The 230,686-nt window shown below is 45.9% G+C and carries 205 protein-coding genes, 1 pseudogene and 5 riboswitches (2 of these 211 only partly in view); of the genes and pseudogenes, 133 read left to right on the forward strand and 73 right to left on the reverse strand.

Annotated elements, in window-relative coordinates; translation table 11 throughout:
- Positions 1-103, reverse strand: the 5' end (the start) of a protein-coding gene (locus tag M1E03_RS00340) for a GyrI-like domain-containing protein (protein WP_020453595.1). 383 nt of this gene lie to the left of the window's left edge; the window shows 103 of its 486 coding nt (coding positions 1-103); its start codon is at positions 101-103; its stop codon lies off the left edge, out of view.
- Between the two features lie 109 nt (positions 104-212).
- On the opposite strand from M1E03_RS00340, the gene M1E03_RS00345 reads away from it, so the two are divergent.
- Entirely contained in the window at positions 213-1,175 is a 963-nt protein-coding gene (locus M1E03_RS00345) for a helix-turn-helix transcriptional regulator (RefSeq protein WP_020453594.1), read from the forward strand.
- A gap of 237 nt (positions 1,176-1,412) precedes the next feature.
- Positions 1,413-1,492: riboswitch (glycine riboswitch) on the forward strand.
- A gap of 147 nt (positions 1,493-1,639) precedes the next feature.
- On the forward strand, positions 1,640-2,992 hold the full coding sequence (locus M1E03_RS00350; protein ID WP_075212819.1) for an amino acid permease: 1,353 nt from the start codon (positions 1,640-1,642) through the stop codon (positions 2,990-2,992).
- Between the two features lie 298 nt (positions 2,993-3,290).
- Here the strand turns inward: M1E03_RS00350 and ahpF are convergent, their stop codons facing one another.
- The 10 genes from ahpF to M1E03_RS00400 all read right to left on the reverse strand — a co-directional run bounded on the left by ahpF (position 3,291) and on the right by M1E03_RS00400 (position 15,001).
- Complete coding sequence (gene ahpF / locus M1E03_RS00355; RefSeq protein ID WP_318602529.1) at positions 3,291-4,820, reverse strand: alkyl hydroperoxide reductase subunit F; 1,530 nt, start codon at positions 4,818-4,820, stop codon at positions 3,291-3,293.
- Positions 4,821-4,833: 13 nt separating this feature from the next.
- Positions 4,834-5,397 carry an alkyl hydroperoxide reductase subunit C gene (gene ahpC, locus M1E03_RS00360; protein ID WP_020453590.1) on the reverse strand — a complete coding sequence of 188 codons (564 nt, stop codon included), beginning with the start codon at positions 5,395-5,397 and terminating at the stop codon, positions 4,834-4,836.
- A 267-nt stretch (positions 5,398-5,664) separates the two neighbouring features.
- Positions 5,665-8,268, reverse strand: a complete 2,604-nt coding sequence (gene adhE, locus M1E03_RS00365; RefSeq protein WP_026580397.1) for a bifunctional acetaldehyde-CoA/alcohol dehydrogenase — start codon at positions 8,266-8,268, stop codon at positions 5,665-5,667.
- A 274-nt stretch (positions 8,269-8,542) separates the two neighbouring features.
- Positions 8,543-9,946, reverse strand: a complete 1,404-nt coding sequence (gnd, locus tag M1E03_RS00370; protein WP_035338094.1) for a decarboxylating NADP(+)-dependent phosphogluconate dehydrogenase — start codon at positions 9,944-9,946, stop codon at positions 8,543-8,545.
- A 30-nt stretch (positions 9,947-9,976) separates the two neighbouring features.
- A complete protein-coding gene (locus M1E03_RS00375) occupies positions 9,977-11,323 on the reverse strand; it encodes a GntP family permease (protein WP_065643474.1) in 1,347 nt (448 codons plus the stop codon).
- Positions 11,324-11,344: 21 nt separating this feature from the next.
- Positions 11,345-12,886: a gluconokinase gene (gntK, locus tag M1E03_RS00380; protein ID WP_145623880.1), complete on the reverse strand. Its 1,542-nt coding sequence runs from the start codon at positions 12,884-12,886 to the stop codon at positions 11,345-11,347.
- Positions 12,879-13,610: a GntR family transcriptional regulator gene (locus M1E03_RS00385; RefSeq protein ID WP_020453585.1), complete on the reverse strand. Its 732-nt coding sequence runs from the start codon at positions 13,608-13,610 to the stop codon at positions 12,879-12,881. The genes gntK and M1E03_RS00385 overlap by 8 nt, the downstream gene beginning before the upstream one ends.
- Positions 13,611-13,796: 186 nt before the next feature.
- On the reverse strand, positions 13,797-14,231 hold the full coding sequence (locus tag M1E03_RS00390; RefSeq protein ID WP_020453584.1) for an EVE domain-containing protein: 435 nt from the start codon (positions 14,229-14,231) through the stop codon (positions 13,797-13,799).
- A complete protein-coding gene (locus M1E03_RS00395) occupies positions 14,225-14,617 on the reverse strand; it encodes a rhodanese-like domain-containing protein (RefSeq protein WP_146873690.1) in 393 nt (130 codons plus the stop codon). The genes M1E03_RS00390 and M1E03_RS00395 overlap by 7 nt, the downstream gene beginning before the upstream one ends.
- Positions 14,618-14,629: 12 nt before the next feature.
- Positions 14,630-15,001, reverse strand: coding sequence for a MarR family winged helix-turn-helix transcriptional regulator (locus M1E03_RS00400; protein ID WP_228119609.1), 372 nt, complete (start codon positions 14,999-15,001; stop codon positions 14,630-14,632).
- Positions 15,002-15,207: 206 nt separating this feature from the next.
- Here M1E03_RS00400 and M1E03_RS00405 point away from each other — a divergent pair, with 206 nt between their 5' ends.
- Positions 15,208-16,380, forward strand: coding sequence for an ROK family transcriptional regulator (locus M1E03_RS00405; protein ID WP_020453581.1), 1,173 nt, complete (start codon positions 15,208-15,210; stop codon positions 16,378-16,380).
- A 35-nt stretch (positions 16,381-16,415) separates the two neighbouring features.
- Here M1E03_RS00405 and galT read toward each other — a convergent pair whose 3' ends face one another.
- Genes galT through M1E03_RS00420 form a run of 3 tightly spaced genes read right to left on the reverse strand, consistent with a single transcriptional unit; the run spans position 16,416 to position 20,085 of the window.
- A complete protein-coding gene (gene galT / locus M1E03_RS00410) occupies positions 16,416-17,903 on the reverse strand; it encodes a UDP-glucose--hexose-1-phosphate uridylyltransferase (protein WP_095291221.1) in 1,488 nt (495 codons plus the stop codon).
- Positions 17,900-18,901: a UDP-glucose 4-epimerase GalE gene (gene galE, locus M1E03_RS00415; protein WP_123032416.1), complete on the reverse strand. Its 1,002-nt coding sequence runs from the start codon at positions 18,899-18,901 to the stop codon at positions 17,900-17,902. The genes galT and galE (M1E03_RS00415) overlap by 4 nt, the downstream gene beginning before the upstream one ends.
- Positions 18,902-18,915: 14 nt before the next feature.
- The gene (locus tag M1E03_RS00420) at positions 18,916-20,085 is read right to left on the reverse strand and encodes a galactokinase (protein ID WP_095291224.1); all 1,170 of its coding nucleotides are present in this window, start codon (positions 20,083-20,085) and stop codon (positions 18,916-18,918) included.
- Positions 20,086-20,325: 240 nt separating this feature from the next.
- Between M1E03_RS00420 and M1E03_RS00425 the strand changes: the two genes are divergently transcribed.
- The 6 genes from M1E03_RS00425 (at position 20,326) to M1E03_RS00450 (ending at position 28,378) form a co-directional block, all read left to right on the forward strand.
- Complete coding sequence (locus M1E03_RS00425; protein WP_020453577.1) at positions 20,326-21,318, forward strand: LacI family DNA-binding transcriptional regulator; 993 nt, start codon at positions 20,326-20,328, stop codon at positions 21,316-21,318.
- 142 nt (positions 21,319-21,460) lie between these two features.
- On the forward strand, positions 21,461-22,729 hold the full coding sequence (locus tag M1E03_RS00430) for a sugar ABC transporter substrate-binding protein (RefSeq protein WP_458110603.1): 1,269 nt from the start codon (positions 21,461-21,463) through the stop codon (positions 22,727-22,729).
- Positions 22,730-22,810: 81 nt separating this feature from the next.
- Entirely contained in the window at positions 22,811-24,067 is a 1,257-nt protein-coding gene (locus M1E03_RS00435; RefSeq protein ID WP_025810524.1) for a carbohydrate ABC transporter permease, read from the forward strand.
- Positions 24,068-24,070: 3 nt separating this feature from the next.
- A complete protein-coding gene (locus tag M1E03_RS00440) occupies positions 24,071-24,910 on the forward strand; it encodes a sugar ABC transporter permease (RefSeq protein WP_458110604.1) in 840 nt (279 codons plus the stop codon).
- A gap of 35 nt (positions 24,911-24,945) precedes the next feature.
- Positions 24,946-27,000, forward strand: a complete 2,055-nt coding sequence (locus M1E03_RS00445) for a beta-galactosidase (RefSeq protein WP_458110605.1) — start codon at positions 24,946-24,948, stop codon at positions 26,998-27,000.
- A gap of 103 nt (positions 27,001-27,103) precedes the next feature.
- Positions 27,104-28,378, forward strand: coding sequence for an arabinogalactan endo-1,4-beta-galactosidase (locus M1E03_RS00450; RefSeq protein ID WP_039073103.1), 1,275 nt, complete (start codon positions 27,104-27,106; stop codon positions 28,376-28,378).
- A 162-nt stretch (positions 28,379-28,540) separates the two neighbouring features.
- Here M1E03_RS00450 and ald read toward each other — a convergent pair whose 3' ends face one another.
- Positions 28,541-29,671 carry an alanine dehydrogenase gene (gene ald / locus M1E03_RS00455; protein WP_035338085.1) on the reverse strand — a complete coding sequence of 377 codons (1,131 nt, stop codon included), beginning with the start codon at positions 29,669-29,671 and terminating at the stop codon, positions 28,541-28,543.
- Positions 29,672-29,984: 313 nt separating this feature from the next.
- Between ald and M1E03_RS00460 the strand changes: the two genes are divergently transcribed.
- Together M1E03_RS00460 and M1E03_RS00465 are read left to right on the forward strand one after the other, a co-directional pair.
- Positions 29,985-31,409: an alanine/glycine:cation symporter family protein gene (locus tag M1E03_RS00460; protein WP_023856858.1), complete on the forward strand. Its 1,425-nt coding sequence runs from the start codon at positions 29,985-29,987 to the stop codon at positions 31,407-31,409.
- A 162-nt stretch (positions 31,410-31,571) separates the two neighbouring features.
- Entirely contained in the window at positions 31,572-33,257 is a 1,686-nt protein-coding gene (locus tag M1E03_RS00465; protein WP_458110606.1) for a methyl-accepting chemotaxis protein, read from the forward strand.
- Between the two features lie 28 nt (positions 33,258-33,285).
- Here M1E03_RS00465 and M1E03_RS00470 read toward each other — a convergent pair whose 3' ends face one another.
- Positions 33,286-33,672, reverse strand: a complete 387-nt coding sequence (locus tag M1E03_RS00470; protein ID WP_020453568.1) for a YxeA family protein — start codon at positions 33,670-33,672, stop codon at positions 33,286-33,288.
- Between the two features lie 181 nt (positions 33,673-33,853).
- Between M1E03_RS00470 and M1E03_RS00475 the strand changes: the two genes are divergently transcribed.
- From M1E03_RS00475 to M1E03_RS00510, 8 genes are all read left to right on the forward strand, one after another.
- Entirely contained in the window at positions 33,854-34,561 is a 708-nt protein-coding gene (locus M1E03_RS00475; protein ID WP_023856861.1) for a response regulator transcription factor, read from the forward strand.
- On the forward strand, positions 34,558-35,565 hold the full coding sequence (locus M1E03_RS00480) for a sensor histidine kinase (RefSeq protein ID WP_020453566.1): 1,008 nt from the start codon (positions 34,558-34,560) through the stop codon (positions 35,563-35,565). The genes M1E03_RS00475 and M1E03_RS00480 overlap by 4 nt, the downstream gene beginning before the upstream one ends.
- Positions 35,566-35,656: 91 nt before the next feature.
- Positions 35,657-36,421 (forward strand): ABC transporter ATP-binding protein, encoded by a 765-nt coding sequence (locus M1E03_RS00485; protein WP_020453565.1) that lies wholly within the window; start codon positions 35,657-35,659, stop codon positions 36,419-36,421.
- Positions 36,396-38,282, forward strand: coding sequence for an FtsX-like permease family protein (locus tag M1E03_RS00490; RefSeq protein ID WP_020453564.1), 1,887 nt, complete (start codon positions 36,396-36,398; stop codon positions 38,280-38,282). The genes M1E03_RS00485 and M1E03_RS00490 overlap by 26 nt, the downstream gene beginning before the upstream one ends.
- 179 nt (positions 38,283-38,461) lie before the next feature.
- On the forward strand, positions 38,462-39,550 hold the full coding sequence (locus M1E03_RS00495; RefSeq protein WP_020453563.1) for an acyltransferase family protein: 1,089 nt from the start codon (positions 38,462-38,464) through the stop codon (positions 39,548-39,550).
- A gap of 183 nt (positions 39,551-39,733) precedes the next feature.
- A complete protein-coding gene (locus tag M1E03_RS00500) occupies positions 39,734-39,961 on the forward strand; it encodes a FeoA family protein (RefSeq protein ID WP_035338081.1) in 228 nt (75 codons plus the stop codon).
- Positions 39,958-41,970, forward strand: a complete 2,013-nt coding sequence (gene feoB, locus M1E03_RS00505) for a ferrous iron transport protein B (protein WP_035338079.1) — start codon at positions 39,958-39,960, stop codon at positions 41,968-41,970. Before M1E03_RS00500 ends, feoB begins: the two co-directional genes overlap by 4 nt.
- A gap of 15 nt (positions 41,971-41,985) precedes the next feature.
- Complete coding sequence (locus tag M1E03_RS00510) at positions 41,986-42,138, forward strand: FeoB-associated Cys-rich membrane protein (RefSeq protein WP_026580385.1); 153 nt, start codon at positions 41,986-41,988, stop codon at positions 42,136-42,138.
- Positions 42,139-42,154: 16 nt separating this feature from the next.
- Here the strand turns inward: M1E03_RS00510 and M1E03_RS00515 are convergent, their stop codons facing one another.
- Complete coding sequence (locus M1E03_RS00515; RefSeq protein ID WP_023856866.1) at positions 42,155-42,523, reverse strand: VOC family protein; 369 nt, start codon at positions 42,521-42,523, stop codon at positions 42,155-42,157.
- Between the two features lie 102 nt (positions 42,524-42,625).
- Between M1E03_RS00515 and M1E03_RS00520 the strand changes: the two genes are divergently transcribed.
- Complete coding sequence (locus M1E03_RS00520) at positions 42,626-43,117, forward strand: hypothetical protein (RefSeq protein WP_238548683.1); 492 nt, start codon at positions 42,626-42,628, stop codon at positions 43,115-43,117.
- A 24-nt stretch (positions 43,118-43,141) separates the two neighbouring features.
- Here the strand turns inward: M1E03_RS00520 and M1E03_RS00525 are convergent, their stop codons facing one another.
- On the reverse strand, positions 43,142-44,101 hold the full coding sequence (locus M1E03_RS00525; protein ID WP_026580383.1) for an iron-hydroxamate ABC transporter substrate-binding protein: 960 nt from the start codon (positions 44,099-44,101) through the stop codon (positions 43,142-43,144).
- Positions 44,102-44,274: 173 nt separating this feature from the next.
- Here M1E03_RS00525 and M1E03_RS00530 point away from each other — a divergent pair, with 173 nt between their 5' ends.
- From M1E03_RS00530 to yidA, 4 genes are all read left to right on the forward strand, one after another.
- Positions 44,275-44,736, forward strand: a complete 462-nt coding sequence (locus M1E03_RS00530) for a hypothetical protein (RefSeq protein WP_026580382.1) — start codon at positions 44,275-44,277, stop codon at positions 44,734-44,736.
- A gap of 147 nt (positions 44,737-44,883) precedes the next feature.
- Positions 44,884-45,534: an MtnX-like HAD-IB family phosphatase gene (locus tag M1E03_RS00535; protein WP_095323583.1), complete on the forward strand. Its 651-nt coding sequence runs from the start codon at positions 44,884-44,886 to the stop codon at positions 45,532-45,534.
- Positions 45,534-46,583 carry an iron-containing alcohol dehydrogenase family protein gene (locus tag M1E03_RS00540; protein WP_035338073.1) on the forward strand — a complete coding sequence of 350 codons (1,050 nt, stop codon included), beginning with the start codon at positions 45,534-45,536 and terminating at the stop codon, positions 46,581-46,583. Before M1E03_RS00535 ends, M1E03_RS00540 begins: the two co-directional genes overlap by 1 nt.
- A gap of 155 nt (positions 46,584-46,738) precedes the next feature.
- On the forward strand, positions 46,739-47,551 hold the full coding sequence (gene yidA / locus M1E03_RS00545) for a sugar-phosphatase (RefSeq protein WP_145654627.1): 813 nt from the start codon (positions 46,739-46,741) through the stop codon (positions 47,549-47,551).
- 32 nt (positions 47,552-47,583) lie between these two features.
- On the opposite strand, the gene M1E03_RS00550 is transcribed toward yidA, so the two are convergent.
- Positions 47,584-49,122 carry an ABC-F family ATP-binding cassette domain-containing protein gene (locus M1E03_RS00550; RefSeq protein WP_025810532.1) on the reverse strand — a complete coding sequence of 513 codons (1,539 nt, stop codon included), beginning with the start codon at positions 49,120-49,122 and terminating at the stop codon, positions 47,584-47,586.
- 430 nt (positions 49,123-49,552) lie between these two features.
- Between M1E03_RS00550 and htpG the strand changes: the two genes are divergently transcribed.
- Positions 49,553-51,433 carry a molecular chaperone HtpG gene (gene htpG, locus M1E03_RS00555; RefSeq protein ID WP_023856871.1) on the forward strand — a complete coding sequence of 627 codons (1,881 nt, stop codon included), beginning with the start codon at positions 49,553-49,555 and terminating at the stop codon, positions 51,431-51,433.
- Between the two features lie 51 nt (positions 51,434-51,484).
- Here htpG and glpT read toward each other — a convergent pair whose 3' ends face one another.
- The 4 genes from glpT to M1E03_RS00575 form a co-directional block, all read right to left on the reverse strand.
- Positions 51,485-52,843 carry a glycerol-3-phosphate transporter gene (gene glpT, locus M1E03_RS00560; protein WP_020453551.1) on the reverse strand — a complete coding sequence of 453 codons (1,359 nt, stop codon included), beginning with the start codon at positions 52,841-52,843 and terminating at the stop codon, positions 51,485-51,487.
- A 22-nt stretch (positions 52,844-52,865) separates the two neighbouring features.
- The gene (locus tag M1E03_RS00565) at positions 52,866-53,759 is read right to left on the reverse strand and encodes a glycerophosphodiester phosphodiesterase (RefSeq protein WP_145654626.1); all 894 of its coding nucleotides are present in this window, start codon (positions 53,757-53,759) and stop codon (positions 52,866-52,868) included.
- Between the two features lie 244 nt (positions 53,760-54,003).
- Positions 54,004-54,939, reverse strand: coding sequence for an aldo/keto reductase (locus M1E03_RS00570; RefSeq protein WP_020453549.1), 936 nt, complete (start codon positions 54,937-54,939; stop codon positions 54,004-54,006).
- An 83-nt stretch (positions 54,940-55,022) separates the two neighbouring features.
- On the reverse strand, positions 55,023-55,787 hold the full coding sequence (locus M1E03_RS00575) for a DeoR/GlpR family DNA-binding transcription regulator (protein ID WP_025810534.1): 765 nt from the start codon (positions 55,785-55,787) through the stop codon (positions 55,023-55,025).
- A gap of 469 nt (positions 55,788-56,256) precedes the next feature.
- On the opposite strand from M1E03_RS00575, the gene iolA reads away from it, so the two are divergent.
- The 15 genes and pseudogenes from iolA (at position 56,257) to M1E03_RS00650 (ending at position 73,013) form a co-directional block, all read left to right on the forward strand.
- Entirely contained in the window at positions 56,257-57,720 is a 1,464-nt protein-coding gene (iolA, locus tag M1E03_RS00580; RefSeq protein WP_020453547.1) for a methylmalonate-semialdehyde dehydrogenase, read from the forward strand.
- Between the two features lie 74 nt (positions 57,721-57,794).
- On the forward strand, positions 57,795-58,610 hold the full coding sequence (gene iolB, locus M1E03_RS00585; RefSeq protein ID WP_020453546.1) for a 5-deoxy-glucuronate isomerase: 816 nt from the start codon (positions 57,795-57,797) through the stop codon (positions 58,608-58,610).
- 27 nt (positions 58,611-58,637) lie between these two features.
- A complete protein-coding gene (gene iolC / locus M1E03_RS00590; RefSeq protein WP_025810535.1) occupies positions 58,638-59,615 on the forward strand; it encodes a 5-dehydro-2-deoxygluconokinase in 978 nt (325 codons plus the stop codon).
- Between the two features lie 31 nt (positions 59,616-59,646).
- Positions 59,647-61,560: a 3D-(3,5/4)-trihydroxycyclohexane-1,2-dione acylhydrolase (decyclizing) gene (gene iolD, locus M1E03_RS00595; RefSeq protein WP_105981328.1), complete on the forward strand. Its 1,914-nt coding sequence runs from the start codon at positions 59,647-59,649 to the stop codon at positions 61,558-61,560.
- A 13-nt stretch (positions 61,561-61,573) separates the two neighbouring features.
- Positions 61,574-62,476 carry a myo-inosose-2 dehydratase gene (iolE, locus tag M1E03_RS00600; RefSeq protein WP_025810537.1) on the forward strand — a complete coding sequence of 301 codons (903 nt, stop codon included), beginning with the start codon at positions 61,574-61,576 and terminating at the stop codon, positions 62,474-62,476.
- A 12-nt stretch (positions 62,477-62,488) separates the two neighbouring features.
- Positions 62,489-63,793, forward strand: coding sequence for an MFS transporter (locus M1E03_RS00605; RefSeq protein WP_020453542.1), 1,305 nt, complete (start codon positions 62,489-62,491; stop codon positions 63,791-63,793).
- A 23-nt stretch (positions 63,794-63,816) separates the two neighbouring features.
- Positions 63,817-64,851, forward strand: coding sequence for a Gfo/Idh/MocA family protein (locus tag M1E03_RS00610; protein WP_020453541.1), 1,035 nt, complete (start codon positions 63,817-63,819; stop codon positions 64,849-64,851).
- Positions 64,852-64,874: 23 nt separating this feature from the next.
- Positions 64,875-65,741, forward strand: a complete 867-nt coding sequence (locus tag M1E03_RS00615; RefSeq protein WP_020453540.1) for a sugar phosphate isomerase/epimerase family protein — start codon at positions 64,875-64,877, stop codon at positions 65,739-65,741.
- A gap of 66 nt (positions 65,742-65,807) precedes the next feature.
- Entirely contained in the window at positions 65,808-66,644 is an 837-nt protein-coding gene (iolI, locus tag M1E03_RS00620) for a 2-keto-myo-inositol isomerase (protein WP_020453539.1), read from the forward strand.
- 21 nt (positions 66,645-66,665) lie between these two features.
- Entirely contained in the window at positions 66,666-67,544 is an 879-nt protein-coding gene (gene fba, locus M1E03_RS00625; RefSeq protein WP_023856876.1) for a class II fructose-1,6-bisphosphate aldolase, read from the forward strand.
- 206 nt (positions 67,545-67,750) lie between these two features.
- The gene (locus tag M1E03_RS00630) at positions 67,751-68,689 is read left to right on the forward strand and encodes a DMT family transporter (protein WP_020453537.1); all 939 of its coding nucleotides are present in this window, start codon (positions 67,751-67,753) and stop codon (positions 68,687-68,689) included.
- Positions 68,646-69,923, forward strand: coding sequence for an ATP-grasp domain-containing protein (locus M1E03_RS00635; protein WP_103749459.1), 1,278 nt, complete (start codon positions 68,646-68,648; stop codon positions 69,921-69,923). The genes M1E03_RS00630 and M1E03_RS00635 overlap by 44 nt, the downstream gene beginning before the upstream one ends.
- Position 69,924: 1 nt before the next feature.
- The gene (locus tag M1E03_RS00640; RefSeq protein WP_020453535.1) at positions 69,925-70,491 is read left to right on the forward strand and encodes a prephenate dehydratase domain-containing protein; all 567 of its coding nucleotides are present in this window, start codon (positions 69,925-69,927) and stop codon (positions 70,489-70,491) included.
- Positions 70,488-71,727: pseudogene (locus M1E03_RS00645) on the forward strand (DUF6421 family protein). Before M1E03_RS00640 ends, M1E03_RS00645 begins: the two are co-directional and overlap by 4 nt.
- Positions 71,724-73,013 (forward strand): valine--pyruvate transaminase, encoded by a 1,290-nt coding sequence (locus M1E03_RS00650; protein WP_103749457.1) that lies wholly within the window; start codon positions 71,724-71,726, stop codon positions 73,011-73,013. The pseudogene M1E03_RS00645 and the gene M1E03_RS00650 overlap by 4 nt, the downstream one beginning before the upstream one ends.
- A 30-nt stretch (positions 73,014-73,043) precedes the next feature.
- Here M1E03_RS00650 and M1E03_RS00655 read toward each other — a convergent pair whose 3' ends face one another.
- Genes M1E03_RS00655 through M1E03_RS00675 form a run of 5 tightly spaced genes read right to left on the reverse strand, consistent with a single transcriptional unit; the run spans position 73,044 to position 80,032 of the window.
- A complete protein-coding gene (locus tag M1E03_RS00655) occupies positions 73,044-75,170 on the reverse strand; it encodes a cellulose biosynthesis cyclic di-GMP-binding regulatory protein BcsB (RefSeq protein WP_458110816.1) in 2,127 nt (708 codons plus the stop codon).
- Positions 75,171-75,175: 5 nt separating this feature from the next.
- Positions 75,176-76,438 (reverse strand): glycosyltransferase family 2 protein, encoded by a 1,263-nt coding sequence (locus M1E03_RS00660; protein ID WP_020453531.1) that lies wholly within the window; start codon positions 76,436-76,438, stop codon positions 75,176-75,178.
- Positions 76,431-78,161, reverse strand: coding sequence for a DUF2334 domain-containing protein (locus M1E03_RS00665; RefSeq protein WP_026580369.1), 1,731 nt, complete (start codon positions 78,159-78,161; stop codon positions 76,431-76,433). The genes M1E03_RS00660 and M1E03_RS00665 overlap by 8 nt, the downstream gene beginning before the upstream one ends.
- Complete coding sequence (locus M1E03_RS00670) at positions 78,151-78,990, reverse strand: diguanylate cyclase domain-containing protein (protein WP_020453529.1); 840 nt, start codon at positions 78,988-78,990, stop codon at positions 78,151-78,153. The genes M1E03_RS00665 and M1E03_RS00670 overlap by 11 nt, the downstream gene beginning before the upstream one ends.
- Entirely contained in the window at positions 78,971-80,032 is a 1,062-nt protein-coding gene (locus M1E03_RS00675; RefSeq protein ID WP_206761232.1) for a lipoprotein YdaJ, read from the reverse strand. Before M1E03_RS00675 ends, M1E03_RS00670 begins: the two co-directional genes overlap by 20 nt.
- 513 nt (positions 80,033-80,545) lie before the next feature.
- Between M1E03_RS00675 and M1E03_RS00680 the strand changes: the two genes are divergently transcribed.
- From M1E03_RS00680 to M1E03_RS00815, 28 genes are all read left to right on the forward strand, one after another.
- Positions 80,546-81,484 carry a sugar-binding transcriptional regulator gene (locus M1E03_RS00680; protein ID WP_458110607.1) on the forward strand — a complete coding sequence of 313 codons (939 nt, stop codon included), beginning with the start codon at positions 80,546-80,548 and terminating at the stop codon, positions 81,482-81,484.
- Between the two features lie 125 nt (positions 81,485-81,609).
- Positions 81,610-82,281, forward strand: a complete 672-nt coding sequence (gene deoC / locus M1E03_RS00685; RefSeq protein ID WP_020453526.1) for a deoxyribose-phosphate aldolase — start codon at positions 81,610-81,612, stop codon at positions 82,279-82,281.
- 81 nt (positions 82,282-82,362) lie between these two features.
- Entirely contained in the window at positions 82,363-83,544 is a 1,182-nt protein-coding gene (locus M1E03_RS00690; protein ID WP_458110608.1) for a NupC/NupG family nucleoside CNT transporter, read from the forward strand.
- A 30-nt stretch (positions 83,545-83,574) separates the two neighbouring features.
- Positions 83,575-84,876, forward strand: a complete 1,302-nt coding sequence (locus M1E03_RS00695; RefSeq protein ID WP_020453524.1) for a pyrimidine-nucleoside phosphorylase — start codon at positions 83,575-83,577, stop codon at positions 84,874-84,876.
- A gap of 326 nt (positions 84,877-85,202) precedes the next feature.
- On the forward strand, positions 85,203-85,595 hold the full coding sequence (locus M1E03_RS00700) for a DUF5082 domain-containing protein (RefSeq protein ID WP_020453523.1): 393 nt from the start codon (positions 85,203-85,205) through the stop codon (positions 85,593-85,595).
- A gap of 9 nt (positions 85,596-85,604) precedes the next feature.
- Complete coding sequence (locus M1E03_RS00705; RefSeq protein ID WP_020453522.1) at positions 85,605-85,874, forward strand: YwqI/YxiC family protein; 270 nt, start codon at positions 85,605-85,607, stop codon at positions 85,872-85,874.
- A gap of 17 nt (positions 85,875-85,891) precedes the next feature.
- The gene (locus M1E03_RS00710) at positions 85,892-87,484 is read left to right on the forward strand and encodes a ribonuclease YeeF family protein (protein WP_105981322.1); all 1,593 of its coding nucleotides are present in this window, start codon (positions 85,892-85,894) and stop codon (positions 87,482-87,484) included.
- Positions 87,485-87,496: 12 nt separating this feature from the next.
- Positions 87,497-88,270: a phosphate signaling complex PhoU family protein gene (locus tag M1E03_RS00715; RefSeq protein WP_105981321.1), complete on the forward strand. Its 774-nt coding sequence runs from the start codon at positions 87,497-87,499 to the stop codon at positions 88,268-88,270.
- 23 nt (positions 88,271-88,293) lie between these two features.
- Positions 88,294-88,890, forward strand: a complete 597-nt coding sequence (locus tag M1E03_RS00720) for a hypothetical protein (protein ID WP_105981320.1) — start codon at positions 88,294-88,296, stop codon at positions 88,888-88,890.
- Positions 88,891-89,119: 229 nt separating this feature from the next.
- Positions 89,120-90,565 carry a DEAD/DEAH box helicase gene (locus M1E03_RS00725; RefSeq protein ID WP_458110609.1) on the forward strand — a complete coding sequence of 482 codons (1,446 nt, stop codon included), beginning with the start codon at positions 89,120-89,122 and terminating at the stop codon, positions 90,563-90,565.
- Positions 90,566-90,675: 110 nt separating this feature from the next.
- Positions 90,676-92,085 carry a glycoside hydrolase family 43 protein gene (locus tag M1E03_RS00730; RefSeq protein ID WP_458110610.1) on the forward strand — a complete coding sequence of 470 codons (1,410 nt, stop codon included), beginning with the start codon at positions 90,676-90,678 and terminating at the stop codon, positions 92,083-92,085.
- Positions 92,086-92,221: 136 nt separating this feature from the next.
- On the forward strand, positions 92,222-93,211 hold the full coding sequence (locus M1E03_RS00735) for a choloylglycine hydrolase family protein (RefSeq protein ID WP_458110611.1): 990 nt from the start codon (positions 92,222-92,224) through the stop codon (positions 93,209-93,211).
- A gap of 81 nt (positions 93,212-93,292) precedes the next feature.
- On the forward strand, positions 93,293-93,772 hold the full coding sequence (locus M1E03_RS00740) for a hypothetical protein (RefSeq protein WP_458110612.1): 480 nt from the start codon (positions 93,293-93,295) through the stop codon (positions 93,770-93,772).
- Positions 93,773-94,101: 329 nt separating this feature from the next.
- Positions 94,102-95,952, forward strand: coding sequence for a beta-glucoside-specific PTS transporter subunit IIABC (locus M1E03_RS00745; RefSeq protein WP_458110613.1), 1,851 nt, complete (start codon positions 94,102-94,104; stop codon positions 95,950-95,952).
- 40 nt (positions 95,953-95,992) lie between these two features.
- Positions 95,993-97,402, forward strand: a complete 1,410-nt coding sequence (locus M1E03_RS00750) for a glycoside hydrolase family 1 protein (protein WP_458110614.1) — start codon at positions 95,993-95,995, stop codon at positions 97,400-97,402.
- Positions 97,403-97,509: 107 nt separating this feature from the next.
- A complete protein-coding gene (locus M1E03_RS00755) occupies positions 97,510-98,196 on the forward strand; it encodes a response regulator transcription factor (protein ID WP_020453510.1) in 687 nt (228 codons plus the stop codon).
- 5 nt (positions 98,197-98,201) lie between these two features.
- Positions 98,202-99,206: a sensor histidine kinase gene (locus M1E03_RS00760; protein WP_144499084.1), complete on the forward strand. Its 1,005-nt coding sequence runs from the start codon at positions 98,202-98,204 to the stop codon at positions 99,204-99,206.
- A gap of 101 nt (positions 99,207-99,307) precedes the next feature.
- A complete protein-coding gene (locus M1E03_RS00765) occupies positions 99,308-100,069 on the forward strand; it encodes an ABC transporter ATP-binding protein (RefSeq protein WP_020453508.1) in 762 nt (253 codons plus the stop codon).
- Complete coding sequence (locus M1E03_RS00770) at positions 100,059-101,999, forward strand: ABC transporter permease (protein WP_458110615.1); 1,941 nt, start codon at positions 100,059-100,061, stop codon at positions 101,997-101,999. Before M1E03_RS00765 ends, M1E03_RS00770 begins: the two co-directional genes overlap by 11 nt.
- A gap of 438 nt (positions 102,000-102,437) precedes the next feature.
- Complete coding sequence (locus tag M1E03_RS00775) at positions 102,438-103,199, forward strand: hypothetical protein (RefSeq protein WP_026580359.1); 762 nt, start codon at positions 102,438-102,440, stop codon at positions 103,197-103,199.
- A 182-nt stretch (positions 103,200-103,381) separates the two neighbouring features.
- The gene (locus tag M1E03_RS00780) at positions 103,382-104,074 is read left to right on the forward strand and encodes a DUF7003 family protein (protein WP_458110616.1); all 693 of its coding nucleotides are present in this window, start codon (positions 103,382-103,384) and stop codon (positions 104,072-104,074) included.
- A gap of 23 nt (positions 104,075-104,097) precedes the next feature.
- Positions 104,098-104,772, forward strand: coding sequence for a DUF7003 family protein (locus M1E03_RS00785; RefSeq protein ID WP_429673961.1), 675 nt, complete (start codon positions 104,098-104,100; stop codon positions 104,770-104,772).
- A complete protein-coding gene (locus tag M1E03_RS00790; RefSeq protein ID WP_306738993.1) occupies positions 104,735-105,121 on the forward strand; it encodes a hypothetical protein in 387 nt (128 codons plus the stop codon). Before M1E03_RS00785 ends, M1E03_RS00790 begins: the two co-directional genes overlap by 38 nt.
- Positions 105,097-105,855, forward strand: a complete 759-nt coding sequence (locus M1E03_RS00795) for a hypothetical protein (protein WP_457982943.1) — start codon at positions 105,097-105,099, stop codon at positions 105,853-105,855. Before M1E03_RS00790 ends, M1E03_RS00795 begins: the two co-directional genes overlap by 25 nt.
- A gap of 14 nt (positions 105,856-105,869) precedes the next feature.
- Positions 105,870-106,343, forward strand: coding sequence for a hypothetical protein (locus M1E03_RS00800; protein ID WP_229129193.1), 474 nt, complete (start codon positions 105,870-105,872; stop codon positions 106,341-106,343).
- 190 nt (positions 106,344-106,533) lie between these two features.
- Positions 106,534-106,887, forward strand: a complete 354-nt coding sequence (locus M1E03_RS00805) for a YxiJ family protein (RefSeq protein ID WP_026580354.1) — start codon at positions 106,534-106,536, stop codon at positions 106,885-106,887.
- 25 nt (positions 106,888-106,912) lie between these two features.
- Positions 106,913-107,650 (forward strand): DUF2750 domain-containing protein, encoded by a 738-nt coding sequence (locus M1E03_RS00810; protein WP_229129194.1) that lies wholly within the window; start codon positions 106,913-106,915, stop codon positions 107,648-107,650.
- Between the two features lie 82 nt (positions 107,651-107,732).
- Positions 107,733-108,200, forward strand: coding sequence for a DUF2716 domain-containing protein (locus M1E03_RS00815; protein WP_026580352.1), 468 nt, complete (start codon positions 107,733-107,735; stop codon positions 108,198-108,200).
- 43 nt (positions 108,201-108,243) lie between these two features.
- Here M1E03_RS00815 and M1E03_RS00820 read toward each other — a convergent pair whose 3' ends face one another.
- Positions 108,244-110,424, reverse strand: a complete 2,181-nt coding sequence (locus M1E03_RS00820; RefSeq protein WP_026580351.1) for an ArnT family glycosyltransferase — start codon at positions 110,422-110,424, stop codon at positions 108,244-108,246.
- A 214-nt stretch (positions 110,425-110,638) separates the two neighbouring features.
- Between M1E03_RS00820 and yhfH the strand changes: the two genes are divergently transcribed.
- From yhfH to aceA, 3 genes are read left to right on the forward strand one after another with little or no spacing between them, the layout of a single operon-like run.
- On the forward strand, positions 110,639-110,776 hold the full coding sequence (gene yhfH / locus M1E03_RS00825) for a protein YhfH (RefSeq protein ID WP_023856901.1): 138 nt from the start codon (positions 110,639-110,641) through the stop codon (positions 110,774-110,776).
- A gap of 42 nt (positions 110,777-110,818) precedes the next feature.
- Positions 110,819-112,408 carry a malate synthase A gene (gene aceB, locus M1E03_RS00830; protein WP_026580350.1) on the forward strand — a complete coding sequence of 530 codons (1,590 nt, stop codon included), beginning with the start codon at positions 110,819-110,821 and terminating at the stop codon, positions 112,406-112,408.
- 14 nt (positions 112,409-112,422) lie between these two features.
- The gene (gene aceA, locus M1E03_RS00835; RefSeq protein ID WP_023856903.1) at positions 112,423-113,694 is read left to right on the forward strand and encodes an isocitrate lyase; all 1,272 of its coding nucleotides are present in this window, start codon (positions 112,423-112,425) and stop codon (positions 113,692-113,694) included.
- A gap of 50 nt (positions 113,695-113,744) precedes the next feature.
- Here the strand turns inward: aceA and M1E03_RS00840 are convergent, their stop codons facing one another.
- Positions 113,745-113,903 carry a hypothetical protein gene (locus tag M1E03_RS00840; RefSeq protein ID WP_020453503.1) on the reverse strand — a complete coding sequence of 53 codons (159 nt, stop codon included), beginning with the start codon at positions 113,901-113,903 and terminating at the stop codon, positions 113,745-113,747.
- 204 nt (positions 113,904-114,107) lie between these two features.
- Positions 114,108-114,212, forward strand: a riboswitch (TPP riboswitch).
- A 113-nt stretch (positions 114,213-114,325) separates the two neighbouring features.
- Between M1E03_RS00840 and tenA the strand changes: the two genes are divergently transcribed.
- The 9 genes from tenA (at position 114,326) to M1E03_RS00885 (ending at position 125,348) form a co-directional block, all read left to right on the forward strand.
- Positions 114,326-115,012, forward strand: a complete 687-nt coding sequence (tenA, locus tag M1E03_RS00845) for a thiaminase II (protein ID WP_020453502.1) — start codon at positions 114,326-114,328, stop codon at positions 115,010-115,012.
- Positions 115,009-115,608: an ECF transporter S component gene (locus M1E03_RS00850; RefSeq protein WP_020453501.1), complete on the forward strand. Its 600-nt coding sequence runs from the start codon at positions 115,009-115,011 to the stop codon at positions 115,606-115,608. The genes tenA and M1E03_RS00850 overlap by 4 nt, the downstream gene beginning before the upstream one ends.
- Positions 115,583-117,175 (forward strand): ABC transporter ATP-binding protein, encoded by a 1,593-nt coding sequence (locus M1E03_RS00855; RefSeq protein ID WP_020453500.1) that lies wholly within the window; start codon positions 115,583-115,585, stop codon positions 117,173-117,175. Before M1E03_RS00850 ends, M1E03_RS00855 begins: the two co-directional genes overlap by 26 nt.
- On the forward strand, positions 117,172-117,906 hold the full coding sequence (locus M1E03_RS00860; protein WP_020453499.1) for an energy-coupling factor transporter transmembrane component T family protein: 735 nt from the start codon (positions 117,172-117,174) through the stop codon (positions 117,904-117,906). The genes M1E03_RS00855 and M1E03_RS00860 overlap by 4 nt, the downstream gene beginning before the upstream one ends.
- 182 nt (positions 117,907-118,088) lie before the next feature.
- A complete protein-coding gene (gene licT, locus M1E03_RS00865) occupies positions 118,089-118,922 on the forward strand; it encodes a BglG family transcription antiterminator LicT (protein WP_020453498.1) in 834 nt (277 codons plus the stop codon).
- Positions 118,923-119,232: 310 nt separating this feature from the next.
- The gene (locus M1E03_RS00870) at positions 119,233-121,068 is read left to right on the forward strand and encodes a PTS beta-glucoside transporter subunit IIBCA (protein ID WP_458110617.1); all 1,836 of its coding nucleotides are present in this window, start codon (positions 119,233-119,235) and stop codon (positions 121,066-121,068) included.
- A gap of 13 nt (positions 121,069-121,081) precedes the next feature.
- Positions 121,082-122,500, forward strand: coding sequence for a glycoside hydrolase family 1 protein (locus M1E03_RS00875; protein WP_020453496.1), 1,419 nt, complete (start codon positions 121,082-121,084; stop codon positions 122,498-122,500).
- A 167-nt stretch (positions 122,501-122,667) separates the two neighbouring features.
- On the forward strand, positions 122,668-123,120 hold the full coding sequence (locus M1E03_RS00880) for an AraC family transcriptional regulator (RefSeq protein ID WP_026580346.1): 453 nt from the start codon (positions 122,668-122,670) through the stop codon (positions 123,118-123,120).
- A 146-nt stretch (positions 123,121-123,266) separates the two neighbouring features.
- Positions 123,267-125,348 carry a catalase gene (locus M1E03_RS00885; RefSeq protein ID WP_026580345.1) on the forward strand — a complete coding sequence of 694 codons (2,082 nt, stop codon included), beginning with the start codon at positions 123,267-123,269 and terminating at the stop codon, positions 125,346-125,348.
- A 45-nt stretch (positions 125,349-125,393) separates the two neighbouring features.
- On the opposite strand, the gene M1E03_RS00890 is transcribed toward M1E03_RS00885, so the two are convergent.
- On the reverse strand, positions 125,394-126,587 hold the full coding sequence (locus tag M1E03_RS00890) for a nucleoside transporter C-terminal domain-containing protein (protein ID WP_411220956.1): 1,194 nt from the start codon (positions 126,585-126,587) through the stop codon (positions 125,394-125,396).
- A 134-nt stretch (positions 126,588-126,721) separates the two neighbouring features.
- A riboswitch (purine riboswitch) is annotated at positions 126,722-126,823 on the reverse strand.
- 526 nt (positions 126,824-127,349) lie between these two features.
- Here M1E03_RS00890 and M1E03_RS00895 point away from each other — a divergent pair.
- Genes M1E03_RS00895 through M1E03_RS00910 form a run of 4 tightly spaced genes read left to right on the forward strand, consistent with a single transcriptional unit; the run spans position 127,350 to position 130,886 of the window.
- On the forward strand, positions 127,350-127,646 hold the full coding sequence (locus tag M1E03_RS00895) for a DUF4176 domain-containing protein (protein WP_025810558.1): 297 nt from the start codon (positions 127,350-127,352) through the stop codon (positions 127,644-127,646).
- Between the two features lie 2 nt (positions 127,647-127,648).
- Positions 127,649-128,287: a hypothetical protein gene (locus tag M1E03_RS00900; protein WP_026580343.1), complete on the forward strand. Its 639-nt coding sequence runs from the start codon at positions 127,649-127,651 to the stop codon at positions 128,285-128,287.
- 18 nt (positions 128,288-128,305) lie between these two features.
- A complete protein-coding gene (locus tag M1E03_RS00905) occupies positions 128,306-129,736 on the forward strand; it encodes an alpha/beta hydrolase (RefSeq protein WP_026580342.1) in 1,431 nt (476 codons plus the stop codon).
- Between the two features lie 10 nt (positions 129,737-129,746).
- Complete coding sequence (locus M1E03_RS00910; RefSeq protein ID WP_026580341.1) at positions 129,747-130,886, forward strand: hypothetical protein; 1,140 nt, start codon at positions 129,747-129,749, stop codon at positions 130,884-130,886.
- A 205-nt stretch (positions 130,887-131,091) separates the two neighbouring features.
- Here M1E03_RS00910 and galE (M1E03_RS00915) read toward each other — a convergent pair whose 3' ends face one another.
- The 4 genes from galE (M1E03_RS00915) to M1E03_RS00930 form a co-directional block, all read right to left on the reverse strand.
- Positions 131,092-132,087 (reverse strand): UDP-glucose 4-epimerase GalE, encoded by a 996-nt coding sequence (gene galE / locus M1E03_RS00915; RefSeq protein WP_103749443.1) that lies wholly within the window; start codon positions 132,085-132,087, stop codon positions 131,092-131,094.
- Positions 132,088-132,117: 30 nt separating this feature from the next.
- The gene (locus M1E03_RS00920; RefSeq protein WP_020453486.1) at positions 132,118-133,116 is read right to left on the reverse strand and encodes a glycosyltransferase family 2 protein; all 999 of its coding nucleotides are present in this window, start codon (positions 133,114-133,116) and stop codon (positions 132,118-132,120) included.
- Entirely contained in the window at positions 133,116-135,356 is a 2,241-nt protein-coding gene (locus M1E03_RS00925) for a glycosyltransferase family 39 protein (RefSeq protein ID WP_095291305.1), read from the reverse strand. The genes M1E03_RS00920 and M1E03_RS00925 overlap by 1 nt, the downstream gene beginning before the upstream one ends.
- 138 nt (positions 135,357-135,494) lie before the next feature.
- On the reverse strand, positions 135,495-136,625 hold the full coding sequence (locus M1E03_RS00930) for a 5-methyltetrahydropteroyltriglutamate--homocysteine S-methyltransferase (protein ID WP_023856917.1): 1,131 nt from the start codon (positions 136,623-136,625) through the stop codon (positions 135,495-135,497).
- Positions 136,626-136,698: 73 nt separating this feature from the next.
- Positions 136,699-136,808, reverse strand: a riboswitch (SAM riboswitch).
- Between the two features lie 318 nt (positions 136,809-137,126).
- Here M1E03_RS00930 and M1E03_RS00935 point away from each other — a divergent pair.
- Positions 137,127-137,810 carry a DUF3298 and DUF4163 domain-containing protein gene (locus M1E03_RS00935; protein ID WP_103749441.1) on the forward strand — a complete coding sequence of 228 codons (684 nt, stop codon included), beginning with the start codon at positions 137,127-137,129 and terminating at the stop codon, positions 137,808-137,810.
- A 98-nt stretch (positions 137,811-137,908) separates the two neighbouring features.
- Here M1E03_RS00935 and M1E03_RS00940 read toward each other — a convergent pair whose 3' ends face one another.
- Together M1E03_RS00940 and M1E03_RS00945 are read right to left on the reverse strand one after the other, a co-directional pair.
- Positions 137,909-138,439 carry a chorismate--pyruvate lyase family protein gene (locus tag M1E03_RS00940; protein ID WP_023856919.1) on the reverse strand — a complete coding sequence of 177 codons (531 nt, stop codon included), beginning with the start codon at positions 138,437-138,439 and terminating at the stop codon, positions 137,909-137,911.
- Between the two features lie 196 nt (positions 138,440-138,635).
- Positions 138,636-139,610, reverse strand: a complete 975-nt coding sequence (locus M1E03_RS00945) for a LacI family DNA-binding transcriptional regulator (RefSeq protein WP_096748400.1) — start codon at positions 139,608-139,610, stop codon at positions 138,636-138,638.
- Between the two features lie 233 nt (positions 139,611-139,843).
- On the opposite strand from M1E03_RS00945, the gene M1E03_RS00950 reads away from it, so the two are divergent.
- The 5 genes from M1E03_RS00950 to M1E03_RS00970 are packed head-to-tail and all read left to right on the forward strand — an operon-like array spanning position 139,844 to position 145,700.
- Positions 139,844-141,142 carry an ABC transporter substrate-binding protein gene (locus tag M1E03_RS00950; protein ID WP_035338027.1) on the forward strand — a complete coding sequence of 433 codons (1,299 nt, stop codon included), beginning with the start codon at positions 139,844-139,846 and terminating at the stop codon, positions 141,140-141,142.
- An 11-nt stretch (positions 141,143-141,153) separates the two neighbouring features.
- Positions 141,154-142,092: a carbohydrate ABC transporter permease gene (locus M1E03_RS00955; protein WP_075212861.1), complete on the forward strand. Its 939-nt coding sequence runs from the start codon at positions 141,154-141,156 to the stop codon at positions 142,090-142,092.
- Positions 142,089-142,937 carry a carbohydrate ABC transporter permease gene (locus tag M1E03_RS00960; RefSeq protein ID WP_023856923.1) on the forward strand — a complete coding sequence of 283 codons (849 nt, stop codon included), beginning with the start codon at positions 142,089-142,091 and terminating at the stop codon, positions 142,935-142,937. The genes M1E03_RS00955 and M1E03_RS00960 overlap by 4 nt, the downstream gene beginning before the upstream one ends.
- A 34-nt stretch (positions 142,938-142,971) precedes the next feature.
- Positions 142,972-144,207, forward strand: coding sequence for an MFS transporter (locus M1E03_RS00965; RefSeq protein WP_035338021.1), 1,236 nt, complete (start codon positions 142,972-142,974; stop codon positions 144,205-144,207).
- A gap of 14 nt (positions 144,208-144,221) precedes the next feature.
- Entirely contained in the window at positions 144,222-145,700 is a 1,479-nt protein-coding gene (locus tag M1E03_RS00970; RefSeq protein ID WP_025810567.1) for a glycoside hydrolase family 32 protein, read from the forward strand.
- Positions 145,701-145,838: 138 nt separating this feature from the next.
- Here the strand turns inward: M1E03_RS00970 and pepT are convergent, their stop codons facing one another.
- Positions 145,839-147,071 carry a peptidase T gene (gene pepT / locus M1E03_RS00975; protein WP_458110618.1) on the reverse strand — a complete coding sequence of 411 codons (1,233 nt, stop codon included), beginning with the start codon at positions 147,069-147,071 and terminating at the stop codon, positions 145,839-145,841.
- Between the two features lie 139 nt (positions 147,072-147,210).
- Between pepT and M1E03_RS00980 the strand changes: the two genes are divergently transcribed.
- The 5 genes from M1E03_RS00980 to M1E03_RS01000 all read left to right on the forward strand — a co-directional run bounded on the left by M1E03_RS00980 (position 147,211) and on the right by M1E03_RS01000 (position 152,586).
- Positions 147,211-147,624, forward strand: coding sequence for a hypothetical protein (locus tag M1E03_RS00980; protein ID WP_020453473.1), 414 nt, complete (start codon positions 147,211-147,213; stop codon positions 147,622-147,624).
- Between the two features lie 95 nt (positions 147,625-147,719).
- Complete coding sequence (locus tag M1E03_RS00985) at positions 147,720-148,289, forward strand: sigma-70 family RNA polymerase sigma factor (RefSeq protein WP_458110619.1); 570 nt, start codon at positions 147,720-147,722, stop codon at positions 148,287-148,289.
- Positions 148,259-149,650 (forward strand): DUF4179 domain-containing protein, encoded by a 1,392-nt coding sequence (locus M1E03_RS00990; protein ID WP_105981308.1) that lies wholly within the window; start codon positions 148,259-148,261, stop codon positions 149,648-149,650. The genes M1E03_RS00985 and M1E03_RS00990 overlap by 31 nt, the downstream gene beginning before the upstream one ends.
- 156 nt (positions 149,651-149,806) lie before the next feature.
- On the forward strand, positions 149,807-151,126 hold the full coding sequence (locus M1E03_RS00995; RefSeq protein WP_458110620.1) for a PTS sugar transporter subunit IIC: 1,320 nt from the start codon (positions 149,807-149,809) through the stop codon (positions 151,124-151,126).
- A 23-nt stretch (positions 151,127-151,149) separates the two neighbouring features.
- Complete coding sequence (locus tag M1E03_RS01000) at positions 151,150-152,586, forward strand: glycoside hydrolase family 1 protein (protein WP_458110621.1); 1,437 nt, start codon at positions 151,150-151,152, stop codon at positions 152,584-152,586.
- A gap of 54 nt (positions 152,587-152,640) precedes the next feature.
- Here the strand turns inward: M1E03_RS01000 and M1E03_RS01005 are convergent, their stop codons facing one another.
- From M1E03_RS01005 to argR, 6 genes are all read right to left on the reverse strand, one after another.
- On the reverse strand, positions 152,641-153,318 hold the full coding sequence (locus M1E03_RS01005) for a Crp/Fnr family transcriptional regulator (RefSeq protein ID WP_458110622.1): 678 nt from the start codon (positions 153,316-153,318) through the stop codon (positions 152,641-152,643).
- A 109-nt stretch (positions 153,319-153,427) separates the two neighbouring features.
- Positions 153,428-154,378 (reverse strand): carbamate kinase, encoded by a 951-nt coding sequence (arcC, locus tag M1E03_RS01010; RefSeq protein ID WP_020453467.1) that lies wholly within the window; start codon positions 154,376-154,378, stop codon positions 153,428-153,430.
- A gap of 21 nt (positions 154,379-154,399) precedes the next feature.
- A complete protein-coding gene (gene arcD / locus M1E03_RS01015; RefSeq protein WP_020453466.1) occupies positions 154,400-155,806 on the reverse strand; it encodes an arginine-ornithine antiporter in 1,407 nt (468 codons plus the stop codon).
- 53 nt (positions 155,807-155,859) lie between these two features.
- Positions 155,860-156,867: an ornithine carbamoyltransferase gene (gene argF, locus M1E03_RS01020; RefSeq protein ID WP_020453465.1), complete on the reverse strand. Its 1,008-nt coding sequence runs from the start codon at positions 156,865-156,867 to the stop codon at positions 155,860-155,862.
- A gap of 29 nt (positions 156,868-156,896) precedes the next feature.
- Positions 156,897-158,132 (reverse strand): arginine deiminase, encoded by a 1,236-nt coding sequence (gene arcA, locus M1E03_RS01025; protein ID WP_023856930.1) that lies wholly within the window; start codon positions 158,130-158,132, stop codon positions 156,897-156,899.
- A 265-nt stretch (positions 158,133-158,397) separates the two neighbouring features.
- Positions 158,398-158,838: an arginine repressor gene (gene argR, locus M1E03_RS01030; protein WP_020453463.1), complete on the reverse strand. Its 441-nt coding sequence runs from the start codon at positions 158,836-158,838 to the stop codon at positions 158,398-158,400.
- A 169-nt stretch (positions 158,839-159,007) separates the two neighbouring features.
- Positions 159,008-159,114, forward strand: a riboswitch (guanidine-I (ykkC/yxkD leader).
- A gap of 86 nt (positions 159,115-159,200) precedes the next feature.
- On the opposite strand from argR, the gene M1E03_RS01035 reads away from it, so the two are divergent.
- From M1E03_RS01035 to M1E03_RS01060, 6 genes are all read left to right on the forward strand, one after another.
- Positions 159,201-160,037: a YitT family protein gene (locus M1E03_RS01035; RefSeq protein ID WP_020453462.1), complete on the forward strand. Its 837-nt coding sequence runs from the start codon at positions 159,201-159,203 to the stop codon at positions 160,035-160,037.
- A gap of 204 nt (positions 160,038-160,241) precedes the next feature.
- Positions 160,242-160,799 (forward strand): YfjD family protein, encoded by a 558-nt coding sequence (locus tag M1E03_RS01040; protein WP_458110623.1) that lies wholly within the window; start codon positions 160,242-160,244, stop codon positions 160,797-160,799.
- A gap of 272 nt (positions 160,800-161,071) precedes the next feature.
- Entirely contained in the window at positions 161,072-162,991 is a 1,920-nt protein-coding gene (locus M1E03_RS01045; RefSeq protein WP_023856932.1) for an LTA synthase family protein, read from the forward strand.
- A 131-nt stretch (positions 162,992-163,122) separates the two neighbouring features.
- Positions 163,123-163,770, forward strand: coding sequence for a hypothetical protein (locus M1E03_RS01050; protein WP_020453459.1), 648 nt, complete (start codon positions 163,123-163,125; stop codon positions 163,768-163,770).
- 144 nt (positions 163,771-163,914) lie between these two features.
- The gene (locus M1E03_RS01055; RefSeq protein WP_020453458.1) at positions 163,915-164,184 is read left to right on the forward strand and encodes an excalibur calcium-binding domain-containing protein; all 270 of its coding nucleotides are present in this window, start codon (positions 163,915-163,917) and stop codon (positions 164,182-164,184) included.
- A gap of 142 nt (positions 164,185-164,326) precedes the next feature.
- A complete protein-coding gene (locus M1E03_RS01060; RefSeq protein ID WP_458110624.1) occupies positions 164,327-165,187 on the forward strand; it encodes a glycerophosphodiester phosphodiesterase in 861 nt (286 codons plus the stop codon).
- A gap of 250 nt (positions 165,188-165,437) precedes the next feature.
- Here M1E03_RS01060 and M1E03_RS01065 read toward each other — a convergent pair whose 3' ends face one another.
- Complete coding sequence (locus M1E03_RS01065) at positions 165,438-166,790, reverse strand: 2-hydroxycarboxylate transporter family protein (protein WP_020453456.1); 1,353 nt, start codon at positions 166,788-166,790, stop codon at positions 165,438-165,440.
- A 605-nt stretch (positions 166,791-167,395) separates the two neighbouring features.
- Between M1E03_RS01065 and M1E03_RS01070 the strand changes: the two genes are divergently transcribed.
- On the forward strand, positions 167,396-169,654 hold the full coding sequence (locus M1E03_RS01070) for a glycosyltransferase (protein WP_020453455.1): 2,259 nt from the start codon (positions 167,396-167,398) through the stop codon (positions 169,652-169,654).
- Between the two features lie 18 nt (positions 169,655-169,672).
- Here M1E03_RS01070 and M1E03_RS01075 read toward each other — a convergent pair whose 3' ends face one another.
- Positions 169,673-170,221: a pyridoxamine 5'-phosphate oxidase family protein gene (locus M1E03_RS01075; protein ID WP_458110625.1), complete on the reverse strand. Its 549-nt coding sequence runs from the start codon at positions 170,219-170,221 to the stop codon at positions 169,673-169,675.
- A 91-nt stretch (positions 170,222-170,312) separates the two neighbouring features.
- On the opposite strand from M1E03_RS01075, the gene pdxR reads away from it, so the two are divergent.
- Positions 170,313-171,740 carry a MocR-like pyridoxine biosynthesis transcription factor PdxR gene (pdxR, locus tag M1E03_RS01080; protein WP_458110626.1) on the forward strand — a complete coding sequence of 476 codons (1,428 nt, stop codon included), beginning with the start codon at positions 170,313-170,315 and terminating at the stop codon, positions 171,738-171,740.
- Between the two features lie 94 nt (positions 171,741-171,834).
- Positions 171,835-172,641: a polysaccharide deacetylase family protein gene (locus M1E03_RS01085; protein WP_458110785.1), complete on the forward strand. Its 807-nt coding sequence runs from the start codon at positions 171,835-171,837 to the stop codon at positions 172,639-172,641.
- Positions 172,642-172,673: 32 nt separating this feature from the next.
- Here M1E03_RS01085 and M1E03_RS01090 read toward each other — a convergent pair whose 3' ends face one another.
- From M1E03_RS01090 to M1E03_RS01120, 7 genes are all read right to left on the reverse strand, one after another.
- Positions 172,674-172,925: a hypothetical protein gene (locus M1E03_RS01090; RefSeq protein ID WP_020453451.1), complete on the reverse strand. Its 252-nt coding sequence runs from the start codon at positions 172,923-172,925 to the stop codon at positions 172,674-172,676.
- A gap of 311 nt (positions 172,926-173,236) precedes the next feature.
- Positions 173,237-173,431: a hypothetical protein gene (locus tag M1E03_RS01095; protein WP_020453450.1), complete on the reverse strand. Its 195-nt coding sequence runs from the start codon at positions 173,429-173,431 to the stop codon at positions 173,237-173,239.
- A gap of 111 nt (positions 173,432-173,542) precedes the next feature.
- Positions 173,543-173,896 carry a YxeA family protein gene (locus M1E03_RS01100; protein WP_023856937.1) on the reverse strand — a complete coding sequence of 118 codons (354 nt, stop codon included), beginning with the start codon at positions 173,894-173,896 and terminating at the stop codon, positions 173,543-173,545.
- Between the two features lie 6 nt (positions 173,897-173,902).
- Positions 173,903-175,771, reverse strand: coding sequence for an FtsX-like permease family protein (locus tag M1E03_RS01105; protein WP_458110627.1), 1,869 nt, complete (start codon positions 175,769-175,771; stop codon positions 173,903-173,905).
- Positions 175,746-176,519 carry an ABC transporter ATP-binding protein gene (locus M1E03_RS01110; protein ID WP_020453447.1) on the reverse strand — a complete coding sequence of 258 codons (774 nt, stop codon included), beginning with the start codon at positions 176,517-176,519 and terminating at the stop codon, positions 175,746-175,748. Before M1E03_RS01110 ends, M1E03_RS01105 begins: the two co-directional genes overlap by 26 nt.
- 406 nt (positions 176,520-176,925) lie before the next feature.
- On the reverse strand, positions 176,926-177,906 hold the full coding sequence (locus tag M1E03_RS01115; RefSeq protein ID WP_458110628.1) for an ATP-binding protein: 981 nt from the start codon (positions 177,904-177,906) through the stop codon (positions 176,926-176,928).
- Positions 177,903-178,592 carry a response regulator transcription factor gene (locus M1E03_RS01120; RefSeq protein ID WP_026580323.1) on the reverse strand — a complete coding sequence of 230 codons (690 nt, stop codon included), beginning with the start codon at positions 178,590-178,592 and terminating at the stop codon, positions 177,903-177,905. The genes M1E03_RS01115 and M1E03_RS01120 overlap by 4 nt, the downstream gene beginning before the upstream one ends.
- A gap of 205 nt (positions 178,593-178,797) precedes the next feature.
- Here M1E03_RS01120 and M1E03_RS01125 point away from each other — a divergent pair, with 205 nt between their 5' ends.
- A complete protein-coding gene (locus M1E03_RS01125) occupies positions 178,798-179,844 on the forward strand; it encodes a lactonase family protein (RefSeq protein ID WP_145654610.1) in 1,047 nt (348 codons plus the stop codon).
- 86 nt (positions 179,845-179,930) lie between these two features.
- Here the strand turns inward: M1E03_RS01125 and M1E03_RS01130 are convergent, their stop codons facing one another.
- Positions 179,931-180,278, reverse strand: coding sequence for a helix-turn-helix domain-containing protein (locus tag M1E03_RS01130; RefSeq protein ID WP_020453443.1), 348 nt, complete (start codon positions 180,276-180,278; stop codon positions 179,931-179,933).
- Between the two features lie 215 nt (positions 180,279-180,493).
- On the opposite strand from M1E03_RS01130, the gene M1E03_RS01135 reads away from it, so the two are divergent.
- The 4 genes from M1E03_RS01135 (at position 180,494) to M1E03_RS01150 (ending at position 185,939) form a co-directional block, all read left to right on the forward strand.
- Positions 180,494-181,483 (forward strand): asparaginase, encoded by a 990-nt coding sequence (locus M1E03_RS01135; RefSeq protein WP_020453442.1) that lies wholly within the window; start codon positions 180,494-180,496, stop codon positions 181,481-181,483.
- A 22-nt stretch (positions 181,484-181,505) separates the two neighbouring features.
- The gene (gene aspA / locus M1E03_RS01140) at positions 181,506-182,933 is read left to right on the forward strand and encodes an aspartate ammonia-lyase (RefSeq protein ID WP_026580319.1); all 1,428 of its coding nucleotides are present in this window, start codon (positions 181,506-181,508) and stop codon (positions 182,931-182,933) included.
- Between the two features lie 242 nt (positions 182,934-183,175).
- Positions 183,176-184,573: a Na+/H+ antiporter NhaC gene (gene nhaC, locus M1E03_RS01145; protein ID WP_020453440.1), complete on the forward strand. Its 1,398-nt coding sequence runs from the start codon at positions 183,176-183,178 to the stop codon at positions 184,571-184,573.
- A gap of 34 nt (positions 184,574-184,607) precedes the next feature.
- Positions 184,608-185,939: an NAD-dependent malic enzyme gene (locus tag M1E03_RS01150; RefSeq protein WP_020453439.1), complete on the forward strand. Its 1,332-nt coding sequence runs from the start codon at positions 184,608-184,610 to the stop codon at positions 185,937-185,939.
- A 17-nt stretch (positions 185,940-185,956) separates the two neighbouring features.
- Here the strand turns inward: M1E03_RS01150 and M1E03_RS01155 are convergent, their stop codons facing one another.
- Together M1E03_RS01155 and M1E03_RS01160 are read right to left on the reverse strand one after the other, a co-directional pair.
- Positions 185,957-186,346: a DUF1259 domain-containing protein gene (locus M1E03_RS01155; RefSeq protein ID WP_020453438.1), complete on the reverse strand. Its 390-nt coding sequence runs from the start codon at positions 186,344-186,346 to the stop codon at positions 185,957-185,959.
- 84 nt (positions 186,347-186,430) lie between these two features.
- Positions 186,431-187,219 carry a formate/nitrite transporter family protein gene (locus M1E03_RS01160; RefSeq protein WP_020453437.1) on the reverse strand — a complete coding sequence of 263 codons (789 nt, stop codon included), beginning with the start codon at positions 187,217-187,219 and terminating at the stop codon, positions 186,431-186,433.
- A 791-nt stretch (positions 187,220-188,010) separates the two neighbouring features.
- On the opposite strand from M1E03_RS01160, the gene M1E03_RS01165 reads away from it, so the two are divergent.
- From M1E03_RS01165 to M1E03_RS01185, 5 genes are all read left to right on the forward strand, one after another.
- Positions 188,011-189,417 (forward strand): cytochrome ubiquinol oxidase subunit I, encoded by a 1,407-nt coding sequence (locus M1E03_RS01165; RefSeq protein ID WP_020453436.1) that lies wholly within the window; start codon positions 188,011-188,013, stop codon positions 189,415-189,417.
- Positions 189,404-190,420: a cytochrome d ubiquinol oxidase subunit II gene (gene cydB / locus M1E03_RS01170; protein WP_020453435.1), complete on the forward strand. Its 1,017-nt coding sequence runs from the start codon at positions 189,404-189,406 to the stop codon at positions 190,418-190,420. Before M1E03_RS01165 ends, cydB begins: the two co-directional genes overlap by 14 nt.
- The gene (gene cydD, locus M1E03_RS01175; RefSeq protein ID WP_026580317.1) at positions 190,420-192,144 is read left to right on the forward strand and encodes a thiol reductant ABC exporter subunit CydD; all 1,725 of its coding nucleotides are present in this window, start codon (positions 190,420-190,422) and stop codon (positions 192,142-192,144) included. The genes cydB and cydD overlap by 1 nt, the downstream gene beginning before the upstream one ends.
- Positions 192,141-193,892, forward strand: coding sequence for a thiol reductant ABC exporter subunit CydC (gene cydC / locus M1E03_RS01180; RefSeq protein ID WP_458110629.1), 1,752 nt, complete (start codon positions 192,141-192,143; stop codon positions 193,890-193,892). The genes cydD and cydC overlap by 4 nt, the downstream gene beginning before the upstream one ends.
- A gap of 162 nt (positions 193,893-194,054) precedes the next feature.
- The gene (locus M1E03_RS01185) at positions 194,055-194,906 is read left to right on the forward strand and encodes an NAD(P)H-hydrate dehydratase (protein ID WP_149169729.1); all 852 of its coding nucleotides are present in this window, start codon (positions 194,055-194,057) and stop codon (positions 194,904-194,906) included.
- A gap of 37 nt (positions 194,907-194,943) precedes the next feature.
- On the opposite strand, the gene M1E03_RS01190 is transcribed toward M1E03_RS01185, so the two are convergent.
- From M1E03_RS01190 to katA, 4 genes are all read right to left on the reverse strand, one after another.
- Positions 194,944-195,969, reverse strand: coding sequence for a pectate lyase family protein (locus M1E03_RS01190; protein ID WP_026580314.1), 1,026 nt, complete (start codon positions 195,967-195,969; stop codon positions 194,944-194,946).
- A gap of 333 nt (positions 195,970-196,302) precedes the next feature.
- Positions 196,303-197,256, reverse strand: coding sequence for a ferrochelatase (gene hemH / locus M1E03_RS01195; protein ID WP_212110880.1), 954 nt, complete (start codon positions 197,254-197,256; stop codon positions 196,303-196,305).
- Positions 197,257-197,262: 6 nt separating this feature from the next.
- Positions 197,263-197,679 carry a Fur family transcriptional regulator gene (locus M1E03_RS01200; RefSeq protein WP_020453429.1) on the reverse strand — a complete coding sequence of 139 codons (417 nt, stop codon included), beginning with the start codon at positions 197,677-197,679 and terminating at the stop codon, positions 197,263-197,265.
- Positions 197,680-197,796: 117 nt separating this feature from the next.
- Entirely contained in the window at positions 197,797-199,254 is a 1,458-nt protein-coding gene (katA, locus tag M1E03_RS01205; RefSeq protein WP_026580312.1) for a catalase KatA, read from the reverse strand.
- A 184-nt stretch (positions 199,255-199,438) separates the two neighbouring features.
- Here katA and M1E03_RS01210 point away from each other — a divergent pair, with 184 nt between their 5' ends.
- Both M1E03_RS01210 and M1E03_RS01215 read left to right on the forward strand, forming a co-directional pair.
- Positions 199,439-201,037 carry a catalase gene (locus M1E03_RS01210; RefSeq protein WP_458110630.1) on the forward strand — a complete coding sequence of 533 codons (1,599 nt, stop codon included), beginning with the start codon at positions 199,439-199,441 and terminating at the stop codon, positions 201,035-201,037.
- Between the two features lie 306 nt (positions 201,038-201,343).
- Positions 201,344-201,775: a hypothetical protein gene (locus M1E03_RS01215; protein WP_026580310.1), complete on the forward strand. Its 432-nt coding sequence runs from the start codon at positions 201,344-201,346 to the stop codon at positions 201,773-201,775.
- A 19-nt stretch (positions 201,776-201,794) separates the two neighbouring features.
- On the opposite strand, the gene M1E03_RS01220 is transcribed toward M1E03_RS01215, so the two are convergent.
- Positions 201,795-203,006 carry an MFS transporter gene (locus tag M1E03_RS01220; RefSeq protein WP_145625123.1) on the reverse strand — a complete coding sequence of 404 codons (1,212 nt, stop codon included), beginning with the start codon at positions 203,004-203,006 and terminating at the stop codon, positions 201,795-201,797.
- A gap of 153 nt (positions 203,007-203,159) precedes the next feature.
- Here M1E03_RS01220 and sigY point away from each other — a divergent pair, with 153 nt between their 5' ends.
- The 7 genes from sigY to M1E03_RS01255 all read left to right on the forward strand — a co-directional run bounded on the left by sigY (position 203,160) and on the right by M1E03_RS01255 (position 207,440).
- Positions 203,160-203,693 carry an RNA polymerase sigma factor SigY gene (gene sigY / locus M1E03_RS01225; RefSeq protein ID WP_023856948.1) on the forward strand — a complete coding sequence of 178 codons (534 nt, stop codon included), beginning with the start codon at positions 203,160-203,162 and terminating at the stop codon, positions 203,691-203,693.
- Positions 203,690-204,013: a YxlC family protein gene (locus M1E03_RS01230; RefSeq protein WP_020453422.1), complete on the forward strand. Its 324-nt coding sequence runs from the start codon at positions 203,690-203,692 to the stop codon at positions 204,011-204,013. The genes sigY and M1E03_RS01230 overlap by 4 nt, the downstream gene beginning before the upstream one ends.
- Complete coding sequence (locus tag M1E03_RS01235) at positions 204,014-204,232, forward strand: hypothetical protein (protein WP_020453421.1); 219 nt, start codon at positions 204,014-204,016, stop codon at positions 204,230-204,232. It begins immediately after the preceding gene.
- On the forward strand, positions 204,229-204,441 hold the full coding sequence (locus M1E03_RS01240) for a PLD nuclease N-terminal domain-containing protein (RefSeq protein WP_020453420.1): 213 nt from the start codon (positions 204,229-204,231) through the stop codon (positions 204,439-204,441). Before M1E03_RS01235 ends, M1E03_RS01240 begins: the two co-directional genes overlap by 4 nt.
- Positions 204,441-205,328 (forward strand): ABC transporter ATP-binding protein, encoded by an 888-nt coding sequence (locus tag M1E03_RS01245; protein WP_020453419.1) that lies wholly within the window; start codon positions 204,441-204,443, stop codon positions 205,326-205,328. The genes M1E03_RS01240 and M1E03_RS01245 overlap by 1 nt, the downstream gene beginning before the upstream one ends.
- The gene (locus M1E03_RS01250; protein ID WP_145654607.1) at positions 205,325-206,101 is read left to right on the forward strand and encodes an ABC transporter permease; all 777 of its coding nucleotides are present in this window, start codon (positions 205,325-205,327) and stop codon (positions 206,099-206,101) included. Before M1E03_RS01245 ends, M1E03_RS01250 begins: the two co-directional genes overlap by 4 nt.
- Positions 206,102-206,210: 109 nt before the next feature.
- Complete coding sequence (locus tag M1E03_RS01255) at positions 206,211-207,440, forward strand: multidrug effflux MFS transporter (RefSeq protein ID WP_020453417.1); 1,230 nt, start codon at positions 206,211-206,213, stop codon at positions 207,438-207,440.
- A gap of 40 nt (positions 207,441-207,480) precedes the next feature.
- On the opposite strand, the gene bslB (M1E03_RS01260) is transcribed toward M1E03_RS01255, so the two are convergent.
- Both bslB (M1E03_RS01260) and bslB (M1E03_RS01265) read right to left on the reverse strand, forming a co-directional pair.
- A complete protein-coding gene (gene bslB / locus M1E03_RS01260) occupies positions 207,481-207,954 on the reverse strand; it encodes a biofilm surface layer hydrophobin BslB (protein ID WP_023856950.1) in 474 nt (157 codons plus the stop codon).
- Positions 207,955-208,180: 226 nt separating this feature from the next.
- Positions 208,181-208,765: a biofilm surface layer hydrophobin BslB gene (gene bslB / locus M1E03_RS01265; RefSeq protein WP_458110631.1), complete on the reverse strand. Its 585-nt coding sequence runs from the start codon at positions 208,763-208,765 to the stop codon at positions 208,181-208,183.
- Positions 208,766-209,083: 318 nt separating this feature from the next.
- Between bslB (M1E03_RS01265) and M1E03_RS01270 the strand changes: the two genes are divergently transcribed.
- From M1E03_RS01270 to M1E03_RS01285, 4 genes are all read left to right on the forward strand, one after another.
- Entirely contained in the window at positions 209,084-209,746 is a 663-nt protein-coding gene (locus tag M1E03_RS01270) for a rhamnogalacturonan acetylesterase (RefSeq protein ID WP_041817376.1), read from the forward strand.
- 114 nt (positions 209,747-209,860) lie between these two features.
- On the forward strand, positions 209,861-211,576 hold the full coding sequence (locus M1E03_RS01275) for an ABC transporter ATP-binding protein (RefSeq protein WP_035337976.1): 1,716 nt from the start codon (positions 209,861-209,863) through the stop codon (positions 211,574-211,576).
- Between the two features lie 144 nt (positions 211,577-211,720).
- Positions 211,721-212,029: a PadR family transcriptional regulator gene (locus M1E03_RS01280; protein WP_020453412.1), complete on the forward strand. Its 309-nt coding sequence runs from the start codon at positions 211,721-211,723 to the stop codon at positions 212,027-212,029.
- Between the two features lie 12 nt (positions 212,030-212,041).
- Entirely contained in the window at positions 212,042-213,235 is a 1,194-nt protein-coding gene (locus tag M1E03_RS01285) for a chromate transporter (protein WP_146875322.1), read from the forward strand.
- A gap of 42 nt (positions 213,236-213,277) precedes the next feature.
- Here the strand turns inward: M1E03_RS01285 and prpB are convergent, their stop codons facing one another.
- From prpB to M1E03_RS01305, 4 genes are all read right to left on the reverse strand, one after another.
- Positions 213,278-214,195 (reverse strand): methylisocitrate lyase, encoded by a 918-nt coding sequence (prpB, locus tag M1E03_RS01290; RefSeq protein ID WP_026580301.1) that lies wholly within the window; start codon positions 214,193-214,195, stop codon positions 213,278-213,280.
- 12 nt (positions 214,196-214,207) lie between these two features.
- The gene (locus tag M1E03_RS01295) at positions 214,208-215,647 is read right to left on the reverse strand and encodes a bifunctional 2-methylcitrate dehydratase/aconitate hydratase (RefSeq protein WP_075212879.1); all 1,440 of its coding nucleotides are present in this window, start codon (positions 215,645-215,647) and stop codon (positions 214,208-214,210) included.
- Between the two features lie 36 nt (positions 215,648-215,683).
- Entirely contained in the window at positions 215,684-216,799 is a 1,116-nt protein-coding gene (gene mmgD, locus M1E03_RS01300) for a citrate synthase (RefSeq protein WP_020453408.1), read from the reverse strand.
- 75 nt (positions 216,800-216,874) lie between these two features.
- A complete protein-coding gene (locus M1E03_RS01305) occupies positions 216,875-217,546 on the reverse strand; it encodes a GntR family transcriptional regulator (RefSeq protein WP_003186304.1) in 672 nt (223 codons plus the stop codon).
- 226 nt (positions 217,547-217,772) lie between these two features.
- Between M1E03_RS01305 and M1E03_RS01310 the strand changes: the two genes are divergently transcribed.
- From M1E03_RS01310 to licH, 6 genes are all read left to right on the forward strand, one after another.
- Complete coding sequence (locus M1E03_RS01310) at positions 217,773-218,363, forward strand: DNA-3-methyladenine glycosylase (RefSeq protein WP_020453407.1); 591 nt, start codon at positions 217,773-217,775, stop codon at positions 218,361-218,363.
- A 326-nt stretch (positions 218,364-218,689) separates the two neighbouring features.
- Positions 218,690-220,636 (forward strand): BglG family transcription antiterminator, encoded by a 1,947-nt coding sequence (locus tag M1E03_RS01315; RefSeq protein WP_396278893.1) that lies wholly within the window; start codon positions 218,690-218,692, stop codon positions 220,634-220,636.
- 126 nt (positions 220,637-220,762) lie between these two features.
- A complete protein-coding gene (gene licB / locus M1E03_RS01320) occupies positions 220,763-221,068 on the forward strand; it encodes a PTS lichenan transporter subunit IIB (protein ID WP_003186297.1) in 306 nt (101 codons plus the stop codon).
- Positions 221,069-221,082: 14 nt separating this feature from the next.
- A complete protein-coding gene (gene celB, locus M1E03_RS01325) occupies positions 221,083-222,435 on the forward strand; it encodes a PTS cellobiose transporter subunit IIC (RefSeq protein ID WP_026580296.1) in 1,353 nt (450 codons plus the stop codon).
- Between the two features lie 15 nt (positions 222,436-222,450).
- The gene (locus M1E03_RS01330; protein ID WP_145646090.1) at positions 222,451-222,780 is read left to right on the forward strand and encodes a PTS lactose/cellobiose transporter subunit IIA; all 330 of its coding nucleotides are present in this window, start codon (positions 222,451-222,453) and stop codon (positions 222,778-222,780) included.
- Complete coding sequence (licH, locus tag M1E03_RS01335; RefSeq protein WP_020453401.1) at positions 222,780-224,108, forward strand: 6-phospho-beta-glucosidase LicH; 1,329 nt, start codon at positions 222,780-222,782, stop codon at positions 224,106-224,108. The genes M1E03_RS01330 and licH overlap by 1 nt, the downstream gene beginning before the upstream one ends.
- 102 nt (positions 224,109-224,210) lie before the next feature.
- On the opposite strand, the gene M1E03_RS01340 is transcribed toward licH, so the two are convergent.
- From M1E03_RS01340 to dltA, 6 genes are all read right to left on the reverse strand, one after another.
- Entirely contained in the window at positions 224,211-225,473 is a 1,263-nt protein-coding gene (locus M1E03_RS01340) for an MFS transporter (RefSeq protein WP_020453400.1), read from the reverse strand.
- Positions 225,474-225,706: 233 nt separating this feature from the next.
- Positions 225,707-226,798, reverse strand: a complete 1,092-nt coding sequence (locus tag M1E03_RS01345; RefSeq protein ID WP_458110632.1) for a branched-chain amino acid aminotransferase — start codon at positions 226,796-226,798, stop codon at positions 225,707-225,709.
- A 171-nt stretch (positions 226,799-226,969) separates the two neighbouring features.
- Positions 226,970-228,139, reverse strand: a complete 1,170-nt coding sequence (gene dltD / locus M1E03_RS01350) for a D-alanyl-lipoteichoic acid biosynthesis protein DltD (RefSeq protein WP_025810589.1) — start codon at positions 228,137-228,139, stop codon at positions 226,970-226,972.
- Positions 228,139-228,375, reverse strand: a complete 237-nt coding sequence (gene dltC / locus M1E03_RS01355; protein WP_003186284.1) for a D-alanine--poly(phosphoribitol) ligase subunit 2 — start codon at positions 228,373-228,375, stop codon at positions 228,139-228,141. The genes dltD and dltC overlap by 1 nt, the downstream gene beginning before the upstream one ends.
- Before the next feature lie 15 nt (positions 228,376-228,390).
- The gene (gene dltB / locus M1E03_RS01360) at positions 228,391-229,548 is read right to left on the reverse strand and encodes a D-alanyl-lipoteichoic acid biosynthesis protein DltB (RefSeq protein WP_023856957.1); all 1,158 of its coding nucleotides are present in this window, start codon (positions 229,546-229,548) and stop codon (positions 228,391-228,393) included.
- Positions 229,545-230,686, reverse strand: the 3' portion of a protein-coding gene (dltA, locus tag M1E03_RS01365; protein ID WP_023856958.1) for a D-alanine--poly(phosphoribitol) ligase subunit DltA. It continues 367 nt past the right edge of the window; the window shows 1,142 of its 1,509 coding nt (coding positions 368-1,509); the start codon falls outside the window, past its right edge; it ends in the stop codon at positions 229,545-229,547. The genes dltB and dltA overlap by 4 nt, the downstream gene beginning before the upstream one ends.

Here is a 230,686-nt window from a genome sequence, read left to right on the forward strand (position 1 = left end):
TTTCCTTATTTATGCCAGCAGAATCTGTGTAATCGCTCTCAAGCTCCGTTCCAATACCAAAAACGGTAAAGCTGTCTTTTTCCTCCAGCGTGTAATTTTTCATATTCAAAACCTTCCTTTTTTTTAAATAATCAAATGATTTGTCTTTTCACTTGATGCGTTTATAATAACCTTAAATCATGTCAAAAAATGATACTGTTTAGGAGGCCCCGATGAAAAAAGTTGAACGGATTAATATCATCATGCGGTATATCAACAACCGCGCCCACTTTACAATTTCTGAAATCATGCAGGAATTTCACATCTCTCGTTCGACAGCTATCAGGGATATCAGGGAAATTGAAGCTATGGGGATGCCGCTTGTTGCTGAAGTTGGAAGGAGCGGGGGTTATTTTGTCATGAACCACTCTGTCCTGCCTGCTGTTCGCTTTACCGATCATGAGATTAAAGCTCTTTTTATCGCTTTTATGGCTACAAGAAATCAACAACTCCCTTATCTAAAGAGCCGTCAGTCTTTAGCTGAAAAATTACTGGGCCTTATCTCAGAAAACCAGCAAGAGGCCCTGGTTTTTTTAAATCGAATCTTGCTTTTTGAAGGGACAAACCCCAATAATCCCGACCTGCTTGAGCTTTCAGATCTCCCCCATCCCATGTTAGAAAAACTCATCCAGCTCCTTCTTTTGGATAGCTATTTATTGATTACCATCAAAGAAGAGAAGGTAATAAAGACTTATCCCATTTATCTTCTGCACCTTTATCATGAAAAAGGCCTTTGGCTGATTGAAGGCTTTGACTTAAAGGATGAAAGGAGGAGGATTTTCCCTGTGGACAATCTTACCAATGTCAAACCATACGCTGTGAAAAAAAGAATAAGTAAGAAAAAGATTTTAGAGAAACTAGGTAAGCAGGAAGAAGTAATCAACCTTGTCCTTGAACTTGGTCCACAGGCGATTGCCCAATTCAAAAAATATCATCCTTTAAAAATTTCAATTTCCTATACGAATCCTTATCAAACCGCAGCCATTCTAAAGACTTTTATCAATGTGAATCATCCCGAAGAATTGTCCGAAATAACAAATTGGCTGCTTTTCCTAGGTGAAGATATCAAGGTCAGGGAAGTACCAGAAGAAGTATTAGAAGGTTTACAAGAGAGATTATGCTTATTCTGCCCATGAGCAGTGCCAGTTAAACCCCAATTTTCGAAAGGATTCCGTAATAGAAGCTGATTTATAAACCAGGTGAAAATATTGTCGCTAGTATAGGTGAGTTTAAGAATACTAGCGTTAACTATAAATAGGACCATTGACAAATCACTCAACCTCTATTAAAATTAAAAGTTATCCGATAGTAATTATCTCTATCGAAAAACTCAATACATGCAAGCTATGATTGCTGTGGGTCGCACTACAGCAGGAGCAGCTTCTGGAGAGACCGCGGAATTCTGCGGCGCCGAAGGGTTCACAATCTCAGGCAAAAGGACAGAAGAGTACCGAATATGTATTTGTCGTGCTGATGATTGTCAGCGGCACAAATATATTTTGATATTCTTATGACCGCGAGATTGGAGGACATCCAATCTCTTTTTTTATGGGCTTTTTTACTGCTCGTCGTTCACTAGAGAGGTAAGGAGGAGTTTGATGTGGAACAGCGGGAATTAAAGAGGGACTTATCCAATCGGCACGTACAGCTTATCGCTATTGGCGGGACGATTGGCACCGGGTTGTTTTTAGGCTCCGGTAAGGCGATTCAATTGGCGGGTCCTTCTATCATCTTTGCGTATTTCATTGTAGGTATTGCGCTTTTTTTCGTGATGCGGGCGCTGGGAGAATTGCTGTTATCTAAAGCGGGTTATCAATCGTTAACCGATATTGCCGAGGAGTATCTGGGGCCGCGTGCGGCGTTTGTCACCGGGTGGACCTATTGGTTTTGCTGGATTATGACGGCTATGGCGGATGTGATTGCCGTCGGTGTCTATGTGAAATATTGGTTTGATATTCCGCAGTGGGTCCCTGCACTTATCTGTTTACTCATTTTATTAGGGCTCAATCTGTTGACTGTCAAGCTTTTTGGAGAATTGGAATTTTGGTTCGCTTTAATAAAGGTGATCACGATTCTTGCGTTAATTGTCATCGGTGTTATTTTGCTGGTGATCGGGTTTAAGACGCATACAGGAACGGTTTCGGTTACCAACCTTTGGGCGCATGGCGGTTTGTTTCCAAACGGATTTTCAGGCTTTTTGCTTTCTTTCCAAATGGTGATCTTTGCATATGTCGGTGTGGAATTAGTAGGTGTATCGGCGGCGGAAACGTCGAACCCGAAAAAAAATATTCCATCGGCTATTAATAAAATTCCTTTACGGATTTTATTTTTCTACGTCGGCGCGCTTATCGTCTTATTATGTATTAACCCTTGGATGGAACTGAATGCAGCGGAAAGTCCTTTTGTGAAAACCTTCAGCTTAGTCGGCATCCCGCTTGCCGCGGGAATCATTAATTTTGTTGTATTAACGTCAGCCGCGTCTGCTTGTAACAGCGGGATGTTTTCAACAAGCCGGATTCTGTACAATTTAAGTAAAATGAAACAGGGCCCGGCCAATTTTGCGAAGCTGAATAAAAACCATGTGCCGAGTCACGCGTTATGGGTATCAACCATTGTCCTGTCAGCAGGAGCGCTATTAAGCAAACTGATACCGGAACAAGCCTTTGGGATCGTGACAACCATCAGCGCGATTTGTTTCATATGGGTGTGGGGTGTGATTCTTGTCAGCCATATTAGATACAGGAAAACCCGTCCGCACTTACACGCAGCATCAACATTCAAAGCGCCATTCGCGCCGTTTATCAATTATGTTGTCCTGGCGATGTTTGCGGTCATTCTCATGATTATGCTGTATGCGGATGCGACTCGCCCGGCCTTGCTGCTGACTCCTCTATGGTTTATTGTATTGTTTATTTTATTTTGGATGAAAAAAAACAGGACAAAAAGAACATGATGAGTCAAATTAAATCTCTTGAAAAAGACGGTGTACTGCATGCAGTATGCCGTCTTTATTTTTGATTAACCGTTTCCTTTTATAGGTTTATATTTAATGTAGACATGAGAACGAGAGGAATGGAGTCATGGAATACAATTCATACATGAATGGACAATCGCAATATCCCGCTTGGTCCTATCCGTACAATTTGATCATATGGAAAGCGTTTGTCGGCCATGATGTGAAGTCCCATTTATATGGGTTATAACATAAAAAAGCGCCATACTGCCGTTTAAGCAGCATAGCGCCTTTCGTGTTAGTTCCGGATCAAATAATCAAACGCCCCTAATGCGGCATTTGCCCCCGATCCCATTGAAATAATGATTTGGTTATATGGTCCGTCTGTGCAGTCGCCGGCAGCGAATAGGCCAGGGATGGTTGTTTCGCCGCGTTTGTCGACTGCGATTTCGCCGATGCGGTTGCGTTCGACGGTTTTAGGGAGCCATTCCGTGTTCGGCACAAGACCGATTTGGACGAAGACGCCTTGGAGCTCGACGTGTTTTTCTTCTCCTGTTTCACGGTCAACGTAAGTGATGCCGTTTACGTTTTCATCACCCGTGATTTCTTTTGTTTGGGCGTTTTTCACGACAGTCACGTTAGGGAGACTGTAGAGACGTTTTTGCAGAACTTCGTCTGCTTTCAGCTCCGGTGCGAACTCAAGAACAGTCACGTGGTTGACGATACCTGCAAGGTCAATCGCTGCTTCGATACCGGAGTTCCCGCCGCCGATGACGGCGACGTCTTTGCCTTCAAACAACGGTCCGTCACAGTGAGGGCAGTATGCGACACCTTTGTTTTTGAACTCTTGTTCGCCAGGTACGCCGATATTGCGCCAGCGTGCGCCAGTTGACAGAATGACGGTTTTGCTTTTCAGAACAGCGCCGTTTTCGAGTTCAAGATGGAAAAGATCTTTTTTCTCGAGACCTTTTGCGCGTTGCAGGTTCATGACGTCGATCTCGTAATCCTTCACGTGTTCTTCAAGGCTTGCCGCAAGCTTCGGCCCTTCGGTGCGCTTCACGCTGATGAAGTTCTCGATGCTCATCGTGTCAAGGACTTGGCCGCCGAAGCGTTCGGCAACGATTCCTGTGCGGATGCCTTTGCGCGCCGCATAGATTGCTGCGCTTGCACCGGCAGGTCCGCCTCCGACAACGAGTACATCGAACGGATCTTTATCAGAAAGCTCAGATGCATCTGTGCCGCTGCCCATTTTCGCAAGAATTTCTTCAAGCGTCATTCGGCCGCTTCCAAAGGATTCGCCGTTCAAGTATACGGTCGGCACAGCCATAATGTTTTTGCTTTCGACTTCTGACTTGTATGCCGCACCATCGATCATCGTGTGCGTGATGTTCGGGTTGAGCACGCTCATCATGTTCAATGCCTGCACAACGTCCGGGCAGTTGTGGCATGTGAGGCTGATATAAGATTCGAAGCGGTATTCGCCGCTGATGTTCTTGATTTGATCGATGATTTTTTGATCGACTTTCGGCGGTCGGCCGCTTACTTGCAAGAGTGCCAGCACCAAAGATGTGAATTCGTGACCGAGCGGAACTCCGGCGAATGTGACGCCTGTTTCTTCTCCGGCACGATTGACGCTGAAGCTTGGCGTTCTGTCGAGCTGCGCCTTTTCAACAGTGATTTTTGATGACATGGAAGCCAGCTCTTCTACAAGAGCCAGCATATCCTTAGAGACACTGTCATCGCCTGTACTGACTTTAAGGACGATGTCATTTTCAATCATCTGCATGTATTGGTTTAATTGTGCTTTGATATTTGCTTCAAGTACCAATTGAATGCACTCCTTAGATTTTGCCTACTAGGTCAAGGCTTGGTGTCAGTGTTTCAGAACCTTCTTCCCATTTAGCCGGGCAAACTTCGCCTGGGTTTTGGCGGACGTATTGAGCCGCTTTTACTTTGTTGATCAGGGTGCTTGCATCACGGCCGATACCGCCTGCGTTAATTTCAACAGCTTGGATCACACCGTCCGGATCGATGATGAATGTTCCGCGGTCAGCAAGACCTTCTTCTTCGTTCAGCACTTCAAAGTTGCGGGAGATCGTTTGAGACGGGTCGCCGATCATCGCGTAAGTGATTTTGCCGATTTTCTCAGAGCTATCATGCCATCCTTTATGTACGAAGTGAGTGTCTGTAGAAACAGAGTATACTTCGACACCAAGTTCTTTTAGGGCAGCATATTCGTTTTGAAGGTCTTCAAGCTCAGTCGGGCAAACAAATGAGAAATCTGCTGGATAGAAGCAGAAAATGCTCCATTGGCCTTTTAGATCTTCGTGTGTAACATCGATAAACTCACCGTTTTTGTAAGCTTTCGCTGCGAATGGTTGTACTTCTTTTCCGATTAGAGACATAATATCGTCCTCCTGAATGTAGTTTAAGAGAAATAAAAATTGTAAACTTTATTTCTCTGTAATTATTATAATTATATACAAATTATCAAGTAATAAATATTTTTTGTCAAGGGGAAAGCCCGTTAATTTTTTGTTAAGTATTTCAGCTAAAGAAAAGAGTTGGAGTTTCGTAACTTTCATATAGTATGATTGGCACAAATGGTAGAGTAGTGAGAATGAAGAGTCCTAATTGAAAACGAAAAGCCGTCGGAATGACGGCTTCTTTGGCTAAACTCCTTTATATGCGGAACGGTAAATCTCAGCAAGCTCCGAAACGAGCGGCAGCTTCGGATTGGCTGTCGTACACTGATCTTCAAAGGCGCGTTCGGCCATGAGATCCACTTTGCTTTCGAATGCGGCAGCATCCACGCCGTTTTGTTTAATGCTCATCGGAATTTTAAGCTCTTTGGCGAGCGAGATAATCTCCTGGATCAGGCTTTCAACGCCTTCTGCAGTTGTTTTTGCAGGCAGGCCGAGCGTTCTGGCAATCTCCGCGTAGCGCTGATCGGCTATGAAGTGGCTGTATTTAGGAAATGCCGTGAACTTTTTCGGCTTTTCTGCATTATAGCGGATCACGTGCGGCAGAAGGATGGCGTTTGCCCGTCCATGAGCGATGTGAAACTCCGCGCCAAGCTTATGGGCTAAGCTGTGGTTGATGCCAAGGAAGGCATTGGAAAACGCCATTCCGGCAATCGTTGATGCATTATGCACTTTTTCGCGGGCCAGCTCGTCGCTGCCGTTTTTGTATGCTCTAGGCAGGTATTCGAAGATCAGCTGGATGGCCTTCATGGCCAAGCCGTCTGTATAGTCGTTAGCCATGCACGATACGTATGATTCAATTGCGTGTGTTAATACGTCCATTCCTGTGTCAGCCGTAATATGTTTCGGCACGGTCATGACAAATTGCGGGTCAATGATCGCGACGTCCGGCGTTAATTCATAGTCGGCCAGCGGATACTTCGTATTCGTTTCTTTGTCTGTAATGACAGAGAATGACGTGACTTCAGAGCCTGTGCCTGATGTCGTCGGGATCGCGACGAATTTTGCTTTTTCGCCCAGTTTCGGGTATTTGACAATGCGCTTGCGGATGTCCAGGAATTTTTGCTTTAATCCAAAGAATTCAGCATCCGGGTGCTCATAGAACAACCACATTCCTTTTGCGGCATCCATTGCAGAACCTCCGCCGAGGGCGATGATGACATCCGGCTGGAATTTGGCCATCATGTCGACGCCGTTCATCACCGTTTCGATTGAAGGATCAGGCTCGACATCAGAAAAAATTTCACAATGAACGTAATCCGGGCGCCTTCTTAAGTAGTGTAGGACGCGGTCTACATATCCGAGTTTCACCATCCCCGGATCAGTCACAATCAACGCTTTTGAGATGTCAGGCATTTTCGCTAAATATTGGGTTGCGTGTTTTTCAAAATAGATTTTTGGAGGAACTTTAAACCACTGCATATTGACATTCCTTTTCGCCACTTTTTTCGTGTTGATTAAATGAACAGCTCCAACGTTTGACGAGACGGAGTTTCCGCCATATGTGCCGCATCCGAGTGTTAAAGAAGGCATATAGGCGTTGTAAATGTCGCCGATCGCCCCTTGTGACGACGGTGCATTGACGATGATCCGCCCGGCTTTCATCCGTAATCCGAATTCTTTAACGGCTTCTTGATCGTTCGTATGAATTACCGCCGAGTGGCCGGTTCCACCGAACGCGAGCATGTCTTCGGCGCGTTTTAATCCCTCTTGAATTCCGCTGACTTTGTAGCACGCTAAAACAGGGCTCAGTTTTTCCCTGGAAAGCGGGTAATCCGGACCTACGCCTTCTAATTCGGCGATGAGGATTTTTGTATCTTGAGGCACTTTGACACCGGCCATTTCAGCGATTTTGAATGCCGGCATGCCGACGATATCAGCGTTTACCGCGCAAGTATTTTCATTGATGACCAATTTCTCGACCTTTGATTTTTCGGTTTCATTTAAGAAATAGCAGTTGTTTCTTGTCATTTCGACTTTGACGTCTGAGTAGATGTCTTTGTCTATGATGACGGCCTGCTCTGATGCGCAAATCATGCCGTTGTCAAATGTTTTGGATAAGATCAGATCATTGACGGCTTGCTTCAGGTTGGCAGACTTCTCGATGTAGCACGGAACGTTTCCAGGTCCGACACCAAGGGCCGGTTTTCCGGAGCTGTACGCTGATTTCACCATGCCGGCGCCCCCTGTTGCGAGGATCAGGGAAACGTTCGGGTGGGTCATTAAGGCTTGAGTTGCATTCAGCGAAGGCGTTTCAATCCATTGGATACAGTTGTCTGGTGCTCCTGCTTTGACGGCTGCGTTCCGAAGGATTCTCGCCGCTTCGCGGCTGCATTTTTGGGCCGATGGATGGAAAGCAAACACGATAGGGTTTCTTGTTTTGATCGCTATCAGGGACTTGAACATTGTAGTGGAAGTAGGGTTGGTCACCGGCGTCACCCCGGCGATGACACCGACAGGCTCCGCGATTTCAATGACTCCGTCGTGTTCGTTTTCATTGATGATGCCCACTGTTTTATCGTATTTGATATGATGGTAGACATACTCTGTGGCAAACATGTTTTTAATGATTTTATCTTCATAAACGCCGCGCTTCGTTTCTTCGACGGCAAGTTTGGCGAGAGGCATGTGCTGATCAAGGCCGGCAAGCGCCATCTGTTTGACGATCTCATCAATCTGCTCCTGATCAAAGCTGCGGAATTCTTCCAATGCCTTTAGGCCTTTTTCGACTAGCTGATCAACCATGGTTGAGGCATTTTGCTTTTGTTTCATTTCCTTTTCTTCGATTGCCATTGTAAACCCTCCAGTGAATGAATAGGAATTTGATTACAACAGGATGTTCAGGGATGAATGATGCGGACATTGTTTGTGAAACATTTCACAAGTGGAGTTAAAAAATTTTATCCCTGAAGCGAATATCTGGTTTATTTTGGTATCAGTCCTCCTTTTCTGTGGCTGAATTTATCATATCACGAATTTGAAGTATGAGTTTGTGAAATGTTGAACAAAGTATGAAATTCATTCTTGAGTAAAATAAGAATGCACCCCGAGGTCTGGGGTGCAGCTTTTAATACCAGTCCGTATGAAACACGCCTTCCATATCCGTCCGCTCATACGTGTGAGCGCCGAAATAATCGCGCTGCGCCTGCAGCAGGTTTGCGTTTGAGCGGCCCGTCCGGTAGCCGTCGTAATAGGAGAGGGCGGTGCTCAGGCACGGGAATGAGATGCCTGAGCTGATGCCTTCGCAGACGACCTTTCGCAAGCCGGACTGGTATTCTTTTAGTTTTTCAGCGAAGTCAGGTGCGACCAGCAGGTTGGACAGGTCCGGCTGTTTGTCGAAAGCTTCGCTGATGAGATTTAAAAATTGTGCGCGGATGATGCAGCCGCCGCGGAAGATGAGGGCGATGTCCTTTAACGGCAGGTTCCATCCGTTCAGGTCAGACGTCATTTTATATTGAGCGAAGCCTTGGGCATAGGCGCAGACTTTCCCCATGTATAACGCCTGTCTGACGCGGTCGATCCACACGTTCTGATCCAGGGGCCGTTCTTCTGTTTCAGGGCCGGCCAATACGTTTTCGGCAGCTGTCCGTTCGTCTTTTAATGATGACAGGTAACGGGCAAACAGGGATTCCGTGATAATCGATGATGGAATGCCGTTGTCGATGGCCTGCAGGCTCGTCCATTTGCCCGTGCCTTTTTGGCCGGTTTTGTCGAGGATGACGTCGATGAGCGGAGCGCCCGTTCGCTCATCCTTTTTCCTCAGGATCTCTGCCGTGATTTCGATTAAATAGCTTTTCAGCTCTCCTTGATTCCACGTGTCGAAAATGTCAGCGATTTCATCTATCGGCAAAAGAAGCTTTTCTCTTAAAAATGTATACGCTTCAGCGATAAGCTGCATGTCTGCGTATTCGATGCCGTTGTGCACCATTTTGACAAAATGCCCCGCGCCTTTTGGACCGATGTAGACACAGCATGGATATCCTTCTACTTGGGCGGCGATTTTTGTGAGAATCGGAGCTGCTTTTTCGTAGACGTCCCGATCTCCGCCGGGCATAATGGATGGGCCTTTTAAAGCGCCGACTTCGCCGCCGGAAATGCCGATTCCCAAGTAGCCGATACCTTTCGCTTTCAAACTGTCATATCTTCGTTCCGTATCTTCGTAGTGGGAGTTGCCGCCGTCCATGATGACATCCCCTTCTTCAAGCAGAGGAACGAGCGAGTCGATAACAGAATCAACCGGTTTGCCTGCTGTGACCATAAGAAAGATTTTTCTCGGTTTTTCTAAAGACTGTACGAAATCTTCAAGTTCATAGTACGGCTTGACTGTTTGGCCTCCCGTTTTTTGGACGAGTTGATCGGTTAAATCCCTTGTGTAGTTATAGACGGCGACTTGTTCGCCTTTGCTTGCCATGTTCAGGGCGATATTGCTCCCCATGACTCCCAAACCTATGACACCGATTGTATTGCGCATGTAATACCTGCTCCTTCATTTAAGACTTTTTTATACAAATAGGCTTAACAATAAAGTAAATCCTAATCCGGCCACCGCGATAATGGTTTCAAGCAGTGTCCAGGTGGCAAATGTTTCTTTCATGCTTAGTCCGAAATACTCTTTGAACATCCAGAAGCCTGCGTCATTGACATGGGAAGCGATTACACTTCCGGCCCCTGTTGCAAGCACAACCAGCGCAAGATTGACATCGCTTTGTCCGAGCATCGGAAGAACGAGTCCGGTTGTGCTTAATGCAGCAACTGTCGCGGATCCTAAGGAGATGCGCAGAATTGCGGCGATGACCCAGGCGAGCAAGATCGGCGACATGGCTGTTCCTTTGAATAATTCAGCTACATAGTCGCCTACTCCGCCATTGATCAAGACTTGTTTGAAGGCGCCGCCGCCCCCGATGATCAAGAGCATCATTCCGATTTGTGTAATGGCGGTTGAACAGGAATCCATCACTTGTTTGATCGGGATCTTTCTGGCCATCCCCATCGTATAGATCGCGACCAACAGGGAGATGACCATCGAAGTCGAGGCATTCCCGATTAAGCGAACCGCTGCCAGCAGGCTGTTGTCTGCAAGGCCCATCGTTTCTTGAATAAGCGTAATAACAGTCGAAATAGACATGATAATGACCGGAAGCATAGCTGTGAAGACGCTGATGCCGAAGCCGGGCGTTTCTTCAAGCTTGAACGTTTTCTGCTCACCGAGTGAAGCGATGCTGCCCATTTTCTCAAATGATTGCGGGACGATTTTTTTCGCCAGTTTCGTAAATAAAGGTCCGGCCAAAAGAACGGTTGGAATTGCAACAATGATACCGTAGAGCAGCACTTCCCCGATATTGGCGCCGAGCTCTCCCGCGATAGCCGTCGGTCCCGGATGCGGGGGCAGGAAGCCGTGTGTGACGGATAAGGCCGCCGTCATTGGAATTCCAAGGTATAAAATAGATATCTTCAATTCTCTTGAAATGGCGAATACAATTGGAATCAATAATACCAATCCGACTTCGAAGAATAATGCAACCCCGATGATAAAGGAGGCGATGACGACCGCCCATTGGATGTTTTTCTCTCCGAATTTGTTGACGAGGGTCATCGCAATGCGCTGAGCGCCCCCTGAATCCGCGATCAGCCTGCCCAGCATGGCGCCGAGCCCGAAGATCAATGCGATATGGCCGAGCGTTCCGCCAAGGCCTTCTTCAATCGTTTTGACGATGTCGTCAAGCGGCATTCCAAGCGCCAATGCAACCCCGAACGATACGATAATCAAGGAAACAAACGTATTCAGTTTTAACCCCATAATCAAAAGCAATAATGCGACAATCCCGATTGCTACGATCAGTAATGGCATGATAACGCCTCCAATTCTCCCCTATTTTTTGCTGGATAAGCTTCTTTGATAATTTGCAATTTGTGTATATTCGTTTTCAAGTGCTCGAGATAAGTTGATAAAAAGCGGCATTAATTTTCTGTATTCTTTGGCCGATTCTTCTTTCGGCGCGTGTCTGTGCGTGCTTCCGATCATGTCGGAGACGACATCGAATGAATCGATTTTCCCTGTCGCGTACAGCCCCAAAATGCAGGCTCCGAGACAAGAGCTTTCATAGCTTTCCGGCACGACGACTTCCGATTCGAAAATATCGGCCATCATTTGCCGCCATACGTCAGACCTTGCGAAACCTCCGGTCGCCTGAATTCGGGCAACTGGACCGTCCATGCATTCTGTCAACGCCAGGAAGACGGTGTACAGATTGTAAATAACCCCTTCCAATGCCGCGCGAATCATGTGTTCTTTTTTATGCGACATGGTGAGGCCGAAGAATGAACCGCGCACATCCGGATTCCAGAGCGGCGCCCGTTCGCCTGCGAGGTATGGATGGAACAGCAGTCCGTCGGCACCCGGTCTGACGCGTTCGGCAATTTTGGTCAAGACATCGTACGGATCAATGCCGAGACGTTTTGCCGTTTCGATTTCTGATGATGCAAATTCATCTCTGATCCAGCGAAGGACGATCCCGCCGTTGTTGACTGGCCCGCCGATGACCCAATGATTCTCAGTTAAGGCATAGCAAAAGATTCTGCCTTTTTCATCGGTTTGCGGTTTATCGATAATCGTGCGAATCGCACCGCTTGTCCCAATAGTGACGGCGATTTCGCCTTTTTTAATCGCGTTGACGCCGAGGTTGGAAAGCACGCCGTCGCTGGCACCGATGACAAATGGCGTTTGCGGATCAATTCCCATCATCGCCGACAGTTCCGGATTGCAGTGATGGAAAATGGCTGTTGTCGGAACGAGCTTTGATAGGTGGTCAGGTGTGATGCCTGCAATGGCCAGTGCTTCTTCATCCCAGGCCAATGTTTTGAGATTCATCATTCCCATCGCCGAAGCTAAGGAGTAATCGACGACATATTGATCAAATAACTTTTTAAAAATATATTCTTTGATTCCGATATATTTTTTTGCTTTGACAGCGATTTCAGGATGCTCGTTTACAATCCATGTGATTTTGCTTAGCGGCGCCATCGGATGAATCGGCGTTCCCGTCCGTTTATAGACATTGTGCCCGTTCATTTCTTCTTTGATTTTATGAGCCCAGCCTTCGCTTCTGTTGTCTGCCCAAGTGATGCAGGAGGTGAGCGGCTTGTCGTTTTCGTCCATCGCAATCACGCTGTGCATCGCGCTGCTGAATGAAATGAATGACGGCTGTTTGTCAGGATGCTGCTGCATGATTTTCGCCGTTGACTGGATGACGGCCTGAAAAATCTCATCCGGGTTTTGCTCAGCGGTCGAGATGTCCGGTGTGTAAAGCGCGTAGCCGATGCTTTCCTTTTGGATCACGTCCCCTTTTTCACTGAATAAAACCGCTTTCGTGCTTGTCGTACCGATATCTATGCCTAACATATAACTAGTCATTTTCTTGTTCGGCCCCTTTCGCCAGCATTTGTTGCGACAGCCACAGATCTTCAACTTTACCTTGCACGTCATCGAAATTTTGATGGAGGGATTTAAGCATCAGATCCCTGTCTTTCGTTTTGATCGCTTTGATATAAAGTTCATGGTTATCGAGAATTCGTTCAAAGTCTTCGTATTTTTCTTTTAAGCGGGCCCGCATGGATAAAAGAATAAAGCTTTCCATCACAGGTTTGAGATTGTTCCATATCATCAAAATGTAAGAATGATTGATGGAGCGGACAATCGTTTCGTGAAATAAGACGTCTTGAAATGAGAACTCGTCGGCATCTTTGTATTTGATGGAGACTTTCATCATCTCCAATATTTTGCTGAGGTCTGTTACCAGTTCGTCGACATTGGCCCGTCCAAGCCGTTCGAATACGAATGTTTCCATCACCAGACGCACATCATAAATTTCTCCAATTTCTTTTTCGGTTAAACCGATGACAACGGCGCCCATCCGTTCCAAACGGATGATTTTTTCCGATGCCAGTATTTTTAAAGCCTCGCGGATGGGAGACCGGCTCACCGAGAATTCCGCAGCCAATTTATTTTCAGATAAAATGGTACCGCTTTCAATCAAGCCGGAAATAATGCGCATTCTCAGCTCGCATGCGACGCGAACACCTGTTGAAGCTCTTGAAAGCCACTTCTCCGGATATAAAAGATTTTTAGATTGGCTCATACACTCACCTTCCTAGTTATACGAGTATACTTGTATACAAGTATGATAACGCGATTATTTTGATTATGCAAACACTTTCATTTCAAATTTTCCGAAAAATTTTTTCCATTTATAAAACGATTTGTTTTGCCAATGCGCTCGAAATACTCCACTAAAGCAAAAAAGTATAAAGGGAGCAGCTGCCCTTTATATTTTGACCATTTGTTTAACGATGAGTTTGAAGTCATGTTCGCTAATTTCTATGTGCCCAAATCGAAAGGAATAACCCCAGTGCCGTTTGTTTTTGATGAAAGAGAGGTTGGGAATGAATGGGTGGATCGGCGTTTCCCGGCATTTTAAAAAGTTGATCTTCCTTCTGTAAGGTGAGAATCCTTCTCCCGCATGAACCTTGTAAACTCTGTTATCACTCACTTCCCCTACAGCTGTAAACTTTTGATAGGGCGCATCATCTTTGAGATTTTGTTTTGGCGAGTAATAAATGATCCAATCATCGGGATTCATTCTTTTTAAAGGCGCCTCTTTTCCGTGGCAAAGTTGAGCAAAGCCTCCGGATACACCCTTCAAGACGTGATCGCGCGAAGCTACGCCGATCCAATACCTTCTTTTCATTCCATTCAGCATCCGCAAGCATCCTTGTCAGTATCCCCTTCGGTGCATGCTGACACAGGAAAATTCATTTCTCTCCATGCCGCGATCCCTCCGGTCAGCTCTTTCACTTGATAGCCTTTTTCTAATAAAAATTTAGCTGCTTTAGATGCCGTATTGCACCAGACATCCCAGCAGTACACAATGATTTCTTTATCTTTTGGAATATCCTCTAATCGATGAGGGAGATCGTGTTCAGGTATCGCTTGAGCACCTTTTATCGTCAAACTCCTGACTTCGCTTGGCCCGTTTCTTACATCTATTAAAAAATATTTTTCAGGGTGATCCTTTGAAGATTTAAAATAATCCATTGGACTAATGGTGGCTTCTAAACGTGCATTAAAAAAATCGAGTGAATTCATAGGGTATGCCTCCTAGTTTTTATACTTTTTCCATACTTTTAAAAGCAAATCTTTAAATAATTTTTTTTCATTGTCAGTCAGAGGGGATAAAACCTCATATTCTGTCTGTACTAAAACCTGTTTGCATGATGACAGTACATCGCTGCCTTTTTCAGTAAGGATTAGGCTGTATGCCCTGCGATCACTTGCGTTTTTTGTCCTTTCCACAAAGCCTGAAGCTTCTAAATGGTCAACATGGCTCACCATTGTCGTACGGTCGATCTGCAGTTGTTCAGAAATCAGTTTTTGAGAAGAAAAAGGGTTTTCTTCAATAAATACAAGTACTCCGAATTGCCTGGCATTCAAGCTATACGGAGCGAGAACATCAGCAAATTGATCCTCCATTTGCTGAAGAACCTTTCCTAGCAAAAATCCGTAAAATTGACTTAACTGTTTCAAAAATCATCACCACCTAAAATAATCACCAAACAATATAGTCAGTATAACTGATTATATTTTTGAACGCAAGCCTTCTTGTTTTCGTTTGTTAATTTAATTAATTAACCGTGGTACAATAAAACCTACGATATGGTGTAAATGGAGGATTTCACATGCAGCGTGGTACATTTCAATTAATGAAATCGGTGAACAAATCGATCATTCTTAATAAAATCAGAACTTCAGAGCCGATTTCGAGAGCCGAGATCGCCAAGGAAACAAAGATTACCCCTCCCACGGTCTCAAGCATTGTCAAAGAGCTGATCGAACAAGGGCTCGTGAAAGAAAGCACGCTCGGCCATTCGAGCGGCGGAAGGAAGCCGACAATGCTGCACATCAACACAGGTGCCTATTATGTCATTGGCATTGATGCCGGGCCTGAGACGGTGGAGTGCATCTTAACCGATTTAGCCGGAGGGATACTGCAGCGGACATCCAGCCTGCTGAAAAAACCGCTGACAAACGAGACGTTCATTGATGTTTTAAAAGAAAATGTTTATGCGATTTTGGGACGGGCCGATGTCAATCAGGAAAAGATCATCGGGATCGGCATCGCAATGCACGGGGTCGTCGATGCTGAAACGGGAATGTCACGCATCGCCCCGATTTTAAACCTAACCAATATTCCCATTAAAGATGTGCTGGAACAAGAATTCAACTTAACGGTCAGAGTTGAAAACGATGCCAGGGCGATGGCGCTTGGCGAATCGTGGTTCGGCGGCCGCGATGATGCAGGCAGTATGGCGGCCGTAAACGTCGGCCACGGTGTCGGTGCGGGGATTGTCATCAACGGAAAACTGTACCATGGAGCGGAAGGAATCGCAGGGGAACTGGGCCATATGATCATTGATATTAATGGAGAAAAGTGCGAGTGCGGCAACCGGGGCTGCCTGCAGACGATTGTGAGCGGTAAAGCGATTGCCAAGCGGGGAAACAAACGGTTAAAAGAAAGTCCGGACAGCCTGACAGCCAAAGATTTGTTTGAAATGGCCGAGAACGGCTGCCAAACGTGTATCGAACTCTTTCGGGAAACCGGTGTGATGATCGGAATCGGGCTGACCAACTTCATTCATCTTGTCAATCCGGGCAAAATCGTGCTGGGCGGCGGAGTGATGAAAGGCGGGAGGTTCATATTGCCGGCGATACGAGAAACGATACAGCAGAAAGCCTTAACAGCCGAAGCGAGGCAGACAGAGGTGACGATAACGAAGCTCGGCGATGAAGCGACGCTTTACGGAGCCGTTTCATTGCTGTTGGCGGAGCTGTTTGATCCGGTGTTAAAATAAGCCTTTTTTTCGCCTGTTTTAACACCGGTGAAGCCTTACCCCTGACGATTGACCGTGTGGATGAAGCGCATGAAAGCTTCGCGGTTTTTGAATACCCCGGCATCCTCAAGGGCTTTAACAAATTTCCGGCCAAGTTCTTTTCGTACAATTGATTCAGCATGCTTCGGCCCGGACAGCTCTCCGTATTCGGTTTTGAGCTGTTCGGCCCATTCCCGGTGATGCGCTTCAACGGCATCTGACTGACCGAGCAGGAATTCTTGGACACCTGCCAGTTCGGTCTTTAAGCGGGGAGGAAGAACGGCCAGGCCCATCACTTCGATTAAGCCGATATTTTCTTTCTTAATATGGTGAACGTCAGCATGCGGGTGGAATATGCCGTATGGATGCTCGGCAGATGTCCGGTTGTTTCTGAGCACAAGGTCGATTTCAAAAACACCGCTCACGTTTCTTGCAATAGGCGTAATCGTGTTATGAGGCGTTTCATCAGTAAAAGCCGTAATATCCGCTTGTTGATCCGAGTAGTTTTTCCAAGTCTGAAAAATATGATCCGCCGCATCGACAAGGCTGTTGATCGCCGTTCCTTTCAAGCGGATGACAGACATCGGCCATTTTAAAACAGAGGCTTCGATGTCCGGGTGCTGTTTGATTTGAAAGGAGAACGCGTCTTCTGCGCGCGTCATCGCAAACTCATATCGTCCGGCTTGATAATGGTCATGGCTTAAAATAGACCCGCCGACGATCGGCAAATCGGCATTCGATCCGATAAAATAATGCGGAAACAGCTCTGTAAAAACAAGCAGCCTGTGAAAGGCAAGCTTATCAATTTTCATCGGCCGATGCTGCTCAGAAAATAAAATGCTGTGCTCGTTATAGTAAGCATATGGAGAATATTGAAAATACCAGTTTTCTCCGGCGAGCGGGACTTTAATAATCCTGTGGTTCGCCCGGGCGGGATACCCGATTCGTCCTGCATACCCTTCGTTTTCTTTGCACAGCAGGCACGTCGGATAGCTGCGTGCTCGTTTTGCAGCGGCGCGCTCCCGTTTGATTTGCTCAGGGTCTTTTTCCGGCTTTGACAAATTGATCGTAATATCCATTGTGCCGTAAGGTGTATCCGCCTGATACGAAATATTTCTTTCAATTCGTTTTGTCTGGATATAGTTGCTGTTTTTGCTGAGCTGATAAAAATAGGCGGTCGCCTCCAGCGGCGATTGTTCGTATTTTTGCTGAAACACGGCATTGATGACAGAAGGTCTTGCAACAAAGCAATTCATCACATTTGCCGCCAGCATGTCTTTCGCGTCTGCGTCGTCGGTTATGACGCCGTGTTCAATTGCATAAGCGGCGAGTCTTTCCAAAAGGTCGGGGATGGAGTCGCCGGAAGCCGCAGGGGCTTCTTCGGGAAACGAGTCCAGACCCAGCAGGTTCATCACTTGGTTGCGTGCGTAGTTCACGTCATCCGGTTCGATTAACCCTGTTTCAAGCGCTTTTTGAATGAGTCCGGCTATGTCTTGTTCAATCATGTTGACACTTCCTTCCTGTACCCGTTTGGATGTGATGAATGCCACTTCCAGGCGTCTTCAATGATCTTTGCTACAGAAGTGCGCGAAGGCCTCCAGCCTAGGACCTGCTTTGCTTTGTCAGAGCCGGCAATCAGGATGCTCGGGTCGCCGGCTCTGCGCTTGCCGATCTCGGCGGGAATGTCTTTGCCGGTGACCTTTCTCGCCGCATCAATCATTTCTTTCACCGAAAATCCTTCGCTGCTGCCGAGGTTGAATATATCGCTTTTGCCGCCTTCTCTTAAATAGTCCAAAGCCGACAGATGAGCGTCAATCAGGTCTTCGACATGAACATAGTCGCGGATGCACGTGCCGTCGGGCGTATCATAGTCATCCCCAAAAATCGTAATATGCGGTCTTTGTCCGAGAGCGGTTTGCAGGATGATGGGGACCAGGTGTGTTTCCGGATGATGGTCTTCTCCGATCTCTCCCGTTTCCCTTGCTCCTGCGACATTAAAGTACCTGAGAGACACAAAGCTGACTCCATGGGCTTCTTCAGTCCGCTTCATGAGCTTCTCCATGATCAGTTTCGTTTCCCCGTAGGTGCTTGTCGGCCGCGTCGGCATGACTTCTGTGATCGGCACCGATTCAGGCTCTCCGTAGACGGCCGCCGTCGAGGAGAATACGATTTTTTTCACATCGTGCTCAAGCATCGTCTGAAGCAAAACCTGTGTCCCGGATACATTGTTGTCGTAGTATTTAAGCGGATCTTTCATTGATTCGCCGACAAGTGAACTGGCGGCGAAGTGGATCACTTCTTCAATACGTTCCTTTTCGAAAACAGTGCGGAGGAAGTCGCGATCGCGCACATCCCCTTCATAAAAGACTGCCTCAGGATGTACGGCCTGTCTTTGGCCGGTCTCAAGGTTGTCAACGACAACGACGGTTTCGCCCCTGTCCAATAACTGATACACGGCGTGTGAACCGATATAGCCGGCACCGCCCAAAACCAACACACTCATATCCATTCCCCTTTCTATATTTCTTTGGCGCCGTCGCCTATCGCCGCAGTATAAAATGCGGCATCATAGCCAACCGTTTCGCGGTAGACGGCATTCACGCGTTCTTTAAAGCTGTCTGTCCGGTCTTTTTCTACAATCGCAATCGCACAGCCGCCGAACCCGGCGCCGGTCATGCGTGCACCCAGGACGCCGTCTTGTTCCCAAGCCGCCTGGACAATGGTATCAAGCTCCAGCCCTGTCACTTCATAATCATCCCTTAAAGACATATGAGATTCATTCATCAGCTTGCCGAACCCGGCGAGATCGTCCCCGCGAAGTTTCCCCAGCGCTTTCAGCGTCCGGGCATTTTCGTACACCGCATGCTTGGCGCGTTTTCGATTAATTTCATCTCGGATGAGGTGCTGATGAGCTTCAAATGCTTCCGCCGTCATTTCGCCCAGGCTTGCAATCGATAACTCCTGCTGCAGATCGCGGAGCGCCTCTTCGCATTGGGCCCGCCTTTCATTATATTTAGATCCGGCCAGCGTCCGCTGTTTGTTTGTATTGATGATGATCACATCGTGTTCCTTCAATACGAAGGGAGCGTATGTGTAATGAAGTGTTTGGCAGTCTAACAAAATCGCGTGATCCTTTTTCCCCATGCCGATCGCAAATTGGTCCATAATGCCGCTGCCTACGCCGATGTATTCGTTTTCGACTTTTTGTCCGAGCTTAACCATGGAGATCGTGTCTGTTTGCAAACCATAAAGCCCTTTTAAAAGAACGCCTGTCGCAAGTTCAATCGATGCGGAAGAAGAGAGGCCCGCCCCGTGCGGAATATTTCCGTAATACAAAATATCGGCGCCGTGAACGATTTGATGGCCTGCTGCTTTCATCAAAAGGAACATTCCTTTCGGATAGTTGGCCCAGCCGTCAGACCGGTCAAATGCTAAATCGCTCAAGCTGCATTCAATTATGCCTTTGTCATGGAAGTTCTTTGAATAGAAACGGATCATTTGATCATCTCGTTTCACGCCAAGGGCATAGGTGCCAAATGAAATCGAAGCGGGGAAAACATGCCCTCCATTATAATCCGTGTGTTCGCCGATTAAGTTGATTCTTCCCGGAGCAAAAAAGGTTCGCGGTGTCTGTTCTGTCTTAAAAATAGAGCGAAAGTCGTTTGATAAAGCGGCTGTAGTATTCATATATCCTCCCATTCGTTTGACGTGCAGACTTAATAAATTAATTTAATTAAGTTTAACCCCAGTTTACTACGGGTTTTTAATTGGTGCAATAAAAAGTGTTTTTTCAAATGAAACGTTTTCATGTAAAATCCTTATTGGCAGGGATAGGGCAATCAGCACTTGACTTTTACAAAAAATAACGTTAAATTAGTAAAATATTTTACTAAAAATATGAAAGATGTTCATGGAGGTTTTGCAATCGTGGCGACGATAAAAGATGTTGCAGAAAAGGCGGGGTATTCCATCTCGACGGTTTCCCGCGTATTAAATAACGACGAAAGCCTGTCCGTACCCGATGAGACGCGGGAGAAAATATTTGAAGTGGCGGAAAGCCTGAACTACCGCAAAAAAACGATCAGAACACTGGTAAAAAACATCGCGTTTCTGTACTGGTTGACGGATAAAGAGGAACTCGAAGACGTGTATTTTAAAACGATGAGGCTGGAAATCGAGAAGCTCGCAAAGCAATTCAACGTTGAACTGACGACGTATAAAATTTCGGGGGGTATTGACGCCATCCCCGAAAACATTGAAGGATTCATTGCGGTCGGATCATTTTCAGATGATGAATTAACCCGGTTAAGGCAGATGACGCCTCACGGAGTATTTATCGATTCGACGCCGGATCCGAATCATTTTGATTCAGTCAGGCCGGACTTAAAGCAGATGACGAGGAAAACGGTGGACTTTCTTATTGAAAAAGGGCATGAAAAGATCGGCTTTATCGGAGGCACGTACCACAATCCCAATACCGATGAAGACGAAATGGACGTAAGGGAACGAACGTTTCGCGATTATATGAGGGAAAAAGGGCTCTTGGAGGAAGGCTTTATTTTTTGCCGCAGGGGATTTTCGGTGGAAAACGGCTACCATCTGATGGATAAAGCGGTTGAAACATTGGGCGAAAAGCTGCCGACGGCCTTCTTTACAGCGGCGGATCCGATCGCCGTAGGCTGCCTTCAGGCTTTAAATGAAAAAGGGGTCGCCATCCCGGGCAGGGTGAGCGTCATCAGCATCAACAACATCAGTGTGGCGAAATACGTATCTCCGCCGCTGACGACATTCCATATCGATATTAAAGAACTTTGCAAAAACGCCATTGAATTGCTTCTTGAACAAATACTTGAAAAGAGAAAAGCTGTAAAAACGCTATATATCGGTGCAGAACTGGTGGTCAGGAAAAGCACCAATTAAAAAAGGCGCGGGCTGTTCATAAGCCGCGCCTTTTTCGTAAAACATTTTACTATAGGAAGTAAAATAATTGTTTACACTTTTTCTTAGACATGCTATATTGTTTTTGTAAAACGCTTTCAATCCAATAAAAGGAATGAGACAAATGATGAATATGAAAAAATATGTTGGAATCAGCAGTGTGATTGCTCTCAGTTTGTCTTTAACTGCCTGCGGACCTAAAGAGAGCAGCAATGAAGCATCAGGCTCGAAGCAAAAGGAACTCGTGGTCTGGGAAGATAAAGAAAAAAGCGAAGGCATTAAAGATGCCGTTGCCCAGTTTGAAAAAGAGCACGGCGTATCTGTCAAAGTCGTGGAAAAGCCTTACGCAAAGCAGACCGAAGACTTGCGGATGGATGGACCGGCAGGAACGGGGCCTGATGTGTTAACGATGCCTGGAGATCAAATCGGAACAGCGGTAACGGAAGGTTTGATCAAGGAATTAAAGGTGGACAAAGAAATCCAATCGATCTATACGGAACCGGCAATGAGATCCCAGGTGACAAACGGTAAGGTCTACGGCCTGCCGAAAGCGGTCGAAACGACGATGCTCTACTATAATAAAAATTTGATTTCTGAAAAAGAACTGCCGAAAACGCTGGATGAATGGTATGAGTATTCGAAAAAAACGGCTGACGGCAAAAAATTCGGCTTCCTGGCGCTGTTTGACCAGATTTATTATGCACAGAGCGTCATGGGAGGATACGGCGGCTACATTTTTAAGAGCCATGCAGACGGCACTTATGATCCGGCTGATCTCGGCTTGAATAACAAAGGTGCAGTTGAAGGAGCCGAGTACATTCAGAAGTTTTATCAAGAAGGGCTGTTCCCTGCCGGAATTATTGGGGAGCAGGGCATCAATGTGCTGGAATCGCTGTTTACGGAAGGAAAAGCAGCAGCGATTATTTCTGGTCCGTGGAATCTGGAACCGTTCAAAAAAGCGGGCATCGACTACGGGGTTGCCAAGCTGCCTAAGCTGTCCAACGGCAAACATATGAGTTCTTTTGTCGGCGTGAAGAGCTACAATGTAAGCGCTTATTCGAAGAATGCCGATCTAGCGGAAGAATTAGCCGTCTTTCTCGCCAATAAAGAAAACTCAAAGAAGAGATATGAGATCACAAAAGAAGTTCCCGCTGTCAAAGAACTGGCGGATGATCCTGCCGTCACAAAAAGCGAAGCGGCTCAAGCTGTTGCCGAGCAATCTCAGTACTCAGAGTTGACGCCGAATATTCCTGAGATGAATGAAGTATGGACGCCGGCGGATGCGGCTCTGCAAACGATCGCAACCGGAAAAGCGGAACCGAAAAAAGCGCTTGATCAAGCCGCGGAAACGATACAAGGACAGATCAAAGCGAAGCACAGCGGCAGCAAATAAGCCGCAGCATTGGTGTCAAACTTGTCTTAAGTTTGGCGCCATTTATGATCAGGACGTCCATATAAAGAGGTGAAAGAGAAGGTGCAGCATCGCAAAAAAGCTTTACTATTATCAATCATTCCCGGTTTGGGCCAATTCTACAATAAACAATGGATAAAGGGTCTGTTATTCCTTCTTTTAGGCGTCTCCTTCTTTGCGGTTTTTGGCGATTTGCTGAATATGGGGCTGTGGGGCCTGTTTACGCTTGGAACCGAAGTGCCGCGCGATAACTCGATTTTTCTATTGGCAGAAGGCATCATCGCCGTGATTGTCACCGGTTTTGGGCTGGCTGTCTATTACGCCAATTTGCGGGATGCCTACCAAAACGGAAAGCGGCGCGATGAACAAAAGGAGCTCAGTTCACTCAAGGAACAATATCATAATTTAATGGCTCAGGGATATCCGTATCTCATCAGCGGACCATCACTGTTCATTTTGATTTTCGCCGTTGTTTTTCCGATTTTGTTCAGCTTTGCATTAGCTTTTACAAATTATAACCTCTACCATTCTCCGCCTGCCCACCTTGTCGATTGGGTAGGGCTTAAAACGTTTTCTGAAATTTTCACCGTTGATATTTGGCGGTCGACCTTTTTGGATGTTTTAGCTTGGACCATTGTCTGGACGCTTGTCGCTTCCACGCTCCAAGTCGGGTTGGGAATTTTGTTGGCGGTTGTCGTCAATCAGAAGGAAGTCCGCTTCAAGAAATTTTTCCGGACGATTCTGGTTTTGCCTTGGGCCGTGCCCGGCTTTGTTACCATTCTTGTGTTTGCCGGCCTCTTTAATGACAGCTTCGGTGCATTCAATCATCAAATCCTCGCCGCATTCGGCATCGATCCGATTCCTTGGATGACGAATGCCAATTGGACGAAGCTGGCGCTTATCCTCATGCAGGGGTGGCTCGGTTTTCCTTATGTGTTTATTGTGACGACCGGTGTTCTGCAGTCGATTCCGGACGACCTGTATGAAGCGGCGACAATTGACGGCGCGTCCGCGTTTTCGAAATTCAGGCATATCACAATGCCGCTGATTTTAATCGCAATGGCGCCGATTATCATCACGCAATTCACTTTTAACTTTAATAACTTCAACATTATCTATCTATTCAATGGAGGCGGTCCGGCTGTTCCCGGGTCAACAGCGGGAGGAACCGACATTCTGGTGTCCTGGATTTACAAATTGACGATGCAGTCGAGCCAGTACTCTTTAGCCGCCGCATTGACGATCCTGCTGTCGGTCTTTGTCATCTCTATCGCGCTGTGGCAGTTCAGACGGACAAATTCTTTCAAAGAGGGGGCTTAACATATGAAGAAAAGAAGATTCTTTCGGCTCCTTCTGACCTATTCTCTGTTGGTTTTTATGACAGCCGTTATCATATATCCTCTGCTTTGGACGGTGGGAGCCAGCTTTAATCCCGGCAACAGTTTGGTCAGTACTTCTATCATTCCGACAAATCCGACATTGGATCACTATAGAGAATTATTTGCAGGAAAAGAGAGCCTTCAATACGGGCAATGGTATATAAACTCGCTGAAAATCAGCATCTTTACGATGATCGGATCAATCATCAGTGTTTCTTTTACAGCTTATGCTTTTTCACGTTTTCGTTTTAAAGGTAGAAAAAACGCTTTAGTTTTATTCATGCTGCTGCAAATGATTCCTCAATTTTCGGCTTTGGTTGCGCTCTTCGTTTTAGCGCAGATGCTCGGAATGATGAACAGCCATTGGCTGCTGATTTTGCTGTACATCGGCGGGCTTATACCGATGAACACGTATTTGATGAAGGGGTATATGGATTCCATTCCCATCGATTTGGATGAGAGCGCTAAGATTGACGGCGCTAGCAATACAAGGATTTTTCTGCAGATTATTATGCCGCTATCCAAACCGATGATCGCGGTCGTCGCCATGAACGGATTCACCGGACCGCTCGGGGATTTCGTTTTGTCTTCGACCATATTGCGGACGCCGGAGTCGTATACATTGCCGATCGGTTTATACAATTTAGTCAATGAAGTCATGGGAGCCAGCTATACGACGTTTGCCGCCGGCGCCATTTTGATCAGCATTCCGGTAGCCGTCATCTTTATCATGCTGCAAAAGAACTTTGTATCAGGGTTGACGGCAGGCGGAACGAAAGGATAGTCCGAGAAGAATATGGTCTAAAAAAGGAGAGTATTATGTCAAAAATTTATACGACACAAGCAAAATACATGCTTCACGGGGGAGACTACAATCCGGATCAATGGCTTGACCGTCCGGATATTCTTGCAGATGATATCAAGCTGATGAAGCTTGCCCATACGAATACATTTTCAGTGGGGATTTTTTCATGGAGCGCTCTTGAGCCGGAGGAAGGCGTCTATACGTTTGAATGGCTGGATGATATGTTTGAGAACATTCACCGGAACGGAGGACGGATTATAATGGCGACACCGAGCGGCGCCCGTCCTGCTTGGCTGTCGCAAAAATATCCGGAAGTGCTGCGCGTCAATGCGGAACGTGTCAAACAGCTGCATGGCGGAAGGCACAATCATTGCTTCACTTCATACGTATACCGTGAAAAAACGAGAAAGATCAACCGCTTGCTGGCTGAAAGGTACGGCAGCCATCCTGCCCTTTTGATGTGGCATGTCTCCAACGAATACGGAGGAGAATGCCATTGTCATCAATGCCAGCACGCTTTTAGAGACTGGCTGAAAAAGAAGTACAACAATGATCTTAAATCTTTGAATGATGCATGGTGGACGCCTTTTTGGAGCCATACCTTCAACGATTGGTCACAGATTGAATCGCCGTCTCCGATCGGTGAAAATGCGGTGCACGGCTTGAATTTGGACTGGCGCCGCTTCGTCACTGATCAGACGATCTCTTTCTTTCAAAATGAAATCGTTCCGTTGAAGGAAATCACGCCGAATATTCCGATTACGACCAACTTTATGGCTGACACGCATGATCTCATTCCATTTCAAGGGCTGGACTACAGCAAGTTTGCCAAGCATCTGGACGTGATCAGCTGGGACGCGTATCCCGCCTGGCACAATGATTGGGAAAGCACAGCTGATTTGGCCATGAAAGTCGGCTTTATCAATGATTTGTACCGCAGCCTGAAACAGCAGCCGTTTCTTTTAATGGAATCGACGCCAAGCGCTGTCAATTGGCACAATTTTAATAAAGCGAAACGGCCGGGGATGCATCTCTTGTCTTCTATGCAGATGATCGCCCACGGATCTGACAGCATTCTCTATTTTCAATGGCGGAAATCCCGCGGCTCATCGGAAAAATTTCACGGTGCGGTTGTCGGCCATGACAATTGTTCCGAGAACCGCGTATTTAAAGAAGTGGCAAAAATGGGGCAAACCCTTGATGAACTGTCTGAAGTCGTCGGAACGACAAGGCCCGCGAATGTCGCGATCCTCTATGATTGGGAAACCCATTGGGCGCTCGAAGATGCACAAGGATTCGGGATGAAAACCAAGCGGTATCCCCAAACCTTGCACGAGCACTACCGCGCGTTTTGGGAGCGTGATATTCCAGTCGACGTGATTACGAAGGAACAGGATTTTTCGCCGTACCGGCTGCTGATCGTTCCGATGCTTTACTTAGCAAGTGAAGAAACAATCGCGCGTTTAAAAGCCTTTGCTGCAAACGGGGGCACATTGGTGATGACGTATATTAGCGGAATCGTCAACGAATCTGACCTGACCTATTTAGGCGGATGGCCGCAAGATCTGCAAGAGATGTTTGGCATGGAACCTGTTGAAACCGATACGCTCTATCCGGGCGACAAAAATAGGGTCCGTTATCAAAACCGGTCCTATGAGCTGAAAGATTATGCGACCGTGCTGAAGCTGGATACGGCAGATCCCGTGGGATTCTATGAGGACGATTTTTATGCGGACACGCCGGCTGTTACAAGCCATTCATACAAACAGGGGAAGACGTACTATATCGGTGCGCGCTTAAGCAGCCAATTTCATCGGGATTTTTATGAAACATTGATCAAAGAGCTATCGATTCAACCGGCTTTTGACGTGAAACATCAGCCTGGCGTCTCCGTTCAAGTCAGACAGGATGAAGAAAATGATTATATTTTCATCATGAATTTCACAGAAAAACGCCAGCCCGTCGTGTTGGAGTCGGCCGTAAAAGATATGCTGACCGGAGAAACGCTGACCGGCGAAATCACATTGGAAAAATATGAAGCCAGAATAGCGGTAAAAACAAAAAAATAAGCCCGGGGGACATCCGCTTTAATGTGGGTGTTTCTCTTGAAAAAATAATGAAAGCGTTTTCTGTTTGGCGTGTGTCAATCATGAAAGGGGAGAAGCGAGATTCATGAAAAACGTGGTGGCTGTTTTTGTGGTGCTGATTGTTGTTTTGGGCGCACTTGGAACCGGCGGTCCGGCGGAAGCCGCCAGAGGTTCCAAGGCGGCAGAAAGCGGCCTTTTTGTCGAAAAGGTTTCAGGGCTTCACAAGGATTTTATAAAAGGGGTTGATGTTTCGAGTATCATCGCTTTGGAAGAGAGCGGCGTCGCCTTTTACAATGAATCCGGAAAGAAACAGGATATATTCAAAACGCTGAAGGAAGCAGGCGTCAATTATGTCCGGGTGCGCATCTGGAATGATCCCTATGATGCTAACGGCAATGGCTATGGAGGGGGCAATAATGATCTGAAAAAAGCGATTCAGATCGGAAAACGGGCCACTGCCAACGGAATGAAGCTGCTGGCGGATTTCCACTATTCCGATTTCTGGGCGGACCCGGCGAAACAGAAAGCGCCAAAAGCATGGGCAAACCTAAACTTTGAAGATAAAAAAACGGCGCTTTACCGATATACAAAACAAAGCCTTGAAGCGATGAAAGCAGCGGGGATCAACGTCGGCATGGTGCAGGTCGGAAACGAAACAAACGGGGGTCTTGCCGGTGAAACGGACTGGGCGAAGATGAGCCAATTATTCAATGCGGGGAGCCAAGCGGTCCGGGAGACGGATTCGAATATTTTAGTCGCCTTGCATTTTACCAATCCGGAGACGTCCGGCAGGTACGCTTGGATTGCCGAGACGCTTCACCGGCACCATGTCGACTATGATGTATTTGCAAGCTCGTATTATCCATTTTGGCATGGCACACTGAAGAATCTAACATCCGTCCTGACATCCGTCGCGGATACGTACGGCAAAAAGGTCATGGTAGCCGAGACATCTTATACGTATACGGCTGAAGACGGAGACGGACACGAAAATACAGCCCCTAAAAACGGTCAAACGCTCAATTACCCGGTCACCGTTCAAGGACAGGCGAACGCGGTCCGTGATGTGATTCAAGCGGTCAGCGATGTAGGAGAAGCCGGAATCGGCGTTTTCTATTGGGAACCGGCATGGATTCCAGTAGGACCGGCACGCCAGCTTGAGAAAAATAAAGCGCTTTGGGAGACATACGGATCAGGCTGGGCCACAAGCTATGCCGCTGAATACGACCCGGAAGACGCAGGAAAGTGGTTTGGCGGCAGCGCCGTAGACAATCAGGCATTGTTTGATTTTAAAGGACGTCCATTGCCGTCTCTGAATGTATTTAAGTATGTTGATACGGGAACACCATTCAAAAATTGACTTGCAGCCGATTTCTCGGATGAAGGCGAACGCCGTTTGCCGGAAAGCGGTTTAAAGCAGAATGAAAAAAGGCCGGATGATATCCGGCTTTTTTTCGTGAAAGGACAGTCAGAAAGCGTAATTAAAATGTTTTCATTCAATTGACAGAAAGATAGGGTCCGCTTAACCAGCGGTTACCGTTTGAAATGCATCTTCTACAGATACGTATTCATATCCAAGGTCGCGCGCGACGGCCTTGTAGGTAATACTTCCGTTTGCAACGTTGACGCCGAGAGCGAGCGCCTGATTTTCGGCGACTGCTTGTTCAACGCCTTTATTTGCGATTTGCAAAGCGTAAGGCATAGTGACGTTTGTTAAGCCGATCGTTGAAGTACGGGGAACGGCTCCCGGCATATTGGCGACTGCATAATGGACAACGCCGTGCTTCGAATAAGTCGGATCGTCATGCGTAGTGATCTTATCAACCGTTTCAATAATGCCGCCCTGGTCAATCGCCACGTCTACAACAACTGAGCCTGGGGACATCGACTGAATCATCTCTTCTGTGACAAGTTTCGGCGCTTTTGCACCAGGGATTAAGACGGCGCCGATGACAAGGTCAGAGTCTTTTACGGCTTCCGCAATGTTGAGCGGGTTGGACATAAGCGTTTGAATGTCTTTGCCGAACTGGTCATCGAGCTGGCGGAGGCGCTCAGCGCTCAAATCGATCAAAGTGACGTCAGCGCCAAGTCCGACTGCGATTTTGGCAGCGTTCGTACCGACTACTCCGCCGCCGATGATCGTAACCTTGCCGCGTTTTACGCCGGGTACGCCTGATAACAGGATGCCTTTGCCGCCTTTTGATTTCTCAAGAAATTGCGCGCCGATCTGTGAAGCCATGCGTCCGGCGACTTCACTCATTGGAGTCAGGAGCGGAAGCGTCCGGTTCACTTCGACCGTTTCGTAGGCGATGGCTGTGACGCCGCTGTCCACAAGCGCTTTCGCAAGCTCAGGCTCAGCTGCTAAGTGCAGATACGTAAATAAAACAAGACCTTTTCGGAAATAGCCGTATTCAGAGCTGATCGGCTCTTTCACCTTCATGACCATATCCGCTTTTGCCCATACATCCTTCGCTTCAACCAAAATGTCTGCCCCGGCTGCTTTGTAGTCAGCATCCTCAAAGCCGCTTCCAAGTCCGGCTCCCTGTTCGATTAAAACTTGATGACCGCTTTTTTTAAGCGCGACTACTCCGGCCGGCGTAATGGCTACACGGTTCTCATTGTTTTTAATTTCTTTCGGAATTCCAATGATCATGATGTCGTCCCCCTCAAATGAAATATGATTCTACCGCTAGTATAAATCTCTGAACCGGCAAGAGCATCGTGTGTAAAATTAAAAATGTAAGCGCTTTTTTGTGAAATTTAACAAATTGGTGAACGTTGAATGAAGTGAAAGGATTGATATGAGGAGTTATCTATTAAAATTTTTTTCTTTAAAAAATAGTTTTGTTAAAAAAACAAATGTAAGCGATTACATTTTGTGTCGTTTCACAAACATAACCATATTTCGTTGTGATAGAATATCTCTTGCATCTATGAAAGCGTTATCTTTGTTGGGAGTGAGTCATATGGATATCTTAGAAATACTAGGCAAGATTAATAAGGTATTATGGGGGCCGCCCAGTTTAATTTTATTATTTGGGACAGGCTTATTTTTAACGTTTGTTTTAAAAGGACTGCAATTTCGCCGCCTGATCTATGCGTTTAAGATCGGATTTGGCAAGGAAGACAGCAAAGACGCAGCTGCCGAAGGGGATGTGAGCCATTTTAAAGCTTTAATGACAGCGCTTGCCGCCACGATCGGAAACGGAAATATCGCAGGTGTCGCGACGGCATTGACACTCGGCGGACCGGGTTCGATCTTCTGGATGTGGGTTGTCGGGCTGTTGGGCATGGCAACGAAATACGCGGAAGCCTTGCTTGCTGTTAAATTCCGCGTAAAAAATGAAAAAGGGGAATATTCAAGCGGGCCGATGTATTATATCGAACGCGGACTCGGACGCAGATTTAAAGGACTCGCCATCGCTTTTGCGCTGTTTGGAGCTTTTGCCGCTTTGGGGATAGGCAACAGCGTCCAATCCAATACGATTGCCGATATTACAAAGAACAGCTTCGGTATCGAAAACTGGGTGACAGGGCTGATTCTCGTCATTCTTGTCAGCGTCATCATCTTCGGCGGCATCCAGCGGATCAGCACGGTTGCCAGCTTCTTTGTGCCGATCATGGCTTTTCTTTACATGGGCGGGGCGATCTTGATTCTGATTTTGAATTATGACAAGATTATTCCGGCTTTTGAGCTGATTTTCTATTATGCTTTCCACCCTGTGGCAGCAGCCGGCGGTTTCCTTGGAATTGCCGTATCTGAAGCCGTTCGGAACGGGGTGTCCCGCGGCATTTTTTCAAACGAAGCAGGCCTTGGGACGGCTGCGCTAATCGCCGGAAATGCGCGTGCAGATCATCCGGTAAAACAGGCGCTCGTCGCAATGACCGGGACATTTATCGTTACGATCGTGGTGTGTACGATGACCGGTTTAACCCTTATTATTACCGGTTTCTGGGATCCGTCTGGCGGCTTGATATCCGGCGTGGCCCATAATGCCAGCCTTGAAGGCGGGGCATTGACGAGCGCGGCATTTGCCTCAGTACTCGGCGCGGCAGGCGAATATATTGTGTCGCTGTCGGTGATTTTCTTTGGGTTCTCTACAATTGTCGGCTGGTATGTTTACGGAGAAAAATGCTTCGAGTATTTGGCCGGTTCCAAAGGAATTGCGAGCTACAGGCTGGTCTACATCCTCGCCTGCGGCATCGGGACGGTCGCCAACCTCGTCACCGTCTGGGCATTTGCCGATATGGCGAATGCGCTGATGATGATTCCAAACCTGATCGCCATCCTGCTGCTTTGGAAAGTTATCAAAGCAGAGACAAATGATTATTTTCATCACTTCTATGAACATACCAAATCGGCGGGTCCGCCAAGTAAACCAATTCATTAATCAATTAAAAGCTCTGCCTTCCAGGCAGAGCTTTTTCTTTGTTTACAATCATACAAGATCTCAAATTTTGACGAAAAATGTCGATACTATGAAATGAAGAAGATCTTTAATTTGAAAATTGCATTTTATCATTGATGACATAAAGGAGAAAGGATCACCATCATGAAAGTAAAAACCAAACTGCTGGGAATTATATCAATTTTAGTCGTTTCCATTATTGGAATCGGAGGTTCCTCTGTTTTTATGATTTCTTCTACGGTGAAAAAGAATGAAGAACTTAAGGACAAGATGGAATTTCAAAAAGAGATTAAGCATATTCAATATCGTCTGACCGGTTTGTCGAATGACGAAAGAGGCCTTATTATGACCGGAGATAATGAATACAGTGAAGGAATGAAGGACAAGGCCGACGATGTTTTAAAGAGTCTTGACCGCGCAGGAAAACTGATCCGGGAAGACACATACAAAGCGAACGTCGAAGAAATTAAAGAAAATTTTAAGGCTTATTGGGGTTTAAATCAACAAGTTATACAGTCTTACGCTTCAAGCTCTAAAAAAGCTGAATCGATTCATTTCGGAGAGGAAAGAACATTAAGAAAAGAAGTCCTCGATCCGTCTGTCAACCAGCTGATCGAAAGCCTGGAACAAGAGGTGGAAGATCTGAAAGCAGAGATCAGCGCCAATGGGACGATGAGCGAATGGGTCATCATCACTGTCACAGCAGTATCAGCCATAGTTGGAATTGTCTTGAGTCTGCTGCTCTTGAAGTCTATCCTGGTACCGTTGAGAAGCCTGAATCAGCAGCTTGGGGACATCGCCCATGGTGAGGCGGACTTAACCAAAAAAGTGATCGTCAAAAATAAAGACGAGTTCGGCCAGCTTGCAAATTCTTTCAATGCTTTTGTTCAGTCGCTGACGCAAATTGTGAAGCAGATCAGCAGTTCGTCTGAGCAAGTCGCCGCATCCTCTGAACAGTTGTCGGCAAGCGCGGAGGAATCGAAATCGACCTCCGAATTGATTTCGGAAGAGATGCAGGCGATTGCCGACAGCAATATGACGCAAAGCGAAATGACAGAAAAGAGCTCGGAATCGATTCATGAATTGCTGGACCGTTTATCATCCGTTGCGTCCAATACAGGCAGCATAGCGGATCTGTCGTCTTCGATGAGAGACAAAGCCGAAATCGGCTCCGAATCCGTTCATAAAATGCTCGAGCAAATGAACTTCATTGATAAATCCGTCGACTCAGCCGGCAGCGGCCTTGAGGCGCTCGTGTCCAGCACGGCGGAAATCAGCAACATTTCTTCGCTTATCACCGATATTTCGGAGCAGACGAATTTGCTGGCGCTGAACGCGGCAATTGAAGCAGCAAGAGCGGGAGAACAAGGAAAAGGGTTTGCCGTCGTGGCGGAAGAGGTCCGGAAATTGGCGGACGAAACGAATAAATCGGCGAATCATATTCAATCGTTAGTCACAACGATCCAAAATGAATCGGTAGAAACGGTGAATAATATTAAAGTCGTTCAAGAAAATGTCAGCTCCGGAATCGCTCTGTCCCAGGAGACAACCGGCAATTTCAACGAAATTTTGAACTTGGTGGAACAGGTGGCTTCTCAAATCCAAGAAGTCGCAGCTTCTACTCAGCAGCTGACATCAGGTGTTGAAATGGTTCAAAACACCATTCAAACATTAGCTTCCGGATCACAGGAAACGTCGGCTGGCACAAAAGCGGTTGCTTCCTCAACTCAAGAGCAGCTGGCTTCGATGGAAGAAATCTCTTATGCAGCAGAATCGCTGTCTCAACTGGCTGAAGAACTTCAAACCGTCATCAATCGATTTAAATATTAAGCAGAAAACCCCATCAGGCGATGGGGTTTTAATTGGTTTTCATGGCGGCTATAGCGCCCTCGGGGATTTCCTCTTCGTGTACTTCAGTCAAGCTTCCGGCTTTCGTTCCGTACGCCCATACTTTGATGAAAGCGCCGGGACGCAGTTTTTCGTCCGCCTCTGCTTCAATCTGCTGTTTGTGTCCGCTCGCGTCATATCCGGTTAATGTGTAGTTGTACTTTCCGTTATTCAGCTTTTCTGCATGATCTTCGGCTTTGAGATAATAAGCCTCAGGCTTTCCCTGGCCTTGTATGAAATGATCGGCCAGCGGCACAAGGCCCCCTGTCGCTTTCTGCAGGATAAAAACGCCGGCAATAAAAACGCCGGCAACGGCGATCAGAACCGCGGCAATCAGGCCGCCTGCCCGTGTCTTCATATACCTTCTCCTCTTTCATTCAGTTTGTGAATGGTATTATTTTATAAAAAAGGCGCAAGGAGAAGAAATTGATTCATATTACAGTACAATTACATGATTGTAAGGTAGGACGAATCGCGGCGGCTTTTGTTTATCAGACAGCTTCGTGTCATAATATATCCAAACAAAAGGAGAGACCGAGATGCAAAAAGTGATGATTGTAGAAGACGACCCGAAGATTGCCGATCTGTTAAAATCGCATATTGTCAAATATGGATACAACGTTCATGTCGTGAAAGACTTTGACCGTGTCATCGATGAGTTCAGAAGCACGGCGCCTGATCTTGTTCTGCTTGATATTAATTTGCCGAGCTTTGACGGCTATTACTGGTGCCGGCAAATCCGCCAGGAATCGATTTGCCCTGTCTTGTTTATTTCGGCGCGGACGGGCGAAATGGATCAGGTCATGGCATTGGAAAACGGCGGGGATGACTTTATCACCAAGCCGTTTCACGCCGAAATCGTGATGGCAAAAATACGCAGCCAGCTTCGCAGAGCTTACGGGGAGTATGCAGCAAAAGTGGAGGAACGGCTTCTCGAAAAAGAAGGACTGCGGCTGTATCCGGAAAGACTTGAACTGACATTCGGCGGTCAAACGGCTGCTTTGACGAAAAAAGAAGCCGATATTATCGAAAGCTTAATGGAACGCCACCCGAGGATTTCCGGCCGGGAAGATTTGCTGGCCAAACTGTGGGATGATCAGGCCTATGTGGATGAAAACACGCTTAATGTCAACATTACACGCGTCAGAAAAAAGTTTCAGGAGCTCGGAATTGAAGATGCGGTAGAAACAGTGCGGGGCGCAGGCTACCGCTTGAATATATCCTGGGTGAAGGCGGGAGAGGAATGAAGCTTTTTTTCAAAGAACACTATTTGTTGATTGCCGTGCAAGTGCTGCAGTTTATCACGATGCTGTCGGTGTACTGGCTTGATGGGTATCAGCACATCAGGCCGGCTTTTTATGCCGTTTTTCTCGGCTTTTTCTTTCTTGTCTGCTATCTTTTCTACCATTACTATACGCGCCGGAAGTTCTACAAACGGATGACGAGCGGGCTGGAATCATTGGATGACACCTTCAGGCAATCGAATCAGCCCCAATCCCCTCTTTCAGAAGCGCTTGAACAGCTGCTGAAAAGCCAGTACAGGCAATACCGTCAAGAATTAAAGAAGCTGGAGCTTGGACAAAAAGAGCATTTGACCTTCATGGATCAATGGGTGCACCAAATGAAGACGCCGCTGTCGGTCATCGAACTGACGGCTCAAAATTTGGATGAACCGGAATCATCAAGCATCCGCGAGGAGACCGAACGGATGAAAACGGGCCTCAATACGATTCTCTATATGGCCAGATTGCGGACGATCGAGCAGGATTTCCGGATAAAACCGGTCGCATTGGCGGATATCGTTCACGAGGTCAATCGTGAAAACAAGCGCTTCTATATTCGCAGTCAAGTTTATCCTAAGTTCAAGGAAGTCAAAAAAGGCATCACAGTCGAAACAGATGAAAAGTGGCTGTTTTTCATCATTTCCCAATTTGTCAACAATGCGGTCAAATACTCAGCGGGAAAAAGCAATACGGTTATTATTTCTATTGGTGAAAACGATTCGGAAGCGGTATTGGAAGTGACAGATTTCGGCGCCGGCATCCCGGATACAGATCAAAAGCGGGTATTCGACCCGTTTTTCACAGGAGAAAACGGACGCCGTTTCAGAGAATCAACCGGAATGGGTCTCTATTTGGCAAAAGCGGCGGCTGACCAGCTTGGACACCGGATCGAACTTGACTCACAAGAAGGGCAAGGCACGACAATCCGGCTGATTTTCACGGCTACACAAAACCTTACATCGATGTAATGAAAGTGAAAGAAGAATCGATAGTTCATCAACAAGAAATTTAGGTAAACTGATCACAGATCAAAAGTTAAAGGTGAAAGGGGATCTTGTGATGCTTCAGGTCAAACAAGCCAGTAAGATTTACGAAGGAAAAATTGCGTATCGCGCGTTAACGGATATTAACCTAACGATTGATAAAGGTGAATTCGTCGGCATCATGGGGCCGTCCGGAAGCGGAAAAACGACCCTATTAAATATGATTGCAACGATCGATGAACCGACGACGGGCGAAATATTGATCAGCGGCCAAAACCCGCATGTTCTCAAAAAAGAAAAATTGGCTAAATTTCGCCGCAGAGAGCTGGGATTTGTGTTTCAGGACTTTAATCTTCTGCCGACATTAACCGTTGAAGAAAATATCGTACTTCCTTTGACGCTTGACGGTGAAAAGGTCAGGGAAATGAAGCGGAGGGCAAACGATTTAGCTGAAAAGCTTGGAATTACCCACATTATGAAAAAGCGCACATATGAGATTTCGGGCGGTCAGGCCCAGCGCGCCGCTGTAGCGAGAGCGATGATTCATTCGCCGAAGCTTCTGCTTGCTGATGAGCCGACAGGCAACCTTGATTCAAAGTCATCCAAAGATGTGATGGAAATGCTTGAATCGATCAACCGCAACGAAAAAGCGACCATGATGCTTGTCACGCATGACCCTCAGGCGGCAAGCTATTGCAACCGGGTCGTCTTTATTAAGGATGGAAAGCTGTATTCGGAGATCAACCGCGGCGATAACCGCCAAGCGTTTTTCCAAAAGATTCTCGATACACTGTCCTTGTTGGGAGGGGATGCAAATGACCTTTCGTCAGTTCGCGTTTAACAACGTCATTCGCAACAAAAGGCTGTATGCCGCTTATTTTCTCAGCAGCATGTTTACAGTGATGGTTTTTTTCGCATTCGCGATCTTTGCTTTCCACCCGGTGATGACAAGTGATTCTTTGACCTCCGGCATCGGGCAGCATGTTTCCATTGGCCTGTTAGTCTCCAGCGGCATTATCTTTGTCTTTTCTTTCTTCTTTGTTCTGTACTCAATGAGTTCGTTTCTTCAATCGAGAAAAAAGGAATTCGGCGTTTTAATGATCCAAGGGATGTCTATGCGCCAAATTCGCATGATGGTATTTCTTGAAAATATGCTGATTGGGCTTTTTGCGACAATCGGCGGGATTGTGCTCGGACTTGTCTTCGCCAAATTGATACTGCTCACAGCGGAAAATGTGCTGATTATTGATAACAAGCTCGATTTTTATTTTCCGTTGATGGCGATCATTGTGACGTTTATTTCTTTTAACGGCCTGTTCTTATTTATTTCTTTTCTTGTGTCATTTGTGCTCAGGAGCGAGAAGCTGATTGTTCTGCTAAAAGGAAACAAAATCTCCAAAGGGGAGCCGAAAGCATCTGCCTTGCTTACAGTGGTTGCAGCTGTTCTGCTTACCGGAGGCTATTACACCGCTTTGATTGTCAAGAAAATAGGCGTTCTTGTGGCGATGGTTCCGGTGACGATTGTTGTCATTATCGGCACATATCTGCTGTTTACGCAGCTGAGTGTTTATGTGATCCGCAGGCTCAAAAAACGGGAAAGCCTGTTTTGGCGGAAAACGAATATGATTTTGTTTTCTGATCTGTCTTACCGGATGAAAGACAATGCGCGGACGTTTTTTATGGTGGCCATTATCTCTACTGTCGCGTTCAGTGCGATTGGGACGCTGTATGGTTTCCAAACTCTGCTGACAAACGGAATTAAAGATATGAACCCGCATACGTTCTCGTATAAACCGCCGAAAACAAACAAAGACACCGAACAAGACGTGGCTTTCATCAATGACACGCTAAAAGAACGAAATATCAAAACAGACAAAGCATCAGCTGTCCTTCAATATTTCGATGTCGATGGCCATGACATGCTGATTGTGAAAGAATCTGACTATAACAAGTTTGCCGATCTGGTCGGAGCCGACCACGTCAAGCTTGAAGAAGGGAAAGCCGCAGCTGCCGAGTATGATGTCAAGGTTGGCCTAGAGGGAGAAGACGACCAGCCGCTCCCTTCATCAATCCCTCTTGCAACCGGACAAAAGCTGCAGGCTGACAAAACGGTCCGTTCAAAAGCGTTATCTGAAAACAGTTATTATATTGTGACAGACAAAGATTTCGCACAGTTGAAAAAACCGAAAAGCGAAAACCGGTTCTATGCCTGGCAGGCAAAAGAATCTGACGGCATGGCTTTAGTGAAAGCCGGGGAGGTTCTGCAAAAGAAACTGGATCGGATTTATTTCGCGGCTGTAGATTATGAGGTATATGATATAAGCAAAGGGTATGGCCCGGTATTATTTGTTGGACTGTTTATCGGAATCGTCTTCTTCGTTTCAGCAGGAAGTTTTCTCTACTTCCGCTTGTACACTGATTTGGACGATGATAAGCAGAAATTCAAATCGATTGCCAAAATGGGCTTAACAGACCGGGAACTGCATAAAGTGCTGAACAGGCAGATCGGCATTCTGTTCTTCGCGCCTATCGCTGTTGCCCTTGTCCATGGAGCTGTGGCGCTTACCGCTTTATCGCATGCCTTTCAGTACAACCTCTTCAAGGAATCTGCAATGGTGCTCGGCGTGTTCTTCGCCATCCAGGTTATATATTACTTCATTGTCCGCTTCTACTATACAAAACAGATAAAAGCGGCGATTTAAAAAAGATTAGACTGCGTCTAACCGAAGCTTGTAGAGAAACCTGTGTTTTTCTACAAGCTTTTTTTATACTTGCAGCCGGAAAATTTGGGATAAACATACCTATGTATTTTGCCTCTTTCTTCATTTGGTTGATTATGTTAATTTGATATTATTTCAAATTTGAAAGAGGAGTGATCGATTTGCAGGTAAAAGAAATATTTGTTATTCGCTTTATTTCCTGCTTAAGCGTTGTTTTGCTTCATGCGATATCGATGGTGCTCATGGTGCGGGCGGACATGCTTGGAGATACGGTTTTCCGGGTTGTTGAATCTTTCAGGACGCTTCTGATGTTCAGTACGCCTGCGTTTATTTTTATTTCCGAATTTTTGCTCGCGCATGCTTACCCTGGCGGCGTTCCGGAAGGGTTTTTAAAAAAGCGGTTTAAAACGATTTTCATCCCTTTTCTATTTATCGCTGTTTTGGATGCTTTTATGACCGCTGGTCTGATGATGCAGCAATTTCATGCATCGGTCATTTTAAAAAAACTGTTGGCGAATATTTTCCTGGGGAATTTCATCGGTTATTTCATCCTCGTCATTTTTCAATTTTACTTGTTGCACATGTGCTTCCATTCATTTTTGCAAAAGGCGTCGCCTAAATGGGTGCTTTCGATTTCTTTTGCGGTCACAGCGGCTTATTTGAGCTATTTCACGTTCATTCAACCTCCGGTTGTACAGGAAGAGGCGCCGTTTCCTTTTTCATGGGTGCCGTTTCCCGGCTGGCTCTTTTATTTTTGTTTGGCCTATTATTGCGGCAAAAATTACGAGCGCTTTTTGGCATTGCTGGAACGATACAGGCATGCGGTATATGCAGCGGCTGCTGTGACCGGATGTTTCATTGTAGCGGTTTCCTACTTCGGACAAGACATCGCAGTGACGTCAAAGCGTCCGGATATCCTGCTTTATTCAACAAGCATCATTTTCTTATGCTTTCACCTGTTTTCAAAACTGAAGTCGGTGCCGAAGCTGATCATGATGATCAGCAACTATTCTTTTTCTATTTATTTATTGCACGCTTTTATTCTGATTTTCGGATTGGTCATTTTAACGAGCTTTGAAAGCATCGGTACGGTTTCGGCTGTTTTGCTCTTGTTTTCGATCTCTACAGGCGTTGCGGTTTTCATATCTTGGGCCGTCAATAAATTGAAGTACGGCTATATGTTTGTCGGAAAAATTTATGTGCCGAAAAAGAGGAGAATCGAGCAAAAAGTGAGCCATCATGCCGGTTAACGACTTAGATTGATAGAGCGAAAAGCCAGAACGGCAGGTTGCACCGCCGGAGCTTTTCGCTTTTTTATATTCTCGCAAAAATGTTCCGGTTTTGACACATCTTCTTTTAAATGGAAGGTGGCTTATTGCCTATAATCATATTATGATAACGATTATCATTTTCATAATGTGGAGGCTTCAACAATGGTTTTAGCTGAATTAAAACAAAAAGAGAGAGCAAGAATCATAGATTTTTCAGAAGTGAATAAACTTGTTCAGCGCAGGCTCATACAGCTCGGGATGAAAGAAGAAGCTGAAATTTGCGTGCAGCGGAAATTGCCGTTTGGCGGACCGTTCATGTTTGAGTCAGGCGGACAGTGCCTCGGCATACGGCTTGAAGAAGCAAAAAAGATCAGGATTGAAAAGCTATGAACAGCCGGCAGATTGCCCTTTTCGGAAATCCGAATACGGGGAAAACGTCATTGTTTAACGCGCTGACAGGCTCCTATGAGTATGTCGGCAACTGGAGTGGGGTGACCGTTGAGAAAAAGGTGGGACTGCTCCGCCATAAACAAGGAATGATGGTCGATCTCCCGGGCGTTTATACATTGAGCCCGCTGTCCCGCGATGAAGGGGTCGTCACTGACTTCCTGCTCAACGAATCATTTTCAGACATATTGAATATTGTCGATGCATCCCAATTAAAGCGGAATTTGCACTTAACTGTGCAGCTCCTCGAATTTGGTCATCCGCTCACAGTCGGTTTAAATATGATCGATGTCGCAGGACAGCGAGGCGTCTTCATTGATCATCAAAAGTTGTCTGCAGCGCTAGATGTTCCGGTGATTCCTGTGATTGCTCGCAGCGGCAAAGGGTGTGATGAACTGAGCCGGCATTTGCTTCTTGAAAAAGAAAAGAGAACAAAGCCGCTCGTCATCAATTACGGAAGCACAGTAGAAGAAGCGATTGGCCGGATCGAGTCGATCATACCGGAACGTCCCGGCGTTTTAAAACGGTGGATGGCTCTTCAATATTTGGAAGGCAACTCGAAAATGAAAGAGCAGCTGGAAGACGCGGCCGACAGCGAACGGTTAAAGGAAATTTACGAGGAGACAGAAAAACGCCTTCTTCAGGAACAATCCGCAAAATCGCTGCATCAGCATATTTACAATGAGAGAGAACGATGGATTGACCGCATCATGTCATCCTCTGTTGAATATCAGTCAGACCGAAAACAGACGCTGACTGAACGCGTGGATCAGATCGTTACGCATCCGGTGCTTGGCATTCCGATTTTTTTGTTGTTCATGTATCTCATGTTCATGCTGACGTTTGACTGGCTTGGTGTTCCATTGTCTGATACACTGGACGGTTTCATCGGCGGACCGCTGACGGAATGGACGGCTTCGGCACTGTCGGCAATGGGAGCCAGCCCGTTTATCGAGGCGCTCATTCTCGATGGGATCATTGCCGGTGTCGGCGGTGTCCTCGTTTTCGTCCCGCAGATTTTTATTCTGTTTTTCTTCATTTCGGTGCTCGAAGATTCCGGGTACATGGCGCGTGTGGCCATGGTGATGGACCGTCTGATGGAGGCGATCGGTTTAAACGGTAAAGCCTTTATACCGCTGATCATCGGCTTCGGCTGCAATGTTCCGGGCGTCATGGCTGCACGAACTGTAGAGCAGCCTAAGGAAAGACTTTTGACGATTATGCTGACGCCATTTATGTCCTGTTCGGCAAGACTTCCGGTTTATGCTTTGTTTGCAGGGGCTTTTTTTGCGGCTCATCAGGCTTTCGTCGTCCTGACCTTGTATGTGCTGGGCATTGCTGCGGCGCTGGTGCTGGCGAAGTTTTTATCCTCATCCAAGCTCAAAGAAGAAAAGTCGTTTTTCGTGATTGAACTGCCGCCTTATCGTTTGCCTCAAGCGCGTACATTGTGGCGGGCAACATGGGAAAAGGGCAAAGGTTTCGTCCGCAAAGCCGGGACTTACATTTTTGGCGGTTCTGTCCTCATTTGGCTTTTATCGTATACAGGGCCCGGTGGAACGGGCGTTGAGATGGATGACAGCTTTTTAGCAATGATTGGCGGAGTGCTCGCACCGTTGTTGATGCCGCTGGGGTTCGGCACATGGCAGGCAGCGGCATCACTATTAACCGGTTTTCTGGCGAAGGAAGTTGTCGTTGCTTCGATGAGCATCATCTATTTCGTACCTGAAGCCCAGCTGCAAGGCATGATGGCTGAGCAATTTACACCGCTGGCCGCTTACGGATTTATGGCTTTCGTTCTTTTATACGTACCATGCCTCGCGACAGTCGCGGTGATTAAAAAAGAAACAAACTCGAAAAAGTGGATGTTCCTGTCCATTGTTTACGGACTGGCCATTGCGTATGCGATCGCGTTCTTGATTTATCAGGGCGGACGATTGCTTGGGTTATCATAGGAAGGATGTGACGGCATGTTGTTTAATATCACGATCGGAGCGCTCATCTTCGGTTATGCGGCATGGACGCTTATTAAATTTGTCAGACGAAGCCGGAAAGGAAAATGCGCCGCCTGTGAATTAAATCGTACGTGTCAATCGGCTTGTGATGATGTGAAAAACAGCTGAGGTGCTCAGCTGTTTTTTAGACTTGCATTTCACTCATCAAAGCGAGGGTATTTCCTTCGGTATCTTTAAAGAAGGCCATCCAGGTTTCCGTTTGCTCGATTTTCGCCGCCACATGCGGCTCTATTGGAAAAGAAACGCCTTTTGTAGCGATTTCATTATATACTGCCGGCAAATCTTCAACTTGAAAATAGATGACGGAGCTTGCATGAGCAAATTCATCTTTTTCCGGGAGACTGAGAAGAAGCCGTAGCCCGCCGCACTCAAAGAAAGCCATACGATCTGTCTGAAATAAAAGGGACAAGCCTAATACATCCTGATAAAATGCCGCAGCCCGTTCCAGGTCTTGAACCGGTACCCCAATTTGTCCAACCTTTTTGATTCCCATCATGATCCCTCCCTTTTTTGTCATTATTTTCATTTTACGCAATTGATTCCAAAATATCTATTTTTCGCTGTGTTTTTTGTTTCACGTGAAACAGCGGGGGGCATGCGTGTTAAATCATTGTTTTCATGGATGTTTATTGTTAACATGGTTTCTGTTGGTTTAAATGGAAATGGTAGAGAGGAGGCGAACGTAATGAGTGAAAATCAAAAGGCTGAGCAGGAAAGAAAAGTTGGATATGAAGGGTTTGTGCTTCTTCTTTCACTCATCTTTATTTCCATCTTTATCACGACCTCATACGAGATACCGAGCAATCTGTTACTGATCATTCTTTTTTTCATTGGCAGCGGCTATTATTCTATTAGGCTTGTGAGCAAAGGTCTGTTGAGAAAAAAGAGGGGACTTGGCTTTAAAGCCGGGTTGTTTGCCTTTGTCGTTTGGATGGCATTATCTTTTCTGTTTCATGACATTTCTTATCCATTTACTTTGGAAGGGTTATCATTTCAAATATTGATGTTTTTTCTTTTCTACATTCCTTTCTTTTTTATCTTTCAATTTGCTTTTAAGATTTCAAACATTCAAGAAAGAAAACAATAAAAAAAGCTGGAAATTCCAGCTTTTTTACTTATTCTCTTTCTCACGCTTCACCAGCATTTCCGTAATCAAATCAACCTGTTTGCTGACAGAGATCGGATCGTACGGGTAGAACGTGTCAAAGTCGTTGATAAAGACACGATTGTTTTTGACGGCGTCAAGGTTTTTCCAAATGGAAGACTGCTTGAGTTTGTCCAGCGTCTTGCTGTCGCCGTTCGGGTTATAGTCTGTTACAAACATGTAGTCGGCAGCATATTCAGGTACGACTTCCAAGGATAGTTCTTTGATGTCGCCTTTTTTGAAGATGTCCTTTTGAATCTTTTCAGGCGCTTTTAAGCCGAGCGCGTTGTACACGGCTTGGCCTCCGCGGCCGCCGTTGTCATTGAACACCCAGAATTGTCCTTTTTCTGTGTTTTCATAAATACCGAAAGTAGCCTTTTTATCGACGACTTGAGCGATTTTTTTCCTTGCTGATTTCGATTTCTGTTCGAAATCGGCAAGGAATTGTTCAGCTTCTTCTTTAGCTCCTGCAATGTCGCCAAACATCTTAACGGTTTCCTGAACATTTTTCGCCGTATTATAAGGAATCACAACGGTCGGTGCGATTTTGGACAGTTTGTCGTAATTTTCATCGTTCATGACAACAATTAAATCAGGCTTCAGTTTCATGACTTTTTCCACATTAATTGGGTCGCCTAAATCTGTCACATCTTTCATGCGGTCTTTTAAAAACGGATTGGAGAAAGACCACGAGCCGGAGCCGACGACATTGGCGCCGACCGTGAACAGTTCACCGGCATAAAAGTCTGTCACGATGCGCTTTGGATGTGTTGGAATGTCTACTTTTCCACGCGTTGATTGATATGTTCTTGTCGTTTCTTCAGACGCTTTTTCTTTGTTGCTGCTTGACGAATTGCCGCCTCCACAGGCGCTGATCACGATACACAACAGCATAACTAAACCGATTATCAATAAGTTCTTTTTCACTTGACCCTCCTGTTGATATAAAGCATATGAAATTATCTAAGTGATAATGATTCGCATTATCAATGTAAATATAGCAAATGAATCCCTCTTTCGTCTATCACTTTTTTTGCTAAGTATGATTAGTGCTGTTTTGGTTAATTTGTTACTATAAACAGAAAAAGGATTGATGAAGTATGGCAGAAACGAACCCGGTGATCAAAAAACTGCAGTTCAAGGATAATGGACAGCCTGTACTGATCGTGAATCCGCCAGAGGCATACAGCGGCATCATGGCTGAATTTCAAGGCCATGTCGATCATCAGGCCGAAGCTGACCGGTACGATTTTGTTCAGGTATTCGCAGCGACCAACGCAAAGTTGCAGGCTTTAGCTAAAGAGGCTGAGCGTCATCTGGCGGAAGACGGACTGTTTTGGCTTTGCTACCCGAAAAAATCTTCGAAAGTCTACAAAGGATCGGACTGCAGCCGCGACACAGTAGCCGGACTGCTTGCGGACCAAGGCTATGAACCGGTTCGGCAAATTGCAATAGATGAAGATTGGTCTGCGCTCAGATTTCGCAAGACGGAAAACATTAAAACGATGAAGCGCAAATTTGCCGTGACGGAAAAAGGTAAACAGCGTACAGATCAAGAATGATCATATATGTCTCTTTTCAGAGAGGCAGATGATTCAGCTTGTGAACGAAAGTACACAAAAAAGAAATAATATTATGTTCAATGTTTCACAAACTTTTTGTATAATGAATCTAATCTTTTAAAATACCATAGAAAAGAGGTATGCAGTATGAAGAAATGGGCATTTGTATCAGACTTTGATGGGACGATTTCCAAACAGGATTTTTACTGGATGGTCATTGATAAATATTTTCCGGAAGGCCGTGAATTGTTCAAGAAGTGGAAGGCCGGAGAATTAAAAGATATCGAGTTTTTGGGAACTGTTTTTGCTTCAATTCATCAAAGCGAGCAAAAAATCATTGATGACATTCATTCCATACCAATTGATGAATATGTGCCAGACTTCATTCAGCATGTCCAGAAAAACGGCGGCGATTTCTACATTTTAAGCGCCGGCACGGATTATTACATTCATTATATTTTAAAGAAATACGGGATTACAGACGTTGAGGTCTTTTCAAATAAAGGCTTTTTTAAAGAAGACAATGTTCATTTGGACATTGATGAGAATCATTGGCATTACTCTGAGCGCTATGGGATTGATAAATCAAAGGTCATTCAGAAGCTGAAAGAAGAGTACGAGACGATTTATTTTGCAGGTGACAGTGAACCGGATTCCCACCCGGCTAAATTTGCGGATGTAACATTTGCAAAGGATGTGCTCCAGGATTTGCTTCGTCAGCAGGGGGTGCCATTTGTAGCCGTTGAAACATTTGAAGACATTGAACAGTATCTTAAAGAAAAAGGGCGGATCGTCTAATGCCGCGCCAGGTTACCAGCATAGCCATTCCCGCGGTTTTGGACATTAGTGAAGGCGTGCTTGGCCGATTGGATGAGATATTGAGAAAGCATCAGTTTGACAAGGCGATCATGTTTTTTGACGATTTTTCCTATCAGCAGTATGAGCACTCATTAAAAGCCGCCTTTCAACATGTCAAAGTAGAAGCTGTTTTGCTGCCGTCCAACCTGGACATACAGGAGCTTTTGAAGCAGGCATTTTCAATCGGGAATTACGATGTCATCATTGCCATGGGCGGCGGGTATGTTGTCGATTGCGGAAAATACATCGCTTTTTCCAAGCGGACCCCGTTCATCAGCATTCCGACGTCGGCATCCAATGACGGGTTTGCGAGCAGCAATTGCTCGCTTCAAGTCGAAGGAAAAAAAACAACTGTGCCGGCAAGGGTTCCGTATGGAATCATAGCTGATTTGAGTATCATTCAAAAAGCGCCGGAGCACTTTATTTTGGCGGGGATCGGCGATTTGATGTCCAATATTACGGCACTTTATGATTGGGAGTTTGAAGAGCGGCAAGGGGTCAGCGATGTAAATGCGTTTGCGTCGATGCTCAGCAAGAAAGCGGTCAACAGCTTTGTCCGTACACCGATGCAGGATATTAAACAGCCGATCTTTTTAAAAGAGCTTGTCAGCTCTTTGACAATGGGAGGCATCGCCACGGAAATCAGCGGAAACAGCGCGCCGATCAGCGGTTCTGAGCACCTGATTTCCCATGCGTTGGACAAAATTGCGGAAAAACCGCAGATGCACGGCATTCAAGTCGGGGTAGCCACCTACATCATGGCTCATGTACAGGATCATCGGGCTGAGCGGATTGAAAAGGTGTTTACGAGAACAGGCTTTTTTCAATATGTGAAAACGCTGAATCTGAACAAAGATGAGTTTCGCGAAGCGATCAATTTGTCGCACACTGTCAAGCCGAACCGCTATACGTACTTGCATGAAGCCGGCTATCGCGAAAAAGCGCTTCGCATCCTTGATGAAGATCCGATTCTGCAGGAAATATTTTAAGCAGGCCAAACGGCTCGAAAAACGCCTTATTTGCTGTAAGGCGTTTTTTCCGTGGGCATCAGACGAAAATGACGGGGAAAAGCTGTGATACAATAAAGAAGGTATGGGTCATAAGTACGATGTTAGGGCTCGATTCTGATCAGGGAGAGTGTAAAATGTACAAACTAATCGCGATAGATATGGATGGAACATTGTTGAATGATCTTCATGAAGTAACAGAGGAAGTTCGGAATGCCCTGTATGCTGCAAAAAAGCAAGGCGTCAAAATCGTTCTCTGCACGGGCCGTCCTCTCGGCGGTGTAAGCCGCTATCTGGAAGAACTGAATCTAAATGAAGACGGCGATTATGTCATCGCCTATAACGGAGCGCTCGTTCAAAATACGCACACTCAAGAAGTCGTGTCAGAGCTGACACTGGGCTATGATGATGTGAAATCGTTATATGAGCTTAGCCAAAAGCTTGATACGCCGATGCATTTTTTTGATTCTGCTTATTTATATACGCCAAACCGGGAAATCAGCCCGTATACTGTTCACGAATCATACGTCACCAAAGTGCCGCTCCGGTTCCGGACGATCGAAGAAATCCCGAAAGATCTTCTGGCGCCAAAGGCGATGTACATTGATGAACCGGAAAAGCTGGATCGGACGATCGCAGCAATACCGGAAGACGTCAAGGAACGTTATACAATGGTGAAAAGCTCGCCGTTCTTTTATGAAATTCTTCACCCTGCGGCAAGTAAAGGAAATGCCGTTCAGCAGCTTGCCGACATATTAGGCATCGCGCAAGAAGAAGTGATCTGTATTGGAGACAACGGAAACGACATGTCGATGATCGAATGGGCGGGATGCGGAGTCGCCATGGGGAATGCGATCCCTGAGGTAAAAGCTTCGGCCGATTATGAAACGCGTACGAATAACGAAAACGGCGTTGCTCACGCCATTCATGAGCTTGTATTGTCCAAATGAAAAAGCCGGCCCTTCGAAAGGCCGGCTTTTACCTATTTGCGGCGCCATGCTTCAATCCGCCAAATATGAGTCACCCAGTCTTCATAAAAAGACGGTTCATGGGAAACGAGCAAAATCGTTCCCTTGTAGTCGCAGAGCGCTTGCTTTAACGCACGCTTTGCTGATGTGTCAAGATGGTTTGTCGGTTCATCAAGAACAAGCAGATTGCTGTTTGAAAGCATCAGTTCCGCCAGCCGGACCTTTGCCTGTTCACCGCCGCTTAGCGTAGCAAGGGGCTGGCTGATATGCTTTGGCGTCAAACCGGATATCGCGAGCGTCTGCCTGATGTCTTTTTCCGATAGATCAGGAAAGAACGCCCGCAATTTTTCAAGCGGTGTATGATGAGAAGCCGGACTTTCCTGTCTGAAATAGGCCGCCTGTAAATGCTGTCCTGCTGTGACGGTGCCGCTAAGAGGCTTGAGATCACCGAGCAGCGTTTTAATGAGCGTCGATTTTCCGGCGCCGTTTTCTCCGGTAATGGCGATTTTATCGCCCCGTTTTACGGTCAGAGAAAGAGGCTTAAATAATGGAACGGTGTAGCCCGCCTCAAGATTTTCCGTTTTGAGTACGGTCATCGCCGGATTTCGCCCCGTTTTAAATGAAAAGCTGGGGACATAAGAATCTGTCGGTTTTTCGATTCGCTTGATTTTGCTTAATGCTTTCTCCCTGCTTTTGGCCTGCTTCGCCTTTCGGACCCTGTTCCGGTCGATAAACGCCTCTAGCTTTTTAATTTCCCTGTGTTGTTTGGCATATGCGGCTTCAGCCTGTGCCCTGCTTTGCACATATTCCTTCAGAAAATATTGATAGCTGCCGGAGTACCGTTTGATCGTTTGATGCTCCAGATGGAATGTCACCGTCGTGATCTCATTTAAGAAGTGTTCGTCATGTGAGATCACGAGAAAGGCGTGCTTATAGTTTTTCAAATACCCCGTCAGCCACTCAATATGGGCCGCATCCAAATAGTTGGTCGGCTCATCCAACAGGAGCACATCAGGTTCTTCAAGCAGCAGTTTGGCCAACAGGAGCTTCGTACGCTGCCCGCCGCTTAAAGCCGCGACATCCTGATCAAGCCCGATTTCCGTAAAGCCGAGGCCTTGAGCGGCATCCTCAATTTTCGTTCCGATTTGGTAAAATCCTGAACTCTCCAGTTCGGATTGGAGCTCTCCGTATCTTTTCAAAATGGCCTCCAAATTGTCTTCGGCGTCGGCCATTTTTTCGGCAAGCCGATTCAGTTGCTTTTCGATTTCAAACAGCCGGTCGTACGCTTGCTCCATGTACTGAAGGATGGTTGTGCCTTTCGTCAGCTTGGCATGCTGTTCAAGAAAGCCGGCCCGAATGTTTGGCTGCCATTCAATGTTTCCGTGATCGGGCAGAAGGCTGCCTGTCAAAATCCGCAGCAATGTCGATTTTCCGGCTCCGTTTGCACCGACAAGGCCGGCGTGTTCGCCTTTCAGCAGGCGGAACCCGGCGTCTTGAAAGATAATACGGTCTCCATATATATGGGTCAGATTCGTGACATGAACAATACTCATGGTGATTCTCTCCTTCAGGCTTATTTTTTTTGAAAAAACAAGCCATCAAAAGAGAACAGCGTGAAGCCTCGCTATCCTGTCCGGCAAAAAAAACGGGTAAGGCAAACTACACCTTACCCGCTACATATTTAAAATACAGCAAGAAAGGATGTCAAATCATATCAAACTGTTCCCGAGATGGCTTGTCTAAAAAAGGGCAGACTTCTCCCGTCTTTAAGCCAATTCTCTTTTAAGAACAGTTGATAAGATTTTCATTCCTTTCCACCTCGTTTTGGTCAAATTTACCTTCACAACACATTATATGAAGCGGAGTGCCGGTTGTCAAACCGCTGCCATATGAATTGACATCGTGCAGGCAGTGTGTTATTTAATTTGTGAACAGAATCGAACGATATATGTATATCATATGAGCAAAAGAGGAGAGAGACAGATGGCTAAAAAAGAATTTAAAGCAGAATCCAAGAGATTGCTGGACATCATGATCAACTCGATTTATTCCCAAAAGGAAGTCTTTTTAAGGGAGCTGATATCCAATGCGAGCGATGCCATCGATAAAATCTACTACAAAGCACTGACAGACGATTCACTGACGTTTAACAAAGATGATTACTACATAAAAATCTCCGCAGACAAAGAAAACAGAACGCTGACGATTGCGGACACCGGGATCGGCATGACGAAAGAAGAGCTTGAAGAACATCTTGGAACCATTGCCAAGAGCGGCTCGCTTGCGTTTAAACAAGAAAACGAATTAAAAGACGGGCACGATATTATCGGCCAGTTCGGCGTCGGTTTCTACGCCGCTTTTATGGTTGCGGACACCGTCACCGTCATGACAAAAGCCCATGGCAGCGATGAAGCGTATCAATGGGAATCAGCGGGGGCCGACGGCTATACGATCGAACCGGCTGCGAAAGAATCAGCGGGAACCGATGTCATTTTGAAGCTGAAAGAAAATACAGACGACGAAAACTATGATGAATACTTGGATGTTCATCGCTTAAAAGCGATCATCAAAACATATTCTGATTTCATCCGCTATCCGATCAAGATGGATGTCACCGTTAACAAGCCGAAAGAAGACGCTGAAAATGAATTTGAAGAAGTTCAGGAAGAACAGACAGTCAACAGCATGGTGCCGATTTGGCGAAAAAACAAAAGCGAACTGAAAGATGAAGATTACGAGGCGTTTTATACGGAAAAGCGTTACGGTTTTGACAAGCCGCTCGCTCACGTCCATACAAGCGTGGACGGCGCAGTGAGATATCATGCGATTTTATTCATCCCTGAAAATATTCCGTTCAACTACTACACGAAGGAATTTGAGAAGGGTCTTGAACTGTATTCGAACGGTGTGCTGATCATGGAAAAGTGTCCGGACCTGCTGCCTGACCACTTCAGCTTTGTCAAAGGAATGGTCGATTCAGAAGACTTATCGCTCAACATTTCGAGGGAGATGCTCCAGCATGACAGGCAGCTGAAGCTGATTGCCAAAAACATCAGCAAAAAAATCAAGAATGAGCTGAAAAGCTTGCTGAAAAATGACAGAGAAAAATACGAGTCTTTTTATCAATCGTTTGGCAGACAGCTTAAATTTGGGGTATACAATGATTTTGGAGCTCATAAAGATATGCTGAAAGACCTGCTGCTTTTCTATTCATCAAAAGAGAAAAAGCTGGTCACCCTTGATGAATATGTATCCAGAATGCCTGAAGATCAAAAATACATTTACTATGCGTCAGGCGACTCGTATGACCGAATTGAAAAGCTTCCTCAAACCGAGCTGGTTTCGGAAAAAGGGTATGAAATCCTTTATTTCACCGAGGACATCGATGAGTTCGCCATCAAAATGCTGGCGAATTATCAAGAAAAAGAATTCAAGTCGGTATCCAGCGGCGACCTCGGAATCGAAAACGATGATGAGCAAAATCAATCAGACGGGGACGACAGCCAATACAAAGACCTTTTTGAAGAGATGAAAAAGACCCTGGATGGAAAAGTGAAAAGCGTAAGGGCGTCAAAACGGCTGAAGACACATTCTGTATGCCTAGCCGCTGACGGAGAAGTCACCATCGAGATGGAGAAAATCTTAAACGCAATGCCTGACAACCAGCACGTAAAGGCTGATAAAGCATTGGAAATCAATACAAATCATGAAGTCTTCAAAACACTGCAGGATGCTTTTGAAAACGACAAAGATAAATTCAAGCTGTACACCGGCATCCTGTACAACCAGGCGCTGCTGATAGAAGGCTTGCCAATCGAAGACCCCGTCGAATTTACGAATGATATATGCAAAGTGATGGCATAAAAATAAAAAAGATACATCTCAGCTTTAGGCGAGATGTATCTTTTTTTGATGTTAATGTTTCACAACTTCCTGTCCCCGCACATTCCATGTCATCGCAAAGATGAGTGCTGCGATTGCACATGAAGCGGTTAAGAGCGTAAAGCCCGCATTCCAGCCGGATGCATCGACGATAACACCCATCAGCGCATTTGCCGTCAAGGTTCCGCCCAGGTATCCGAACAGACCCGTCAATCCTGCAGCCGTACCTGCCGCTTTTTTCGGAACAAAGTCAAGCGCCTGAAGACCGATCAGCATAACTGGACCGTAAATGAGGAATCCGATCGCGATCAATGATGCCATGTCGATCATCGGATTGCCGGCTGGATTGAACCAGTATACAAGCACCGCGATCAAAACACCTACCATAAAGACAAAGCCTGCCGGTCCGCGGCGCCCTTTAAACCATTTGTCAGAGATCCAGCCGCAAAGCAATGTCCCCGGAATCCCCGCCCATTCATACAGAAAATAAGCGACACTTGATTTGCTCATATCAAAGCCTTTTTCTTCGCTTAAATAGGTTGGCGCCCAATCCAGAACGCCGTAGCGGACGAAGTACACGAAAATGTTGGCAAGTGCGATCGCCCACACCCATTTATTATTTAATACATATTTAAAGAGGATTTCTTTCGTTGATAATTCCGTTTCAAATGTTTTCTTCGACTTGCTTGAATAATCGTTGCGGTATTCCTCGATTGGAGGCAGTCCGACAGACTGCGGCGTATCCCGGATCAGCCAGTAAGAAATGACGGCAACGGCGATGGCGACCAAGGCGGGCAAAATAAATACGCCTTCATAGCCTGTAGCAGATCCCGTAATGCCTGAGAAGATGGCGACGCCGGCAACGGCAATCGGCGCCATCAGTCCCCCGCCGACATTGTGGGCGACATTCCAAATAGCTGTTTTATTTCCCCTTTCGCTGACGCTGAACCAGTGGACAAGGACGCGTCCTGACGGCGGCCATCCCATGCCTTGGAACCAGCCGTTTAAGAACAGCATGATAAACATAATGGCGATCGATGAGGTGAAGAAAGGAACAAACCCCATCAACAAGCTGATGACAGCGGAAAGGATCAAACCGGCGGGCAGGAACATCCGCGGATTGCTCCGGTCTGATATCGTGGCCATCACGAACTTGCTCAGCCCGTAAGAGATGGATAGAGCGGATAAGGCAAAGCCGAGCGCCGACTTTGAAAATCCCTCTTCGATTAAATAAGGCATGGCAAGCGAGAAATTTTTGCGAATTAAATAGTATGCCGCATAACCGATGAAGATGCCGAGAAAAACTTGCAGTCTGAATTTCTTATATTCCGAATCAATTTGATCGTCCGGCATCCGCTCAATCGGCGGTGCTGGTTTAAACAGTTTTAACATGGTATACCCCTTCTTTATTCATTTACTTCTTTTCACGTAAAACATCGCGCAGCCGGTCCGGAAAGTTGGTGAACATTCCGGTCGCTCCCCAATCGAGCAGCCGCTTCATATCTTCTTTTTCATTCACGGTATAAGGATGGACCAGCATGCCGGTGCTTCGAATTTTTTGCACGTATGCCCGGTCAATGCGGTCAAAGTTCATGCCGAGTCCGACGCTGTAAGATTGATATTGTTTTAATTCGGCGTCAGTAATGGCAGCCGGTTTGTCGTACCATAATAATTGCACAAGCGGAATGTTTGGATTAGCGTTATGAATGATTTGTAAGCTTTCAGGACTAAAAGATTGAATGATGACTTTGCTTGAATGAATGTTTGCCCCGGTCAGTTTGTATTGCTTCAGAATGTCCAGGAGCTTTTCTTCCATATGATCATAGTCTTCCGGTGATTTTGTTTCGATATAGTAGCGCGCGCTTCTCCCGAATGTTTGGATGATTTCTTCCAGGGTAGGCACTTTCAGCCCAACGTACTCCGTTTTTGCCCGCTCAGGATATGCTTCGTTAAACCAGGAGCCTGCATCAAGCTGTTTGATTTCTTTCAGCGTATAGTCTTTGACAAAACCCGTACCATTGGTCGTGCGATCCAATGTCTCATCGTGCATGGCGACCAAATGTCCGTCTTTTGTCATTTGAAGATCGATTTCTATGTAATCGCCTTTCATTTTTTGCCCAAGCTTATAAGCCAAAAGCGTATGTTCGGGAGCATGACCCGATGCGCCGCGGTGTGCGACATTTAATAGCTGACCCGGATTGAGCTGCGGCTGGGAATGGCTTGCGGCCTCCGCATGCCCGCTGAGTCCAAAACCGGCGGCAGCGATTGCAGCTGTTATAAGGAAGATGCTGCGGACAAGTTTTTTCATCAAATGATTTCCCCTTTCAAGTCGGTATGCAGAATGTTGGTTTCCGGTTTTTTTTCGCCTCCTTAAGTGACGAATAAAAAGAGAGATCCACAAAAAAACCCCTGGCACAAGAGGGTCTTATTGTGAATCTCCCATTCTCCGTCACTTGTATTAACTTCTTTCCTATCATACCAAAAATGGAAGCGCTGTCAATATGATTTTAAAAATAAAGAAACCTATCTTTTAAGATAGGTTTCCTGATTATTTAGCGGGCGAACAGCCGGTCGATGAAATCAATGTCCTCTTGAGACAGATTGACTTCTGCCGTTTTGAGGTTGTCGATCAGCTGATCTGCGCGTTTGGCGCCCGGGATCAACACATCGATTTCAGGTCTTGCCAAGTACCAGGCCAACACGATATGTGCGATGTCAACATTGTGTTTTTCCGCGATCGGCGCAAGCTGGTTCACTTTTCTAATGTTTTCTTTGAAGCGTTCGCCTTGGAAGTTTTCCATTTCTCTTCTCAGGTCGCCTTCCGGGAACGTTGTATCTTCGCTGTATTTTCCGGCGAGCAATCCGGAGACAAGCGGGAAGTAAGGAACAAATGAGATGTTATGCTCCTGTGTATACGGGAAGAATGTCGCCTCAGCTTCCCTGTTCAGCAAGTTGTATTCGCCTTGGAGCACATCCACCAATCCGTCTTTGTTCGCTTCTTTCAGCTGCTCAAGCGAAAAGTTGGATACCCCGATCGCTCTGATTTTGCCTTCCTGCTTCAGTTCATGGAGCGCTTGAACCGCTTCGTCTTTCGGCGTGTTCTCATCAGGGAAATGGATATAGAAAAGGTCGATGTAGTCAGTTTGCAGACGCTCCAGACTTTCTTCAACGGATTTTTTCAAAAATGCAGGGGAGTTGTCAAAGACAAAATCGTCGCCTTCTTTCTTATGGGCGGCTTTTGTCGCAATCACGACATCCTCGCGGTTGAATTCTTTGAGGACTTCGCCGATTAATTCTTCGGAACGGCCGATGCCGTATATGTAGGCGGTATCTAAAAATGTGACGCCGTTTCTGATCGCTTCCCGCACCAATTCTTTTCCCGTTTCTTCATTGAGATTCGGATAAAGGTTATGTCCTCCGACGGCATTGGTTCCCAAACCAATCGGGAATACGTGCAAATCTGATTTGCCAACTTTAACTTTTTTCATTGGATTCCCCTCCTGAAATGATATGTTGATCAATAAACTTGGCCGGCCGCTTGGATACAGCCGGTCAAGGATGTCCAATTCAACTATACATGTTTTGCCAAATGGATTTCAATGTTGCGCTCTTTACAGTACTCGTGATATTCCTCATCCAGCGCCTGAGATGTGACGATCGCGTGCAATCTGTCAAACGGCGCGTACGTCAGCAAGGTCGACTTCCCGAATTTGGAATGATCGGCCAGCAAGTATACTTGTTTTGCTTTTTCGGATATTTTCTTTTTAATTTCATATTCAAGCAGATCGGAGTTTGTCAGTCCATGGGTAAGTGTTGCTCCTGTTGCCGACATGAAAGCTTTATTAATATTATATTTATCCAATGTTCCCGGATCATCCATGCCGACGAAGGACTGCGTTTTCCGTTTGTAGTTGCTGCCGATGATGATCAAGTTTATATTTTGCATCGCGGCAGCAGCGTTGATAATGTCGAGGCTGTTCGTTAAAACGGTTACATTTTTATTTGGATCAAGAGTTTCCAATATGGATTGGGTCGTTGTGCCGGAATCGATAAAGATCAGGTCATGGTCTTCAATAAAGCGTGAAGCGTAGTGCGCGATTTTCATCTTGGCATCCTTGTTTTGAATGGTTCTGTTTTCAAATGGGATTAAGGCCGTTTTTTCGATCGCCGTTACGCCGCCGTAGACTTTTTTTATGACTCCTTTCTCGGTCAGCTTGTTAATGTCGCGTCTGACCGTGTTTTTGGAAACATTAAAGACCTGGCAAAGCTCATCAAGCGAAACGGTGCCATTGGTCAAAATATATTCTTCCATTTCTTTAATCCGCATTAACTTCATACCAAGTATCTCCTTCTAGTATATTTGGCTAAATATATATAATAAACCCAAAAGTTAACCAATAATTGTTTAAAAAATGATAACATTGGTGATTATTTTTTGCAAGATTTGTCCTGTTCCTTTTTATTATACAATGTTTTTCTAAATCATTTTAAGGTTTTCTATAAATCTTACAAAAGAAAAATTTAATGATTTTGATTGACTTATGGGTAAGAGCGGATTAGAATATAACCAAGAAGTGACCAAAACGTGATAAAGTTGAGAAATTTCTGAGTGTAAACGTTTTATTGCGTTGCGGTTCTTTTGATAAAATCATCGTTCTATTCATTAATTTCTTTTGTAAGCGTTTAATTCCTGTTTTTTGCGAAAATCCGTTATGCAATGAAGAGCCGTTCGGCATTCATACATAATGGTTGGAACCTGCCCCATCTGTACCAGGAGATGTTTAATATTCAAGGAGGTTATAAGAATGGCAGAAATCAGAAAGTTAAGAAACTATATTAATGGAGAATGGGTTGAAAGCAAAACCGACAAATACGAAGATGTAGTCAATCCTGCGACGAAAGAAGTGCTTTGCCAGGTGCCGATTTCGACGCGCGAGGATATCGAATACGCAGCGCAAACAGCGGCTGAAGCGTTTAAGACATGGTCAAAAGTGGCCGTTCCGCGCCGGGCAAGAATTCTATTTAACTTTCAGCAGCTTTTGACTCAGCATAAAGAGGAGCTCGCCCACCTCATCACGATTGAAAACGGAAAAAACACGAAAGAAGCGTTGGGCGAAGTTGGACGCGGCATCGAGAATGTCGAGTTTGCAGCTGGAGCGCCATCCCTGATGATGGGAGATTCACTTGCTTCAATTGCAACCGATGTTGAAGCGGCGAACTACCGTTACCCGATCGGAGTCGTCGGCGGAATTGCCCCATTTAACTTCCCGATGATGGTACCGTGCTGGATGTTCCCGATGGCCATTGCGTTAGGAAACACATTTATTCTGAAACCTTCCGAGCGGACGCCGCTCCTGACGGAAAAGCTTGTTGAACTGTTTGAAAAAGCCGGACTTCCTAAAGGGGTCTTCAATGTCGTATACGGTGCTCATGATGTAGTAAACGGCATTCTCGAACACCCGGAAATTAAAGCGATTTCATTCGTCGGTTCAAAACCGGTCGGAGAATATGTCTATAAAAAAGGAAGCGAAAACCTGAAACGCGTTCAATCGCTGACAGGCGCTAAAAACCACACCATCGTTCTGAACGATGCCAATCTTGAAGACACGGTAACAAATATTATCGGCGCTGCTTTCGGATCTGCCGGCGAACGCTGTATGGCATGTGCAGTAGTGACGGTTGAAGAAGGGATCGCAGATGAATTCATGGAGAAATTGGTTCAGAAAGCATCTGAAGTCAAAATCGGAAACGGACTAGACGACGGTGTATTCCTCGGACCTGTCATTCGCGAAGACAACAAGAAACGCACACTCGGCTATATACAAAAAGGAGTTGAAGAGGGTGCGAGACTTGTCTGCGACGGACGTGAAAATGTGACAGATGAAGGCTATTTCGTCGGCCCGACAATCTTTGACAATGTCACAACTGATATGACGATCTGGAAAGACGAGATTTTTGCTCCCGTATTGTCAGTCATCCGTGTGAAGAACTTGAAAGAAGCGGTTGACATCGCCAACCAATCCGAATTTGCAAACGGCGCATGTTTGTTCACATCGAATTCGAATGCGATCCGCTATTTCCGTGAAAACATTGATGCGGGAATGCTCGGCATCAACTTGGGCGTACCGGCTCCGATGGCATTCTTCCCGTTCTCAGGATGGAAGTCTTCGTTCTTTGGCACATTGCATGCGAACGGAAAAGACAGCGTCGATTTCTATACGCGCAAAAAGGTCGTCACTGCAAGATATCCGGCGCCTGACTTCAATTAATTGTGAAAAAACCGAGCGGCGCGGTTCCCGCGCTGTTCGGATCATGTTTCAAGTTTGAAAAGGAGGCTTTATCCATGAGTCATTTGTTGCGCAAGCCGCAGGCGAATGAGCTGTCACAAGGCGTGAAGCTTGTACACGAAGTGAAAAAATCGAATTCGGATCTCAGTTATGTCGAGTTTAAAGTCCTTGATCTCGCACCGGGATCCAGCTATGAAGAATCGCTGAGCAAACAAGAATGCTGCATCGTCGCGCTTACCGGAAAGATTACCGTAACCGATCATGAACAGACATTTGAAAATATCGGCACGAGAGAAAGCGTTTTCGAAAGAAAGCCGACCGACAGCGTGTATGTGTCAAATGACCGCAAGTTCGGCATTACCGCGGTTACAGAGGCAAGAGTTGCCCTGTGCTATTCCCCTTCTGAAAATCAGCTGCCGACGAAACTGATCAAAGCTGAAGACAACGGTATTGAAAACCGCGGGAAATTCAGCAATAAACGAACCGTTCATAACATACTTCCGGATTCAGATCCTTCAGCGAACAGCCTTTTAGTCGTCGAAGTCTACACTGAAAGCGGAAACTGGTCCAGCTATCCGCCGCACAAGCATGATCAAGACAACCTGCCTGAAGAGTCCTTTTTAGAAGAAACATACTACCATGAACTTGACCCACAGCAAGGCTTTGTATTTCAGCGCGTCTATACAGATGACCGTTCTATCGACGAGACGATGACTGTTGAAAATGGAAACGTTGTCATCGTGCCGGCCGGATACCATCCTGTCGGGGTGCCTGACGGATACACATCCTATTATTTAAACGTGATGGCAGGGCCGACGCGGAAATGGAAGTTTCATAACGACCCTGACCATGAATGGATTTTGGAACGCTAACAATAAGGCAAGGAGAGGCTGTTGAAGATGAGGTATACGTTTAATGAAGAGAAAGAATTTGACATTGTAGCGATCGGCCGCGCATGTATCGATTTAAACGCAGTCGAATACAACAGGCCGATGGAGCAGACGATGACATTTTCAAAATATGTCGGCGGCTCCCCGGCTAATATTGCAATCGGCAGTTCCAAATTAGGATTGAAGACCGGCTTTATCGGGAAGATTCCGGATGACCAGCACGGCAGATTCATCGAAACCTATATGAGAAATACGGGTGTCGATACGTCACAAATGGCGGTTGATAAAGACGGACATAAAGCGGGGCTTGCTTTCACAGAAATTTTAAGCCCTGAAGAATGCAGCATTTTAATGTACAGGGATGATGTTGCAGATCTTTACCTTGCCCCTTCTGAAGTGAACGAAGACTATATTGCAAAATCGAAGATGCTTCTTGTGTCAGGTACGGCGCTGGCTAAAAGCCCTTCCCGCGAAGCGGTGCTGAAAGCCGTGCAGCTGGCGAAAAAGCATCAAGTGAAAGTGGTCTTTGAGCTTGACTATCGTCCATATACGTGGACATCTGCGGAGGAAACGTCCGTTTACTATACGCTTGTTGCCGAACAATCAGACATTGTCATCGGAACGCGTGATGAGTTTGATGTAATGGAAAATAAGAGCGGCGGCAGCAATGAAGAATCTGTTCAGCATTTGTTTGCACATTCCGCAGATCTTGTCGTTATCAAGCACGGTGTCGAAGGTTCATATGCATACAGCAAATCCGGAGACATCTTCCGGGCGAAAGCATACAAAACGAAGGTCTTAAAAACGTTTGGAGCGGGGGATTCATACGCTTCCGCTTTCCTCTACGGACTCGTTTCAGGCAAAGATATTGAAACTGCGCTGAAATACGGAAGCGCTTCCGCATCCATTGTTGTTTCCAAGCACAGCTCATCTGAAGCGATGCCGACAGTCGCCGAGATTGAAGAGCTTATCGCGGCTCAGTCTTAAATGAAGAATATGAATAAAGGTGGGATCGTTTGTGGGCAAGAAAATACGTTTAACCACAGCACAAGCGTTAATTAAATTCTTAAATCAGCAGTACATCCATGTAGATGGTGAAGAAACACCGTTTGTCGAGGGGATCTTTACGATTTTCGGCCATGGGAACGTCGTTGGCATCGGCCAGGCGCTTGAACAGGATGCGGGTCATTTAAAGGTGTTTCAAGGCAAGAATGAGCAGGGAATGGCACATGCGGCAATGGCTTACAGCAAGCAGATGCTGAGGAGGAAGATCTATGCTGTATCAACATCAGTCGGACCGGGAGCAGCTAACCTTGTGGCCGCCGCAGGTACGGCGCTTGCGAACAATATTCCGGTTCTCTTGATTCCGGCTGATACATTTGCAACGAGACAGCCTGATCCTGTTCTTCAGCAAGTAGAACAGGAATACAGTGCGGCGATTACGACGAACGATGCTTTGAAGCCTGTTTCGAGGTATTGGGACCGGATTACGCGCCCTGAACAGTTGATGAGCAGTCTGATTCGCGCTTTTGAAGTGATGACAGATCCTGCAAAAGCGGGTCCTGCAACGGTTTGCATTTCTCAAGATGTTGAAGGGGAAGCCTATGATTTCGATGAAAGCTTTTTTGAGAAACGCGTTCACTATATTGATCGCAAAGAGCCGAGCGAGCGTGAACTGAAGGGAGCGGCAGAGCTGATCAAGTCGAGCAAAAAACCGCTCATCTTGGTCGGCGGCGGAGCGAAATATTCCGGAGCGCGCGACGAACTGATCGCCATGTCTGAAGCGTACAATATTCCGCTGGTGGAAACCCAGGCCGGAAAATCTACAGTGGAAGCTGATTTTGCCAACAACTTGGGTGGAATGGGCATCACAGGTACGCTGGCGGCAAACAAAGCGGCTCGCGAGGCTGACTTGATCATTGGAATCGGCACGCGCTATACCGATTTCGCGACATCATCAAAAACCGCTTTTGACTTTGACAACTCAAAGTTTTTAAACATCAATGTCAACAGAATGCAGGCATATAAACTGGATGCTTTCCAAGTCGTTGCCGATGCAAAAGTAACGCTCGGCAAGCTGCACGGTTTATTGGAAGGCTATAAGAGCGAATTCGGTTCGATCATCAAGGAGCTGAAAGCCGAGTGGCTTGCTGAGCGTGACCGTTTGAGCAAGGTAACATTTAAGCGTGAAAACTTCACACCTGAAATTAAAGATCATTTTTCTCAAGAAATACTCAACGAATACGCGGATGTGCTGCAAACCGAGCTCCCGCAAACAACGGCATTGCTCGCCATCAATGAAACAGTTGATCCGGACAGCGTCGTCATTTGTTCAGCAGGATCTTTGCCTGGGGATCTCCAACGGCTGTGGCATTCAAACGTACCGAATACGTACCACTTGGAATACGGCTATTCCTGCATGGGATATGAAGTATCGGGAACACTCGGCTTGAAATTGGCTCATCCTGATAGAGAGGTTTATTCACTGGTCGGAGACGGAAGCTTCCTGATGCTCCACTCAGAGCTCATTACAGCAATTCAATATAATAAAAAAATCAACGTGCTGCTCTTCGACAACTCAGGATTCGGCTGTATCAACAACCTGCAAATGGACCATGGAAGCGGCAGCTACTTCTGCGAATTCAGAACAGCAGACAATCAGATTCTCAATGTCGACTACGCGAAAGTGGCCGAAGGGTATGGAGCAAAAACCTACAAAGCGAACACGATCGAAGAATTAAAAGCGGCGCTTGAAGATGCCAAAAAACAAGATGTCTCAACATTGATCGAAATGAAGGTGTTGCCGAAGACGATGACGGACGGCTATGACAGCTGGTGGCACGTAGGCGTTGCAGAGGTTTCCGAACAGGAAAGCGTGCAAAAGGCGTATGAAGCAAAAGAAAAAATGCTGAAATCTGCAAAGCAGTATTAAAGGAGGCACCAGGATGGGCAAGACACAAATTCTATGGGGCATCGCCCCCATAGGGTGGCGGAACGATGATATTCCGGAAATCGGCGCGGGAAACACACTTCAGCATTTGTTGAGCGACATTGTTGTTGCAGGCTTTCAAGGCACAGAAGTGGGCGGCTTTTTTCCGGAACCGGCCATTCTCAATAAAGAGCTCGAGCTGCGAAATCTAAGGATTGCCGGCAAGTGGTTCAGCAGCTATATCATTCGGGACGGCATTGAAGAAGCAGCCAAGGAATTTGCGGCTCACTGCCAGTACTTGAAAGACGTCCATGCCGATGTTGCGGTCGTATCAGAACAGACGTACAGCGTGCAGGGCTTGGATAAAAACGTGTTTAAAGAAAAGCCTTATTTCACCGATGAAGAATGGCAGCGGCTATTTGAAGGGTTAAATCACCTCGGGGAAATCGCCGTCCGGTACGACCTGAAGCTTGTCTATCATCATCACCTCGGCACAGGCGTGCAGACAGAGGAAGAGGTTGACCGGCTCATGGCGGGAACTGACCCGGCCCTCGTGCACCTTCTGTATGATACTGGGCATGCCTACATTTCAGATGGAAATTATATGAACATACTAGAGAAGCATATGGACCGTATTGGCCACGTTCATTTTAAAGACGCGCGCCTCAAGATCATAGAGAAATGCAAGCAGGAAGGAAAATCGTTCCAACAGGCGTTTTTGCAAGGGATGTTCACTGTTCCAGGCGATGGCTGCATCGATTTTAGAGAAGTCTATCAAACGCTATTAAAGCACGGCTATTCCGGCTGGATCGTTGTGGAAGCCGAGCAGGATCCCGATGTTGCCAACCCGCTTGAATACGCATTGATCGCCAGAAAGTACATCGATCGTCACTTGTTGAATGTCCCAGCAACCAATTAGGGGGGCTCTAAATTGAGCAATGGAAGTGCAGCAGTCTCACCATTCAATAAACGAACCGTCGCAGCAGCTTTGGCAAATTACATTGATGCAGGCTCCATTGTCGCAGGATCGGCAGGATTATCTTTATGGGTCAGTTACCTAAAGCTTTCTGATACACAGATCGGACTGCTCGGCGCGTTTAGCGCCAACGCCATCTCAGCGGCAATCGGAGCGCTGCTCGGAGGCTTTTTGGCCGACAAGATTGGCCGAAAGGCTGTCTATACGAACAGTATGCTGGTTTATGCACTGGGGATTTGTTTAGTATTGTTCGGCACCAGCTTCCCCTTTTTGTTAAGCGGTTACATTATTATCGGTTTATCGGTAGGAGCTGATATTACGGCTTCCTGGACGATCATCGCGGAGAACGCACCTAAGAAAAACAGGGCCCGTCATTGCGGGGTTGCGCAGGTCGCATGGGCGGCGGGAGCGGTTGTGGTCCTGCTGCTGTCGGTCCTCCTCGGTGATATAGGCTTATTGGGCAATAAAATCGTGTTTGGGCATTTGCTCGTTATCGCATTGATCACCTATGTTCTGCGAAAAAGGCTGCCGGAATCCGATGCCTGGCAGGGTCAATCCGAATCGGCTCAAGCCGTCAGGAAGCCGAAGGCGTCTTATCTCGATTTGCTTCAGCCTAAGTATTTGAAAAGCATTTTATTTTTAATGGGCGTGTACTTGGTTTGGAATCTGGCTGCAGGTGTCATGGGGTTTTTTATGCCTTACATTTATCAGCAGGTCGGCGATGTGTCAGCGACCATGGCAAACATTTTGCAGATGGGGCTGTTTATTTTCACCGGGCTTGGCGTCGCTTTTATCTTCATGCCGTTTGCAGACAAATACAGGAAGACAGTGTTTGGGATCTCCGCATTTGCAGCGGTGATCGGCTGGTCATTGTTTCTGCTTCCGGCAGAGGGCATGCCGATCCTCATCCTCTTTATCGTGATGATCGGCCTAAACAATGGGGCCGGGCAACAGGCCAATTATCAATTATGGGCGAGTGAAATTTTCCCGACGGAATATCGCGCATCTGCACAAGGATTGATGTTCTTCCTCGTTCGTATTTCAATCGGGGCTTGGAGCCTTTTCGTTCCAATGATCATCTCGAATTTTGGAATTGCATTTATGGCGGCCATTCTCCTTGGATGTGTAACGGCCAGCATGCTCATCGGGCTCTTTTTTGCACCGAATACATCCGGTAAGTCGCTTGAACAAATTCAGGAAGAGCTGTATGGGACTCCTCCGGCTCAAGCTGGGCAAGTGCAAACAAGAAAAATTATGTAATTATTTTGAAGGAGTGGCTATCAATGAAATTACGCATTGGTGTTATTGGTACAGGAGCAATCGGAAAAGAACACATCAACCGCATCACGAATAAATTAGCCGGCGGCGAAATTGTCGCGGTCACCGATGTAAACCAGGAGGCAGCTCAGCAAGTTGTAACAGACTACAGCCTGAATGCAAAGGTCTATCCGGATGACGACAGTCTCATTGCAGCCGAAAATGTAGACGCAGTCTTAGTCACAAGCTGGGGACCGGCACATGAATCAAGTGTTTTGAAAGCGATTAAAGCGAACAAATTCGTATTTTGCGAAAAGCCTCTGGCGACGACTGCGGAAGGATGCATGCGGATCGTCAATGAAGAAATCAAAGCGGGCAAACGTCTCGTTCAAGTCGGCTTTATGCGCCGTTATGACAGCGGTTACGTACAGCTGAAAGAAGCGATCGACAACCGGGTCATCGGCGAGCCTCTCATGATCCACTGTGCGCACCGCAACCCGGTTGTAGGCGACAACTATACGACAGATATGGCTGTTGTCGATACGCTTGTCCATGAAATAGACGCCCTGCACTGGCTGATCAATGACGATTACGAATCCGTTCAGGTCATTTATCCGAAAAAATCGAAAAACGCGCTCCCTCATTTGCGTGATCCGCAAATCGTCATCATCGAAACGAAAGGCGGAGTCGTGATTAATGCGGAAATCTATGTCAACTGCAAATACGGCTACGATATCCAGTGTGAAATCGTCGGAGAAGACGGAATCGTGAAGCTTCCTGAACCATCAAGCATCTCTCTCAGAAAAGACGGCAAATTCTCGACGGATATTCTCATGGATTGGCAGCGCCGCTTTGTAGACGCTTATGATGTAGAAATCCAAGATTTCATTGACTCGATCCAACAGAAAGGCGAGGTCAGCGGGCCGACTGCATGGGACGGCTATATCGCCGCCGTGACGACGGATGCCTGCGTAAAAGCTCAGGAATCCGGACAGAAAGAACCTGTGGCGCTTCAAGAGAAACCGAAATTCTATCAAACGTTTACAACTGTTCAAAAATAAAAACTTTCCGAGGAGTGAAAAGTATGAAATTAGCATTGGATCCATCGATGTATCGCGATGATTTAACTTTGGAGGAAACGGTCTATAAAACGGCGGAGCTTGGCTACGAATATATCGAACTATCGCCGCGCGAAGATTTTTGTCCATTCTATAAATATCCGAAAGTCGATTCAGCTAAAATCAAACAATTAAAGCGGCTTTTAAAAGATTCCGGTGTTAAGCTTTCATCGCTCCTTCCGCTTTACCACTGGGCCGGTCCTGATGAAGATCGCCGTCAGGCAGCGGTGCGCAATTGGAAAAGGGCGATCGAAATTGCGGTTGAGCTTGAAGTCGATTTGATGAACAGCGAATTCAGCGGTTCAAAATACGATCCTTTAACAAGTGAAGAAAAATTTATCAAATCCATGGATGAGCTTCTGCCAGTCTTTGAAAAAGAAGGCATTAAACTCAATCTTCAAGCCCATCCATACGATTTTATCGAAACACACAAAGGTGCGATGGATATGATCCGAGCGCTTGACAAGGACTGGATCAATCTTGTCTACTCGACTGCGCACACATTCTTCTATGACGACGGAAAAGGCGACATCGAGACAATGTTTGACGAAGCCGGCGACCGCCTCACGCATGTTTTATTTGCAGATACTTATAATCATAAAGCGGCTCATGGCCTTCGCTACATCGTCAATCCGCCTGACGCGAAAGTAACGGTTCACCAGCATTTGGACATTGGCCAAGGCGAGGTTGATTTTGATACGATTTTCAGAAAGCTGAGAGAGATGAAGTTTGACGGAATAGCGACGAATGCCGTGTTTGCCTGGGTTGACGAAAGAGCGGATGAATCAAGCAGATTCATGCTTGAAAAGCTGAAACAGGAATTACTAGGATAAGCCCCTGAGTTCGGCGCCCTGCCGAACTCTCTCTTCACAAGGATATTTAGATAAGGAGAATCTAATATGAAGCTATGCTTTAATGAAGCAACGACGTTGGAAAATTCAAACCTAGCAAAAGACCTCGAATACTGTGAGAAGCACGGATACGATTATATCGAAATCCGGACGATGGATAAGCTGCCCGAATATTTAAAAGACCATTCTCTCTCAGAGTTAGCCGAGTATTTTCAGACGCATCATATTAAGCCGCTGGCCTTGAATGCCCTTGTCTTTTTCAACAACCGCGATGATAAAGGGCACCGTGAAATCATCGAAGAATTTAAAGGCATGATGGAAACATGCAAAACGCTTGGTGTGAAATATGTGGTCGCGGTACCGCTTGTCACCGAACAAAAAATCTTAAAAGAAGATATTAAAGCGAGCTCCGTCGAAGTGCTGACAGAGCTGTCAGTCATCGCGGAGCCGTACGGTGTAAAGATCGCTGTCGAGTTTGTCGGTCATCCGGAGTGCACAGTCAATACGTTCAGCCAGGCCTATGACATCGTCATGACCGTGAACCGCGATAATGTCGGCCTTGTTCTTGACAGCTTCCACTTCCATGCAATGGGTTCGGACATTGAGGATTTGAAAAAGGCGGACGGCAAGAAGATTTTCATTTATCATATCGATGATACGGAAGACTTCCCAATCGGCTTTTTAAGAGATGAAGACCGCGTTTGGCCGGGACAGGGGGCCATCGACTTGGATGCCCACTTATCAACTTTGAAAGACATCGGTTTTTCGGATGTCGTGTCAGTTGAATTGTTCAGACCTGAATACTATAAGCTGAGCGCGGAAGAAACGATTCGAACGGCCAAAGAAACAACAGTTGAAGTTGTTTCAAAATACTTCAAGATTTAATACGGGATAGGAGGGGTGAACGTGGCTTTCGTTTCCATGAAAGAACTTCTTCAAGAAGCAAAGGAACATCATTATGCAATCGGTCAATTTAATATTAACGGCCTTCAATGGACAAAAGCGATTCTACAGGCGGCGGAAGAAGAACGGTCACCTGTCATCGCGGCCGCCTCAGACCGGCTCATCGATTATTTAGGCGGATTTAAGACGGTTTCCGCAATGGTTGCGGCTTTGATTGAGGAAATGTCGATCTCCGTTCCCGTCGTCCTTCACCTTGACCATGGCAAAAATCCGGAGCGCTGCAAGCAAGCGATTGACGCCGGTTTTAGCTCAGTCATGATCGACGGCTCGCATTCACCAATCGATGAAAACATCGCCATGACAAAAGAGGTCGTGTCATACGCCGGAATTCGCAATGTTTCGGTTGAAGCAGAGGTTGGCACCGTAGGGGGCATGGAAGACGGGCTCATCGGCGGGGTGCAGTATGCCGACATCGGTGAATGCGAACGCATTGTCAAAGAAACCGGTATCGATGCTTTAGCAGCCGCGCTCGGCTCTGTTCATGGAAAATATCAAGGCGAGCCTAATTTAGGATTTAAGGAAATGGAAGAAATCTCACGGGTGACGGACATTCCGCTTGTTCTTCATGGAGCTTCGGGCATCCCGGCTGATCAAATCGCTAAAACGATCCGTCTGGGCCATGCGAAAATCAACATTAATACCGAATGCATGGTGGCCTGGACCGAGAAAACGCGCAGCATGTTTAAAGACAATCCCGATTTATATGAACCCCGCGCCTATATGACGCCAGGGATCAGCGCAGTCAAAGAAACGGTCAAACATAAAATGAGAGAATTCGGGTCATCCGGAAAAGCGGTATGCACCCAAAAGATAGAAATATAATCTAGACCCGTATCGCCTCACTCACTTATCGAAGTGAGTGTTTTTTTGTGCGCAGTATTTGTAAAGATATTCTAAAGGTTCAAAAGAATGATTGACTGTAATTGATATAATAGTTATAATTTCCCTCATAATCCATTTTGATCAGAAAAGATTTTATTTTCTGAAAATAAATGACAGCAAGACAATAACAAAATCAGGTGAATGCTATGCGGACAAACGTTTTAAAGTATCGGGTTCATATTTTATTTATCGTATTATGTTTGATCGGCGGGACGACATGGGCTTTTCAAAAAGCCGGGTTGAGTGACAGCCTTCCATTTTGGTCCGCGGGCATGCGGTTTATGATCGCAAGCATTTTGATCGCGGCGTTTCTTTTGATACGAAGGCAGTTTGTGCTGTCAAAGGAACTGCTGGTGCTGTCGTTTTTGAACGGCATCATGTATTTTTCCGTTCCATTTGGATCTGTTTATTGGGCCTCTCTTTATTTGCCGAGCGGGTTGGTGTCTATATTAGCGGCTAGCATTTCAGTCTTTGCCCTGATGATCAACCGCCTTGTCAAAGGGACACCGGCGACGAAATTGCAGAAATGGGGCATTTGCCTTGCGTTGCTCGGCATTACAATCGTGTTTGGCAATCAGCTGTTGATCAAAGTCGATGTTATTGAAATCGTCGCCATGATTGTGATTTTGTGTGCGATGTTTGGCTCGGCTTTTATTCAAATCAAAGTACAGCAGAGAATTCGTTCGCTTCCGATCTTGAGCTTTAACTCCCTTTCGATGCTGAGCGGCGGAGCGGTATTGCTCATCAGCAGCCTCATCTTTGAAAGCGGGACAAGAACGTTTTCCGGCGTGAGCCTTTATGCGCTGCTTTATTTAGCGGTTGTCGGCTCGATATTGGGTTTTTGGATCAACATTTATCTGCTTAAAAAATGGCACATCTCAAAAGCGACTTCCCACTTGTTTATCTCCCCCGTCATTGCGCTTTATATCGGATTTCTGTTTCTGGATGAAAAACTGAATGCGAATATTTATTTAGGAACGCTGTTTGTCATATTCGGTGTGATGTTCATCAACTTAAAAAAAGAAGAGAGGATCGCGAAAATTGACGATACGAAACAAAAACTTGGCCATCATTTGTCAAAATAAGCACTTGCCGTTTATTTTTGAAGAAGCTGAGCATTTAGGATTGAAGGTCACGTTCTTTTACAATTCAGCCGAAGATTTCCCGGGCAATCTTCCGGCTGTGGAACGCTGTGTGCCGCTGCCGTTATTTGAAGATGAAGAAGCGGCGCTGGAAATCGTCAAACAGACATTTGTCGAATTTCCGTTTGACGGCGTTGTGACACTGTTTGAGCCGGCATTGCCTTTCACGGCAAAAGCCGCTGAAGCTTTGAATCTGCCGGGGCTTTCTTTCACAACAATGGAAAACTGCCGCAATAAAAATAATACCCGCAGCATCCTTCAGCAAAACGGCCTGAATACGCCGGTTTTCCACGAGTTCCATACGCTCGCTGATCTCGAAGACAGGAAACTGACTTATCCATTAGTTGTTAAGCCGGTCAACGGCTTTTCAAGCCAGGGCGTCGTCCGTGTTGATGATAGGAAGGAGCTTGAGGAGGCCGTCAGGAAAGTCGAGGCTGTTAACGAGACGGACCTTAATCGATTCGTACACGGCAAAACGGGCATCATAGCCGAGCAATTTATCGATGGGCCGGAATTTGTGATTGAAACGCTGTCGATTCAAGGAAACGTACATGTTCTTTCGATTGGATACAAAGGGAACAGCAAAGGTCCGTTTTTTGAAGAAGGCGTCTATATTGCTCCGGCTCAATTGAAAGAAGAGACGCGCCTTGCGATTGTTAAGGAAGTGACAGGAGCCGTTTCAGCGCTGGGCATTCATCAGGGGCCGGCTCATACGGAGCTGAGGCTGGACAAGGTCGGAACACCTTATGTTATCGAGGTGGGCGCCAGAATCGGCGGTTCAGGGGTTTCGCATTACATCGTCAAAGAGAGCACGGGCATCAATTTTATGCAGCTTGTCTTGCAAAACGCAATAAAGCCGCTGGAGAGCAGCGAGTTTAAAGAAGAGATCCGGCCTGTAAGGACAGCCGGCAATTATATCATTCCTGTACAGGGCTCCGGCACTTTTGAAAAAATCGACGGACTGGAAGAAGTCAAACAGAGGCCGGAGGTAAAGCGGGTGTTTCAATTTATTGGAAAAGGCGCGAAAATTCTGCCGTACCCGCATTTTTCCGGTTATCCCGGATTTATATTCACAAGCCATCATTCATATGAAGAATGCGCAGCTTTCTACCGGGAACTGGATGATGAGCTTCATATCATATATCAAAATAATTTGACGGGTACAATAGGAGGTTAAGATGATCTCGACTAAAGTGCAGGAAGAACAAGCCGTGATGATTGTCCATACGCTCGGTCCCAAAGGCACGAACTGCGAAAAAGCCGGCCTGCTTTGGCTCAAAAACAAAGGGGTCCGCGGGGAAGTCAGGCTTTATGAAACGTTGGAAGAAGCGCTCCCTCATGTTAAATCGACAGAAAATTCAGTTCTTTTAGGCTGTGCCGTTTACCCGTTTTTGCATCAAATTGTATTCGAGAATCTCGCTGACTTAAAGATCATAGACAGTTTTGTGATGCCGACATACAACATGGTTTTTGCCGCAAAACAGCACACGATGGCATCTGACATTCAAACCGTCGCTTCACACCCTGCTCCCGCCCATCTGGCGAAGCTGTTCAGCAGTCAAGTCCAATTTGTCACCAGCAATGCACAAGCGGCCCTGGCCTGCGCTTCAAACGCGGCTGACGGCTGTATCACGACGATTAAAGCAGCTGATGAACACCGTTTGAAAGTCATTCAAGATTTTGGAGAAGTGCCGATGTGTTTTACGATCCACGGGCTTAAATCAATCGAAGGAGGAAGCCGATGACGACATTGACAGGGGACATTGTAAACTTGGTCAACGAGCAGATTGTACCGAACATTCATGAATTACAGACGTACCAAAATGATAAAGGACAGATTACAGAGCGTCGCGAAAGGGCGGAACAGCTTCTGCTGCAATTGATAGAAGACGCTGGAACCATTTATGAAGCGGTTCACCTAACGGCTGCAAAAGAGGCGTTTAAACAGGACGTCTTGGATTGGATCAGACGCGGATTAGAGGAGACGCCGTATTTTGACCGGTTATTGACGGCTTACCGGGCTCCGAATGATCAGGAGACGACCTTTTTTGCGGCGCCGATCGTGACGCCGAATGGGCCACATGCGAAAGGCTGTTATTTTGAAGCCTTTTTGGCCGTTCGTGAAGAACCTGCCATGATGAGGCCGATAGAAGAGGAGCTGCCCCATCCTGAAAACGGCTGCCAATCCCTCAAGCTTCTCGCCGGAACAAAGGGGTTCACGGAAGAAAAATGTATCGTATTCTTCCCGGAAAATGTGAAAACAAAAGAGAACATTACATCACAGACATTCGCGATTTTCTATTTTAATAAGTTTTATCACATTTACCATGAGGATACGCTGAAAAGAGCGAGGGCCATTTTTGAACATGCGCCTTTCAAGTCGGCTCAGCTTTCCCCCGACCGCACATATGAAGCAAGGGTGCTGTGGGGCTACCTTCATGACTATTTTCATCATTGCGGAAAAAAAACCTTTTCATCTGCATATTCAGGCGAAAATGAATTTTTTCGCAGGCATTTTAGAAGAAGTCAAGGTCGATTGCCAAGCGATCCTTACTTTGTGGGAGCGGCAATATGACGGCTGGGAGGAAATAATCGAATTTGTTTTGTATGAACGGCTGCTGCGCTATCCAAGCCAGCATAATGCAACGCGGAATTTTGATTCCGGGACAGGCTATTTTCTGTTCAGCTGGATCATTGAAAACGGCCATTCCATTCAAAGAGGAGAAGAGAAACCCGTGTCGCTTGATCTTTCCCGATGCATGGACGATTTAAAAAAGCTTGTGGCTGAAATCGAACAGCTGGAAGAGATCGAGGATGACTCTGCATACAAGGAGGCGGCGGAACGCTATGTCAGACAATACCTGCCTCCCGGGCGTGAAGGCGAGCGGTTCAGCGTTCCGGAACAATATTTCATTGACGAGATCAATAAGAAAATCGAAACCGCCCGTCTTCGGTTTGAGCGGGAGAGACTGGAAGCGTGAAGCCGGCATTAAGCAAAATCGGAGAGAAAATGAATGAGAAGACAGGGGTCAGGGCTGTGATGAACGATATTCAGGAAGTCCTGGCCGGCGGAGATCGGTCATACATTAATTTAAGTGCGGGCAATCCAATGATATTGCCCGGCGTGTCAGCCATGTGGAAGTCGGCTCTTGCCAATCTGCTCGACGATGACAGGTTTTCTTCGGTAATCGGCCAATACGGATCGAGCTATGGAACCGATGAACTGATTGAAAGTGTTGTCCGCTTCTTTTCAGAGCGGTATCGCGCCGACATTCGAAAAGAGAATGTGCTGATTACAGCCGGAAGCCAGCAGCTGTTTTTTCTGGCGATTAATTCGTTTTGCGGAATGGGAAGCGGGTCTGTGATGAAAAAAGCCTTGATTCCGATGCTTCCCGACTATTCAGGATACAGCGGAGCGGCGTTGGAGCGGGAGATGATTGAGGGGATACCTCCTCTCATTTCGGTATTGGATGATCATACGTTTCGATATGAGCTCGACCGTGAGGCGTTTTTAGAGAGGATGAGGACCGATCCGTGCATCGGCGCTGTCTTGCTTTCACGGCCGAACAATCCTTGCGGAAACATCCTGCCTGGCGAACATGTAGCATTCATTTCAGACGCCTGCCGAGAAGCGAATATTCCGCTGTTCATTGATTCCGCATATGCTCCGCCTTTTCCGGCGATTCATTTTATCGACATGGAACCGATTTTCAACGATCAGATTATCCACTGTATGAGCCTTTCAAAAGCAGGTCTGCCTGGTGAAAGGATCGGAATCGCCATCGGGCCGTCCCGGTATATTCAGGCAATGGAAGCATTCCAGTCTAATGCGGCGATCCATTCTTCGAGGCTGGGGCAGTATATGGCGGCATCTGTTTTGAATGACGGGCGCCTCGCCGACGTGTCGCTAAATGAAGTCAGGCCGTATTACCGCAATAAATTCAAGCTGCTTAAGGATACGCTTTTAGGCAAGATGCCTGAAGACATCAAATGGTATTTGCATCAAGGGGAAGGGGCGCTTTTCGGATGGCTGTGGTTTGAAGACCTGCCGGTGACTGATGCGGCGCTGTATGAGTATATGAAAGCCGACGGAGTCATCATCGTTCCCGGCTCATCTTTCTTTCACCACCAATCCCGCCCCATGGCGCATTCGCACCAGTGTATACGAATCAGCCTAACCGCGGCGGATGAAGATATCATAAGGGGAATCGATATTTTAGCTAAAATTGTGAAGGATGTATATGAGAAGCAGGTTGAATACTTATAAAAAAACAGGGGCTAGAAGCAAGCCCCTGTTTTATTCGTCAATCTTTCCGCCGCCATTGGCCTTTCTTTTTCTCCGCCTGGCGGTTGTCAAAATCAGAATAACCGCTGCCGCTATGATCACGATCAGGATGGCAATGTACATCACATGCTGCTGATTGCTTTCCTGTTTATCATCCGTCTTGGTTTCAGCTGATTTTGCTGTCAGCTGCTGATGGTTTGTAAACAGCTGATGGCTGTCCGTTTCATTAACGACGGTTGCTGCGAAGTCATTGCTGTTTAAAAAGTTGATCATTTCTTTTGTGACAGCTGTGCCTTGCCCTTTAAACGGCGCGAAAACAGCCATCGAGTAATTTGAATCCCAAAGCGATGTTTGAGTAAACGCGATTTGTTTCGTCGTTTCATTCAGCATTTGAAAAGATGACACATCAAATGCCCCGTTTTTCGCCGTCGGAACAGCCAATTCGGATGTTTTTTCCTTCAGCAGAGAGAATTGATCGACACTTCCGATGAAGATGATGTTTCTTCCTTTCATGTCATCCGGTTTGACTTCAGCGGATGTTTTCACTGTGAATGCCTGCCTGGCTTCGCTGCCGAAGGAGCCGACCACAAGTGAAAGTTCATGAAGCTTTGACTGATCCGCCTTGTCGGGCAGGATCATCAGCGTTTTGTTGTCCTGATCTCCCGCGTAGGGAAGCGGCCACTCTTGAAAATCGGCTGAAGCTGACGTGTCGCTGACATGGTAAGACAATGCACTCTGTTTATCGATGAAAATCCACTTGTCACCGTTCCCCGCATAGCAGGGGTTGTTCTCTTTCAACCCTGAAGTGGCAAATTGAATATCGATGTAACGGTTTTTTTGCAAAAGTTTCGGATCGACTTTTAAAGAAACATGGTAAAAGCCGTTTTTGTCTTCTTTTCCTAAATCGTCAAGTCCGACGGAATGAGGCTGACCATTGATCATGACCTTCAGCTCCGCCTGTTCCGCAGCTAAGTCGCTTTGACGGGCCTGCTTTTGAATCGTCTCCGATTTTTTCATCGTAAGCGAAAGCTTTGCAGGTTGATTCTTGTCTAATAGCGCCGGTGCGGGGTAATAAAAATGCTCGGAAGATGTCTGTCCGGACCCGATTGTCAAATCCCCCGTCCCGAAATCCTCGAGTGTCAGCTTGCCGCCTTCCCGTTTATTATGCTGCTGAAGTTTGCCGATTGCCAGCGTGTCGCCGCTGAGCTGGGCGGCATACGTTTTATCGGTAATGACGCTGATCTTTTCAGAAAGAACATCATCAGATGATGCAGCTGCAAACAATACAGGCTGTTGCTTATCCTTTGCTTTGAGCATCCGTTCCGCAAGCAAAAGCTTGTCTTCTTTTGCTTCGAGCTTTGCTTGTTTCAACAGCTTTTTCACTTTGCCGCTCCAGTGATGCTGGACGCCGATCACAATCGTCGGCCTGTCGATTTTCGCCAGGTCAGATTCACCAAAGATCTTCGTGCTGATGCTATTGTCAACCGTTTTAAGGTAGGCTTCTGTTTTAACTGCAGCTTCGATTTCAGCCGAACTTGGATGGTCCGGAATGACGATTGCCGTTTTTTCCACGGAGCTGCCGGACTGGGCGAACGGATAAGGATAATGTTCGAGCGTCACTCCTTTAGATTCGTTCTTTTCCCCGATATTCAGACGGCTGTCCGGGTAAATTTTGATCCAGTTCCCGGAAGAGTCCTGTCTGACGCAGACGCCTTCATAAACCACTCCGTAGAACTTCAGTGATAGGCTGTGAAACCCTGGAGACGACTGGCTTTTGTTTAGTGTGAGTTTCAGCGTTTTCTTCCCGGCATTCCCTGCAAGCTTAACCGTTTTGACCGGTTCGCCATCAATCTCGGCTGTTAAAGAAGACGGTGAAATTAAAAGGTCTGAGGCCTCGTATTCAAGTGTGAGCTGCTGATGGGCAGAGGAGGCGCCCGCTGGAATTTGATACGTCAACTCGGCGCTGTCTTTTGCCCCGTACAAGGTTAAGAGATCGTTTGTAAGAACTTGCTGTTTGGCTTGTTCCCGGCTGTTTTTCCCGAGGATCGAGCCGTCTACTGTAACGTCTTTGGCAGCTGCAGCTTGTCCCGTCGCCGTGATCAGCATAAGGCTTGCCAGACATATGATGATATATTTCAAAAAAGTCACCCGCTTTTCTTTTGATTGTATCGTTCTGTTTTGTACCATTTAACCTCTTGCTTGAACAGGCGGTGCTTGATTTCGACGAATAAAGAATAAATCACGAGCGCAATCCAAGCCTGCGAGTATGTAAAGTACATCAGAAAAACGATGAAAAAGTTCTGCCTGTTCATTTCTGTTTTTTCGATGCTCAGTGTAATCATGACCTCCGTCATAAATAGAAAGAAAGCCAAAACCCATAAGATGATAGACAAAAAACCGAATGAAAGATGCAGATTATAAAATAAATTGATCACAAAAAGCGCATTTGACATGATGACGCCAAAGAAAAACAAAAAATACGTAAAAAAGAAATAAAACAAATCAAAAATAATCCGTTTCCTCTTCAGCTTGAAAAATTGAGCCAAAAATTTCAGGACGACATACTGGTTGCCGCGCGCCCATCTTGTCCGTTGACGCCACCAGACTTTCCACGTTTCCGGCTCCTGCTCCCAAGTGACGGCCGCCGGGAAGAAGCGGATGTGGTAGCCGAGGTTGTAGACCCGGATCGTAAGCTCGGTATCCTCCGCGAGCGCCTGATCGTCCCAGCCGCCCAGCTGTTCGATAATGCTTCTCCTGATGGCGAAATTGGTGCCGGGGATCGTGGCGATTTTGAACCATTTCCATCTCCCGCCCTGTGCCATCCATTGGAAACAAATCGTTTCGATGTTGATAAATTTTGTGAGCAATGTTTTCGCCGCATTGATGACGCGGAATTTTCCCACCACTGCTCCGGCTTTCTGATCATTCATGAGCCCGAGGACAAGGTAATAAACAGCCATTTTTTCGGGCGTGTTGTCGGCGTCATACACACAAATGACATCTCCGCTTGATTCGGCAAAACCGCAATTGAGCGCCGTCGATTTTCCCTTTCCGGCATGCGGAGGTTTGGTCACGACCATTTTAATAAAGTCGTATTGTCTGGAAAACTCACCTACAATGTCGCCCGTCCGGTCAGATGAATTGTCGTTGATGACGATAATCTCCAGCCGGTCCTTCGGATAATAGAGATTCACCATCGCCTTCAGCGTCTGCCGAATCACGACCTCTTCGTTATGCGCAGGAATCAGAACGCTGACCTTCGGAAGATCCTTCACGTTCTCTTTCCACTTCGGCATGTTCCGTTCGAAGGTCATATAGTGGCGGAATCCGCCCTGCATCAGAAACATGTGATACAGAAGCATGACCCATATTAAGCTTAAAGAGACTAGGAACAGAACATTACCCACGGTTTTTTCTCTCCTTAAAGATTCGTTTTTTTAATGTGGCTCTCAAGTAAAGGGTATAGCTCACAAACATGACAACAAACAAGAGCACAATAAGAGAGAGAATCCAAAGCGCCTTTTCCAGCGGGCTTTGCTGGTGATGATCGAAAAACGTCTCAATGGCGCTGACTTTGCTTTTAACTTGAATCGTTCCATCTCCGCTTGTGTGAATTTCCACTTTATCTGTTTTAACGGTTTGCTTTGTCTTTTTAATATCGAGCCATTCGCTGTTCGGAATGCGTTCCATTTGATCAACCAGCTCAGGGAGATATTTCATTCCAAGATAAGGATGATAAAATGCGCCGGCTACTCCGCCTTCAAAATCGATCATTTGAGAGATGCGTTCCTCGACTTTGCCGAGCGGATTTTGATCCGATTGATCAACATAGCCGATGGTCTCAGGATAGAGCGTCATCCCATGGAGTATTACTGGTTTGGTAACAAAAGGCCCGGCGCCTGACGTTTTCCATGTTGTATCGCTAAGCTGAACCTGGCCTAACAAGCTTGTAAAATACTGTGAGGCGATCTGATAGCCGTGCTCTGACATCGTATAGTGCGGCGCTTCAAACGCGAGCGGATACAGTCCTTCTGCGGTGAGATCTTCAATAGCGTTCGTCAGCTTCTGCCGCGTGTACGTTTCCTCATTTTTTCTGAACGGCTTCAAATAGTTTTGATATGCTTCTTCATTCGGAAAGTTCTGTTCCTTTTGCAAAAGGGTCGCGGGCTCTTTCGCATTTTGCGATGTGATCGGCTGATCGGCTTTAGCATCCCAAAACTCGAATCCTTCACCGGTTTCGCTGTAGCGGTATGTATGGGTATACCCGTGAACAATTACACTGCCGCCCATATCCTGCAGCTTTCTCAGCACGTTGACAAGCTTCGGCTTTTCAGACATATAGACTTTGTCGCCCGTTTCAGGATTGACATATACCGGAATCACAGAAAGGATAAAAGGAATATTTCGTTTATGCAGATAAGCCCCGGCTTGGAGCAGCAGTTTTTCATCCGACATTGGGCTGATATCCTCAAGCCGCAAATATAACAGCGTGCTGTCCGGGGTTTCACCAAATGCCTGTCTGAGCAGCTTAGCGGCGAGGAGGTTGTTGTTGAGCAAATCGGTTAAACCGATGTACACGTTACTTTTGCCGGTTTTCCATGCGAATGGGCGAGCTTTTCCGTCGTCAGCTTTGTATGTGTACAACGCTTTTCCCTTCAAGCCTGATACCTCAAGGACACGAATTCCGCTTTCTAAAGAGGTATCGTGTTCCTCATTTGTGCTGCGAATCTGATACACATTGTCTTCGCTTTTCAGCGAAAGATCTGCAAATTGGCTGAACTGCCCGGCGTTAAAGCCGATCGCTGTCACAGGTTTTTGGAAGGAGCTGATCAGCTGCGCGAGCTTTTTGTTCAGCTTTCTTTTCGTTTGTCCGTAATAGATGACGCGGTCTTTTCCTGCCAGATCCGCAGCTTTGACATCCGCATCATTTACAACGGTCACATGAGATGTAAAATGGCCGGCGATAAGGTCGAGCATTTTCACATCGGCTGATTTTTTGCCGTCCAATGTTGAATAGATGATGAGAATGCCGCGCTCCTGCTGCTTTGCCCCGGCGGTGTCCGGAACATGAAAAACCGCAGCCAGGATAAGGACAGCCGCGCATAGAAGTAATATCCGCTTACAGTTCATTCATCATCATCTCGTTTTCTAGTTCTTCTAAAAATTGCTCAGCAGTCTTTAAATCGTTTTGATATGATAAGTGGCACACGTGGAAGGTCAAGGTGACATACTTGCCGTTTTTCAGCTGGTATGTGTCCAGCTGTTTCTTCAGTTTTTCAAGGACGGCAGGCATATGCTCAGCAGGCGTGTGTGTCAGCAGGATGCCAAACCGCTCTTCGGCAGGCCGGAATTTTTTATCCGTTTCCCGGACACATGATCTGATTTGACTGCTGACAAATTGAAAGAGACGGTCGGTTTCTTTTTCTCCGTACAGGGATTTGAACTCTTTGAAATAATGCATTTGCAGCAGTAAAAAAACAAATGAGTTGCCATACCGCTCTGCCCGCTTGATTTCTTCCGAGAGCTCCAGCTTCATCCTCTGTTTATTATCAAAGCCTGTCACCCTGTCAATTGCAACGAAGCTATTGATCTCGTCTTGAAGGTGTTTGACAGAGCGGTGAAGTCCGATCGCGATGTCATGGATTCTCCCTGACATGAAGGAGAACAGCAAAAGCGCTATTCCCCAGATGACGAGGGTTTGCAATTCCGTTTCAGACGAAGCGTCTGTGTGAAGAAACATCATCAAAGTTCCGAGAACAAACAGGACGATGATCGTCCCAGCCAGTGCGTAAATCGATCCGAGCCATATTCCCGCTGCGATGATGGCAAGTGTGATGCAAATGATGAGAATGGATTCGGACTGCGGGGCTGAGACATAATGGATGAACAACGCAAGAGCTGCTGCTATTCCCGTCATATAAGCGAACATTTTTTGCGAATCATTGAATGATATTTTCATTTAAAAGCTTCCTTTCGGCTAATAGAGGCAGCAGGTTATCAAAAGAATGCGTATCATTTCCGCTCATATATCCCCCATAATACGTCTCAGACGAATCAAGAATTTCAAAATCATTCATTCGATCATACAGCGCTTTGATGACGTCTTGATCTTCGTTTTGGTTGATGAAAAATAATATCGCCAAAGCGTAGACGGATGGAGATTCGTATTGAACCGCCGGCTTTTTTGTATCGATCGAGTACCGGCCATACAGTTTGCCGCCGGTTTGAAACGTCTGTTTGAGCCAATCCGCTAATACAGCGGCTTTTTGATCCTTCGGCGGTAAATGCCAAGCTGTGTAAAGCTGATCAATGAGATTGACTTCATGGTCATAGGTGTATGCTTTCGTTTCTGTACTGTACACTTTCGGGAGAAAACCGTTTTTCAAAGGGGCGCGGTAAAGAATGTTGGCGTTCCGCCTTTCGGTATCCTTATCAATCACTCCGTTTTTTTTCAAGACGGATAGCGCATCTGGCATGATATAGGAAAGCGTGATATCCTTTGATGCGGATTGAGAGGCGGAGTCGTAAAAGTCCGTCAATATCCCGTTGTTCATGTTGTGCGTTTTTAATGCGGAACCGATGTTCAGAGCGGTTTGTTTATACTCGCTGTTTCCCCATAGAGCTGCCGCTTGATCGAGGCTCACCATGATTCTGAGATCATCGATCAAGGCGTTTACCCCGCTTGCCTGGCCGTTTTGGATTTGCCATGAGACCAGGTTGTTTTTCATCAGGAAGGATTCGGTCAGGTGCTGATATTGCTCATGAAAATGCTCGCCGTCTTTTTTACTGATCAAAAATTCCATCCACAAGCCAAGCGATTCCGACAAGTAAACAGGCTGGTCAGAAAAGCTGGTTTTAATCAGTCCCTGATCGCTCATTAAATGATGGTAAACGAAGTGTTCGGCAGGCTGCAGCGCTTCATCATTTTTGTCATCATCTGACTGATCTTCAGCTTTGATACAACCGACGGCCAGACTGGCCGATAAAAAGCACAGGATCATACCAATCCATATATACCTCACGGGTGCTTTCACGATAGATCACCCCGAATGTTTTTTTTGAGAATAATTTTGACTTACTTATTATAAATGAAAAAATGGAGATTGCTAGATTTTTTTGATCTTTTTGGACTATCCAAAAAGAGGACGTAAGTCCAATAATAAAATGTTTTTCCATCAATAGAAGGATTTTCGTATTGATTTTCATAAAAAAATACCAAAGGAAATAAACGGAGGACGTGAATGGATAGCCTGTGTGAGACCAGAGCAACCAGAAAAAATCTTGGTGAGGTATTGATTCAGCTATGAGATGAAACCGTGTTTTACCGGCGGACAAGCGCAGCTGAAGAACTGACAGCAGAAAAAGATGTATATATAAAGGATAAAGATATGATATGAACACATATAGTGGCGCATGGGCCGGCATACTGGCCGTCTTTTTGCAATTCAGCTGGATGAGAAGGAGCATGAACCTATATAATATGGGTTAAAGCGTTACTAAAGGGGAGGAACGTGATGGACAAGGAAAAACAGCAATTGAGCATTGAAGCTGCGAGGCTCTATTATCAGTCTGACTACAGCCAGCAGCAAATCGCCGAACAGCTGCAGATTTCAAGACCGACGGTATCAAGGCTGCTGCAGTTCGCCAAGGAAAAGGGGTATGTCCAAATCCGCGTCATGGATCCGTTTGAAGATATGGATGCGCTCGGTGCGATGCTTGAGGAAAAATACGGGCTCCTGGAAGCACATGTTGTTTTTTCACCGACCGCGGATTATACGACCATCACGCATTATCTCAGCCGCTTCGGAGCTGAATACATGCACGGCGCAGTCAAGGACGGCGACATTGTCGGCGTCAGCTGGGGAACGACAATGTACCAAATCGCCCAAAATATGCAGTCCAAACAGGTGAAGGGCGCAGAGGTCGTACAACTGAAAGGCGGAATCAGCCACTCCAGCGTCAATACCTATTCGTCTGAAACGATTCAGCTGTTTGCCGAAGCTTTTCAAACGATGCCGAGGTATTTGCCGCTTCCGGTCGTGTTTGACAATCCGGAAGTCAAACAGATGGTAGAGCGGGACAGGCACATTAAGCGGATCATAGAAATGGGCAAACAGGCGAACATTGCGTTATTTACAGTCGGCACAGTCCGTGATGAAGCCCTGCTGTTCAGGCTGGGGTATTTTCATGATGAGGAAAAAGCCCTTCTGAAAGAACGTGGAGTCGGCGATATTTGTTCGCGCTTTTTTGATGCGGAGGGAAACATTTGCAGCCATGCTATCGACTCGCGGACGATCGGCATTGAATTGGCTGACTTGAGGGAAAAAGAACGGTCGATTCTCGTAGCGGGCGGCAGCCGGAAAAAAGCCGCTATTCATGGTGCACTAAAAGGCAAATATGCCAATGTGCTGATTATTGATCAGCATACGGCGAAAGAACTGCTAGATGATTAAAGTGTCCAGGAAGAACAGCCTGGATTTTACTTTATTTTCTATTGAACAAAATTTCATATGGTAATTTACATTTGTTCAAAAATCGGTTATGCTGAAACTATCTTATACAAAGGAAGTGCTAGTATATGACGATTGCAAATCTCATTGATCATACAGCATTGAAACCGCATACACAAAAATCCGAGATTGAAAAATTAATAGAAGAAGCGAAAACACACCAATTCGCTTCAGTTTGCGTCAACCCGACATGGGTTGAATTTGCCGCCAAAGAGCTGAAAGGAACGGAAATCGATGTTTGCACAGTCATCGGTTTTCCGCTGGGCGCCAACACGACAGAAACAAAAGCGTTTGAAACGAAAGACGCGATCGCAAAAGGCGCGACAGAGGTGGACATGGTCATCAACATCGCCGCTTTAAAAGACGGAGACGATGACTTTGTCGAGGCGGACATCCGCGGAGTCGTTGAAGCCGCAAAAGGTAAAGCGCTTGTTAAAGTCATCATTGAAACGTGTCTGTTGACAGACGAGGAAAAAGAGCGGGCTTGCCGCTTGGCTGTTGCTGCCGGTGCCGACTTTGTCAAAACTTCAACCGGGTTCTCAACCGGCGGAGCGACAGCGGAAGATATCGCCCTCATGCGGAAAACAGTCGGACCCGACATCGGTGTCAAAGCATCCGGAGGCATTCGAACAAAAGAGGACGTTGAAAGCATGATCTCAGCCGGAGCGACCCGGATCGGTGCAAGCGCAGGCGTTTCCATCGTCAGCGGAGCAGAAGGAAAAAATGAAGATAACTACTAAGATCCAGTGCGGCGGGAAGCGAAAGCTTCCTGCGCACAGATACAAAAATGTAAGCGAATACATCCCCAGGAGGATCAAAACATGAAATATCTTATCGGGCTCATCGGTTTATTTGTCGTCTTAGGGCTTGCATGGCTGGTCAGCAGCGGAAAAAAAAGAGTGAAGTACCGTCCGGTTATCGTCATGATCGTGCTGCAATTTGCATTGGGATATGTTTTGCTGAACACGGGCATCGGAAACTATCTCGTCGGCGGGTTTGCCAAAGGCTTCGGGTATTTGCTTGAATATGCCGCAGAAGGTGTAAATTTTGTCTTTGGCGGGCTGGTGAATGTGAATGAATCCACATTCTTCATCAGCGTGCTGCTCCCGATTGTTTTTATCTCTGCTTTAATCGGTATTTTGCAATATTGGAGAATCCTTCCGTTTATTATAAAATATATTGGTCTTGCGCTTAGCAAAATCAACGGGATGGGCAAACTTGAGTCATACAATGCCGTGGCCTCGGCGATACTGGGGCAATCTGAAGTATTCATTTCGTTAAAAAAGCAGCTGGGGCTGCTGCCTAAGCACAGACTTTACACGCTGTGCGCTTCAGCGATGTCAACCGTCTCGATGTCTATCGTCGGCGCCTATATGACGATGCTGAAGCCAGAATACGTTGTCACCGCGCTCGTATTGAACTTATTCGGCGGATTTATTATCGCTTCGATTATCAATCCTTATGAAGTCGATCGAGAACATGATATGGTAGAGGTACAGGAAGAGGAAAAACAATCCTTCTTTGAAATGTTGGGCGAATATATTATGGACGGCTTTAAAGTCGCCGTCGTCGTGGCCGCCATGTTGATCGGATTTGTCGCGATCATCGCAATGATTAACGGCATTTTCAGCGCCGCACTAGGCATATCATTCCAGGAACTGCTCGGGTTTATTTTTGCGCCGTTTGCCTTCCTGATGGGTATTCCATGGCATGAAGCGGTGAATGCTGGAAGTATCATGGCAACCAAGATGGTCTCAAATGAATTTGTCGCGATGCAGTCTCTCGCACAAGGCAGCTTCCATTTCAGCGGCCGCACCGAAGCGATTGTTTCTGTCTTCCTCGTCTCATTTGCCAATTTCTCATCGATCGGAATTATCGCCGGCGCTGTTAAAGGACTGAATGAGAAACAAGGAAACGTCGTCGCACGCTTTGGCTTGAAATTGCTGTATGGCGCAACGCTCGTCAGTTTCTTGACAGCGACCGTTGTAGGATTGATCTATTGATAAACATTGAAAAAAGGACTGGTGATCACAATGAGAATGGTTGATATCATCACTAAAAAACAAAATGGAGAAGAATTGACAACAGAAGAAATTCAATTTTTCATTAAAGGCTACACAGACGGCAGCATTCCTGACTATCAGGCGAGCGCTCTGGCGATGGCCATCTATTTTCAGGACATGACGGACAGAGAACGGGCCGATCTCACGATGGCGATGGTCAACTCAGGCGAAACGATCGATCTTTCCGCGATTGAAGGCATCAAAGTCGACAAACACTCAACAGGAGGCGTCGGCGACACGACGACGCTCGTACTTGCACCGCTTGTTGCGGCTCTCGATGTCCCGGTCGCCAAAATGTCGGGCCGCGGCCTTGGACACACAGGGGGAACAATTGACAAGCTCGAAGCGATCAAAGGGTTTCACGTGGAACTTTCTAAAGACGAATTCATCGAACTTGTCAACCGCGACAAGGTTGCCGTCATCGGCCAAAGCGGAAACTTGACGCCAGCTGACAAAAAACTGTACGCCCTTCGCGATGTGACAGGCACGGTCAATTCGATCCCGCTGATTGCCAGCTCGATTATGAGCAAGAAAATCGCCGCGGGGGCGGACGCGATTGTCCTTGACGTCAAAACAGGCGCCGGCGCCTTTATGAAAACGGATGAAGACGCCGTCAACCTTGCAAAAGCGATGGTCCGCATCGGAAACAATGTCGGCCGCCAAACGATGGCTGTCATCTCTGACATGTCCCAGCCGCTGGGGTTTGCCATCGGAAATGCCCTTGAGGTGAAAGAGGCGATCGATACATTAAAAGGGGAAGGTCCGGAAGACTTGACTGAGCTTGTCTTAACATTGGGCAGCCAAATGGTCGTTCTTGCCAAAAAGGCAGAGACCCTTGACGAAGCAAGAGAGAAACTGATCGATGTAATGAAAAACGGAAAAGCGCTGCAAAAATTCAAGGATTTCCTTCAGAACCAAGGCGGCGACAGTTCTGTCGCGGATAACCCTGAAAAGCTGCCTCAGGCTGCCTACAAAATCGACATTCCTGCCAAAGAAGCGGGCGTCGTGTCTGAAATCGTCGCCGATCAAATCGGCGTCGCGGCCATGCTGCTGGGCGCCGGCCGCGCAACAAAAGAAGACAAAATCGACCTCGCCGTCGGTATCATGCTTCGCAAAAAAGTCGGCGACGCAGTCGAAAAAGGCGAACCATTGGTTACCCTATACGCAAACCGCGAAAATGTCGATGACGTCATCGCAAAAGTCTACGACAACATTCAAATCGCTGAAAAAGCCGAAGCGCCGAAGCTCGTGCATACGGTGATTACGGAATAGAAGAACATGCAGAAACAGCACATACCCTTGGGTGTGTGCTGTTTGTTTAATGGCAAGATTTGAAGAAGGTCATTTGAACTAAGCACCTGATGCTATTTCAAAGAACATTGTGAGAAGCTTGAATGGATCAATTCAAGAAAATCCAAGAAAACCAAGTCCATTATCCTATTTACCTATTTTGGATGATATTGTAATATGAAAAAGGTCTGATTTATAAGAACGTTGGATTCAATCGGAAAGCAACAATATACCTAACCGAAATACTGTGGAATAAGCGAATAGTAACGTGCAGACGTTTATTTTCTGAAAAACGAGGTGAACCCGATATGTCAAACCATGCTGCTAAAATCGCTTCTTTGGAAAAAGATATTTCTTCTTTATCTCACAATATAAAGGATACACAAAGCAAAATCGCTGAACTGAAAAAAGCAAAAACAGCTATTACCGGTGAACTTCACACCCTTTCAAACAATGCCAATCTCATCAATCAGCCAGATATTACTTCGCATATATGGAACGGTAGACATACAAATCAATTTATCAATATAAGATCAAATATTGCACACGGCTATCAAAATATACAGAGAGAAACAGATGGTCTGATTTCACATATTGAGCAAGAGATTGAAAATCTTGAAATGCAAATCTCTAATATGGAGATGTTTCTAAGTATACAAAAACAACAGCTTACAGATATAAAAAAACAAGTCAATCATTGAGGTGAAAGAATGGCAGAAATAAAGGTAAAAGCAGAAGAAGTCAAAACGGCGTTTTCAAGCCTTCAGACAAAAATCAGCGCACTTTCGATAGCAGGTTCAAAAGCCGATATCACTAATTCTTCAATGGATGTAGTGAACAAAATAAAAAAAATCGAAAAGGAATACGAGCAGCTATTAAAAAAATACAAGGAGGCGCTATCTTCAGTTGAAAAGGACGCATGGTCAAACATTAAAGTCCTGATTGATACTGATAAAAACATCTCTCAAAAAATGAAATAAGGAGGGCTGGTTTTCTCTTGAAAGTTTTAGATGTCTCTGAAGTCATTGACGCGATAGACCAATTGATTAAGGAAAAAAAGCAAGAGGAAAAAGAAATCAATGCCATAAGGGAAAGTGTACAAAAAATTGCAGAGCTTGATGATGCATTAAAAGGAGAAGGCGGAAATGCGATCAAAGAACACTTTTCGGTTCTTCATCTTCCCGTGCTGCTTTATTTTCAGCACTTTATTGATCAATACATACAGAATTTAAAAGATATTAAAGCAAAAATCAGAACCTATGAATCAACAGAGGGTTTTGTAAAAGAAGAGTTTCTGACGCATGACGTCAAAAAGGGCTTAACAGAACTGAAACGTCAAACGAATGATACGGTTGATTCGATTAATGACGAATTTGATAAAATCAGCCAGTTGATTGGGGGCGGATCTATCTCTTTGGCATCATTTAATGAGCATATTTCCGAAGCAAAAAAACATGTGAACAACACAGTGTCTGATTTAAAAGAGCTTGATCGTGATACTAATTCTATATTAAAACAATCGTCAAATTCGATCGCTCAGCTTTCCAAGCTCACTGAAAAAGTGAACACTTGGTCAAAGGGAGGCGCGATCCTATCTAAAAAAACGATTAAAGAGGTTGAAAACTACTTTTCTGAAACAGATGTCGTTAAACAAATGATTGACGAAGCCGTTGATTTAGCAGAAAAACAAGACGATCCGACAATGATGGGCAGAATCGCTGAATGGCTCGATTTAATCGGTACAGGAAACGGCGCTTTGGCTGTAACAAAAGGCGTCATAGCCGTGAATGTACTGGCGACGAAAATGCTTGAGCTTGAAAAAGACGGAAAAGGAAACTTCCGTGTGAAAGCCTCTCCGAAATGGACGCAGGGAGCTAACGGAAAATACGATTCCAAGGTGGCTCAGTTTGTTTACAATATCCTGAAAAAAGGCGATCCAAACTCAAGCAAACCAATCAAAAAATGGCTCGGCAAATTTCAAAATAAACCAAGCGGCCTTTTGAGAAAGATTGTTGGGTTGGGGCCTAACACAACAAGAATATCATATGAAAAGATTTTAGAAAGCCAAAGTTTCCTAAAGCATAAGCCAGAGGAACTGAAGAGTTATAAGACTAAGCTTGATGTGAAAGGGACTCTTGGGAAGTTTAAGGATGAAGTAGCTCCCGGAAAACTATTTAAAAAAGTCCCTGGAGTAGGTACCGTATTTTCCTTTGTGACTAATTTTTCTGAATTCATTAATGATGATAACAAGGGGAAGTCTACCCTTGAAATATCAGGACGAGTGGCAGCTGGCTTTGGAATGGATGCGGGAGTAGCAGGTGTGACTGTTGGAGGTGCTGCATTAGGGTCACTTATATGCCCAGGCCCCGGAACTCTTATTGGGGGAGCTATTGGAGCTGGTATTGGAATAACCGGATCTATATTTGTTGGCGACACAGTAAAAGAGTGGGGAGAAGATGCTGGTGAATGGGTAGAAGACAGATGGGATGATATGAAAGACTGGACCGACAAACAATTATCGAATATCTCTGATTCAGTTTCAGAGGGTTTATCAAAAGCAGAGGACTTTGTGACTAGTTGGTTTCGATAGGGGGAATTTAAAGTGTCTAAAATTATATTAACTACTAATGAACTTGTTGCCGCATTGTTATTATGCAGATATGAAAAAGCTGCTGAGGATATTATTAATGAACAGAAGATAATTCAAGATGAAAAAGACATTGAACCATTTTCAATTCAAGCCGAAAATCTTTTAAAACAAAGAGGATATTGGGATGATGGCACAGAATCTAATTTACAAAAAGGGTTAGAAAACCTGATTCACTTACTCATTCAATCAAAGCGAAAAGTTCGCTGTATCCATCGGAAAAGAGTGTTGATTGTACATCATGTTCAAAAAGATGAACTCATTGTGCAGGAGATAGAAAATCAAAATCATAGTTTTTCGATTTTAAGAAGCAGAGAGTCGTTTTTAGAAATGTTGAAAACATTTTATCATTCATATACGGATAAAAACCCAGAACATGAAATTTTTGAAATGGATGATGATTCATTTGATGAATTTCACGAAGTAGAAGCTGAGGTTATTAAAAGAATGGCGGAGGATCCAAAAACTCACCCATCTATTAGTCAGTTCTCTTTTGATTTTCTAAAAAACAATCAAGAGCTTGATAATATTTCATTTTTTGAAAGCGACTATATTACAAGCCAATCAAGATTAGATCAAGCTGTATTCTTATTAAGAAGTGATGATTTTATTTGGCATTTAGATTATGAGAATATAAAAAAAACCGGTTCACTTTTTCTTCAGCCTGTGGCAGTAAATGAATATTTCGAGAAAATAGTAAATACAATGAATGAGTTTTTTGATTTGTAGAAAAAGAAAGGACAAGTGGATTTATGTTTTCTATAAAAAAAAGCGGTATTTTTTGGATGCGAAGTAATGCAGTATTCATGTTATTAGTGGTACTTTTGTTGATAAACATCCCATATTGGAATCGAGATGACAGCAGTATCTCATTATTTTTATTTATATTTTTCGCGGAATGTTTCTTGGTTTTACTTTCTTTGGTGTACGGTTTTAATACAAAAAAAATATATGTTAGTCCGAGGAAAAAAATATTCAAGAAATCAAACCTAATAGTAGGTACTATTACCGTCATTGCTATAAGTTTATTTTTAAGTTTTGTTTTAAGGGAACACATTCCATACCCAAGCGCCTTATTGTATATGTCTCTTACTATAAATTTCATTATGGCAATTATTTCATTGCTATTTCCTAACTGGGTGATAAAACAGTATGAATTTAATATATATGAAGAGTCAAGTGGATGGATAAACGATTTTTTACGCTATTTCTTATTTATTGCTTGGGCAATTAATTATGAAGTCCAGGTTGTTTTAGCCCGTCTGCCTTTTCTATTGCAGCGTTTAATGGGAATTGTTTTTATCATAGTGTTAGTCTTTTCTATAGCTTCAATATCCTCTATGTATTAAATATTAGAGGGGAATTAAATAGTTATAGGTAAAAAAACCGATTCTTTTCTCTGAGCAGCAATTCATTCTTTTGTGTTAACAGCTTTATAAGTTAATTAGGGTGTTTCTTAGGGCTGCGTTTATTACAGCCTCTTTTTCATGTCCTTTTGAAATCAGTCATGATTCGCGTATAATCACATTCATAACACCATCATTCACTGGAAATCATATGACCAAAAGGAGTTCATGCATGAACAAAGCCAGTTTTAAAGACTATGCATTAAGCGGTGATATTACGAAAGCGCTCGATCATTTAGGGTATAAGCAGCCGACTGCGGTGCAAAGCGAAGTGATTCCCGCGGCGCTTAAAAAGCGGGATGTTGTGGTGAAATCGCGAACGGGGAGCGGGAAGACGGCCGCGTTCGGAATTCCGCTTTGTGAGCTGACAGAATGGGAAGAGAACAAACCACAAGCTTTGGTTTTGACACCGACGCGCGAGCTTGCCGCTCAGGTTAAGGAGGATTTGACGAACATCGGCCGCTATAAAAGAATAAAAGCAGCGGCTGTTTACGGGAAATCGTCCTTTGAACGGCAAAAAACAGAGCTCAAGCAAAAATGCCATATCGTTGTCGGGACACCTGGACGCGTATTCGATCACATTGAAAAAGGGACCTTTCCATTAGAAAAACTGAAATACCTTGTCATCGATGAGGCCGATGAAATGCTGAATATGGGATTTATCGATCAAGTAGGAGCGATCATCCGCCATTTGCCTGAAGAACGGCTGACGATGCTGTTTTCAGCAACTTTTCCGGAGGATGTAGAGCATCTATCCCTTCAATATATGAAAGATCCTTTGAAAATCGAGATTCAAGCAGGCGGTACGACAACTGCAGATATCGAGCATCAACTGATCTTTGTAAATGAAAATAATTCATTTCCGCTTTTAGTGGATCTGTTCATTGTTGAGAATCCGGACAGCTGCATCGTCTTTTGCCGCACACAGGAGCAAGTGAATGAGTTGCAGCGGCGCTTAGCCGGTTTGGGTTATCCGTGCGCGAAAATTCACGGCGGCATGCCTCAGGAGGAACGTTTTGCCGTTATGAACCGCTTTAGACGGGGAGCGTTTCGCTATTTAATCGCGACAGATGTAGCTGCAAGGGGCATCGATATTGAGAACATCACACATGTCATCAACTATGAGCTGCCATTAGATCAAGAAAGCTATGTGCATCGTACCGGAAGAACAGGCCGAGCCGGCAGCCGGGGAAAAGCGATTACGCTTGCCAGTCCGCGTGAAAAAAGGATGATCACTGACATTGAAGACTATATCGGTTTTTCCATTCCTATTATTGAGGCGCCGTCAAAAGGAGAAATTGCACGGGCAAAAGCGGCGTTTCAAAAGAAAATCAATAGGAAGCCCGAGCTAAAACAGGACAAGAGCGAATCGTTAAATAAAGAAATTATGAGGCTCTACTTTAACGGGGGAAAAAAGAAGAAGCTGAGAGCTGTTGATTTCGTTGGGACGATTGCTAAAATTGACGGCGTCTCCGCTGAGGATATTGGGATTATCACGATACAAGAGCAAGGTTCATTCGTTGAAATTTTAAACGGCAAAGGACCGCTCGTCTTAGAAGCGATGAAAAACACAACCGTGAAAGGGAAATTGCTGAAAGTGCATAAAGCGAGGAAATGAACTTAGGCTGCCGACTTTGTCGGGAGCTTTTTTGTTCGTAATAAACCTTGGATAAGCAGCATATGATGAATTGTCAAAAAATGAAAGCGCTTCAAAAGAAAGGAGAACAAATGAATATGAGAAAGTGTTTCATCCAAGTCCTTGCATTGCTTTTCATCATGGCTGCATGTTTCGCGCCAAACCAAGCTTCTGCACAAACTCAAAAACCTGTATTTTCAGAAGTGGCGGTTCACGATCCATCCATTATTAAAGCGAATGGCACGTACTATGTCTTCGGCTCCCATTTAGCTTCGGCCAAATCGACGGACCTCATGAAATGGACGCAAATTTCCTCGAGTGTCCACGACGGCAATCCTCTGATTCCGAACGTATATGAAGAATTAAAAGAGGCCTTTGAATGGGCTGAAACTGATACGTTGTGGGCGCCTGATGTCACCCAGCTTGAGGACGGCAAGTTTTATATGTATTACAACGCCTGCCGCGGGGATTCTCCGAGATCTGCGCTCGGACTTGCTGTCGCGGACGACATTGAAGGCCCATACAAAAATAAAGGCATTTTCCTAAAGTCGGGAATGGACGGGATCAGCAATGACGGCACGCCTTATGACGCGACAAAGCACCCAAATGTCGTCGATCCGCATACATTCTTTGATCAAAAAGGAAAGCTGTGGATGGTGTACGGCTCCTATTCCGGGGGAATTTTTATTTTAGAAATGGATAAGAAAACCGGACTTCCGCTTCCAGGACAGGGGTACGGCAAAAAGCTGATCGGCGGCAATCACAGCCGGATTGAAGGCGCATACATTCTCTACAATCCTGAAACACAGTATTACTACCTGTACATGTCCTTCGGAGGGCTTGCCGCTGACGGCGGGTACAACATTCGCGTCGCCCGCTCAAAAAACCCTGACGGCCCTTATTACGACGCAGAAGGCCATGCGATGATTGACGTCCGCGGCAAAGAAGGAACGTTGTTTGACGATCGTTCAATCGAACCGTACGGTGTCAAACTGATGGGAAATTTCTCATTTAGCAATCAAAACGGCTATGTATCGCCGGGCCATAACTCTGCCTTTTACGATGAAAAAAACGGCAAATCGTATTTAATCTTCCACACCCGCTTCCCGGGACGGGGGGAGGAGCACGAAGTCCGCGTCCACCAACTGTTGATGAACAAACAAGGCTGGCCGGTTGCCGCCCCTCACCGCTATGCCGGAGAGAAGCTCGACAAGGTGAAAAAGTCAGATGTGATTGGCGCCTACGAATTGGTGCGTCATGGAAAAGACATATCCGCAGATATTAAAGAATCGAAAGAAATCCGCTTAAATCAAAACGGCAAAATAACCGGCGCAGCGGCCGGGACGTGGAAGAACACGGGAGACAACAAAATCGCACTCAAGCTCGACGGAAAAACATATGACGGTGTATTTTTGCGCCAGTGGGATGCAGCTTCTGAGCGGAAGGTGATGACGTTTAGTGCGTTGTCTCATGAGGGAGATGCGGTTTGGGGGAGTAAATGATGTGATTAAAAATGACCTCTGTTCTGGAGGTCATTTTTATCTTAATCCCTTTCATTTTGACGAATCATTTCCAATTCGATAACATGGAAATAAATTGTTCACGAAGTGTAATATCAAACGAAAAGGATGAGACGCAATGTGTACAAGTATCACGTTGACGACTGCGGGTCGGGAGCATTTATTGGCGAGGACGATGGATTTTGATTTTGAGCTTAACGGGGAAGTGCTGTTGCATCCGCGTCGCTACAAATGGAAAAGTGAAGCAGACGGCAGCGAGCATGCCGGCCGGTATGCGTTTATCGGGATGGGCAGAAGGCTCAATAATGCGCTGTTTGCCGATGGTGTGAATGAAAAAGGATTGTCTTGCGCGGCGCTTTATTTCCCGGATTATGCTGTGTATGAAAGCGAGACGAAAGAGCAATGCCGCAATCTTGCGCCGCACGAATTTGTGACATGGGTGCTGTCGGAATGCGGCGATTTGGAGGAAGTGAAAAAAGCGGCTGTTTCCGTAAACATTGTTGAGAGAGAGGTCAGCTTGCTCAGTACGGTGACGCCGCTTCATTGGCTATTAACGGACCGCTCCGGTGCGAGCATCGTTGTTGAACCGGCGGCCGGAGGCATTCAAATTCATGATAATCCGGTCGGCGTGCTGACGAACAGTCCGGATTTTCCTTGGCATTTGACCAATTTGCGCAATTATATCGGTCTTCAGCCGGGACAGTTTGCCGCGAAAAAGATGGGAGACCTGACGCTGTCGGCTTTTGGCCAAGGTTCCGGGCTGTCCGGATTGCCGGGAGATTTTACACCGCCATCCCGTTTTGTCAGGGCGGCAGTTTTGAAAGAGCACATGAAGCCCGTGTCCAACGAAACAGAAGGCGTTTCTGCCGCGTTTCATATTCTCTCCAATATGAATATTCCCAAAGGGATTGTCATGACTGACAATGGCGAAGACGATTACACCCAATATACGGCGGTGATGTGCAGCGAGACGTGCAGCTACTATTTTCACCATTATCAAAACAGGCAGATTCAAAAGGTTTGCATATTACAGGAAGACCTGGACAGCAACGAAATAAAGGCGTTTCCGCCAAAGCAGGAAGAGACGTTTCATTCTCTTCAATCATAAACGAAAGAAGGAACAATATTGCAAAACAAAACAGCAAACAGACTCATTTTATTAGGCATTAGCTTACATAGCATATATTGGTTGTTTATATTATTTTTGTTTTTTCATTTCAAACATCAATTTGACGTTTATGCCGTTTGGAATCCGAATGTCACGGACGGATATATGGAGGCTGGGACTTTCGTGGCCGCGCTGAAGTTGATGATCTACTCAGGCACGTTGTTTAATTTGGCTCTCTTGTTCATTTTGTGCTTGTTGATTGTAATTTTAGTACAGTCGGTCATTTTTATTGCCCTGGAAATCACCGCTTACGTGAAAATCAAAAAAGATCCGTTTTCTCCTTGGGGCTCTTTTATTTTAGCGATGGGCATTAAAAACATTTTCACAAACTTATCAGGGATTCCGTTCATGGCCGCCGGATTCATTCTTCATAAGCAGCAGGAACCGAAAGGCGCAGTTGCACAGCCGGCAGCACGAAGGAAAGCAAGGCGAAACCCTGCATTGCTTATGAAAAAGGCGGCGAAAGCTAGAAAACATAGAAATAAAGGTATAAAGTCTTAGTTTCTAGTTTGCGTGTATTCTATTTTTTATGAGACAATTGTAATGAAAGCGTTGACATGAACAAAAACAGGTGCTACAGTATAGTTACAAACTAATATCAGCAAGTTTCTTAAGGATTGTTACTGCTTTTGCAGGCAAAACCTAAGTTGCGTACAGCTTTCTGGGACATCGTCCCATTCAAGCCGGCGTAATTTAGGTTTTTTTTATACCCAAAATGAGGAGGTGATGTGAGATTCCGAGGATTCATTGCGGTTCCAAGCCAATAAAAAAGCCGGGTGAAGGCGGCCACCTTCAGTCCGGCGGATTCCCCCAAAGGAGGAGGTACTCATATGGATTATAATAAAGTATCGAAGGACATTTTACAACTCGTGGGCGGTGAAGAGAACGTACTTAGCGTGATTCACTGCATGACAAGACTGCGTTTCAACCTTTATGACAATGCGAAGGCAGACCGCGCGAAACTGGAAAGTCTTTCGGCTGTAATGGGCACCAACATCAGCGGCGACCAGTTTCAGATTATCGTTGGAAATGATGTGCCTAACGTTTACAAAGCGATTATCGAAAACAGCGGACTGAGCGAGGGAAAGGCTGGCATGCAGAAAGCAGAAGGAAAGACAAATGTGATGAGCGCCATCTTTGATGTCATTTCCGGCGTATTTACACCGATTCTGCCGGCGATCGCCGGTGCGGGTATGATCAAGGGGATTATAGCGTTAGCCGTGACGTTCGGCTGGCTGAGCGAGAATAGCCAGGCGCACACTATTCTGACTGCTATCGGCGACGGTGCGTTCTACTTCCTGCCTTTATTGCTTGCGGTCAGTGCAGCGAAAAAATTCGGCAGCAACCCTTATGTTGCTGCGGCGATCGGAGCGGCGATTCTGCATCCCGATCTGACAGCGCTCCTCGGTTCAGGGGAAAGCATTTCCTTTATCGGATTGCCTGTAACCGCTGCCACGTATTCGTCGACGGTGATTCCGATTTTGCTTGCCATCTGGATTTCATCTTATGTAGAAAAATGGATTGATAGAATCACCCCGACTTCTTTGAAACTCATCTTTGTTCCGACTTTCACCCTGCTGATTGTCGTGCCCGTTACATTGATCACGGTCGGTCCACTCGGAGCGATTATCGGAAACTATCTATCTGTCGGTGTGAATTATTTATTCCAGCATGCTGGCCTCATTGCAATGGTTCTGTTGGCCGGAACGTTCTCTCTCATCATTATGACGGGAATGCACTACGCGCTGGTGCCAATTATGCTTAATAATATTACTCAAAACGGATACGACTACTTGATGCCGGCCATGTTTCTGGCCAATATGGGGCAGGCGGGCGCGTCATTCGCAGTCTTTTTACGCTCAAGAAATAAGACGTTCAAATCGTTGTCGATGACGACAAGCATCACGGCGTTGATGGGAATCACGGAGCCGGCGATGTACGGTGTCAACATGAGGCTGAAAAAGCCGTTTGTCTCAGCGCTTCTCGGTGCAGCCGTCGGCGGTGCTTTTTATGGTGTCACAGGAGTTGCATCCTACATTGTTGGAGGCAACGCCGGATTGCCTGGCATTCCGACATTTATCGGCCCTACATTCGTTCAGGCGATGATTGGCCTTGTTATAGCGTTTTTTGCAGCGACGATTATCGCTTATCTGCTAGGGTTTGAAGATGTGCCTTCACAGGAAGATGAAGTTCAGGCTAAAGACGAACCTCAAGGCAACGCGGCCGCCGAAGAAATTATTCAAAGCCCGCTGAAAGGCGAAGTCAAAGCATTGAGTGAAGTGGATGATGCGACATTTTCAGGAGAAGTCATGGGAAAAGGCGTTGCCATTGAGCCAGAAGAAGGCAAAGTGGTGTCGCCTGTATCAGGCACGATCACGACCGTTTTTCAAACGAAGCACGCCCTCGGCATCACTAGCGACAATGGGGCAGAAATTATTATCCATATCGGAATCGATACGGTGAAATTGAACGGTGAGCACTTTACCGTGCATGTCAATAAAGGAGACGCTGTAAAGCCGGGAGACCAGCTTGTCTCATTTGATATGGATGCGATTAAGGATGCAGGCTATCAGTTAATCACGCCGGTTATCATCACAAATACGGACCGGTACCAGTCGATCAAGCCTTTGAAAACAGATGAAAGCGTTGACATTGAGGAAGCGCTGATCGCGCTGGCATAGAGAGAGGAAAGCTCGACAAATTTGGATGAGGTGAAATGATATGACTGAACAAACGAAAAAATTCCCTGATGGTTTTTTATGGGGCGGAGCGGTTGCCGCAAACCAAGTAGAAGGCGCCTATAATGTCGGCGGAAAGGGGCTCTCGACAGCTGATGTGTCGCCGAACGGGGTCATGTATCCATTCGATGAGTCGATGAAGTCATTGAACCTGTATCACGAAGGCATCGATTTTTACCACCGCTACAAAGAAGATATCGCTCTTTTCGCCGAAATGGGATTTAAAGCGTTTCGGACATCGATTGCCTGGACGCGGATTTTTCCTAACGGTGATGAAAGTGAACCGAATGAAGAGGGACTCGAATTTTACGATCGCCTCTTTGATGAGCTATTAAAATACAATATTGAGCCAGTCGTGACGATATCCCACTATGAAATGCCGCTCGGTTTAATTAAAAAATACGGAGGCTGGAAAAACCGGAAAGTGATCGAGTGCTATGAACATTATGCGAAAACGGTTTTCACCCGCTATAAAGACAAAGTGAAATATTGGATGACGTTCAACGAAATCAACATGGTTCTGCATGCGCCGTTTACAGGCGGTGGCCTTGTATTTGAAGAAGGCGAAAACCAGTTAAATGCGATGTACCAAGCGGCGCATCATCTATTTGTCGCAAGCGCCCTTGCGGTAAAAGCAGGCAAGGATATTATTCCGGACGCTAAAATCGGCTGTATGATTGCCGCAACGACGACATACCCGATGACGCCAAAACCGGAAGACGTGCTCGCCGCGATGGAAAATGAGAGAAAAACGCTGTTTTTCTCGGACGTACAGGCACGCGGAGCTTATCCGGGCTATATGAAGCGCTTCTTTAAGGAAAATGGAATTGCGATTGAGATGGCTGAAGGTGATGAAGACATTCTGAAGGAAAACACAGTCGACTATATCGGTTTCAGCTACTACATGTCAATGGTTGCGAGCACGAATCCGAAAGATTTGGCAAAAACGGGAGGCAACTTGCTCGGAGGGGTTAAAAACCCGTACCTTGAATCGTCCGAATGGGGCTGGCAGATCGACCCTAAAGGAATACGCATTACGCTGAATACATTGTACGACCGCTATCAAAAGCCGCTTTTCATTGTTGAAAACGGGCTCGGCGCCGTCGATGTCGTCGAAGAAGACGGTTCGATACAAGATGACTACAGAATCAACTATTTGCGCGATCACTTAAAAGAAGTAAGAGAAGCGATCGCAGACGGCGTCGACTTAATCGGCTACACATCATGGGGCCCGATCGACTTGGTCAGCGCGTCCACCGCTGAAATGAAAAAACGCTACGGCTATATTTATGTCGACCGTGACAATGAAGGAAACGGCACGTTTGCAAGAACGAGAAAGAAAAGCTTTTACTGGTATAAAAAAGTGATCGAAACGAATGGCGAGAGTTTGTGATATTTAAAATGGCTGTCCTTTACAGGACAGCTTTTTTCTCTGTAGCGCATGAAAACGATTTGCTATACACTTGTCTTAGAAAAAAGACAAAAAGCGCGGTGAGGCAAATGTTTAAACTGCTGTTGATCGAAGACGATGAATCGCTGTTTCAGGAAATAAAAGAACGGTTAACCGGGTGGTCATACGAGGTGTACGGCATCGACGATTTCAGCGAAGTGATGCAGGAGTTTGCGGCGATTAAGCCCGATTGCGTCATTATCGATATTCAGCTGCCGAAATATGACGGGTTTCATTGGTGCCGGCAGATCCGTTCCCGTTCCAACGTTCCGATTCTCTTTTTATCTTCGCGCGACCATCCTGCTGATATGGTCATGTCCATGCAGTTTGGAGCAGATGATTATATTCAGAAACCGTTTCATTTTGACGTGCTGATTGCCAAAATCCAGGCGATTTTCCGCCGTGTTTACGACTATAATACGGAGCCTGAGATTCTGAAGAAAGCGTGGTGCGGTGCAACCGTTGATCCCGAGCAAAACCGCGTCAGCAATAAGGCGGGGTCGATCGAGTTGACGAGGAATGAAATGTTCATTTTAAAACAATTGATCGACCAAAAAAACAAAATTGTCAGCAGGGAAGAATTGATGAGAAGCTTATGGAACGATGAGCGTTTTGTCAGCGATAACACGCTGACGGTCAACGTAAACCGTTTGAGAAAAAAACTGGATACCTTGAACTTGGGGCAATATATTGAGACAAAGGTCGGCCAGGGCTATATGGCGAAAGAAGAAGGATGATGAGAATGCTGAAAGCGTTTTTGACCGAGAGGCGAAGCTGGATCGCCATATTTGTCTTGCAGCAGATCGTCTTTCTGTTTATCGCTTATGTCGATTCATCCATTCCTTTTGCATCGATTTTATATATGACCTATTTGTCTTCATTTATTTTTATCGTTTTTGTACTTGTCCGCTTTCGGAGGGAAACGAAGTTTTATAAAAGCCTGGAAGAATGGGATCACAATCTCGATGTGACAAACATTCGAGAGGCGGAAACGCCTTTCGAAACGATGATTGAAAAAAGCATAGCCGAACAAACGAAACAGTTAAAGCAAGAGGCGGCGCAGCATCGCCTGGCATTGGAGAATGAAAAAGATGAGCTCATGGCCTGGATACATGAAGTCAAAACGCCGCTTACCGCCATGCATTTGATCATGGAGACGATTGACGATCAATCATTAAAATCGAGACTCGACTATGAATGGCTGCGCGTTCACCTGCTGCTCGATCGCCAGCTTCATCAAAAGCGGATGTCATTTATCGAAAATGACTTGTCTCTTGAAGCTCTAGAGCTCAAACCTTTAATCTTTAAAGAACTAAAAGATTTGCAATCATGGTGCATTCCAAAAGGGATCGGGTTTGATATACAGCTTGAGGCCGGGGAAGTGCTCAGCGATGCGAAATGGCTGTCTTTTATCATGAGGCAGCTGCTGACAAACGCAGTGAAATACAGCGAAGCATCCGATATTTTGATTAAAAGCTATGAACAAGATGGCCAGGTGCATCTCGCAGTTCAAGATTTTGGACGGGGCATCGATCCAAAAGATATACCGCGTGTGTTTGACAAAGGTTTCACATCAACAACGGAGCATCATGATCAGGCCGCCACGGGAATGGGGCTGTACTTGGCGAAAAAAGCGGCAAAGCCGCTCCTGATTCATATCGAGGTTGATTCTAAACCGGGAGCGGGGACAACCTTTACGCTGATTTTTCCGAAGCGGAACGAATTTTCCCGTGTGCTTGGCGTGTGACAAAAGTGTCACACGCTTTTCTTTTTTGTTCGCTGAATCGAAGGAAAACGGCTGTCCTCCTTTCTATAATAAAAATATCCAGTCAAAAGGAGATTTTAAAAATGATGATTTTAGAAGCGAAAAAAATACGAAAAAGCTATGGAAATAAGCACAATAAACACGAAGTGTTAAAGGGAATTGACATTCAGATCCAAAAGGGTGAATTTGTCAGTATTATGGGCCCGTCAGGTTCAGGCAAAACAACATTGCTCAATGTTCTGTCCTCTATTGACCAGGTGAGCGGCGGAACGATTAACATCAACCAAGCTGAGATGACGAATCTGAAGGAAAAACAGCTTGCTGAATTCAGGAAGCAGCATTTAGGATTTATCTTTCAAGAATACAATTTGCTCGATACGCTGACAGTGAAAGAAAATATCCTTCTGCCGCTGTCGATTACGAAAATATCAAAAAAAGAAGCCGGTCAAAAATTTGAGGAAGTCGCGAAAGAATTAGGCATCTTTGAGCTGAAGAATAAGTATCCGAATGAAATTTCCGGCGGGCAAAAACAGCGCACATCAGCAGCCAGGGCGTTTATTCATGAACCGAGCATTATTTTCGCTGACGAACCGACCGGTGCGCTTGATTCGAAATCCGCATCAGACTTGTTAAACAAGCTGAGCCAGTTAAATCAAAAGCGCCGGGCCACAATCATTATGGTCACCCATGATCCCGTCGCCGCGAGCTTCTGCAGCAGAGTGGTTTTCATTAAAGACGGACAAATTTATACGCAGCTGAATAAAGGCGGACAAGACAGGCAGATGTTCTTTCAGGACATCATGAAAACGCAAGGCGTGTTAGGCGGGGTTCAGCATGAGTATTAATCAGCTGATCTTCCGCAACCTGAAAAAGAATATACGGAACTATTACCTTTATGTGTTTGCGTTAATCTTCAGCGTGGCGCTTTATTTTGCGTTTGTTACGCTGCAATATGATCCGGCGATCGATGAAGTGAAGGCATCGATAAAAGGCGCAGCGGCTTTGAAAGCAGCTTCCATTCTTCTAGTGGCAGTAGTAGCAGTTTTTATTTTGTATGCCAATACGATTTTTATTAAGCGGCGCAGCAAAGAAATCGGTTTATTCCAGCTAATCGGCATGAGGAAGCAAAAAATCTTCCGCATTTTAAGTTTGGAAAATGTCATGCTGTATTTCGGCTCTTTGGTCATAGGGGTGTTTGCCGGGTTTTCGATCTCAAAGCTCGTGCTTATGACTTTATTTAAAATAGTAGATGTTCAAGCTGAAACCGAATTGAATTTTTCCGGAGAAGCGCTTGTGCAAACTGTCATTGTATTCTGCGGAATCTACCTGCTGGTGATGGTGATGAATTATACGTTTATCAAAAAGCAAAGCATTTTATCATTATTTAAAGCGACATCAGCTACGGAAGATAAGGTAAAGAGAATATCCGTTTTTCAAATGATCATTGGTTTATTGGGCATCTTGTTTATTTTGTCGGGATATTACATTTCCACTGAGTTGTTCAGCGGAAAATTCAAGACCATAGATGAGCTGTTTTATGCGATGAGCTTTATTCTCGGTACCGTTATCATCGGAACGTACCTCTTTTATAAAGGATCGGTCAGCTTTGTCTCCAACATCATCCGCAAAAGCAAAGGAGGCTACTTAAATATTTATGAAGTGCTGTCCCTTTCATCGATCATGTTCCGGCTGAAATCAAACGCTCTATTATTAACGATCATCACCATTGTTACGGCACTGGCGATCGGTTTGTTATCCTTGTGCTATATTTCGTACTACTCTGCAGAGAAAGCCGCCGAACAAAATGTGGCGGCTGATTTCGCTATGACAAATCAAAAGGATGCAAAACGGTTCGAACAACTATTGGATGAAAACAACATTTCATACAGCATAAAAGAAATTCATGTCATTCAGGCGACTTTCAATCTGGAACAAGTTGTCGAAGGGGATCCTGAAAATATGGCTGGCGACCCGGGGAAATTACCTCTTGCTGTGGTCAGCGATGCACAAATTGACGGGATTGACGTGCATAAAGGAGACGTCATTTTCTCAGGGTATACCGACCTTCTCCAGAAATTTATGGCTTTAAAAGAGACCGGTGCCGTAAAGGTAAAGAGCAGGCATGAGACAATCCCATTAAACTATATAGGCTTGAGAAAAGAGTCGCTCTTATCCTTCAACTTTACCAGCGGCGGATTGCCTGTAGCCGTTGTGGATGATGCGCTGTTTAAACGTCTGAGCCAAGACAAAGATCCAAAATTACAGCAGAAGTCGAGTCTTTTTTACGGGATCAATTTAAAAGATGAAGATCAGATTCAGCAGGCAAATGAATTGTTTGCAACAGTGAATCAAAACGATCAGCATTTATCGCTCCTCGATGCAAGCACAGCTCAAAAATCGCTTTTCGGACTTGCCATGTTTATCGTAGGATTTCTAGGACTTACGTTTCTGATCACATCAGGATGCATCCTTTACTTTAAACAAATGGACGAAAGCGAAGATGAGAAACCGAATTACACGATCTTGAGAAAACTTGGTTTCACGCGCGGGGATCTTCTGAAGGGGATACGAATCAAGCAAATGTATAATTTCGGAATTCCATTGGTTATCGGCCTGTCTCACAGTTACTTTGCTGTCCAATCCGGCTGGTTCTTATTCGGAGCAGAGGTGCGGACGCCGATGATCATCGTGATGGTGCTGTACACCGTTCTGTATTCTATTTTCGGTTTGCTGTCCGTTCTTTACGGTAAGAAAGTGATCAAGTCGGCGCTGTAGCTGAGCCGTGTGGAATCTCGGCCGCAGCATCAGAGACGAATGAAAGGGCTGTTCCCGAGTGGGGGCAGCCTTTTTTGCTTCGCTCAATGAATATAAAAAAATGTAATTTTTATTGGGTTTTAATCCCTTAAATATTTTAGGAATATTGTAACAGTTCTATGCATCGGTTAAAATATAGATAATAATGAAGCTAAACGATGGAAAAAGTGATCTATGCTGAAAAAGAGATACCGTTGATTATGAGTTTGTGATTCAACCATTTTGATACAAAAGAGCGATTGTTTGACGATACCTTGGTTAATTCCACAGCTTGCGGTTGTCCAGGTACAGAAACATTTAAAATAGTACTGGACAGGCGGCTGTATACATACGGAAGAAACGCTATGAATACTTGCTGTCAGTTGCAATAGAGAAGAAAGAGTTGAAAGGAGCTTTCTATTGGGCATTTGGGAAGAAGAACATAAAAACAAGAACATTATGATCGGTGATGACGGATTGGATATCCTTCACGATGCGGTAGAGAAATTCTATAAAATGTCCAAGGAGCATTTGGATAGGGAACCGGCTTTAGACGAATTTTTCGTAACATTGCTTCATGTATTGAACACAAATGGAGATTCATTTTTTCCGGAGCTAAACGAAAGACAAATTACAGATATAAAAGCTTCAACAAAAAAAGCTAAGTCCCTGTCAAAAATTGTGCCCGGCGCTATTATTGAGATTCCCTTAGAGGAGATAAATAAATACAGCTATGCATGGGTTTTGGAAGGAAACTTGGCAAAACGTAAAGATGATGATGTGCTAATTCAGTATTATGACATTTTTGTAGATCAAAAGCTGAGTAAAGCTATGATACGTGATTTACTAAAAGAAGAAAATAAGCTATTTGTAGCAAATACAAGTTACACTGGTTTTTTGCAGGATGATTGGAAGGTTGTTTCTAAAGCAACTCAAGATTTGTTGAAACAATATGATGAATCCAAATTAAGATTTATTACTTATGAGGAAGGAAAATATTTTATTAGTGAAGGAAAAGAAGGCTCTTTAGGTGGAGATGATGTATTAACAGAAGTAGATCAGAAAACAGGTAAGGCCATTTATAACCCCATAGGAATATTCGGCCATTTATGTATAGAGACGATTCTAATGAAGTATTCTAACGGCATTTCAATGGAAGATATCATTAAGTATGAAACATAAATAAATATCCAGTGTGTGGCCTGATATATTAACTAGGAGTAGCCATGGTAGCTGTTAAACGATCATAAAACACCATGAGCTTTCGGAAATTGGATTAGTGGTAAGGCGTTTTAGACGAATAGCAATTTAATTACACAAAAAACCAAAAAGTGTTAGCAAAAGGCAAAACGGGGGTGATGATCGTGCTCAAAAATAAAGAAGCGATTCTTGCATTGCTTGATGATTCATTCAAAAAGGGAGAGTTTCCATTGCTTGATAACGGAAATTTCGACTTCGCAAAAGGCAAACTTTCGGTATTTGTTGAAGGGGATAACTGGCTCTTGACGTTTCAGTTGTTCGGATTGTCAAAATTGGGACCGGCTATTGATTTTCATGCGATGGGCAATCAAGTAACCAATCATGAAGTAAGCTTTTTAGTTGATGAGCCGTTTGCGTTTTTGGACGAAAAAGGAAACAAATTAGAGTTGGAGGATGTGGAAACCGGCTTCACAAAAAATCCGTTTAGCGTTGTCCTTAGAGAGAAAGTATTTCATTTTTTCATTGAGCAAAAAGTGCAAGCAAATATTAATGCGGAGAATGAATGGATTACCTGTTTGAGGCAGATGAGTAAAAACCGTTTATTTCTCGACACTCTCTGGCTGACAAAACATGAACAACTCCAAACTGCTGATCTCCCGTTAATGTATGACCAATTGTATTCAACAGAAACGTGGATACATCCAGAAACAGAAAAGGATTTGCCAAGTCTTTCTCCTTTCTTTCAATCAATTGCCGAAGCAATATGCCGCAAAAAAGCAACATATCTATCAGACTATGCCAATGGAAATACAGAGTGGCCAATGTGGGCATCCACAGATTCTGTCGATTATTTTTAAAAAGTATTTAAGGGAGAAATCCATTGATTAAAAGCAGAGAAATTCTTAGTTTATTAGACGGTGAATTTAGTGAATTAAACAGACCGATTTTTGAATGGCCCGAATGTAACTATATCGGCAGTAAATGTACGTTAATGCGATTAAATAAAGATGATTGGTTACTTTCAATACAGTGCTTTCAAATAGATGATAAAGGGCCTTTTCTGTCTATTCATGCATACAGCAACAGTTTTTCAGACAACTACAGCTTAATCATTATGGACGACTTCTCTTTAACGACCAAAGCAGGTGAGCTGGTAACATATCATGAAAGTAATCTGGATCAATTAAGCGAAGTAGCCAAAATTGAAATTGTGGAGACTCTTTACTGTATAAAAGCTAACCAGAGAAACAGATACCAAAAACAGACAAAAGAAGGAGCGTGGAAAACATACTTTAGAAACTTGTTTGAAGATCCATCTTTCAGAGAGGCTCTTTGGATAAAACCCGAAAATCTTCTGAATGAATTAGGACTACAATGCGATTATGAAGAAGTGTATGAAACAGAGAATTGGGAGTATCCCGATTATTTAACTAGCCCAAGTGAATTAGTTTCATTTCAATCATTTGCAGAATATCTTGAAACTGGACAAGGTCCGGTTTGTGCAGGGGTCCCAAATAATGATTGGAAACAGTGGGAAGATTACGATATCGACTAAGGCATGTTTAGAAAGCCTATGGGGAGAATCACATTCGATAACAAAAGAGGTGTTAGATGTGGAAAAACCTGAATTATCGGACTGTATCTGCAAAATGAAACAGGTGTTAAAAGGAGATTTGGCGAGAGAGGAACTTTCGGATTGGGCAGGGGGTTATGTATACGCTGACGATCCGGAAGTAGAAGATGAGAGGGTATGGAATTTGTTGATTTTACTAAGCGGATTCGATTTAAAGGATTCACCTGAAACATATTTGCATGATAAAGAGGAACTAAAGGATTGGATAGAAGAATACTGGAACGGCCCCATTGATGAGGTGAGAAAGTGCACCAACGAACGTTTCGATTAGGAAAAATAGATATCTACTTTCCTGACTCTGTCATCAAAAAATATTGGTTTTATGCAGATGTGGCAGCATTATTGAATCAAGAAACGACAGAGCAGGCTGTCTCTCTCATTAGAAAAGAATTAAAGCAAAGAGGATTCGGTAGGATAGCCTTTGATTCAGAAGCCGATGGAACCTCAGTTTCCTATCGGGATGGCCAAAAAGTGTTTGAAGTGGCCGCGGTTATAAATGAACTGTATAACCCTTCCTTTATGGTTTCTCAAGAACTGCGCGACAGTTTTAAAGAAGAGATTGCGAACTATAAGATTCCTAAAGGACAAAATTATAAAATTGGGGATAAAATCATTGTGCCTGACAGCCATAACACTTACTTTCATATCATGCAGATGATAGATGAATATGAAGGTAGTGCGGTCTGCATTCTGTTCAATAAGGTTTACAAGGGAATGGACGAGGCGGCTTCAGCAGAAATAGGGAAAGACTTATTAAAAGAACATGTCTTCGCGGCAATGTGTTTACAAGAAAGCTATATTATCGATTATACCTTTAAGGTTATCAGCTCAAATCATGAGCCGCTCGCTCGTGTATTGTATACAAATCGAAGAAACCGTTTATTAGACGAAACCTTTCCGGATATATCCATTCAAGAATTGTTTGAGTTGGAACGGAATGCTGCAAATAGTGACTTTATGAAGGAAAGCAGACAAAAGCTATCATATCTGACCTGGATTAACTAGAAGGAGTGCGGTCCGTGTGTAAATTAAATACCGAGTCTTTGACGAGTATAGGAAATCTGGATGTGATCAACCTTCTGCATTACCATTCACTGTACTCATCCGATCTTCTGTCAAACAATGGCCTCATTACATTTTTTGAACATCTCGATTTTAACCAGATTCTTATCGAAATTATGGGAACGCCCGATTTCATAGATGAAATGAACCCATTCATTGAAGATAAACAATTTGCTGTAAATGCCCTATCGAAAAGGCTCATCCACGTTGAGTGCATGTTGACTAAAGAAGAACTGCTAGAAAGACACAAGCTGACAGAATACCTCTCTTTTCTTGCTTCAATCAATGATTTTGTTGTTTTAGTAGCAGACCCGGTTAACAATAAAAAATATTTTAATAGCGTGACTCAAAAGGTTGATGTACATATTGAATCAAAGGAGAAGGTCATCTGGTTTGAATTTGATGCGACTGATGTCTATGTCGTGGAATAATGCATCATTAAAGGGGCGTTTTTCTTCGGCGAAACATATTTTTTGCTCTCTTCCGGAATGTCGTATTCTAAGTCGAAGCTAAAGGTATATAAATGTGATTGTAAAAGGTGATGAGCAATATGTAGGCAATAATTGAGATCCACTTTTCTTTTGATAAAACAGAATTTTTACGATCTGCGGGTGAAGGACAATGAAGAAAAGATACAGATATTATCGGCTTGATGCTGATACTGTAAATCAACTGAAGGATATGGACAAGCGCTTGTCAGGACCGCTTCCGGCAGATTTGGATGCGTTTGAACAAGACGGGCACGGCTTGTCAGGGGATTTTTACGAGTATTTTGCGCTCGTCGCCGGCAGTTTAGGTTACGTTTTGGCGGATAAAAAAATGCCTAAGGTGCAACGCCAATCACTAGAAAAAACGTTTTTTGAAGTTTATCCAAAGAACAAAATCGAAAATTACCCTGAGACTTTTCATGTGGTTGCCATGCATGAAAACGTCAGGAGATTGTTGTGTTCGATTGTAAACCGCAGGAAGACTTGACCATACCCATACAGAGGTGACTATAGTGGAGTTGTCTAAACACGAAAAGCTTAATCTGGAAATACCCGAGTTTTCATCGGTTCATATTAAAGAAATTATCCGGTTTCAATACTACAAAGAATTTCATGAAGGAAAAGACATCAGCTCGATCGACATGACGGTTCTCTATGAAGATGAGAATGACAGCTATCATATTGATTTGACATTTAAGGAGGTTTCTTCTGTTCGGTTAACCGATTTTGAAGGCCGGCATGGCGGTTTCAAAATCGATCAATTAAACGCCGGCTGGGAGAATATCAATTATGTTGTTGAAGATTATGAAGACGGGACATTCCAATTTTATTGCCATACATATGATGTTTCACGCATTGAACGAATCGTGCCAAGGCTGAACAAAAAAGAAGTCGAGGCTTTATTAAAGGCTTCGAAAGAGAAGCGGTACGAGTATTTTATTAAAAGAATCGCCGACTTTGAAGAGGTCTGGTCATTATATGGCGACGGATGGGTGATGACGGAGGATGATCAAGGCGGCAAATTGATTCCGTTCTGGCCGGCAAAGGACTACGCCGAATTGTGCGCAGAACAGGAATGGAGGGAATGCACAGCCAGGCCGATCGATCTCGAAGAATTCGTGAATGAGTGGCTGCCGGGCATGAAAGAAGACGGGATTCAGCCGTCCATCTTTTTCAATTCAAAAGACGCGATTACATTGCCGGTCGATATTCTTTTGGAAGACATTTTGGCGGAATTGGAGAATTATTAAGGGTTAAACATCAACACCAGCAGAAAGCGCGCTATCAGAAGCCAATCTATACGGTTGAATGGGCAAAGGAGAACGATATCAAATGAGCTGGACCGTTTTAAGCAGCCGGGAAAATGATAAAGTGTGGACAAAGGTGAATCGGGTCGTCAAATGGAAACCCGGCCTTCAATGTTCAAGGATGAAGCCGCCGACGCCGTATATTGTCTATGATATGTCCGCTGGGTTTAAAGAAGACGGCCGGTTCCTTGCCGATTTGGAGGAGAAGATGATCGGCGTCTTCAAAGCGTGTACAGATCCGCTGGAGACGATGTACGCGCTCGATTGGCGGCATGAAGGATATATGTTTCGTCCGCACGGACCGCTTCCTAAAGATGAATATGGGGATTGGCCGGTTCCGATCTTTCCAAATGGGGATTACTATTTCTTTTTCCAGCGGGATTTTGAATGGGGCGTGCTTGGCGACCCTTGGCGGCAAACGATGACCCTATATGGAGAAAAACTTCTTTACCATATTGAACATCATCCGCCGGTTATTTTTAGAAAAGCATAATCAAAAGCCCATCGGATGAGTCCGATGGGCTTCCTCATATTTCCTACAGCTCAACCTTGTAGAGTGTTTGCTGCTGTCCGCCGCCCAGGCCGCCCCTTGCGCCCTGTTGTGCGGAGCTGTCTGTATTGGTCGTGGTACTGTTGTATTCATCAGACGAAATTTCGGTTCCGTTTTCTTTAATCCAGGAGACGAGCTCACTGTTGCCTGAGTTGTCACTGATCAGAAAGTATTTTATTTTTCCTTCTTTGACGAGGTTTTTCAGCTCACTGACCGACAAGATCGGATCTGTGCCGTTGAAGCCTCCGAGCGCCATGACATTTTCGTCGGCATTGATGATATACGGGGCTGCGGTTACCGTTGTCAATGTCGCGAACAGGTACTCTTCGCCGGTATTATTTTTCCGGAGGTATGTGAGCAATCCTGTGTCCACATCCGAGCTGAACATTCCGCCTCCGTTGGAGCTTTGCAGCTGAGGCCCCGATTCAGGAAGAACGCTGTTTCCTCCGTAAAGGATCGGTGTTGCCGACCAATAGACCGGTGTCAAAAGAAGCACGCACAAGCTGATGATGGTGAGCTGCCTTCCGAATGGATGACTTCGTTTCAGCGTCAGTAAGGCGATGCTGACACCCAGCCCCAAGAGGCCCATGACATACATCCAGGCGCTGCCGATTTGGCTTGTATATGCGTTTAAAATATACACTTGGAATGCTGCCGTTGTCAGAACGGCAGCCGGCAGCAGATAGCTTGCCCAGTCTTTGTGATTTTTGTAAAGGGCGTACATCGCGTACCATCCAATTCCTGACAGTGCGGCGATCGGCGGTGCCAGCATAATCAAGTAGTAGTGGTGAAAGAATCCGGCGATGCTAAAGAACCCGGCAACAGGAACGAGCCAAGCAGCCCAAAAGATTGTTTCTTTCATTTCGCCTGCATTTTCGCGGCGGCTGCGGAGCCAGCTGATGATCATGCCGAGCAGTCCGAATAATGCGAATGGAAGCATCCAGCTAATTTGGCCCGATAAAGCAGATTGGAAGAGCCGCAGGGGTCCTGCGTCACCGGTGCCGAACATGTTCATGCTTTGTCCGCTGCCTTGACCTGCACCCGGTCCGCCATTGCCACCGGGCCCGCCGTTGCCTCCACCCGGTCCGCCTCCGGTTGGCGGCTGACTGCCGCCGTTTGCTCCTTGAGAACCGTCATCGGTCGCGTTGCCCGCAGCCGGCGGCTGCATTGCACCGTTTTGTCCATCGGAGCCGTCGGATGAACGGCTTCCGTCTTGAGTTTGCGCATTGCCGTTGGTCGCGCTGCTTGCACCCGGCGGCTGCATCGCGCCATTTTGTCCATTGGAGCTGTCGGCTGCATTGTTCCCGTTCTGAGTGTGTGCATTGCCGTTCGGCTGCTGCATGTCTCCTCTAAAACCGTTCATATCGCCGCGGACGTTGCCCGTCGTCTGGCCGAGCAGCCGCTCTGTGCCGTTGTAGCCGAAAGCCAGTTCAAGCACGGAGTTGGTTTGACTGCTTCCGACATACGGGCGGCTGTCGGCCGATGTATAGTCGACAGCAAGCGCCCAAGAAAGCGAAACGCCGGTGAGAACAATAAGCGATAAAACAGCGGACACAATTTTTTTCTTCCAATTCGCATGGGCCGCGATGAGATAAAACAGCAAGAACGCGGGAAGCACCATGAATGCCTGAAGCATCTTCATATTGAACCCGAGGCCGATGAGGCCAAATGCAGCGAGCAGCCAGAGCAGCCTGCCTTGTTTGACCGCCTTCATCAGGCACCATGTACCAAGAAGGAGCGTGAAGACGAGCATGCTGTCGATATTATTCGTCCGGCTTACGGCAACCGCGATCGGCGTCAGCGCCATCACCAGCGCTGAAATGCGGGCGGCTCCTTTTCCGAATTTCGGTTTAATCAGTGCGTATAGCAGATAGACGGAACCCGCACCTGCAAGCGCCTGCGGCAAAATCACACTCCACGTATGCACGCCGAAAATTTTCGCAAATATGGTCTGAATCCATAAAACGAGGGGCGGCTTATCTACTGATACGAATCCGGAAGAGTCGAATGACGCAAAGAAGAAATTGTGGAAGCTTTGCGTCATGCTTTTGACCGCCGCCAAGTAATACTGGTTGGCGGCATTGTCCTGCCAAATGTTATATGTATTCAGAATAAGAGCTGCCAACAAAATCAGAATCAGAGTGACATCAAGTTGTTTGTTTTTTATTTTCATCATCACTTTCACCTCTTTATGTTCCCTATTCTAGAAGAAAAATATGAACAAGTTATGAATAAAAAGAGAACAATCTATTTTTGTTTGAATGGAAAAAAATAAATATTTTTTGGAAAAAGGTGTGTACTTTTTTCTTTTTGCGCTGTATACTGTACTACAACAGAAATTAAAAACATAAAACTGTTCTATAAAAAGGAGAGTGACACAAATGAGCTTGAAAAGTCCGATGGAATTTTTCAGAACGCTTCCAAAAAAAACTTGCCCTGAATGCGGTGAAAAGATGGAGGAGCAGGCTGAATCTTACTTTATGGAATGTGAGCGCTGTCTTTCCAAAAAAGGCGAGTAAGCAAACTGTTTTATAACAATGCATGTAAAGGGGTAGGGAGACATGAAAACAGAGGAGAAGAGAACTCAGATAACCGGATCGATGAATCCGCAGTATGAAGAGATTTTGACAAAAGAAGCGCTGGAGTTTATCGGACGTCTTGAACGACATTTCGGGGGAAGAAGACGGGAATTGCTGCATTTGCGAACGATCAGGCAGGCTGAAATTGATCAAGGGAAGAATCCCGGTTTTTTGGCGGAAACGAAGCACATCCGCGAGGCGGACTGGACGGTCGCCCCGCTCCCCCGGGATTTGGAGGACCGCAGGGTTGAAATCACCGGCCCGGTCGACAGAAAAATGGTCATCAATGCTTTAAATTCAGGAGCCAAAGTCTTTATGGCCGACTTTGAAGATGCGAACTCGCCGACTTGGAAAAACTGCATTGAAGGCCAGGTTAATTTGCGGGACGCGGTTCGCGGGACGATTTCTTTTACGAATGAACAGGGCAAACGCTATGAGCTGAAAGAAAACCCCGCCGTCATCATTGTAAGACCGAGGGGATGGCACTTGGAAGAGAAGCATGTGCTGATCGGCGGCAAGCCCGTGTCAGCAAGCCTGTTCGATTTTGGCCTTTATTTTTTCCATAATGCAAAAGAGCTGATCAAAAAAGGAAGCGGCCCTTATTTCTACCTTCCAAAAATCGAAAACCATCTGGAAGCAAGGCTGTGGAACGACGTGTTTGTGTATGCGCAAAACGACTTGCGCATTCCGCAGGGGACGATTAAAGCGACGGTTCTCGTTGAAACGATCCTGGCGGCTTTTGAAATGGATGAAATCCTCTATGAATTGAAGGAGCATTCAGCCGGACTTAACTGCGGCAGGTGGGATTATATTTTCAGCTTTATTAAGAAATTCAGGAACAGGGAAGAAGTCATTCTTCCAGACCGCTCAGCCGTGACGATGACGGTTCCAAACATGAGAGCGTACTCCCTCTTGGCGATTCAAACGTGTCATAAACGCAACGTCCATGCGATCGGGGGAATGGCGGCGCAAATTCCCGCTAAAGACAAACCTGAGATCAATGAAGCCGCATTTGCCAAAATCCGCGAAGATAAGGAACGTGAAGTAAAAGACGGCCATGACGGAACATGGATCGCGCATCCCGGCATGATTCAAACGGCGCTCGATGTATTCAATCAGCATATGCCGTCGGCGAACCAGATTCATAGAAAGCGGGAAGACGTAAAGGTCGAGGAAAAAGACTTGCTGGAAGTACCGCAAGGCCGGATTACAGAAGCAGGCGTCCGTACCAATATCAGCGCCGGCATCCGCTATTTAGCTTCATGGCTGTCGGGCAGAGGCGCCGCTCCGATCGACCACTTAATGGAGGACGCAGCAACGGCGGAGATTTCCAGAGCCCAGCTTTGGCAATGGATTCGCCATCCGAAAGGGGTTCTTGACGATGGCCGGAAAGTCAACGCCGAAATGGTCAAGATGATGAAAGAGGAAGAAATGCAGAAAATCTTCGAAGAAGCCGGCATAGAACATTTTCGGAGCGGCCGGTTCGAAGAGGCCGGACAGTTATTTGAACAGCTGATTTTGGATGATGAATTCGCGGAATTTCTAACGATACCCGCTTATGAAAAAATATGATGGGGGAATGTGCGATGCTGAAAGAAAAACAACTCGCAAAAAGCTGGGAGCATGAAGAACGCTGGAAAGGGATCACAAGGCCGTATCAGGCGGCTGACGTCATTCGGTTGAGGGGCACGCTTGAGATTGAATACACGATTGCAAGGCGCGGCGCCGAAAAGCTGTGGAAGCTTCTCCACACAGAGGACTTCGTGCCGGCGCTGGGCGCTTTGACCGGAAATCAAGCCATGCAGCAAGTAAAAGCCGGATTGAAAGCGATTTATTTAAGCGGTTGGCAGGTGGCGGCCGATGCCAATTTGTCAGGGAGCATGTATCCTGACCAAAGCCTTTATCCGGCAAACAGCGTGCCGGAAGTTGTCAAAAAAATCAACCGTACGCTGCAGCGCGCCGATCAAATTCACCATATGGAAGGAAAAGAAGACATCGATTGGTTTGCTCCGATTGTGGCCGATGCTGAAGCAGGCTTCGGCGGACAGCTGAATGTGTTCGAGCTGATGAAAGGTATGATTGAAGCCGGCGCCGCGGGAGTTCACTTTGAAGACCAGTTGTCGTCTGAGAAAAAGTGCGGGCATTTGGGCGGGAAAGTGCTGCTTCCGACGCAAACGGCGGTGCGTAATTTGATTGCCGCGCGCCTCGCCGCAGACGTGATGGGAGTCCCGACCATTCTTATTGCCCGTACGGACGCGAATGCGGCCGACCTGATCACAAGCGACGTCGATTCATATGATGCGCCGTTTTTGACGGGAGAGCGAACAGCGGAAGGGTTCTTCAAAACAAAGCCGGGTCTTGATCAGGCGATTGCGAGAGGTTTGGCGTATGCGCCGTATGCTGATTTGATCTGGTGTGAAACGTCTGAGCCGAATATTGAAGAAGCCCGCCGGTTTGCACAGGCGATCCATGAAAAATTCCCGGGCAAACTGCTCGCCTACAACTGCTCCCCTTCGTTCAACTGGAAGGCCAAACTGGATGACAACACCATCTTGAACTTCCAGAAACAGCTCAGTGAAATGGGCTATAAATTTCAATTTGTCACACTGGCAGGCTTCCACGCCTTAAACCACGGCATGTTTGAATTGGCCCGCCAATATAAGCACCGCGGAATGGCGGCGTATTCTGATCTGCAGCAGGCCGAGTTTGCCAGCGAAGTCCACGGCTATACGGCGACAAGGCATCAGCGCGAAGTCGGAACGAGCTACTTTGATGAAGTCGCCCAGGTTGTGACAGGCGGGACTTCATCAACCACTGCACTGAAGGGATCGACTGAAGCGGAACAATTTCAATCCTAAAAACGTAAAAAGCCGCCCGTCATGGGGCGGCTTGCTTGTTGTCTATCAAGTTAGCAATTGACATCATTGGAAGGGGCGGTAAAAGGGTTTTCCCTAATAACAGTCAGTGTCTGATGATTCTTGTTGTTTCTTTTGGCCGGCCGGTTGTCTTTGCTGAAAGAATAGAACAAATACACAGCCATTGTCAAAATCAAGATAAACATCATCATAAATATCCCCTCCAAATTTTTTTGTCTTCACTATATTAGACGAACAAGCCTGCAAAAGGTTTCAGAAAATTAACATTTTTCCATAAATATTTTTACCCGCTGCATCTTCTGGATGAAACCCGGCGGTTCTATACAAGAATAAAACTGAAAAACTCAGGTTGACATCATAATCATTGATGTGTAGAGTAAAAGTTAATGTAATAGGAAGTCCACTAGGGGAGCCGTAAGCCGGCTGAGACAAGAAGCGATCTTGGACCCTTTGAACCTGATCTAGTTCATACTAGCGTAGGGAAGTGGAGCCGGTGTCTTTATGATTTCATCATACAAAGGCCGCTCCATTTTGGGGCGGCTTTTTTGCGTAAAAAGCGGCTCGCTCCCCCTGTGCCTTCCTTATAAAACCGATTGCTGAGGAGGCTATCTACATGAGTTTTTCTGCAGAACTTCGCCGTGAGGCAGACCCTATTTTTGAAGCCATTTTTGAGCATCCGTTTGTATTGGGACTGGCGTCCGGCAAGCTGAAAAAGGAGCAGCTTATTCATTATGTGAAGCAAGATTACGAGTATTTGAACGCTTTTATTCAAATCTACGGAATTGCAATTTCCAAGTGTCAAAACCGGAAAGACATGGAGATGTTTCATGAGCAGATTTCATTTGTATTAAACAGCGAAGTGCACCCGCACAACAACCTGTGCCGGGCCGCGGGGGTGGAGTATGAATCTCTGCAGGGCTATCCGCTTGCGCCTTCTGCCCATCATTATATCCGCCATATGCTGACGGCGGCGCACGAAGGCACGCTGGGAGAGATATTAGCCGTCTTGCTGCCTTGTCCGTGGACATATTGGGAGATCGGAAAAAAACTGATGATGGACGTTCAGCCTGACCCGTCGCATCCATTTTATGACTGGATCTGTTTTTACGGAGACCGAACCGATTCAATCACGACGAAGTTTTGCGCCCGCCTGGATGAATGGGCCGAAACAGCGGGCAAGGCTGAAAAAGAAAAAATGAAGGAGCTTTTTTTGCAAAGCTGTCAGCTTGAATACGGCTTTTGGGAGATGGCTTATACAGTTGAAGATTGGCCTGTGGAAATGGAGGCGGTGAGACGATGAATTGGAACATGAAAGAAGTCGTGATGGCAGTGATCTTGTCCGTTGCATGCGGCGTCATTTACTTAGGATGGTCCACCTTGTGGATCCCTGTTTCAGCTATTGTCGGGCCTGTCGGAGCGAACTTTATGTTCGGCATTTGGGTGATCGCCAGCCCGATTGTCGCTTATATCATCCGTAAACCGGGTGCGGCGCTGATTGCCGAGACGGCAGCTGCGGCGGTCGAACTGCTGACCGGAAGCCACTTTGGACTGTCAGCATTATTAATCGGTGTGTTCCAGGGAGCCGGTGCGGAAATCGCTTTTGCGATCTTTCGCTATAAGCGTTACAACTTGTTTACCCTTATGCTTTCCGGTGCGCTTGCCGCGGTCGGAAGCATGACATACAGCCTGATGGCGAACGGTTTTGCCTACTATACGACGCAAACGCTGATCATGACGCTTATCATCCAAATCATCAGCGGCATTGTACTCGGCGGCTGGCTGGCAAAAGCCGTTGTCGAAGCGCTTGCGAAAACGGGCGTCCTGAATCAGTATGAGATCATGAAGGAACAGCGGAAGAAGGATGATGCCGATGCGTTCATTTCTCGGATGCAGTAACCTTTCCGTCCGTTTTTATCATCGTCCTGAAACAGTCCTAGACCGGGTCTCGCTGTCGATTGGGCAGGGAGAGAAAGTGCTGATACTCGGTCCGAGCGGAAGCGGCAAATCGACACTGTTGTCCGTGCTTTCCGGCATCATTCCTGAACATGTCGAAGCTGAGGTCAGCGGAGAGGTCAATCGCAGAAAGAGCGCCGGCGTTATGTTTCAGGATCCGGATTCGCAGTTCTGCATGCTTCATGTTGATGAGGAAATCGCTTTTAGCCTAGAAAACCGGTCTGTCTCCCCAAAAGATATGGACGGCATCATCTCGGAGCTGATGGAGCAAGTCGGATTAAAGATAGATAAGAAAACGCCGATCGAAACCTTGTCAGGCGGTATGAAGCAGAGACTGGCATTAGCGTGCCTGCTCGCTCTGGAGCCTGAAGTGCTGTTTTTTGACGAGCCGACGGCGCAGCTGGACCCGGCCAGCCGGAAAGACATCTTTGCCTTGCTTCGTAACGTTTCACGAAAAAGCGGACAGACGATGGTGTTCGTCGAACACGTGCTGGACGGCTGTATCGAGTGGATGGACCGCGTCATTCTTTTCAATGGAAAGGGACAGATCATCGCTGACGGAAAGCCGGAAGAAATCGTGAAACATTTTCAGCCGGAGATGAAAGCGGCGGGCATCTGGCAGCCGAAACTGTACCCTGCGGTATGGGAAGATGTCATCACACAAGATGATCATCCGCTCGCCGTCAAGCTCTCTTCTACATTGAAAATGAAAGAGGAGGAGGCGAAAAACAGGCCTACAGCTGACAGAGACATATTGATCCGCGCAGACGACGCGGCGATCGGCTATCGGAAAAAGATCGTTGCCGACGGCATCACCCTTGAGATTCCAAGGGGAGAATGGATTTCGGTCATCGGCGAGAACGGGAGCGGAAAGAGTACGTTTTTAAAAAGTCTGATCAGGCTTGAAGCCGTCAAAAAAGGGCGCCTTTATCTTGAGGATCGGGAGCTGAAGAAATGGTCCGACCGTACGCTCTATGAGAAGGCCGGCTTTGTTTTTCAAAATCCCGAGCTTCAATTTATTCGGGACACGGTGTTTGACGAGATCGCGTTCGGGGCGAGGCAGCGGGGATGGCCGGAGGACCGGGTCGAAAAGAAAACGGCTGAATTGCTGCGGGAATTCGGACTTGACGCTCATCAAAAAGCGCACCCCTTTACATTAAGCCTCGGGCAGAAACGGCGTTTAAGCGTTGCGACAATGCTTTTGTTTGACCAGGATCTGCTGCTGCTTGACGAGCCGACATTCGGTCAGGACGAAAGGACGGCGCAAGAATTAATCAAGCGGTTAAAGGAACGGCAGGAACGGGGAACGACGATTGTGATGGTGACGCACGACATGGACATCGTAGATGAGCATTCCGGCCGTGTCATCGTGTTTCATCAAGGGAAAGCGGCATTTCAAGGAACGCCGTATCGATTATTTTCTGATCAAGGCCTCGTCCGCCGCTTTTCATTGATACCGCCGCTTCATTACCGGTTCATGCATGAAAGAAAGGAGAGGGTTCCCGTATGAAAAGCAATGGTTCACTTCTTTCGGCATTGAACCCGAGCGCCAAGCTCTTTTCCCACCTCCTGGTCATGTGCTTGCTCATGTTTGTTTCAAATCCGAAACCGACTCTATTCATTTGGCTGTTTGCGGTTGCCATCGGAATTTTTTTCGGGGGATGGACTTTGTCTTATTTAAGTAAGCGGCTGTTGCCTTATCTCGTCTTTTTTATTCTCGTCTTTTGGATGATGGCCGCTTTTGGAAAAGGCGAGGAAACGATTTGGGAATGGGCCTGGTTCCGCGTCACCGAGGAAAGCGTCGGCAATGGGCTGACAATCGCGCTCCGGATGCTCGGGTTTGTCACATACGGTCTTTTGTTTACATCAACAACCGATTTGACGCAGTTTATTATGAGCCTGGTTCATCAATGCAGGCTGTCGCCTAAATGGGCTTATGGCTTGCTGGCCGGCTTCCGTTTTGTCCCGCTTTTTCAGTCTGAGCTTTCGCAAATGAAGGCGGCGCACAAAATCAGGGGCTATAAGCAAAAAAACAGCTGGAAGGCGTTTATTCGCTATGCGCTGCCTTTGTTTTCGCAAGGCATCCGCAAGTCGGAAAGAATCGCCGTTGCCATGGAAGCGAGAGGGTTTACCGGTGCAAAAGACCGCACCTACTATCAAACAGCGCGGCTTTCCGGAAAAGACTTCGTTTATTTTGCGGGTCTGGCGTCAGTCACAGCGGGAATTTTGCTCATTTTTTAAGAGGGTTTTTTACAGGGCCGCACTGCGGCTCTTTTTTTATAAATCGGGCATTCTGTAAAATGTAAATATTTCGGACGTTGACTGAAACATATTGACCTAGGCCAAAAAGATTGTACAATCAATGTGTACCATATGAAAAAAGAAATATAAAAAATCCCCTTACAAGATGGGAGTGGCGCGATGTGAAAATTGCCAAAGTGATCAACAACAATGTGATCAGTGTTTTAAATGAACAGGGTCAGGAATTAGTGGTCATGGGCAGGGGAATCGCTTTTCAAAAAAAGCCTGGGGAAGCGGTGGATGAATCGAGAATCGAGAAGATTTTCAGGCTTGATAATAAAGATGTATCAGAAAGATTTAAGACGCTGTTGGACGAAATTCCGATCGAATTTATGGAAATGTCTGAAGAAATTATCTCCTATGCGAAATTAAAGCTCGGCAAGAAGCTGAATGACAGCATTTATGTCTCGCTGACCGACCATATTCATTTCGCCGTCGAACGGCATAAAAAGGGTCTGGATATTAAAAACGCCCTGCTTTGGGAGACAAAACGGCTGTATAAAGATGAGTTCGCCATCGGCAAAGAGGCGCTGGCCATCATTGAAAAGAAGACGGGGACAGCTCTTCCGGAGGATGAAGCCGCTTTTATCGCACTCCATATCGTAAACGCCGAGCTGAATGAAGAAATGCCGAACATCGTCAATATTACGAAAGTCATGCAGGAGATTTTAAGCATCGTCAAATATCACTTTCATATCGATTTTGATGAAGAATCGCTTCACTATTACCGCTTCATTACCCATTTGAAATTTTTCGCGCAGCGGCTGTTCAGCGGAGCCTATATGGAAAGCCGGGACGACTTTTTATTTGAAACCGTCAAAAATAAGTACCGCGACGCGTATGTCTGCACTAATAAAATCAGACAGTACATCGAAAAAGAATACGGTCATCAGCTGACAAACGAAGAGCTTCTGTATTTGACGATTCATATCGAGCGGGTCGTTCATCAAAAATAGAGGATGATGCTAAAATGAAAGCGTTGACAATTGGATAAATGTATGCTACTTTTTACTTACATCAACTTATACAGGTTGTTAGGATTGTTACTGATCATGCAGGCAAAACCTAAATGACTGTGAAGCGGCACTCTTATGCCCTTGTTTCACAGTGATTTAGGTTTTTTTATTTACTTGATGTCTTAAAACGGGATTGTTACTGTTCGGCAGGCAAAACCTAAACTAAGCCTTCTTTGTACAGGCTTTAGTTTAGGTTTTTTATTTTTTAACAGCTTGATAGGGCTTTAGGAGAGACAGGAGATGATCAACGATGGATGTTCAATCAATGGCAAAAGAAATTCTGGAGCGCGTCGGCGGGGAGAAGAACGTTGTATCGCTTGTCCATTGCGCGACAAGGCTTCGCTTCAAACTGAAAGATCGTTCCAAAGCAGACAGGGAAGCGCTTGAAAATACGGATGGCGTGGTAACCGTAGTGGAGAGCGGCGGACAATTTCAAGTCGTTATCGGCAATAACGTTCCTGAAGTCTATAAAGAAATCGGCCGGATCTCTCAACTGTTGGAAGGTTCTGCGGCCGATCACAGCCAAAAAGAGAAAGGAAGCCTCACCGGTAGATTAGTAGATATCGTATCTAGCATTTTCACTCCGCTGCTCGGCGTCATGGCAGGAGCGGGGATTTTAAAAGGCCTGCTTTTGATTTGCACAAACGCCGGCTGGCTCTCGCCGGAAGAGACGACATATACGATTCTATACGCGGCAGCCGACAGCCTGTTTTATTTCCTGCCTTTGCTGCTCGCCGTTACGGCCGCCAAAAAATTTGGAGCGAACCCGTTCATAGCGCTGACGATTGCCGGGGCGCTGATCTATCCAACGATACTCGAACTGAAAAACAGCGGCGCCCAGACGGAGTTTTTCGGCATTCCGGTCGTCTTGATGAATTATACGTCGACCGTTATCCCGATTATCCTTGCCGTATTTGTAATGAGCTATCTTGAAAGATTATGTATGCGCTTTATTCATGAAAGCGTGAAGAACTTTATCACCCCTTTATTATGCCTGACGGTGATGGTGCCGTTAACTTTGATCGTATTCGGACCGCTCGGTGTTTACACAGGAAACGGGATTGCGGCGGCGATTCTGTCCGTTTTTGATTTCAGCCCGATTCTGGCAGGAGCGATTATCGCGGCCTTATGGCAAATCCTTGTCATCTTCGGCATTCACTGGGGGATCGTCCCTGTCATTTTGAACAACATTGCCGTCCACGGCAAGGACTACATCAAACCGGCGACGGCAGCCGCCGTCTTTGCCCAAACAGGAGCTGCGTTTGGTGTCATGCTGAAGACGAAAAACAAGAAGTTGAAGGCATTGGCAGGATCTGCTGCCGTTACCGGGATATTCGGGATTACAGAGCCGGCCGTCTACGGGGTGACACTCAGGCTGAAAAAGCCGTTTGTATGCGGTGTCATCAGTGCGGCGGCAGGCGGAGCCATTATCGGATACTCCGGCAGTGTCGCCCTCGCTTCCGGCGCTCCGGGCTTGTTGACGATTCCGATTTTTTACGGACCGGGCTTTCTCGGCTTTATCATCGGAATTACAGTTTCGTTTGTTTTATCAATTTTGCTCACTTACATTGTCGGCTTTGACGACCCTGTGGAGGAGACGAAAGAGCAGCCCGTTGAAAAAAGCGCCGGTGAACCAATTTGCAGCCCTTTGCAAGGAGAAGTCCTGCCGTTAACAGAAGTATCAGATAAGGTGTTCGCATCGGGGGCGCTTGGAGAAGGAATCGCGGTGCTTCCGTCAAAAGGCGTTGTCACCGCTCCTGCGGACGGCACTGTGACAACGGCATTTCCGACGGGTCACGCATACGGCATAACGTCGGATAGCGGAGCCGAGATTTTGATTCATATCGGAATGGACACGGTCAGACTCGATGGAAGGCACTTCAATTCCAAGGTCGAGCAGGGGCAAAAAGTGAAACGGGGTGATATACTCGCAGAATTCGATCTGGACGCTTTGAAAGAAGAAGGGTTTGACGTGAAAACACCAATCATCGTTACAAATTCCGGTCAATACACGGATATCATTCCAACGGATCAAAAACAGGTGAAGACTGAAGAACCGATCATCACTTTAATTTCATCACCATAGGAGGAAAATAATCATGAAATATAAAACATTAGCTCAATTTCCGGAAGAATTTTTGTGGGGTGCGTCTACTTCCGCTTATCAAGTGGAGGGCGCTTGGGATGAAGATGGAAAAGGGCCTTCTGTCATCGATGCGCGCGAAAGCTACCCGGAAGGGACAACCGATTTTAAAGTCGCAAGCGACCATTACCACCGCTATAAAGAAGATATCGCTTTGTTTGCGGAAATGGGCTTCAAAGCGTACCGTTTTTCGATTGCCTGGACGCGCATCATTCCGGACGGGGACGGCGATATTAATCCGAAGGGCATCGAATTTTACAGCCGTTTGATCGATGAACTCCTGAAATATGGAATCGAACCGATTGTTACGATGTACCACTTTGATCTGCCGAATGCTTTGCAGAAAAAAGGCGGCTGGTCGGACAGGGCCACGATTGACGCCTTTGAAAAGTATGCGAGAATCCTTTTTGAAAGCTACGGAGACCGCGTCAAATACTGGCTGACCATCAACGAGCAAAATATGATGATTCTCCACGGATCTGCACTCGGCACACTTGATCCAAACTTGGAAAACCCGAAAAAAGAGCTATATCAGCAAAACCATCACATGCTTGTCGCACAGGCAAAAGCGATCAAGCTTTGCCATGAGATGCTGCCGGAAGCGAAAATCGGCCCTGCGCCGAATATCGCGCTCATCTATCCTGCTTCTTCGAAACCGGAGGACGTGCTGGCGGCTTTTAACTATAATGCGATCCGCAACTGGCTTTACTTGGATATGGCCGTATTCGGACGGTACAATACAACGGCATGGGCATATATGAAAGAAAAAGACTGCACACCGGTCATCGCCGAAGGAGATATGGATATTCTGCGGTCAGCCAAGCCGGACTTTATCGCGTTTAACTACTATACGTCGCAAACGGCTGAAGCGAGCAGGGATGACGGCAGCGACACGGCTGCCCGAGGCGGCGACCAGCATTTGCAGACGGGAGAAGAAGGCGTATACAGGGGAAGCAGCAATCCGCACTTAAAGAAAAACGCATTTGGCTGGGAGATCGACCCTGTCGGTTTCCGTTCGACGCTGCGCGAGATCTATGACCGCTATCAGCTGCCGCTGATCATCACTGAGAACGGCCTCGGCGCGTTTGATCAGCTTGAAGACGGAGATGTCGTAAATGACGACTACCGCATCGATTATTTAAAGGAACATATCAAGCAAATTCAGCTGGCGATCACGGATGGAGTCGATGTTTTCGGCTACTCCCCATGGTCTGCCATCGACTTGATTTCAACCCATCAAGGCTGTTCAAAACGCTACGGATTTATTTATGTGAACCGCGACGAATTTGATTTGAAAGACTTGCGCCGCATTCGCAAAAAAAGCTTTTACTGGTATAAAGACTTGATTGCTTCAAACGGCGAAACACTAGATTAAACAAAGAAAGAGGATGTTCAGATGATCTCTGAATATCCTCTTTTTTGTTGTGAAAATGATCATTTTTAAAATTTACAGAAAATTTTAAAAATGTAAATGTAATTAGTTTTAAAGCATGTTACATTCGAAACGTAACGAACAACAATCAGGAAAGGAAGAAAAAATCTATGACATTCAAAGTTGAAACACTTCCAAACTATCGTATTGCTTATATGCGACGAGTTGGTCCGTACGGTCCTGCCAATATTGAGGTAATGGAGGCATTAAAAAAATGGGCTAAGGAAAAAGGTCTTCTTGAGTCTGCCATTCTGTTTGCGATTCCACAGGATAACCCGGAAACAACATCTCCTGATCAGTGTAGATTTGATGCTTGTATTGTGATACCGCATGATTATCAAGTCGATGATTCAGTTTTTGAAGGGGAAATTTCCGGCGGAAAATACCTGATTTACGATGTTAAACATACAGCAGAAGATATTCAAAAAGCATATTCTGATACTTTTTCATCTCTGCAAAACAATGAATTTCAACTGGACAATAGACCAATAATGGAAAAATACACGGGTGATATGGTGAGCAACCCGTATTGTGAAATATGTGTACCTTTAAAATCGGTTTAATTCATTTTCTTGTCCAAACTTTGAATTTATTAAAATTACATTTCCCTTTAACGAGCGTTGCGTTTAACTCGCTGACAGACAGGGTAAATCATAAAATAGCAATCCAGATCAACTACATAGGGAATAAATATGGGGAGGGATGACAAGTGAATAACAATGATGGCCGCCGCAACGTCAATGAGCACAGCAAGGATCAGCAACTTGAACAGTACCGGTCTGACAACCGGGGCAAAAAAATGACGACGAACCAAGGTTTACGCGTATCTGAAGACGAGCACTCCTTAAAAGCAGGCGTGCGCGGTCCGACGCTGATGGAGGACTTTCATTTCCGTGAAAAAATGACCCATTTCGACCATGAACGGATTCCGGAGCGGGTCGTCCATGCGAGGGGTTTTGGCGCGCATGGCTATTTCCAGGTTTACGAGCCGATGACGGAATATACGAAAGCAAAGTTTCTTCAAGATCCGTCAGTGAAAACACCGGTGTTTGTCAGGTTCTCGACTGTAGCCGGTTCCAGGGGCTCGGGTGATACCGTCCGTGATGTCAGAGGATTCGCGACAAAGTTTTATACAGAAGAAGGGAACTATGATCTCGTCGGCAACAACATCCCTGTTTTCTTCATTCAGGATGCCATCAAGTTCCCTGACCTGGTGCATTCCTTTAAGCCGGAACCGAATAACGAAATGCCGCAGGCTTCTACGGCGCACGATACGTTTTGGGACTTTGTCGCCAACAATGAAGAAACGGCTCACATGATCATGTGGGCGATGTCTGACAGGGCGATTCCGCGAAGCTACAGGATGATGGAAGGCTTCGGCGTTCATACGTTCAGGTTTGTAAATGAAGAAGGCAAGGCGCGCTTTGTTAAATTTCACTGGAAGCCCGTCCTTGGCGTCCATTCGCTCGTCTGGGACGAAGCGCAGACAATCGCCGGGAAAGATCCCGACTATCACCGCCGCGATCTTTGGGAAGCGATCGAAAGAGGCGATGAAGTGGAGTATGAGCTCGGCGTGCAAATGATTGACGAAGAAGACGAGTTCAAGTTTGACTTTGATATCCTTGATCCGACAAAGCTTTGGCCGGAAGAAATGGTTCCTGTTAAGATCATCGGTAAAATGACGCTGAATCGAAACCAGGATAACGTTTTTGCCGAAACGGAACAGGCCGCTTTCCATCCGGGCCACGTTGTTCCGGGAATCGATTTTACAAACGATCCGCTTTTGCAGGGCCGGCTCTTTTCCTATACGGACACACAGCTGATCCGATTGGGAGGTCCGAACTTTCATGAAATTCCGATCAACCGGCCGGTCTGTCCGTTCCATAACAACCAGTATGACGGCTATCACAGAATGACGATTAACAAAGGGCCTGTCGCTTATCATAAAAATTCGCTGCAAAACAACGATCCGGCGCCTGCTTCAGAAGAAGAAGGCGGATATGTGCACTACGAGGAAAAAGTCGAGGGCAAAAAAATCCGCCAGCGCAGCGAAAGCTTTAATGATCACTATTCGCAGGCGAAGCTGTTTTGGAACAGCATGTCTCCCGTTGAAAAAGAACATATCATTTCGGCGTTCCGCTTTGAAGTCGGAAAGGTCAAAAGCAAGGACGTCCGCCGCCAAGTCGTTCATATGTTTAACAGGGTTGACAGGGAGCTTGCCAAGCAAATCGCTGCCGGTGTAGGCGTAGAGCCCCCTGAAAAAGACGAAGGCTCCAATGTGACGTTCAAATCCCCTGCGCTCAGCCAGGAAAACACGGTCAAACTGCCGCAGACGAGGACCGTCGCCATTTTAGCAGAGCAAGGTTTTGATGATGAGGACATCAGCCGGGTGTTGAAAGAGTTCAAAAAAGCCGACATCATTCCGGACATCGTCAGCTCGGCACTCGGCGTGATCAAAGGGACCGGCGGTACAGAAATAGAAGTCGGTAACACTTTGCAGACGGTCGATTCCGTGCTGTACGATGCCGTTTATATTCCGGGCGGCCAAGAAAGCATTGAACGCCTGCAATTGCATAAAGCCGCATCGGATTTTATCAATGAAGCATTCGGACATTATAAAGCGATCGGAGCCGCAGGCAAAGGGATCGATCTCCTGCTGTCCGCCGCCGGGTCCCACGCGGCAGCACAGCCGGGCATTATCACCTCTCGCGATGATAAGAGCAAAGACGACTTCGGCAAAAAGCTGGTCGAAGCGATCGGCGGGCACCGCCATTGGGATAGACAAGTTTAATAAAAAAAGAGGCAGGCTAAATGCCTGCCCTTTTACTCTATTTTTCTACCACACAAACAGCCCGACAATCCCCGCGCTCAACAGTGACACCGCTATTCCGCTGACAAGGAGCTTCCACACATTTCTTCCGATAATCGCTGATTTTTCTCCGTTAAATAAGGAATTGTATGTTCCATAGATCATTCCGATCGTACTGAAGTTGGCAAACGACGTCAAAAATGTTGTGGCCACGGCGGCTGTATGGGGCGAAATCGCATCTAGCTGCGTTTTTAAATCCATCATCGCGACGAATTCGTTTGTTGCGAGTTTCATCCCCATCAGCTGTGCGACATACATCGCGTCACCCGGCGCCAGTCCAAGCAGGAATGCGAACGGACTGAAGATGTAAGAAAAGATTTTTTGAATCGTCAAACCGTCCATGATCAACCCCAACATTCCGTTCAAACATGAGGTTAAAGCGACATATCCGATGACCATGGTGAGAATGACGATGACCATGTTCATTCCGACCATCATGCTGTTTGAAATCGTTGAGAAAAAGTCCTTTTTCTCTTCTTTTGGCGGTACGTAAATGATGTCTTCATCCTTAGTGACTTCTACCGGGTTTAAAATGCTGGCCAAGATCAACGCATTTAAGCAATTCAATGGAATCGCTGTAAATACGTATGTTGCAGGAACCATCGTTAAATAAGAACCGAGAATCGATCCGCTGATACTGCTCATGCTCATAATGCCGAACGTCAGCAGGCGGTTGTCCTTTAATACGGCCAATTGCCCGCGAATCACGGCGAGCGCTTCAGTATTCCCCAGAAACATCATTTGAATCGAAAAGAAACTTTCTAATTTAGGAAGGCGCGAGACTTTCGAAATCACCCAGCCGATCTTATCAATCATCCATGTTAAAATTCCGAAATAAGCCAGTATATCAAAAAATGTCACCACAAAGATAATCGGCAGCAAGGCGCTGAAGAAAAAGTCAACGGTTTCATTGCCCATCACTGACGGAAAGGCAAACGCAATACCGTCGCTTGCACAAGCGATCAGCCACGAAAAGAAAGAGGCGATCAGGTTGATGGCCCATCCGCCGATTTTTGTCCCAAGCATAAACCAAGTCACCAAAAGCTCAACGATGAAAAGGGAGAGAATCGGCCTCCATTTTACGCTTTTCTTTCGCGGGGAACAAAAATAAATCACGGACATGACAATGAAAATGCCTAAAATGTTAATGAGAAAATACATGATGCCAACTCCCGAATGTTTTTTGAAAATAAAAAAGCTCTTACTTTTCATGGGTTCCGATAAAGAAAGCATGAAAAATAAGAGCAAATAAAAAATAGATATATTGTTTGCGCAATACACTTTTTACATGATCAAATCTATTCAAACTTCCTTGTAGTCTGGCGATTTACGGTTGCCAGGTAGAAACAATCAGACCCTATTACTGATTATATACAAGAAGTGAGCTTCTATTATTTTGACTGTATTTTATCTCGAGTTTGTGTAAAATTCAAGCTAAAAATATATTTTCACAATAGTTTTTTAAATGAAGTCACTTCTAAAGAAGGTTGCATATTGAGAGATGCACAGCAAATCCTCTGAGAGAAAGCCGGCTTTTCAAGCGGGAAGTCACCATGCACAGAACAACAGACGAAAAATGGAAGGAGATAAGATTCTTTTTATTAGAGGAGAATCGTAAGCGATTGCGCTTTATATTTCATGATGCCGCCGCCTACTATGGCGGTTTTTTTGTGAAACTTTATCTGTAAGGTTCCGTAAGTATGATGAATCGTTTCAGTGCTAAGGTCTCACGTAACATACTAATGACACCGACAAGCCTTACATAAAGAGCGAACATTAAATCAAAAGTCTTTAATTTGAATAGGTAAAACTTCATGGTTCTTTAGTTCATTGAATAAAACGAAACTTTTTTGCTATGATTTTCCTATGTTTTTACAACTTGTATATATGTCCAATTTCAGAGAAAAAGAGGGATAATCAATTATGCTATTAAAAAAGAACTATCTTCCTGTCGGCAGTGTTGTCGGCTTACATAATGATTCAAGACGTCTGCTTATCATCGGGCGGCAAATGTTTTCTGAGACAAACCATGTCATCAGAGATTATGCAGCTGTCGACTATCCAAACGGTTTTACCGATCCGAAAGAGCAGCTAGTTTTATTTAATAAACATGATATAGAAGTTGTGTACCATTACGGATATGTAGATCAAAAAGAATTGCAGCTTGATGAGTTGCTAACAGAAGCTGAAGCAGGAAAAAACGAAAATAAGGAGCAATGACGATGGGACATTTTCGTTTCAACAAAGAACTTTCACATAAGGCAGCGGGGACCATTAGTCAGCTGGAAAACGCCTTTAGCCATGTATTTGAGAACATGGTGTTTTTTCGTGAAGAATTAGACAGGCACAGCGGAAAAGCCGCCGCAGCGCTGCAGAAAAAAATGAGTGACAACATCAACTTTTTCGGTAAAGCGAGCAGCTGTTTATTATATTTTGCAGACAGTGTGCGGTGTTTTGCAAAAGCGGTCGAACTAACGGACGAATCCGACAAACCGGCCAATGTTCAGCCGCAGTCAAGATCGGAAAGAAACCATACATTTTCGGCTGAAAGAGTTCAAAGTGAAATTAAAGTAAACGGTGAATCGTTACACCAGGCAACCGGAAAGTTTGAATCAAATCTATCTACATTAGATGAAGTTTTGCACCATTTTGACACAATGCTCAGAGAAATGATGTATGAAACAGAGTTTCCGTGGGAAAAATTCGATGACGTCTGGTCTGATGCAAAGTCGCACATCAAATCGATCATGACGGAGCTTAAAAAAAGAGTCAAAGAACTTTCGGCAAACGCCAAAAACATCATTAAGGAATTAAAGCGCGTCGATAACGTAATCTCACAACAACTGCAAAGAGTGAAATGATGGAAGGGAACTAGAGTTATGGCATATTATAATAGAGAGCCAGAAATCACAAATATTATCAAAAGCCATGAAAGAAGAGCTAATCGAATGCTGCAGCATGCTCAATCCAGCCGTTTGCTTGAAGCTTTTAATAAAATATGGATTTCGATAGAAAATAAAGAACTTCCGAACTTTGTATCAAAAAACGTCATGAATTTTAATGTGGCGGATATCAAATCGGAAATCAACGATTGGATAAAGGATTTAAAAGATTGTCAGGAGAATGCCAGACGCAAGTTTGAGTCTATGGAAGACCCCTCACCGGAAGACATACAGAAACGCAACAATATTACGAGTGACGTCGTTCTTTTAATTAGCCAATACGAGAATCTAAAAAATGGCCTTGATCAGGTGGAACAAGATTTCAGCAATGTCGCCCGCACCCACCGCGCCCCAATGCGCGAAGCCTTGACAGACATCTCAATCTTGTATAATTCGGTTAATCATGTGAAAGGCGATTTTTCGGATTATAAGAATGTTTCGGTTTATGTGCATGGGATTGAGGATAGTGGGAATGGTTTCTATAAAAGTGTAAAAGATGCTGCGCAGAAGGGTGACCTTATCGTTCGTATTACGAAAAATGAAAAAAACGAATATGTTTATGAATACTATTTTATTGACGAATATGGAAAAATATACACAAAGGAAACCTATGAAGAAATAAAAGGTCTTGAATATTTCAACACAAACGGTCGTCTCCATATTGTTTATGACACAAATGAACCAAATGAGCATCGGCAAGCAACAAGTGACGATTTAGCAGAAAAGTTAAATGAGATGGGGTTGATGAATGATACAACAAAGATCGATATGTTTGGCCACAGCTATGGCGGAAGAAGATCACTGCAATTTGCGATGGATTACTCTGACCATGTGCGGAGCATAACAACAATCGGAACGCCATATGATAAAAATCTCTTAGCTACCGGTGCTAATAGAGCACGCTGGATTGCAGACAATGCTGCTGGAAGAGATACTATGAATACGAGTGATTATTTAGATTTTAATGAAGATAACAAAAACAATGATAATGGAAAAAACTACAGTAATGCCTACACTGATATGGACAGTGAAGCGATGACTGAAGACATTAATCATTTGAAATCTGCCAATCCTGAAGTCTATCAAAAGCTACAGAAAATGGACATTACCGCTGCGGCGGGATACAGAACAGAGGATACTGTGAGTTTTTCCCCTTACTATACCGCAAGCGGAAAACATAAAATAAACAGTGATGATATCGTTTCAGTTGAAAGTCAACATGGGGACATATTAGGTGATCTCATTGATAAAAAGCCAGAAATAGAAGTAAAAGGTTTCGGTGTCACCAATCCTGGACATATTTATGAAGTTGAAGACTCTGAATTTGTAGACTTAATTCGAGAGGTTAACAAAAAAGAAGCAGAATAGGAGAAGATCGATGAAAAAGAAAGGGTTTATAAGTATATTTTTTTTAATGGTATTTCTGCTCCTCACCATCACCGGCTGCGGCAAAGATGATGTTCAGGAAGTCAACTATAAAAAAGGCTTACCGAAAGAAGACAGTCCAGCATTTGGAGAATTTATGAGACATGAACTAGACTTAGCGACAGATGCAACTCTTAGTTATCAAAATAGTACATATACGATCATGCGCAGTGATAAAAAGGGGCTACGGTACTATCAATATAGCGATGAGGAACTAGAGGATTTTTACAGACCTTTTCTTTCAGCTAAAAAATATCCTGCAACAAAATTACATGATTTGAAAACAACTGAATTTCTAACTAAAGAAAAACTTATCCACAATAAACTTGAACATAATCTGCCGGAAATGACATTAGATAAAAAGAATGTTCTAAAAGTGAAAACAAAAAGCGGAGAAAAAAAAATAGAGTTTCCATCAGCTAAGGGTAAAAAAGTACATCTGGCGTTAACAGCTGTTAGCAAAGACAGCATGCTTATACAAGTAGACGTATATGAAAAATTTAAAAATGGTGACTTCGGGGACAGACAAATATATTATCTTTTTTTAAAAGGAGATTTTTCACAATACCGGATTGTCAAGGAAGATGAGTTAAATGCAACAATTGAGTCTGGGAAACTGAAGGAATACTTATCCGTTTTTTCAAATGTAACGAAGGATGGATCATATCGTAAGTTATTCGGTAAATACATTTTCGAAAAAAAGACGAATAAAGTCCGGAAAATTAAAGACACTGATATTCTGAGCGAAGACGGTAAATATGTTTATATTAACGGAGCAAAAGAAAAAGAAACAAATGTAATGGCTGATGGTATTCAACAGATACAAACCGTGGATAATTATTTAAAAGGAAATGACAAATATGAAGCTCAATTTAAGATTGACTTCAAACAAATTGCGAAAGAGATGGATTTTAATGCGGGCGATGCAAGGATAGCTAATATTCATTATTTTAATAAAGATTATGTAGTTTTGTATATTTCCTATCATGGGAAGACAATTGGGACAGCAGGAGCTGTTAATGTACTAATCGATTTACAAAAAAGTAAACAACAGCCAACGGCTTACTTAGTTGATTTAGGAATTGAATCATAGAGGGACTGAAGAGTTTTTATTCAGTCCTTTTCTTATTTGACAAAGGTAGGCCACAAAAGTGGGATAAGCCTTCTGTCATTTTTGCAATTCAAATAAAAACATTTCAATGGCCTGCCGATGATCACCAACTACCGCAAAGACGATGGAGAAAAAAACGCACCTCCATCGTTAGACACTGCCTAACGATAGGGGTGCAGTTCATTTTTCACCCTTGCCTCACCTTCTCCGACGTATACCCATTCGGATTCGCAGAGTGCCAGTTCCAGGCGTCGCGGATGATTGCGATCAGGCTGTTGTGCTTTGGAGTCCAGCCTAATTCTTTTTTGGCTCTGGAGGAAGAAGCGGCAAATGTTGCTTGTGAGTCGATGTCCGTTTCTGTCAGCTTTGCGGCGATAAGAGGAATGCCTGTGACATATTGGGCGGCAAGGATGATTTGTTCAGCGGAGTAGCTTTCGCCATAGCTGAGATTGTAGATTCGGCTATCCCTGCCTTTCCGCAAATGGCTGATGGCGAGCACGTGTGCTTCTGCCAAATCCTGAACGTGAACATAATCGCGGAAGCCTGTTCCGTTTTCAGGGTGATCTATGTGAACAAAAGGAAGGTGTCCGAGAGCGGTTCGCAGAACATTGGAAATGAGATGTGTTTCACTTCCCCGGTCTTCGCCGATGATGACAGATGGGTGGGCGCCGCACGCATTGAAGGAGCGGAGGATCACATATTTCAGACCGTACGCTTTTTCCGCTTCCATCAGCATTTTCTCCATCATCCATTTGACCTTCCCGTGCGGGTGAACGGGTTCTGGTTCGGTTTCTTCTATGACAGGGAGGTTCTGCGGACAGCCGTAGACCGCAACGCTTGATGCAAAAACGATCCGGCCGACATCGTATTCTTTCATCACCTCAAGCAGTGTTTCCATGCCTGTCATGTTTTCGTTGAAAGAAGAAAAAACGCGATTCGACTGTAATGGAATAGGTGATGCTGCGAAATGCATGACGGCTTCAATGTCCTCATTTTCAAATACTTGCTTGAGAAAATGCCGGTCGCGAATATTCCCTTCATAAAACGCAGCTTCGGGGTGAACGGCTTCTGCGTGTCCCGTTGCCAGGGAATCCACAACGACGACTTTTTCTTTTTTCTCAATTAACGTGTAAACGGCGTGGGAACCGATATAACCGGCTCCCCCGACAACAAGTATGCTCATCGGAATTCCTCCTTTTGGATCTCTTATCTTCTACATGATATGGCGCTGCGGAGCTGCCGCCCGCCGCTGTTCTTCAAATCCGTATTTGCCGTCAATGATATATAGCGGCCTGTCTTTCACTTCGTCATAAATGCGGCCGATGTATTCGCCGATCGCTCCGAGGATGATCAGGATAAAGCCGCTGAACAAGCATTGCAGAATGATCATCGAAGACCACCCGGTAATGGTGCTTGTCGTAAACAGCTTCATGCAGACGACGATGAAGGCATATATAAAACCGACCGCTGACAGCGCGATTCCTGAGTAGCTTGCCAGTTTCAGCGGCTGAAAGGAAAATGAAGTGATGCCGTCGAGCGAGAGCTTCAGCATTTTTTTGAGAGGGTACTTCGTTTCCCCTGCAAGCCGTTCGTGGCGCTCGTAATAGACGGCGGTCTGCTTGAACCCGAGCCAGCTGACAAGGCCGCGGACGAAAGGATTTTTTTCTTTCAGCTTGTTCATTTCATTGACCACCTTCCGGTCCATGAGCCGGAAATCTCCCGTATCCACCGGGATATCAACGTCTGTGAGTTTTCTTAAAATACGGTAGAACATGGCGGCCGTTTGCTTTTTGAAAAATGTTTCTCCTTCCCGCTTTGTGCGGACGGCGTATACAACGTCAAAGCCTTGGCGCCACTTTTCCGCCATTTCCAAAATCAATTCGGGAGGATCCTGCAAATCGGCATCGATCACCACGATCGCTTCGCCGGCAGCATAGTCGGTACCGGCCGTAATGGCGATCTGATGACCGAAATTTCTTGAGAAATTGATGCATTTTACTGCCGGGTCTGACTGAGCAAGCGACTTCAGCATGTGAATACTGTCATCGCTTGAACCGTCGTTTACAAAAATCAGTTCATAAGGGTCGCCTGTCGAGTCCATGACGGTTTTTAATCGGTCATAGGTGCTTTGAAGTACTTCCGCTTCGTTGTAGACAGGGACTACGATTGAAAATGTGACTTGTCTCTGCATATTCATCACCTTTCCTTTCATCAATCAAGCTCCACTTTATAAAGCGTCTGATTTCCGCCAGGTCCGCCTGACTGGGAATCGTTATCTGAAGAAGAGCTGCTGTATTCGTTTTTTGAAATTTCTTTTCCGTTTTCTTTAATCCAGTTAGTGATTTCTGAGTTGTCTTGGCCTCGACCGTCGCCGATCATGAAGTACTTGACTTCGCCGTTTTTGACGAGCTTCTCAAGTTTTTCAACCGTCAAAATCGGGTCGCTTCCAGAGAATCCGCCCATCGCCATGACAGCTTTACCTGTTTTGATGATGTAAGATTGAGCAGACGTTGCGCTGGAGACCGCAAATAAATATTTTTCACCCGTGTTGTTCTTTTCAAGGTAGCTCAACAGTTCTTCATCGACTGATTCGCCGCTTCCAGGGCTGCCGCCGCTTGGTCCGCCTTGTTGACGGCCGCTTGCGCCTTCGCCGTTCTGATTTTGGCTGTTTTGGCCGGAACCGGTATCAGTTGAAGAATCATTGCTGTTTGAACCAGGACCGAAGCCAGGTCCGTTATTGTTGTTTTGATCACTGTCTGTTTGACCGTCTTGGCTGCCGAATCTGGGAGGTCCGCTGCCGTTGTTATTCTGCATCTTCCCTCCGCCACCGCCGCCAAATGATTGTGCGGATTTAGGTCCGGCCTGCGGAATCATGCCGTTTACACCGTCAGCGAGCGTTGCTGTTGTCCAATAGAAAGGTCCGATCAGCATGCCGAGCAGCGCTGCAAGTGATACATAGTAGCTGAATGACTTTCCTTTTTTGAAAAAGATGAGAAGGCAGCTTGTGACAATGCCAAAAGCGCCGATCAATATGCTCCAGACGATGCCGATTTCGCTGAGATAAGGACTCAAAATATACAATTCAAATGCGGTTGTCAGCAAAATTCCGATCGGCAGAAGCTGTTTTTTCCAGCCGCTTTCTTCCTGATAGAGGCGAACGAGCGCTGTCCAGCCTGCACCTGATAAAGCGGCAATCGGTGCTGCCAGCATGATCAGATAGTAATGGTGGAAGAATCCTGCGACGCTGAAGAATGCAGCGACTGGCAGAAGCCACATCATCCAGAAAATCGTTTCAGTCGTTATTTCATTGAATTTGCGTTGACCGCGAAGGCCCGTGATCAGCAAACCGATGATGCCGAAGAGTACAAACGGGATGAGCCAGCTTGCCTGTCCGGAAAGCTCGGATTGGAATAGTCTGAGAGGGCCGGGGTTTCCTGTGCCAAACATGCCGCTCGTGCCGCCACCGGGACCTCCGCCGCCGCTTTGAACATCACCCTGCTGGCCGTCCGGTCCGCCTGAAGGCATCTCGCCCCCGCTCGGCGGAGCCATTTGTCCATTTGTCGAGTCTGAGTTGTTTTCGGTATCGCCGCTTTGCTGCTGCGGCATTTCCTGCTGCTGGTTCTTTTGATTTTGATCAGATGAGGAGGTTCCGCCCCCGCCAGCACCGTTTTGGCCTGTGAGACGCTGGATGCCGTTGTAGCCAAACGCCAGCTCAAGGACAGAGTTGGTCTGGCTGCTTCCAATATAAGGGCGCGAACTCTCCGGCTGACTATCGACGACTACCGCCCAGGAAACGGAAACGCCTGCCAGAACGATCAAGGCTGTGATAAGAGACACAATTTTTTTGCGAATCGTCGTTTTTGCTGCAATCATGTAAAACAGCAGGAATGCCGGTAATACCATGTATGCTTGCAGCATTTTGACGTTAAAGCCGACGCCGACCATACAGAATGCGCCGAGCAGCCAGCCGATTTTTCCTTTCCGGACTGCTTTAAACAACATCCAGGTTGCAATCATCAAACAAAGGGTGAGAATGCTGTCGACGTTGTTTGTATGGCTGACCGCAACGGCAATCGGCGTACACGCCATAATAAGAGCTGAAATTCTGGCCGCCGTTTTGCCAAAAGTAGGTTTTACAATAAAGTACAACAGTGCTACGGAAATCACTTCGGCAATCGCTTCAGGAAGAACGACGCTCCAGCCGTGCACGCCGAACACAAGTGCAAAAAGTGTCTGAATCCAGAGTGCAACCGGCGGTTTATCAACTGTTACAAAGCCTGCTGGATCAAATGATGCGTAAAAAAAGTTATGAAAACTTTGGGTCATACTTTCAACGGCCGCCGTATAGTAGGCGTTGTCTGTGTCACTATTCCAGATGCCGTACAAGTTTAAAGCTGCAGATAATACAAGAATGAAGACCAGGAATATATCGATTTTCCTTTTCTTAATCATTGTTCGATCACCTCACTAAAGAGCATTATAGAAGCCAAATATGATCAAACTATGAACAAATCAAGAAGGAATTTTAAATTGTATAGAGGGGCAAAAAAAGAGACATGCCGTCAGGAGGCATGTCTCAAATATGAGGTGTTATTTCCATACGTCTTCTGCGATCTCGACGACATGACGCAGTTTTTCCCATTGCTGCTCTTCTGTCAGGAGATTGCCTTCTTCTGTGGAGGCAAAGCCGCACTGCGGGCTTAGGCACAATTGGTTCAGGTCGACGAAGCGAGCTGCTTCGTCGATGCGCCGCTTAATATCATCCGGGTTTTCAAGCTCTCCGAATTTTGATGTGATCAGGCCGAGGACGATCTGCAAGTCTTTCCGTTTGACATAGCGAAGCGGTTCGAAGCCGCCGGAGCGCTCGTCATCAAATTCAAGGAAAAGTCCGTCTAAATTGAGTCCGTCGAAAATCGTTTCTGCAGCCGCATCGTAGCCGCCTTCCGCCACCCATGTTGACTGGAAGTTGCCGCGGCAGATGTGCATGGTGACCGTCAAATCGTCCGGGCGTCCTTCAACTGCTTCATTAATCGTGTTGGCGAAGGACTGGCGCAGTTCATCAGGCTGGCGGCCGAAGGCTTTGATCTGCTCATGTCCTTTGTCTGAGAAAAATACCGACCAGGCCGTGTCATCCAGTTGCAAATAGCGGCAGCCGGCATCGTAAAATGCGCGGATCGCTTTTTTGTAAGCCTGCGCGACATCGTGATGGAACTCATCCAGATCCTCGTACGGGCTTTCTCCAAGTTTTCCTCTGAAAAACAGCATATTCGGGCTCGGAATCGTCATTTTCGGCGTATGTGTGCCCGCAATATCATGAAGAAATTTATAATCTTCCAGCATCGGATGGTTTGTAAAATCGACTTTGCTTGTTACTTTGATTCCGCGCGGCTTCGTTTCAACATTATGAAATTGAATGCCCTTGTCCGCTGTATATCCTTCTACGCCGTCAAGCCCTTCAAGAAAATCGAAATGCCACCATGACCTGCGGAATTCCCCGTCAGTAACGGCTTTAAGGCCAATTTCTTTTTGCTTTTCGACAATGCGCTTGATCTCTTCGTTTTCGACTTCGCGCAGTTGTTCAGCGCTAATTTCACCGTTCGCTTTTTGAATACGCGCTTTTTTTACGGGCGCAGACCTTAAAAGACTCCCCACCTGATCAGCTCTGTACGGTCCGATTTTTTTCCCAGGCGTTTGCTTCAGTACATCGGTTGATTGTGTCATGCTTCATCCCTCTTTCTTTATAGACATAAAAAAGCTCTTCCCGATAAGGAAGAGCTTGATATATTCAATCTCCTCCTTATCTTCAAGAGCACGTACATGCTCTTAAGGATTTAGCACCATTCTGTCATAGACAGCGGTTGCCGGGTTTCACAGGGCCAGTCCCTCCACCACTCTTGATAAGGAAAACCTTTTTATGCAATTTTTTAATAGTTTTAATATTAATACTTTTTATAAAAATGTCAATGGGTTTAAAAAAACTATTTGGTTTTTCATTTTCTTCTTCTGCGGTTAAACCGGAGGGCGTATCGAATCAGCGTGTGAATTTTTTGTCAAGACAGTCGTTCAAATGGTCAACAAGGTGCTGAACGAACAGGGTGAATTAGAATATTTTTCAATTTTTATCTCCGAAAATAGAAACTTTCTCGCGAGTTCACCGGTCTATCATGTGTACCTGATTTCAAAATGGGTATGATAAACAATGACAGATTAAGGAGGGTTCTTATGAACAAAAAAACAGTGTTTAAAGCGTTAGGTATGCTGATGACAGGGGTATTGTTTTTTGCGCTGTACGGTGCGGCCGCACTTCCTTCTGCACACGCGGCAAATGAAAAAAAGCCGACGGTCACGAGCCATACTTACAAAAACATTAAGGCTTTGAAATACCCGCAGGTTGCAAATGTAAGCACCAAATCTCTCCAAAATAGGATCAACAAAGATTTTAAACGTTATATTGAGCAGTCCTACAAAGATTATGTAAAAAACAAGAAAGACGGCCAACAGCACGGTTACCAAACAGATTATCAAACGTCCTTTGAAGTGAAATACCGGACCGGCCAAAAGCTGAGCATTCTGACAAGTAATTACGTCTACTCCGGCGGAGCGCACGGAAATACGGCAGTCCGCTCTTTCAACTATGACCTTGCCTCTAAAAAGCGGGTGTATTTATCAGATATCTTAAATACAAAATCGAAAATGGATAAGACAAAAACATACATTTACGACTATATTCAAAAACACAGCGACATTTTCTTCCCGGATGTGAAGAAGAAAGACATCGTCCTTGGTAAAAACACGGCTTTTTATTACACAAAAGACGGCATTGCGATCGTCTTCCAGCAATACGATGTCGCTCCTTATGCTGCCGGAAATCCGGTCGTTGCCGTTCCGAAAACGGTGTATCAATAAATAACAGCCCCTGTTTCGCAGGGGTTTTTGTTTTGAGGGAAGAAGGAATGGGGAGGTTATGGAAGCCTTTTCATGAAGTGGCAGCTGACGGGCATGATTCAGCCCGCAGTCCGTTCGCAGATTTTTTCTAAATCGAATAGCTCGCAGACATAGAACATGCACTGCCGGCCGCTGATAATCTGATATTTTTTAAAAGCATATGTCCGGTCTGCTGAAACAGGTACAAGTTGTGTGAAATGTTTTCCCAGGCAGTCGCCCGTACTGAAAATTTCACGCCTTGACTCCAGTTCTGCAATGATTTTCCCGATGGGAAGCCTTTCTGCCTGCAAATCTTGTTTGATGGCGGGCGGCAGTAAGTTTGTTTTAACATAGACATAATTATAAGATAAATAATCATCGCCTGTTTTCAAAGAGGAAGTTCTAAACAAGATGTCATCATCGCGTTGAAACAGCCTCGCTTCTTCAGGTGACAGCTTGTCATAATCAATATTATTTTGCTGAAAAACTTCGATTTCGGCTTTGCCACCGATCAGCGTTTCAATCGCTTTGGTTGTTGAACCATCGGTTTTGGTTAACATGTCTTTTACAATAGCAACTAGAGTTTCAGGAAAAAAGTGGCTTACGCTCAATGAAAGGCACCCCCGTACCAAAATTAGAATTTTTTGAAAACTTGTCTTTAAATTTATCATGTGGAGATGCGTTTGTCTAGAAAAATAAGTTAAATTTTAGGTTAGTAATGTAAATTTTATATTTTTAACAATTGGATAGATCAGGATATGTATGGAAAAAGGAGACGTCAATGTCTCCTTTTTTTGTGCGATTCATTTAAGTCGTCTCTCCTTCTAAAAGCTGTACGGGCAAATAGGTTTCCAGCTGTAAATCATCGAATTCGCCTTCGATGGCTTTGGACAAAATCTCGATGGCCGTCTTGGAAATGAGTTCAATCGGCTGCTGGATGGTTGTCAATTCCGGGAGGATGGACTGAACGGCTTCCGTTCCGTCGTAGCCGATCACCTTTAATTGCCCGGGAATGTCTTTTCCGCGTTTTTTTGCTTCGGTGATGACTGTAGCGGCCATGAGGTCATCGCTGGCAAAAATGCCGTCAGCTGCAGGCTGTTCATCAAACAGTTTTGAGATGATTTCCCGGTAATTTTGATGAAAGGGAACCTCATATGTAATCGGCTGCCTTCCGTGTTGTCGCATCACATCTTCATATGCTTTTCGTCTAAGATTTGCCGGTGTTTTCAGCTCAATTGGTCCGTTGAGATGGATGATGTGCCGGCAGCCTTTTGCAATTAACAGTTCTGTCGCTTTTCTTCCTCCGTCATAGTTATTGGAGCCGATGACGGGAATCGTTTCCGATAAGTAATGATCGATGGCGACAATCGGCAGGTTTTGCCGATGATAGTTTAAGATTCCCCTGTTGTAGGTCACGGCGATGACGCCGTCCACTTGATTTCGCATCAGCATTTCCAAGTATTTTTCTTCTTTGTCTTTGCGGTTCAAGCTGTTGCAAAGCAGCAGTTTGTAGCCCATGGCAGCGCAGATGCTCTCAATATGAAAGGCCAGTTCGCCGAAAAACGGGTTGCTGGAGTTAGGGATGATGAGCCCTATTAAATGAGTTCGTTTACGAAATAAAGAGCGGGCCAAATCGTTTGGAAAGTAATTGATTTCTTCCATCGCTTTATAGACTTTTTCTTTTGTTTTTTCACTAATATAGCCGCGGTTATTTAATACCCGCGATACGGTTGTTGGTGAAACTCCCGCTTTTTTTGCAACGTCGTGAATGCTAGGCTTCATTCCCTTTTCCCCCTGCTAGTTTACTGAAACGGCTTACAATTCTCGTCACGCACTTATTTTAGAGAATCGGACTGATATGTGCAAGAAAATGCCATGATTCTGAGAAATGTACCGGGATGAATAATTGGGGAAAAAATATGTCAACCGGTTGACATGTGAAACCGGTTGACATACAATTCATTTGAAAGCGCTTTTATCTGTTGATTTATGAAAAATGGGGGGAAGTGACAAAGATGAAAAGGTGGCTCTTCGGAATTTTTTCATTGTTACTGATGTTTGCGATGTGGGGCTGCAGCAATAGCAAAAGTGCAAATAGCCAAGATGGGAAAACGCTTACGATGTGGGTGCACGTATCTGATGATAGTGAAGAAGGAAAGGTCTATCAAAAGCGGGTGGACGCTTTTAATAAAAAGTATGCCTCCGAAAACGTCAAGGCAAAAATTGATTTCATCCCCAGAAGCGGAAACGGCGGCGGATATGAAGACAAAGTGAACGCGGCGCTGACAACGAACACCTTGCCGGATGTGATCACTTTGGACGGACCGAATACGGCGGCTTATGCGAAATCTGGTGTAATTGCGCCATTGGATGAGTATATCAAAGACCAGGATGATTTATTGCCGAGCATTAAGCAACAGGGAACCTACCAAGGGAAACTGTATGCGATCGGCGTCAGCGAATCGTCGGTCGGTATTTACTATAACAAAAAAATGCTGAAGGACGCCGGCGTTGACTTGAAAACGCTGCCTACGGTTGAGAATCCATGGACGTGGGACGAATTTCTTGAGCTTTGCAAAAAGCTGAAAAATAAATATGACAAACCGGCCATCGATATGCAGTTGCAGTCAAAAGACGAAATGCTGACTTATGCGCTTTTGCCATTTGTTTGGTCGGCTGGCGGTGATGTCCTTTCAAAAGACGGCAAGAAGTCGGAGGGTGTTTTTAACGACAAACCGACCGCTGCAGCGATGACATTTATTCAAACAATGCTGAAGGAGGGTTACACGACCCGGACTCCGGTTAAGCAGGCGTTTGAAACGGAAAAATATCCGATGAAAATGAGCGGTGTCTGGACGGTAACCGACATGGAAACAAATTTCCCTAATGTCGATTATGGGGTGATGCCGTATCCTGTTTCGCCAAAAACAAAAAAGCTTGTGTCCCCTTCAGGAAGCTGGCAGTTTGCCATGACACAGACGTCTGAAAACAAGGAATGGTCGGCAAAATTGGTCGATTGGATGACAAACAAGGAATCCAACCTGGAATTGAGCCGTTCGATCGCCGCGCTGCCTGTGCGCTATTCATCAGAGAAAGTGATGGCAAAGGAATTCTCAGATGAAATGAATGTCTTCTTGCAGCAGCTGAAAGAAACGGGGCATGCACGACCGGTGACACCGGCATATCCACAGGTGACACGCGCATTTCAGCAAGCGATCGATGACATCAGCTTCTTTGATCAGCATCAGGATATTCAATCGGTGCTGGATACGCGTGCAAAAGAAATGCAATCAGCCATCGATAAGGCAAACTAGAAGGTGGAGCCATGAATAAAATTCCGTTGAAAGAAGCAAGGACGGCCTTTCTGCTGAAAAAAACCCCTGCCAATAAAATAGGGTGGCGGGACAATGTGCTGGCCTATACATTTTTAGGTCCGGCCTTGCTGATTTTGTCAGTGTTTCTCGTGATTCCTTCGATTATGGCGGTTTACTACGCATTTACAGATTATTATTTGTTAACACCTGACCTGCGCAAGTTTGTCGGTTTTGACAACTTTATCAAATTGTTCAAAGACCCTATTTTCTTGAAAAGTTTGAGCAACACATTGAAATTTGTTGTCCTTGTGATTCCATTACAGATCGGGGCCGCTCTCGGGCTGGCCCTTCTGTTGAATAAAAAGCGCAAGGCCAATACGTTTTTCAAAGTCGCATACTTTAGCCCCGTCGTCATGTCGCTTGTTGTCATCTCCGTTTTGTGGCTGTACTTGCTGAATCCGAATGAAGGAATGATCAATAACGTACTGACGCATGTCGGTTTACCGCCACAGCCGTTTTTGACAAGTCCTGAACAGGCGATCTTTACAATTGTTTTCGTTTCAGTCTGGCAGGGAGCGGGATTTCAGATGCTGATTTTTTTAGCGGGCCTGCAAAACATTCCCGGAGATGTCTACGAGGCGGCGCAATTGGATGGTATGAATAAATGGCAGCGGTTTATTTATATTACATTGCCTTTGTTGAAACCGACGTCGATTTTTATCTTTATTACAACGCTGATCAGTGCGTTTAAGCTCCTCGTGCAGCCAATGGTCATGACCCAGGGGGGACCGGTCAATTCAACGATGACAGTTGTCTATTATATTTATCAAACGGGATTTACCGATCGGATGGTCGGCTATGCAAGTTCAATTGCGCTCTTGTTTGGCACGATAATTGGATTGGTGACGCTTGCGCAGCGCAAGCTGGTGAAGGAGGATGAAGGCGGATGAGAAGGAAATTCGGGCCTTTAACGATACTGGAATATATATGCCTTGTTTTGCTGGCGGTTCTGTTTATATTTCCGCTTATTTGGATGGTCGCTTCATCGATGAAACCGGAAGCCGATATTTACAACAATATCAGCAGCATTAAAGCGTTTCTCCCGTCTTTTCATCCGTCGGAATGGTTTCAATCCTACAGGGAAGTGCTGTCACGGTTTGATTTACTAATGTATATCGGTAACAGTCTGTTTTACGGTTTGTGTGTGGCAGCGGGAGCGGTCATTATCAACGGAATGGCGGGCTTCGCATTCGCCAAGCTGCAATTCACAGGTAAAAAAGTGCTGTTTACCATATTGCTGGCGCTTTTAATCGTGCCGATGGAAACGATTTTAATCTCGCAGTTTACAATTGTTCATAAGCTCGGACTTGTTGATACGCGCCTTGCCGTGATTTTGCCGGCGCTTGCCGGGGCTTTCAATATTTATTTGTTCCGAAACTTTTTCATGGCGATCCCGGGGGAGATGATTGAGTCGGCCAAGCTGGACGGAGCCAATACATGGCAGATTTTCTGGCGGGTGATGCTGCCGATGTCGAAACCGGCTGTTGCTACTGTGGGGACATTGGCTTTTATCGGCAGCTGGAATGACTATATTTGGCCGCTGATGGTTTTGACGGATAAGTCGAAATTTCCGATCCAGGTGGCGATTACAGCCATCAACAGCACCGAGCCGGTTTATACGAACCAGGTAATGGCTGTCTTGACGATTTCCACGATTCCGCTGATTCTCATCTACATTGTAGCCCAACGCTACATTTTAGATGGCCTCGGCGGTTCAGGGACAGGCATCAAATAGATACATCCAAATCGGGTTAAAGGAGCAAATGAAAATGAAAAGCTCAAACAGTCTGTATTGGAAACTAAGCGCTTATTTTTTCTTTTTCTTTTTTACTTGGTCTTCCAGCTATTCTTTATTTGCGATTTGGTTAGGGCAAGAAATCAATTTGAACGGGTCCGCGACAGGCATTATCTTTTCTGTAAACGCTATCTTTACTTTGTGCATGCAGCCTTTGTACGGTTTTATCTCTGATAAGCTCGGTCTGAAGAAAAACATATTATTTATGATCAGTTTGCTTCTCGTATTTACGGGTCCCTTTTATATTTTCGTCTACGGACCGCTTTTGCAATACAATGTCTTTCTCGGGGCTATCGTCGGCGGAATTTATTTGGGAACTGCTTTTCTCGCCGGAATCGGCGCGATTGAAACCTTTATTGAAAAGGTCAGCCGCAAATATCACTTTGAATATGGAAGAACAAGGATGTGGGGATCCCTCGGCTGGGCTGCGGCGACATTTTTTGCAGGTCAGCTGTTCAATATCGACCCGAATATCAACTTCTGGGTTGCTTCCGTTTCAGCAGTCATATTGGTAGCCATTATTGTTTCCGTAAAAATTGAGATGACAGATTATGAAAAGGAAAGGGCAGACTCGGTCGGATTAAAAGACGTGGGAGGGCTTTTTCTCTTAAAAGATTTCTGGTTTTTGATGTTGTACGTGATCGGCGTAACTTGCGTATACGGCGTCTATGACCAGCAGTTCCCGCTTTACTACGCTTCCTTATTTCCGACTCCGGCTCTGGGGAACCAAATATTTGGATACCTTAACTCATTCCAAGTATTCATTGAAGCGGGCATGATGTTTCTTGCGCCTTTCATCGTCAATAAGCTTGGTCCTAAAAAAAGTTTGATTTTAGCGGGGCTGTTAATGGCTTTCCGCATTATCGGCTCCGGACTTGTCAGCGGACCGGTCGGAATTTCATCAATGAAACTCATTCATGCTTTAGAATTGCCGATTATGCTGATTGCGGTGTTTAAATATTTGGCGACTAATTTTGATAATCGTCTTTCATCCGTACTTTATCTTGTCGGCTTTCAATTCGCATCCCAGGTAGGCACGTCGATTTTTTCGCCGCTTGCGGGAGGCTTATACGACAGCATCGGATTTCGCCACACTTATCTTATCATGGGAGCAATGGTCCTTTGTTTCACCATTATTTCGATTTTTACCTTGCTAGACTCAAAGAAAGACGTTGAATTTGCTCAAAGTCTACAAAGAAAGCATATATAGAAAGGGTGTCACAGATGAATAGAATTCACCAGGCAGAAGAAGCATTGAAGAAAGCCGGAAAAAAAGTGAATCACCGATACCGAATGGGCTATCACATGATGCCCCGGGCAAACTGGATAAATGATCCAAACGGACTGATTCAATATAAAGGGGAGTATCATGTCTTTTATCAACATCATCCGTATGATGAGAATTGGGGGCCGATGCATTGGGGCCATTTGAAGAGCAGGGATCTTATTCACTGGGAACACTTGCCGATCGCTTTAGCCCCTGGCGATGCATTTGATGAGAGCGGCTGCTTCTCAGGAAGCGCAGTCGAATATAACGGCGACCTTGCTTTAATCTATACAGGGCATAATATGATAGATGAAGAGAAAGACGATTTCTATCAAAATCAGAATATAGCAGTTAGCAAAGATGGTATCACCTTTGAAAAACTGAAAGAAAACCCTGTCATCGCAGAGCCGCCGGAAGACAGCTCCCGCCACTTTCGCGATCCGAAAGTATGGAGGCATGGTGAGACCTGGTATATGGTGATCGGAAACGCCTCAAAAGAAAATGTCGGTCGGGTCATTTTATATCGCTCGCCTAACTTTGTAGATTGGGAATATGCAGGCGTCCTCGCCCAAAGCGACGGGAATCTCGGCTTTATGTGGGAATGTCCGGATTTCTTTGAATTAGACGGCAAACACATTTTGCTGATTTCTCCTCAGGGTATAGAGGCGGATGGTGATTCATATCAGAATCTGTATCAAACAGGCTATTTGATTGGAGATTATGATGAAGGCACGAATGAGTTTGTACATGGCTCCTTTAAGGAATTGGACCATGGCCATGACTTTTATGCCGTGCAAACTTTGTTGGATGACAAAGGGCGCAGAATTGCGATTGGCTGGATGGATATGTGGGAGTCAGAGATGCCGACGAAAGCGGACGGATGGTGCGGGGCTTTAACTTTGCCGCGTGAATTGACGTTGAAGAATGATCACAAAATTTTAATGAATCCGGTTGAGGAGACTCAATTACTTCGTGAATCGGAACATCATGAATGTGCCAATCAATCGATTTCCGGCAGCTATTTGATAAAGACAGCCGAAAAGCTTCTTGAAGTGGTGGCCGTTTTTGATTTGACAATTTGCAGTGCCGAAACGGTTGGCTTAAAGATTCGGGGGATTGGTCAGGAAGAGACAATCATCCAGTACAGCTTGGTTGATCAAAAGCTGACGCTCGACTGTTCAAAGTCCGGCAAAGCGCGGGACGGTGTGAGAAATGTACGGCTTGAAGCGGAGGAAAAGCTCACCTTGCATCTGTTTCTTGACAGATCGTCTATTGAAGTATTTGCAAACCATGGTGAAGCGACAATGACCAGCCGCATATATCCCAAAGAAGGAAGAGCCGGGATTGAGCTGTTTTCTGAGAAAGGCAATGTACGGGTCGAAGAGTTCACTTACTGGACGTTGAAAGATATTTGGAAAGGCGATGAAGCCGAATGAGCAGAATTTTTTGCATCGGTGAGACGTTAATCGGCTTTAACCCGAAACATGTTCTTATTTCGGCAAAGCGCAGATAAAGATTGATCTGACAAAAAAGCGGCTGTCGTGTCTTGCAGCCGCTTTCCGCTTTTTTTCGTATTACGCTCTTTCTTCAAACAGCTTCACAATTTCCACGATGACATTCGCGGCTTTTACCATATTGTCGGCGGAAATATACTCGTATTTTCCGTGAAAGTTTTCCCCGCCTGTAAAAATGTTCGGACAAGGAAGCCCCATGTATGAGAGCTGGGAGCCGTCTGTACCGCCGCGGATCGGTTTCACAACCGGCTCGATGTCCAGATTTTTCATCGCTTCATAGGCAATGTCGACAATCTCTTTGACCGGTTCGATTTTTTCCCTCATGTTGTAATATTGATCATTCATGTCCATTGTGATGCTGTTTTCGCCGTATTTGGCTTTAAGGTCGTTTGCAATTTTTTGGACGGTTTCTTTTCTCTCGTTAAATCGGTCTCTGTCAAAATCCCTGATGATATAGGAGTGAGTGGTTTCAGAGACATCGCCCTTGATCGAAAGCAGATGGTAGAAGCCTTCATAACCTTCTGTAAATTCAGGAGCTTCGTTTTCCGGAAGTCCGGCGTGAAACTGCATCGCGATTTTGGCGGCATTGACCATTTTTCCTTTTGCTGTGCCGGGGTGGACGTTCGTTCCTTTACAAGTGATTTTCGCGGCTGCAGCATTGAAGCTTTCGTACTGCAGTTCGCCGAGCGGTCCGCCGTCAACCGTATACGCGAATGTGGCGTTGAACGCCTCTACGTCAAACTTGTGGGGCCCTCTGCCGATCTCTTCATCAGGCGTAAAAGCGACTCTGATCTTCCCGTGTTTGATTTCGGGGTGCGCAATTAAATATTCGATTGCCGTCATGATTTCAGAGATTCCCGCTTTATTATCGGCGCCGAGCAAAGTCGTTCCGTCGGTAGTGATCAATGTATGTCCCGCATAATCTGCAAGCTCTGGAAATTCCTTGGGCGATAAGACGACATTGAGAGATTCATTCAGCACAATGTCTTTTCCGTCGTATTGTTCGATAACCTGCGGATTGACGTTCTTTCCGGTAAAATCTGTTGCTGTATCCACATGAGCCAGGAAGCCGATCGTCGGCACCTCTTTTTCCGTATTCGAAGGAAGCGTCGCCATCACATAGCCGTTTTCATCGATTGTGACGTCCTTCATGCCGATCTCTTTCAGCTCTTCAACAAGCATATTGGCAAGCGTCAGCTGCCCGGGAGTGGAAGGCGTCGTCTGACTGTTTTCATTTGACTGCGTATCCACTTTCGCATAAGAAATGAGACGTTCAATCAGTTTGTTCTTCATGTTTCCTTCATCTCCAATTGTTGGTTTTATGTTTATCTTATCATTCATGGCGGGCGAATCGAAAACTTTTATTCCTGTATAGGAAAATTTAGTATAATATAGTTCTAAAGGATCATCACAATTGTAAGGGAGTATCACAATGGCTAAAGGTTATACAAATGAAGGAACAAAATGGGAGTTTGCACATTCTTTCTGGCTTGTGTTCACATGGGTTCCTTTTGGATTTTTAAGCTGGTTTGCATTTATTTATATCGCAGCGCGAACGAAACAAAGAAAATGGTTATTTGCCGGGATCGGATATGCAGCGGCTGTTTTATTCGCTGCTTTTACAGCCAGAACGTTCCTTTTCGATTTGGCTATGAAAGCCTTGCTTATCGTTTGGATCATCTCAATCATTCATGCTTTCAAAACAAGGGCCGAATATTTGGTTCGGCTTGAAGCCGTCTATCGAATCAAACGATCAAGTATGAATGAACTGAGGGAAGAGCTTAAATATGAACAGGAACCGCACGGCCAAACCGGAACTTCTAAAGTGACGCTGACAAAGAAGTAAATAGAATCCGCTATTTTCGATGAAATAGCGGATTTTTTTAATGCAGAGAAAAAATTCCGTCCTTTTGAAACTTTTCTCATCCATTCTCTTCTCTAATGTTTGAAGGAGGCGCAACAGTGAAGCAAATCAGATTAGTTAAGAAAGCTGTCGCAGGCAATGCCAAAGCTTTTGAAACGCTGTTTCAAAAGCACAGCGATCAGCTTTACAGAACAGCTTACATATATGTGCGAAATAAGGAGGACGCGTTAGATATCGTTCAGGAGACGGCGTACAAGGCATTTTTATCGATTGCCCAGCTGAGGAATCCCGAATACTTTTTGACATGGCTGACGAAAATCCTCATTCATCATGCATATGCCTTATTAGACAAGAAAAAGAAAGTGGTTTTAATGGACAGGCCGCTGCAGGATGAAGGCCAGGAGCAGGAGATGGATGCGGACGACAGAATGGGGATGCTTGAAGCCGTTCAGCGGTTGCGAAAAGAATATCAAACCGCCATCATTCTATTTTATTATCACGACCTGCCGATACATGATATCGCCGAGGTGATGAATACTCCTGAAGGAACCGTTAAGACCTATTTGAAAAGAGCGAAGTTTGAATTAAAACAACTACTGACTGGGGGAGAAGACGCATGGACAAACAATGGTTCAAAAACGAAGTAAACAAGATCAATGTTCCTACAAAAGAAATCCGCGAATCAATCGATAAAGGCATCAATCGGGCCAAGCGGGAAAAAAGGTTTCGGCCGAAGCACGCCGTGAAACGAACCATTTTTGTTTCAGGCGCGGCCGCTGTGCTCCTTCTCGGCAGCGGCTTCGTTTCCCCAGCGATGCAAAGCGTGTTGGCTGACGTCCCGCTGTTTGGGAAAGCGTATCAACAATTTCATGACTATGTCGGCCAAAACTTGGTGGCGGGCCAGCTTGTCACTGAACTGAACGAGAAAGCGTCCAGCAACAACATAGACGTGACGGCGACAAGCGTTTATTTTGACGGCGGAATCATCGGTATGACGTTTAAGGTGAAAAGTGATACAAGAAAAGATTTGGATGATGGAGCGAGAATGATTCATTTCACATTATTTAATGGCGAGCGCAAATGGGCGATCGCTTCTCAAGGAGACATAAAGAAAACAGAGGATGGCTATACCGGCTACATTCAAATGGGCTATCCAGACAAACATATTCCCGATAAACTGACACTCCCGGTTACGATCACAGATATTAACGGAATCAGAGGGAAATGGAAGTTCGACATTCCGGTTGATAAACTGCCGTATAAAACGCTCCACGTAACTAAAAACAATACACAATCGGCTGATGGCCATAAGCTCGCCGTAAAAACAGTAATTCTCGGAAAAGAATCGACTGTCATCGACTATGAAGTATCCAATTCAGAGGAACATCCAAACGATCGTACATCAATTATAAAAGTGACAGATGATAAAGGAAACGAAATCCCTTATATAAGTGGAGGGCAGAGGACGACAGACAGTACAAAGAAAGGAAACAAGGTTCGTCACGAAGAAAGGCTGATCCTTGAAAAAGTGAATAAAGGAACAAAATACCTCAAGATTGAGGCGAGCAGCAGTATGGGCGATTCCGAAAAAACGCTGCCACTCACAAAAACGCCCGCCGTGCTGAGCGCTGACCGTCATGATTTCCAGATTGCCGTTGATCAGGTGAAACAAAACGGTAGCAAACTGTCTGTCGACTATCATTTGAAACATGTCGATCAATCTAAGATCGATATGGACAGCATGCAAAATTTTTTAGAAACGATGTCGCTGGTTGATTCGGCTTATAAAGGCTTTGACGAGGCGCCGGAGGGACACAGCGTAAAAGGTAATTTTACAAAAGTGCTAGATCCTGAAAAACTTCGATTCCGTTCAGACTTTACGTTAGATGGTGAATTTGGAGTGAAAAACTTCAGTCTTGACCAATATTCGCTTGATGTCGAGTTTGGTTATTTAAGCGCATTTTATTCTACACCGTTCAAGCCGATCAAAGTGCAATTGCCACAGTAAAATATATGACCCGCTGTTTCAGTGAAACGGCGGGTTGTCTGCTTTGATGGCCTCCCAACTTGAAAATTTCCTCTCCCAAAGGAAAAAATATGCACCAAAAAGAAAGCGTTTTCATTGTAAAGTAAAAGCAAACCACCAAAAAAAGGGGGAGAGTAAATGAGCAGGATGGCGAAGGTGACCGAGATGTTTGAGCGGGTCGCTTTTAAAATTACAAGCTTCAAATATATCATGGTCATTAAGTCGGCGTTTGTTACGCTGATGCCGGTCATCATTGCCGGGGCGTTTGCGGTTCTGATGCAGAATATGGTGATGAGCCCCGAGACGGGACTTGCGGTTTTCGAGCCTTTTCGGTTCTTGTCTGCGCTTGAGCCGATTATGGCCTCGATCAATTATGCGACGCTGAACTTTATTACGATCGGCGCAGTGTTTTTGATCGGGATTGAGCTCGGGAAGCTGAATGGGCATGAATCATTTTTTCCCGGCTTGATGGCGCTGATGTCCTATATCTCTGTCATTCCATCGACGGTGCTGTTGGAAGTGAACGGTTCGATGCAGGAAGTGGTTAATGTGCTGGCCAAGGAATTTACGGATCCGAAATCGCTGTTTTTGGGGATGTTTATTTCGATTGTGTCTGTTGAAATCTTCAGCAAGCTTTCGAGCATGGACCGGCTCAAAATTAAAATGCCGGACAGCGTACCGGCCAATGTCTCTGTCTCGTTCGACACTTTATTTCCTTCGATTATTACGGTCACGATCATCGCCAGCTTCGGATTTGCTTTTCATCGGCTGACGGGCGTATACCTTCATGAAGCTGTGTACAATGTCGTGCAAAAACCGCTTGAGGGTGCGATTCAAGGCCTTCCCGGCATTTTGCTGCTAGTGTTTGTCGCACAGTTTTTCTGGGTCATCGGCATACACGGAAACCAGATGGTGAAGCCGATCAGGGAGCCTTTGCTGCTCGCTTCGATTACCGTCAATATGAATGCATACGCTGCCGGCGAATCGATTCCGAATATCATTACGATGCCGTTTTGGGATGTGTACATGAGCATCGGCGGATCCGGCGTCACGATCGGCCTGTTGATCGCGATTTTTATCGCGGGGAAACGGGAGGATTTGCGCAGCATTACAAAAATTTCGTTTGGTCCCGGCATCTTCAATATCAATGAACCGGTGATCTTCGGGGTTCCCGTCATGCTGAATCCGTTAATGGCGATTCCTTTTATTGTGACGCCGCTTGTGACGGGGGCGATCGGTTACATCGCGACAGCGGCGGGCTTTGCCGGAAAAGCCGTTGTCATGGTGCCGTGGACGACACCGCCGATTATCAATGCGTGGCTGTCGACAGGAGGAAGCCTCGGCGCCGTCGTCACACAAATCGTATGCATCATCGTCTCTGCCCTTATTTATCTTCCGTTTGTGATGTTGATGAATCGAAGCCTTACGGTAAATTCTGAAAACAATGTTTCCATGTAAAGGCGTTGAAAGGGGCGAACGAAATGGCGAGACAAACGTGGAAGATTCCCGCCGATTTTATTCTCGGCGCAGCAGCGTCGGCGTGGCAGACAGAGGGGTGGGCCGGGAAGCGGCCGACACAGGATTCTTATTTGGATATGTGGTACAAGAATGACCCGCATGTATGGCATAACGGATACGGACCGGCTGTGGCAACCGATTTTTATAACCGCTATAAAGAGGATATTCATCATATGAAAGTGATCGGCTTGACACATTACCGGACATCGATTAACTGGTCCCGCTTTCTGATTGATTATGAAACAGCAGAAGTTGACGAAGTGTACGCAGGCTATATCGACGATGTCATCAATGAGCTGATTGCATCAGGTGTGGAACCGATGATTTGCCTTGAGCATTATGAGATTCCCGCAGTTTTAATGGAGAAATACGGAGGGTGGGGGTCTAAACATGTCATAGATTTATTTGCGGCATATGCGGAAAGAGTATTTGAACGATATGGAGACAGGGTGAAATATTGGTTTACTTTTAATGAACCGATTGTCCCGCAAACCCGGATTTTCCTTGATGCAATTCGATATCCATATGAGCAGAACACGAAAAAATGGATGCAATGGAATTTTAATAAGGCATTGGCGACGGCGAAATGTGTCAGGCTTTTTCACGCCCGCAAGTCCGATTGCCTGGAAGGCGCCAAAATCGGCGTTATTTTGAATCCGGAGGTTACTTATGCGAGATCAAGCGCGCCTCATGACCAAAAAGCGGCCCGCATCTATGATTTGTTTTTTAACAGGGTTTTTTTGGATCCGAGCATCAAAGGCGCCTATCCCGATGAATTGATGGAGCTCTTGGTTAAACACGATATTCTGTTTGACCATGATGAGGCGGAGCTTGACATCATCAAACAGCATACAGTAGATTTTGCCGGCATTAACCTTTATTACCCCCGCCGTGTAAAAGCTCCGTCAAGACAGTGGAATGACTCAACGCCATTTCATCCCGCTTATTACTATGAATACTTTGAGCTGCCCGGCAGAAAAATGAACCCATTCAGAGGATGGGAGATCTATCCCCAAATTGTCTATGATATGGCGATGAGACTCAAACATGAGTACGGAAATATCGAATGGCTGATTGCGGAAAACGGGATGGGCGTCGAACATGAGGAGCGTTTTAAAAATGAAGAAGGTGTCATTCAGGATGACTACAGAATCGATTTTATTTCGGCCCATTTGCGAGAGGCAATGAAAGGGATCGCAGACGGCGCAAACTGCAAAGGCTATATGCTTTGGGCGTTCACGGACAACGTCTCTCCGATGAACGCCTTTAAAAACCGCTACGGCCTTGTTGAGATCCGATTGGAGGACTACCGCAGCAGGGCGCTGAAAAAATCGGCTTGCTTTTATCGGGATATCATCAAAAACAGACAGTTTGAAACAGAGGAATTCCGGTATAAATAAAGGCGGCGGGGGGAATCATCCCGCTTGTCGTCGGGATGATTTCTCATATATGATCTACATAAAATACTCCGGCCGGTTGATCATAATCTGCTTGTTCATTTGACTGATCACGCCTTCGCAGCGGAGCTTTTTCAGGACGGTGCTGACGGTTTCGCGGGATGTCCCTGAGATTTTGGCAATTTCAGCAGCGGTGATCGGACAGTTGATGACGGTTGAATTGCTTTCTTTTTGACCGAGGCTTTCGGTTAAATAGTAAATGGCTTGTGTGACCCTGTCGTGTGCATGGGAGAGTGTAATGCGCTTCAGCCTTTCCTCGTGGAGGGCAAGAATGTCTGATAAATGATTGAGAATATCGTAAAGCAGGTTTTTGTTGTCCCGGACGAGATCTTCGAAGATGTTCATGGGTATATAGTAGAGTTCAATATCTGTTAAGGCTTCGGCGGCATAGTGATAATGCTCATCCCGAAACAAGCCTCCAAATGGAAAGAGGGTATGAGGACGTACATAGTCGGTATAAAACATGGATCCAGCTTCGTTTGATTTTTCGAGTTTGATAAAGCCGTCGAGAAGAAGGTACATTCGTTCCCGGGGGTCGTCTTCCATAAATAATATCTGGCCTTTATGGTAAGTGCGCCAATAGATAAACTGTTTCATATCTTCCAGATCTCTTTTATTCAGGGAAGCGAGAAGAGGAAACTTTTTCAGTTGATGTACGATGTCTTTGTTCTTCATATGGACCACCCTTATCGATTTTCTTATGTTGCGGCTATATAGTTTAAATTTTACTTGTTTTTGACGATTGGCAAAAGGAAGAACCCTCCCCGAGCCCTTCCTTTTGCTTTTAGGCTTGTTCGACAATCGTGCCGGCATTTCCTTGGAGAGCGTCTTTGGCTAATTTCAGGGATGTGATGACCGTTTTATTGCCTTTTTTGGCTTCGGCAAATTGGATGGCTGCTTTGACTTTTGGCAGCATGCTTCCTTCTGCAAATTGCTTTTCTTTTATATAACCTTTCAGTTCTTCGGTGGTGACGCGTTTCAGCGCGCGTTCTGTCGGCTTTAAATAATCGACGGCAACATAGTCGACACCTGTTAGAATGACCAGTTCGTCAGCCTGCACAAGTTCCGCCAGTTTGCAGGCGGCAAAGTCTTTGTCGATGACGGCGTCAATACCGGAGACGGCATCGCCGTTTTCAATGACGGGAACGCCTCCGCCGCCGGCCGCAATGACGATATGTCCGTGTTCGACAAGATCATTGATAACATCGTGTTCAAGGATCGATACCGGAGCCGGAGACGGTACGACCCGGCGCCAGCCTCTTCCGGCGTCTTCTTTAAAAACGAGGCCGCCGTTGCGGCTGTTCATCAGTTCTTTCGCTTCTTCTTCGCTGTAAAACGGACCGATCGGTTTTGTCGGGTTGCGGAATGCTTCATCATCGCCTCGGACGGCGACCCGGGTGATGACGGTTGCCGCATGTCCGCCTTTCCCTTTCGCATGCAGCGCCCGGTCAAGAGCATTTTGCAGCCAATAGCCGATCATTCCCTGGGTCATGGAAACACAAGTTTCAAGCGGCATGGCCGGTGTTTTCGGGGAATCCGCCTCTTTTTGCTGAATCATCAGGTTTCCGACCTGCGGGCCGTTTCCGTGCGTGACGATTAATTCGGCGCCGCTGTCGATCATATCCGCCAAATACATGGCGGTTTCTTCAAGCGCGCGCTTTTGCGCTTCTGCACTGGCATCTCCGGTTTGGATGGCATTACCGCCAAGTGCGACGACAATTTTTCTTTTTTTCATTTGATCATCACCTCTGTTTTGTTAAATTGAAATGCTTCCCGCAGCCAGCCTGATCACGGCGATGACAGCCAATACAAGAATCGCGGCGGCAATCAAAAGCTCGGCCTTATTGAAGACGGGGCCTTCTTTTCCTTTGCGGACAGCCCGGAATACGAGAATGCCGGGAGCGTATAAAATCATGGTCAAAAGCAGGTAATCAAGTCCTGCGGCATATACGAGCCAGACGCCGTAAATGCTTGCGATGATCCCGATGATGAGGTTCTTTCCCCGGTTAGGTTCTTTGTGCAGCCAGCTGTATTTAAGCTGATAAAGCCCGGAAAACAGATACGGGATCAAGATGGCCGAGGAAGCCAAGGAGAATGCAAACTGATAGGCCGCATCCGAAATGAGAAACGTCAGCAAAAACAGCTGGATAATGGCGTTTGTCAAAGTCAGCGCATTTGTCGGCGCGCCGTTTTTATTTTCTTTGCCGAACCATTTCGGGAAGACCCCTTCGCGCGCCGCGATCAGCGGGAGTTCGCCCGCGAATAATGTCCAGGCCAGCCAGGCGCCCAATACGGAAATGATTAATCCCAAGTTGATGAGCACAGCTCCCCATTTGCCGACGATATGCTCCATGATCGCGGCCATTGAAGGATTCGGAAGCCCGGCCAAGTTTTGCTGATTCATGACGCCGAGCGACAGCATCGTAATCATGACGTAAATCACAAGTACACTGATCAAGCCGATGACAGTCGCTTTGCCGACATCGCTTGATTTTTTGGCACGGCTTGAGAATAAGACGGCCCCTTCAATTCCGGTAAACACCCAGACGGTCACCAGCATCGTGCTCTTGACCTGTGTCCCGATGGAACCGAGCGACAGCCCTTTTCCCCAGAAATCGTTCGTAAATAAATCAAGATGAAACACAAAGATAATGGCGATAATGAAAGCAAAAATCGGTACCAGTTTTGAAATGGTCGTAATTAAGTTGATCATGGCAGCGGACTGTACCCCGCGCAGGATCAAAAAGTGCACGCACCAGAGGATTACGCTTGCACCGATAATCGATGCGACGTTTTGTCCGTCTCCAAACGCAGGGATGAAATATCCGACTGCGCTGAACAGCAGCGTTCCGTATGCGACATTGCCGAGAAGGGCTGCGAACCAGTACCCCCAGCCGCTGTTAAACCCCATAAAATGGCCGAATCCTTCCCGCGCATAAGTGAAAATACCGCCGTCTAAATCAGGCCTTTTCGTGGTCAAGTTTTGGAAAGAGAAGGCCAGGGCAATCATGCCGACTCCGGTGATGATCCAGCCGATTAAAATGGCTCCCGCCCCCGCTCCTGAAGCCATGTCGCTTGCAAGGTTGAAGGCGCCCCCGCCGATCATCGATCCGATGACAAGCGCGATAAGTGCAAACAGCCCAAGTTTCTTTTCTTCCGCCATTTTTGTCACCTCATTCGGTTTAGAATGGAAAAGGGAATGAGCCCCTTTTCCTGTCAGTCAAGATCGCCGAGTGTCGCTGCCATGACAGCTTTAATTGTGTGCATGCGGTTTTCAGCTTCATCGAACACTTTAGAGTGTTTGCTGCGGAACACTTCGTCCGTCACTTCCATTTCTTTAAGGCCGTGCTGATCGTAAACGTTTTGTCCGTAAGTTGTATGAAGGTCGTGGAAGGCAGGCAGACAGTGCAGGAAGATGACGTTATCGTTTCCTGTTTTCTTGACGAGATCCATATTCACTTGATAAGGCTTGAGCAGTTTGATCCTTTCAGCGAACTTGTCTTCTTCTCCCATGGATACCCAGACGTCCGTATACAGAACGTCGGCTCCGGACACGGCTTCATCTGTATCGCTTGTGACGGTGATTTTTCCGCCGGATTCTTCGGCGAACGCTTCCGCCATTTTAACGATGTCTTGATCAGGGAACAGCTCTTGAGGCGAGCAGATTCTCACGTCCATGCCGACTTTGGCGCCGCCGATGAGCAGGCTGTTTGCGACGTTGTTACGGCCGTCGCCGATATAGGTGAGTTTGATCCCTTTTACGCGTCCCGTATGTTCTTTCACTGTCATAAAGTCCGCAAGCATCTGCGTCGGATGCCATAAATCGGTCAGCCCGTTCCATACCGGCACACCGGAATGCTCTGCCAGGGAAATCACTTTTTCATGTTCAAATCCGCGGAATTCAATTCCGTCGAACATGCGGCCGAGAACTTTGGCTGTGTCTTCGATCGATTCTTTTTTGCCGAGTTGAATGTCGTCTTTTCCCAAATATTCGGGATGCGCACCGAGGTCGATACAGGCTGTCGTGAAAGCGCAGCGCGTTCTTGTAGAAGGCTTTTCAAACAGCAAAGCGATGTTTTTACCTTCCAAATAGCGATGCTTGATGCCTTGCGCTTTTTTTTCTTTTAATTTTTGGGCGAGATCGAGCAAATAGAGGATTTCTTCTTCGGAAAAATCTTTTTCAGCTAAGTAGCTTCTGCCTTTTAAATCAATCGTTTGGTTCATGGATCTCTCTCCTTTTTCTTTAGGTTTGGCTATTTCACATCTTCGCGATAGAGCGGCATGCTCATGCAGCGCGGGCCGCCGCGTCCTCTTGAAAGCTCCCCGCTCGGGATTTCGATAACTTTAATGCCCTGTTCTCTCAAACATTCGTTAGAAATGTAATTCCGGTCATAGGTGACGACGACACCAGGAGCGATCGCGAGTGTATTGGAACCGTCATTCCACTGCTCTCTGGCTGAAGCGATTTCGTCTCCGCCGCCGCAGAAGATCAAGTTGACATCTGAAAGGCCGAGCGTTCTTTTTAGCACTTCCGGCAGATTGTGTTCTTCAGTCGTACGAATGTCGTCTGCCGTTTCCCCTCTCTCAAGAACGAAGATCCGCATGTCTCCTTCAGGCCCCTGGATGGCGGGATGGATCGTGAATTGATCTCGGTCAACCATCGTGAAGACGGTATCTAAATGCATAAAGGCTCTGCTCTTCGGTATTTCGACGGCCAGTACGCGGCGAATCCGGCTCTGCCGCTGAAATAAGTTCCGGACAAGACGCTCGATCGCCTGAGCCGTTGTCCGTTCTGATACCCCGATCGCTACGGTATCTTCATTTAAGACAAGCTCATCTCCGCCTTCGATATTGAATTTGAAATCACGGTCAAGCCAAACCGGAATCTCATGCCCTTTAAAACGCGGGTGGTGATTGATAATGTAGCGCATAAACAGCGACTCTCTCCTGCGAGCAGGCTCTTTCATTTTGTTGATGGTCAGTCCGCTTCCGATGGCGGCCGCCGGATCTCTTGTGAAGTAAAGGTTTGGCATCGGATCGAGATAAAATGGATAATGGTCTTCCATCAGCTCATGAAGATGCGATTTCTTTTCGCGTTCCAGCTCATTTTTTCGAATCCCGCTCATCACATGTTCGACCATCGAATCGGCGTCAAAGGTGAGCAAGAACTCTTTCAGTCTGTCGTAAGCGCCGTTGATATCTGCTTTGCTTTCCGTTAACAGCTCATCGATAAACCGCTCGCGGATGAAAGCGTCATCCAGGGCTTCAGCCGTCAGCTTTTCTAAATAAAGAACTTCAACTCCCTGTTTCTTTAACGTTTCTGCAAATTGGTCATGCTCTTTTTGCACCGCTGGCAAAAAGGGAATATCGTCAAAGAGAAGCCTTTCCAGATATTCGGGTGTGAGGTTTTCCAGTTCCCGACCGGGCCGCTTCAGCATGACGGTTTTCAAAGGGCCGATTTCAGAGTAAACGTGTATCGGTGTTGTCATGATCATCCCGCCTCCTAAGCTCTTTTTGTTACATGTACAGCTTAAAACAGGAAGGAAAAGCTCGATGTGAAAGCGATAACAACGAAAACGTGATATATTTCACATGTTTTTTGATGAAGCAAAAACAAAAATGAATAATTATGATAAATCGAAAATGAGTCCTTGCAGGAGCAGAGAATAGAACGTATAAAACGTGTATATTTTTAAAGGGGATTTTTTGAAAAAATTTTTTTTGAGGGAAAAAAAGCTGATCCGGATGGCCGGATCAGCATAAGTGATCACAAAATGATTGGGCTGCCTCAGGCGATTGGGAAATCACAAGGCATGTATCGTTCCCGCATATACAGCCCAGCATTTCCGGGCTTCCCAGCTTATCAAGAAGGACGCCGATGGCATGGGCGTTGCCGGGCATTGTTTTAATAATGATCAAGTTGTCCGTCCGATGCACATGAAGGACAACGTCGGAGATTTTATCTTTTAATATTTTGGAAGGGTTGATGGATAAGGAAGCATTTGTCGTGTAGACAAGCTTTCCGTTTTCACCGGGCTGTTTCACAAGATACATTTCTTTAATATCGCGGGAAATGGTAGACTGCGAAACGGCGATGCCCCGTTTTTCCAGCAGGGATGCCAGCTGTTCCTGATTTTCTACCGGATGTTCGAGAATGGTTTGCTTGATGAGCCATTGCCGTTTTTGTTTGTTCATAAAAGCGCCTCCCAGGCAAAACACGTATATCTATTATTATAGGACGGTTTTATCGTCGGCAGATGGAAGCTATTTTACAAAAAAACAAATCTTTCAGGCTGTTAAAGGGGTTGATAGACCCCAAAATTTCACTTATAATGCTTGAAGATGACAAATTGATAACAGAGAAAAGGTGGTTTTCTAGGGTTCCGCAGTGGGTTCCGCGCTGGTCTGGTCCGAGAGAAAACACATAGCGAAGATATCGTTATGACACGGTGGGATAAAAGCCCAGGAGTTTTTGCTCTTAATCAAAGAGCTTCTCTCCGGGGCTTTTTTACTTTTTACAGGAAATCGACTACGAATAAGGAAGGGGATGCAGTTTTATGAAAAAGAAAGCAATGGATATGATCCTGATTGTTATAGGCGCATTTTTCTTTGCGTTAGCCGTGAATCTGTTCGCCATCCCGAATGACTTGGGAGAAGGCGGCGTCACGGGGATCACGCTGATTTTATACTACGTTTTTGAATGGTCTCCGGGCATCACAAACTTTGTGCTGAATGGCATTCTTCTGATTATCGGCTATCGCTTTTTGGATAAAAAAACGACGATTTATACCATCATTGCGGTGGCGGCCAATTCATTTTTTCTGCATGTTACTGAAGATTGGACGGTGCCGGCTGATGAAGTGATCATCAGCACGATCTTTGCCGGGGTATTTGCCGGCGTCGGCATCGGCATGATCATCCGTGTCGGCGGAACCACTGCCGGGTCTGCGATTCTCGCGAGAATCGCCAATAAATATTTCGACTGGAACATCAGCTATGCCTTGCTGATGATCGATTTAGTTGTCGTGTTCAGTTCCTACTTTATCATTGGTGCTGAAAAGCTGATGTTTACGATTGTCATGCTGTACATCGCCACAAAGGTCATGGATTTCATTATCGAAGGGCTCAACACGAAAAAAGCGATCACGATCATTTCTGAGCATAAAAACGAGATCGCCGCGCAGGTCAATACCTTGATGGACCGCGGCGTCACGATATTAACGGGACGCGGACACTATACGGGCGATTCCAAAGAAATTCTATACATTGTCATTAATAAACAAGAGCTGTCCATGCTCAAGAAAATTATAAGAAGCACAGATAAAAAAGCATTTGTCATCATCCACGATGTCAGGGATGTATTCGGCGAGGGATTTGTTGATATTTCAAAATAGGGGAAGGCTGCCGGCAGATGGCCGGGAGACTTTTTGTATTCATCGGGTCGTGATTAGGGACAGATCGTCTGCTGGTTGGACGAATACGTGATCATTCACACTGCAAGTTTTATGCAGAAACCGGTTTCTGTGGTAAGGTAGATTGTGGCATGAATTTCATTAATATAGAAATCCGCTTGCTGAAGTAAAGGAGGTCTATTATTTTTGGAACAGGAAGACAAAAAACCAATTGATGTGAAAAGCCGAATGTTCTTTAGAGTATGGGCTTTTGCGGGGACGGCAGGTTTCGGATTGGTCGGAGTGTGGCTCTTTTATGAAGCAATAAAACTCGAATCGAAATATTCATTGCTTTACCTGGGAGTCGGACTTTTCGGGATCATCTATGGTTTGATTACTTTTCTAATGATATTTCCGGCATTCACGAAAAAAGGAAACATCATCTTCAGCATGATCGAGGGAGAAGGCGGGCGGCTGTTCTCAGGGAAGAAATCTGTATTGTTCAAGGACATTAAAAGCATTAAAATGGCGCAGCACCGCTTCAGCCCGAAAGGCATTTTCTTTATGGATATACTGATAGAGACGCGCGGGAACGGCATGGTGCGGATTCCGACGTACAACATTCTTCCTGAACCGGCATTTTATAAAGCGGTCGAGCTATACATTCTGCCCTATATGACGGAGGAAGCGCGTGCGGACTGGATCGGCCGGTTCACAGAAGCGCAAAGAAAAGCTTATTTAAATGAATTTCATAAAGATATTTAATCGTCCGGGAAAGAGCAATTTTCGAGATGAATGAAAATAACTGAAACCTTTGGGGAAATTCATTCGTCTTAATTAGAGGCCGTAGTCTTAAATGCGGAATTTTTTTACGCAGACGTGGACTGTTTGAGTGAGGGAAGCTGGGGGATTTTCATCGTGGACGTGCTTGAATAACCGCCGAGACTTTTAGTAGAATGATATATTATCGTTTCCTCACGCTTCATTGACTGAAACAGAAAGCGGTCTGAAAAAAGTTTAAAAAGGTAGAGGTTATCATGAAAAAAATATTCTCTCATAAGCTAAGCTTTTTTGTGTTAGCTGTTGTTTTTGTATGGGCTAAAACCTATGCTTCCTACTTTTTAGAGTTTAATTTGGGTGTGAAAGGGTCTACGCAGCACATGTTGCTGTTTATCAACCCATTCAGCTTCACGATTGCTGCACTCGGTTTGGCTTTGTTTGCTAAAGGCCGTCGGTCGGCGATATGGATCATCATCATTGATGCTGTGATGACGTTTGCTTTATATGCAAATATCCTGTTTTACCGTTTCTTTGATGACTTTTTGACGTTTGCAAACTTAAAACAAGCCGGAAACCTCGGCAACATGTCGGATGGCGTTTTTGACATCATGGCATTTCATGACGTTATCTATTTCGTCGATTTGATCATTCTGATTGCATTATGTGTGAAGCTGCCTGAACTGAAGGCGGCACAACTGAAAAAAAGATGGGCTGCAACTGTCGTTATCGGCGGAGTGGCGCTGTTTTTCATCAACCTTGCAGTTGCTGAGACAGACCGTCCGGAGCTTTTGACAAGAACATTTGACCGAAATTATATCGTCAAGTATTTGGGGCCTTACAATTACATGATCTATGATGGTGTTCAGGCTGCCCAAAACGCGAGCCAAAAGGCATATGCGAGCAGCGACGACCTGACGAGCGTCATCAACTATACAAATTCGCATTATGCAAAACCGAATGACGAGTATTTCGGCGCAGCAAAAGGCAAGAACATCATCAAGATTCATTTGGAAAGCTTCCAGACGTTTTTGATCGATTATAAGCTGAACGGAAAAGAAGTCACGCCGTTCTTGAACAAGCTGGCGCACGGCCAGAATGACATGATGTATTTCGATAACTTTTTCCATCAGACCGGTCAAGGTAAAACCGCGGATGCCGAATTGATGATGGACAACAGCCTTTACGGACTGCCTGAAGGCAGCGCGTTTGTAACAAAAGGGCAAAATACGTACCAGTCCCTGCCGGCGATTCTGAACCAAAAAGAAGGCTACACAAGCGCCGTGCTCCACGGGGATTACAAGTCATTCTGGAACCGCGACCAGGTGTATAAACAAATTGGCTATGACAAATTCTTCGATGCCAGCACATATGACATGTCAGAGGAGAATCTCGTCAACCTTGGCTTGAAAGACAAGCCGTTCTTTGAAGAATCAATTCCGAAGCTGAAATCGCTGAAACAGCCGTTCTATGCGCATTTAATCTCGCTGACAAACCACTATCCGTTCATTTTGGATGAAAAGGATGCCACCCTTGAAAAGGGAACGACGGGAGACAAAACGGTAGACGGGTATTTCCAGACGGCGCGTTATCTTGACGAAGCGCTTGAAGATTTCTTTAAAGAGCTGAAAAAATCGGGATTATATGATGATTCCGTCATCGTCATCTATGGCGACCACAACGGAATCTCAGAGAACCACAACCGTGCGATGAAAGAAGTATTAGGAAAAGAGATTACACCGTATCAAAACGCGATGAATCAGCGCGTACCGCTTATGATCCGCGTTCCGGGCAAAAAAGGCGGAGTCAATCATACGTATGGCGGCGAAATGGATGTCATGCCGACACTTCTTCACCTGCAAGGTATTGACAGCAAAAAATACATCAACTTTGGTACAGACCTCTTTTCTAAAGACCACGACGAAACCGTGGCTTTCAGAAATGGAAACTATGTAACGCCGAAGTACACGATGATTGATACGACCGTATACGATACAAAGACAGGAAAAGAGATCAAAGGCAACCAGGAAACGGAAAACCTCAAATCACAGGTGTCCGAACAGCTGGATCTGTCCGACCAAGTACTCTATAAAGATCTGTTAAGGTTCCACGAAATTTCAGACTTCAAACCTGTTGATCCATCAACGTATCATTACGGAAAAGAAAAAACCGGCGAGTAAAAACGAAAAGCCGCCTGACTGCTTTATGAAGCGTCGGGCGGTTTTTTTTGTGAGGCTGGTCCGCCGTTGTTCTAAGAAGCCGGCCCGGCACATAGATTGATAGGAAAGAGGACAGAACAAGGATAGAGGATGTGAGAACGTTGACCAAATCTCAGTATTTTTTTAAATTGCATCCTTTAATGGTGCCGGCCGGCTGGACAGTGAAAGAAAATCATTTGTATCAAAAGCCGATTCGCGATCCCCGCCGTACGCTCTTCACCTTGGAGAATGAAACCTCCGGTAAAATGGTACAAGTTGAATATGCTGGAGAACTGAAGTACGTTATCAGGATGCTAAATGCTGATCAAACGCTGGTCAGTGAAGATTCAGATACGCCGTATGAACAGCTGGTCGAACGGTTGGAAGATAGGATTCGCGCCTCTGGCGGCGCCCGCAATTTGCTGAGGCTTAGAATCCCGGCCGGCTGGACGGTTGTGCATCACTCATTAACCGATACAAACCCCGATGAATTGGCGCCTGACAGCAAGGCCTGGCGGTCAGATTTCAAACGGGATCTTTTGAAGCTGCGGCATGAGGAAGAATGCCTCCTCCTCGATATAGAGTGGTATCCCGAGTGCAGTCCGGCCGGCCATTATGCGCTGAAATTGATTAAGAACGGGAACTGGAACAGTCCTTTGGAAGACATGCTGTGCATCCATCCGAAGGAATTGGCCTATGAGATTCACGCTGTTTTGAAAAAGACTTGTGAACATCAATATGTTGATGAAGCCGGCGCATAACGCGGCCGGTTTTTTGTGTGAAAAGTCCTTTGTTCAATACATACTTTTTATTCAATAAAATGTCATATTTTTCTTGAGTGAATAAGAAAAATATTTTATCATGGTAAAAGATACATAAGAATTAGACGAAAGGGGTCAAACGGGATGAAAAAAATAGCAGCGGGTCTTTTGTCTGCCGGTCTTATCATCGGTTTTTCCTGGGGTGCCGGCGATGTGGCAGAAGCAAAAACGAAGGTAAAAACGTACAAAAACTGCAAAGCTTTAAACAAAGACTATAAAGGCGGCGTCGCACGTTCGAAGTCGGTCAAAAACAAAGGCGGAAAAACGAAGTACAAGCCGTATGTTTCAAAAGCGCTTTATGACGCCAATAAAAAGCTTGACCGCGATAAAGACAAAATTGCCTGTGAGCGCTGATATATCCAAAAAAAGATCTCTTGCTGAGGGGGTCTTTTTTTGTTTATCAGGAAATTTATGAAAATTAAAGACTGCTGAAACATAATCTTAACAGTGCGAACCTATACTTTGGCAAGAGAAGAGCAAAAGGGGAGTGGATGATGTGTCAGCTTTATTAAAGAAATTGATGTTATCTTCATTGATCGGGGTTTCTATCGGGTCAGCACTGTTTGCACCGGACGCGGGAGCGCAAGAGCCGGCGGCGAAGCCTAAAAAAGTGGCTGTCATTGCGCACAGAGGTGCTTCGGGATATGCGCCGGAAAACACGATGGCTGCCTTTGAAAAGGCGCATCAGATGAAAGCGGATTATATCGAGCTGGATGTTCAAATGTCCAAGGACGGGGAGCTTGTCGTCATTCATGATATAACTGTAAACCGTACGACAGACATCGGCTCAGTGCTGCCGGTCGCCGTAAAGGACTTGACGCTTGCCGAGCTGCGCAAGCTTGATGCTGGCAGCTACTTCGGGCCGCAGTTCGCCGGAGAACGCATTCCGACATTTGAAGAAGTGCTTGACCGGTATAAAGGGAAGATCGGAATGCTGATCGAATTGAAAGAACCTGCACGCTATCCGGGAATCGAAGAAAAAGTATCAGCGGCATTGAAAGAGCGGAGAATGGATAAGCCTAAAAACGGAAAAATCATTGTACAATCGTTTGATTTCAACTCTGTATACAAAATTCATCAGCTGCTCCCATCAATGCCGACAGGTGTCTTAACGTCAAAAACAGCGGACTTAACAGATGCAAAGCTCAAGGCATTTTCCGGCTATGCCAAATATGTGAACGCCAACTTAAAAAATGTGGCCGCTGATCCTACACTTGTGCCGAGAATCCATGCGTTCGGCATGAAAATTACGCCATGGACCGTCCGCTCCCGCGATGAAGTGCCTCCGCTTTTAAAGGCTGGCGTGGACGGGATTGTGACAGACTTTCCCGACTATGTTCCGAAAAAAGTACGCTAGATACTAAACAGAAAGCCTGCAGTTTGCTCTGCAGGCTTCAGCGTGTCGACAAACCCTCGCATTCGTTGTCAGGCCTGCGCGTCGGTGCTCACGAATTCCAACATTCGCTCCGCTCCGATGCTCGGCCTTCCTAGACTGCAAAGGTTTTCAATCACGCTGAAAAGATGACAAAATCCCAAAACAAAAAGCCGTTTTGGGATTTTGTCAACAATCTGAAGCCTGCAGTTTGCTCTGCAGGCTTTTTCATTCATCAATAAAACTGGGCTAACAGCAGCAATGTCAGTGTAACGGTTATCGCTCCGCCGATTCTTGTGGATACCTGAGCAAACGGCATGAGCTCGAGGCGCTCGGCGGCGCTGAGAATGGCGATGTCCCCCGTTCCGCCCTGACCTGAATGGCAGGCATTGATAATCGCGGTTTCGATCGGGTACATGTTCAGCCACTTTCCTGTAAAAAAGCCGACGGCTATCATCGTGATCACGACAGATACGATCGTAATAATATTGGCAATATTAAAAGCAGCGATCAGCTTGTCCCACGGTGTCATGGAGACGCCAATGGCAAAAAGCAGCGGATATGTCACAGCAGTTGAAAAGAAACGTGACACGCCGTAGGCGCCGTTTTCCAAATTCGCCGGAGCCAAACGAAACAGTTTCACGGCAACAGCCAAGAGAAGCATCATGACGGGTGCTGGAAATCCGAACAAGTCATGTGAAAGCATACCGACCAAATATAATGAGACGGCAAGAATGCCTCCCGATGCAAAGTGGGAAAGGTTAAAAACGCTTTCTTTGTCTTTGTCGCGGCTTTCAAGCGGCAGTGCGTCCCCACTTTCGAAACGGTCGACTTTTCCGTTGCCTGTCCATTCAGGCTTTTTCTTCCCCATTACATTTAAAACCCCGGACAAAATGACAGCGCTTAAGCTTCCGAACATAATGGAAGGAATGACAAGTGCAAAAGCTTCCCCTTGTGACATGTGCATGATTTCCGAATAGCCGATGGACAGCGGAATGGCTCCCTCGCCAACCCCTCCGGCCATGATCGGAATCACAATGTACAGCAGCGTATGCTGAAATCCGAGGCCGAGCATTGTACCAACTGTCAGACCGACTGCCGCTGCGGCAATTGTCCCTGCGATCAGCGGAATGAAAATTTTAATGAACGCCCTGACCAGCGTTTCTCTTTTCATCCCTAAAATGCTTCCCACTACAATGGCTGAGATAAACAAATAAAGAAAGTTTGAGTTTTCTGTAAATTCAGTTGTTGATTTGATAATGTCATCGGGAATGAGATGGTAATAGACGATAGCTGAAGGAATAAATGTCGCAAGTATAGCGGCACCGCCGACAGAACGAAGAAGCGGCAGCGACTTTCCGATTTGGGCGAAGGTGAATCCGAAAAAGCCCGTAACCGCAATAGCAGTTAAAATGTCGCTTTTCAGATCGTGCATATAGACAAACGTCACAATCAAAGCGAAGAGCAGCAAGTATACGGGCAGCGGAATGATGCCGATTTTAACATTCATTGCTCTTGCAAAAAAATTTTCATCCGGTTCTTTCGTTGTTTGAATCGGTATATGTTGTACCTTTGGTTTTGCTTCCATTTTCTTTCCCCCATCCTTTTTGTTATCCCTTTGCTCTGAGTTATTTAACTAAATTAAGTATACTAAAAAAATCAAAATTCAGACAACCGTGCAGGAAGACCTAGCTGTTTTCACATGATGATCTAGAGCGGGTCCATTTGGTTAAAGACGTGTCTGGACACTGTTTAATGGCCTTGTGCAGGCTTTTTTTGATGCGGTAATTCCCGAATCTCCTTTTACTGGAATCAAAATCGACACAAAAAAGCTGTCAATCCGTCAAAAATAAATCAAACATTTAGGAGCAGAGACCTTTTTTCCTGTGTGAACCGTTGATACATTCAGCTCCCGTCTCCGAAGAGACAGAGGACGTCTGCGACAAAAGATTCAATCTTGAGGTGGCATATATGTGAAGGGTTATCAACGTGAGCCTTATGGATTTTTTGGAAGAGAGTCTATAGTCTTATATTTTTCGCGTTTAAAAGACAATTAGATATGTTTTTTTATTATTTTTAAGGAAATTTAGGTCTAAAGGTGGTAATATATTCGAGTGCAAAAGAATGAAATGAAGGAAAATTTTAGAGAAACCATTCCCGAAGGGTTTTTTATCAGCACATAAGGAGAAGAAAATGGAATTTATCTTACACTGCTATCCCGTCGCAATGATTGCCCTTATTCTCATCGGTTTTTTGGGATCTTGGATGAATCCGCGTTTCAAGAAATTTTTAATCATATTGTGTCTTATGACGAACGGCGTGTATATTGTTTGGCGGTTCGGCTATACACTGCCTGTCTCTCGCCCCGCCGACATCGTGATGGGCGTGATCCTGATTGCAACTGAATGTATCGGATTTTTACAGCTCTTGGTCTTTTATACGCTAGTATGGAAGGAAAGGAAGCGGGAGCCGGAAACGCTGGGCGATCAAGACCATTGGCCGAGCGTTGATATTCTCATTGCAACTTATAACGAGGAGCGCCATGTGCTGAAAAAGTCAGTGGCAGGCTGTCTGAGCCTCGACTATCCAAAAGAGCTTGTCAACATTTATTTGTGTGATGACGGAAGGCGGACGGATATTCAAAAACTGGCTGAGGAACTTGGCGTTCATTACGTTACAAGGCCAAACAATGAGCATGCAAAAGCGGGGAATTTAAACCATGCGATGAGCTGCTCGAACGGGGAACTGATTGTGACGATGGATGCCGATATGGTTCCGCTCCCTTCATTTTTGCAGAAAACTGTCGGCTATTTTAAGAAGGAAAAAGTGGCTTTTGTTCAAACGCCGCAGGCCTTCTATAATGAAGATCCTTATCAGTACAACTTATTTTCCGGTGCGAACATTCCGAATGAGCAGGACTTTTTTATGCGCAGGCTCCAGGCCGGGAAAGACCGTTTTAATGCCGTCATGTACGTCGGCAGCAATACGGTTTTCAGAAGAAGCGCTTTGGAGGAAATCGGCGGTTTTGCGACAGGCGTGATTACGGAGGATATGGCAACCGGAATGCTTTTGCAAACGAAATTTAAATCTGTTTTTGTCAAGGAAGTGCTTGCCGTCGGTCTCTCGCCGGAAACGTGGACGGATCTTTTGAAGCAGCGCGACCGCTGGTGCAGGGGAAACATTCAGTGCGGAAAGAAGTGGAATCCGCTTTTCTTAAAAGGTCTTACACCAATGCAGCGCATTCTTTATTTTGACGGTATTCTCTTTTGGTTTTTCGGCGTTTTTAAGATGGTTTACATCCTGGCGCCGCTCTTGTTTTTGCTGTTTGGCATACATAGCTTAAAGACCGATTTGTGGTCGATCACCTCGTTTTGGCTGCCTGCGTTTTTAGGTTCTTACCTTTCATTTAAAGCCGTTTCGGACCGGCAGCGCAGCATGAGCTGGAGTCATATTTACGATACATCGATGGCGCCGCACATGGCGATATCGGCTTTGTCGGAATTCATTTTTAAAAAGCGGTTTGATTTTAAAGTCACACCGAAGGGCGTCAACACAGATCGGCGAAAATTCAAATATACGACGGCGCTGCCGTGTGCGATTCTGCTTGCAATGACGCTGTTTGCTCTCGGGAAAATTCTTTATGAACTTTGGTTTCTGCATACTTTTGATATGAACGTCACATCGTATCATTTATTTTGGGCTCTCTATAATATGACGGGACTCATACTTGCGCTGCTCGTTGCCTTTGACAGGCCGAGATTTCGAAGCTCTGAACGGTTCACAGTCAACAAGCCGGCGGCTTTTTCCACCGTTTCTGGCGATGAGCACGAATGCGAACTGATCGATGTGAGCGACACGGGCGCGCGTATCAGGCTGCCTTATCAGGCTGATTTGCACATGTACTATCATGTGGACGGTCTGATCATAGATGCGGTCGGAAAAGTGCCGGCTAGGGTGATGTGGACGACAAAAGACGAGGCAGACATTGAAATCGGGCTGCACTTCAAAGAGATGGACAAGGAACTGTATGTGAAACTGATCGGTTTTATGTTTAATGAAGAAAATGCAAAAAAGGCCGACCGGGAAAAGCGGGCTGATACGTTGTCAACAGTGCTGCGCTTTTTCATGAAAACAGAAAAAAGCCCGGATGCATTCAAGAGAAAACACGTCCGCGAGGCCTTTCAAGGTCTGGGAACACTGCTGTTTCCCGATGATGCAGAGAAAGGCGCCCACGAGATCATGATTAAGGACATCAGCTTGTCAGGCTGTCAGATTGAATCCGGCGTCCCCCTTGAGATGAATGAACATGTGTTGGTTTCTATCAATGAGAAGGATCTGGATCAGCGGTTGGCGCTCGTCTGCTGGATAAAGAAGCGGAGAAAGCGGTACACAGCGGGAGTGAAATTTATAGATGGATATGCGGCACAATCCATAGGAGACCCGGTAGCATAAGCTGCGGGTCCTTTTTTGTCAACGGTCTTCCTGTACGGTCCGCCCGTTTTCGAATTTCATACTTTGATTCAGCATGTTTTCTTTAGCTGTTATCTTTATGGGCTGAATTTTAAGGACAACGGTTTTGCTGCCTAAACTCGATCTGTACTTTTCAACATGTGTTTTGTGAAGCGGAGTACTGTAGTATCCTGGTACGTATTTGTCGAGAAGAGCCTGCATCGCGGATGTTGCTTCATCTAAGTCTGTGATGATTGACGCTGTGCCGAAAAGAATGACACTCATATAAGCGGTATCGGTTTTAGCGGGAATGGGATGAACCATTGTTCCATATTGTTCGCTGACTGTGAAACATACGTTAGGATTTTCTTGCAGCATGTCCATTTTCCGTCCCTCTGATGCACCGTGAAAGTAAATGTAACCGTTTTTCCAGACGAAATTCAAAGGGATGACATATGGATATTCATCTGTGGACATGCCGAGATAACCGGTTTGCGCTTCTGTTAAAAATTGATCAATCTTTTTTTCATCTGTGCAGACAAGCTGTTTTTGCCGAATGGAATGAGCCATCACATTCACGCTCCTTTTTATTATTAAACTGATTTTAAGTTGTTATTGTCCCTTTAAAAAGAGACAATAATAGAAAACTTGATGAGGTCAGATGATGATAGAGTTAACGCCTTTACTCAATAAACAGCTTAAAACACCTCTGTATATACAGCTTTACGAATATATCAAAAAAGAAATAGAGGCCGGCGGCATCCCAGCGGGAGCTCTTTTGCCGCCGATCCGCTATTTATGCGAACATTTGCATCTAAGCAAAAATACAGTTGAAAGCGCCTATCAGCAGCTCACTGCAGAAGGCTATACAGAAAGCAGGCCAAGGATCGGCATCAAAGTGCTTCCCTTGGAGAAAACACTGATGCCGCCTAGTCAATTGAAGATTCATACCAATCGGGAACAAAAAGACACAGGACAAGCTTCAGCGGCAACATATGATTTTAAATATGGTGATATCGATTTAAGCCATTTTCCATTCAAAACATGGAGACGTTGTCTGCAGAATGCAATGGACAGTGGAGATCATGACTTATTTTTGTATGGCGATCATAAAGGCGATTTCGGCCTTCGCACGGAATTGGCGAAGTATTTATTTCAGGCAAGGGGTGTGCGCTGTGTACCGGAGCAAATTGTGATCTGTTCCGGTACGCAGTATGCAGTCGGACTTCTTTGCCAGCTGCTCTCAATGCACGGCCGATTGGTTGCGGCGGAAAATCCGGGATATGATGGTGTGCGTTCCGTTTTCCTCAACCATGGATGTGAACTTCAGCCGATTGGTCTCGAGACAGACGGGATCAATTTGTTTCAGCTTGCTGCAAGCCGAGCCAAACTCGTTTATATTACGCCATCTCATCAGTTTCCGTATGGAATGGTCCTGCCGGTACAGAAGAGGCTGAAATTGCTTGAATGGGCAAGCCGTGAGAATGCCTACATTATCGAAGACGACTATGACAGTGAATTCCGCTATCAGGGCAGGCCTATTCCATCTTTAAAAGCGCTTGATAAAAAAGAAAAAGTCATTTATTTAGGGACTTTTTCAAAGTCATTTCTTCCGGCAGCGAGATTGAGTTATATCGTTCTGCCTTCAAAGCTGGCGGATGAATTTCAAGAAACGCTTGGCCGCTACAGCCAGTCCGCTTCACCCATCATTCAAAAAGCGATGTTTATATTTATGAAAGAAGGTTTTTTCGAAAGACACATCCGTAAAATGAAAAAAGTATATCAAGAAAAGCACAAAACATTAATATCGGCCATTAAAACGCATTTCGGAAATGACATGGAAATCATCGGCGAAAAAGCGGGGCTCCATATTTTGATGAAGACAGACCGACATGCACAAGACCTCATACATAAAGCGGAAAAACTCGGTGTGAAAGTTTATCCGGTATCAGATTTCTGGCTTGAGCTACATAAAAGCAGCTCTTCCATCGTCATGGCGGGATTTGGGGGGCTTTCTGAAGCGGAAATTGAAGAAGGGATCAGCATACTGCGTAAAGCTTGGCTTTCATCATCAAAGCAGGAACGGTGAAAAATGCTCGTTCCGAAACCGATATTAAAAAGGATTCAATAGATAGAAAGCGGGAATACTTGTGAAAAAAACGAAACTGCTCATTTTGCTGCTTATGTTGATGGGAATGCTGTACGGGTGTTCCAGTCATGAAGCAAAAGGAGAGGAAAAAACAGAACCAAATACGGCTCAAAAAGCGGCAAAACAATCAAAACAGCAGGCGGAGCAGGATCCATCCTCCAAGTGGATCAAAGTGAAGGGCCCCGCCCGCATTCCGATTCTCATGTATCACAGCATTTCCACAGGAAACAGCCTGCGCGTACCGGAGGCGGAGTTCCGCGGACATATGAAATGGCTGAAGGATAACGGCTATTACACACTGACACCTGAAGAAGCCTATATTGTCTTAACACAAGACAAAATGCCGAGTGAAAAATGCGTGCTGATTACGTTTGATGATGGTTATACAGATAACTTTGAAAAAGCGTACCCGATTTTGAAAGATTATGAGATGAAGGCGACAATTTTCATGATCGGTAAATCGGTCGGCAGAAAAAATCATTTAACCGAAAGCCAAATGAAAGAAATGGCCGAACACGGTATTGCCATCGAAAGCCATACGATCAATCATGTCGAATTGAACGGACTTGCTCCAGAGCAGCAGCTGAGTGAAATGACTCGTTCCAAAACATTGTTTGACGGCATGCTTCAGCAGAACACAACCATGCTGAGTTATCCAGTTGGACGCTATAATGCCGAAACGCTCAAACAGGCTGAGAAGGCGGGGTATCAAATGGCGGTGACGACAGAGCCGGGGGCGGCTGCTAGGGATCAGGGGATGTATGCGCTGCACAGGGTCCGCATCTCGCCGGGAATGTCGCCGGACGCCTTTGGAAGAATGGTGGAGCACAGCATACAATAGGAAAGACGGCATTTATCATGATGCCGCTTTCTTTATTTTTTTTCATTTTGGTCCGTCGGGCTCATGACAAGCCGCAGATTTGGACGCATACCTTCAGAGGTTCGGCGGTTTACCGGCTGCCCGGGTGCGGTTTCGATGACCCTCAAAAATCCGGTCGGCGCAGCTGCCTGGCGGATCAATATTCTGCTTTTCGGTGCCGCTTTTGTATAAGATCTTTTGTTGCTCTTGTCAAAAAAGAATGAATACAAAATAAACAGAGCCAATAAAACCAGTAAAAAAATCATCTGGAAAAAACCCTCCTTATTGTGAATGTCTTCTTTTAATATCGAACAAGTAGGTGCAAAGTTTTATATATTTTGTAACAGAATCGATTAATTGTGACTTTTAAATCGTTTGAAGAGCGGGAATCTGCTGTCTTTACATCATTCCCAATCGGAAGTCTGGTTAAACAACTGGATTGATGATGGCGTATTTGGAGTTAGATGGTGAATGAATGATGAAGTGAGATGGCTGGAACATACCCGGCTGACTGCAGCAAGAACTGCATACAGCCTAAGGGTCCGAGCAGAAGATAGGGAAAGGCAGCCCGTGGGTCTTAACAGCCGCCGCCATCACCGCCGCCGCCACAATCTCCGCCGCCACCGAAATCACTTCCGCTGTCGCCGGATGAATCAGGACCCCCGACAAAGAAAGTTGAAGAGCTGCTGCCGCTGTTGTTTCCGTCGGACGGCGCCATGGCGGCGTAGAGGAAGAATCCCACCAGGATAAAACCGATCATTCCAACAATCATATGAAAACCTCCTAACCAATATGACTTCTGTTTTACTACGAACAACGGGCCAAAAAGTTTCGGAAATCTGTAAAATTATAGTAACACAAAAAACGGCTAGACGCCGTTTTTTTACTGCCTGATCAATTTGGTCCGAACTGCACTCGGCATATCGCCGGGCTGTACTTCTTCCCATGTCTCAACGTATTTTCCCTTCGCGTGTACCTTTAGGTAGGCGTTTTTTCGAAGGGAGGCGCTGGAGGAGAATGTAATTTCTTTTTCCTTCCCAGTGTCATTATATCCTTCCAGCGTGTACTCATAGCGGCCCGGACTCAAGTGCTTTCCGTCTTTGTTGATTTGGACATACACGCTTTCTTTCTTCACAAGTGGATTGAACCTGTCTGTCACCTCATGATGAATTAATAGAAATGCACCGATGCATACAACAGCCAAACCGGCTGTAATCAGAGAAATTGTTTTTTTCATATTTTATCACCTTAAAAATCCTTTTAATTTTTTCAAATAGCTTTTTCGAATGATCATAAAGAATAATAGTTGGAAGGTCAGAAATCCGCCTATCGTCATCAACACCGGAGCTGCAAAATGACCAAGACTCTGCGCCTCGAGCGTCTTCATCGCAAAATACGTATGAACTGCTGCAAGAGCGAACGGAAAGAAGAACAGGATGGCCAATTGAATCGTCACGCTCTGCGACATTTCCTTTTCGCTCAGGCCGATTTTTGCAAGCGACCGATAGCGCTGCTGATCTTCTTCAAGATCGGTAAACAGGCGGAAGTAGAGAAAACTTCCGGATGCCATAAAAAAGAGAACCGCAATAAAAAGGCCGATAAACAGACTCAGGCTTGGAAGCTGAACAGTTTCAAAATAAGTACTGGCCTTTGCGTCAAATTGAAATCGGATATTGGGAGCTTTTTCTCTAAGATCTTTTTCCAGTGATTGGATCATATCAAGGCTCTCTTTCCAGCGGTTGTAGTTATAGCCATACAATGTGACGAATTCGCCTTGTTTTTTCAGCTTTTCGAAGGTTTTGCCGTTTACGACAACGACGCTGTTTAACAAAATGAGCGGTTTTTTAATACCTTTCACTTTTAGGCGTTCATTTGCCGGCTTCGAATCTTTGTTTAACATGTTCAAGGTCTCGGGAATTTCCGGCTTTTCTTTCGCCTCGATGGCGTTCGGATAATACATCGCCTCGCCGTCTTTCAGTTCGCCGGAATCTGACTTAAAGTGCTTTTGGAATTCGCCTTCAGAGGTCAGGAGCACCCAGGGTCCCTGGCTATAGCTCATATAAATTCCTTTTGTCACTTCCTTTTCATATGAAAAATGTCCGTCCTTCAACTTTTGTTCCATCAGCTTAACGTGTGTCTGTTCCTTTTGGTTCCCGCTGTATAATAAGTACTCTATCTCATATTGAGAATCCAATTTTCCGATGGAAGTCTTGGAAATCACCAATGTGCCAGTGGCGGTAAAGGCGACGGCTGAAATGATGCAAACGAGAAAGAACAGACGGGCATTATCGTTCAGCCGATAGACAAGATCGGATACCCAAAGCACGTTTTTTCCGCGCAAATAAAATGACTTCCGTTTTTTTAAGAGCCGCAGCAGCCAAATGCTGCTTTGGCGAAAGAAGAAATAAGTCCCGATGATCGTCAGAATTAAGATCGTGACGGCTTGGGGAAAATGGATGTCGGCGAACAATACGAGCCAGTAGCCTGAGCCGAGGCAGCCGATGCCGATGACCGAAAAGATAACAGACGGTTTTGGCTCAGGTTTTATTTTCCCTGTGCCTTTGATCAGCTTGGTAACGGTTTTTGATTTAATAAACAAAACCGTAAATTGCGACAGCAAAATAAACAGCATGAGAAAGCAGGCGGCTGTGAGAGCCAGCGCTTTCCAAGGCAGATACAATGGCAAAGCGTCCATTTCCAAAATATAAGCGCCGATCGTAAAAAATGTTTTTGCAAAAACCAGACCGCCGATGATCCCTGTAACGATCGAGAGCACGCCGATGATGATGTTTTCTGCGGTAATCAGCTTCCTCAATTGACCCGGAGCGATTCCCTGGATGGTGAGGATCCCGAATTCCCTGCTTCTCGACTTGAGAAAGGCGTTGACGGAATAAAGCACAAACAGAATGGAAAAGGCGAAAATCATCCATTCAGCCACCGATAATCCCCGCTTTGCAATGGTGTTTAAGTAGCCTTTCTCTAAAGCGGGGTGGAACAAAAGCATCGCAAATGTGAAAAAAACCATCACTGAAAACGCGCTGCTTAAAAAGAAGGCAAGGTAGGCTCTTTTATTCCGGACGACGTTTTTATAAGCGAACTGAAGAAAGGTCATTGGCGTTTCCTCCCAGCATGGACAGCACATTCAGTATCTCTTCATAAAATATTTGGCGGTTGGCGCCGCGGTGGATTTCGTTGAATAATGTTCCGTCTTTAATAAAAATGACGCGCCGGCAATAACTTGCGGCAACAGGGTCATGCGTGACCATCAATATCGTGGCATTGTCGTTTTCATTAAGATGCTGCATCGTTTCCATTACGTCTTTTGACGCCTTCGAATCGAGGTTTCCTGTCGGTTCGTCGGCGAGGATGAGAGCGGGCTGATGAATGACGGCTCTTGCGATGGCCGCCCGCTGCTTTTGTCCGCCGGATACTTCAAACGTCCGTTTATTCAGAAGTTGTTCGATGCCGAGTTTTTCAGCAATCGCCTGAAGTTTATCTTCCATGACGGAAAGCGGTTTATTTTCAAGCGTTAAGGGCAGCATGATATTTTCACCGATCGTCAGCGTATCCAGCAAATTAAAATCCTGGAATACGAATCCGAGCTGTCTGCGGCGAAAGTGGGCAAGCTTGGCCCTCTTCAGATGATGCGGATTTTCTCCGCGAATCAAAATGTCGCCGGAATCGGGGCGGTCAATCGTCGAAATGATATTGAGAAGCGTCGTTTTTCCGGAGCCGGACGGCCCCATGATCGCCGTGAACTCACTGCCCTCGACATTGAATGAAATATCTTTTAAAGCCTGATGAGAGACTTGTCCTTTATATGTTTTATTGATGTTTTTAACGATCAGCATGTCTGTCATGATATCCTCCTTTTGCGGTGCTTTTTAGGGGTGCCCGCTTCCAATATGTTGCGATTCTTCACATCCACTCCAGTGCCCATTCGGAATGCTGAATGGCCGGTGTGCAGAAGCAAAGTATGGCGGGCCTCGTTTTTTGTTCAGCGCGTCGATAATGACGAACAAAAAGGAAAAGATCATGTAGAAGCGCTGAACAAGTGACGTTTATTTGGGCGATCAGATGGCTGAGGGTCCGCCTGCCCTGAAGTCGATCATAAAAATGATTCCGCATAAAGCGTATCATCGATTGTGTCGATTCTTTTCATAAACTTGGATTGCAAATAAAAAATCCTCCTTGCCACGTTTGTTTGTGTAAACAAATCATATCAAGGAGGATATGGATGAGCTATGCGGTTTTATTAAAGAAGACTTACATTTTTGTAAGGAACGAAAATTGCACAGTCGTTCCTTTCCCTTCTTCTGAAGCGATGCTCACATCATGATTGAGCTTTTCCGCAATCTCTTTTACAAGGTAGAGGCCGATGCCCGTTGATTCCTGAAAGCGTCGTCCGTTGTCCCCGGTGTAATAAGGCTCAAATACCCTTTTCAAATCTTGTGAAGGAATTCCGACTCCGTAATCTTTGATTTCTAGGGTGATGCGTTCGCCATTACGGAATATCGTCATATCGATGCGTTCGCTTTTTCCTGACGAATACTTCACAGCGTTGGTGATAACCTGGCCAACGGCAAACTTGAGCCATTTGCGATCGGAGTAAATAACGGCGTCTTCAGCGGGAACCTGTTTATTTGGATAGACCCGATGCTGTATAAAATAGCGTTTATAGCGCTGAATCTGAGAATAAAGCAGCTCGCCAAGAGACACGGCTTCAATTTTAAAATCCTTTTCAAACAGGTCAAGCCTTGATGAATAGAGGAGCGTTTCCAGTCCGTATTCAATCTGCTGGACTTCTTTTTTGATTTGTTTAAAAACGGGTTCGTCCTCTTCCTGGATGATCAGATTGATGACGGAAAGCGGTGTTTTCACCTGATGCACCCATTGATTCATGTAGGTTACCCTGTCTTCCAGCTTGGACTCCATCTCATGTATTTTGCGGTGGTGGAGCCGGCTCAGCTCCATATGTTTTTCATAGAGCTCTGAGCAAAATTCAGACGTCCCCAAAAAAGGAATTTCTGTATCTTTTTGTTCTGAGCCGAGCCACTGGTAGACTCTGTGTTCTTCATACCATTTGTACGAAAGATAAAGCGCCAGCGCCAGAAGCTGAACGCCGAGAATGTAAAAAAGGTGGGTGAAAGTCTGCATGCCGGCAAACCAATAGTAAAAAAACACGAATCCGCCCTGAAAAAGAAACAGAAGAATGAGAACGGCATGGTTTTTTAGGAACAGCTTCATGATTTCGCCCTCAGCTGATACCCTTCGCCCCGCACTGATTCAATTGAGAAGGGCACGTCCATGCTTCGCAATTTTTTGCGGATCCTTGTAATATAGACATTTAACGTGTTTTCATCTATAAATGTATCGGTTTCCCATGTCTTCTCCATCAACCGGTCTCTGCTTGTCACTTTTTCTCCTCTTTCAAGCAGCACTTCCAAGAGTTTGCTTTCCTTTTTTGAAAGCTCGAGCTTCTCATCCCGGCAGCGCAGCTCAAATCGTTCGACAAACAGCTGAACGCCTTCAAATTCAATCACTTTTTCTCCTTGCTTAACGGCGTATTCTCCAAATGCCCTGCGAATTTGGCCTTTAATTTTAGCGAGCACCACTTCATAGGAAAAAGGCTTTTCTATATAATCATCGCCGCCGTTTTCAATCGCCATGACCTGATCCATTTCTCCGCTTCTCGCTGAAATGAAAATGATCGGACAAGTCGAATGCTGGCGGATTTGCCGGCACCAGTAGTACCCGTCGTATGCCGGCAGATTGATGTCAAGCAATATCAGATCGGGCTTCTCTTGGAGAAACATTTCAAGGATAGAGGTGAAATCAGTAGCTGCAACAGTTTCGTATCCGTATTTTTCTAAATGATCGCATAAAAGCTTCCGAATGTCTTCGCTGTCCTCGACAATCATGATTTTCGTCATTTTGAACACTCCTATGAACAAGTCTCCGCTGCCGAAAATGAGCGATTCCATTATAAAAGCGGCAGTGAAGGTCTCTTAAGTTAAGAATATCATAAAAAATTTTTTTTCATGTGAGCGCTTAAGGTTTTTGCATACCAGATCATGATAATTCAGTTTCTGTGAGGTAAAATAGGAATGGACGACTGTCAAAAAAGGAGAGGATCAAATGGCAAAATACAGAGGCTATATCGGAACATATACAAAAGCAGACAGCGAAGGGATTTATACATTTGAGCTTGATACGGAAAAAAAGGCGTTAAGCACGCCAAAGCCGGCAGCAAAGCTGGGCAGTCCGACATATTTGAATATCGCCAAAGACAATGAAATGCTCTATGCAGTGGTCAAAGACGGCGATAATGGCGGGGTTGCCGCATATCGTGTTGACGGCTCCACAGGAGAGCTGACTTTCGTCAACCAGCAGGCCGGGAAAGGACCATCGCCTTGCCACGTCAGCGTCGATCAGAATAACCGCTATGTTCTGTCCGCCAATTACCACAACGGGACGATCATGGTATACCCTTTAAATGAAAGCCGCGGCTTGCTTGAGCCTTCAGCAAAAGTGCAGCATGAGGGAACAGGACCGCATGAGAGGCAGGAAAAAGCGCATACTCATTATTCCGGATTCACACCTGATGAGAAGTATGCAGTAGCCGTCGATCTCGGAACGGATCATATCATTACGTATCAATTGAAAGAGGACCGGCTTGAAGCGGTGAAAAAACACGCAACTGCACCGGGGTCAGGGCCGAGGCATATTGAGTTCCATCCGCAGGAAAAGTATGCGTATGTATTAACGGAGCTGAGCAATGAAGTCATCGTGTTGGAATACAATCCTGATTTGGGTGAATTCAGGGAGATTCAAGTCATTTCGGCATTGCCGGAAGGGTTTGACGGTGCAAGCCAGGGCGGCGCCATCCATGTCACTAAAGACGGCAAATTTGTATACGCTTCAAACCGCGGACACGACAGCATCGCCGTCTTCAGCATCAACGAGTATTCGGGCGAACTTTCCCTGGTTGAACACGTATCAACTGAAGGGGAATGGCCGCGCGACTTTGAGATTGATCCTTCAGAGCAATTTTTAATCGCTTCCAACCAGGAAACAGGGACATTGACATTGTTTGAAAGAGACTGGACAACGGGCCGGCTGACGCTTTTGCAGTCCGGAGTTCCTGCTCCTGAAGCGGTTTGTGTGAAATTTTTACATCAATAAAAGCAAAAAAACTTGACTGGCTAAAAAGGCCAGTCAAGTTTTTTTCTTTTTATAACACTTGCAGCATGCGGTTAACCGCTGTCATTTTACCCCGCATCCAGCTCTTTTTTGACCTTGATAAACGCAACCATCTGCTTGATTTCTTCTTCGGAAAGAAGCGTCCCGTCGACTGCCAGCTTGAGCTTATCCCATTCCGTCAGTTCAATGGCTTCGTTTTTAGCCTTTTCATCCCGGGGATCGTCAACTCTGCCAAGCAAAAAATCAGTGGAAGTATTGAATAAATCAGCGATTTCGATAAGCGCCTCTAAAGAAGGGCGGCGGTAGCCCGATTCATAGCCCGCGTAAGTGCTTTTCGCAATACCGAGGCGGTCGGCAGTATATTGCAATGACCATTTTTTATTTTTTCTCAGTGTTGTTAATCGATCTAAATTCATATCTTACGCTCCTTTTAATACACAGTGATTATAGCACATTATCAGCAAAAGTGTACGCGAAATGAATAAAGTTTCTTGATTATTTCACATTTGAGGACTATAATTGCATTGAAGGTACGCATAAAGCGTATACATTCCTGATGTATCAAGCCTTCTTCGTAAAAACAAAACATGCTTTATACTGTATAAAACTACTTCTTAAAGAGGTGTAGCACATGAAAAAGTTACTGCTGTTGACCACCGGCGGGACCATCGCTTCAGTAGAAGGCGAAAACGGACTGGCTCCGGGGGTTAAAGCGGAAGAGCTTCTCAACTATTTATCTGATGACCATTCTAATTATACGATAGATTGCCAATCTTTAATGGATATAGACAGCACCAACATGCAGCCTGAACATTGGGTGATGATGGCTGAGGCTGTATATGAGAATTACAGCAGCTACGACGGATTTGTGATCACGCACGGAACCGATACGATGGCCTACACCTCGGCGGCGCTTTCATACATGCTGCAGAATATTGATAAGCCTGTTGCGATTACGGGTTCCCAAGTTCCGATTACATTTAAGAAAACGGATGCGAAAAAAAATATTAAAGATGCGGTCCGCTTCGCGTGCGACGGTATCGGCGGAGTTTACGTCGTCTTTGACGGCCGCGTCATTTTAGGCACGAGAGCGATCAAATTAAGAACAAAAAGCTACGATGCATTTGAAAGCATCAATTATCCTTACGTTGCTTTCATTCATGACAAGGAGATCGAGTATAACAAACGGGTTCCCGAAGTGAAGCCAGGCGCTTTGAAACTCGATACCTCCTTAAATACCGATGTTTGTCTGGTGAAGCTTCATCCCGGATTAAAGCCTGAGTTTTTTGATTGTCTGAAAGGTTCATATAAAGGTATTGTGATTGAGAGCTACGGAAGCGGCGGCATTCCTTTTGAGAAAAGAAACATTTTAGAAAAAGTGAACGAGCTGATCGATTCCGGAGTAGTCGTAGCTATTACGACACAATGCCTTGAAGAAGGAGAGGATATGAGCATTTACGAGGTCGGCCGCAAGGTAAACCAAGATGCCATCATCCGCTCGAGGAATATGAACACCGAAGCGATCGTTCCGAAGCTGATGTGGGCACTAGGAAAAACCGGACAACAAGCTGAAGTCAAAAAGATTATGGAAACGCCAATTGCAGACGATATCATCATCTAAAAAAAGAAAGCAGGGTTAAAAAATGAAAACTGAAATGACATACCGGACGGAAAAGGATTTTCTCGGAGAAAAAAAGATTCCGGCCGATGTCTACTACGGTATTCAGACATTGCGGGCAGCGGAAAACTTTCCAATTACAGGATATAAAATCCACGAAGAAATGATCAAAGCGCTGGCAGTGGTGAAAAAAGCGGCCGCGCTTGCCAACATGGAGACAAAACGTCTTTATAATGGCCTTGGAGATGCCATTGTCCAAGCCGCTGATGAGATCCTTGAAGGAAAGCTGCACGATCAATTCATCGTTGATCCGATTCAAGGCGGCGCAGGAACTTCAATGAATATGAACGCGAACGAAGTCATCGGAAACCGTGCACTTGAACTGCTCGGCCACAACAAAGGCGAATATATTCACCTGAGTCCGAATACGCACGTCAACATGTCTCAATCGACAAACGACGTCTTCCCGACGGCGATTCACATTTCAACGCTCAAGCAGCTGGAAAAGCTGCTTGACACAATGGAATACATGCTTGACGCGTTTAAGAAAAAAGCGCGCGACTTTGACCACGTCATTAAAATGGGCCGCACACATCTTCAAGACGCAGTGCCGATCCGCCTTGGGCAGGAATTTGAAGCTTACAGCCGCGTGATTGAACGCGACATCAAACGGATTAAACAATCGCGTCAGCATCTGTATGAAGTCAATATGGGCGCTACCGCGGTTGGAACGGGATTGAACGCGGATCCGCGCTATATTGAAAATGTTGTCAAGCACTTGGCTGAGATCAGCGGTCTTCCGCTAGTCGGCGCTGACCATCTGGTGGATGCGACGCAAAATACGGACGCGTACACTGAAGTTTCGGCTGCATTAAAAGTATGCATGATGAACATGTCGAAAATCGCCAACGACCTTCGGTTGATGGCATCAGGTCCGCGTGCAGGACTTGCTGAGATTTCTCTTCCGGCAAGACAGCCGGGTTCATCCATCATGCCGGGGAAAGTCAATCCGGTTATGGCCGAGCTGATCAACCAAATCGCATTCCAAGTCATCGGAAACGACAATACGATTTGTCTCGCTTCTGAAGCCGGACAGCTCGAACTGAATGTGATGGAGCCAGTGCTCGTCTTTAATCTCCTGCAGTCCATCAGCATCATGAACAACGGATTCCGTTCGTTTACCGATCACTGTGTAGCAGGAATCGAAGCGAATGAAAAACGCTTAAAGGCATATGTAGAAAAAAGCGCAGGCGTCATTACTGCGGTCAACCCGCATCTTGGCTACGAAGCAGCTGCAAGAATTGCAAGAGAAGCGATTTTAACAGGGCAATCCGTCCGCGATCTCTGTCTTCAAAACGATGTGTTGACAGAAGAAGAGCTTGATCTGATTTTGAATCCTTATGAAATGACAAAACCGGGGATTGCCGGGGCTGAACTTTTAAATCGGGATTAAGCTGGAAAAACAGTACGCGAAAACACTCTGAAGCATTTTACCGGGATAGAAACACAGAGTGTTTTCGCTTTCCTTCAATAACTTTATGAAGAGAAAGGACAACAGCGGTGAAGTGGTACCGCGTCAGCCTTTTTCGTGGTATACTGTTCGTTGTTAGTTAAATTTTTAAGAAAAAATTGAAGCAGATTGCTATTTTTATGTAGCTTATTTTGAAAGCGTTTCAATAATAAGGGGGATTTAGGTTGAAAACAGCACGGTTGCCATCAATGTTGGAAATCATTTGTGTATTAGGTGCATTTTTAGCGATAGTTTGTTCATTTACAGTCAAATTTGATCTGCCGATTCAGCTGGCATTGTTTATTTCATGGTTTTTAGTGATTTTGCTCGGTCTGCGCCTGGGGCACCGGTATGAAGATTTGCAAAAATCGATTACAAACGGAATTTCAAACGGACTCGAAGCGATATTGATCCTGATTGCCGTCGGCGCTCTGATCGGTACATGGATAGCCGGCGGTGTTGTGCCGACTTTGATTTATTACGGGCTTGAGTTTATCCACCCGAGCATATTCCTGCTTGCCACGCTCATTATTTGTTCGATCACCTCTGTGGCCACAGGTACGTCTTGGGGTACTGTAGGAACGGCCGGGATCGCCATGATGGCAATCGGTGAAGGGCTGGGGCTACCGCTTCCGCTTGTAGCCGGAGCCGTGCTGTCCGGCGCCTATTTCGGAGATAAATTATCACCGCTTTCCGATAGTACAGTGCTTGCGTCATCCCTTTCAAAGGTCGAAGTGATTACCCATGTCAGAGCGATGTTGTATTTGTCGGTTCCCGCCTATTTGATCACGGCGGTGTTGTTCACCATTACCGGATTTATTTACGGTAGTAAAAATGTCGATTTGCAGAAAGTCGAATTTTTGAAAACTTCTTTGCAAAACACGTTTGATATTCATATTTGGATGCTTGTTCCGGCTGTTATCGTTATCGTTCTTTTGGCCATGAGAAAGCCGTCTGTGCCGACGATCGCGATCGGCGCACTTTTGGGGGCGATCTGGGCTGCGGTCTTCCAAGGCATGAATTTTGCGGATGCACTTGGCACGGCATACAACGGCTTTTCCATCGACACCGGGATCAAATTTATGGACGAGCTCTTAAACCGCGGAGGAATTCAAGGCATGCTCGGTTCGGTCGTCGTTATCATTCTCGGTCTGGGCTTTGGCGGCCTTTTGGAGCACTTAGGCGTTCTAAAAGTGATCGTGTCCAAATTCCAGCAAAAGCTGACTTCTGCCGGCAACGTCACATTCTCGACGATTATCGTCGCTTTCCTGGCGAATGTGTTCGGCTGCGCGATGTACGTCTCGCTCATTTTAACACCGAAAATTATGGAGAAAAGCTATGACAAGCTCGGAATTGACCGGAGGGTGCTCTCCAGAAACGCGGAAGTCGGCGGTACGATGACGTCAGGCATGGTGCCGTGGTCAGACAACGGCATATATATGGCGGGGATTCTCGGCGTGTCAACCTTCTCTTATCTGCCGTTCATGTGGCTGAGCTTTGTTTCAATCGGCCTTGCGATTTTGTACGGATACACAGGTAAATTTATTTGGTACACCGATAAAAAAGACTCGCCGGTTCAGTAGCCGATTTTAAAACAATTGATGGAGGTATTCTGTTATGAATGGCAACAATATTATTCGGAATTTGATGCTGGAAATCCCTTCAGCACCAGGAAACCTTGGAAAGGTGACAACGGCGATCGGCCTTGCCGGCGGTGATATCGGAGAGGTTGAAACGATCAAGGTGGGGCCGAATTATACGATGCGGAACATTACGGTTCAAGTTGAGCATGAAGAACAGCTTACCGAGATACTTGAAGTGATCCGCAACTTAAAAGAAGGCATCCATCTTCATACCGTTTCAGATGACGTACTGGCTGCCCATGAAGGCGGCAAAATCCGCGTGAAAAGCAAGATGCCGATTCGCTCGCTCGCTGATCTGCGGCGGGTGTATACGCCGGGTGTCGCGAATGTGTGCGAGCTTATTAAAGAAGAGCCGCAAAAAGCGAATATCTATACAGGCATCGGCAATTCGGTTGCAATTGTAACGGACGGTACGGCCATCCTAGGCTTGGGAGACATTGGGCCTGTGGCGGGAATGCCTGTTATGGAAGGGAAGGCCGCGCTTTTCGACCAGCTTGCAGACATCAGCGGAGTTCCGATTCTGCTTGATACGAATGATCCTGACGAAATCGTGCGGACGGTTAAAAACATTGCGCCCGGATTTAGCGGTATTTTGCTTGAAGACATCGGTTCACCGCATTGTTTTGAAATCGAAGAGCGCCTGAAAAACGACCTGAATATTCCGGTCATGCATGACGACCAGCACGGTACTGCGGTGGTGACACTGGCGGCCGCCATTTCAGCCGCCAAGAGTGCAGGGGTCGATCTGAAGCAGGCCCATGTCGGCCAAATCGGCCTGGGTGCGGCAGGGGTCGCGATCTGCAGAATGTTTATGGCATATGGGGTAAAACGTGTCATCGGAACGGATAAATCGCTTGAGGCGATGGCGCGTTTAGAGAACTATGGCGGCCATGCGGCTGAAAGCATCGAAGAATTGATGGAAAGCTGCGATATCATCGTCGCGACAACCGGCGTTCCGGGATTGATCAATAAGAAATGGGTTCGGGAAGGCCAGGTGATTTTGGCTCTGTCCAATCCGAAGCCGGAGATTGAGCCTGAGGATGCGCTCGAGGCCGGGGCAGCCTACGCTGCGGATGGACGGTCTGTCAACAATGTGCTGGGGTTCCCCGGTATTTTCAGGGGCGTGTTAAATGCCGGAGCGGAATCGATCAGCCACCCGATGCTGGTCGCGGCCGCCGAAGCGATTGCATCCTGCACAAAACAAGGCGATCTTGTGCCTGATCCGCTGAATCCTGATGTTCACGAGATTGTGGCCAAAGCAGTCGAAAGGGTCGCACTTTCAGAAATGGGAAAAATGAACGGATAAAGAAAACAGCTGCTGCTTTATCGCAATACGGATAAAGCGGCAGCTGTTTTTCTTGCGAATGTTAACGGCGGTTCTACAGATTGAAAATGAATATATAAAATATTCGGTTTTGTAAAAATCCAATGATTGTGGAGAGCGCTGATGATGATGCCTTGATCGACAAGCTTTTTTGTAAACAACGGAATTTCTTCAGGCAAAATGGCAACTTCGGCCATATTCAAGGCGATTCCGTTTTGATCGAGCGACTCGAACATGACTTCTTCCATGCCGACTCCACGGCTTGGCCTTCCTTGAATCGTGACGCGCAAATTCCGTTTGATGCTGACAGAACAGACACCGTGTTCAATGTGCGGCTCCCCATTTAAAATATGTCCAAACTGCTGGCAAAGCGAATGAAAACTTTGCATCTGCTGAACCTCCATTTTTAAAGTTACCACGATTTTATGAAGGGAACCCGCATATTTAGAATCCTTTAAAAATGGACAATCTTTTTATTTGATGATTTCTTCACCGCCCGGCTTGTTTGCATAGTGGTACATGAAGCCCATCATAAACGCGCCTCCGATCAGGTTCCCAAGGGTTACCGGAATCAAGTTATGGATTGCGCCTGCAATCGAAATCGTATCCGGATGCTCGGTGACCAGAGAGACGGCAAAAGTGGCCATGTTCGCGATGCTGTGTTCATAACCGGAAATAAAGAAAGTAAAAACAAACAGCATCATAGAGAACATTTTCGCTCCGTCTCCTTTTTGCGCCATCGGAACAAAGAACGCAAGGCAGACTAGCCAGTTACACAAAATCGCTTTGAAAAACAATTCGGTCACCGGCGTATTCATTTTATGTTCCGCCACGCTAAGTATAAAGCCGGTGGAAGAAGGATCCTTAAATAAACCGGTCGCAAAGATGAGGCCTGCGAAAAACACGGCGCCCATTAAATTTCCTGCATAGCTGAACATCCACAGCTTGATAACAGCGGGCCAACGCATTTTTTTACGAAGCGCAGCCAATGTATAATAAAATGTATTTCCCGTAAATAAATCTCCTCCGCCATAGACGATCAGAATAATGGCGCCCCCGAATGTGATTGCTGCAATTGGATATGTGAACGGAGAATGTTCAACATAAAATAGATTCCCCGTTTTAAACGCTACAATGACTCCGAACCCGATAAACATACTGGCCAGCATAGCTCGTAAAAGATAACGAAGCGGGCTTTGCATAAAGATGCTTTGCTTTTTTAAGGCAAGCTCTTCGACTAGAACAAGTGATTTTGATTCCATGTTTTCCACCACCATCAAGTGTTTACTTAAGAAGTATCTATCATAAATACAAACTAAGTATAGCAGGATATTGTGAAACATTTCACAAATTTTGTGTACTTTGTTTGAACAAATGTATGGTTCGATTTTCATAGAATAAACAAGGTATCGTTATTGTTTATTTTTAAGTAATAAATATTCCATCCATTCGTAAAAGCCTGAGGGAGCGATGTTTCAAAGATAGCTCGACAGGGAGGGATACGGCAGCAAGCAGGTTAAATGCGCAGTGCAATCAGCTGGTGCTGTATGAAAGCATAGATGAAGGACGTGCGCAAAAGGCTGAGGGAAGATTTCACAGATTGGACAAAATAGCAGGACTTTCCGTCAGGCGTTTTCAAACTGAAGGAAAGCGCCGAATTTGTTTGATTGCATATAACGGTATTCTTTTGATCCGCAAGGCTTTGCGCAGAGAATCGCAATCGTTGAATGACGAAATGCTCCGCGGGAATGAGGGGCATTTTTCTCATGCTGATTTAGTTCTTGTTAACCACCGCGTCACAAAATATCTATAATTTCTTCGGATAATTGTCACAATGACATCCATAAATTAGGGAATATGTACTTTATTTAAGAAGGGATTCGCGGTAAAGTACAGGTATAAATAACCATCCGGATAATATCGGAACATCAATGTGGGCCAAGGTCACCCTTTTGTCTGTGATCATATTCATAAGATTCATGTGAAACTTTGAGCAAGGGTGATGCCCATTCGGCAACGGTCCGGCTAGAACAAAGAGGAGGAGACTGGAACAGTGGACGAACTCATTTTGGCAAGATTTCAATTTGCTTCAACAACGATCTTTCACTTTATTTTTGTGCCGATGTCAATCGGGCTTGTCTTTATGGTTGCTTTAATGGAAACTCTATACGTCGTAAAGAAAAAAGACATTTACAGAACGATGGCTAAATTTTGGGGGCACTTATTTTTAATTAATTTTGCAGTCGGTGTGGTCACCGGGATTCTACAGGAATTTCAGTTCGGAATGAACTGGTCGGAGTACTCCCGCTTTGTCGGTGATGTATTCGGCGCTCCGCTCGCGGTGGAGGCGCTGCTTGCTTTCTTTATGGAATCGACGTTTATCGGTTTGTGGATATTTGGCTGGGATCGGCTTCCGAAGAAGATCCATTTGCTGTCCATCTGGCTTGTTTCGCTTGGAACGATCATGTCGGCGTTTTGGATTTTAGCGGCCAACTCGTTTATGCAGGAGCCTGTCGGATTCGCGATCAAAAACGGCCGCGCGGAAATGACCGATTTCTTTGCGATTATTAAAAACCCGCAGCTATGGGTTGAATTTCCGCACGTCATTTTCGGTGCGCTTGCCACCGGAGCGTTTTTCATTGCCGGTGTCAGCGCGTATAAAATGCTGAAAAAACAGGAATTGCTCTTTTTTAAAAAATCCTTTCAAATCGCGATGATTGTGGCGCTTGTTTCCGGCATCGGCGTAGCGTTCAGCGGACATGAGCAGGCCCAGCATCTGATGAAGAGCCAGCCGATGAAAATGGCTGCCAGCGAAGCGCTTTGGGATGACAGCGGTGATCCTGCAGCTTGGACGGTGCTTGCGAACATTGACGCGGACAAGCAGGAAAACAAATCAGAGCTCAGCATCCCGTATGCGCTCAGCTATTTGGCTTATAAACAATTCAGCGGCGATGTGCCCGGAATGAAGACGCTGCAAAAGCAATATGAAGAAAAATACGGAGAAGGAAATTATATTCCGCCGGTGAAAACGACGTTCTGGAGCTTCAGAATCATGGCCGGTTCAGGACTTTTAATGATCGTTGCCGCTTTGACTGGCCTCTATCTCAGCTTCCGTAAAAGACTTGAAACAAGCAAATGGTTTTTGCGGACGATGGTGGCTTTAATCGCCTTTCCATTCATTGCAAATACGGCGGGGTGGATCATGACTGAAATCGGACGCCAGCCGTGGACGGTGTTCGGTATTTTGACAACGGCGCAGTCCGTGTCGCCGAACGTATCAGCGGGAATGCTGCTGTTTTCCGTCATCGCGTTTACAGCGATTTATCTTGTACTGGCGCTCGTTCTTGTCTACTTGTTTGTGCGGGAGATTAAAAAAGGGGCTGCACACCATGACCACCATCATGATGATTCCGTATCGACAGACCCGTTTGATCAGGAGGTTTACCATGGTATCTCTTAATGAACTTTGGTTTATATTAGTCGCTGTGCTGTTCATCGGTTTTTTCTTTCTTGAAGGTTTTGATTTCGGCGTCGGAATGGCGACCCGGTTTCTCGGACGCAACGAGCTTGAACGGAGGGTGATGATCAATACGATCGGCCCTTTCTGGGATGCCAATGAAGTCTGGCTGCTGACTGGGGGAGGCGCGATTTTCGCGGCTTTTCCAAACTGGTATGCCACGATGTTCAGCGGATATTACATTCCGTTTGTCTTTGTTCTTCTTGCATTGATCGGACGCGGAGTCGCGTTTGAATTTAGAGGGAAAGTCGAAACCGCAAAATGGAAGAAAACATGGGATTGGGTCGTATTTTTCGGCAGCATTCTGCCCCCGTTTTTGTTCGGTGTTTTATTTACCAGTATTTTGCGCGGTATGCCGATTGATGCCGATATGAATCTGCACGCCGGTTTTACTGACTATGTGAACGTCTATTCCGTAACAGGGGGAGTCACCGTTACACTTCTCTGCCTGCTGCACGGCCTGATCTTTATTACGTTGAGAACGGAAGCCGATTTGCGCGACCGGGCAAGACAGCTGGCTAAAAAAGTCGTATTCGCCGTTTTGGCGGCGCTTGTTGCCTTTGTTGCTTTATCCATTTTTGAAACGGACTTGTTCACGGGCAGGGGACATGTGACAATACCTCTTGCGGCTCTGATTGTCGTTTGTTATGTGCTGTCGATCGTATTTATGAAACAAAAACGCGACGGCTGGACATTTGCTATGACAGGGGCTGGGATCGCCCTCACAGTGGCGACGATTTTCACTGCGCTGTTCCCGCGCGTTATGATCAGCTCGGTCAAAAGCGCATATGATTTAACGGTTTATAATGCTTCATCAGGAGACTATTCTTTAAAAGTGATGACGATCGTCGCGCTGTCACTGCTTCCGTTCGTGCTGGGCTATCAGATCTGGAGCTACTATGTTTTTCGAAAACGGGTCAGCAGTAAGGAGCCAATGATTTATTAATGGGAAAAGATCTTTTGCAATATAAAGGAATGAAGCGAATTCTTGCAGCACTCACCGTACTGACATGCATGCAGGGCGCAGCTATTATCATGCAGGCCGAATGGCTTGCTGAAGCGGTGACCCGCCTTTTTAACGGCGAGCGGGTCGGTTCGCTTGTTCCGCTGATCATCTTATTTACCGCCGCTTTTTTATTCCGCCATGCCGTGACCCTTGTCAGGCAAAGGCTGATTTTTGATTATGCCGCCAAGACAGGGGCCGACCTGCGGAAAAAGTTTTTGGAGAAGCTTTTCCAATCCGGCCCCAGACTGGCGAGAAAAGAAGGAACAGGTCACGTCGTCACACTCGCGATGGAAGGAATTGCGCAGTTTCGCCGCTATTTGGAGCTGTTTTTTCCAAAAATGATCAGCATGGCTGTTATACCGCCGGCGGTTGTCTGTTATGTCTTTTTTAAAGACACATCCTCCGCTGCAGTCTTAATGATTACGATGCCGATTTTAATCGCATTTATGATCCTTCTCGGCTATGCGGCAAAGAGAAAAGCGGACAGCCAGTGGAAGACGTATGAGATGCTTTCAAATCATTTTACTGATTCCTTGCGCGGCCTGGAAACATTGAAAGTGCTGGGCATGAGCCGTTCACATACGAAGAATATTTTTCATGTGAGCGAACGGTACAGGAAAGCGACGATGGGCACGCTTAAAATTGCCTTTCTGTCTTCGTTTGCACTGGATTTTTTCACCATGCTGTCCGTGGCAACCGTAGCCGTTTTTCTCGGTCTCGGTCTTGTTGACGGCACTATCATACTGGAGCCGGCGCTAGCCATTCTGATTCTTGCGCCTGAGTTTTTTCTCCCTGTCCGGGAAGTCGGCAATGACTATCATGCTACGTTGAACGGACGGGAAGCCGGTAAAGCGATCAAGGCGATATTGGAGTCGCCCGGTTTCAAGGATGAGGCGCCTTTGGATCTTGAGCGATGGTCAGACGACGATCAAATCGAGTTCAAGGATGTAGAGGTGCGGCATGATGAGGAGGAAAACTCCTCATTATCCGGCATTTCTCTATCGTTTAAAGGAAAGAAAAAAATCGGAATCATCGGAGAAAGCGGTGCCGGAAAATCTACGCTTATCGATGTGCTCGGCGGTTTCTTGGAAACGAAAAGCGGCGTGATCAAAGTGGGGGGAAAAGAGAGGACGCATTTGCAGACGGACAGCTGGCAAAATCAGCTCCTGTATATTCCGCAGCATCCCTACATTTTTCCGGATACGCTCGGAGCCAATATCCGTTTTTATCATCCCGGCGCTTCTGACGAAGAAGTTGAACAGGCAGCAAGAGCGGCCGGGCTGACGGAGCTGATTGATCAGCTTCCGTCCGGCTTAGAGGAGCGGATCGGTGAAGGCGGGAGGGCATTAAGCGGCGGACAGGCGCAGCGCACAGCCGTTGCCCGGGCTTTCCTGGGCAACCGTCCGATTCTCCTTTTAGATGAGCCGACCGCTCACTTGGATATCGAAACAGAATACGAATTGAAAAAAACGATGCTGAAATTGTTTGAAGACAAGCTGGTTTTTATGGCAACTCATCGTCTTCACTGGATGCTTGATATGGATGAAATTATCGTGCTGAAGAATGGACAGGTGGCTGAAACCGGTACACATCAAGAATTGATTGAAAAGCGGGGCGTTTATTACGAGCTTGTGCAGGCGCAGTCGTTTGGAGGTGCATCATGAACAATGAAGACGGGTGGATTCTGCCCTATATCAAGAAAAATATAAGGCTTTTGATCATTGTCGTGTTGCTTGGCGGATTGACGGCATGCTCGGCTGCAGCTCTCATGTTTACCTCCGGTTATTTAATATCCAAAGCGGCTACGCGTCCGGAAAATGTTTTGATGATTTATGTCCCGATCGTAGCGGTCCGTACCTTCGGGATTCTGCGCTCGGTGTCGCGCTATGTTGAGCGATTGACCGGACACCATATCATCTTGAAAATTTTATCCGATATGCGCGTCAGGCTTTACAGGATGCTGGAACCTCAAGCTTTAAAATGGCGTGAACGCTTTCGGACGGGGGATATGCTCGGCATTTTGGCCGACGATGTTGAGCATTTGCAGGACATGTATTTGAGAACGGTATTTCCCGGGCTGTCGGCGCTTCTTTTATATGGCGTATTCATCACTGCTATTGGCTTTTTTTCATGGCCTTTTGCAGGGCTGATCGCGATCTATGCAGCGGTTTTCGTGTTTCTTGTTCCGCTTGTTTCCCTGCTTGTGACAAGGGCGAAAAATGTTGTGCTGAAAAGAGGACGAAGCCTCTTGTACCGTCAGCTGACAGACGCGGTCATGGGCGTGAGCGACTGGGTGTTCAGCGGCCGGCAAAATGACTTCGTCCATGCGTATGAAGCGGCAGAGCAGGAATGGCAGGCGATCGAAAAGAAACGGATGCGCTTCAGTCGTTGGAGGGACTTTGCCATGCAATGCCTGGCGGCAGGACTTGTTCTTCTGATGTTAATATGGGCGGGCGGACAAAGCGCGGAAGGCGCCCTGGCTCCTGTGTTTATTGCAGCGTTTGTCCTTGTTGTGTTTCCTTTGACAGAAGCTTTCTTTCCGCTTTCAGACGCAGCGGCGTCAATCCCTGAGTATCAGGATTCTTTAGAAAGAATGGACGGGCTTGAGCCGCCGAAAAGGGAAGAAATTGGAGGCGCTGTTCAGCAGGAACGGGCGGAGGCTGTAGGCTTGGACGATGTCACGCTTCGCTTTGAAGATGTTTGTTTTTCTTATGAAGAAGGCCATCCGGTGTTGGGCGGTGTTTCATTTATATTAAAGCAGGGGGAAAAGACCGCTTTGCTCGGGCCGAGCGGCGCTGGTAAATCGACGATCTTGTCGTTAATACAAGGGGCGCTCGCTCCTTCTAAAGGAAACATTACATTGAACGGCATTTCTGTGCAGTCTCTTCAGGGAGAAATCTCACGCGCAGTCTCCGTTTTTAATCAGCAGCCGCATCTGTTTGATACGACGGTTTTGAATAATATCAGGCTCGGAAACCCTGACGCGAGCGATGAGGACGTGTATTGGGCGGCGCGCCAGGTGAAGCTTCACGATTATATTCAGTCTCTTCCCGAAGGATATCATACATCTGTTCAGGAAACGGGCATTCGTTTTTCAGGCGGAGAACGTCAGCGGATTGCATTGGCGCGGATTCTGCTGCAGAAAGCGCCAATCGTTGTATTGGATGAACCGACTATAGGTCTTGATCCTAAAACAGAGAAAGAGCTTCTATCAACGATGTTTCAAGTGCTTGATGGAAAGACGGTTCTATGGATTACACACCATTTGGCAGGAGCCGAAGCGGCCGACCGGATTCTGTTTTTAGACAAAGGGAAGCTTGCAATGGCAGGGAGCCATCAGCAGCTTTTGGAAAACAATCCGCGCTATTCAAGACTTTATCGTCTGGATGCGCCTGTCGGCCGGCATTCTTAGTAGAAACCGCAAAAGACAGCTTCAAGTCGAGAAGCTGTCTTTTTTTATATGCCCGCTCATCAACTGCTTTTATTTTGCATGTTAAAGAGCGGTGAAGGGTATATTCAGTTAGTATTTAATTAAACGTTTGTTTAAACTTTGTATTGAAAGGTGTGATCCGGGATGTCTGCAGAACAATTGCCGATATGGACGAAAGACTGTGTGAAGGGCTCATTGCCGAAAAGGGGGAATGGAAGTCATAAAGGAACTTATGGAACCGGCCTTTTGCTCGCGGGAGGCGATGACATGCCGGGAGCGGCCCTCCTTGCAGGAATTGGGGCGATGCGGAGCGGTCTTGGAAAGCTTGTCATCGGAACGTGCGGAAGTGCCATTCCGTTGATCGTCCCCGTTCTCCCTGAAGCGACGTATTGGCGGGACGGCTTAGAAAAGGCGGCGTCCAGCGAGATTGCCGAATCTTACCGGGCGATTGCGATCGGGCCGGGGCTGCCGCCTTCGCAAATGACTGAGCAAGCGGTCCGGAATGTATTGACGAAAGACTGTCCGGTTGTCCTTGATGCGGGTGCTCTTTCAAAACGAACGTATCAAGAAAGGGAAGCACCGGTGATATTAACGCCGCATCCGGGGGAATTTTCGAAAATGACAGGCTTGTCCATTCAAGAAATTGAGACGAACCGGGCCGGTTATGCTCGAGATTATGCAGAGGAACACGGTGTTACTCTTGTATTGAAAGGCAATGAAACGATCATTGCTTTCCCGGATGGCAAGTGCTGGAGGAATGTAACGGGAAACGGGGCGCTGGCAAAGGGAGGAACCGGAGATACGTTAACCGGGATGCTTCTCGGAATGCTGTGCTGTCATGAGAATCCGAGAGAAGCGGTGTTGAATGCTGTCCACCTGCATGGCGCATGTGCGGACGCATGGACAAAGACCAGATCGGCCCATACGCTTCTCGCACATGAACTTTCCGATCTGCTGCCTACGGTTTGGAAAGCGTATGAGGATGGAAATGAGTGAAACGCTCGGAATGCCTCCGAACGTTTCACCTCAAAGTTTATGGATTGACTTTGCCGACTCCGGCATTTTGTTTGACGATTGATTTTACATTGTCGACATTGTCGAGTGAGTAGCTGTATGGCGGATTATAGGTTGTAGTAGAGGTAGTCGGCATGCTGCCCCTGGAGTTTACAAATTTGTTGTTGGATACATGCCAATAGCCTGGTGAACTGCTGTACCAAGAGACAATCGGATCTTTGGCGTTTTCAAAAAGGTTGTTCTCAATTTTGATACGTGCGCCCATTCTCGAATTAATTCCGCTGTCGATGATCTTATTGAAATAGTTGTTGTAAATGTGGCCCTCTCCGAAACGGAATGACGGCACACGCGAATTCAGATTTTCGAACCAGTTATGGTGGAATGTAATCGTCCGGTTGTAATTGTCGCTGTCCGATGAGCCCATCAGCATGGATTTCCAGCCATCGTGCACATAGTTCCAAGAGAATGTAATATATTCGGCGTCTCTTTTGACGTCAAATAATCCGTCATAGTAATCTTTGTCAACGTTCAGGCTGTGGTAAAGCTCGTTATGATCAACCCAAATGTTTTTAGAAGGGCCTTCAATGCCGATCGCGTCCTTATCGCCGGAAGCTACTTCGTGAATTTTTAAGTTGCGGATGATGATGTTGTTGGCTCGCCATACTTTAATGCCGATGCCTTTGAGTTCGCCTTTGGTCCCTGACCCGACAATCGATACGTTTGACACGTCTTTGACGTCAATCTTTGATGCGGATGTATTTGAGGTTGTAATGGTGCCGTTGACATAAATTTTTAATGGCGTATTTGCATTCTTATTTTTTAATGCCGCAATGAGCTGATCTCCCGTTGTTACGGTTACCGTCTGACCGCCTTCTCCGCCTGTTGTTCCGCCGTTTAGTGTCGCGAAGCCTTTTAAGCTGAAATCGGCAAGCGGATTTACTTTGCCCGAGCTTAACGAAGAAGCTGCTTCTGCCGAAACCGCCGCTGTCAAAGACCCGATAACCCCTAATACAAAGATAAAGATGATGCTGATTAATTTCTTCACATTCATTCCTCCTATTCTTTTTTCATGCCGCCGCTATATAGGAAGCGCTTACAATTACGGCGGATGCCAAGTGATGGACACTGATGATCCCTCCCTTTTATTGGAATCAGAGAGAGCATAGCATACGTTTCTGAATAATCTGAATAATCATGATGTGAGTTGGATTTGCGCATAAGCTGGTGATTATGCCAAATGACACGAATCTGAGAATAAGCGCATTTAGTTGAAGGTCTTTCATCATAATGGTGCAAAAAAAAGAATCTATGGAAATGAATAGCCATAGATTCTGCTTCTAAATCATGTTTTCTTCAATTTTTCATTTTTCGGAGCGATTTACAGTCCCGCTTTCTCCGGTTCTGTGCTGTTGTATGTTCGCTCAACGACTGCGGCAAGTGTATCGATGAAGCGCGGATCGGTGTTCGGCATAGGCGGACGGTGATAGCTTGCGCCAAGCTCGTCCGTAACCGCTTTACACTCATAGTCGTTGTCATACAGCACTTCCAAGTGGTCAGAGACAAATCCGACCGGTGCGTAAATAAATGACCGGAAGCCTTCCTGATACAGTTCTTTTGTTAAGTCTTGGACATCCGGACCAAGCCACGGATCGGGTGTGTTGCCCTCACTTTGCCAGCCTACGGCGATCTGGTCAAACGACAGTTGCTCTCCGATTAGTTGGGCCGTTTTCTCGAGTTGATCCGGGTATGGATCTCCATGCTCCTTGATTTTTTCCGGCAGGCTGTGTGCTGAGCATACAAGAACCGCTTTTTTTCGTTCTTTTTCAGACATGCCGTTTAAAATGCTGCCGATTTCTTCAGACCAATAGCGAATAAAGCCTTCTTCCTGGTACCATTCGTCAATCGATGCGATCCGGGGGCCGCCGATTGCTGCTGCGGCCTGTTTGGCGCGCCGATTGTATACTTCGGTACTGAAGGTGGAATAGTGGGGAGCTAAGACGACGGAAACGGCCGCTTCAATTTGGTCTTTTTTCATTTGTTCAACCGCATCCTCGATAAACGGAGAGATGTGTTTTAAGCCGAGATACATCACGTATTCGACCTCATCTTGGCGCTCGTTCAACGCTTTTTCCAGCTCTTTTGCCTGAGCGAGCGTAATTTCCGCGAGCGGAGAGATTCCGCCGATATGCTTGTAGCGTTTTTTCAAGTCTTCAATCATATCATCGGACGGCCGTTTTCCATGACGGATATGCGTGTAATACGGAATGATATCTTCTTCCTGATAAGGGGTTCCGTATGCCATGACTAACAGGCCGACTTTTTTTCGGTTCATATGTCTTCACCTCTGCTGCTGTTCTTGGCATGTTGTACAGATTCCGTAAATCCCTAAATAATGCGAGTTCACTTTAAAGTTCGTCAATTGTGCTGCTGCATGCTCAACCTCTTTGAGGTGAGGATAGTCCAGATCAGCGATTTTTCCGCATGATTTACAGACAACATGATAGTGCTCTGATGTAAATAATTCATATTTGCTTTTTGCGTCTCCATGGGACAGCTCTTTTAAAATGCCGAGCTTCACAAATAATTTCAAGTTGCTGTAGATTGTCGGGAGACTCATGTACGGCAATTCCCGGTGAATGTCTTCCGCCGATGGGTGGCCGCCCAGAGAAGCGATCGTTTTTAAAATCAGGACGCGCTGAGCCGTTATTCGTAAACCCCGCTTCTTTAAGAAAGGGACGAGCTGTTCGTCTTCCACACGTAACATCCCCTGTCGTTCTTTGATTAAGGTCAGGCACCCGCATGCTTAAGAAGACGGGTGCCTGTACCTGAGAAAATGAGAATATTCATTGAGAATGATTGAAATGATTTAGCCTTAAACTTCCTGCGGAACGGACAAGCCCAATCCTTCGGCAACTCGTGTGCCGTACTCCGGATCTGCTTTATAGAAATGCTGAATTTGCCGAAGCTTGATTTCGTCTTTTGTCACCTGCTTCATCGAACCTACGATATTGCTGACAAGACGAGTCCGCTCTTCTTCGCTCAAGAGGCGGTAAAGATCGCCAGCCTGTGTGTAGTGGTCGTTATGGTCGTAAGAAGTGCTGTCCGCCGAACCTGACACCGGATAAGCCGTTGTTTTGTTTTCAGGAGATTCCTGAGGGCCTCCGAGGCTGTTCGGTTCATAGTAGACAGAGCCCCCGCCGTTTGAATCAAAGCGCATTTGTCCGTCTCTTTGATAATTATGGACGTCCGCTTTCGGACGGTTGATCGGCAGGCTGTTATGGTTTGCGCCGACGCGGTAGCGGTGCGCATCCGCATATGCGAACAGGCGTCCCTGGAGCATTTTGTCGGGAGACGGTTCAATGCCGGGCACCAATGTTCCAGGGGAGAATGTAGCTTGTTCAACCTCTGCGAAATAGTTTTCCGGATTGCGGTTTAGAACCATGCGGCCGACTTCAATCAGCGGATAATCTTTTTGCGACCATACTTTTGTAACATCGAACGGATCAAAACGGTACGTATCCGCATCCTCCAGGGGCATGATTTGAACGTACAGCTTCCATGCCGGGAAGTCTCCTTTTTCAATCGCCTCATACAAGTCCTGTGTATGATAATCGGGGTTTTCACCTGCAATCTTTGTCCCCACTTCTTCGGTCAGGTTTTTAATGCCTTGTTCTGTTTTGAAGTGGTATTTGATCCAGACGCCTTCTCCTTCGGCATTCACCCATTTGAATGTGTGGGAACCGAAACCGTGCATGTGCCGATAAGTGGCGGGAATGCCTCTGTCAGACATCAGGATGGTCACCTGGTGAAGGGACTCTGGAGACAATGACCAAAAATCCCATACGGCATCCGGGTTTTTCAAATGTGTGACCGGATGGCGCTTTTGTGTATGAATGAAATCAGGGAATTTAATCGCATCGCGAATAAAGAAAACAGGTGTGTTGTTTCCGACGAGATCATAGTTCCCTTCCTCTGTATAAAATTTAACAGCAAATCCGCGCGGGTCGCGGACGGAATCGGCTGAACCGTTTTCGCCTGCAACAGTGGAAAAACGGACGAATAACGGTGTGCGTTTTCCGACTTCTGATAAAAATTTGGCTTTTGTATATTTGGAAACGTCATTTGTGACTTCAAAGTAACCGTGCGCACCGGCGCCTTTTGCATGCACAACTCGTTCAGGCACACGCTCTCTGTTGAAGTGGGCGAGCTTTTCGAGCAAGTGGACGTCCTGAATCAGCGTCGGTCCGCGTGAACCAGCTGTCATTGAGTTTTGGTTGTCTCCAACGGGAGCGCCCCAGCTGGTTGTTAGGTTGTTTTTATTTGTCGTCATCAAAGGATCACCTCGCGTAAATTTTAATTACAAAATAATGATAACATTTCTCAAGAAAAAAACAATATTTATTTATAATAATTATAAAGAAAAATTCATTATCGTTGATTAAATATATTAAAACTGAATAACTCCCTTCATTTGGGATAAGTTATTATTAATTCCAAATAAAGGAGGTACGGAGATGGATCAGCATTCAAACGAGCAGAAATCTGACATGGAGACGGATGAGACGTTAACGAACCGGCAGGGCCACCCGATCACAAACAATCAGCATATCAGGACCGTGGGCAACCGGGGGCCTTCCACATTGGAGAACTATGATTTCTTGGAGAAGATCAGCCACTTTGACAGGGAGAGGGTTCCCGAACGGGTCGTCCATGCCAGGGGAGCCGGAGCGCACGGCTATTTTGAAGCTTATGGAACAGCAGGCGATGAGCCGGTCTCAAAATATACGAGAGCAAAACTGTTTCAGGAAAAAGGGAAGAGGACCCCGGTGTTTGTCCGTTTTTCGACGGTGACCCACGGGATATCTTCACCGGAAACGCTTCGCGATCCCCGCGGATTTGCCGTTAAGTTTTACACGGAGGACGGGAACTGGGATCTAGTCGGAAACAACTTGAAGATCTTCTTTATCCGCGATGCGGTGAAGTTTCCTGATTTAATCCATGCATTTAAGCCGGACCCGGTTACGAATTTGCAGGATGGCGAAAGAATCTTTGACTTCATTTCCAACACGCCTGAAGCCATGCACATGATCACATTTTTGTTTTCTCCTTGGGGCATTCCGGCAAACTACCGGCAGATGCAGGGGTCCGGTGTCAACACATACAAATGGGTAAACCAAGAAGGAGAAGCCGTCCTTGTGAAGTATCACTGGGAACCGAAGCAGGGCATAAAAAACTTGACGCAAAAAGAGGCGGGAGAAATTCAGGCGAAGAACTTCAATCACGCTACACAGGATTTATACGAAGCGATTGAGCGGGGAGACTATCCCGAGTGGGAGTTGTTCGTTCAAATCATGAGCGATGATGAGCATCCTGAACTTGATTTTGATCCGCTTGACGATACGAAGCTATGGCCTGAGGAGAAATTTCCTTGGCTTCCTGTCGGCAAAATGGTATTAAACAAAAATCCCGAAGACTACTTTACAGAAGTCGAGCAAGCGGCATTTGGAACAGGGGTTCTTGTCGACGGACTTGATTTTTCCGATGACAAAATGCTTCAGGGACGTACGTTTTCCTACTCTGATACACAGAGATACAGGGTAGGGGCCAACTATCTGCAGCTGCCGATCAATGCACCGAAAAAAAGGGTGGCAACCAATCAGCGGGGCGGCCAGATGCAGTACAAGGTCGACTTAGGCAAAAATCAAAGCCCGCACATCAACTATGAACCTTCAACTATCAACGGGCTGAAAGAAGCGAAGCAGGACGGCAAAGAATATACCCCGCATGTCGAAGGAAATCTGGTGCGCGAAAGTATCGAAAGACAGAATAATTTCAAGCAGGCCGGGGACACGTACAGGCATTTCGAAGACTGGGAAAAGGACGAGCTGATTACGAATCTGGTCAATACACTTGCCCCCTGCGATCAAAGAATTCAAACGAAAATGATCGAGATGCTCAAGCAATGCGACAAGGAATATGGAAGCAGGGTCGAAGAAGGATTAAAAAACGCTTCCAGCCAAAATACATCCAGCCGGGAGCCGATCGGGGCAGAAGGCGCCGAAGATGCGCCGAGACAGGCGGAAGAAAAAGGCCATAGTGAAGATCCTTATTAAAGGATCATCATTATCTATTCAAACTGATATTAAGATATGGATGCGCTTCAGCGTATCCTTTTTATTTTGTAATAATGGAGACAATCGGTTCAGCAGTGGAGGAAAAAGAAGAATACAGAAAGAGGCTTAGGGTGTTCGCTCCAATTTGTCGAGAAAATAACGAGCAAAAGAAGCTTATCCCCGCTTACTCCCTTTAACCAATATTTCCCTATATTCAACAAATGTACAAATCCACAACAAAGAAGCAAACGGAAAATATGGTAAAATTAAACATGTATAAAGAGTTGAAAAAAAGGAGGAGTTTTCATGTTGAAAAAGTTGGCAGCGGTCGTTTTCATGTTGGGAATCATGCTTTGCGGTGCTGGCGGAACGTCTGTTTTGGCATACGGAAAGTCAATTTCTCAGGAATCGATTCATCCCTACAGCACGGCATATACAGATGTCAAGGTGGTTGGCAAAACAGTCCGCTTTTATATTAAAGGATTGGAGAGTCCGTTTAATCAGACTTATTATGAAAGAGTCGCATGGACAAGCACTGATGAGGAGCCTGATACATTAAAGGACAACATTTTATCTGTGAAAATACCGGCAAAAACGGGAAGCAGGTATGAGGCAAACTCAAGCGAAAGGCTTGAGCTGATCAGAGAAAAGGTCAATTCAGGCGATATGGTTTACGGATGGGCAAAAGCGCAGAATGGCAATTGGTATCCTGCCGGCTCTGCTAAAATATCTTATTGAGCAAGGCAAAAAGCAGGCATCATCCCCGCCTGCTTTTTGTACGTATCGAAAACTGCTTTGAAACGAGCATCACTCCTGCCCCTGCTAATGACAAAGCCCCGGCAAACCAAAAAACCTCCCGCAGCCCGAACAGTTCAGCCGTTTTTCCCGCCACAACCGGTCCGAGAAAAAAACCGAGCGCATAAAAAGATTGATAGAAACCCATCACAGACATTTTGAGCTGAGGCGTACCAAGCTGGACGACTTTGCTGACCAAAAGCGGAAAAATAAACCCCAATGTCAGTCCTGTCACGGCGTGGATCACACACACTGCGAAAAGGTTCTCGGCGAACGGCAGCAAGGAAAAGAAAACAGCCGTTATCACATAAGATATCCATATCAGTGCATCGGCGGCCTTTACTTTGTAAAAGATACACCACACGGAAGCCAGCGTTTGCGGAACAAAAAAAGCGCACATAATCCAAATCAGCTGCTTCTCATCAATGCCGACCGATTCCGCGTAAATCGGTGTGAACCCGAACACGGTCATAAATAGCACGGCATGGGCTAAAAACGATAATGTTGTAATCGCTTTTAAATTAGGAAGACGCAACGTCTGTTTAACATAGTCTGACAAAGCCATCCCTTTGGCCGTATGGCGGGGGCCGTTATCTTTAATGTAAAATGACAGAATCAGCCCGATGCACGAAACGGCAACACCGATCCAAAACGGAAACATCCAGCCGAACAAATGGACGAGGTATCCGCTGACAGCCATGCTGACAAATTGGGGGAGAACCGTTAAAAACTGCAGGATGCCCATCGCTTTTGACGATTGATCTTTTGTGAAATACTGCGAGTATAAAACGGTTGCCATCACCCACATCGCCGCAGTCATACCGGCGAGCAGCCTGGCCGTGATCACCATGATGAACGAATCGGACAACAGAAATATGCAGCAGCTCAACAGAGACATTGCAAAGCCGCTGATCAACAGCTGTTTTCTAAGCGGCGAAAGAACATCTGACAGGATGCCGAACGGAAACCGCAGTAATATCTGGGTGACGCCGTAGCTTCCGAGTATTATTCCTATCGCTGAATATGAAAATCCGATGTTGTCTAAATATAATCCGAAAACAGGGACATAGATGTATGTAGCAAACCAGAAACAAAAGACGGCACCCCAAAAGATGATATGATCTTTCCTTAAAATTTGTTTTTCTTCATAGACGATTTGTTTTTGCAGTTCCATCCCTTTTTACTCACACCCCTTTAAATTCCAGTACATCATAAACCCCGCTCGGAAAACAAGATGATTTTTTATCTTATTGAAATACAATTGAACGGTTTGCTTGCAGCCGTCGTCCTAGATACAGAGACAAAAAGAAAGGGGGTAGGCGTTTTAGTGGATCAAGCAGATGAAAAAGAACTGATCATACGGGCAAAAGACGGGGAAGATGAGGCTTTTACGATACTGTTTCAGCTTCACTATCCTTTTGTATATCAATATGTTCTGAAATTAACGCTGAACCCAGATCTCACAGAGGACTTGGTCCAGGAAACGATGCTGAAAGCGTATGTCAGCCTTCATCAGTTTCAAGGCAACGCGAAATTTTCAACATGGCTGATTTCAATTGCTTCCCGGCTGTTTATCGACCATCAGCGCCGGAAAAAACGCGAAAACCGCAAAACGCAAGCAGCAGGAGAGGAAGCCTTGCGAAAAATGAAATGGAAGTCTGCCCTTCACGGCCACGAATGGAGCGAATACTTGGAGCTTTTTGCTGCTCTTGAGCCAGAGTTCAGAATGCCAATCTTGTTAAGGCACTATTACGGGTTTACTTATCCTGAAGTGGCAAACATGCTGAAAATAAAAGAAGGTACCGTCAAATCGCGCGTGCATCATGGATTAAAGAAGATTCGAAAGGAGTGGGGACAGTGAACGACCGAGACGAAAAAGAAACGATTACACAGTTGAAACGCGAACTCGAAAGAATGGATGATACTTTTGTGCCGCCGGTTCCTCAAGTATTTGAACTGAATCAGCGTTTAGCGCGGTTTAAGCAAGAACGCAAGCGGGCGCTCAAAAAGGAATTGCTTTGTTTTATCGTCATGGCGCTGGTGATTTTATCGGCTTACTTGACGATTTCCGTTCAAGTGCCGGCTGTTTTTATCATGGTGCAGGGTGCGGCGCTTATATTTCTGCCGGCGCTCGCCTTATTAGAAAAAAGGCGGCGTGCGGCTGACGGGGAGGCTGATTAAATGAATCTTGATATGACTCAGGAAAAATTGATGCTGCTGCTTTACATTTCACCGCTTTTATTTGCGCAGAGTATCTTTCTATTTCTTAATGCGAAGAAAAAAGGAGCCAATGCGTGGTTTTGGGGCATATGGGGCTTGATCCAAACACCGATGCCTTTATTATTCTATTATTTATTTGTTGTAAGGCCGTTTCATAAGAAAAGGAGGCCGTCATCATGACTGAAACAGATATACCTTGGGCGCTGCTCGCTCCTTTCATTGTTCTGTATTTCATTTTAGCAGTGTCCGCATTGGTCAATTGTATCAAACAGGAGAAAACGAATGGCCCAAAGTGGATGTGGATTTTGATCATTTTCGGGATCAGTTTTGTCGGTCCCGTCTCTTACTTTATCATCGGTAAAAAAACATATGAGAGGAGGCGGGTGTGATGCTGTCCGTCAATGGTTTAACAAAAATGTATCAGCAGCACCAAGCTGTCCGAAATGTCAGCTTCGACCTTGAATATCAGCAATGCGTTGCCCTTCTCGGGCCGAACGGAGCGGGAAAAACGACGACATTGCAAATGCTTTCCGGTTTATTGGCGCCTACATCAGGAGGCATCCGCTTTTTGGGGAGGGAATCGATAAACAGGCTGGAAATCGGATATTTGCCTCAGCATCCTGCGTTTTTTTCATGGATGACAGCTTTGGAATATATGGTGTTTGCTGCAAGACTTTCTAAAATGAAACGTCGTGAAGCCCTGGAAAAGAGTCGAACCGCTTTGCGCTATGTCGGTCTGGAAAAGGAAGAAGACCGGAAAATCAGCGGTTTTTCAGGAGGAATGAAGCAAAGGCTCGGGCTTGCGCAGGCTTTGGTTCATGAGCCGAGCCTGTTGATTTTGGATGAACCTGTTTCTGCGCTCGATCCGGCGGGGCGGCGCGAAGTCCTTGATATGATGAAAGAATTAAAAAAGAAGATGACAATTCTATTTTCGACTCATGTGCTGCATGATGCCGAAGAGGTGTGCGATCAAGTGATCATGCTGAAAGAAGGGGCTGTCAAATGGTCAGGTCCGCTTCACAGATTGAAGAATCGGCATTTAAAGCCATCTTATATCCTGACAGCTGAAGAGAGCCTTGAAGGATGGCTGGAACACCTGCCTTATGTCAGCAAAGTCGTGTATCATAAGCCTTCACAAGCTGAATTTTATTTAACAGATCGGTCTGACAGCCGCCGGCTTTTAGCTGAATGCTTGAGCAGGCAAGTATCGATTGTTCGTTTTGAACAAAAAACGATGTCCTTGGAAGATATGTATTTGAAGGTGATGGGGCTATGAATTCATTTTTTATGTTATTTCAAAAAGAATGGACGGAAAGCTGGAGGGACGGAAAGCTGCTTTGGCTGCCAGTCATTTTGATCCTTCTGGGCTTGATTCAGCCGCTCACCCTGTATTATATGCCTCAGATTATCGATATGGCCGGGAATTTGCCTGAGGGAGCTGTGATCGACATACCAAAGCCGGGAAGTGAAGAGGTGATGGCGAGCACCTTGTCCCAGTTCGGCACGATTGGTACTGCAATTTTCGTTTTCAGTGTGATGGGCAGCATTGTCCACGAACGAAACCAAGGATCCCTTTCATTGGTGATGGCGAGACCTGTCAGCCCGCTGCAGTATATCGGCAGCAAGTGGCTTCAGCAGGTGCTGCTCGTATTGGTTTCGTTTGCTGTGAGCTACGGTCTGGCTTTTTATTATACAAACCTTCTATTCGGCAAGGTTGAAATTAACCGGTTCTTATTTAGTTTATTCGTGTACAGTATATGGATTGTATTTGTCATGTCGGTCACGATGTTTTTCGGTGCCCTGTTTCGCCGTATCGGGGGGATTGCCGGCATGAGCATCAGTTTCATCGCCTTCGTTTCACTGGCGGGTTCCTTATTTCCCCGTTTTACCGAATGGATGCCTGATAAGGCGAAAAGCCAGGCTGACTATTTTATCATGCATGGTTCATGGGATAATGCTTTCGGCTGGATGGTGTTTTCGTCTTTGGAAATTGTGCTTCTTTTGTTCATGTGCACCGTTTTTGTTTTTAAAAGATATGAATCTTACTAATCAGCCGGGCTTGCCCGGTTTTTCTAATTGTTATCTTCATAGCTTAAGGTGTACAATACATTGAAAGGTTTCGAGGGCGTATTTCAAAATATAAAAAAGGAGTGATCCAATGGGTACGCTTAACAGCCAGGCAGATCTTGCGGCTCAGTCAAAAGCTAAGCCGAACAGGGTATGGATCGCTGTCATATTGGGTATTTTATCGGGAATCGGTCCGGTTGTGATCGATTTATATTTGCCCGGCCTTCCGCAGATGGCATCTGATTTACATACGAATGCTTCCGTCGTTCAGCTCAGTTTAACATCGTGTTTACTGGGGCTGGCAATCGGCCAAATTGTCATCGGTCCTTTCAGCGATGTCCTTGGAAGAAGGCTCCCGCTGATCGTTTCGCTGTCCGTTTTTGCCGCGGCCTCATTTTTATGTGCTATGACATCCTCTGTATGGGTCTTGATTGCGATGCGCTTTATTCAAGGTGCAGCGGGTGCAGGCGGCATTGTCATATCACGCGCGATTGCCCGTGATCTATATTCTGGTACAGAATTGACAAAGTTCTTTTCGCTCTTGATGCTGGTTAACGGGATTGCGCCTATCATATCCCCGGTAGCGGGCGGCCAGCTGATGAAATGGACGACTTGGAACGGCGTATTTTTCATTATCGGCCTTTTTGGCTTGCTGATGATTTTGTCCGTGATATTCGGAGTTAAAGAATCACTGTCTCCGGAAAACCGCACGGCAGGCGGGTTCAAAGAGACGTTTGTATCATTTGGAAGGCTCTTCGGCCAGCGCACATTTATGGGATACGCTTTGGCGCAAGGGCTGATCGTAGCGGGGATGTTCGGCTATATATCGGCCTCTCCGTTTGTTTTGCAGGACATTTACAAATTGTCGGCGCAAGCCTTTAGTTTTTGTTTCGCATTAAACGGCTTGGGCATCATTATCGCAGCCCAGATTACGGGCAGGCTTGCCGGTCGGTTCGGCGAAGCTTCCCTTTTGCGGAGCGGTTTGCTGCTGTCTTTTACCGCAAGCGTTGTTTTATTTGTTTCTGTCTTTTTCAAAGCACCGCTGATTCTGATTTTAATTCCGCTGTTTGTCGTGGTTTCCTGCATCGGAATCGTGACGACGACCAGCGGATCCTTAGCGATGCAGAGCCAGGGTAAATCGGCCGGAAGCGCATCTGCGCTTTTAGGACTGCTTCCGTTTATTTTAGGAGCTGCCGCGGCGCCGCTCGTCGGTATTGGCGGAAGCCATACAGCTTTACCGATGGCAGTCGTCATTCTGTTTTGCAATATCAGCGCGCTCGCTTGTTTTAACATGCTGGTTCGGCGGGCAGCGCTTAAATGAAAAAAGCCTGCCGGTTCTTTTGCTGGCAGGCTGAAATGTTTTAGCGTGGCAGGATATCAACTGTAGCTTCAGCGTGGTTGTAGTTTCGTCCAAACTTTTGCAGCTCCGCAGTGACTCTGTGGGTTCCTGCGTTTGGCAGCGTTTTCCGAACCATGACCAGTTTGAACGCAGAAGAGCTGAAAGCATAAACCGGCACTCTGACGGTTTGCCCGTCATTTAAAATTTGTGTATAGTTCAGTGTTCTGCCGTTCAGCGAATCTCTTGTGTTCGCATGGAAGCGGTATGGAAAGTTAAATTCAACATAGCTTGCACCGACAAAAGAGTTCGGTTTGTAAGTGACTTCAATGTCTGAGGTCGTCCACTCTTTGTTGCTGTCAACCGTTTCGACATGAAGCGTCGGAGCATTTCTGAAAAAAGTGGCGCTCGCTTCCTCCGTCGGAAGAATGAAAGAAAACAATGCTGCCGAAGTTAATAGCCCGACTCCCATTTTACCGATAAATTTACGTTTTAACATGTACTTCCCCCTCCTAATGAATGTTGTTAAAAAAGATGAAAAAGGAAAAAATAAGTTCATCATCTACTATATTCCTTTTCCTGCCCCATCAATCTATCACCGTTTACCATTCAAGTAAATATTTTTTGAGGAAAATTCTAAAAACTTTTAAAAAATGCATGATATGTAAAGGGAAATACAGCAGAACAGCTGCCGGCAAATTGATGCCGGCAGGCCGAACATTGATTTAACGAGGAACAATCTCCAAAGTTGTTTCAGCATGGTTGATGTTTTTTCCATTTTGTTGAAGTTCAGCAGTAATTCTGTGAGTCCCTGCATTTGGGAGCGTTTTCCGAACCATCACTAATTTGAACTCACAAGAGCTTAAAGCATAGACGGGAACTCGGACCGTTTGTCCATCATTTAAAATTTGTGTATAGTCAAGTGTTTTTCCATTTAGTGTATCTCTTGTGCTTGCATGAAAACGGTATGGAAAATGAAATTCAACATAGCTTGAACCCACAAAAGTGTTTGGTTTATAAGTAATTTCGATGTCAGAAGTTGACCACTCTTTATTGCTGTTAATGGTTTTTGCCTCAAGCACAGGCTTCTGAGTCGGGTTATCCGGTTGCGGATAATCCGGCTGCGGTTTTTGAGGCGGCTGCGGCTTAGGCCACGGCTTGAATGGCGGCGGACAAAAGATCGGTCCTCTAAAATGATTTGTTTTCACCTCTTGGGCATTTGCCCCTTGGGTAGGAATGATAAATGAAAACAATGCTGCAGAAGCTAATAGAGCAACACTGATTTTGCGAATGAATTTTCGTTTAAGCATCGATAAGTTCCTCCTAAATGCAATGTTAAAGTTAAAAAATAGAGGACGTCCTATTATTTTCAAGAAAAGGTAGAAACGAGATCGCGATCAACTATATTCCTTTTCTTGTTTACTTAATCTATCACCATTTACCATCCAAGTAAATATTTTTAGATAAATTTCTAAAAAAAATTAGTATAAATTGATAGTTTTTTATCAATTTATAGCCTTTTTTATAAAAAGGAGTCGTATAAAGAACAAAATGGGCAAATATGTATGTTGGGTTGCGGTTCTTTGAGGGGCGTTTTAATATAAAACAAAAAGGAATGAGGGGGATGGATAATGAGAGACGTTCAGTGGTTTTTGGCCGGGGATTCAACGGTTTGCGATTATGATAGCGACAGGGCGCCGCGTGCAGGCTGGGGACAGAAAATTGGCGCGTTTTTAAGCGACGGTGTTTTGATCCGCAATGAAGCGGCATCAGGGAGAAGTTCAAAAAGCTTTATTGAAGAAGGCAGGCTGGAGCGAATCATGACACAGATCCAAAGCGGCGATTATTTGTTTGTCCAGTTTGGTCATAACGACCAAAAGCCGGATGATCGCTATACAGAGCCATATACGACTTACAAGCAGCACTTGCGCCGGTATATAGATGACGCCCGGTTAAAAAAAGCCAATCCGGTCCTCATTACACCGGTCCAGAGAAGATCATTTGAAAGCGACGGCCGGTTCAAAAATACCCACGGCGACTATCCTGATGCGATGATACAGCTTGCTGAAGAGCTTCGGGTGCCGCTCATCGATCTCGCCTCCAAAAGCCGTCAATTGCTTGAATCGCTGGGCCCGGAAGCTTCCAAAAAGCTGTTTTTATGGCTTGAACCGGGGGAACAACCCAACTATCCGGACGGAGCCAGGGATGACACCCATTTTTGCGATTTCGGTGCAAATGAGATGGCTAAGCTTGTTGCACAGGGAGCAAAAGAAACGGGAATTCCTTTATAAAACAGTCTACTTGAGAATAATTTTCAATTATTTTTCAAAATTTTTGCACTTCCGATGCCAAACTGTGATACGATCAATCTCGTAAAGATTCTCAAAAGGAGTGCACATCATCTTATGATACGCCGCTTTTTTTCATACTATAAACCTCATAAACGTCTGTTCTTCATCGATTTCAGCAGTGCGATCATCGTCGCAGTGCTTGAGCTGGCTTTTCCCCTAGTCGTTCAGTGGTTCATCGATACGCTGATTCCCGGGGGAGACTGGCTTGAAATTGTCTGGGTAAGCATCGGCCTCTTACTGATTTATTTGCTCAGCACGGGCCTGCAATACATTGTCAATTATCTCGGGCATAAGCTCGGCATCAATATTGAAACGGATATGCGCCAGGAGCTTTTCCAACATGTACAGCGCCAATCTTTCCGATACTTTGACAATACAAAAACTGGACATATCATCAGCCGCATCACAAATGATCTGTTTGATATCGGAGAGCTGGCCCATCACGGACCGGAGGATTTGTTCATCGCCGTGATGACCTTTTTCGGTGCATTTTGGATCATGCTGACGATTAATGTGAAGCTTGCCTTGGTTGCTGTTCTGTTTGTGCCGTTATTGATTATTTTAATCACTTATTCAAATATCAGGATGAACCGCGCTTGGCGCCAGATGTACAGCGAAATCGCCGATGTTAACGCCAGGGTTGAGGACAGCGTCTCAGGCGTTCGCGTCGTTCAATCTTTTACGAATGAACGCTTTGAGATTTCCCGGTTTTTAAAGAACAATCAAAAGTTCCGCAAGGCGAAGCTGAAAGGCTACAAAACGATGGCTCTCACGACTGCGGGGACCTTTTTGATGACGCGGCTGATGATTCTGGCAGTGCTTGTGTACGGAGCTTGGCTCAGTTTTTCCGGGAATATGTCCTACGGGGAATTCGTCGGGTTTGTTCTTTATGTCAACGTGTTGTTTAAGCCGATTGATAAAATCAGCGCCATTTTGGAGCTTTATCCGAAAGGAATGGCAGGATTTAAGCGGTTTACGGAGTTGATCGATACAAAGCCGCAGATTGTCGACCGCAAAGATGCGATTGATGTTCAGCTGTTGGAAGGAAACATCGTCTTCAAGAATGTGACGTTCGGCTATGAAAAACATAAACCTGTCCTGCAAGGCGTCGATCTGTCAATTACAGCCGGAGAAACGGTCGCTTTTGTCGGCCCTTCGGGAGCGGGCAAAACGACGATCAGCTCGCTGATTCCGCGTTTTTACGATATAGACGGCGGAGCCATCACAATTGACGGCATCGATATTCGCGACATGACAAAACGTTCTCTCCGTTCGCAAATCGGCATCGTCCAGCAGGATGTGTTTCTTTTTACGGGGACGCTCCGCGAAAACATCGCCTACGGAAAACTGGATGCGACAGATGAAGAGATTCAGCGGGCCGCCAAAATGGCGCATTTAGAACAGCTGATCGAGTCGCTCCCGGACGGTTATGAGACCCAAGTCGGCGAAAGAGGGCTGAAGCTGTCAGGGGGTCAAAAGCAAAGGATCGCAATCGCCAGGATGTTTCTTAAAAATCCGCCGATTCTCATATTGGACGAAGCCACATCAGCACTTGACACAGAGACGGAGCAGGTGATTCAAAACGCTTTGACAGAGCTCGCAAAAGACAGGACGACGCTTGTCATTGCTCACAGACTTGCTACGATCCGCAATGCCGACCGGATTGTGGTCGTGACAGAAAACGGAATCGCAGAAGAAGGAACACATGATGAACTGGTTGAGCGGGGCGGTATTTTTGCGAATCTTCATCGTGTACAGTATCAGTCGTAAATGTTTGAAACAGGCAAGCCCATGTTTGGGCTTGTTTTTTTAAGGGCAAAAGACCTTGAAAAGAGAGAGAACCGATGCTACACTTTCGTTATAAACTATCGATATCGGATTTCGATATTGAGTTTCGTTAAAGGGGGTGCGGTATTGGAAGATAAAGTATTGCGAAAGCTATTTCTGGGATTTATTCAAATTCATATTTTGCACCACGCCAGCGAACATCCGATTTTCGGCTTGTGGATGCTTGAGGAATTGAAAGAGCACGGATATAACATCAGTGCGGGAACGCTGTATCCGATCCTTCATTCAATGGAATCTGACGGACTTCTTCGAAAAGAAGAACAGAATGTGGACGGGAAAATCAGAAAATACTACTCAACTACGGAAAAAGGAGCAAGCGTACTGAAGGAAGCAAGGTTGAAAGCATATGAACTGTTTAAAGAAATTAAAGAATAGAGGAGTGAAATGATGACAAAGCATAAAGCGGACAGAAGCTTGAGGTCGCTGCTTGAAATTCTATTCGTTTCAACCAGGCTTGGATTGACATCGTTCGGAGGCCCGATCGCCCATTTGGGATATTTTCATGCCGAATATGTCCGCAAAAGAAAATGGATGGACGAAAAAAACTATGCCGATCTGGTCGCTTTATGCCAGTTCCTGCCCGGCCCTGCCAGCAGCCAGGTGGGGATCGGAATCGGCGTCATGCGAGCCGGCATCATTGGAGGCATCCTAGCGTTCATCGGGTTTACTCTCCCATCTGTCATAGCACTCGTATTATTTGCTATGATTCTGCAAGGCTTCGATATCGGGACAGCCGGCTGGATTCATGGGTTGAAAATCGTAGCCGTAGCCGTAGTCGCCCATGCTGTTTTGGGGATGGCGCAAAAGCTGACACCTGATAAAAGGCGCAAGGCGATCGCGCTGTTTGCTCTAGTCGCCACCCTTCTCTGGCAGACGGCTTTTACACAGGTCGGAGTCATCCTGCTCGCCGCTTTCGCCGGTTATCTCATCTATAAAGAGCAAGTTGAGACAGATGATTCTGTCATGCGATTTCCAGTGTCGCGCCGTTTTGCGGCGGTTTGTCTCAGCTTGTTTTTCGGGCTTCTCATACTGCTGCCGATGCTCAGAGAACTGACATCTTCCAGCTGGATTGCCATGTTTGACAGTTTTTACAGGTCGGGTTCTTTAGTCTTCGGCGGAGGGCATGTGGTCCTGCCGTTATTAGAACGGGAATTTGTACCGACGGGCTGGTTAAGCGAAGAGGCTTTTTTAGCCGGGTATGGAGCCGCTCAAGCTGTCCCGGGGCCTTTGTTCACATTCGCTGCATATCTTGGTGCGGTGATCAGCGGCTGGCAAGGCGGAATGCTCGCCACAGCGGCGATTTTTCTGCCGGCGTTCCTGCTGATTCTGGGGACGCTGCCCTTCTGGGATACGCTGCGCCGCAATCCTAAAGTGAAAGGCGCTTTAATGGGAGTGAATGCAGCCGTTGTGGGAATATTGATTTCCGCGTTTTATCAGCCGATCTGGACCAGCTCGATATTGGCGCCGGTCGATTTTGCATTCGCCGCGGTTTTATTCAGCCTGCTTGTCTACTGGAAGCTTCCGCCATGGATCATCGTTGCGGCCGGTGCTGCCGGCGGTGCATTGATGCAATTGCTGTAAATGGAGAAGGCTGCCGACAATTCGGCAGCCTTTTTTCTCGTATTAACGGTGTTCTTTTCCGATTTCGGGAAGCACCGTTTTGGCGATATTTTCGTCCAATTTTTCATAGTCGTAGTATTGAATCGCATCATATAATTCTTCGCGCGTCTGCATGTCATCGAGCACACCCTTTTGCGTGCCTTTTTCGAAAATTTCTGCGAAGACCCGTTCATAAGCTTTTGCGGCAGCGCGCAGGGAGGTTACCGGGTAAATAACCATGCTGCAGCCGAGCATTTGGAATTCGTCAGCCGTGTAATAAGGCGTTTTTCCGAATTCGGTCATATTGGCGAGGAGCGGCGCTTTAATGGATGAGGCCATTTCCTTGAACTCGGCTGCGCTCGTTAATGCTTCCGGAAAGATGGCATCGGCTCCCGCGTCGGCATATAAATTGGCGCGTCTGACGGCGGCTTCCATTCCTTCCGCTGCTTTTGCATCCGTGCGTGCCACAATGACGAGTGAAGGGGCGGTTTCTTTTATCGCTCTAATTTTTGCGATCATGTCTTCTGCCGGGACAAGCGTCTTTCCATTTAAATGTCCGCATTTTTTAGGCAGCTGCTGATCTTCGATTTGAACGGCTGCGACCCGGCTTTCAGCCATTTCGGCCGCCGTGCGCGCCGCATTTAGGACACCGCCGTAGCCGGTGTCGATATCGACCAAAAGCGGAAGATTTGCGGCTCTCACAAGTTCGCTGGCTTTTTCAGCGATTTCCTGGGAATGAATCATTCCGAGGTCAGGGAGTCCGCGGCTTGCCGTGTAGGCTGCCCCGGAGAGGTAGAGCGCTTTGAAGCCGATGTTTTTTGCGGTAATGGCTGCCATCCCGTCATGAACGCCTGGTATTTTCAAAATATCAGGCGCTTTCATCAGCTTTCTGAATGTATTGGCCAGTTCTTCCTGAGTTGATTGTTTCGAGACAATCCACATATTCAAAACCTCCTAAATCACAAACAATTCCATAAAGTCCGGCACAGGTGTACCGCTTAATTGGCGAGGGTCATTCAGCAGGGCGTTGATTCGCTCCGCTTGCCCCGCCGGAAAGCGCGTTTTTAAGTTATTGGTGAATTTTTCTTTTAACAGCGGGATGCCTTCGTTGCGGCGGCGCCGATGACCAATCGGGTATTCGACCGCGATTTTTTCCGATTGTGTGCCGTCTTTGTAAAACACTTGAACAGCGTTGGCGATCGAGCGTTTTTCCGGGTCGAGATAATCGGTAGAATACTGTTTGTTTTCGACTGTGGTCATTTTTTCGCGCAGTCTGTCGATTTCCGGATTTTGCGCGGTTTCGTCTTCGTAATGGTCAGCGGTAATATCGCCGTAGATCAGCCCGATCGCTGTTATATACTGAAGGCAGTGATCACGGTCAGCTGGATTGTGTAATTCTCCTGTTTTGTCGATAATCCGGATGGCCGATTCGTGCGTCGTGATCACGATTTGATCGATGTTATCAAGTCTGTTCTTCACTTCAGGGTGAAGCTTGATCGCGGCTTCAGCAGCCGTTTGTGCGTGGAATTCCGCCGGATACGAAATTTTAAAAAGGACATTTTCGATGACATAAGAGTCGAGCGGTCTGGCGAGCGTCAATTCTTTTCCGCCGAATAAGACATCCTGAAAACCCCACATTGGAGCGGACAAAGCGGTTTTATATCCCATTTCGCCCTTCAAGGTCATCATTGCGAGCCTCACGCCGCGGCTTGTCGCATCACCGGCAGCCCAGGACTTTCGCGAACCGGTATTCGGAGCGTGACGGTACGTCCGCAGGCTTGAATTATCGACCCAGGCTTGGGAGACGGCATTGACAACATCCTGTTTTGTCCCCCCCAATAGTGAGCATGCCACAGCAGTGGAGGCGACTTTTACAAACAGCACATGGTCAAGCCCATTTCTGTTTAAGCTGTTCTCGAGAGCAAGGACGCCTTGGATTTCATGAGCCTTCACAATTGCCGTTAATACATCGTGAATGGTGAGCGGTTCCTTGCCCGCCGCGAGCCGCTGCCTGCTGACATAGTCAGCGCAGGCTAAAATCGCTCCAAGGTTATCTGACGGGTGGCCCCATTCGGCTGCCAGCCATGTGTCATTATAATCGAGCCAGCGAACCATGCAGCCGATATTGAAGGCTCCGTGAACAGGATCGAGTACAAATTGCGTTCCCGGGACGCGGGTGCCGTTCGGGACGACGGTACCCGGGGCAATCGGGCCGAGATGTTTGGCGCATTCCGGGTATTTGAGCGCCAAAATGCCGCAGCCCAGTGTATCCATTAAGACGTAGCGGGCGGTTTCAATCGCTTCTTCGCTTGAAATCTTGGCATTTACCGTATAGTCTGCGATCTCTTCCAGCAATTGATCGCAATTTTGGAGCGTTTGACTTTCTGTTTTCATAACATTTATCTCCCTTCTTTCTGAATCAAAGGCGAACTATGGATGAAGATGACGCGGTCCGGTATAGTGAACTCTCGGGCGGAACAGCCTGTTGTCTTCGTGCTGTTCAATGACATGCGCGCTTAGACCGACAGAACGTGCCGCGAAAAATATCGGAGTATAGAGATCGATCGGTATGCCGAGCAGGTAATAGACCGGAGCCGCATAGTAGTCGAGGTTCGGATACAGGCCTTTTTCTTCGCGCATCAGCTTTTCACCGGCATCACACATCTCATATAAATCCTGTCGGCCGGTTTTATGAGATAGCGAATAGAGCGCCTTTTTCAGCAGGGCTGCGCGCGGGTCCATTTTTTTCATATAGACGCGGTGGCCGAAGCCCATGATTTTTTCTTTTCTGCTTAACTTATGCTCAATCAGCTTGCAGAAGCCCGATTTTGTTTCTCCTTCGAGCAGCATGTACATCACTGCTTCATTCGCGCCGCCGTGCAAATGTCCTTTAAGCGATGCAGCGGCGCCTGTGAAAGCACCGTATATGTCTGTGTTTGTCGATGCGATGACTCTTGCGGCAAATGTGGAGTTCGGCATTTCGTGCTCGCTGTACAGCATTAATGTCTGATCAAAGACGGCTGTTTCTTCCGGAGTCGGTTCTTTTTCCGTCAGCATGTATAAAAAGTTCTGGCTGAATGAAAGCTGTTTATCAGGCGTGATGACATTTTTCTGGTGAAGGATGCGGTAGCTGTTGGCGGTAATATTCGGAACCTGTGCGATCAAGCGCAGCGCTTTGCTTCTGTTTGCTGATGGAGACCTGTCATTCAATTCAGGATCATATCCAGCCAAAGCGGAAATCCCGGTTCGGAGCGCATCCATCGGATGGGTGTTATTCGGAAGCGCCTTCAGAATGGTATAGATTCCGCCGGGCAGTTCATACGAATTTTTTATAGCGCTTTCAATTCCTTGCAATTCCATTGGATCAGGCAGTTTATTTTGAAGGAGGAGATAGACGAGGTCCAGATATGTTTTTTGTTCTGCAAGTTCGATTAAATCATAGCCTTTAATGACGATTTGTTCCGCTTCCGTATCTAAGAAGGAAATGTTCGTTTCCCCAGCAATAACGCCTTCTAATCCCGGTTTAAATACACCTTGTTTGCCCATTTTTCCACCTCTTATTCGTTTTTTAACTTTTGTGTCAAAAACGTGCTGTGAGAATGGCATTGGCTGTTCGGCGGATTAGTATGAACGTTCCAGCGTTTCTTCAATGGAACGCAAGCTTCGTTTAATGTGGGAACGCATGGCGGCTTCTGCCAAAACGCTGTTTTTTTCTTTGACGGCATTAAAAATGTCCAAGTGTTCATTGAAAGATACAGACGGTTTGTAGTCAGGATTTTTGTATCCGCTGATTCTGCGATACCGTTCGATCCTGCTTTCAAGCTGATCCAGAAAACGTTTTGCGGTTGCGTTTGTGCTGATGGCGTGCAAGATGGAATGAAATTCTGATCCGTATTTGACCGTATCTGTTTTGCGGCCCTTTACGGCAGCCAGTTTCATCAGTTCGATGCGGTCTTCAAGCTGATGAAGGCTCTCCGGTGTCACCAGCTGTGCGGCTTCGGCAGTGAGCAGTCCTTCAAGCGCTTCCCGAACTTTAAAAACCTCTTTCGCTTCAGCGAGCGAAATCGGGCATACGCGAAGCCGGCCGTTCGGCTGTTTACTGACCAATCCTTCAAGCTCCAGCCGGTAAAGAGCCTGGCGAAGAGGAGTTCTGCTGATGTTTAAACCCTTTGCAAGACTGTCTTCAGCAAGCTGTTCAGAGGGAGGGTATTCAAGTTCGATGATCTTCGTTCTTAATTCATTGTAAGCGTAATCACTTGCAGACTGTCTTTTGACTGGATTTGAAGAGTGCATGAAAAAAGCTTTCGCCTCCTTTTTTCAGAATATAATTATTATTGTATACAATAATACAGATATGTCAATGTCATCCATGAAAGACTGAAAAATAAAATCAATGGGAGATCCTCATCTTAATCAAGGCACCTTCATTTTCTGGCATCCCGTCTGTCGAAAATGGTAAAATATATCACAATCGACAAAGAGGCATTTCGCCTTTGAGCAAAAAGGAGGCCATCCAAAAATGAATCCAGCTCACGAACCTCTCCCGCTCGAATTTTATAGCAAACCAACAATTGAACTCGCTCAATCCCTGTTAGGCTGTCTTCTTGTCAAGGAAACAGAAGAAGGGACTGCTTCAGGATATATTGTGGAGACAGAGGCTTATAGAGGGCCCGGGGACAGAGCGGCGCACAGCTACGGCAACCGCCGGACGAAACGTACGGAAATCATGTTTCATGAAGCCGGCTTGGTCTATACGTACACCATGCACACCCACACACTCATCAATGTTGTAAGCGGAGGAGCCGATGAACCTGAGGCCGTGCTGATCAGAGCGCTTGAACCCCATGAAGGCCTCGCGCTGATGGAGAAGCGAAGGAGCGGAAAGAAACCGCGCGATTGGACGAACGGACCGGGAAAGCTGACAAAAGCGCTTTCCATCACGATGAACGATTACGGCAGACCGCTGACATCGCCGCCGCTTTATATCGCAAAGGGATATGAACCTCAGAACATTTTGTGCGGCCCGCGAATTGGAATTGACAACTCTGGAGAAGCGAGGGAATACCCTTGGCGTTTCTGGATAAAAGAAAACCGCTATGTCTCAAGATAGTTAAAAGGTTTGGCTCCCGTTCAACAGGGAAAACAATAAAAAAACAGGAGGGAGTCAAGCTATGAAAAAAGTGTTTAAAAGCGCCGTCAAATGGGCGCCTGTCATCTATCCGATCGCATGGAAAATCATCAAAAGCCGAAGAGAGAAAAAGAATCTGAAAGCCGGGTAAACCGGCTTTTTTTCTTGGAGAAAGGCCAAATTGACTTGAAAGCGCAGCCATAATAGAATTTACTTAACTATGAGACAAATTTCACAAAAAGAATGAATATACCTGAGTGTATGGGTTTGGTCTCGGTTCAAGTATCTTAGTGGGAGGGTCTTTTTCTATGCTCAATGCTCGGCTTAAGCTTATCCTCGGCGAATTGATAGGAGCAGAATCACCGTTAACCAGCACATATTTGGCCAATGAGCTAAATGTGACCTCTCGGACGATCAGGTCAGATGTGAAAGAATTAGACCGGCTTCTCTCCAAAAACGGCGCTGCCGTCCAATCGATCAGAGGTGCAGGCTATCGGCTCTCCATCAAGAATGACCGCCTCTTTCGCCAGCTTCTGCAGCACACATTTCATGAAGAGCTTTCTACTCCCGTTTTTCCGAATGAGCGTATTCTCTATTTATTAAAAAGGCTTCTCTTAACTGAGGAGTATGTCAAACTTGAAGATTTAGCCGGTGAGATGTTTATCAGCAAATCGACGGTCCAAAACGATATGAGAGATGTGAAGAAAAGGCTTAAACCTTACGACATCGAACTGGAGATCAAACCGAATTACGGCTTTAAGCTGAAGGGAGATGAGATGAAGCTGCGATCCTGCATCGCAGAGCACCTTTTTCCAAAGCGGGAAACGGATATTGATATTATGAACACCCGGATATCCATCCTCCCAAAAGAAGAGCTGGCTATGATCCGTCAGACGATTTTAGAAAAAATAAGCGAAGATCACATTTCTCTTTCAGATATCGGACTAAACAACCTTCTCATTCACGTCGCCATTGCATGCAAACGTATTCGAAGCGGCAAACATGTTTCTCTTTATTCCAAAGATGTAAAGGAGATTATGAATCATAAAGAATATGAAGTGGCGAAGGAGATTGTCCGCACTCTTGAACAAAAGCTGCAAGTGGCATTTCCGGATAAAGAAACGGCCTACATCGCTATCCATCTGCTTGGCGCGAAAAGGACGGTTATGGCCTCCATTCGCAGCGATGCAATCGAAAATATGATGGATGAAGAGACAGACCGGCTGACGAAATTGATCATGAAAGCCATCGATCAAAAATTTACCCTTGGCATTGGGAATGACAAAGAATTAAAAATCGGTCTCGGTCTTCACCTGAAACCGGCTCTGAATCGCTGCAGATACGGCATGAATATCAGAAATCCGATGCTGGACGCAATTAAAGCCAATTATCCCCTCGCATTTGAAGCCGGGATTCAAGCTGGTGAAGTCATCAAAAAAGAGACGGGATTTGACATTCAGGAAAGCGAGGTCGGCTATCTCGCTCTGCATATCGGCGCAGCCATGGAAAGACGAAACATGAACAGGCCCTCAAAACGCTGCATGATTGTCTGCGCGTCAGGAGCCGGAAGCGCCATGCTGCTTCAAGACAGACTGCGGGCTACATTCGGTTCAAAGCTTGAAATCCTTGGAACAGTTGATTACTACAAGCTGAATCAAATGTCTCTCCATGCACTCGATTTTGTCATCAGCACCATACCGCTGTCCGCTGATCTTCCTATTCCGGTGATTCAAGTTAACGCCATATTGGGAGGGGGAGATTTAACGAAAATAGAACAGGTGCTTGCTGAAGATGACGGAATCGCTTCGACCTATACGAAAAAACAGCTCGTCTTTTTGCAGGAAAGTCTGTCTTCCCGAGAGGAGGTCCTCCGCTTTCTGTGCGGAAAAGTGATGCAATCAGGGCTTGCAGACGCTGGGCTTGAAGCCTCCGTCTTTGAACGGGAGGCCGTTGCGCCCACTTGCTTCGGTAATCTGGTTGCAATTCCGCATCCGATGGCACCAAAAACCGATTCGACTTTTTGGGCGGTTTGTACGCTGCAAAAACCGATAGTCTGGGAGAATAAGAGGGTTCAATTCGTTTGCCTTCTTTGCGTGGAAAAGGACAATACAGCAAATTTGCAAGAGATGTACAAATTTTTGGGCCGTGTTTTAGATGACGGGGTCATTGTCCGGGAGCTTCTGAAATGCAAAACGTACGGGGAGTTTATGTCCGTCTTCAAAAAAAGCAGGCCGGCTCATCGATATGCAAAATGAAGATGTCCCCTTGTCTTTTTTCCTCTTCACTGAGGAAAATCATTAAGTGTATATGAAAACGGTTTCATTGTATGATGGAACTGTAAAAGAGATCATACACGATACGTAAAAGGGGGACATATGAACATGAATATCTTACTAGCTTGCGCTGCAGGAATGTCAACGAGTCTGCTTGTGACGAAAATGGAAAAAAGTGCAGAGGAACAAGGCAAAGACTATAAAATCTGGGCCGTTTCCGGAGGAGAGGTTCAGAATCATATCGATAAAGCCGACGTATTGCTTCTTGGCCCGCAAGTCCGTTACATGCTCCCGCAATTAAAAAAATTAGGAGAATCGAAAGGTGTACCCGTCGATGTCATCAATACGGTCCATTACGGAACTTGTAATGGGGCAGAAGTGTTAAAATCCGCCGAACAGCTTGCCGGCTCTTAAAGGAGGCGGCACAAGTGAATAAGTTTAATGCGTTTTTAGAGGAGAAGGTCATGCCGGTTGCCGGCAGAATTGCCGCCCAGCGCCATTTGCAGGCACTCAGAGACGGTATTATTCTGACCATGCCATTAATCATTATCGGATCGCTGTTTCTCATCTTAGCCAATTTGCCGATTCCGGGATATCCGGAATTCATGGCGGGGATTTTCGGCGAGCAATGGGCTGATAAATTAAGCTACCCGGTTAATGTCAGCTTTGACATTATGGCGCTGATCGCAACGTTCGGCATCGCCTACCGGCTGGCCGAAAAATACGACATTGATGCTCTGTCATCAGGTGCCATTGCCGTAGCAGCTTTTCTGCTTGCGACCCCCTACCAGATTCCGTTCACACCGGAAGGCGCAACAGAGGAAATTTTAGTGTCGGGCGGCATCCCGATTTCATTAATGGGAAGCAAAGGTCTGTTTGTCGGCATGCTGATCGCAATGTTCTCGACTGAGGTTTACCGCTGGATCGTTCAAAAGGATATTGTCGTCAAAATGCCGGACGGCGTACCGCCGGCTGTCAGCAAATCATTTATCGCTCTGATTCCGGGATTCGCCGTTATCGGCTCGATTTGGGGGGCGCGCCTTTTAATTGAGATGACGCCGTTTGGAAGCCTCCATAATGTCGTCAACGTACTTTTAGGCACACCTCTGTCCATCCTTGGAGGCAGTCTCGGCGGAAGCCTTATAGCCGAAACTGTGAAAATGCTGCTGTGGTCCTGCGGCCTTCACGGAGCAAACATTGTCGGCGGAGTGATGTCGCCGATCTGGTACGGTGCGATGGACGAAAACCGTCTCGCTTTCCAAGCCGGTGAAGCGCTCCCAAACATATTTACGACACAGTTTTTTGAGATTTGGGTTAACATCGGCGGAAGCGGCGCCACTTTGGCTTTGGTCATTACGATGTTTGTTAGAGCGCGAAGCAAACAGATGAAACAGCTCGGCAGATTAGCCATCGGTCCCGCTATTTTTAACATCAACGAACCGATTATTTTCGGCATGCCGATCGTCATGAATCCGATGCTGCTGATTCCGTTCATCGTGTCGCCGCTGTTAATGTTAACGGCAACCTATATTGGAATGAGTACAGGTCTTGTCGCAAAGCCGGCAGGGATTGCGGTGCCGTGGACAATGCCGCCCGGCTTTTCCGGATATTTAGCAACTGGAGGGAAAATTTCCGGAGCGGTCATGCAGTTGATTAATTTGTTGATCTCGTTTGTCGTATACTATCCGTTCTTTAGAATGTGGGATCTACAAAAGCTGAGAGAAGAGAGCGAACTGGAGGCCGGAACGGCCGTAAGCGACGGTCAACAGGCCAGTGTATAGAAAAGGGGTGCCAAGATGTCCGAGGAATTGGAACGAACGATATTTCAAATTATCCTTCACGGAGGAAACGGCAGGAGCTTTTGCATGGAAGCGATAGCCGAAGCCAAAAAGGGAGATTTCGCCGCTGCAAAAGAAAAGATCCGGGCGGCTGACGAAGAACTGATCAAGGCGCATCATTTTCAGACAGCTTTGATTCAAAATGAAGCGAAGGGGGCGAAAACCGAACCCTCACTTCTCATGATTCATGCCCAAGATCATTTAATGAATGCGATGACCATGAAAGATTTGGCAACGGAGATTGTCGAGCTGTATGAAAAAATGAATGTCCACGGAGGTGTCAATTGATGAAAAAAGGATTGAAAATCGTAACAATTGGCGGAGGTTCTAGTTATACGCCCGAGCTTGTCGAGGGATTAATCAAACGGCATGACCAACTTCCGGTCAGCGAGCTCTGGCTCGTCGATATACCGGAAGGGGAAGAAAAACTCAATATCGTCGGCACGCTGGCGAAGCGAATGGTCGAAAAAGCGGGCGTCCCGATCGAAGTCCATCTGACGCTCGACCGCAGGGAGGCTTTAAAAGACGCTGATTTTGTCACGACGCAATTCCGTGTCGGTTTGCTCGAAGCGAGGGCAAAAGATGAACGAATTCCATTAAAATACGGGGTGATCGGACAGGAAACAAATGGACCGGGCGGTCTTTTCAAGGGGCTCCGCACCATTCCGGTCATCCTTGAGATTGCAAAAGACATCGAAGAACTGTGCCCTGACGCGTGGCTTGTCAACTTTACCAACCCGGCAGGCATGGTGACTGAAGCACTGCTCCGCTACTCTAATTTGAAAAAAGTCGTCGGGCTCTGCAATGTGCCGATCGGCATGAAGATGGGGGTTGCAAAAGCGCTTGATGTTGATGAAAGCCGCATAAACATTCAATTTGCCGGATTAAATCATATGGTGTTCGGACTCGACGTTTTTCTGGACGGCGTCAGCGTCAAAGACAAAGTGATCGAAGCGATGGCAGATCCCGAAAATGCGATGACGATGAAAAACATCTCCGGAGAATCGTGGGAACCTGACTTTATCCGGGGTCTCGGCCTGATTCCGTGCGGCTACCACCGCTACTACTACAAAACGCAGGAGATGCTTGAACATGAACTGGAGGCTTCAAAAACGGAAGGGACGCGTGCAGAGGTCGTTCAGCAAGTTGAAAAGGAATTGTTTGAGCTGTATAAAGATCCGGAGCTGGCGATCAAACCGCCCCAGCTTGAAAAGCGCGGCGGCGCATATTATAGTGATGCCGCCTGCAACTTGATCAGCTCGATTTATAATGATAAGCACGATATTCAGCCTGTCAACACGATGAATAACGGAGCGATCGCAAGCATTCCGGATGACTCCGCAGTGGAAGTCAACTGTGTCATGACGAAAAACGGGCCGAAACCGATCGCGGTCGGAGATTTGCCTGTCACCGTGAGGGGCCTTGTCCAGCAAATCAAATCATTCGAACGGGTTGCGGCTGAAGCGGCTGTTACAGGTGATTACAACACCGCGCTTGTCGCCATGACAATCAACCCGCTCGTTCCGTCCGACAAGATTGCGAAACAAATACTGGACGAAATGCTTGAAGCGCATAAAGAGCATCTTCCGCAGTTTTTTAGATCTGTAGAAGCATAGGAATAAAATTGAGGTTCCGGTGTGTCAGCCGGAACCTTTTAATAGATATAGGCGCCGCCGTGTCCGAATGGCCCGGCGAAACAGCGGCCGTCCCATTCATGCCTACATATTTGCGCTTGCTTCTTTTTCTTTGACCAGATCTGACTGCCGGGCTTTGGCAAGCTGAGTGAATATGAGGATGCCGATGCCCGCAATGATTTCGATGAAGCCGCCGATTGCGATCACGCTTCCCGCGCCAAGCGTTTTTGCGGCATATCCGCAGGCAATTGCTCCTAAAGGAAGCGATAGATTTGTGATCATATGGATGACTGCGAACACTTGAGGCTGGTCATCCCCTTCGACAGATGTCTGGATAATCGTGAATTCGGGGACATTGATCGAACTGATGGCTGCTCCGAATGCAAAGGCTGCGAGAAATACGAGCGGCAGGAAAGTATTCAGTCCAGCGATAAAATAAGCCGCACCTTCAAGTATGCCTGCCGTGATGAAAAGGAGTCCGTACCTGTTGATTTTTACTTTTGCAAGGATAAAACCAAGTAAAAATGCTCCTCCTGCCGTCGTAGCCTTCAGCAGCGAGTGGATGAACGGCGTTCCGTTTAAATCCTCTGCAACATATACCGCAGAAAGGGCTTCCCAGGGTGAAGCCGCCAGGTTCATGAAGATGCAGTAAATCGCCAGCGGATATAATATTTTGTGGTTTTTCACCAATGTAAATCCTCTTTTTAATCTCGCAAAATATGTACCTCTTTGAGCAAGAGACTTAGATTGTGATTGATTCCGGATGATGGTGTATTTGATGCAAAGCACGAATAGGCCCGATATGATATAAAAGATAAATGAAAAGACCAAAGTCGTTGCAGGACCGATAAAAGTCAGCAGCACACCGCACAATGTAACGGCTCCCAGCCTGATGATTTCTGAAGAAGACTGGAGAATCGCGTTGGCTTTTTGGATGAGATTTTCGTTCACGATCTGCGGAATCAGCGTAATCGACGCCGGGTTATAAGTCGCACCAGTTGCCGAATGGATGATCATGAGCCCTAAAACAAACCACATCGGTGAAAAGCCGTTTAAGTAGCAAATCGGTATTGTAATGACGACGGCTGCTCTTGTTAAATCCGAAAAATACATCCAGAATTTCAGGGCGCTTCTTTTGACTAAAGGCCCTGTAACCGGCGCCAAAAAGGCTTCGGGGAGGAAAGTGACGGCAAGAAGCAGGGAGGTGCCGATTGCACCTTTTCCGTCAAAAATTAAGAACCATAAAATAGAGTTGAAGGCAAAACAGTCAGCCGAGATTTTGATTAGCCTGGAGATGAAAAGGAACGTGTAATTCTTTTCCCAGACGCTCAATTTTGTTTGATCCATTGTTCAGCGTCCTTTCTTGATTTGCATGTTACATGAGAACGGATAATCTCTCCTTTCCGGTGTGGTTATTGATAATTTTAACATAAAATATATAAAATGGAATCGTTTTGTGCGGGGGATTGACTAGGCGGAATGAAAAAGAGGGGCGAGCGGTGTGGAAACAGAGCCTGCCGCCGGTACATTTCGCGATAAGGGTGCAAGCCCTCTTTTTTGCAAAAGAGAGCTTAAACCGCTTAGCAGGATTGGCTGACTTTATCAACTTCAACTGTCCAGCCGAATGTGTCAGGCAAAGCGCCTTTTTGAATACCGGTGATCGTTTGGTAGAGCCTTTTGGCGATTTCGCCTGTTTGTCCGCTGTTGATCACAAGGCTTTCGTTTTTCCAGATCAGCTCGCCGACCGGGGAAATGACAGCGGCGGTTCCGGTGCCGAACGCTTCTTCAAGCAGACCGTCTTTGTGAGCCTGAACCAGTTCATCAACTGAAATTTTCCTTTCGGTTACGGAAAGTCCCCATTGTTTTAATAGATAAATGACGGAATTTCTCGTAATGCCTTCCAAAATACTTCCGTTTAGAGCCGGAGTGACAATTTCACCGCTGATTTTGAAGAAGATGTTCATGCTGCCTACTTCTTCAATGTATTTCTTTTCTACTCCGTCAAGCCAAAGTACTTGCGAGAAGCCTTTGCTTTCCGCCACTTTCTGAGCCTTCAGGCTCGCCGCGTAGTTGCCGGCCGTTTTCGCATTGCCTGTACCGCCTGCCACAGCACGGACAAATTCGCTTTCAACGGCAATTTTCACAGGGTGGATGCCTTCTTTGTAATAAGATCCAACCGGCGATAAAATGATCAGCATTTTATACATATTGGACGGGGCGACGCCGAGGTACGGTTCCGTTGAAATAATGAACGGACGGATATAAAGGGATGTCCCCTCAGCTTGAGGAATCCACTCTTTGTCGATCTGAACCAGCTGCTTCAGCCCTTCCAGAACGGTGTCAGGATCAACCCGCGGAATGCAGAGGCGGTCGTTGGATTTATTGAGCCTCTCGACGTTTTTTTCAGGTCTGAACAGAAGAACGCTGCCTTCGCTTGATAAGTAAGCTTTTAACCCTTCAAAAACGGACTGCCCGTAGTGGTAAACCATTGCAGCCGGGTCCATTTCAATCGGCTGATAAGGAACGATTCTCGGATCGTGCCAGCCGTTTTCAGCCGTATAGTCCATGATAAACATGTGGTCGGTAAAGGTCCGGCCGAATTCGAGCCGGTCAGCCTCTGGCTTTTGCTTTTTTGCTGTACTGAGCTGTACGCTGATCGTTTGTTTTGTCATATTCATTCTCCCTGCCGTTTCTAGTCTTTTTCCAAAAAATATTTATCTTCTATTTTAAACCTTCTCTTGATAATCGCAATAGATTTCAGAGAAATTTGTAAAATAGAATTTTTGGAAACTTTAAAAATTTAAATCGGACAAAAAAAGGACTCCCCATGGGGGAATCCTTTTTTATGATGACTTTTTATAAAAGGATTCGATCTCCTGATCGACGTAAACCCAGCCTTTCCAGCCAAGGTGGAGCGTATCTTTCAAGAAGTATGGATCATATTCATGATTCGTTAAATCAGCAACTTGAAAGCCTTCTTGTTCGATTTCTTTTTTAATCTTTTTATAGAAATCTGTCCGGCCTTTTTTAGGGAAGCCGGTATAGTCGTAAAACTTGCCGTGGACCGGAACCGAGATGAACAGCGGTTCTGCGCCGGATTCTTTCAGAACATCCATCATGAGATGGAAATCGTGGAACTCGACTGACTCGGCATAGTTCATCTTTTTATTGTGGCCTTTAAGCTTTTTCAGCTTCGGCTTCAATTTCTTATAAACGCCGTTTGAAATTTTAAACTCATTGTTGCGGGATTCTTTGGCGCCGACCTTTTCGGCCATCTGCTTTAATTCATCCCACGATTTGTTTTTTACATCCTGGGAAATGGTCCGCTTCGGTCCGTTTCCTTCAACCATGGAATAGTAGATGTCCTTTTTCTCCAGAATGCTCCGGTAAGCTTTTGCCGGCGGCGTCAGAAGAGACAGCGCCACTTTGTCCTGATCGAGCTCGGCTTTAAAAAGGGCTGAAAGCAGAGCGTCGTTTGTAACTGCATGAAATTTAAGCATGCGTTTGATGATTTTTTTCTTCAGCTCGGGATCGACATTTTGATTGAACACAAGATCGTATGCCTGCAAAGCCGAGAAGTTCGGCGCAAAGTGGGATTCGTCCGAGCCGTCTTTTTGAAACCACTGCGGAGAAATAATGAAAACGATTTTCTTGCCCTTTAATTGACCAGACTGCGCCGCAAAGTTGATTGCATGAATCAAGGACTGTGAACCGCCTTTCCCGACCAGGTAAGGCGTGAACCCTTGGTTGTTTACTTTAAAATAGTTAGACGGATGAAAGGCATCTAACCGGGACAATTCCGATGATCCGTAAATCGGCAGATATTTCGGATCTTCAAGCGCTTTGCCTTGAAGATACATACCCTGGAACATCATCGGGTTTATTTCTGTAGCTGAAGTTTCGACACGATCTTTAGGAACCAGTTTTGCCAGCCATGCATTTGGAATCAAGATCGCGGTGAAAAAAAGTAAAAATGCCAAGATGATTGGCCCGAATAAAAAACGCTTTTTCATTATCTCAACTCATTCAGCTGCTTTATGATTTGATTTGGCGTGTTCCATGCATCCCGGTCAAACTCTGTAATCGGCACTGTGATGTTAAAGTGGCTTTCGAATGCAAGCAGCAATTCCACCGTGCCGAAGGAATCGAGGATTCCCTCTTCGAAAATATCAATATCCGGATTTTCCTTTACGATATCGTCCTGACATACCTCTGCTAAAACTGAAAGTACTTCTTGATTAAAATCCATTATGAAAATCTCCTTTTAGTGTATTAGTTTCCCTGAGAAAATTAAAAATCCAAAACATACGAAGTGGAAGGTCACCACGACTGAGACGGCTGTCGTCCACTTATTGTTCGGCCACCACTTGTATTTCTTATTCCATTTTTCAAAGAAGTTAAAGCCGACCATGAGCAGCGCGTGATACAGCCCGTAGACGATGTACTGAGGGGCAAGGCCGTGCCAGACACCCATCAGAAGGAACAGCAGCACATATCCGATATTGGAAACAGCCATCCGGTTTGTGATCCATTTTTTCTTCGTCATCCAAAGGACAAAGCGCATGAACACGTAGTCTCTGAACCAGAATGAAAGCGACATATGCCAGCGGTTCCAGAAATCTTTAATATTGCGGCTGATGAACGGCTTATTAAAGTTTTCAGGGGATTTGATTCCCATGATATAGCTGACGCCGACCGCAAAAGCAGTGTAGCCGGCAAAATCAAAAAACAGATAAAGGCTGTACGCATACATGTATGCCAAGCCATGCGAGATGCTGCCGGAAGTCAAAAACGGCAGTTTCATAATGACATACGTATTAATACAATAGCCGATAATGAATTTATATAAAAAGCCGAGAAAGATTTTATTGATTCCTTTGTAAAGCAGTTCTTCGTATTGCTCCTTCGTCCATACCGTCTGATCGTCTTTTTCAAAACGGCGGTACCTGTCGATCGGACCTGACGAGATGGTCGGGAAAAAGAGAATAAAGTAAAGCAGTCTGCTGATTGGGAGCTGCTTTTTAATGAGACCGTCGCGGGTTTCAATGATGAGCTGAACCCCTTTAAAAGTTAAATACGAGATACCGAGAAATGTTGCCCAGTTGTCAACGGCGAAAAACGGCAGCAGCTTTGACAGTGCCAGAGGCAGGATAGAAGCTGCTGCAGCGAGACAAAATACGATGCCGCTGTTCGCTTTGAGACGGTAAGCGATATAGCCTTTGATCAGAACCATCTGCCAAAGCGTAAACAGGCACAGCATGATCAGCCCGTGCAGGCTGTTTGAAAAAATAAGCGCCAGAACCAGAACGGAAACCGCCATGTTATATAAGCGGAAGCTTTTTCCGTTCAGTCCGAGAATGATGGTCGGCGCCAGTAAAATTCCTAATATGATGAAGAAAAGAAATGAACCATAGGGTGTCATACGGTTACCTCTTCTTTTAATCTCTTGCGGTCAATTTTACCGTTTGCTGTCATCGGAATCTCTTTTTGATACATGAATTTTCTCGGAATCATATATGCAGGCAGCTTGCTGCCCAAATCTTTCTTAATCGCGCTGGTTAACTGGTATTCCTTTTCGAAATCGTGTTCGGCAGGCACGATCATGGCGATCAGATACTCGATTTTCTCCTCGCGGTAGTATGGAATAACGACCGCCGACTGCACGTATCGGGACTGATTGATTTGGTATTCGATCTCTTCAAGCTCAATCCGGTAGCCATGCAATTTGATTTGGAAATCGAGTCTTCCGAGGAAGAACAGCTGGCCGTTTTCTTTGTACCCTGCGTCACCGGTGCGATAAGCAGGGGCGCCGTTGTAAGAGAAAAACGCTTTTTCCGTCAGCGCTTTTTCGCCTAAATAGCCTTTGCTGACGCTGGCTCCGGTAATAATGATCTCGCCTTTTTCCCCTTCTTGGACGGCTTTTCCGTCTTCATCGATGATCACGATCTCGGTTTCCGGCTTTTCAGAACCGACGGGAAGAGAAGAATACTTGTTTAATACGTCGTCTGTTACTTCGATGGAAGTGACGGCAACAGTCGCTTCGGTCGGGCCGTATGTGTTAAAAACACGAGCCTTCGGAAATCTCTCTTTAAGTTGTCTGGCGACTGACGCGGGAAGCGTTTCTCCGCAGAACATAAACAAGCTCAGTTCAGGAAGCAGCTCTTCAGAATAAGACGGATCCATCAAGCACATTTGTGCGAATGAAGGCGTTGATGTCCAGACGTTGACGTTGGATTGTTTCAGCGCTTCAAACAACAGTTTCGGCCGGTTAATCATATCTTTCGTAACCGTCCATAATGTGCCTCCGGACTGCAGGCACGGATAAAGGTCCATCACCGATAAATCAAAGGAAAACGGGGCTTGATTTAAGAACACTTGGCCGCTTTCCACCGGAAAGTCATTCGTGATCCAATCTGTGAAGCTCTGAAGATTGGCGGCTGAGATTTGCACGCCTTTTGGATTTCCCGTGCTTCCGGATGTGTAGATAATGTAAAAGGTATCTTCACCGTGAACCCAGCGTCCGGGATCTGTCTCCGGCACCCCGTCTCCTTCAAGAACGC

The organism is Bacillus sp. PK6-013 (genome assembly GCF_054161445.1).

Excerpts from the sequence above, each read along its gene's own strand:
- M1E03_RS00430 (WP_458110603.1), top strand. The coding sequence starts at position 21,461 with ATGATGAATATGAAAAAATATGTTGGAATCAGCAGTGTGATTGCTCTC.
- M1E03_RS00690 (WP_458110608.1), top strand. The coding sequence starts at position 82,363 with ATGAAATATCTTATCGGGCTCATCGGTTTATTTGTCGTCTTAGGGCTT.
- M1E03_RS00950 (WP_035338027.1), top strand. The coding sequence starts at position 139,844 with ATGAAAAGGTGGCTCTTCGGAATTTTTTCATTGTTACTGATGTTTGCG.
- M1E03_RS00700 (WP_020453523.1), top strand. The coding sequence starts at position 85,203 with ATGTCAAACCATGCTGCTAAAATCGCTTCTTTGGAAAAAGATATTTCT.
- M1E03_RS01150 (WP_020453439.1), top strand. The coding sequence starts at position 184,608 with ATGAATGGCAACAATATTATTCGGAATTTGATGCTGGAAATCCCTTCA.
- cydB (WP_020453435.1), top strand. The coding sequence starts at position 189,404 with ATGGTATCTCTTAATGAACTTTGGTTTATATTAGTCGCTGTGCTGTTC.
- gntK (WP_145623880.1), bottom strand. The coding sequence starts at position 12,886 with ATGACTAGTTATATGTTAGGCATAGATATCGGTACGACAAGCACGAAA.
- galT (WP_095291221.1), bottom strand. The coding sequence starts at position 17,903 with ATGATTGAACAAGACATAGCCGGACTCATTCAAAAAGCGCTTGAAACA.
- M1E03_RS00850 (WP_020453501.1), top strand. The coding sequence starts at position 115,009 with ATGAATTGGAACATGAAAGAAGTCGTGATGGCAGTGATCTTGTCCGTT.
- M1E03_RS00765 (WP_020453508.1), top strand. The coding sequence starts at position 99,308 with ATGATGATTTTAGAAGCGAAAAAAATACGAAAAAGCTATGGAAATAAG.
- M1E03_RS00615 (WP_020453540.1), top strand. The coding sequence starts at position 64,875 with ATGAAATTAGCATTGGATCCATCGATGTATCGCGATGATTTAACTTTG.
- M1E03_RS01005 (WP_458110622.1), bottom strand. The coding sequence starts at position 153,318 with ATGAAGAACAAAGACATCGTACATCAACTGAAAAAGTTTCCTCTTCTC.
- feoB (WP_035338079.1), top strand. The coding sequence starts at position 39,958 with ATGAACAGCCGGCAGATTGCCCTTTTCGGAAATCCGAATACGGGGAAA.
- M1E03_RS00480 (WP_020453566.1), top strand. The coding sequence starts at position 34,558 with ATGAAGCTTTTTTTCAAAGAACACTATTTGTTGATTGCCGTGCAAGTG.
- M1E03_RS01135 (WP_020453442.1), top strand. The coding sequence starts at position 180,494 with ATGAAAAAGTTACTGCTGTTGACCACCGGCGGGACCATCGCTTCAGTA.
- M1E03_RS00640 (WP_020453535.1), top strand. The coding sequence starts at position 69,925 with ATGATCTCGACTAAAGTGCAGGAAGAACAAGCCGTGATGATTGTCCAT.
- M1E03_RS01330 (WP_145646090.1), top strand. The coding sequence starts at position 222,451 with ATGTCCGAGGAATTGGAACGAACGATATTTCAAATTATCCTTCACGGA.
- gnd (WP_035338094.1), bottom strand. The coding sequence starts at position 9,946 with ATGCGCAATACAATCGGTGTCATAGGTTTGGGAGTCATGGGGAGCAAT.
- dltD (WP_025810589.1), bottom strand. The coding sequence starts at position 228,139 with ATGAAAAAGCGTTTTTTATTCGGGCCAATCATCTTGGCATTTTTACTT.
- M1E03_RS00760 (WP_144499084.1), top strand. The coding sequence starts at position 98,202 with ATGCTGAAAGCGTTTTTGACCGAGAGGCGAAGCTGGATCGCCATATTT.
- argR (WP_020453463.1), bottom strand. The coding sequence starts at position 158,838 with ATGAACAAACAAAAACGGCAATGGCTCATCAAGCAAACCATTCTCGAA.
- M1E03_RS01295 (WP_075212879.1), bottom strand. The coding sequence starts at position 215,647 with ATGAAAACAGAAAGTCAAACGCTCCAAAATTGCGATCAATTGCTGGAA.
- M1E03_RS00905 (WP_026580342.1), top strand. The coding sequence starts at position 128,306 with ATGGCATATTATAATAGAGAGCCAGAAATCACAAATATTATCAAAAGC.
- M1E03_RS00440 (WP_458110604.1), top strand. The coding sequence starts at position 24,071 with ATGAAGAAAAGAAGATTCTTTCGGCTCCTTCTGACCTATTCTCTGTTG.
- M1E03_RS00895 (WP_025810558.1), top strand. The coding sequence starts at position 127,350 with ATGCTATTAAAAAAGAACTATCTTCCTGTCGGCAGTGTTGTCGGCTTA.
- M1E03_RS01250 (WP_145654607.1), top strand. The coding sequence starts at position 205,325 with ATGAATTCATTTTTTATGTTATTTCAAAAAGAATGGACGGAAAGCTGG.
- M1E03_RS00565 (WP_145654626.1), bottom strand. The coding sequence starts at position 53,759 with ATGAAAAAACTTGTCCGCAGCATCTTCCTTATAACAGCTGCAATCGCT.
- M1E03_RS00910 (WP_026580341.1), top strand. The coding sequence starts at position 129,747 with ATGAAAAAGAAAGGGTTTATAAGTATATTTTTTTTAATGGTATTTCTG.
- M1E03_RS00805 (WP_026580354.1), top strand. The coding sequence starts at position 106,534 with ATGAAGAAAAGATACAGATATTATCGGCTTGATGCTGATACTGTAAAT.
- M1E03_RS00395 (WP_146873690.1), bottom strand. The coding sequence starts at position 14,617 with ATGAATTCACTCGATTTTTTTAATGCACGTTTAGAAGCCACCATTAGT.
- M1E03_RS00695 (WP_020453524.1), top strand. The coding sequence starts at position 83,575 with ATGAGAATGGTTGATATCATCACTAAAAAACAAAATGGAGAAGAATTG.
- M1E03_RS00860 (WP_020453499.1), top strand. The coding sequence starts at position 117,172 with ATGAAAAGCAATGGTTCACTTCTTTCGGCATTGAACCCGAGCGCCAAG.
- M1E03_RS00490 (WP_020453564.1), top strand. The coding sequence starts at position 36,396 with ATGACCTTTCGTCAGTTCGCGTTTAACAACGTCATTCGCAACAAAAGG.
- htpG (WP_023856871.1), top strand. The coding sequence starts at position 49,553 with ATGGCTAAAAAAGAATTTAAAGCAGAATCCAAGAGATTGCTGGACATC.
- M1E03_RS01340 (WP_020453400.1), bottom strand. The coding sequence starts at position 225,473 with ATGGATCAAACAAAATTGAGCGTCTGGGAAAAGAATTACACGTTCCTT.
- M1E03_RS00990 (WP_105981308.1), top strand. The coding sequence starts at position 148,259 with ATGGACAAACAATGGTTCAAAAACGAAGTAAACAAGATCAATGTTCCT.
- M1E03_RS01130 (WP_020453443.1), bottom strand. The coding sequence starts at position 180,278 with ATGAATTTAGATCGATTAACAACACTGAGAAAAAATAAAAAATGGTCA.
- M1E03_RS01245 (WP_020453419.1), top strand. The coding sequence starts at position 204,441 with ATGCTGTCCGTCAATGGTTTAACAAAAATGTATCAGCAGCACCAAGCT.
- M1E03_RS00510 (WP_026580385.1), top strand. The coding sequence starts at position 41,986 with ATGTTGTTTAATATCACGATCGGAGCGCTCATCTTCGGTTATGCGGCA.
- M1E03_RS00610 (WP_020453541.1), top strand. The coding sequence starts at position 63,817 with ATGAAATTACGCATTGGTGTTATTGGTACAGGAGCAATCGGAAAAGAA.
- M1E03_RS00400 (WP_228119609.1), bottom strand. The coding sequence starts at position 15,001 with ATGGAGGATCAATTTGCTGATGTTCTCGCTCCGTATAGCTTGAATGCC.
- M1E03_RS00675 (WP_206761232.1), bottom strand. The coding sequence starts at position 80,032 with ATGATCCTGTGCTTTTTATCGGCCAGTCTGGCCGTCGGTTGTATCAAA.
- M1E03_RS00995 (WP_458110620.1), top strand. The coding sequence starts at position 149,807 with ATGAGCAGGATGGCGAAGGTGACCGAGATGTTTGAGCGGGTCGCTTTT.
- yhfH (WP_023856901.1), top strand. The coding sequence starts at position 110,639 with ATGAGCTTGAAAAGTCCGATGGAATTTTTCAGAACGCTTCCAAAAAAA.
- M1E03_RS00515 (WP_023856866.1), bottom strand. The coding sequence starts at position 42,523 with ATGGGAATCAAAAAGGTTGGACAAATTGGGGTACCGGTTCAAGACCTG.
- dltC (WP_003186284.1), bottom strand. The coding sequence starts at position 228,375 with ATGGATTTTAATCAAGAAGTACTTTCAGTTTTAGCAGAGGTATGTCAG.
- aspA (WP_026580319.1), top strand. The coding sequence starts at position 181,506 with ATGAAAACTGAAATGACATACCGGACGGAAAAGGATTTTCTCGGAGAA.
- M1E03_RS00475 (WP_023856861.1), top strand. The coding sequence starts at position 33,854 with ATGCAAAAAGTGATGATTGTAGAAGACGACCCGAAGATTGCCGATCTG.
- iolE (WP_025810537.1), top strand. The coding sequence starts at position 61,574 with ATGGGCAAGACACAAATTCTATGGGGCATCGCCCCCATAGGGTGGCGG.
- yidA (WP_145654627.1), top strand. The coding sequence starts at position 46,739 with ATGTACAAACTAATCGCGATAGATATGGATGGAACATTGTTGAATGAT.
- M1E03_RS00840 (WP_020453503.1), bottom strand. The coding sequence starts at position 113,903 with ATGATGATGTTTATCTTGATTTTGACAATGGCTGTGTATTTGTTCTAT.
- M1E03_RS01185 (WP_149169729.1), top strand. The coding sequence starts at position 194,055 with ATGTCTGCAGAACAATTGCCGATATGGACGAAAGACTGTGTGAAGGGC.
- M1E03_RS00550 (WP_025810532.1), bottom strand. The coding sequence starts at position 49,122 with ATGAGTATTGTTCATGTCACGAATCTGACCCATATATATGGAGACCGT.
- bslB (WP_458110631.1), bottom strand. The coding sequence starts at position 208,765 with ATGCTTAAACGAAAATTCATTCGCAAAATCAGTGTTGCTCTATTAGCT.
- M1E03_RS00450 (WP_039073103.1), top strand. The coding sequence starts at position 27,104 with ATGAAAAACGTGGTGGCTGTTTTTGTGGTGCTGATTGTTGTTTTGGGC.
- M1E03_RS00570 (WP_020453549.1), bottom strand. The coding sequence starts at position 54,939 with ATGAAAAAAGTTAAAGTTGGCAAATCAGATTTGCACGTATTCCCGATT.
- M1E03_RS00535 (WP_095323583.1), top strand. The coding sequence starts at position 44,884 with ATGAAGAAATGGGCATTTGTATCAGACTTTGATGGGACGATTTCCAAA.
- M1E03_RS01210 (WP_458110630.1), top strand. The coding sequence starts at position 199,439 with ATGGATCAGCATTCAAACGAGCAGAAATCTGACATGGAGACGGATGAG.
- M1E03_RS00420 (WP_095291224.1), bottom strand. The coding sequence starts at position 20,085 with ATGAATACTACAGCCGCTTTATCAAACGACTTTCGCTCTATTTTTAAG.
- M1E03_RS00955 (WP_075212861.1), top strand. The coding sequence starts at position 141,154 with ATGAATAAAATTCCGTTGAAAGAAGCAAGGACGGCCTTTCTGCTGAAA.
- M1E03_RS00815 (WP_026580352.1), top strand. The coding sequence starts at position 107,733 with ATGAGCTGGACCGTTTTAAGCAGCCGGGAAAATGATAAAGTGTGGACA.
- M1E03_RS00965 (WP_035338021.1), top strand. The coding sequence starts at position 142,972 with ATGAAAAGCTCAAACAGTCTGTATTGGAAACTAAGCGCTTATTTTTTC.
- M1E03_RS01345 (WP_458110632.1), bottom strand. The coding sequence starts at position 226,798 with ATGACAAAACAAACGATCAGCGTACAGCTCAGTACAGCAAAAAAGCAA.
- M1E03_RS00930 (WP_023856917.1), bottom strand. The coding sequence starts at position 136,625 with ATGACACAATCAACCGATGTACTGAAGCAAACGCCTGGGAAAAAAATC.
- hemH (WP_212110880.1), bottom strand. The coding sequence starts at position 197,256 with ATGAACCGAAAAAAAGTCGGCCTGTTAGTCATGGCATACGGAACCCCT.
- M1E03_RS00705 (WP_020453522.1), top strand. The coding sequence starts at position 85,605 with ATGGCAGAAATAAAGGTAAAAGCAGAAGAAGTCAAAACGGCGTTTTCA.
- M1E03_RS01285 (WP_146875322.1), top strand. The coding sequence starts at position 212,042 with ATGACAAAGCATAAAGCGGACAGAAGCTTGAGGTCGCTGCTTGAAATT.
- M1E03_RS00465 (WP_458110606.1), top strand. The coding sequence starts at position 31,572 with ATGAAAGTAAAAACCAAACTGCTGGGAATTATATCAATTTTAGTCGTT.
- prpB (WP_026580301.1), bottom strand. The coding sequence starts at position 214,195 with ATGTGGATTGTCTCGAAACAATCAACTCAGGAAGAACTGGCCAATACA.
- M1E03_RS01115 (WP_458110628.1), bottom strand. The coding sequence starts at position 177,906 with ATGAAGCTGTTCCTAAAAAACCATGCCGTTCTCATTCTTCTGTTTCTT.
- M1E03_RS00725 (WP_458110609.1), top strand. The coding sequence starts at position 89,120 with ATGAACAAAGCCAGTTTTAAAGACTATGCATTAAGCGGTGATATTACG.
- M1E03_RS00985 (WP_458110619.1), top strand. The coding sequence starts at position 147,720 with ATGTTTGAAGGAGGCGCAACAGTGAAGCAAATCAGATTAGTTAAGAAA.
- M1E03_RS01235 (WP_020453421.1), top strand. The coding sequence starts at position 204,014 with ATGAATCTTGATATGACTCAGGAAAAATTGATGCTGCTGCTTTACATT.
- M1E03_RS01000 (WP_458110621.1), top strand. The coding sequence starts at position 151,150 with ATGGCGAGACAAACGTGGAAGATTCCCGCCGATTTTATTCTCGGCGCA.
- M1E03_RS00935 (WP_103749441.1), top strand. The coding sequence starts at position 137,127 with ATGAACAAAAAAACAGTGTTTAAAGCGTTAGGTATGCTGATGACAGGG.
- M1E03_RS00870 (WP_458110617.1), top strand. The coding sequence starts at position 119,233 with ATGGATGTTCAATCAATGGCAAAAGAAATTCTGGAGCGCGTCGGCGGG.
- M1E03_RS00345 (WP_020453594.1), top strand. The coding sequence starts at position 213 with ATGAAAAAAGTTGAACGGATTAATATCATCATGCGGTATATCAACAAC.
- dltB (WP_023856957.1), bottom strand. The coding sequence starts at position 229,548 with ATGACACCCTATGGTTCATTTCTTTTCTTCATCATATTAGGAATTTTA.
- M1E03_RS00485 (WP_020453565.1), top strand. The coding sequence starts at position 35,657 with ATGCTTCAGGTCAAACAAGCCAGTAAGATTTACGAAGGAAAAATTGCG.
- M1E03_RS00970 (WP_025810567.1), top strand. The coding sequence starts at position 144,222 with ATGAATAGAATTCACCAGGCAGAAGAAGCATTGAAGAAAGCCGGAAAA.
- M1E03_RS01095 (WP_020453450.1), bottom strand. The coding sequence starts at position 173,431 with ATGATTGTTGGAATGATCGGTTTTATCCTGGTGGGATTCTTCCTCTAC.
- M1E03_RS01255 (WP_020453417.1), top strand. The coding sequence starts at position 206,211 with ATGGGTACGCTTAACAGCCAGGCAGATCTTGCGGCTCAGTCAAAAGCT.
- M1E03_RS01120 (WP_026580323.1), bottom strand. The coding sequence starts at position 178,592 with ATGACGAAAATCATGATTGTCGAGGACAGCGAAGACATTCGGAAGCTT.
- iolC (WP_025810535.1), top strand. The coding sequence starts at position 58,638 with ATGAGGTATACGTTTAATGAAGAGAAAGAATTTGACATTGTAGCGATC.
- M1E03_RS00405 (WP_020453581.1), top strand. The coding sequence starts at position 15,208 with ATGCAGCGTGGTACATTTCAATTAATGAAATCGGTGAACAAATCGATC.
- M1E03_RS00920 (WP_020453486.1), bottom strand. The coding sequence starts at position 133,116 with ATGAAAGGAAAGGTGATGAATATGCAGAGACAAGTCACATTTTCAATC.
- M1E03_RS00385 (WP_020453585.1), bottom strand. The coding sequence starts at position 13,610 with ATGAGCCAATCTAAAAATCTTTTATATCCGGAGAAGTGGCTTTCAAGA.
- M1E03_RS01070 (WP_020453455.1), top strand. The coding sequence starts at position 167,396 with ATGGAATTTATCTTACACTGCTATCCCGTCGCAATGATTGCCCTTATT.
- deoC (WP_020453526.1), top strand. The coding sequence starts at position 81,610 with ATGACGATTGCAAATCTCATTGATCATACAGCATTGAAACCGCATACA.
- M1E03_RS00520 (WP_238548683.1), top strand. The coding sequence starts at position 42,626 with ATGCGTGTTAAATCATTGTTTTCATGGATGTTTATTGTTAACATGGTT.
- adhE (WP_026580397.1), bottom strand. The coding sequence starts at position 8,268 with ATGGCAATCGAAGAAAAGGAAATGAAACAAAAGCAAAATGCCTCAACC.
- M1E03_RS01045 (WP_023856932.1), top strand. The coding sequence starts at position 161,072 with ATGAAAAAAATATTCTCTCATAAGCTAAGCTTTTTTGTGTTAGCTGTT.
- ahpC (WP_020453590.1), bottom strand. The coding sequence starts at position 5,397 with ATGTCTCTAATCGGAAAAGAAGTACAACCATTCGCAGCGAAAGCTTAC.
- aceB (WP_026580350.1), top strand. The coding sequence starts at position 110,819 with ATGAAAACAGAGGAGAAGAGAACTCAGATAACCGGATCGATGAATCCG.
- M1E03_RS01085 (WP_458110785.1), top strand. The coding sequence starts at position 171,835 with ATGTTGATGGGAATGCTGTACGGGTGTTCCAGTCATGAAGCAAAAGGA.
- arcA (WP_023856930.1), bottom strand. The coding sequence starts at position 158,132 with ATGACAACACCGATACACGTTTACTCTGAAATCGGCCCTTTGAAAACC.
- M1E03_RS01125 (WP_145654610.1), top strand. The coding sequence starts at position 178,798 with ATGGCAAAATACAGAGGCTATATCGGAACATATACAAAAGCAGACAGC.
- M1E03_RS01100 (WP_023856937.1), bottom strand. The coding sequence starts at position 173,896 with ATGAAAAAAACAATTTCTCTGATTACAGCCGGTTTGGCTGTTGTATGC.
- M1E03_RS01090 (WP_020453451.1), bottom strand. The coding sequence starts at position 172,925 with ATGATTTTTTTACTGGTTTTATTGGCTCTGTTTATTTTGTATTCATTC.
- M1E03_RS01110 (WP_020453447.1), bottom strand. The coding sequence starts at position 176,519 with ATGACAGACATGCTGATCGTTAAAAACATCAATAAAACATATAAAGGA.
- aceA (WP_023856903.1), top strand. The coding sequence starts at position 112,423 with ATGCTGAAAGAAAAACAACTCGCAAAAAGCTGGGAGCATGAAGAACGC.
- M1E03_RS01305 (WP_003186304.1), bottom strand. The coding sequence starts at position 217,546 with ATGCACTCTTCAAATCCAGTCAAAAGACAGTCTGCAAGTGATTACGCT.
- M1E03_RS00790 (WP_306738993.1), top strand. The coding sequence starts at position 104,735 with ATGATTGGAAACAGTGGGAAGATTACGATATCGACTAAGGCATGTTTA.
- M1E03_RS00500 (WP_035338081.1), top strand. The coding sequence starts at position 39,734 with ATGGTTTTAGCTGAATTAAAACAAAAAGAGAGAGCAAGAATCATAGAT.
- arcC (WP_020453467.1), bottom strand. The coding sequence starts at position 154,378 with ATGAAAAAAAGAAAAATTGTCGTCGCACTTGGCGGTAATGCCATCCAA.
- M1E03_RS00680 (WP_458110607.1), top strand. The coding sequence starts at position 80,546 with ATGGACAAGGAAAAACAGCAATTGAGCATTGAAGCTGCGAGGCTCTAT.
- M1E03_RS00735 (WP_458110611.1), top strand. The coding sequence starts at position 92,222 with ATGTGTACAAGTATCACGTTGACGACTGCGGGTCGGGAGCATTTATTG.
- pepT (WP_458110618.1), bottom strand. The coding sequence starts at position 147,071 with ATGAAGAACAAACTGATTGAACGTCTCATTTCTTATGCGAAAGTGGAT.
- argF (WP_020453465.1), bottom strand. The coding sequence starts at position 156,867 with ATGAACCAAACGATTGATTTAAAAGGCAGAAGCTACTTAGCTGAAAAA.
- M1E03_RS00770 (WP_458110615.1), top strand. The coding sequence starts at position 100,059 with ATGAGTATTAATCAGCTGATCTTCCGCAACCTGAAAAAGAATATACGG.
- ald (WP_035338085.1), bottom strand. The coding sequence starts at position 29,671 with ATGATCATTGGAATTCCGAAAGAAATTAAAAACAATGAGAACCGTGTA.
- arcD (WP_020453466.1), bottom strand. The coding sequence starts at position 155,806 with ATGGCGGAAGAAAAGAAACTTGGGCTGTTTGCACTTATCGCGCTTGTC.
- licB (WP_003186297.1), top strand. The coding sequence starts at position 220,763 with ATGAATATCTTACTAGCTTGCGCTGCAGGAATGTCAACGAGTCTGCTT.
- M1E03_RS00630 (WP_020453537.1), top strand. The coding sequence starts at position 67,751 with ATGCGGACAAACGTTTTAAAGTATCGGGTTCATATTTTATTTATCGTA.
- M1E03_RS01275 (WP_035337976.1), top strand. The coding sequence starts at position 209,861 with ATGATACGCCGCTTTTTTTCATACTATAAACCTCATAAACGTCTGTTC.
- cydC (WP_458110629.1), top strand. The coding sequence starts at position 192,141 with ATGAACAATGAAGACGGGTGGATTCTGCCCTATATCAAGAAAAATATA.
- M1E03_RS01105 (WP_458110627.1), bottom strand. The coding sequence starts at position 175,771 with ATGACCTTTCTTCAGTTCGCTTATAAAAACGTCGTCCGGAATAAAAGA.
- M1E03_RS01155 (WP_020453438.1), bottom strand. The coding sequence starts at position 186,346 with ATGCAAAGTTTTCATTCGCTTTGCCAGCAGTTTGGACATATTTTAAAT.
- M1E03_RS00575 (WP_025810534.1), bottom strand. The coding sequence starts at position 55,787 with ATGAAGTTAATGCGGATTAAAGAAATGGAAGAATATATTTTGACCAAT.
- galE (WP_123032416.1), bottom strand. The coding sequence starts at position 18,901 with ATGAGTGTGTTGGTTTTGGGCGGTGCCGGCTATATCGGTTCACACGCC.
- M1E03_RS00945 (WP_096748400.1), bottom strand. The coding sequence starts at position 139,610 with ATGAAGCCTAGCATTCACGACGTTGCAAAAAAAGCGGGAGTTTCACCA.
- M1E03_RS00960 (WP_023856923.1), top strand. The coding sequence starts at position 142,089 with ATGAGAAGGAAATTCGGGCCTTTAACGATACTGGAATATATATGCCTT.
- M1E03_RS01310 (WP_020453407.1), top strand. The coding sequence starts at position 217,773 with ATGAATCCAGCTCACGAACCTCTCCCGCTCGAATTTTATAGCAAACCA.
- M1E03_RS00530 (WP_026580382.1), top strand. The coding sequence starts at position 44,275 with ATGGCAGAAACGAACCCGGTGATCAAAAAACTGCAGTTCAAGGATAAT.
- bslB (WP_023856950.1), bottom strand. The coding sequence starts at position 207,954 with ATGTTAAAACGTAAATTTATCGGTAAAATGGGAGTCGGGCTATTAACT.
- glpT (WP_020453551.1), bottom strand. The coding sequence starts at position 52,843 with ATGTTAAAACTGTTTAAACCAGCACCGCCGATTGAGCGGATGCCGGAC.
- mmgD (WP_020453408.1), bottom strand. The coding sequence starts at position 216,799 with ATGGGCAAACAAGGTGTATTTAAACCGGGATTAGAAGGCGTTATTGCT.
- M1E03_RS01075 (WP_458110625.1), bottom strand. The coding sequence starts at position 170,221 with ATGGCTCATTCCATTCGGCAAAAACAGCTTGTCTGCACAGATGAAAAA.
- iolA (WP_020453547.1), top strand. The coding sequence starts at position 56,257 with ATGGCAGAAATCAGAAAGTTAAGAAACTATATTAATGGAGAATGGGTT.
- iolI (WP_020453539.1), top strand. The coding sequence starts at position 65,808 with ATGAAGCTATGCTTTAATGAAGCAACGACGTTGGAAAATTCAAACCTA.
- M1E03_RS00445 (WP_458110605.1), top strand. The coding sequence starts at position 24,946 with ATGTCAAAAATTTATACGACACAAGCAAAATACATGCTTCACGGGGGA.
- M1E03_RS00755 (WP_020453510.1), top strand. The coding sequence starts at position 97,510 with ATGTTTAAACTGCTGTTGATCGAAGACGATGAATCGCTGTTTCAGGAA.
- katA (WP_026580312.1), bottom strand. The coding sequence starts at position 199,254 with ATGACGACAAATAAAAACAACCTAACAACCAGCTGGGGCGCTCCCGTT.
- M1E03_RS00720 (WP_105981320.1), top strand. The coding sequence starts at position 88,294 with ATGTTTTCTATAAAAAAAAGCGGTATTTTTTGGATGCGAAGTAATGCA.
- M1E03_RS00750 (WP_458110614.1), top strand. The coding sequence starts at position 95,993 with ATGACTGAACAAACGAAAAAATTCCCTGATGGTTTTTTATGGGGCGGA.
- M1E03_RS01065 (WP_020453456.1), bottom strand. The coding sequence starts at position 166,790 with ATGGAAGCAAAACCAAAGGTACAACATATACCGATTCAAACAACGAAA.
- M1E03_RS01055 (WP_020453458.1), top strand. The coding sequence starts at position 163,915 with ATGAAAAAAATAGCAGCGGGTCTTTTGTCTGCCGGTCTTATCATCGGT.
- M1E03_RS01035 (WP_020453462.1), top strand. The coding sequence starts at position 159,201 with ATGAAAAAGAAAGCAATGGATATGATCCTGATTGTTATAGGCGCATTT.
- M1E03_RS00460 (WP_023856858.1), top strand. The coding sequence starts at position 29,985 with ATGGATATCTTAGAAATACTAGGCAAGATTAATAAGGTATTATGGGGG.
- cydD (WP_026580317.1), top strand. The coding sequence starts at position 190,420 with ATGGGAAAAGATCTTTTGCAATATAAAGGAATGAAGCGAATTCTTGCA.
- M1E03_RS00540 (WP_035338073.1), top strand. The coding sequence starts at position 45,534 with ATGCCGCGCCAGGTTACCAGCATAGCCATTCCCGCGGTTTTGGACATT.
- pdxR (WP_458110626.1), top strand. The coding sequence starts at position 170,313 with ATGATGATAGAGTTAACGCCTTTACTCAATAAACAGCTTAAAACACCT.
- M1E03_RS00980 (WP_020453473.1), top strand. The coding sequence starts at position 147,211 with ATGGCTAAAGGTTATACAAATGAAGGAACAAAATGGGAGTTTGCACAT.
- M1E03_RS00390 (WP_020453584.1), bottom strand. The coding sequence starts at position 14,231 with ATGCTGAATGGAATGAAAAGAAGGTATTGGATCGGCGTAGCTTCGCGC.
- M1E03_RS01220 (WP_145625123.1), bottom strand. The coding sequence starts at position 203,006 with ATGGAACTGCAAAAACAAATCGTCTATGAAGAAAAACAAATTTTAAGG.
- M1E03_RS00375 (WP_065643474.1), bottom strand. The coding sequence starts at position 11,323 with ATGCCATTACTGATCGTAGCAATCGGGATTGTCGCATTATTGCTTTTG.
- M1E03_RS00875 (WP_020453496.1), top strand. The coding sequence starts at position 121,082 with ATGAAATATAAAACATTAGCTCAATTTCCGGAAGAATTTTTGTGGGGT.
- tenA (WP_020453502.1), top strand. The coding sequence starts at position 114,326 with ATGAGTTTTTCTGCAGAACTTCGCCGTGAGGCAGACCCTATTTTTGAA.
- M1E03_RS00890 (WP_411220956.1), bottom strand. The coding sequence starts at position 126,587 with ATGTATTTTCTCATTAACATTTTAGGCATTTTCATTGTCATGTCCGTG.
- M1E03_RS00925 (WP_095291305.1), bottom strand. The coding sequence starts at position 135,356 with ATGATTAAGAAAAGGAAAATCGATATATTCCTGGTCTTCATTCTTGTA.
- M1E03_RS00900 (WP_026580343.1), top strand. The coding sequence starts at position 127,649 with ATGGGACATTTTCGTTTCAACAAAGAACTTTCACATAAGGCAGCGGGG.
- M1E03_RS01240 (WP_020453420.1), top strand. The coding sequence starts at position 204,229 with ATGACTGAAACAGATATACCTTGGGCGCTGCTCGCTCCTTTCATTGTT.
- M1E03_RS00470 (WP_020453568.1), bottom strand. The coding sequence starts at position 33,672 with ATGAAGACACGGGCAGGCGGCCTGATTGCCGCGGTTCTGATCGCCGTT.
- M1E03_RS01315 (WP_396278893.1), top strand. The coding sequence starts at position 218,690 with ATGCTCAATGCTCGGCTTAAGCTTATCCTCGGCGAATTGATAGGAGCA.
- iolB (WP_020453546.1), top strand. The coding sequence starts at position 57,795 with ATGAGTCATTTGTTGCGCAAGCCGCAGGCGAATGAGCTGTCACAAGGC.
- M1E03_RS00730 (WP_458110610.1), top strand. The coding sequence starts at position 90,676 with ATGAATATGAGAAAGTGTTTCATCCAAGTCCTTGCATTGCTTTTCATC.
- M1E03_RS00670 (WP_020453529.1), bottom strand. The coding sequence starts at position 78,990 with ATGAAAATATCATTCAATGATTCGCAAAAAATGTTCGCTTATATGACG.
- M1E03_RS00855 (WP_020453500.1), top strand. The coding sequence starts at position 115,583 with ATGCGTTCATTTCTCGGATGCAGTAACCTTTCCGTCCGTTTTTATCAT.
- M1E03_RS00880 (WP_026580346.1), top strand. The coding sequence starts at position 122,668 with ATGACATTCAAAGTTGAAACACTTCCAAACTATCGTATTGCTTATATG.
- licH (WP_020453401.1), top strand. The coding sequence starts at position 222,780 with ATGAAAAAAGGATTGAAAATCGTAACAATTGGCGGAGGTTCTAGTTAT.
- galE (WP_103749443.1), bottom strand. The coding sequence starts at position 132,087 with ATGAGCATACTTGTTGTCGGGGGAGCCGGTTATATCGGTTCCCACGCC.
- M1E03_RS00665 (WP_026580369.1), bottom strand. The coding sequence starts at position 78,161 with ATGAACTGTAAGCGGATATTACTTCTATGCGCGGCTGTCCTTATCCTG.
- M1E03_RS01215 (WP_026580310.1), top strand. The coding sequence starts at position 201,344 with ATGTTGAAAAAGTTGGCAGCGGTCGTTTTCATGTTGGGAATCATGCTT.
- M1E03_RS01160 (WP_020453437.1), bottom strand. The coding sequence starts at position 187,219 with ATGGAATCAAAATCACTTGTTCTAGTCGAAGAGCTTGCCTTAAAAAAG.
- M1E03_RS00745 (WP_458110613.1), top strand. The coding sequence starts at position 94,102 with ATGGATTATAATAAAGTATCGAAGGACATTTTACAACTCGTGGGCGGT.